Source organism: Streptomyces sp. NPDC017936 (genome assembly GCF_044328485.1).
Lineage (GTDB): Bacteria > Actinomycetota > Actinomycetes > Streptomycetales > Streptomycetaceae > Streptomyces.
Window position 1 is genome coordinate 1 of record NZ_JBIRHK010000015.1, and the last position, 213,461, is coordinate 213,461.

The 213,461-nt window shown below is 73.8% G+C and carries 186 protein-coding genes, 1 tRNA gene, 1 other RNA gene, 1 pseudogene and 2 riboswitches; of the genes and pseudogenes, 83 read left to right on the forward strand and 106 right to left on the reverse strand.

What is annotated here, in order from left to right; all coding sequences use genetic code 11:
* Positions 1-238: 238 nt before the first annotated feature.
* Complete coding sequence (locus tag ACH4F6_RS28025; protein ID WP_397963133.1) at positions 239-976, forward strand: Tellurium resistance; 738 nt, start codon at positions 239-241, stop codon at positions 974-976.
* 29 nt (positions 977-1,005) lie between these two features.
* On the opposite strand, the gene ACH4F6_RS28030 is transcribed toward ACH4F6_RS28025, so the two are convergent.
* A complete protein-coding gene (locus ACH4F6_RS28030; protein WP_397963134.1) occupies positions 1,006-1,776 on the reverse strand; it encodes a TerD family protein in 771 nt (256 codons plus the stop codon).
* Positions 1,777-1,982: 206 nt separating this feature from the next.
* On the opposite strand from ACH4F6_RS28030, the gene ACH4F6_RS28035 reads away from it, so the two are divergent.
* The 3 genes from ACH4F6_RS28035 to ACH4F6_RS28045 all read left to right on the forward strand — a co-directional run bounded on the left by ACH4F6_RS28035 (position 1,983) and on the right by ACH4F6_RS28045 (position 6,522).
* The gene (locus ACH4F6_RS28035; protein WP_397963135.1) at positions 1,983-3,149 is read left to right on the forward strand and encodes an HpcH/HpaI aldolase/citrate lyase family protein; all 1,167 of its coding nucleotides are present in this window, start codon (positions 1,983-1,985) and stop codon (positions 3,147-3,149) included.
* 107 nt (positions 3,150-3,256) lie between these two features.
* Positions 3,257-5,713: a phosphoribosyltransferase gene (locus tag ACH4F6_RS28040; protein ID WP_397963136.1), complete on the forward strand. Its 2,457-nt coding sequence runs from the start codon at positions 3,257-3,259 to the stop codon at positions 5,711-5,713.
* Positions 5,713-6,522, forward strand: a complete 810-nt coding sequence (locus tag ACH4F6_RS28045; protein ID WP_397963137.1) for an HAD family hydrolase — start codon at positions 5,713-5,715, stop codon at positions 6,520-6,522. The genes ACH4F6_RS28040 and ACH4F6_RS28045 overlap by 1 nt, the downstream gene beginning before the upstream one ends.
* Before the next feature lie 62 nt (positions 6,523-6,584).
* Here the strand turns inward: ACH4F6_RS28045 and ACH4F6_RS28050 are convergent, their stop codons facing one another.
* Entirely contained in the window at positions 6,585-6,803 is a 219-nt protein-coding gene (locus ACH4F6_RS28050; RefSeq protein ID WP_397963138.1) for a zinc ribbon domain-containing protein, read from the reverse strand.
* 285 nt (positions 6,804-7,088) lie between these two features.
* Here ACH4F6_RS28050 and ACH4F6_RS28055 point away from each other — a divergent pair, with 285 nt between their 5' ends.
* The 3 genes from ACH4F6_RS28055 to ACH4F6_RS28065 all read left to right on the forward strand — a co-directional run bounded on the left by ACH4F6_RS28055 (position 7,089) and on the right by ACH4F6_RS28065 (position 11,906).
* The gene (locus ACH4F6_RS28055) at positions 7,089-9,254 is read left to right on the forward strand and encodes a transglycosylase domain-containing protein (RefSeq protein WP_397963341.1); all 2,166 of its coding nucleotides are present in this window, start codon (positions 7,089-7,091) and stop codon (positions 9,252-9,254) included.
* A gap of 48 nt (positions 9,255-9,302) precedes the next feature.
* Entirely contained in the window at positions 9,303-10,589 is a 1,287-nt protein-coding gene (locus ACH4F6_RS28060) for a hypothetical protein (protein WP_397963139.1), read from the forward strand.
* A 159-nt stretch (positions 10,590-10,748) separates the two neighbouring features.
* Positions 10,749-11,906, forward strand: a complete 1,158-nt coding sequence (locus tag ACH4F6_RS28065) for an amidase domain-containing protein (RefSeq protein WP_397963140.1) — start codon at positions 10,749-10,751, stop codon at positions 11,904-11,906.
* On the opposite strand, the gene ACH4F6_RS28070 is transcribed toward ACH4F6_RS28065, so the two are convergent.
* Both ACH4F6_RS28070 and ACH4F6_RS28075 read right to left on the reverse strand, forming a co-directional pair.
* Positions 11,894-12,478 carry a DUF4383 domain-containing protein gene (locus tag ACH4F6_RS28070; protein ID WP_397963141.1) on the reverse strand — a complete coding sequence of 195 codons (585 nt, stop codon included), beginning with the start codon at positions 12,476-12,478 and terminating at the stop codon, positions 11,894-11,896. The two genes, ACH4F6_RS28065 and ACH4F6_RS28070, sit on opposite strands and share 13 nt — an antisense overlap.
* A 167-nt stretch (positions 12,479-12,645) precedes the next feature.
* Positions 12,646-14,031 (reverse strand): hypothetical protein, encoded by a 1,386-nt coding sequence (locus ACH4F6_RS28075; protein WP_397963142.1) that lies wholly within the window; start codon positions 14,029-14,031, stop codon positions 12,646-12,648.
* 222 nt (positions 14,032-14,253) lie between these two features.
* On the opposite strand from ACH4F6_RS28075, the gene ACH4F6_RS28080 reads away from it, so the two are divergent.
* A tRNA-Val gene (locus ACH4F6_RS28080) sits at positions 14,254-14,328 on the forward strand.
* A 134-nt stretch (positions 14,329-14,462) separates the two neighbouring features.
* On the opposite strand, the gene ACH4F6_RS28085 is transcribed toward ACH4F6_RS28080, so the two are convergent.
* Positions 14,463-14,810: a hypothetical protein gene (locus ACH4F6_RS28085; protein ID WP_397963143.1), complete on the reverse strand. Its 348-nt coding sequence runs from the start codon at positions 14,808-14,810 to the stop codon at positions 14,463-14,465.
* Positions 14,811-14,923: 113 nt separating this feature from the next.
* On the opposite strand from ACH4F6_RS28085, the gene ACH4F6_RS28090 reads away from it, so the two are divergent.
* Positions 14,924-15,442, forward strand: a complete 519-nt coding sequence (locus ACH4F6_RS28090; RefSeq protein WP_397963144.1) for a GNAT family N-acetyltransferase — start codon at positions 14,924-14,926, stop codon at positions 15,440-15,442.
* 4 nt (positions 15,443-15,446) lie between these two features.
* On the opposite strand, the gene ACH4F6_RS28095 is transcribed toward ACH4F6_RS28090, so the two are convergent.
* The gene (locus ACH4F6_RS28095; RefSeq protein WP_397963145.1) at positions 15,447-16,349 is read right to left on the reverse strand and encodes a ketopantoate reductase family protein; all 903 of its coding nucleotides are present in this window, start codon (positions 16,347-16,349) and stop codon (positions 15,447-15,449) included.
* A gap of 122 nt (positions 16,350-16,471) precedes the next feature.
* On the opposite strand from ACH4F6_RS28095, the gene ACH4F6_RS28100 reads away from it, so the two are divergent.
* On the forward strand, positions 16,472-16,699 hold the full coding sequence (locus ACH4F6_RS28100; RefSeq protein ID WP_397963146.1) for a DUF2277 domain-containing protein: 228 nt from the start codon (positions 16,472-16,474) through the stop codon (positions 16,697-16,699).
* Positions 16,700-17,035: 336 nt separating this feature from the next.
* Here the strand turns inward: ACH4F6_RS28100 and ACH4F6_RS28105 are convergent, their stop codons facing one another.
* The 4 genes from ACH4F6_RS28105 to ACH4F6_RS28120 form a co-directional block, all read right to left on the reverse strand.
* Positions 17,036-17,647 (reverse strand): DedA family protein, encoded by a 612-nt coding sequence (locus ACH4F6_RS28105; RefSeq protein WP_397963147.1) that lies wholly within the window; start codon positions 17,645-17,647, stop codon positions 17,036-17,038.
* Positions 17,648-17,880: 233 nt separating this feature from the next.
* On the reverse strand, positions 17,881-18,336 hold the full coding sequence (locus ACH4F6_RS28110) for a DoxX family protein (RefSeq protein WP_397963148.1): 456 nt from the start codon (positions 18,334-18,336) through the stop codon (positions 17,881-17,883).
* A gap of 422 nt (positions 18,337-18,758) precedes the next feature.
* Positions 18,759-20,384 (reverse strand): alkaline phosphatase D family protein, encoded by a 1,626-nt coding sequence (locus ACH4F6_RS28115; protein ID WP_397963149.1) that lies wholly within the window; start codon positions 20,382-20,384, stop codon positions 18,759-18,761.
* Between the two features lie 98 nt (positions 20,385-20,482).
* Positions 20,483-21,127: an HNH endonuclease family protein gene (locus ACH4F6_RS28120; RefSeq protein ID WP_397963150.1), complete on the reverse strand. Its 645-nt coding sequence runs from the start codon at positions 21,125-21,127 to the stop codon at positions 20,483-20,485.
* Positions 21,128-21,538: 411 nt separating this feature from the next.
* Between ACH4F6_RS28120 and ACH4F6_RS28125 the strand changes: the two genes are divergently transcribed.
* Entirely contained in the window at positions 21,539-22,120 is a 582-nt protein-coding gene (locus ACH4F6_RS28125; RefSeq protein ID WP_397963151.1) for a TMEM165/GDT1 family protein, read from the forward strand.
* A 204-nt stretch (positions 22,121-22,324) separates the two neighbouring features.
* The gene (locus ACH4F6_RS28130) at positions 22,325-22,981 is read left to right on the forward strand and encodes an HAD family hydrolase (RefSeq protein WP_397963152.1); all 657 of its coding nucleotides are present in this window, start codon (positions 22,325-22,327) and stop codon (positions 22,979-22,981) included.
* Positions 22,982-23,059: 78 nt separating this feature from the next.
* Here the strand turns inward: ACH4F6_RS28130 and ACH4F6_RS28135 are convergent, their stop codons facing one another.
* Positions 23,060-24,310, reverse strand: a complete 1,251-nt coding sequence (locus ACH4F6_RS28135; protein ID WP_397963153.1) for a peptidoglycan-binding protein — start codon at positions 24,308-24,310, stop codon at positions 23,060-23,062.
* A gap of 162 nt (positions 24,311-24,472) precedes the next feature.
* Here ACH4F6_RS28135 and ACH4F6_RS28140 point away from each other — a divergent pair, with 162 nt between their 5' ends.
* On the forward strand, positions 24,473-26,533 hold the full coding sequence (locus tag ACH4F6_RS28140; protein WP_397963154.1) for a DHA2 family efflux MFS transporter permease subunit: 2,061 nt from the start codon (positions 24,473-24,475) through the stop codon (positions 26,531-26,533).
* A 51-nt stretch (positions 26,534-26,584) separates the two neighbouring features.
* Here the strand turns inward: ACH4F6_RS28140 and ACH4F6_RS28145 are convergent, their stop codons facing one another.
* Entirely contained in the window at positions 26,585-27,100 is a 516-nt protein-coding gene (locus ACH4F6_RS28145; RefSeq protein WP_397963155.1) for a GNAT family N-acetyltransferase, read from the reverse strand.
* Between the two features lie 145 nt (positions 27,101-27,245).
* Here ACH4F6_RS28145 and ACH4F6_RS28150 point away from each other — a divergent pair, with 145 nt between their 5' ends.
* Positions 27,246-27,932 (forward strand): hypothetical protein, encoded by a 687-nt coding sequence (locus ACH4F6_RS28150; RefSeq protein WP_397963156.1) that lies wholly within the window; start codon positions 27,246-27,248, stop codon positions 27,930-27,932.
* 5 nt (positions 27,933-27,937) lie between these two features.
* Positions 27,938-28,588, forward strand: coding sequence for a hypothetical protein (locus ACH4F6_RS28155; RefSeq protein WP_397963157.1), 651 nt, complete (start codon positions 27,938-27,940; stop codon positions 28,586-28,588).
* A gap of 38 nt (positions 28,589-28,626) precedes the next feature.
* On the opposite strand, the gene ACH4F6_RS28160 is transcribed toward ACH4F6_RS28155, so the two are convergent.
* Entirely contained in the window at positions 28,627-29,061 is a 435-nt protein-coding gene (locus tag ACH4F6_RS28160; protein ID WP_397963158.1) for a DUF1992 domain-containing protein, read from the reverse strand.
* Positions 29,062-29,159: 98 nt separating this feature from the next.
* Here ACH4F6_RS28160 and ACH4F6_RS28165 point away from each other — a divergent pair, with 98 nt between their 5' ends.
* Entirely contained in the window at positions 29,160-29,552 is a 393-nt protein-coding gene (locus ACH4F6_RS28165; RefSeq protein WP_397963159.1) for a hypothetical protein, read from the forward strand.
* Between the two features lie 21 nt (positions 29,553-29,573).
* On the opposite strand, the gene ACH4F6_RS28170 is transcribed toward ACH4F6_RS28165, so the two are convergent.
* On the reverse strand, positions 29,574-30,245 hold the full coding sequence (locus tag ACH4F6_RS28170; RefSeq protein WP_397963160.1) for an O-methyltransferase: 672 nt from the start codon (positions 30,243-30,245) through the stop codon (positions 29,574-29,576).
* A 127-nt stretch (positions 30,246-30,372) separates the two neighbouring features.
* Positions 30,373-31,911 (reverse strand): DUF2330 domain-containing protein, encoded by a 1,539-nt coding sequence (locus ACH4F6_RS28175; protein WP_397963161.1) that lies wholly within the window; start codon positions 31,909-31,911, stop codon positions 30,373-30,375.
* Between the two features lie 300 nt (positions 31,912-32,211).
* Here ACH4F6_RS28175 and ACH4F6_RS28180 point away from each other — a divergent pair, with 300 nt between their 5' ends.
* On the forward strand, positions 32,212-34,275 hold the full coding sequence (locus ACH4F6_RS28180) for a bifunctional glycosyltransferase 87/phosphatase PAP2 family protein (RefSeq protein ID WP_397963162.1): 2,064 nt from the start codon (positions 32,212-32,214) through the stop codon (positions 34,273-34,275).
* A gap of 41 nt (positions 34,276-34,316) precedes the next feature.
* Entirely contained in the window at positions 34,317-35,057 is a 741-nt protein-coding gene (locus tag ACH4F6_RS28185; protein ID WP_397963163.1) for a hypothetical protein, read from the forward strand.
* A gap of 218 nt (positions 35,058-35,275) precedes the next feature.
* Here the strand turns inward: ACH4F6_RS28185 and ACH4F6_RS28190 are convergent, their stop codons facing one another.
* Both ACH4F6_RS28190 and ACH4F6_RS28195 read right to left on the reverse strand, forming a co-directional pair.
* A complete protein-coding gene (locus ACH4F6_RS28190) occupies positions 35,276-36,442 on the reverse strand; it encodes an acyltransferase family protein (protein ID WP_397963164.1) in 1,167 nt (388 codons plus the stop codon).
* 84 nt (positions 36,443-36,526) lie between these two features.
* Positions 36,527-37,513, reverse strand: a complete 987-nt coding sequence (locus tag ACH4F6_RS28195; protein WP_397963342.1) for an oxidoreductase — start codon at positions 37,511-37,513, stop codon at positions 36,527-36,529.
* 177 nt (positions 37,514-37,690) lie between these two features.
* On the opposite strand from ACH4F6_RS28195, the gene ACH4F6_RS28200 reads away from it, so the two are divergent.
* Entirely contained in the window at positions 37,691-37,861 is a 171-nt protein-coding gene (locus tag ACH4F6_RS28200) for a DUF397 domain-containing protein (RefSeq protein WP_397963165.1), read from the forward strand.
* A 23-nt stretch (positions 37,862-37,884) separates the two neighbouring features.
* Here ACH4F6_RS28200 and ACH4F6_RS28205 read toward each other — a convergent pair whose 3' ends face one another.
* The 7 genes from ACH4F6_RS28205 to ACH4F6_RS28235 all read right to left on the reverse strand — a co-directional run bounded on the left by ACH4F6_RS28205 (position 37,885) and on the right by ACH4F6_RS28235 (position 45,123).
* Positions 37,885-38,586: a YoaK family protein gene (locus ACH4F6_RS28205; protein ID WP_397963166.1), complete on the reverse strand. Its 702-nt coding sequence runs from the start codon at positions 38,584-38,586 to the stop codon at positions 37,885-37,887.
* A gap of 127 nt (positions 38,587-38,713) precedes the next feature.
* Complete coding sequence (locus ACH4F6_RS28210) at positions 38,714-39,130, reverse strand: transglycosylase SLT domain-containing protein (RefSeq protein WP_397963167.1); 417 nt, start codon at positions 39,128-39,130, stop codon at positions 38,714-38,716.
* 315 nt (positions 39,131-39,445) lie between these two features.
* A complete protein-coding gene (locus tag ACH4F6_RS28215; RefSeq protein WP_397963168.1) occupies positions 39,446-40,306 on the reverse strand; it encodes an ECF transporter S component in 861 nt (286 codons plus the stop codon).
* Entirely contained in the window at positions 40,303-41,976 is a 1,674-nt protein-coding gene (locus ACH4F6_RS28220) for an ABC transporter ATP-binding protein (RefSeq protein ID WP_397963169.1), read from the reverse strand. Before ACH4F6_RS28220 ends, ACH4F6_RS28215 begins: the two co-directional genes overlap by 4 nt.
* Before the next feature lie 6 nt (positions 41,977-41,982).
* Positions 41,983-43,077 (reverse strand): CbiQ family ECF transporter T component, encoded by a 1,095-nt coding sequence (locus ACH4F6_RS28225; RefSeq protein ID WP_397963170.1) that lies wholly within the window; start codon positions 43,075-43,077, stop codon positions 41,983-41,985.
* A gap of 145 nt (positions 43,078-43,222) precedes the next feature.
* The gene (locus ACH4F6_RS28230) at positions 43,223-43,882 is read right to left on the reverse strand and encodes an SCO2322 family protein (RefSeq protein ID WP_397963171.1); all 660 of its coding nucleotides are present in this window, start codon (positions 43,880-43,882) and stop codon (positions 43,223-43,225) included.
* On the reverse strand, positions 43,879-45,123 hold the full coding sequence (locus ACH4F6_RS28235) for a prenyltransferase/squalene oxidase repeat-containing protein (RefSeq protein ID WP_397963172.1): 1,245 nt from the start codon (positions 45,121-45,123) through the stop codon (positions 43,879-43,881). Before ACH4F6_RS28235 ends, ACH4F6_RS28230 begins: the two co-directional genes overlap by 4 nt.
* 132 nt (positions 45,124-45,255) lie before the next feature.
* Positions 45,256-45,329, reverse strand: a riboswitch (cobalamin riboswitch).
* Between the two features lie 99 nt (positions 45,330-45,428).
* On the opposite strand from ACH4F6_RS28235, the gene ACH4F6_RS28240 reads away from it, so the two are divergent.
* Positions 45,429-46,130, forward strand: a complete 702-nt coding sequence (locus tag ACH4F6_RS28240; RefSeq protein ID WP_397963173.1) for a phosphotransferase — start codon at positions 45,429-45,431, stop codon at positions 46,128-46,130.
* 435 nt (positions 46,131-46,565) lie between these two features.
* On the opposite strand, the gene ACH4F6_RS28245 is transcribed toward ACH4F6_RS28240, so the two are convergent.
* Both ACH4F6_RS28245 and ACH4F6_RS28250 read right to left on the reverse strand, forming a co-directional pair.
* Positions 46,566-47,018, reverse strand: coding sequence for a hypothetical protein (locus tag ACH4F6_RS28245; RefSeq protein WP_397963174.1), 453 nt, complete (start codon positions 47,016-47,018; stop codon positions 46,566-46,568).
* A gap of 229 nt (positions 47,019-47,247) precedes the next feature.
* Positions 47,248-47,437: riboswitch (TPP riboswitch) on the forward strand.
* A gap of 76 nt (positions 47,438-47,513) precedes the next feature.
* Positions 47,514-48,152, reverse strand: coding sequence for a TetR family transcriptional regulator (locus tag ACH4F6_RS28250; RefSeq protein ID WP_397963176.1), 639 nt, complete (start codon positions 48,150-48,152; stop codon positions 47,514-47,516).
* A 208-nt stretch (positions 48,153-48,360) separates the two neighbouring features.
* On the opposite strand from ACH4F6_RS28250, the gene ACH4F6_RS28255 reads away from it, so the two are divergent.
* Genes ACH4F6_RS28255 through ACH4F6_RS28265 form a run of 3 tightly spaced genes read left to right on the forward strand, consistent with a single transcriptional unit; the run spans position 48,361 to position 51,616 of the window.
* Positions 48,361-49,797 carry a glycosyltransferase family 4 protein gene (locus ACH4F6_RS28255; RefSeq protein ID WP_397963177.1) on the forward strand — a complete coding sequence of 479 codons (1,437 nt, stop codon included), beginning with the start codon at positions 48,361-48,363 and terminating at the stop codon, positions 49,795-49,797.
* Positions 49,791-50,525 (forward strand): class I SAM-dependent methyltransferase, encoded by a 735-nt coding sequence (locus tag ACH4F6_RS28260; RefSeq protein ID WP_397963178.1) that lies wholly within the window; start codon positions 49,791-49,793, stop codon positions 50,523-50,525. Before ACH4F6_RS28255 ends, ACH4F6_RS28260 begins: the two co-directional genes overlap by 7 nt.
* Entirely contained in the window at positions 50,522-51,616 is a 1,095-nt protein-coding gene (locus ACH4F6_RS28265) for a prenyltransferase (protein WP_397963179.1), read from the forward strand. Before ACH4F6_RS28260 ends, ACH4F6_RS28265 begins: the two co-directional genes overlap by 4 nt.
* A gap of 61 nt (positions 51,617-51,677) precedes the next feature.
* On the opposite strand, the gene ACH4F6_RS28270 is transcribed toward ACH4F6_RS28265, so the two are convergent.
* From ACH4F6_RS28270 to ACH4F6_RS28280, 3 genes are all read right to left on the reverse strand, one after another.
* On the reverse strand, positions 51,678-51,971 hold the full coding sequence (locus tag ACH4F6_RS28270; protein WP_397963180.1) for a hypothetical protein: 294 nt from the start codon (positions 51,969-51,971) through the stop codon (positions 51,678-51,680).
* Between the two features lie 521 nt (positions 51,972-52,492).
* Entirely contained in the window at positions 52,493-53,290 is a 798-nt protein-coding gene (locus ACH4F6_RS28275; protein ID WP_397963181.1) for a hypothetical protein, read from the reverse strand.
* Between the two features lie 170 nt (positions 53,291-53,460).
* Entirely contained in the window at positions 53,461-54,408 is a 948-nt protein-coding gene (locus ACH4F6_RS28280; protein WP_397963182.1) for an N-acetylmuramoyl-L-alanine amidase, read from the reverse strand.
* Positions 54,409-54,732: 324 nt separating this feature from the next.
* Here ACH4F6_RS28280 and ACH4F6_RS28285 point away from each other — a divergent pair, with 324 nt between their 5' ends.
* Both ACH4F6_RS28285 and ACH4F6_RS28290 read left to right on the forward strand, forming a co-directional pair.
* Entirely contained in the window at positions 54,733-56,469 is a 1,737-nt protein-coding gene (locus ACH4F6_RS28285) for an MFS transporter (RefSeq protein WP_397963183.1), read from the forward strand.
* 198 nt (positions 56,470-56,667) lie between these two features.
* Complete coding sequence (locus ACH4F6_RS28290; RefSeq protein WP_397963184.1) at positions 56,668-57,321, forward strand: class I SAM-dependent methyltransferase; 654 nt, start codon at positions 56,668-56,670, stop codon at positions 57,319-57,321.
* Between the two features lie 227 nt (positions 57,322-57,548).
* Here the strand turns inward: ACH4F6_RS28290 and ACH4F6_RS28295 are convergent, their stop codons facing one another.
* From ACH4F6_RS28295 to ACH4F6_RS28315, 5 genes are all read right to left on the reverse strand, one after another.
* Entirely contained in the window at positions 57,549-59,027 is a 1,479-nt protein-coding gene (locus ACH4F6_RS28295) for a hypothetical protein (protein ID WP_397963186.1), read from the reverse strand.
* A 31-nt stretch (positions 59,028-59,058) separates the two neighbouring features.
* Entirely contained in the window at positions 59,059-59,700 is a 642-nt protein-coding gene (locus ACH4F6_RS28300) for a response regulator (RefSeq protein ID WP_397963187.1), read from the reverse strand.
* A complete protein-coding gene (locus ACH4F6_RS28305; protein ID WP_397963188.1) occupies positions 59,697-61,079 on the reverse strand; it encodes a sensor histidine kinase in 1,383 nt (460 codons plus the stop codon). Before ACH4F6_RS28305 ends, ACH4F6_RS28300 begins: the two co-directional genes overlap by 4 nt.
* Positions 61,080-61,499: 420 nt before the next feature.
* Entirely contained in the window at positions 61,500-61,658 is a 159-nt protein-coding gene (locus ACH4F6_RS28310) for a hypothetical protein (RefSeq protein ID WP_397963189.1), read from the reverse strand.
* 94 nt (positions 61,659-61,752) lie between these two features.
* Positions 61,753-62,985 carry a hypothetical protein gene (locus ACH4F6_RS28315; RefSeq protein ID WP_397963190.1) on the reverse strand — a complete coding sequence of 411 codons (1,233 nt, stop codon included), beginning with the start codon at positions 62,983-62,985 and terminating at the stop codon, positions 61,753-61,755.
* Between the two features lie 224 nt (positions 62,986-63,209).
* On the opposite strand from ACH4F6_RS28315, the gene ACH4F6_RS28320 reads away from it, so the two are divergent.
* The 3 genes from ACH4F6_RS28320 to ACH4F6_RS28330 are packed head-to-tail and all read left to right on the forward strand — an operon-like array spanning position 63,210 to position 66,139.
* A complete protein-coding gene (locus ACH4F6_RS28320; RefSeq protein ID WP_397963191.1) occupies positions 63,210-64,058 on the forward strand; it encodes a Nif3-like dinuclear metal center hexameric protein in 849 nt (282 codons plus the stop codon).
* On the forward strand, positions 64,055-64,798 hold the full coding sequence (locus ACH4F6_RS28325) for a zinc ribbon domain-containing protein (protein ID WP_397963343.1): 744 nt from the start codon (positions 64,055-64,057) through the stop codon (positions 64,796-64,798). Before ACH4F6_RS28320 ends, ACH4F6_RS28325 begins: the two co-directional genes overlap by 4 nt.
* A 12-nt stretch (positions 64,799-64,810) precedes the next feature.
* Positions 64,811-66,139 (forward strand): bifunctional RNase H/acid phosphatase, encoded by a 1,329-nt coding sequence (locus ACH4F6_RS28330; RefSeq protein ID WP_397963192.1) that lies wholly within the window; start codon positions 64,811-64,813, stop codon positions 66,137-66,139.
* A 103-nt stretch (positions 66,140-66,242) separates the two neighbouring features.
* Here ACH4F6_RS28330 and yaaA read toward each other — a convergent pair whose 3' ends face one another.
* On the reverse strand, positions 66,243-67,025 hold the full coding sequence (gene yaaA, locus ACH4F6_RS28335; RefSeq protein WP_397963193.1) for a peroxide stress protein YaaA: 783 nt from the start codon (positions 67,023-67,025) through the stop codon (positions 66,243-66,245).
* Between the two features lie 163 nt (positions 67,026-67,188).
* On the opposite strand from yaaA, the pseudogene ACH4F6_RS28340 reads away from it, so the two are divergent.
* The 7 genes and pseudogenes from ACH4F6_RS28340 to ACH4F6_RS28370 form a co-directional block, all read left to right on the forward strand.
* A pseudogene (locus ACH4F6_RS28340) lies at positions 67,189-67,563 on the forward strand (Uma2 family endonuclease); the annotation flags it as partial.
* Positions 67,564-67,641: 78 nt separating this feature from the next.
* Positions 67,642-68,046: RNase P RNA component class A (gene rnpB, locus ACH4F6_RS28345), an RNA gene on the forward strand.
* A gap of 462 nt (positions 68,047-68,508) precedes the next feature.
* Positions 68,509-70,293 (forward strand): ATP-binding protein, encoded by a 1,785-nt coding sequence (locus ACH4F6_RS28350; protein WP_397963194.1) that lies wholly within the window; start codon positions 68,509-68,511, stop codon positions 70,291-70,293.
* Between the two features lie 118 nt (positions 70,294-70,411).
* Positions 70,412-70,831, forward strand: a complete 420-nt coding sequence (locus tag ACH4F6_RS28355) for a roadblock/LC7 domain-containing protein (protein WP_397963195.1) — start codon at positions 70,412-70,414, stop codon at positions 70,829-70,831.
* On the forward strand, positions 70,828-71,184 hold the full coding sequence (locus ACH4F6_RS28360) for a DUF742 domain-containing protein (protein ID WP_397963196.1): 357 nt from the start codon (positions 70,828-70,830) through the stop codon (positions 71,182-71,184). The genes ACH4F6_RS28355 and ACH4F6_RS28360 overlap by 4 nt, the downstream gene beginning before the upstream one ends.
* Complete coding sequence (locus ACH4F6_RS28365) at positions 71,165-71,782, forward strand: GTP-binding protein (protein ID WP_397963197.1); 618 nt, start codon at positions 71,165-71,167, stop codon at positions 71,780-71,782. Before ACH4F6_RS28360 ends, ACH4F6_RS28365 begins: the two co-directional genes overlap by 20 nt.
* Positions 71,779-73,044: a cytochrome P450 gene (locus ACH4F6_RS28370; protein ID WP_397963199.1), complete on the forward strand. Its 1,266-nt coding sequence runs from the start codon at positions 71,779-71,781 to the stop codon at positions 73,042-73,044. The genes ACH4F6_RS28365 and ACH4F6_RS28370 overlap by 4 nt, the downstream gene beginning before the upstream one ends.
* Before the next feature lie 149 nt (positions 73,045-73,193).
* On the opposite strand, the gene ACH4F6_RS28375 is transcribed toward ACH4F6_RS28370, so the two are convergent.
* From ACH4F6_RS28375 to ACH4F6_RS28385, 3 genes are all read right to left on the reverse strand, one after another.
* Complete coding sequence (locus tag ACH4F6_RS28375; RefSeq protein ID WP_397963200.1) at positions 73,194-74,420, reverse strand: cytochrome P450; 1,227 nt, start codon at positions 74,418-74,420, stop codon at positions 73,194-73,196.
* A 275-nt stretch (positions 74,421-74,695) separates the two neighbouring features.
* On the reverse strand, positions 74,696-75,070 hold the full coding sequence (locus ACH4F6_RS28380; protein ID WP_397963201.1) for a toxin-antitoxin system, toxin component, PIN family protein: 375 nt from the start codon (positions 75,068-75,070) through the stop codon (positions 74,696-74,698).
* 7 nt (positions 75,071-75,077) lie between these two features.
* Positions 75,078-75,737, reverse strand: coding sequence for a DUF433 domain-containing protein (locus ACH4F6_RS28385; protein WP_397963202.1), 660 nt, complete (start codon positions 75,735-75,737; stop codon positions 75,078-75,080).
* A 239-nt stretch (positions 75,738-75,976) separates the two neighbouring features.
* On the opposite strand from ACH4F6_RS28385, the gene ACH4F6_RS28390 reads away from it, so the two are divergent.
* The gene (locus ACH4F6_RS28390) at positions 75,977-76,144 is read left to right on the forward strand and encodes a DUF397 domain-containing protein (RefSeq protein ID WP_397963203.1); all 168 of its coding nucleotides are present in this window, start codon (positions 75,977-75,979) and stop codon (positions 76,142-76,144) included.
* A gap of 140 nt (positions 76,145-76,284) precedes the next feature.
* The gene (locus ACH4F6_RS28395; RefSeq protein WP_397963204.1) at positions 76,285-77,016 is read left to right on the forward strand and encodes a hypothetical protein; all 732 of its coding nucleotides are present in this window, start codon (positions 76,285-76,287) and stop codon (positions 77,014-77,016) included.
* A gap of 443 nt (positions 77,017-77,459) precedes the next feature.
* Here the strand turns inward: ACH4F6_RS28395 and ACH4F6_RS28400 are convergent, their stop codons facing one another.
* Both ACH4F6_RS28400 and ACH4F6_RS28405 read right to left on the reverse strand, forming a co-directional pair.
* Positions 77,460-77,873: a MazG-like family protein gene (locus ACH4F6_RS28400; RefSeq protein ID WP_397963205.1), complete on the reverse strand. Its 414-nt coding sequence runs from the start codon at positions 77,871-77,873 to the stop codon at positions 77,460-77,462.
* 165 nt (positions 77,874-78,038) lie between these two features.
* Entirely contained in the window at positions 78,039-78,584 is a 546-nt protein-coding gene (locus ACH4F6_RS28405) for a DoxX family protein (protein WP_397963206.1), read from the reverse strand.
* Positions 78,585-78,710: 126 nt separating this feature from the next.
* Here ACH4F6_RS28405 and ACH4F6_RS28410 point away from each other — a divergent pair, with 126 nt between their 5' ends.
* Positions 78,711-79,037 carry a nuclear transport factor 2 family protein gene (locus ACH4F6_RS28410; RefSeq protein WP_397963208.1) on the forward strand — a complete coding sequence of 109 codons (327 nt, stop codon included), beginning with the start codon at positions 78,711-78,713 and terminating at the stop codon, positions 79,035-79,037.
* A gap of 209 nt (positions 79,038-79,246) precedes the next feature.
* Here ACH4F6_RS28410 and ACH4F6_RS28415 read toward each other — a convergent pair whose 3' ends face one another.
* Together ACH4F6_RS28415 and ACH4F6_RS28420 are read right to left on the reverse strand one after the other, a co-directional pair.
* On the reverse strand, positions 79,247-79,933 hold the full coding sequence (locus ACH4F6_RS28415) for an ABC transporter ATP-binding protein (RefSeq protein WP_397963209.1): 687 nt from the start codon (positions 79,931-79,933) through the stop codon (positions 79,247-79,249).
* 60 nt (positions 79,934-79,993) lie between these two features.
* Positions 79,994-81,454, reverse strand: a complete 1,461-nt coding sequence (locus tag ACH4F6_RS28420) for an ABC transporter permease (RefSeq protein WP_397963210.1) — start codon at positions 81,452-81,454, stop codon at positions 79,994-79,996.
* Between the two features lie 721 nt (positions 81,455-82,175).
* Between ACH4F6_RS28420 and ACH4F6_RS28425 the strand changes: the two genes are divergently transcribed.
* A complete protein-coding gene (locus ACH4F6_RS28425) occupies positions 82,176-83,816 on the forward strand; it encodes an alkaline phosphatase D family protein (protein ID WP_397963211.1) in 1,641 nt (546 codons plus the stop codon).
* A gap of 12 nt (positions 83,817-83,828) precedes the next feature.
* Here ACH4F6_RS28425 and ACH4F6_RS28430 read toward each other — a convergent pair whose 3' ends face one another.
* The 3 genes from ACH4F6_RS28430 to ACH4F6_RS28440 form a co-directional block, all read right to left on the reverse strand.
* Positions 83,829-84,818, reverse strand: a complete 990-nt coding sequence (locus tag ACH4F6_RS28430) for a small ribosomal subunit Rsm22 family protein (protein WP_397963212.1) — start codon at positions 84,816-84,818, stop codon at positions 83,829-83,831.
* Between the two features lie 61 nt (positions 84,819-84,879).
* On the reverse strand, positions 84,880-86,082 hold the full coding sequence (locus ACH4F6_RS28435; RefSeq protein WP_397963213.1) for a serine hydrolase domain-containing protein: 1,203 nt from the start codon (positions 86,080-86,082) through the stop codon (positions 84,880-84,882).
* The gene (locus tag ACH4F6_RS28440; protein WP_397963214.1) at positions 86,001-87,317 is read right to left on the reverse strand and encodes a multidrug effflux MFS transporter; all 1,317 of its coding nucleotides are present in this window, start codon (positions 87,315-87,317) and stop codon (positions 86,001-86,003) included. The genes ACH4F6_RS28435 and ACH4F6_RS28440 overlap by 82 nt, the downstream gene beginning before the upstream one ends.
* Positions 87,318-87,403: 86 nt before the next feature.
* Between ACH4F6_RS28440 and ACH4F6_RS28445 the strand changes: the two genes are divergently transcribed.
* The 3 genes from ACH4F6_RS28445 to ACH4F6_RS28455 all read left to right on the forward strand — a co-directional run bounded on the left by ACH4F6_RS28445 (position 87,404) and on the right by ACH4F6_RS28455 (position 90,258).
* Positions 87,404-88,405 carry a Gfo/Idh/MocA family protein gene (locus ACH4F6_RS28445; RefSeq protein ID WP_397963215.1) on the forward strand — a complete coding sequence of 334 codons (1,002 nt, stop codon included), beginning with the start codon at positions 87,404-87,406 and terminating at the stop codon, positions 88,403-88,405.
* Between the two features lie 350 nt (positions 88,406-88,755).
* Positions 88,756-89,379 carry a TetR/AcrR family transcriptional regulator gene (locus tag ACH4F6_RS28450; protein ID WP_397963216.1) on the forward strand — a complete coding sequence of 208 codons (624 nt, stop codon included), beginning with the start codon at positions 88,756-88,758 and terminating at the stop codon, positions 89,377-89,379.
* A 141-nt stretch (positions 89,380-89,520) separates the two neighbouring features.
* Positions 89,521-90,258: a bifunctional DNA primase/polymerase gene (locus tag ACH4F6_RS28455; RefSeq protein ID WP_397963217.1), complete on the forward strand. Its 738-nt coding sequence runs from the start codon at positions 89,521-89,523 to the stop codon at positions 90,256-90,258.
* 41 nt (positions 90,259-90,299) lie between these two features.
* Here the strand turns inward: ACH4F6_RS28455 and ACH4F6_RS28460 are convergent, their stop codons facing one another.
* Genes ACH4F6_RS28460 through efeO form a run of 4 tightly spaced genes read right to left on the reverse strand, consistent with a single transcriptional unit; the run spans position 90,300 to position 94,584 of the window.
* The gene (locus ACH4F6_RS28460; protein ID WP_397963218.1) at positions 90,300-91,313 is read right to left on the reverse strand and encodes a hypothetical protein; all 1,014 of its coding nucleotides are present in this window, start codon (positions 91,311-91,313) and stop codon (positions 90,300-90,302) included.
* Positions 91,261-92,145, reverse strand: a complete 885-nt coding sequence (gene efeU, locus ACH4F6_RS28465; protein ID WP_397963219.1) for an iron uptake transporter permease EfeU — start codon at positions 92,143-92,145, stop codon at positions 91,261-91,263. Before efeU ends, ACH4F6_RS28460 begins: the two co-directional genes overlap by 53 nt.
* A gap of 3 nt (positions 92,146-92,148) precedes the next feature.
* Positions 92,149-93,429, reverse strand: coding sequence for an iron uptake transporter deferrochelatase/peroxidase subunit (gene efeB / locus ACH4F6_RS28470; RefSeq protein ID WP_397963220.1), 1,281 nt, complete (start codon positions 93,427-93,429; stop codon positions 92,149-92,151).
* Positions 93,430-93,444: 15 nt separating this feature from the next.
* On the reverse strand, positions 93,445-94,584 hold the full coding sequence (efeO, locus tag ACH4F6_RS28475; protein ID WP_397963221.1) for an iron uptake system protein EfeO: 1,140 nt from the start codon (positions 94,582-94,584) through the stop codon (positions 93,445-93,447).
* Between the two features lie 275 nt (positions 94,585-94,859).
* On the opposite strand from efeO, the gene ACH4F6_RS28480 reads away from it, so the two are divergent.
* Positions 94,860-95,504, forward strand: coding sequence for a PhzF family phenazine biosynthesis protein (locus tag ACH4F6_RS28480; protein ID WP_397963222.1), 645 nt, complete (start codon positions 94,860-94,862; stop codon positions 95,502-95,504).
* A 341-nt stretch (positions 95,505-95,845) separates the two neighbouring features.
* Here ACH4F6_RS28480 and ACH4F6_RS28485 read toward each other — a convergent pair whose 3' ends face one another.
* Positions 95,846-96,493, reverse strand: coding sequence for a heme oxygenase (biliverdin-producing) (locus ACH4F6_RS28485; RefSeq protein ID WP_397963223.1), 648 nt, complete (start codon positions 96,491-96,493; stop codon positions 95,846-95,848).
* A 141-nt stretch (positions 96,494-96,634) separates the two neighbouring features.
* A complete protein-coding gene (gene map / locus ACH4F6_RS28490) occupies positions 96,635-97,492 on the reverse strand; it encodes a type I methionyl aminopeptidase (RefSeq protein ID WP_397963224.1) in 858 nt (285 codons plus the stop codon).
* Positions 97,493-97,551: 59 nt separating this feature from the next.
* Here map and ACH4F6_RS28495 point away from each other — a divergent pair, with 59 nt between their 5' ends.
* Positions 97,552-97,785, forward strand: coding sequence for a hypothetical protein (locus ACH4F6_RS28495; protein WP_397963225.1), 234 nt, complete (start codon positions 97,552-97,554; stop codon positions 97,783-97,785).
* Positions 97,786-97,906: 121 nt separating this feature from the next.
* Here the strand turns inward: ACH4F6_RS28495 and ACH4F6_RS28500 are convergent, their stop codons facing one another.
* On the reverse strand, positions 97,907-98,506 hold the full coding sequence (locus ACH4F6_RS28500) for a hypothetical protein (RefSeq protein WP_397963226.1): 600 nt from the start codon (positions 98,504-98,506) through the stop codon (positions 97,907-97,909).
* A 127-nt stretch (positions 98,507-98,633) separates the two neighbouring features.
* Between ACH4F6_RS28500 and npdG the strand changes: the two genes are divergently transcribed.
* On the forward strand, positions 98,634-99,350 hold the full coding sequence (gene npdG / locus ACH4F6_RS28505) for an NADPH-dependent F420 reductase (protein WP_397963227.1): 717 nt from the start codon (positions 98,634-98,636) through the stop codon (positions 99,348-99,350).
* Positions 99,351-99,480: 130 nt separating this feature from the next.
* Entirely contained in the window at positions 99,481-99,687 is a 207-nt protein-coding gene (locus tag ACH4F6_RS28510) for a hypothetical protein (protein ID WP_397963228.1), read from the forward strand.
* Here ACH4F6_RS28510 and ACH4F6_RS28515 read toward each other — a convergent pair.
* Complete coding sequence (locus tag ACH4F6_RS28515) at positions 99,677-100,477, reverse strand: site-2 protease family protein (protein ID WP_397963229.1); 801 nt, start codon at positions 100,475-100,477, stop codon at positions 99,677-99,679. The two genes, ACH4F6_RS28510 and ACH4F6_RS28515, sit on opposite strands and share 11 nt — an antisense overlap.
* Positions 100,478-100,649: 172 nt before the next feature.
* On the opposite strand from ACH4F6_RS28515, the gene ACH4F6_RS28520 reads away from it, so the two are divergent.
* Positions 100,650-103,961, forward strand: a complete 3,312-nt coding sequence (locus tag ACH4F6_RS28520) for a BTAD domain-containing putative transcriptional regulator (RefSeq protein WP_397963230.1) — start codon at positions 100,650-100,652, stop codon at positions 103,959-103,961.
* Between the two features lie 22 nt (positions 103,962-103,983).
* Here the strand turns inward: ACH4F6_RS28520 and ACH4F6_RS28525 are convergent, their stop codons facing one another.
* From ACH4F6_RS28525 to panB, 3 genes are all read right to left on the reverse strand, one after another.
* A complete protein-coding gene (locus ACH4F6_RS28525; RefSeq protein WP_397963231.1) occupies positions 103,984-104,799 on the reverse strand; it encodes an ABC transporter permease in 816 nt (271 codons plus the stop codon).
* A complete protein-coding gene (locus ACH4F6_RS28530; RefSeq protein WP_397963232.1) occupies positions 104,796-105,821 on the reverse strand; it encodes an ATP-binding cassette domain-containing protein in 1,026 nt (341 codons plus the stop codon). The genes ACH4F6_RS28525 and ACH4F6_RS28530 overlap by 4 nt, the downstream gene beginning before the upstream one ends.
* 178 nt (positions 105,822-105,999) lie before the next feature.
* Complete coding sequence (gene panB, locus ACH4F6_RS28535; RefSeq protein WP_397963233.1) at positions 106,000-106,866, reverse strand: 3-methyl-2-oxobutanoate hydroxymethyltransferase; 867 nt, start codon at positions 106,864-106,866, stop codon at positions 106,000-106,002.
* A 239-nt stretch (positions 106,867-107,105) separates the two neighbouring features.
* Between panB and ACH4F6_RS28540 the strand changes: the two genes are divergently transcribed.
* The 4 genes from ACH4F6_RS28540 to ACH4F6_RS28555 all read left to right on the forward strand — a co-directional run bounded on the left by ACH4F6_RS28540 (position 107,106) and on the right by ACH4F6_RS28555 (position 111,954).
* Positions 107,106-108,695, forward strand: a complete 1,590-nt coding sequence (locus ACH4F6_RS28540) for an MFS transporter (RefSeq protein ID WP_397963234.1) — start codon at positions 107,106-107,108, stop codon at positions 108,693-108,695.
* Between the two features lie 63 nt (positions 108,696-108,758).
* The gene (locus ACH4F6_RS28545; RefSeq protein ID WP_397963235.1) at positions 108,759-109,394 is read left to right on the forward strand and encodes a TetR/AcrR family transcriptional regulator; all 636 of its coding nucleotides are present in this window, start codon (positions 108,759-108,761) and stop codon (positions 109,392-109,394) included.
* A gap of 177 nt (positions 109,395-109,571) precedes the next feature.
* Positions 109,572-110,630, forward strand: a complete 1,059-nt coding sequence (locus ACH4F6_RS28550) for an endonuclease/exonuclease/phosphatase family protein (RefSeq protein WP_397963236.1) — start codon at positions 109,572-109,574, stop codon at positions 110,628-110,630.
* A gap of 97 nt (positions 110,631-110,727) precedes the next feature.
* A complete protein-coding gene (locus ACH4F6_RS28555) occupies positions 110,728-111,954 on the forward strand; it encodes an MFS transporter (RefSeq protein ID WP_397963237.1) in 1,227 nt (408 codons plus the stop codon).
* 450 nt (positions 111,955-112,404) lie between these two features.
* Here ACH4F6_RS28555 and ACH4F6_RS28560 read toward each other — a convergent pair whose 3' ends face one another.
* From ACH4F6_RS28560 to ACH4F6_RS28570, 3 genes are all read right to left on the reverse strand, one after another.
* The gene (locus ACH4F6_RS28560) at positions 112,405-114,450 is read right to left on the reverse strand and encodes an NAD(+) synthase (RefSeq protein ID WP_397963238.1); all 2,046 of its coding nucleotides are present in this window, start codon (positions 114,448-114,450) and stop codon (positions 112,405-112,407) included.
* 74 nt (positions 114,451-114,524) lie between these two features.
* Entirely contained in the window at positions 114,525-115,139 is a 615-nt protein-coding gene (locus ACH4F6_RS28565; protein WP_397963239.1) for a DUF305 domain-containing protein, read from the reverse strand.
* A complete protein-coding gene (locus ACH4F6_RS28570) occupies positions 115,136-115,798 on the reverse strand; it encodes a DUF3105 domain-containing protein (protein WP_397963240.1) in 663 nt (220 codons plus the stop codon). Before ACH4F6_RS28570 ends, ACH4F6_RS28565 begins: the two co-directional genes overlap by 4 nt.
* Before the next feature lie 265 nt (positions 115,799-116,063).
* Between ACH4F6_RS28570 and ACH4F6_RS28575 the strand changes: the two genes are divergently transcribed.
* The gene (locus ACH4F6_RS28575) at positions 116,064-116,501 is read left to right on the forward strand and encodes an RrF2 family transcriptional regulator (protein ID WP_397963241.1); all 438 of its coding nucleotides are present in this window, start codon (positions 116,064-116,066) and stop codon (positions 116,499-116,501) included.
* A 122-nt stretch (positions 116,502-116,623) separates the two neighbouring features.
* On the opposite strand, the gene ACH4F6_RS28580 is transcribed toward ACH4F6_RS28575, so the two are convergent.
* The gene (locus ACH4F6_RS28580) at positions 116,624-117,808 is read right to left on the reverse strand and encodes a globin domain-containing protein (RefSeq protein WP_397963242.1); all 1,185 of its coding nucleotides are present in this window, start codon (positions 117,806-117,808) and stop codon (positions 116,624-116,626) included.
* Positions 117,809-118,123: 315 nt separating this feature from the next.
* On the opposite strand from ACH4F6_RS28580, the gene glnA (ACH4F6_RS28585) reads away from it, so the two are divergent.
* The 3 genes from glnA (ACH4F6_RS28585) (at position 118,124) to ACH4F6_RS28595 (ending at position 124,725) form a co-directional block, all read left to right on the forward strand.
* Positions 118,124-119,485, forward strand: coding sequence for a type I glutamate--ammonia ligase (gene glnA, locus ACH4F6_RS28585; protein WP_397963243.1), 1,362 nt, complete (start codon positions 118,124-118,126; stop codon positions 119,483-119,485).
* Between the two features lie 270 nt (positions 119,486-119,755).
* A complete protein-coding gene (locus ACH4F6_RS28590; RefSeq protein ID WP_397963244.1) occupies positions 119,756-121,318 on the forward strand; it encodes a pectate lyase in 1,563 nt (520 codons plus the stop codon).
* A gap of 401 nt (positions 121,319-121,719) precedes the next feature.
* Positions 121,720-124,725, forward strand: coding sequence for a bifunctional [glutamine synthetase] adenylyltransferase/[glutamine synthetase]-adenylyl-L-tyrosine phosphorylase (locus tag ACH4F6_RS28595; protein ID WP_397963245.1), 3,006 nt, complete (start codon positions 121,720-121,722; stop codon positions 124,723-124,725).
* Between the two features lie 488 nt (positions 124,726-125,213).
* On the opposite strand, the gene ACH4F6_RS28600 is transcribed toward ACH4F6_RS28595, so the two are convergent.
* Both ACH4F6_RS28600 and ACH4F6_RS28605 read right to left on the reverse strand, forming a co-directional pair.
* Positions 125,214-126,074, reverse strand: coding sequence for a phosphatase PAP2 family protein (locus tag ACH4F6_RS28600; protein ID WP_397963247.1), 861 nt, complete (start codon positions 126,072-126,074; stop codon positions 125,214-125,216).
* 85 nt (positions 126,075-126,159) lie between these two features.
* On the reverse strand, positions 126,160-127,194 hold the full coding sequence (locus ACH4F6_RS28605; RefSeq protein WP_397963248.1) for a LacI family DNA-binding transcriptional regulator: 1,035 nt from the start codon (positions 127,192-127,194) through the stop codon (positions 126,160-126,162).
* 391 nt (positions 127,195-127,585) lie between these two features.
* Here ACH4F6_RS28605 and ACH4F6_RS28610 point away from each other — a divergent pair, with 391 nt between their 5' ends.
* The 9 genes from ACH4F6_RS28610 (at position 127,586) to ACH4F6_RS28650 (ending at position 142,402) form a co-directional block, all read left to right on the forward strand.
* Entirely contained in the window at positions 127,586-128,857 is a 1,272-nt protein-coding gene (locus tag ACH4F6_RS28610) for an extracellular solute-binding protein (RefSeq protein ID WP_397963249.1), read from the forward strand.
* A gap of 111 nt (positions 128,858-128,968) precedes the next feature.
* Positions 128,969-129,970: a carbohydrate ABC transporter permease gene (locus tag ACH4F6_RS28615; RefSeq protein ID WP_397963250.1), complete on the forward strand. Its 1,002-nt coding sequence runs from the start codon at positions 128,969-128,971 to the stop codon at positions 129,968-129,970.
* Between the two features lie 13 nt (positions 129,971-129,983).
* On the forward strand, positions 129,984-130,892 hold the full coding sequence (locus ACH4F6_RS28620; protein WP_397963252.1) for a sugar ABC transporter permease: 909 nt from the start codon (positions 129,984-129,986) through the stop codon (positions 130,890-130,892).
* A gap of 164 nt (positions 130,893-131,056) precedes the next feature.
* On the forward strand, positions 131,057-132,754 hold the full coding sequence (locus ACH4F6_RS28625; RefSeq protein ID WP_397963253.1) for a glycoside hydrolase family 13 protein: 1,698 nt from the start codon (positions 131,057-131,059) through the stop codon (positions 132,752-132,754).
* A 157-nt stretch (positions 132,755-132,911) separates the two neighbouring features.
* The gene (locus ACH4F6_RS28630) at positions 132,912-133,439 is read left to right on the forward strand and encodes a SigE family RNA polymerase sigma factor (protein ID WP_397963254.1); all 528 of its coding nucleotides are present in this window, start codon (positions 132,912-132,914) and stop codon (positions 133,437-133,439) included.
* Positions 133,440-133,556: 117 nt separating this feature from the next.
* Positions 133,557-134,765: a hypothetical protein gene (locus tag ACH4F6_RS28635; protein ID WP_397963255.1), complete on the forward strand. Its 1,209-nt coding sequence runs from the start codon at positions 133,557-133,559 to the stop codon at positions 134,763-134,765.
* A 207-nt stretch (positions 134,766-134,972) separates the two neighbouring features.
* Positions 134,973-136,352 (forward strand): alpha-amylase family protein, encoded by a 1,380-nt coding sequence (locus ACH4F6_RS28640; RefSeq protein ID WP_397963256.1) that lies wholly within the window; start codon positions 134,973-134,975, stop codon positions 136,350-136,352.
* A gap of 249 nt (positions 136,353-136,601) precedes the next feature.
* Positions 136,602-141,995 carry a pullulanase-type alpha-1,6-glucosidase gene (pulA, locus tag ACH4F6_RS28645; RefSeq protein WP_397963257.1) on the forward strand — a complete coding sequence of 1,798 codons (5,394 nt, stop codon included), beginning with the start codon at positions 136,602-136,604 and terminating at the stop codon, positions 141,993-141,995.
* Between the two features lie 50 nt (positions 141,996-142,045).
* Positions 142,046-142,402, forward strand: a complete 357-nt coding sequence (locus ACH4F6_RS28650; protein ID WP_397963258.1) for a 5-carboxymethyl-2-hydroxymuconate Delta-isomerase — start codon at positions 142,046-142,048, stop codon at positions 142,400-142,402.
* A gap of 25 nt (positions 142,403-142,427) precedes the next feature.
* Here ACH4F6_RS28650 and ACH4F6_RS28655 read toward each other — a convergent pair whose 3' ends face one another.
* The 3 genes from ACH4F6_RS28655 to ACH4F6_RS28665 all read right to left on the reverse strand — a co-directional run bounded on the left by ACH4F6_RS28655 (position 142,428) and on the right by ACH4F6_RS28665 (position 145,678).
* Positions 142,428-143,117, reverse strand: coding sequence for a TetR/AcrR family transcriptional regulator (locus ACH4F6_RS28655; protein WP_397963259.1), 690 nt, complete (start codon positions 143,115-143,117; stop codon positions 142,428-142,430).
* Between the two features lie 81 nt (positions 143,118-143,198).
* On the reverse strand, positions 143,199-145,127 hold the full coding sequence (locus ACH4F6_RS28660) for a hypothetical protein (protein WP_397963260.1): 1,929 nt from the start codon (positions 145,125-145,127) through the stop codon (positions 143,199-143,201).
* 50 nt (positions 145,128-145,177) lie between these two features.
* A complete protein-coding gene (locus ACH4F6_RS28665) occupies positions 145,178-145,678 on the reverse strand; it encodes a tetratricopeptide repeat protein (RefSeq protein WP_397963261.1) in 501 nt (166 codons plus the stop codon).
* Positions 145,679-145,777: 99 nt separating this feature from the next.
* Between ACH4F6_RS28665 and ACH4F6_RS28670 the strand changes: the two genes are divergently transcribed.
* Positions 145,778-146,230, forward strand: coding sequence for a hypothetical protein (locus ACH4F6_RS28670; RefSeq protein ID WP_397963262.1), 453 nt, complete (start codon positions 145,778-145,780; stop codon positions 146,228-146,230).
* Between the two features lie 80 nt (positions 146,231-146,310).
* Here the strand turns inward: ACH4F6_RS28670 and ACH4F6_RS28675 are convergent, their stop codons facing one another.
* The 8 genes from ACH4F6_RS28675 to ACH4F6_RS28710 all read right to left on the reverse strand — a co-directional run bounded on the left by ACH4F6_RS28675 (position 146,311) and on the right by ACH4F6_RS28710 (position 153,809).
* Positions 146,311-147,828: a DUF1996 domain-containing protein gene (locus ACH4F6_RS28675; protein ID WP_397963263.1), complete on the reverse strand. Its 1,518-nt coding sequence runs from the start codon at positions 147,826-147,828 to the stop codon at positions 146,311-146,313.
* Positions 147,829-147,999: 171 nt separating this feature from the next.
* Positions 148,000-148,656: a LuxR C-terminal-related transcriptional regulator gene (locus ACH4F6_RS28680; RefSeq protein WP_397963264.1), complete on the reverse strand. Its 657-nt coding sequence runs from the start codon at positions 148,654-148,656 to the stop codon at positions 148,000-148,002.
* Positions 148,641-149,927 (reverse strand): sensor histidine kinase, encoded by a 1,287-nt coding sequence (locus tag ACH4F6_RS28685; RefSeq protein ID WP_397963265.1) that lies wholly within the window; start codon positions 149,925-149,927, stop codon positions 148,641-148,643. Before ACH4F6_RS28685 ends, ACH4F6_RS28680 begins: the two co-directional genes overlap by 16 nt.
* 52 nt (positions 149,928-149,979) lie before the next feature.
* Positions 149,980-151,008 carry an NAD-dependent epimerase/dehydratase family protein gene (locus ACH4F6_RS28690; protein ID WP_397963266.1) on the reverse strand — a complete coding sequence of 343 codons (1,029 nt, stop codon included), beginning with the start codon at positions 151,006-151,008 and terminating at the stop codon, positions 149,980-149,982.
* 59 nt (positions 151,009-151,067) lie between these two features.
* Positions 151,068-151,643: a winged helix-turn-helix domain-containing protein gene (locus ACH4F6_RS28695; RefSeq protein ID WP_397963267.1), complete on the reverse strand. Its 576-nt coding sequence runs from the start codon at positions 151,641-151,643 to the stop codon at positions 151,068-151,070.
* Positions 151,644-151,761: 118 nt separating this feature from the next.
* Positions 151,762-151,884 carry a hypothetical protein gene (locus ACH4F6_RS28700; protein ID WP_099053921.1) on the reverse strand — a complete coding sequence of 41 codons (123 nt, stop codon included), beginning with the start codon at positions 151,882-151,884 and terminating at the stop codon, positions 151,762-151,764.
* Between the two features lie 165 nt (positions 151,885-152,049).
* Positions 152,050-153,081, reverse strand: a complete 1,032-nt coding sequence (gene glnII, locus ACH4F6_RS28705; RefSeq protein WP_397963268.1) for a glutamine synthetase — start codon at positions 153,079-153,081, stop codon at positions 152,050-152,052.
* A 275-nt stretch (positions 153,082-153,356) separates the two neighbouring features.
* Entirely contained in the window at positions 153,357-153,809 is a 453-nt protein-coding gene (locus ACH4F6_RS28710) for a MarR family winged helix-turn-helix transcriptional regulator (RefSeq protein ID WP_397963269.1), read from the reverse strand.
* A 78-nt stretch (positions 153,810-153,887) separates the two neighbouring features.
* Here ACH4F6_RS28710 and ACH4F6_RS28715 point away from each other — a divergent pair, with 78 nt between their 5' ends.
* Positions 153,888-154,775: an alpha/beta fold hydrolase gene (locus tag ACH4F6_RS28715; protein WP_397963344.1), complete on the forward strand. Its 888-nt coding sequence runs from the start codon at positions 153,888-153,890 to the stop codon at positions 154,773-154,775.
* Between the two features lie 3 nt (positions 154,776-154,778).
* Here the strand turns inward: ACH4F6_RS28715 and ACH4F6_RS28720 are convergent, their stop codons facing one another.
* The 3 genes from ACH4F6_RS28720 to ACH4F6_RS28730 form a co-directional block, all read right to left on the reverse strand.
* The gene (locus tag ACH4F6_RS28720; RefSeq protein ID WP_397963270.1) at positions 154,779-155,504 is read right to left on the reverse strand and encodes a hypothetical protein; all 726 of its coding nucleotides are present in this window, start codon (positions 155,502-155,504) and stop codon (positions 154,779-154,781) included.
* Between the two features lie 121 nt (positions 155,505-155,625).
* Positions 155,626-156,564, reverse strand: a complete 939-nt coding sequence (locus ACH4F6_RS28725) for a hypothetical protein (RefSeq protein ID WP_397963272.1) — start codon at positions 156,562-156,564, stop codon at positions 155,626-155,628.
* A gap of 66 nt (positions 156,565-156,630) precedes the next feature.
* Positions 156,631-156,990 carry an arsenate reductase family protein gene (locus tag ACH4F6_RS28730; RefSeq protein WP_397963273.1) on the reverse strand — a complete coding sequence of 120 codons (360 nt, stop codon included), beginning with the start codon at positions 156,988-156,990 and terminating at the stop codon, positions 156,631-156,633.
* Positions 156,991-157,174: 184 nt separating this feature from the next.
* Between ACH4F6_RS28730 and ACH4F6_RS28735 the strand changes: the two genes are divergently transcribed.
* Positions 157,175-157,489, forward strand: coding sequence for a hypothetical protein (locus ACH4F6_RS28735; protein ID WP_397963274.1), 315 nt, complete (start codon positions 157,175-157,177; stop codon positions 157,487-157,489).
* Between the two features lie 132 nt (positions 157,490-157,621).
* Here ACH4F6_RS28735 and ACH4F6_RS28740 read toward each other — a convergent pair whose 3' ends face one another.
* Positions 157,622-158,809, reverse strand: coding sequence for a winged helix DNA-binding domain-containing protein (locus ACH4F6_RS28740; RefSeq protein WP_397963275.1), 1,188 nt, complete (start codon positions 158,807-158,809; stop codon positions 157,622-157,624).
* A gap of 208 nt (positions 158,810-159,017) precedes the next feature.
* Between ACH4F6_RS28740 and ACH4F6_RS28745 the strand changes: the two genes are divergently transcribed.
* Positions 159,018-159,290: a hypothetical protein gene (locus tag ACH4F6_RS28745; protein WP_397963276.1), complete on the forward strand. Its 273-nt coding sequence runs from the start codon at positions 159,018-159,020 to the stop codon at positions 159,288-159,290.
* A 58-nt stretch (positions 159,291-159,348) separates the two neighbouring features.
* Here the strand turns inward: ACH4F6_RS28745 and ACH4F6_RS28750 are convergent, their stop codons facing one another.
* From ACH4F6_RS28750 to glnA (ACH4F6_RS28765), 4 genes are all read right to left on the reverse strand, one after another.
* Entirely contained in the window at positions 159,349-159,933 is a 585-nt protein-coding gene (locus ACH4F6_RS28750; RefSeq protein ID WP_397963277.1) for a hypothetical protein, read from the reverse strand.
* Positions 159,934-159,935: 2 nt separating this feature from the next.
* On the reverse strand, positions 159,936-160,856 hold the full coding sequence (gene htpX, locus ACH4F6_RS28755) for a zinc metalloprotease HtpX (RefSeq protein ID WP_397963345.1): 921 nt from the start codon (positions 160,854-160,856) through the stop codon (positions 159,936-159,938).
* 219 nt (positions 160,857-161,075) lie between these two features.
* Entirely contained in the window at positions 161,076-161,333 is a 258-nt protein-coding gene (locus ACH4F6_RS28760; protein ID WP_397963278.1) for a hypothetical protein, read from the reverse strand.
* A gap of 122 nt (positions 161,334-161,455) precedes the next feature.
* Complete coding sequence (gene glnA, locus ACH4F6_RS28765; RefSeq protein WP_397963279.1) at positions 161,456-162,865, reverse strand: type I glutamate--ammonia ligase; 1,410 nt, start codon at positions 162,863-162,865, stop codon at positions 161,456-161,458.
* Between the two features lie 229 nt (positions 162,866-163,094).
* Here glnA (ACH4F6_RS28765) and ACH4F6_RS28770 point away from each other — a divergent pair, with 229 nt between their 5' ends.
* A complete protein-coding gene (locus ACH4F6_RS28770) occupies positions 163,095-163,562 on the forward strand; it encodes an RDD family protein (RefSeq protein ID WP_397963280.1) in 468 nt (155 codons plus the stop codon).
* Positions 163,563-163,660: 98 nt separating this feature from the next.
* Here the strand turns inward: ACH4F6_RS28770 and ACH4F6_RS28775 are convergent, their stop codons facing one another.
* The 4 genes from ACH4F6_RS28775 to lipB form a co-directional block, all read right to left on the reverse strand.
* The gene (locus ACH4F6_RS28775) at positions 163,661-164,362 is read right to left on the reverse strand and encodes a DUF4191 domain-containing protein (RefSeq protein ID WP_397963281.1); all 702 of its coding nucleotides are present in this window, start codon (positions 164,360-164,362) and stop codon (positions 163,661-163,663) included.
* Between the two features lie 78 nt (positions 164,363-164,440).
* On the reverse strand, positions 164,441-164,641 hold the full coding sequence (locus tag ACH4F6_RS28780) for a hypothetical protein (RefSeq protein ID WP_397963282.1): 201 nt from the start codon (positions 164,639-164,641) through the stop codon (positions 164,441-164,443).
* Positions 164,642-164,912: 271 nt separating this feature from the next.
* Complete coding sequence (gene lipA, locus ACH4F6_RS28785; RefSeq protein WP_397963283.1) at positions 164,913-165,878, reverse strand: lipoyl synthase; 966 nt, start codon at positions 165,876-165,878, stop codon at positions 164,913-164,915.
* Between the two features lie 184 nt (positions 165,879-166,062).
* Complete coding sequence (gene lipB, locus ACH4F6_RS28790) at positions 166,063-166,860, reverse strand: lipoyl(octanoyl) transferase LipB (protein ID WP_397963285.1); 798 nt, start codon at positions 166,858-166,860, stop codon at positions 166,063-166,065.
* A 249-nt stretch (positions 166,861-167,109) separates the two neighbouring features.
* Here lipB and ACH4F6_RS28795 point away from each other — a divergent pair, with 249 nt between their 5' ends.
* Positions 167,110-168,678: a regulator gene (locus ACH4F6_RS28795; RefSeq protein ID WP_397963286.1), complete on the forward strand. Its 1,569-nt coding sequence runs from the start codon at positions 167,110-167,112 to the stop codon at positions 168,676-168,678.
* A gap of 378 nt (positions 168,679-169,056) precedes the next feature.
* Here the strand turns inward: ACH4F6_RS28795 and ACH4F6_RS28800 are convergent, their stop codons facing one another.
* Both ACH4F6_RS28800 and ACH4F6_RS28805 read right to left on the reverse strand, forming a co-directional pair.
* Positions 169,057-170,493: an NAD(P)/FAD-dependent oxidoreductase gene (locus ACH4F6_RS28800; RefSeq protein ID WP_397963287.1), complete on the reverse strand. Its 1,437-nt coding sequence runs from the start codon at positions 170,491-170,493 to the stop codon at positions 169,057-169,059.
* A 167-nt stretch (positions 170,494-170,660) separates the two neighbouring features.
* Positions 170,661-171,554, reverse strand: a complete 894-nt coding sequence (locus ACH4F6_RS28805; protein WP_397963288.1) for a TIGR01777 family oxidoreductase — start codon at positions 171,552-171,554, stop codon at positions 170,661-170,663.
* Between the two features lie 71 nt (positions 171,555-171,625).
* Here ACH4F6_RS28805 and ACH4F6_RS28810 point away from each other — a divergent pair, with 71 nt between their 5' ends.
* The 3 genes from ACH4F6_RS28810 (at position 171,626) to ACH4F6_RS28820 (ending at position 173,532) form a co-directional block, all read left to right on the forward strand.
* A complete protein-coding gene (locus ACH4F6_RS28810; RefSeq protein ID WP_397963289.1) occupies positions 171,626-172,144 on the forward strand; it encodes a GNAT family N-acetyltransferase in 519 nt (172 codons plus the stop codon).
* 203 nt (positions 172,145-172,347) lie between these two features.
* Complete coding sequence (locus ACH4F6_RS28815; protein WP_397963290.1) at positions 172,348-173,205, forward strand: peptidoglycan recognition protein; 858 nt, start codon at positions 172,348-172,350, stop codon at positions 173,203-173,205.
* Positions 173,206-173,277: 72 nt separating this feature from the next.
* Positions 173,278-173,532, forward strand: coding sequence for a hypothetical protein (locus ACH4F6_RS28820; protein WP_397963291.1), 255 nt, complete (start codon positions 173,278-173,280; stop codon positions 173,530-173,532).
* A gap of 33 nt (positions 173,533-173,565) precedes the next feature.
* Here the strand turns inward: ACH4F6_RS28820 and ACH4F6_RS28825 are convergent, their stop codons facing one another.
* The 11 genes from ACH4F6_RS28825 to ACH4F6_RS28875 form a co-directional block, all read right to left on the reverse strand.
* Positions 173,566-174,084 (reverse strand): DUF4240 domain-containing protein, encoded by a 519-nt coding sequence (locus ACH4F6_RS28825; RefSeq protein ID WP_397963346.1) that lies wholly within the window; start codon positions 174,082-174,084, stop codon positions 173,566-173,568.
* Positions 174,085-174,169: 85 nt separating this feature from the next.
* Positions 174,170-175,153 (reverse strand): helix-turn-helix transcriptional regulator, encoded by a 984-nt coding sequence (locus ACH4F6_RS28830; protein WP_397963292.1) that lies wholly within the window; start codon positions 175,151-175,153, stop codon positions 174,170-174,172.
* 101 nt (positions 175,154-175,254) lie between these two features.
* Complete coding sequence (gene aceE, locus ACH4F6_RS28835) at positions 175,255-177,957, reverse strand: pyruvate dehydrogenase (acetyl-transferring), homodimeric type (protein ID WP_397963293.1); 2,703 nt, start codon at positions 177,955-177,957, stop codon at positions 175,255-175,257.
* A 370-nt stretch (positions 177,958-178,327) separates the two neighbouring features.
* Positions 178,328-178,783, reverse strand: a complete 456-nt coding sequence (locus ACH4F6_RS28840; RefSeq protein ID WP_397963294.1) for a hypothetical protein — start codon at positions 178,781-178,783, stop codon at positions 178,328-178,330.
* A gap of 84 nt (positions 178,784-178,867) precedes the next feature.
* Positions 178,868-179,008, reverse strand: coding sequence for a hypothetical protein (locus ACH4F6_RS28845; RefSeq protein ID WP_397963295.1), 141 nt, complete (start codon positions 179,006-179,008; stop codon positions 178,868-178,870).
* Positions 179,009-179,090: 82 nt separating this feature from the next.
* Positions 179,091-183,743 carry an HAD-IC family P-type ATPase gene (locus ACH4F6_RS28850; protein ID WP_397963296.1) on the reverse strand — a complete coding sequence of 1,551 codons (4,653 nt, stop codon included), beginning with the start codon at positions 183,741-183,743 and terminating at the stop codon, positions 179,091-179,093.
* 185 nt (positions 183,744-183,928) lie between these two features.
* The gene (locus ACH4F6_RS28855) at positions 183,929-184,567 is read right to left on the reverse strand and encodes a GntR family transcriptional regulator (protein WP_397963298.1); all 639 of its coding nucleotides are present in this window, start codon (positions 184,565-184,567) and stop codon (positions 183,929-183,931) included.
* A 205-nt stretch (positions 184,568-184,772) separates the two neighbouring features.
* The gene (sucB, locus tag ACH4F6_RS28860; protein WP_397963299.1) at positions 184,773-186,632 is read right to left on the reverse strand and encodes a 2-oxoglutarate dehydrogenase, E2 component, dihydrolipoamide succinyltransferase; all 1,860 of its coding nucleotides are present in this window, start codon (positions 186,630-186,632) and stop codon (positions 184,773-184,775) included.
* Positions 186,633-186,693: 61 nt separating this feature from the next.
* Entirely contained in the window at positions 186,694-188,082 is a 1,389-nt protein-coding gene (lpdA, locus tag ACH4F6_RS28865) for a dihydrolipoyl dehydrogenase (RefSeq protein WP_397963300.1), read from the reverse strand.
* Positions 188,083-188,416: 334 nt separating this feature from the next.
* On the reverse strand, positions 188,417-189,943 hold the full coding sequence (locus tag ACH4F6_RS28870) for a leucyl aminopeptidase (RefSeq protein WP_397963302.1): 1,527 nt from the start codon (positions 189,941-189,943) through the stop codon (positions 188,417-188,419).
* Positions 189,944-190,318: 375 nt separating this feature from the next.
* Positions 190,319-191,134 (reverse strand): adenosylcobinamide-GDP ribazoletransferase, encoded by an 816-nt coding sequence (locus tag ACH4F6_RS28875; protein ID WP_397963303.1) that lies wholly within the window; start codon positions 191,132-191,134, stop codon positions 190,319-190,321.
* Positions 191,135-191,195: 61 nt separating this feature from the next.
* On the opposite strand from ACH4F6_RS28875, the gene ACH4F6_RS28880 reads away from it, so the two are divergent.
* On the forward strand, positions 191,196-191,957 hold the full coding sequence (locus ACH4F6_RS28880) for a hypothetical protein (protein WP_397963304.1): 762 nt from the start codon (positions 191,196-191,198) through the stop codon (positions 191,955-191,957).
* Between the two features lie 257 nt (positions 191,958-192,214).
* Here ACH4F6_RS28880 and ACH4F6_RS28885 read toward each other — a convergent pair whose 3' ends face one another.
* From ACH4F6_RS28885 to cobT, 3 genes are all read right to left on the reverse strand, one after another.
* Positions 192,215-192,922 carry a hypothetical protein gene (locus ACH4F6_RS28885; RefSeq protein ID WP_397963305.1) on the reverse strand — a complete coding sequence of 236 codons (708 nt, stop codon included), beginning with the start codon at positions 192,920-192,922 and terminating at the stop codon, positions 192,215-192,217.
* Positions 192,919-194,646 carry a phosphatidylglycerol lysyltransferase domain-containing protein gene (locus tag ACH4F6_RS28890; protein WP_397963306.1) on the reverse strand — a complete coding sequence of 576 codons (1,728 nt, stop codon included), beginning with the start codon at positions 194,644-194,646 and terminating at the stop codon, positions 192,919-192,921. Before ACH4F6_RS28890 ends, ACH4F6_RS28885 begins: the two co-directional genes overlap by 4 nt.
* 557 nt (positions 194,647-195,203) lie before the next feature.
* A complete protein-coding gene (gene cobT / locus ACH4F6_RS28895) occupies positions 195,204-196,334 on the reverse strand; it encodes a nicotinate-nucleotide--dimethylbenzimidazole phosphoribosyltransferase (RefSeq protein WP_397963307.1) in 1,131 nt (376 codons plus the stop codon).
* Positions 196,335-196,485: 151 nt separating this feature from the next.
* Here cobT and ACH4F6_RS28900 point away from each other — a divergent pair, with 151 nt between their 5' ends.
* Positions 196,486-197,445 (forward strand): class I SAM-dependent methyltransferase, encoded by a 960-nt coding sequence (locus tag ACH4F6_RS28900; protein WP_397963308.1) that lies wholly within the window; start codon positions 196,486-196,488, stop codon positions 197,443-197,445.
* A 28-nt stretch (positions 197,446-197,473) separates the two neighbouring features.
* Here ACH4F6_RS28900 and ACH4F6_RS28905 read toward each other — a convergent pair whose 3' ends face one another.
* Positions 197,474-198,682, reverse strand: a complete 1,209-nt coding sequence (locus ACH4F6_RS28905) for a bifunctional adenosylcobinamide kinase/adenosylcobinamide-phosphate guanylyltransferase (protein ID WP_397963309.1) — start codon at positions 198,680-198,682, stop codon at positions 197,474-197,476.
* 220 nt (positions 198,683-198,902) lie between these two features.
* Here ACH4F6_RS28905 and ACH4F6_RS28910 point away from each other — a divergent pair, with 220 nt between their 5' ends.
* Positions 198,903-199,115: a hypothetical protein gene (locus ACH4F6_RS28910; protein WP_397963310.1), complete on the forward strand. Its 213-nt coding sequence runs from the start codon at positions 198,903-198,905 to the stop codon at positions 199,113-199,115.
* Positions 199,116-199,172: 57 nt separating this feature from the next.
* Here ACH4F6_RS28910 and ACH4F6_RS28915 read toward each other — a convergent pair whose 3' ends face one another.
* From ACH4F6_RS28915 to ACH4F6_RS28925, 3 genes are all read right to left on the reverse strand, one after another.
* A complete protein-coding gene (locus ACH4F6_RS28915) occupies positions 199,173-200,255 on the reverse strand; it encodes a S1C family serine protease (protein ID WP_397963311.1) in 1,083 nt (360 codons plus the stop codon).
* 616 nt (positions 200,256-200,871) lie between these two features.
* Positions 200,872-201,573, reverse strand: a complete 702-nt coding sequence (locus tag ACH4F6_RS28920; RefSeq protein WP_397963347.1) for a methyltransferase domain-containing protein — start codon at positions 201,571-201,573, stop codon at positions 200,872-200,874.
* Between the two features lie 83 nt (positions 201,574-201,656).
* Positions 201,657-202,427, reverse strand: a complete 771-nt coding sequence (locus tag ACH4F6_RS28925) for a DUF3043 domain-containing protein (RefSeq protein ID WP_397963348.1) — start codon at positions 202,425-202,427, stop codon at positions 201,657-201,659.
* Between the two features lie 210 nt (positions 202,428-202,637).
* Between ACH4F6_RS28925 and ACH4F6_RS28930 the strand changes: the two genes are divergently transcribed.
* The 6 genes from ACH4F6_RS28930 to ACH4F6_RS28955 all read left to right on the forward strand — a co-directional run bounded on the left by ACH4F6_RS28930 (position 202,638) and on the right by ACH4F6_RS28955 (position 211,463).
* Positions 202,638-203,408, forward strand: a complete 771-nt coding sequence (locus tag ACH4F6_RS28930; protein ID WP_397963349.1) for a PspA/IM30 family protein — start codon at positions 202,638-202,640, stop codon at positions 203,406-203,408.
* A 32-nt stretch (positions 203,409-203,440) separates the two neighbouring features.
* A complete protein-coding gene (locus tag ACH4F6_RS28935) occupies positions 203,441-203,719 on the forward strand; it encodes a hypothetical protein (protein WP_397963312.1) in 279 nt (92 codons plus the stop codon).
* Between the two features lie 201 nt (positions 203,720-203,920).
* Positions 203,921-205,150 (forward strand): sensor histidine kinase, encoded by a 1,230-nt coding sequence (locus tag ACH4F6_RS28940; protein ID WP_397963313.1) that lies wholly within the window; start codon positions 203,921-203,923, stop codon positions 205,148-205,150.
* Positions 205,147-205,827 (forward strand): response regulator, encoded by a 681-nt coding sequence (locus ACH4F6_RS28945; RefSeq protein ID WP_397963314.1) that lies wholly within the window; start codon positions 205,147-205,149, stop codon positions 205,825-205,827. The genes ACH4F6_RS28940 and ACH4F6_RS28945 overlap by 4 nt, the downstream gene beginning before the upstream one ends.
* Before the next feature lie 135 nt (positions 205,828-205,962).
* Positions 205,963-209,067: an efflux RND transporter permease subunit gene (locus ACH4F6_RS28950; protein WP_397963315.1), complete on the forward strand. Its 3,105-nt coding sequence runs from the start codon at positions 205,963-205,965 to the stop codon at positions 209,065-209,067.
* A 149-nt stretch (positions 209,068-209,216) separates the two neighbouring features.
* Complete coding sequence (locus tag ACH4F6_RS28955) at positions 209,217-211,463, forward strand: PQQ-binding-like beta-propeller repeat protein (RefSeq protein ID WP_397963316.1); 2,247 nt, start codon at positions 209,217-209,219, stop codon at positions 211,461-211,463.
* A gap of 43 nt (positions 211,464-211,506) precedes the next feature.
* Here the strand turns inward: ACH4F6_RS28955 and nadA are convergent, their stop codons facing one another.
* Positions 211,507-212,691, reverse strand: coding sequence for a quinolinate synthase NadA (nadA, locus tag ACH4F6_RS28960; protein WP_397963317.1), 1,185 nt, complete (start codon positions 212,689-212,691; stop codon positions 211,507-211,509).
* A 276-nt stretch (positions 212,692-212,967) separates the two neighbouring features.
* Here nadA and ACH4F6_RS28965 point away from each other — a divergent pair, with 276 nt between their 5' ends.
* Complete coding sequence (locus tag ACH4F6_RS28965; RefSeq protein WP_111002424.1) at positions 212,968-213,324, forward strand: iron-sulfur cluster assembly accessory protein; 357 nt, start codon at positions 212,968-212,970, stop codon at positions 213,322-213,324.
* The last annotated feature ends 137 nt before the right edge of the window (positions 213,325-213,461 follow it).

A 213,461-nucleotide genomic window follows, 5' to 3' on the forward strand; every position in this document is an offset into this window, starting at 1 on the left:
AACGAGATCATCACCGGTCTCATCGGCGTCGTCCTGATCGGCTGGTCCTTCTGGTCCTCCGTCCGCCGCAACCGCGCCCTGGCCGCGGCCGAGGGAGAGACGGGCTCGGACGAGAAGACCGAGGTCCCGTCCGGGGTGTGACCGGCTCCCCGGTGAGGAACGCTCTGTGCGGGGCGGCCGTCGAGGACGAGTCCTCGGGCCGCCCCGCCGGTTTTTGTCAGGACACTTGGGGGCGGGAATGGGCTTCTTCGACGGACTGCGGCCCGGACGGGCCGCCGACTTCGACTCGGGCAACGCGGCGACCAACGCGATCGAGCTGACCAAACGGCACAGCAGCGTCTCCCTCACCCGGCAGGACGCCGCCACCGGACACCTGCGCATCAACCTGACCTGGCGGATGCGCACCTCCGACATCGGCGGCGTCCACCGGGAGAGCCTGCTGCGGCACCCCTTCAAGGCCCTGCGGCCGCCGGAGGTCATGGGACACAGCCAGAGCATGGTCAACGTCGACCTCGACCTCGGCTGCCTGTACGAACTGACGGACGGCACCAGGGGCGTCGTACAGCCGCTGGGCGGCCTCCTCGGCGACGTCAACTCCCCGCCGTACGTGAAGCTCAGCGGGGACGACCGGTTCGGGTCGGCGTCCGGGGAGACGATCTACGTCAACCTCGACCACCGCGACGCCATCAAGCGGCTGCTGGTGTTCGTCTACATCTACGACCAGACGCCGGCGTTCGACCGTACGCACGCGATCGTCACGCTGTACCCGAGCAACGGGCCGCGGATCGAGATAGGCCTCGACGAACGGCACCCGCAGGCCCGTTCGTGCGCCGTGGTGATGATCGAGAACGTGAAGGGGGAGATGCTGGTGCGGCGCGAGGTGAAGTTCGTGTACGGCTTCCAGGCGGAGCTGGACCGGCTGTACGGGTGGGGGCTGCAGTGGGGGCGGGGCTACAAGACGAAGGTCGAGCGGTAGCCCCTTACGCGCGGTCCCGGGCGGTCGTGCTACCGCCCGATGAACTGCGGTCCCTGCGGCGGCATGCGGAACTCCCGGGCCGGGGCCGCGGCCGTCGCCCGGGCCGCGTCCGGATAGCCGTAGCCGTATGTCGGGAGGTTGGCCGGGTAGCCGTAGGAGGCGGGCGGCTGCTGGGGCACGGCGGTGGTCGGCTGCTCCGGCGGAAGCGGCTGCGAGAGGCTCGGCGTGGGCTCGGGGGCGTGGGCGGCCGCCTCCTCCGCCTCGTCGACCGAGATGCCGAAATCGGTCGCCAGGCCCTTCAGGCCGTTGGAATAGCCCTCGCCGAGAGCGCGGAACTTCCAGCCCGTGCCGCGGCGGTAGAGCTCGCCGCAGATCAGCGCCGTCTCCTCGCCCGTCTCCGGGCGGATGTCGAACGTGGCGAGGGGCTCGCCGTCGGTGACGGCCGCGTCGTACAGCAGGATGCTGAGGGCGCGTACGCGGTCGAACGTGACGCCGTCCGCCGAAGCGACCAGGAGAATCTGACCGACGCCGGACTCGACACCGGCCAGATCCGCCTGGATGGTGTCGGTGAGACCGTCGGCGCTCCGCTTCTTGCCGAGGCGCCAGACCTTCCCCGAGGGGTGCCGGGGCTGGTTGTAGAAGACGAAGTCCTCGTCGGAGCGCACACGACCGTCGGGGCCGAGGAGCAGCGCGGAGGCGTCGACGTCCGGGACCCCCTGCCCGGGTGTCCAGCGCAGCACGGCGCGCACCGTGGTGGCTTTCAGCGGGACGTTCGACCCCTTCAGCATCGCGTGCGTCATGCGGCCATCCTGCCCTCTCCGTTCTGCTCACGACAACGTGGGGTACACGGGGTCCGGCCCGGCCGGCGCGGGTCCGCCGGTCCGTGCCGGTCGTCGTTACCTGAAGTTCATGACCGGTGGGAACCCTGGACATGGGTATCTACGTACTATTACCGGCCACCTCTTGCCGAAATCCATCGCCTTGCCTTGTGCCACGGGGGAGTTAAATGCGTCATTTCGGGCACCTCGCCCCTGCGGTGCGAGAGCGTCTCTTCCACCGCCAGCCGTGCGTCTTCGACACGGACTCGTCGGCCCGACTGCTCTCCGCGGCCCTCGGGGCCACGCTCTACAGCCCGGCCACCCGGCCCCGGCTGGCCGACGACATCCTCAAGCAGGCCGCCCGGGGCGTGGTGTCCATGGTGCTGTGCCTGGAGGACTCGATCGGTGACGAGGACGTCGCCGAGGGTGAGGAGAACCTCGTCCGGCAGTTCGCCGACCTCGCGGGGCGTCCGGACGCGGAGCCGCCGCTGCTCTTCATCCGGGTGCGCACGCCCGAGCAGATCCCCGACCTGGTCCGGCGCCTCGGACCGACCGTACGGCTGCTGAGCGGGTTCGTGTTCCCCAAGTTCACCGAGGAGCGCGGCATCCCGTTCCTGGAGGCGCTGACGGGCGCCGAGGTGGCGAGCGAGCGGCGGCTGTTCGCGATGCCCGTGCTGGAGACGCCCGAGCTGATGTACCGGGAGTCGCGGGTGGACGCCCTGGAGGGCATCGCCCGCGCCGTCGAGAAGTACCGCAGCCGGGTCCTCGCGCTGCGCCTGGGCGTGACCGACTTCTGCTCCTCGTACGGTCTGCGCCGCGCCCCCGACATGACCGCCTACGACGTGCAGATCGTCGCCTCCGTGATCGCCGACGTGGTGAACATGCTGGGGCGGGCCGACGGCAGCGGCTTCACGGTGACCGGGCCGGTGTGGGAGTACTTCCGGGTCCCGGAGCGCATGTTCAAGCCGATGCTGCGGCACAGCCCCTTCCTGGAGGGACAGGCCGTGGAGCTGCGTGAGAAGCTGATCGAGCACGCGATGGACGGGCTGTTGCGCGAGATCTCGCTCGACCACGCCAACGGCCTGCTGGGCAAGACCTGCATCCACCCCTCGCACGTCCCCGCGGTCCACGCCCTGTCCGTCGTCAGTCACGAGGAGTACAGCGACGCGGCGGACATCCTGCGGCCGGAACGCGGCGGCGGGGGAGTGCTGAGGTCGGCGTACACGAACAAGATGAACGAGGTGAAACCGCACCGCGCCTGGGCCGAGCGGACCATGCTGCGCGCGGAGGTCTTCGGCGTCGCGCACGAGGACGTGAGCTTCGTCGACCTGCTCGCCGCGGGCCTCCCCGGCTGAACCGCCGAGCGCCGGCGCCGCGCACCGCCGTACGGCGGCCCGCGGCGCACCGCCGCACGGCGACCGCCCGCATCGCCCACGACACACCGCCTACGACATAGGGACGCATGAACAACGCAGTGAACAACGGGGTCTGGTCCGGGAGCTGGGTCGCCGAGCGGCTCGGGGTCCGGCTCGCGGGCGACGACGAGCTGACGGACCTGCTGGGGCTGGCGCTGCGCCGCAACCCCAAGCGGGCGCACCTGCTCGTCTCCCACGTCCTGGGCAAGCACGTGCCGCAGTCCCCGTCCGTGGTCTACGGCTACGGCTTCGCCCTGGGCCGCCGGGTGCGCGACCTGCTGGGCGAGGAGGCCGCCACGGCCGTCGTCCTCGGGTACGCGGAGACCGCCACCGGCCTCGGCCACTCCGTCGCCGACGGCGTCGGCTCGGCCCCCTACCTGCACTCCACCCGCCGTCCCGTCCCCGGCGTCGCCCGGGCCGGCGGCTTCGAGGAGTCCCACTCGCACGCCACGTCCCACCTGCTGCTGCCGGAGGACCCGGCGCTGCTGGTCGGCGACGGCCCGCTGGTCCTGGTCGACGACGAGTTCTCCACCGGCAACACCGTCCTGAACACCATCCGCGACCTCCACGAGAGCTACCCGCGGCGCCGCTACGTCATCGTCGCCCTGGTCGACATGCGCTCGGCCGCCGACGCGGGCCGGCTGGCGGAGTTCGCCCGCGAGATCGGCGCCCGCGTCGACCTGGTGGCCGCCGCCTCGGGCACGGTGACCCTGCCGGAGGACGTCCTGGAGAAGGGGCGGGAACTGGTCGCGCGGCACGAGACGCCGCAGGGCCCGGCCCCCGAGCCGTACGGCCGGGTCACCCGCGTCGACCTGTGCTGGCCCCGCGGGCTGCCCGACGGCGGCCGGCACGGGTTCACGCCCGGCCACCGGGCCCGGCTGGAGCGGGCGCTGCCCGCGATGGCCGCCCGGCTCGCCGAGGCGCTGCCGGCCGGGGCGCACCGCGTGCTGGTCCTCGGCTTCGAGGAGCTGATGTACGCGCCGCTGCGGCTGGCGCGCGAGCTGGAGCAGCTCGTCGCGGCCGAGGTGCGCTACTCCACCACCACCCGCTCGCCCGTGCTCGCCGTCGACGACCCCGGCTACGCGATACGCAGCCGCATCGTCTTCCCCGCGCACGACGACCCGGCCGACGGCCCCGGCGAGCGCTACGCCTACAACGTCGCGGGCGGCGGCTTCGACACGATCGTCGCCGTCGTGGACTCCGTGGCCGACACCGGCGCGCTGCACGCCCCCGGCGGGCTCCTGGACCGGCTCGCCGCCCACACCCCGCACGTCGTCCTCGCGGTCGTGCCCTCGTACGTCCCCGAACCGCTGTACGCCGCCGCCCTGCCTGGAGAGAGATCCGCCATGCTGCCCGAACCCCTCCGCGGTCCCGCCTTCTCCTCGTACGCGCCGGAGGAGGTCGGCTGGCTGCTCCAGGACCTCTCGGACGTGACGCTGGAGGCGCCGACCGAGGAGCGGGAGGAGGCCATCCAGAGCGGCGGCGCGCACTACGCCGAGTCGCTGCCGGTGGAGTACCAGCCCAGCGACCGGTACCAGGAGCTGTTCCACGCGGCGCTGGAGACCTCGGCGGCCCGGCTCGCGCAGGCCGTCGGCGTCGTCACCGAGACCGTGATCGCCGAGCGGTCGCCCCGGCCCGTCCTCGTCTCCCTGGCCCGGGCCGGCACCCCCGTCGGCGTGCTGATGCGCCGCTGGGCGCTGCACCGGCACGGCCTCGACCTGGCGCACTACGCCGTCTCCATCGTCCGCGGCCGGGGCATCGACGCCAACGCGCTGCGCTGGCTGGCCGCGCACCACGACCCGCGCGACGTCGTCTTCGTCGACGGCTGGACCGGCAAGGGCGCGATCACCCGGGAACTGGCCGAGGCCATCGAGGAGTTCGAGGCCCGGGGCGGCGCGTCCGGCTTCGACCCGGAGATCGCGGTGCTGGCCGACCCGGGCTCCTGCGTGCGCACCTACGGCACCCGGGAGGACTTCCTCATCCCCTCCGCCTGCCTCAACTCCACGGTGTCGGGCCTGATATCCCGCACGGTGCTGCGCGCCGACCTGGTCGGCCCGGACGACTTCCACGGCGCGAAGTTCTACCGCGAACTCGCCGGGGCGGACGTCTCGAACGCCTTCCTGGACGCCGTCTCCGCCCGCTTCCCCGAGGTGGCGGACGCGGTCGACGGCGCGGTGAAGGAACTGCTCGCGAGCGACCGCACGCCCACCTGGGAAGGCTGGGCGGCGGTGGAGCGCATCAGCGAGGAGTACGGCATCCACGACGTGAACCTGGTCAAGCCGGGCGTCGGCGAGACCACCCGGGTGCTGCTGCGCCGGGTGCCGTGGAAGATCCTGGCGCGGGCCGGCGCCGGCCCCGACCTGGACCACGTCCGGCTGCTGGCCGGGCAGCGAGGGGTGCCGGTGGAGGAGGTCGGCGACCTGCCGTACACCTGCGTGGGGCTGATCCACCCCCAGTACACGCGCGGCGCGACCGGCGCCGACGGCAAGGCGGTGGCGGTCTGATGCCGGTGATGGTGGCGAGCGACCTCGACCGTACGCTCATCTACTCCGCGGCGGCCCTCGCGCTGACCATGCCGGACGCGCGGGCGCCCCGGCTGCTGTGCGTGGAGGTGCACGAGAGCCGCCCGCTGTCGTACCTCACGGAGACGGCGGCCCGGCTGCTCACCGACCTCGGGGACGCGGCGGTGTTCGTGCCGACGACCACCCGGACGCGCAAGCAGTACCTGCGGATCAACCTGCCGGGCCCGGCGCCGGCGTACGCCGTCTGCGCGAACGGCGGCCACCTGCTGGTCGACGGCGTGTCGGACCCGGACTGGCACGCGGCCGTGACCGCGCGGCTGGCCGACGAGTGCGCGCCGCTCGCGGAGGTGCAGGCCCATCTGGCGGCCTTCGCCGACCCGCTCTGGCTGCGCAAACAGCGCGTCGCCGACGACCTGTTCGCCTACCTCGTCGTGGAGCGCGAGCTGCTGCCCGAGGAGTGGGTGAAGGAGCTGGCGGTCTGGGCGGAGAACCGCGGCTGGACGGTCTCCCTCCAGGGCCGCAAGATCTACGCCGTGCCGAAGCCGCTGACCAAGAGCGCGGCGGTGCGCGAGGTGGCCCGACGCACCGGCGCGGAGCTGACGCTCGCGGCGGGCGACTCCCTCCTCGACGCCGACCTGCTCCTGGCGGCGGACCGGGGCTGGCGCCCCGGCCACGGCGAACTCGCCGACGCCGCCTGGACGGCCCCGCACATCACGGCCCTGCCCGAACGGGGCGTGCTGGCGGGGGAGCGCATCCTGCGGGAGTTCCTGAGGACGGCCCGCGGGCAGTAGCCGCAGGCCACGGCGCCCCCGCGCCGGCGCCGGGGCGTCCGCGGTCCCGGCCCTCCGCGGCGTCAGCCGCAGCAGCCCCCGCCGCAGCAGCCGCCCCCGCCCCCGCCGCCGGCCCCGGGGGCGGGCGCGGAAACGGTGCCGCCTACAGCTACCGTGGACAGCAGCTTGACCGTGTCGTCGTGCCCGGCCGGGCAGGCGGCGGGAGCGGAGGACTCGGCCATGGGACGGCTCAGTTCGAAGGTGTCGCCGCAGGTCCGGCAACGGTACTCGTAGCGTGGCATGGCGACAGGTTAAACGGCGGATGCGGCGGCACGGCTCTCATCGGTTCGATGGTGTTCGCATCTGTCGACTTCTTATGTGGAGAGTTTGCGAAGGGCGCTGGTAATTTGAGAGCGCCGCGATGAACCGCGAGGTCGGGGGATTCAGGGTTTGCAGCCGCCTCAACGGCAACCATGTCAGACCCTCGTACGTCTGTACGTCTGCCTACGCGTGCCATACCGAGGGCGGAGGGAGACATCGTGACCCAGGCGGGGCAGGGGGAGGAGCCCCAGGAACCGGACGCCACCATGCAGTTGAAGGTCCCGGCCGCTTTCACGGCGGACGAGACCATGCAACTGCGGGTGCCCGAAGGGGGCATACCGGGCAGTCGGGAGACACCGGCGACGCCGGAGAACAGGCGCAAGGGACGCAAGGCGCCCCGTCCTTCCTTCTCCTCCCGGATCTCCGCCGCCGTCGGCCCCCGTCTCGCCCTCCTGGTCGCCGCCCTCGCTCCGCTGGTCGCACGTGTCACGCCGTACGCCCGCCGGATGCGGCCGCAGTACCCGCGGCCGGGGCGCTCCGGCTGGCGGCGCTGGATACCGTCCTGGCGGCAGTGGCTCGGGGGCGTGCTGGCCTCCATAGGCCTCAGCGGCCTGTTCCTGGTCGTCGCCTACGCGGCCACCGACATCCCCGACAACCTCAACACGTACGCCACCCAGCAGGACAACGTGTACTTCTGGGCCGACGGCACGCCCATGGCCCGCACCGGCTGGGTCCAGCGGCAGGCGATGCCGCTGGAGGACATCCCCGAGGACGTCCGCTGGGCCGTCCTCGCCGCGGAGAACGCGAGCTTCTACAGCGACCCCGGCGTCTCCTTCAAGGGCATCAGCCGCGCCCTGTTCCGCACGCTCGGCCAGGGCGACACCCAGGGCGGCTCCACCATCACCCAGCAGTACGTCAAGAACGTCTACCTCAACCAGAACCAGACCCTGCGCCGCAAGTTCACCGAGGCGATGATCGCCCTCAAGCTCGACAACCAGATGAGCAAGGACGAGATCCTCGAGGGCTACCTCAACACCAGCTGGTTCGGCCGCGGCACCTACGGCATCCAGCGCGCCGCCCAGGCCTACTACGGCAAGGACGTCAGCGAACTCGACGCCAGCGAGGCCGCGTTCCTCGCCGGCCTCCTCAAGGGCGCCGGCCTGTACGACCCGACCCTGAACAGCGCCAACCGGGCCCGGGCCGTGGAGCGCTGGTCCTGGACCCTCGACCGGATGGTCGAGATCGGCAAGCTGTCGAAGGCCGAGCGGGCCACGTACACGAAGTTCCCCGAGCCGCTGAAGAACAACCCGCTGTACGACACCGGTGAGCAGAGCGACTACCTGGTCGAGGTCGCCGCGCAGTACGCCAAGAAGGCCGCCGACATCTCCGACAAGGACTTCGACCTGGGCGGCTACCAGATCTACACGACCTTCGACAAGAAGCGGGAGACCCAGCTCACCGACGCCGTCACCAAGGCCCGCGGCAAGGCCCTCGAGGACGACCCGAAGAACGCGAAGAACGCCCACTACGGCGCCGCCTCGGTGACCGCCGACGGCCGGATCCTCGCCGTCTACGGCGGCCCCGACCACCGGACGCAGGGCTACAACGAGTCCAACGCCACCACCGTCCCCGCCGGTTCGGCGTTCCTGCCGTTCGTGTACGCGGCCGGCCTGGAGCACGGCGTCCACAAGACCCGCGACGGGGAGGCGACCGAGGTCACCGGGGAGTCCCTGTACGACGGCGACGACGACATACCGGTGACCACCCCGGAGGGGCCGTACTGGGACCGCGGCGGCAAGAAGGTCACCGGCAGCAACGACGGCGACAAGTCGTACGGCCGGATCTCGCTGCACCGGGCGCTGGAGCTGTCGGTGAACACGCCGTTCATGCAACTCGGCATGGACACGGGCCTGGACAAGGTGCGCGCCACCGCCGAGGCGTCCGGACTGCTGTCCTCCAGCCTCGGCGCCCAGGTGCCCGCCCTGTCCCTGGGCAGTGCCACGCCCAGTGCCATCCGCATGGCCAGCGGCTACTCCACCTTCGCCGCGGCCGGCAAGCACACCGAGCCGTACTCGGTGCGGCAGATCACCCACAACGGCACCAAGGTCGCCCTGGACGTGCCCGAATCGACCCGGGCGTTCGGCGCCGACGTGGCCGAGGAGGTCACCTCCGCGCTCACCGACTCCTTCCGCACCGCCCACCCCGACGCCGCGCCCGCCTCGGCCGCGGTGGCGGGGAAGGCCGGGACCACGCAGAACGACACCGCCGCCTGGTACGTCGGCACCCACAAGTCCGTCTCCACGGCGGTCGTCGTCTACCGCATCGACCTCGCCAAGAGCCTCGAACCGCTGCCGCTGGAGGGCATCGCCGGCACCGCCGACGACAGCGTCCCCTACGGCATATGGTCCCGGGCCATGAGCCCGCTCGGCTGACCACCGACGGGCCCCGCCGTCCTCAACCGCTGGGAGAATGAGCCGCACATGAAGTCACCGTCGGGCCGCCGCCGCAAGGCCCGGGAGCAACGCCGGACCGCCGCCTTCCATCCGGGGTTCCTGACCCTGGCGGCGTTCCTCGTCGTCGCCTCCCTGACGGCGGGCTACCTGGTGCTGAACCGGACGGACAACACCGCGCCCACCGCCTCGTCCTCGGGGGACGGCAAGAACGCGTCGGCGCAGGCGACCAAGGAGCCGGAGTGGGACGGCAAGACCAAGGTCCTGGGGGACGGCTCCACCTCGTACACCGGCCCGCAGGAGGGCCGGCTGAAGGCCGAACCGCTCAAGCCCGGTGAGAAGCCGCCCCAGTTCGTCGTCTTCTCCTGGGACGGCGCCCTGAGCGGCGACGACGAACTCTTCCAGCACTACCGGGAGATGGCCGAGCAGTACAACGCCCACATGACCTTCTTCCTCACGGGCATCTACCTGCTGCCCAAGAGCAAGGCGGACCTGTACTCGCCGCCCCAGCACCCCAAGGGCAGCGCGGCGATCAGCTTCCCCACCGACGAGCACATCCGCACCACGCTGGAGCAGCTCGGCGAGGCCTGGAAGGAGGGCAACGAGATCGGCACCCACTTCAACGGCCACTTCTGCGGCGCGAAGGGCGGCGGCGACTGGAGCGTCGAGGAGTGGAAGAGCGAGATCGACCAGTTCTTCGCGTTCGTGGAGAACTGGAAGACCAACACCGGCTACACCGACATGGACCCGCTGCCCTTCGACTTCAAGAAGGAGGTCGTCGGCGGCCGGGCGCCCTGCCTGGAGGGCCAGGAGAACCTGGTCAAGGCGGCCAAGAGCTACGGCTGGCGCTACGACGCGTCCTCCCCGGGCGCCTTCCAGATCTGGCCGGCGAAGAAGGACGGCCTGTGGGACTTCCCGCTCCAGGGACTCCCGTACGACGGCGGCGACGTCCAGGCCCTGTCCATGGACTTCAACTTCCTCTACAACCAGACCGGCGGCGAGACCGAGGGCGACCCCGCCAAGCAGCCCGAGTGGCAGCAGCAGACCATCGACGCCTACATGGCGGGCTTCAACCGCGTCTACTACGGCAGCCGTGCCCCGCTGTTCATCGGCAACCACTTCGAGCAGTGGAACGGCGGCATCTACATGAACGCCGTCGACCACGTCATCGAGAACGTGTGCACCAAGAAGGACGTCAAGTGCGTGTCCTTCAAGGAACTGGCCGACTGGATGGACGTGCAGAAGCCCGAGACGCTGGAGCGGCTGCGCACCCTGGACCCGGCGCAGAGCCCGGACTGGAAGACCGTCGTGAAGTGACGCGGGCGGGGCGGAGGGCCGCGGCAATGACGTTCCAGTAACATCCCCGGATCGCTGCGGCATCCCCCTTCACAGCCGCCGCACACGGCGTGCGAAGATGCGCTACCCCGGCATCCCTCCGCCGGGGCAAGAGGGGAAACATCAGTGAAGTCAAGGAAATTGAGCCGTACGCGCCGCCGTGCCGCCATACTCGGGGCGGCCGCCACCTCCGTCGTGGCGGGAGTGGCACTCCTCCCCAACTGGAGCGCGGGCGCCGCGGTCGTCGACGACCCCAAGGTGGACGCGAGGACCAAGGCCACCTTCCAGCGGCTGGCGGACGCGGTCTTCACCGACCGCACCGACGCCCTGGTCACCGGTGAGCAGGGTGACCGCGACAAGCCGCTGACCGACGGCTTCTCCGGCGACGTCAAGCTGTCCGCCGGCACCGCCCGCACCGAGGACGCCGCTCTGTCCTCGCTGGGGCAGCGCAAGGACAAGCTGGCGAAGGCCGGCGAGAAGTACAGCAAGGCCAGCACCACCGTCACCCTGAACGCCACGCGCGTGACGGGCCGCACGGCCAAGGCCGCGGTCACCGAGACCACGACCCTGACCTACGCGAACGCCACCGGCAGCCAGCCGAGGACCACCGGCTTCCAGGCCCGGCACGAGCTGACCTTCAAGGCCGACCGGCACGGCGACTGGCAGCTCACCGACATCCGGGACACCGACCAGGGCGGCCTCGCGGTGAACACGCTGTCCAAGCCGACCCCCGTCAAGGCGACCACCACCGTCGACGACACCATGCCGAACGCGCCGCGCGCGGCGACGACCCGCAATCCGGCGGCCGCCCCGAAGACCGGCACCACGTACGACTACAAGGCCATGGCGGCCTACGCCGAGAAGTACTGGAACGTCTACAACACGGACTACCCGGACTTCAACGGCCACGGCGCCGGCGGCGACTGCACCAACTTCGTCAGCCAGGCCCTGAAGGCGGGCGGCTGGAAGCACGTGCCCGGCTACGTGTACGACTACACGAAGTGGTTCGGCAACGCCGACATCCAGTCGGACTCGTTCATCGGCGTCAACGAGTGGTCCTGGTTCGCCCAGAACTCCAAGCGGACGACCTCGCTGGCGAACGTCTACCAGCTCGAGGTCGGCGACGTCCTGCAGATGGACTTCGACCGGGACGGGTCCAAGGACCACACGATGATCGTCACGTACAAGAGCAACGGCGTCCCGTACGTGACCTACCACTCCAACAACACCCTCCGCAGGTCGGTGGCGAGCCTGGTCGCGTCGTACCCGACCGCGTACTACTACGCCTACCGCACCTGATCCGGTGACGACGGGGGCGACGAGGGGGGCCAGTTCTCCCTGAGCTCCCGGTGGCGGTCCCGTTCGTCCACCGCGTCGGGATGGCGGGCCCGCCAGTAGGGATTGTCGTGCGGCAGGGCCGATCCGACCCTGCCGTACATCCCGAAGACCATCAGCAGGATCCCGATCACGAAGCTGAGCATGCAGTTCTGGATCTGGAAGGCCAGGAAGTTGTAGTCCGTCTCCAGCAGGGCCATGTTCAGGAAGCCGCTGAGGATGAACAGCACCCCCAGGATCATGTTCAGCGTCGACGCGAAGTTCCCGCCGATCACCATGCCCACGAACAGCAGCAGCCCCACGGCGACCGACAGCCAGCTGAGCGCGCCGTTGGTGTTCAGGGCCCAGACGGTGTCGCCGCCGGTGTCGAAGAAGCCGATCCTGTCGATGATCCCGAAGATGCCGAAGACCACCAGCCCGGCGCCCATGAGGCCGGCACCGATCCGGTAGACCCTGTTCAGCCGGTGGTCTACGGGAAGGTGCTCGTCGAACCTGATCCGCCGTCGTTGCTTCGCGTGGAGTGCCTGGCTGGCCATCGTCGCCTCCCTGGGGGTGTGACATGCCGACGAGCCGTCCGTACCTCTCAATATCCGCCCGGTCCGGCCGGACGGCAACGGAGAGCCCGGCCGACGGCGCCGGGGCGGCCGGCGACCGTCCGGGGCGGGCCCGGGCCCGATCCGGCACCCGATCCGGCGCGCGGGCCCTACTGCGGGCCGGCCGCCGCCCCGCGCTCCTCGCGGATCCGGGCCACCACGTCGGCCACCGTGTGCCGTACGGCCTCCGTCTCCGTCAGGAAGTGCCAGTAGTCGGGGTGGCGGCCCTCCAGGCCGGTGACCGCCCGCTCCAGGCGGGCCACGGAGTCGTCCAGGGGGCGCGCGTGCCGCGGGTCGGGGGTGTTGCGGCCCGCCATCGCCAGCCGCTGCGCGTCCCGGATCGCGAACCGGGTCCGGTCGATCTCCTGCCGCGGGTCCTTCTGCACGGCGTTCAGCCGGGTCAGCCGGTCCGCGGCGGCCGAGACGGCCTCGTCGGTGGAGTTCAGCAGGGCGCGCGCCGTCGACAGCAGCGCGGTGGCGTCCGGCCAGCGCTGCGCGTCCCGCGCGGACCGCGCCTCGCCCAGTTTCGCCTCGGCCTGCCGTATGTGCTCCGCGGCCTGCTCGGGGACGTGCTGGAGGTCCTGCCAGCAGGCCGCCGTGAACCGCCGGCGCAGCTCGCTCAGCACCGGCTCGACCTGCCCGGCCCGGGTCGTCAGCGCTTGCGCGCGCGTGCGCAGCGACACCAGCCGGCGGTCGATCTCCGCGGCCCGCTCCGGCAGCCGCTCGGCCTCCGCGCGGACCGCCTCGGCCTCCCGGGAGACCCGCTCGGCCCGCTCCAGCGTCTGCGGCACGCCGTGCTGCCCCGCGCCCTGGTTGAGCCTGGTCAGCTCGGGCGCCAGCGCCGCCAGCCGGGCCGCGAGGCCGTCGGCCCTCAGCCCCGTGCCCCGTACGGCGTCCAGCGCGTTCGACGCGGCCAGCAGCGCCTGCCGGGCCCGTTCCACGGCGGGCGCCAGCCGGGCCAGCCGGGTCTCCGCCTTCCCCAGCAGCGGCCCGAGCCCCTCGGCGAACCGGTCCAGCTCCCGCTTGACGCCGACCAGTTCGTCCTTGGCCCGGGTCAGCCGGGTGCGCGCCTGTGCGGCGGCCGAGGCCTCCAGGTCGTCCCGGTCGAGGTCGTGGGCGTCGACCGCGTCGATGTACCGGCGGCTGACCTCGTCGATGCGGCGGCCGACCGCCGCGAAGTCGGCGACCGCGCGCCGGGCGGCCGGGGAGTCGTCGACGGCCGTGATGGTCTCGATCGAGATCCGCAGGTCCCGCTGCGCGGTGTCCAGTTCGTAGAACGCGGCCGCCGCGGCGTCCTTCGCGGCCTGCGCCTCGGCCCGCTGGCTCTCCGAGCGTCCGCCGAACCAGCGCCGGGTGCCGCCGCCGGCGAAGGCGGCGGGCAGCACGAGGACGGCGGCCAACGGGACGGCGGCCACGAGGGTGAGGGTGTCCGCGAGCGCCCGCAGGCGTGCGCGCGGTACCGACGGCGAGTACGGCTGCGCTGGTGTCGCCGTCACATCCCTCTCCCGTGCCGTGATCGACCCTGCCCGGTGTCATTCTCCCACCGGTCGAGGACGAAGACACGGGCCGGTCGGTTCGCGTTCCGCGGAGCGCAGGACCGGTGGCCGGGGTGGTCGTCGTCCGCGGGGGCGCGGGCGGGAACGGCCCCCGGGAGGAGGGCGACCGCGATCGGGTTTGCGGGGCAGTGCCCCGGGCCATGTAGGCTGTCGAATCGTCCTGGGTGCGTAGCTCAGGGGTAGAGCGCCTGCCTTACAAGCAGGATGTCGGCGGTTCGAAACCGTCCGCGCCCACCAGGAGACACGAGAGGGCCCCCGGAGAGATCCGGGGGCCCTCTTCTCGCGCAGGGGCGAAGCGGGCGGGCGGGACGTGCGGCGGCGGACCGCGCCCGGGGCCGCGGACCGGCCCCCTCGGCGCGACGGGCCGACGGCTAGCCCTCCTCCTCGGCGGGCGGGGTCTCGTCCACGTGCTTGAGCCGCATACGGGCCTCCACCCGGTCCGCGGCCGAGACCTCCGCCCAGAAGCGGTGGCCGCTCACGAACACCGCGAGCTCGTGCTCCCGCTGCCGCAGCTTCTCCACCTCGGCCTGCTCGTCGGCCGTCCAGCCGGGGGAGGCGGGGCGCTCCACCTTGCGCCAGCCGCCGTCGTCGCTGAAGCCGTCCAGGGGCTCGACCGACCAGGGGAGCCGCTTGAGCAGGGCCGACAACTCGGCCCGCACTTGGTGCAACTCCTGCTGGCCGGCGCGCAGGTCGCTCGGGAAGTCATAGGTCGTACCCACGCGGCAATGGTACGCCTGTTCGAATTTGAGTGGCGAGTTGCTCGAGGTGGTTCATGCGTTCGGGTGAAGCCGTCGCCGGTGTCGCTGTCAGACCCGCGTCCTACGGTGGCGGCATGGATCTCACAGGTGGGGAACGGGTGCGGCTGGTGCCCTGGGCGGAGGACGACTTCTGGCTGCTGCGGCGGACCAACAGCCCCGAGATGACCGAACATCTCGGCGGCCCGGAGAGCGAGGAGGCGCTCGCCGACCGCCATCGGCGGTACGTCGCGCTGGACGACGGGTGCATGTACCGGGTCACGCTCGCCGACGGCGGGGAGACCGTCGGCTCGATCGGCTACTGGGAGCGCGCGTGGCGGGGCGGCACGGTCTGGGAGACCGGCTGGGGGATCCTGCCCGGGTTCCAGGGGCGGGGACTCGCCGCGCGGGCCGCCCGGGAGCTCGTCGGGATCGTCCGGCGGGCCGGCGGCCACCCGGCCCTGCACGCCTTCCCCGGCGCGGACCACGCCGCGTCCAACGGGGTCTGCCGCAAGGCCGGGTTCACCCTGCTCGGCCAGGTCGACTTCGAGTACCCGAAGGGGCACTGGATCAAGTCCAACGACTGGTACGTGGACCTGGGCGCCGACGGGACCTAGTCGCCTAGTGCCCGGCGTCCCTCAACTCCCCGACGAGGTTCGCCGTCACCGGCACCGGCACCCCGTGCCGTTCGGCGGCCCGCAGCAACGCCCCGCCGATCGCGTCGAGTTCGAGGGGCCGGCCCGCCTCGGCGTCGCGTTGCATCGACGACTTCATGGCGGGCGGGAAGGCGTCGTACCGGGCGAGCGCCTGCGCCGGGTCGGCGGGGGCGCCGCAGGCGCGGCTGACGGCGGCCGTCTCCTCCACCACGGCGGTGAGCTCGTCCCGGTGGCGGGTGCGGACCTCGCCCAGGGGGAGGGCGTACCGGGTGGTGAGCAGCGCGAGGGGCGCCAGGAAGGACATCTTCGCCCAGAGCACGGCCGTCTCGTCCGGCAGGACGCGGGTGGCCGGGCCGGCCGCGGAGAGGGCCTGCGCGAGGGCGTCCAGGCGGGGGCGGGCGACCGGGTCGCCGGTGAGGTCGATCTCCGCGAAGGGACTGGCGTGTTCGATCACGCCGGGGGCGACGCGGGTCGACTCGACGCGGATGACGGCCGGGGCGACCAGGTCCGCGCGGTGGCGCGCCCGCAGCGCCGCCGGGTGCTCCACGCCGTTCAGGAACGGCACGAGCAGGGCCTCCCCGAGCGCCGGGGCGGGCAGGCGGGTGAGGGCCGCGTCGAGCGTCGTGTGCTTGACGGCGATCAGCACCGCGTCGACGGGGGCGCGGAGTTCCGTGTCCGCGTCGACCGAGGCCGTGAACGCGCCGAACCGCCCGCTGCGGACGCGGATCCCGGCGCTGCGCAGATGCGCCGCCGTCTCGTCGCCGGCCAGGCAGATCACCTGGTGGCCGGCGCGGGCCAGCAGCGCGGCGAGGAGGCCGCCGACGCCTCCGGGGCCGAGGACGGCCAGCGTGAGTCTGTCATTCGCCATGGTGGGTGTTCCTCTCGTCGGTCGGCCCCGGTGCGGTGGCCGCCTCAGGGGTGATCATGGCAGCGGGAGGCGCGCGGGGGGAAGGGGCGACGGACGGGCCGCGGCGGGGCCAGACTGGGGTCATGTGCCGCAGCATCAAGACCCTTCGCCCGCCCGTGCTGGCCGAGGAGGCCACCGGGGACGAGATCCGGGCCGCCGCCCTCCAGTACGTGCGCAAGGTGTCCGGCTTCCGGGCGCCCGCCGCACACAACCGGGAGGTGTTCGAGCAGGCGGTCGAGACCATCACCCTGGCCACGGCCGAGCTGCTGGCCGGACTGGAGGTCCGGGGAACCGCGGCACGGAAGACGTGAGGCGCCCCGCGGGGCCGAGCGGCCGGGCCCCGCGTGCCGGCGCCGGGCGGGGCGGTTCGGCCCGTCCGGTGGGTGGGGCGGGGCCGTTCAGGCCGAGCGGGGGGCCGGAGGTGGGATTCCCGGGAGTTGCCGCGGGGGCCGGCCCGCGCGCCGGTGCCGGGCGGGGCGGTTCGGCCCGTCCGGCGGGTGGGGGCGGGTCGTTGAGGCCGATTCGGGGGTGCGGGGCGGAATCCCCGGGGGTCGCCGCGGGGGTCGGCCCGCGCGCCGGTGCCGGGTGGGGTGCTCAGGCCGGCCGGGGGCCGGGGGCGGAGCCCCCGGAGCGCGGCGTCACGCCGGCTACGCCGGCTGGCGGCGCATCAGGTACGCCGCTGCCGCGCCCGCGCCGAAGAGCGCCATGACCGACACCCCCGTGGCCAGCCAGGTCGCGCCCAGCCAGTGCGCGCCGAAGTAGCCGAGGGCGACGCTGTAGCCGGCCCAGGAGAGGCCGGCCAGGGCGGACCAGGGGAGGAAGTCGCGGGCGCGGCGGTGGGCGGCGCCGGCGATGAGGGAGACGACCGAGCGGCCGGCGGGGGCGAAGCGGGCCAGCACGACCAGGGCGCCGCCGCCCCGCGCCAGGGCCCCGCCGAGCCGCTCCTGCGCGGTGGTCAGGCGCCGGGAACGGGAGATGGCGCGGTCCAGCCGTGCGCCGCCGCGCCGGGCCAGCCGGTAGGCCGCCAGGTCGCCCAGCACCGACGCGGTGGCCGCGGAGAGTATCAGCGCCAGGATGTCCGGGACCTGGTGCGCGACCAGCCCGGTCGCGGCGCCCGAGCCCGCGGCCGCCGCCGTGGCCGCCGTGATGACGAGCACCCCGCTCGGCAGCACCGGCAGGAACACGTCGAGCAGCACCGACAGGGCCACCAGCGCATAGATCCACGGGGCGCCGATCAACGCCCCCACACTCTCGAACACCGCGGACTCCCCGTGTCTCCCCCGTGCGGCCTGACCGTGCCGCGGTGTCGCGGGGGAGCGGCAGGTGCGGCCAATGACAGCCATACAGCGTACGCCGAGAGTGTGACAGGGGATTCACCGGGGGCTCGTGTGTTCGGCACGGCACGTTCACGAGTCGGCCGCGCGACCGGAGGGGGCGCCCTCCCCGGGCCGGCGAGCCGGCCGGGAGGGCGCCCCCTCGGTGGAGCGACGGCTCAGACCGTCACCGTGGCCTCGCGGGCCGCCGGCTCCCGCCGCTCCGCCGCGCGGCGGCCGAACAGCCGGTCCAGGCCCAGCGCGCCCGACCCGGTGAAGACCAGCAGCAGGAGGGCCCAGCAGAACATCGCGGAGGCCTCGCCGCCGTTCTCCATGGGCCACAGCGCCTCCGGCTGGTGGACCTTGAAGTAGGCGTACGCCATGGAGCCCGAGGCGAGGAACGCGGCGGCGCGGGTGCCGAGGCCGAGCAGGACGAGGCTGCCGCAGACCAGCTGGATCGCGGCCGCGTACCAGCCCGGCCAGGCGCCGGTGTCGACGGTGCCGCCGTTCGTGCCGGCGGCGCCGCCGAGGACGCCGAAGAGCGAGGCGGCGCCGTGGCAGGCGAAGAGCAGTCCGACGACGATGCGGAACAGGCCGATCGCGTACGGCTGCGCGGTGGCGAGACGAGCGGACATGTGGGGGGACTCCTTCGGTGTCGGTCGTGCGGCCGGTCCTGGGGAGGGACCGGCCGGTGGGGGCGGCGGTACCGAATGAGCGACCACGGTAGGCGGAGCCGACCAATGCTTGCAAGTTCAACATTTGGCCATGGCTTGGTCTCGCCCAGGGGCCCCGCGTCCGTCGCCGCAGCAGGTGGCGCCGCTCCCGCCGCCGCGCCGGCGCCCGACGGCATGACCGGATCCGCACCCGTACGGCCGCCCGCGGCCGTCGCCCCGGGCACGCTCTGCGCGCGCGGACCGACGGGCCGTCAGCGGACGCCCCCGCGGCCCGCCTTCCCGCCCCCGCGGACCGTCCGTCCCTCCGTGCCCCGGTCCCCACGCCGTCCGCCCCTCCGGGCCCCGGCCCCCCCGTCGGCCGGACCCGGCCCCGGGCCGCCCCCTCAGGAGGTCAGGTCGGACTCCTCCACGGCCGCCAGCCCGCCCTCCGCCCGCGCCTGCTCGAGCCGCAGCCGGACCGAACGCCCGCGCACCGTCAGCGTCATGAGCTGGTTGCCGTACCAGGGGCCGCCGGTCTTGCGCCAGTCCACGACCGGCCGCGGGCAGCGCCCGTGCCGCGCCAGCCGGCGTCCGAGGGCGCGGGCCACGGCGCTCCAGCCGAACCGGAAGCCGGCCCGGATCGACAGGGGGACGGAGTTGTGGACGGGGGAACACGTCAGTTGCAGCACCCGCGCGTCCGGGGCGCCCGCCGGCCAGCGCGGTTCGGCCACGTAGGCGTGGTGCACGTCCCCGGAGAGCACGAGCACGCTCGCGGGCGCCTGCGGGCCCGTCCCGGCCTCGGCGAGCAGTTCGGTCAGCGCGGTGAACGAGTCGGGGAAGGCCGCCCAGTGCTCCAGGTCGGCCGCCCGGCGCACCTTCTCCCCGAACCGCGCCCACCGCGGGCCCCGCTCGCCCCGGCACAGGGCCGCGTTCCAGGCCTCGGCGTCGTGCACCAGGTGCGGCAGCAGCCAGGGCAGGGAGGTGCCGACGAGGAGGTGGTCGTACGACCCCGGCGCGTCCAGGGCCTGCTCGCGCACCCAGGCGGCCTCGCCCGCGTCGAGCATCGAGCGCTCGTCCTCCTCCAGGACGCGGGCGGCCCGCGAGTCCACCATCAGCAGCCGCACCCGCCCGAAGTCGCGCCGGTAGCTCCAGCGCACCGAGGCGGGTTCGCCGTCGGCCCGGCAGGCGAAGTCGCGCACGAGGTCGGTGGCGTCGGAGGCGTCCCGTACGGCCGCGTAGAGCGGGTCGGCGGCCAGGTCGGCGGGGGAGAGGTTCCCGAGGTGCTGGTACACCCAGTACGACATCAGACCGCTCAGGATCCGCTCGCGCCACCAGTCGGTGGCCCGCATGTCGGCCACCCACGCGGCGGAGGTGTTCCAGTCGTCGATGACGTCGTGGTCGTCGAAGATCATGCAGGTGGGCACGGTGGACAGCAGCCAGCGGATCCCGGGGTCGCGCCAGGACTCGTAGTACAGCCAGGTGTACTCCTCGTAGTCGGCGACCTGGCTGCCCGGCGGCTCGTCCGGATCGCGGCGGGCCGCGATGCGCTTCTTGGTGGCGTCCGAGGTCTCGTCGGCGTACACCTGGTCGCCGAGCAGCAGCAGGACGTCGGGCCGTTCGCCCTCCGGGGCGGCGGCGATGCGGGTGGCCAGGGCGTCCAGGGCGTCGGGGCCCACCGGGTCGGGCTCGCCGGTCGGGGGCGAAGCCCACCGGCAGGACCCGAAGGCCATCGTCACGTCCGCGTCGCCGGCCGGGGTGCGGATGACCGAGGGCGGGAAGCGCGAGTCGGGCAGCGGCCACACGCGCGCGCCGTCGAGGAACACCTCGTACGACGTGGCCGTGCCGGGCGTCAGGCCGGTCACCGGTACGAGGGCGTAGTGGTGCCCCGCCACCTGGAAGGTGCGGGCGGCGCCCGTGGAGCCGTCCGCGCAGCGCACCTCGGCGGCGCACGGACGGCTCGCCTCGACCCAGATGGTCGCGGACGAGCCGTCGGCGTATCTCAGCAGGGGTCCCAGCCGCAGTCCGGCCACGTGATCGCCTCCTCCGTCGTCCCGTACGGTACGGAACGACGGAGGCCGGCGGGAGGGTACCGCGCGGAGTCCGGGGCGGAAGAGGGGCCGGGGCCGGCTCAGCAGGCGGAGAGGTAGCTGGTGAGCGCGCTCTTCTCGGCGGAGTCGACCGAGAGGCCGTAGTAGTACTTCACCTGCACCCAGGCGCGGACGTAGGTGCAGCGGTACGCCGTGCGGGACGGCATCCAGGTGGCGGGGTCCTGGTCGCCCTTGGCCTGGTTGACGTTGTCGGTGACGGCGATGAGCTGCGGGCGGGTCAGGTCGTTGGCGAAGGCCTGACGGCGGGAGGTGGTCCAGCCGTCGGCGCCGGAGTCCCAGGCCTCGGCGAGCGGCACCAGGTGGTCGATGTCGAGGTCGGAGGCGGCGGTCCAGGTGGCGCCGTCGTACACGGAGTACCAGCTGCCGCTGGTGGCGGCGCAGGCGGAGTCGGTGACGACGCCGGAGCCGTCGCGCTTGAGGACGGTCTCGCGGGTGTTGCAGGTGCCGGACTGGGTGATCCAGTGCGGGAACAGGTCGCGGTCGTAGCCGGTGCGGTCCTCGGCGGCCACGGTGAGCGAGGCGAGGTAGGTGCGGGCGGTGGCCGCGCTGACCGGGGTGGGCAGGGCCGCGGAGGCGCTCGGGGAGTTGAAGAGGGCCGCGGAGGCTGTCAGGCCGGTGAGCGCCGCGAGTATGCTGACCCGTCGACGCGCGTAGAACTTCGACATGCGAACTCCCTTGGGGATGTGGGGCGTTGCGGTGCGAGCGGGGGAATGCTCGCGGGGCCGCGTTGCGGGGAGGTGTGTGCGCGGTAAGAAGCTAGTGACGTGTACATGACGCGACAAGGGGTGTGACGCCGCTTACGGTCCGGCCGGATCGGTGCGGGGCTCACGTACCATGGGGGACGCAGAAGGGGAGTAGCTCTTCGCCGGACCGTCGACACACTGCTCGCCCCGTCCTCGTGACGGCCGAGCCGGCGCCCGGAGGCAGGCCCGTACCGGGGCCGGCCAGCGAGACCTTCGGCAAGCAGTGCACATCCGTGCCGTACGGCGCGGATGCCATGTGTGCTGCCGTGCCGAGGCGTCCTGCGCGAAGGAGCAGCACTCTCGGCGGGGCGGCCCCGACCGATTGAGACACCCTTGATCAGCTTCACCGTGACAGCGCTCGTCTTCGGCGTCGTCTTCCTCGCCGAGCTGCCGGACAAGACCGCCCTCGCCGGCCTGGTCCTCGGCACGCGCTACCGCGCCTCGTACGTCTTCGCCGGCGTCGCCGCCGCCTTCGCGCTGCACGTCGCGCTCGCCGTCGCGGCCGGCAGCGTGCTGACCCTGCTGCCGCAGCAGATCGTGCACGCGCTGACCGGCGTGCTCTTCCTGGGCGGCGCCGCGATGCTGCTCATGAAGAAGGACGAGGACGAGGAGGAGATCCGCAAGCCGGAGAACCAGTCCTTCTGGAAGGTCGCCGGGGCGGGCTTCATGCTCATCCTGGTCGCCGAGTTCGGCGACCTCACCCAGATCATGACGGCCAACCTCGCCGCCCGCTACGACGACCCGCTCTCCGTCGGCCTCGGCGCGGTGCTCGCGCTGTGGGCGGTGGCCGGGCTCGGCATCGTCGGCGGCAAGGCCCTGATGAAGCGGGTGCCGCTGACCCTGATCACGCGCATCGCGGCCCTGCTGATGCTGGCCCTCGGCGTGTGGAGCCTGTGGGAGGCGATCGCCGGGTGACGCGGCGGCCGGGCGGCCGCGGGGCGGCCGGCCGGGCTGAACGGCGGGTGAACGGCTCCGGGGCGGGCTGGCGCGAGCCCCGCATGTTTTGTACCGTGTGGAAACAAAGTGGCTCCCGCTCGTTTTCCCTGACCGGCGGGCGGGGCCGCCTTGTCCTCCGGCTCCGGCCGGACCGCCCCTTCCGTCCCCGCCCGGGAGCTGCCGATGACGGCCACCGTCCTCACCGCCCGTGCCCTCCTGCTCGACATGGACGGCACCCTGGTCAACTCCGACGCCGTCGTGGAGCGCGTCTGGCGGCGCTGGGCCGAGCGGCACGGGCTGGACGGCGACGAGGTGATGAAGGTCGTGCACGGGCGGCAGGGGCACGCGTCGATGGCGCTGCTGCTGCCGCAGCGGCCGGTCGAGCAGAACCTCGCGGACAACGCGCGCATGCTCGCCGAGGAGACCGCCGACACGGACGGCGTGGTCCCGGTGCCCGGCGCCCCGGAGTTCCTGGCCTCCCTGCGGGGGCTGCCGCACGCGCTGGTGACGTCCGCCGACGTGCCGCTGTCCACGGCGCGGATGGCCGCCGCCGGGCTTCCGCTGCCCGACGTGCGGATCACGGCGGAGTCGGTGGGCGCGAGCAAGCCCGACCCCGAGGGGTTCCTGAAGGGGGCCGCCGAACTCGGCGTCGATCCCGCCGCGTGCGTGGTGTTCGAGGACTCCGGGGCGGGGATCGCCGCGGGGCGCTCCGCCGGCATGCGCGTGGTGGGGATCGGCCCCCGGGCCGGGTTCCACGGCGCGGACGCGGTGGTGCGGGACCTCACGCAGGTGCGCGTGGAGGCGTCGCCCGACGGGACGGTACGGCTGCACGTGGGCTGATCCCGCCCGTCGCGGGGAGCCCCGGCGCGCGCCCCGCACCGGTGGTGCCCCGCCCCGCCGCACGACGGGCGGGCGGCCTCACGGCTCCTTCGTCTCCGACTCCAGCCTCTCCCGCGTCGCCGCCCCGTACACCCCCAGCTCGTCGCCCTGGATCCCCCGCGACCACTGGTAGTTGCGCAGCGCGCTCTCGACCCTGTTGGTGAACACCCCGTCGGTCTCGTCGTTGTAGAGGTACAGCTGCCGCAGCCGCAGCTGGAGCTCGGTCACCTCGGCTCCCTGGTCGCCGCGGCGCAGGACGGGCGGCTCGGGGCTGACCTCCGCCTGGCCGGAGCCGTTCCCCGGGGCCGGGGAGTCCGAGGCCTGCGCGGCCGTCGCGCTCGGGCTCACCCCGGCCGTCGGCGAGGCCGTCGGCGAGGCGCTGGAGGCCGACGGGGACGGCGAGGCGCTCTCGCTCTCGGACGGGGACGGGGAGGCGCTGGAGGCCGACGGGGACGCCGAGGGGCTCGCCGGGGCGGACGCGGAGGCCGCGCTCGTCGAGGTGTCCGGCACGGCCGCCCGCACGTCCTCGGGAGCGGCGCCGTCCCGGCTCGGCGTCTCGTAGGAGAACAGCCCGCTCGCGAAACCGGCCGCCGCCACGACGGCCACCGCCGCGGCGGCGCTCGCGATCAGCAGCGTACGGCGGCGCCGGCCGCGCGGGTGCCCGTCGTCGGCGTGGGCCCCGCCGCCGCCCGGCTCATCCGCCTCGAACAGGCTCAGGTCGGTGGCGCTGGGCTCGGAGGGCCCGGTGCTGAGGGGCGCGGGCAGGGCCGTCGTCCGCGGATCCGGGCCGGACGGGTCCACCGCGCGCAGGGGCATGGTGGCGTCGGGCGCCTGCGGCACGGGCGCGGCCGCGCCGGGTACGCGGGGCACGGGCGCCGTGGCGTCGGGGTCCGCCGGCGCGGCGCCCGCGGCACCGGACGCCCGCGACGCGGACGGGGCGGCGCCGGACACCGGCGGCAAGGGCATCGTGACGTCGGCCGCGGCCGCCCCCGGCGTCGGCTCCGCGTCCCCGCCCCCCTCGCCGGCCCCGCCCCCCTCGCCGGCCCCGCCCCCCTCGCCGGCCCCGCCCCCCTCGCCGGCCCCGCCGATCTCGACGTAGGGCCGTATGCGCAGCGGGTCGAAGTCCCCCGCGGCGGCCGCCTCCGCCTCGCGGGCGTCGCGCAGGGCCTCGGACGCCCGCCGGGCGCAGGAGCACGACGGGGTGTTGTCCGCCGCCCGGAGCGCACCGCACTCCGGGCACGGATGCCCCTGCCGCCCCGCTGGTCCCTGCTGCCCCGTCGATTCGGTCACCTGTTCGTCCCTCCCCGTGCGAACTTCAGAGATTATGCAGATCCTCCACACAACCGCCCGCCCACGACCCCCGGAATGAAGGGTTCCGACGGGACTCGACGGGCCATAACGGGACACACCGATCACGATGGAAAAGTGTCACGTGAGCCTCGGGAGGCATCCATGGCCTTGGACGCACACGCCCGCACGGAGGATCCGCACCGGGAGCACGTCTCCGGGAACGTCCTCGTCTCGATCGGCGCCCTGCTGCTCGGCATGCTGCTCGCCGCCCTCGACCAGACCATCGTGTCGACCGCGCTGCCCACGATCGTCAGCGACCTCGGCGGTCTGGAGCACCTGTCCTGGGTGGTCACGGCGTACCTGCTGGCGTCGACGGCCGCGACGCCGCTGTGGGGCAAGCTGGGCGACCAGTACGGGCGGAAGAGGCTGTTCCAGATCGCCATCCTGATCTTCCTGGCCGGCTCGGCGCTGTGCGGAGCGGCCCAGGACATGCCGCAGCTCATCGCCTTCCGGGCGGTGCAGGGCCTGGGCGGCGGCGGTCTGATGGTGCTGTCCATGGCGATCGTCGGCGACCTCGTCCCGCCGCGCGACCGCGGCCGCTACCAGGGCCTGTTCGGCGCCGTCTTCGGCGCCACCAGCGTGCTCGGCCCGCTCCTCGGCGGCGTCTTCACCGAGCACCTGAGCTGGCGCTGGGTCTTCTACGTCAACCTGCCGGTCGGCGTCGTCGCGCTCGCCGTCATCGCGGCGGTCCTGCACATCCCGCGCAGGGCGACCGAGCACGTCATCGACTACCTCGGCACCTTCCTCATCGCCTCCGTCGCCACCTGCCTGGTCCTCGTCGCCTCCCTCGGCGGCGTCACCTGGGGCTGGGGCTCGCCGCAGATCGTCGGCCTCGCCGTCCTCGGCGCGGTCCTCGTGGGCGCGTTCACGGCCGTGGAGCGGCGGGCGGCCGAACCCGTCCTCCCGCTCAAGCTGTTCCGCATCCGCACCTTCACCCTCTCCGCCGTCATCAGCTTCATCGTCGGCTTCGCGATGTTCGGCGCGATGACCTACCTGCCGACGTTCCTCCAGGTCGTGCGGGGCGTCTCGCCGACGATGTCGGGCGTGCACATGCTGCCGATGGTGTTCGGCATGCTGCTGGCGTCGACGGCGTCCGGCCAGATCGTCAGCCGCACCGGCCGCTGGAAGGTCTTCCCGCTGGCCGGCACGGCCGTCACGACGATCGGCCTGCTCCTGCTGCACCAGCTCGACGAGAACAGCCCCACCGCCGAGACGAGCGTGTTCTTCTTCGTCTTCGGCCTGGGCCTCGGCCTGGTGATGCAGGTCCTGGTCCTCATCGTGCAGAACGCGGTCTCCTACGAGGACCTGGGCGTCGCCACCTCCGGCGCGACCTTCTTCCGCTCCATCGGCGCCTCCTTCGGCGTCGCCCTCTTCGGCACCGTCTTCGCGAACCGCCTGGGCGACAAGCTCGAGGCCGCCTTCCGGGGCGTCGAGCTCCCGGCCGGCGTCTCCGTGGAGGGGCTGGAGGCCGACCCGCGCGTCATCGGCGGTCTGCCGGCCGCCCTGCGCCCGCCGGTGCTGCACGCGTACGCGTCCTCCATCACGGACGTCTTCCTGTACGCCGCCCCCGTCGCGCTCCTCGGTTTCGTCCTCGCCTGGTTCCTGAAGGAGGACCGCCTGCGCGCCTCGGTCACCGCCCCCGACGTGACGGAGACCCTCGCCAGCAACCCGGTCGAGCGGTCGTCGTACGACGAGGTGTGCCGGGCGCTGTCCGTCCTCGGCACCCGGGAGGGCCGCCGCGAGGTGTACCAGAAGATCACCGAACGGGCCGGCTACGACCTCCTCCCGGCCGCGAGCTGGATGCTGCTGCGGATCAGGCGGTACGGCGCCGTCGAGCCCGGCATGCTCGCCGAGCGCGTCAACGTCCCGCTGCCCGCGGTCCTGGAGGGCGCCCGCCAGATCGAGGAGCGCCGCCTCGCCGTCCGCGAGGGCCTCGACCTGCGGCTGACCCCCGCGGGCGGCGAGGTCGCCGAGCGGCTCGCCCGGGCCCGCGAGGAGTCGCTCGCCGAACTGCTCGGCGACTGGTGGGGGCCCGACCGCCCCACCGACCTGATCCAGCTGGTGAAGGAGCTGAACGGCGAACTGTGCGGCTCGGACCGGGAACAGCCGCACGAGGGCCGTCCGGCGGCGCGGACCGCGGGGACGGGCGCGGGCGGCCGGTGACGCGGTCCGACGAGGGGCGCGGGCGGCCGGCGGCGCGGGCCGGGCGAGCGGTCAGGGACGGTGGGCGGGGGGCACCGGGACGAGGTCCTTGGCGAACCAGTGCTCGGCGTACGCGTCGTCGTTGTGGGCCTCGGTCTCCGTGTAGCCGAGCCGGGCGTACAGGGCGCGGGCCTCGATCAGGTCGCCGCGCGTGTCCAGGACCATCCGCCGGGCGCCGAGCGCCCGGGCGGTCTCCTCGGCGGCCTCCACCAGCAGGGCCGCGCCGCCCTTCCCGCGCACCCGCGGCAGCAGGAACACCCGCTTGAGCTCCGCGGTCGCCGGGTCCAGCAGGCGTACGCCCGCGCTGCCGGCCGGCTCACCGCGGTGGCGTGCGACGAGCAGCCGCCCCCTCGGCGGGGCCAGCCCGCCGCCGGCGCCGGCGGCGATCTCCCGCTCCAGCTCGTCCGGGTCCGTCCGGCGTCCCTCGTACCGCAGGTACCAGCGGTCGCTGACCTCGGTGTAGTAGGCCCGCCACAGCGCGGCGGCGACCGGGGAGTCCACGGGTTCCGGGGTGATCGTCCAGCTCATGGCGGCCATTGTCGGGACGGCACGGGGCGCGTCCGCAACCGGATTTGAGGCCGGGCGGGCTCACGGCGGGCGCCGTTTGTCCGGCGTTCGACGGGCAACCCGAACCGTGAACCGGCCCGAGGGGCCGATACACCGGAAGGCAACCATGTCCACAGGCGTGATCATCGCTCTGATCGTGATCGTGGCGGCCATTGTCGCCGTCGCGGCCTTCCTGGCCGTGCGGGCCCGAGGGTCGCGGTCAGGACACAGTCTCAAGCAGCGCTTCGGACCCGAGTACGACCGGGCCGTCGCGCGCAACGACGGGGACGTCAAGGCGGCCGAGCGGGAACTCGGCGCTCTCGTGGAGCGGCACGGCGGGCTGCAGGAGCGGCCGCTGGAGCCCGCGGAGCGCGAGCGGTTCGAGGCCCGCTGGACGGCGGCGCAGGAGCGCTTCGTCGACTCCCCCCGCGAGGCGGTCGCCGAGGCCGACCGACTGCTCGCGGAGGTGGCCGGCGCCCGGGGCTTCCCGGACGGCGGGCAGTACGAGGAGCAGGTCGCCGCGCTCTCCGTGCACCACCCGCACCACGTCCACGGCTACCGCCGCGTCCACCAGGTCGCGAGCTTCCACGCGGACGGCGGCGCGCGCAGCGGCCAGGCCCCCGGCACCGAGGACCTGCGGGCCGCCATGGTCGAGGGCCGCGCGCTCTTCGACGACCTCGTGTCGCGCGGCCGGCACGACTCCGGCCGCCTGCGCACGCCGGCCCGGACGGCCGAGGGCCGGAGCACGCGGGACCGTGCGGACCACCACCGCGTGCCGTGGGGCTTCCACCGGCACCAGACCAAGGAGGGGTGAAGGACATGCCCGACATGACACCGAGCGGCGAGGACCGGCGAGGGACACGGCACCAGGAGCCGGTCGAGCGGACGACCGTGGCCGGCGGAGGCCGGGAGACCCCGGCGACGACCGCCGAGACGCGGAGCGCGTTCGTCGAGGAGACCGCGGACGCCCGGACGGCCCGGGGCGCCGGGGAAGGTCCCGCGAGGGGCGCCACCGGCGAGGACGAGACGCGGGGTGTCGGGCAGGAGGGCACGCGCGGCGTGGGGTACGGCGACACGCGGGGTGCCGGACGGGACGACACGAGGGACGTGCCGAGCGCCGGCAGCGGCACGCACGACGACCGCCCCGGCGGCCGGGCCGCTCCGCAGACCGCCCAGACCTCCCCCCTCCTCGCGCACGACGAGTGCGACACGCTCGCCGCCCGCATCCAGCACGCGGTCGCCGAGTTCGTCGACCACCCCCGCGACTCGGTCGAGGAGGCGGACCACGTCCTGGAGGAGCTGACCGCGCGCTTCACCGACGCCGTGAACCGGCGCCGCCGTACCCTGCGCGGTTCCTGGCAGCTCGGCGACGACGCCAAGGACGACGCCGTCACCACCGCCGACACCGAGCAGCTCCGGCTCGCCCTGCGCGACTACCGCGAACTGACGGAGCGGCTGCTGCACCTGTGACCGTGCCGCACCCGGGAGGGCCCGAGCCCCGGCAGGTCCTAGACCTCCGGCCGGCCCTCCCGCGAGCCCGACGCCGCCCGGCGCTCCCGCCACTCGCCCACGACCGCTTCGACGTCGTAGGGCTTCATGCCCAGCGGGGGGCCGGGCGGCGGCTTGAACATCATGTCCCGCAGCTTGACGTTGACGTCCGTGATGATCTTCCGGACGAGGCGTTCCGAAGGGGCCGCGTAGGCCGCCGCGAGGGCGTCCTCCGCCTCCTTGCGCAACGCGAGCGCGGGCGGGAGCACCGAGAGCCCCTCGCGCGCCATCTTGCGCCGGATCCACCACAGTTCGTCGTACGACGCTTCCAGGCCTTCGGCCAACGGACGCCCCGCACCAGGGAGTCGGTCGAACTCGCCGCGCCGCTGCGCGTCACGGATCTGCTTGTCGACCCATGACTCGAACGGGACGCCGGGTGGCTTTCGCTCGGTCATGCGTCCATTGTGCCGGACGCGGTGGCCCCGGGCGATTTAGTATGCGGCCGCGTACAAGGTCACACCCGCCACTGTCGGACACCTCACGAGGAGCGCACGTGCTCGAACTCACCATGGCCACCGTCTCGGGGACGGAAGAGGGGGCCACGGCCGGCATGCTCATGGCCGACGCGCCCAGCGAACCCGGGGCCGTGCTGCGGGTGGGCCGGGACACGTCCCTCTGCCGCCTCGTGACGCCCGAGGACTGGCTGTTCGTCTCCCGGGTGCACCTGGAGTTCGTGTGCGGCCCCGACGGCGTCTGGCGGGTCAGCTGGCTGCGCGGCTCCCAGCCGGACCCCTCGTCCGAGGTCCGGCTGGTGGTCGGCGAGTACGCCCAGACCATCGCGTACGGCGGGAGCGTGCAGCTGCCGCGCGGCGGGGCCGGCGAGATCGTGATCGTCGACCGCACCGGGCCGCGCAGCGTCAACGTGGGCTTCTACCACGAGGTGTGATCCCCGCGGGGGCGGCGCGGGCTACGCCAGGACGCGGGCCAGCGCGAAACCGTCGTAGCCCTTGGCGCCCACCGTCTGGATGGCGGTGCCGCTCAACCTCGGGTGCGAGCCGATGAGTTCGATCGCGGCGCGGGTGCCGCGCACGTCCCCCGCGTCGCTGTCCGCGTCGGCGACCCGGCCGCCCCGGACGACGTTGTCGAGGACGATCAGGCTGCCCGTGCTGGTGAGCCTGAGGGCCCAGTCCAGGTAGTGGGCGTTGTTGGCCTTGTCGGCGTCGATGAAGACCAGGTCGAACGGGGGAGGGTTCTCGTCGGCCAGCAGCGGCAGCGACTCCAGGGCCGGGCCGACCCGCACCTCCACCTGCTTGTCGAGCCCCGCGCGGGCGATGTTGCGGGTGGCGACCTCCGCGTGCCGCGGGCTGTACTCCAGCGAGATCAGCCGGCCGTCGGGCGGGAGCGCGCGGCCCAGCCAGATCGTGCTGTACCCGCCGAGCGTGCCGATCTCCAGGATGGTGCGCGCCCCCTGGATCTGGGCGAGCAGCTGGAGCAGCTTGCCCTGGCTCGCCGTGACGCTGATCCGCGGGAGCTCGGCGGCCTCGCTGTCGCGCAGCGCGGCCGCGGTCACCTCGTCGTCCGGGGCGAGGTGGGCGGTGAAGTAGGCGTCGACGGCGTCCCAGACCTGCGACTCGCTCATGCGCTCTGCCTCTCGTGTACCTGACATATCCGGGACAAGCGTGGAACGCTGACCAGTCCTGTCAACGGCACCCGCTGTGCCCGAGTTCCCCGTCGACCGGTCCCGACCGGTTGCCCACCGAAGGAATTCAGCCGTTCGGCCCAGGGGCCGGCGGCGACGGGGGAACGGGGGGAACGGGCGGCACCGGAGCCGCACCGGGCACCGCGGGTCCGGCGCCGGCCGCCGGTGGCGTACCCGGTGTCGCCGGCGCGGCGGGCGCCTCCAAACGGCCATCCGGCGCTGCGGGTCGGGCGGGTGCCTCCGGATACCCGCCGGGTGCCGCGGGCCGGGCGGGAGGTCTCGGAGGATCGCCCGGTGTCGCGGGTACGCCACCGGCCGCCGGTGGCGTACCCGGTGCCGTCGGCGCGGCGGGTGGCACCGGGGGCGCGCCGGGTGTCGTGGGTCGGGCGGGAGGCGCCGGACACCCGCCGGGTGCCGCCGCTCCGGCCGGTGGCGTCGGGTACCCGCCCGGTGCCGTCGGTCCGGTCGGCGGCCGTTCCCCTGGGTGCCGCCGGCGTGTCCGGCCCCGTCGTGCGCCGAGCACCGCCGTCGTCGTCACCAGTGCCACCAGGCCGCCGACGACGGTCACCAGCCACGCCGGGACCCCCGCCACCCTCAGCAGCCGGTCGTCGTAGACGACCTGCCGGAACGCGGTGTCCTTCGCCGTGCGCCGCAGCTCGTGGTCCGCCGAGATCGACGACGGGTCCGGGAACTCCTGCGCCAGCGCCGTCAGGAACGGCGCCCCGTCCGCGAGCGCGCCCAGCGGCCCCGCCGTCGTGCCGACCGGTCCCGCGAAGGTGACCCGGGGCCGCTCGCCGCCGATCCGCGACACCGGCTCCATGCGGTGACCGGCCAGCACGTACAGGACCAGCGACTGCCCGCTCGTCGCGAGCCGCGACAGCCGCATCGGGTAGACGAGGGTGCCGCTGGCGAAGGCGAGGTGCAGCGGTTCGAGGTCGCCGCGCAGCGGGGCGCCGGCGGTCTCCGGGGTCAGCCGCACCGCCACGTACTCCCAGCGCCGGTCGACGTACGGCTGGAGGGCCGACTCCAGGCGGGGCGGGAAGGCGAAGCCGTTCTCGCCCAGCCAGTCGTCCAGGGCGGCCGGGTCGGTGGCCGTCAGCCGGGCCACGTCGAACGGCCCGAGCCGCTCCCGCCCCACCACGCCCACGCCCGGCCCCGCACCCGGCGCCGGCGGGGCCGCCGCCCCCGCGCCGTCGCCCGTGGACAGCGGCCAGTCACCGTCCTGCGGCCAGAAGTGGTACCGGGCGCGTTCCTCGGGCGCCGTGGCCTCGGTCAGCTGGGAGAAGACCTCCGCGTCGCCGAGCCGCACGGTCGCCCGGCTCGGCACCGGCATGATCCAGGCGGCCCGGTCGGCGTCCCCGGTGACCGACAGGCTCATCACGATCTGCTCCCGTTCCCCGTCCCAGCGCACCACGGAGACCTCCCGGTGCACCGCGACCCGCCGCTCGTCGCCCGGGACGAGCGCACCGCAGCCGCAGGCGTAGGCCGGGGCGAGGAGGGAGCCGAGCTGCGTGGCGAGGAGCGCGAGGAGGAGGGCCGCCGCCCGCCGCCGCCACCGCTCCCGCCGTGCGCGCTGGTCCCGCCGTCCCCGCAGGAAACCTGGCATGCCCCGTAGCCCTCCGTCGTCGATCACCGCCGCCGGGCGGCCCGCCGCTGATCACTGCCGTGGTGGCTACGACGGTACGGAGCGAGGGCCGGTTCCGTTCACGTCACGGCCCACAACACCCTTCACGGAGGCGTCCCTTCCCCCGGCGCACTATCGTCTTTCGGACAAAGGGAGAACGTGCGTCAGGTGAAGGCGGGGTGCTCTGCGTCTTCGTCGGGGGGCAGCACGAGCCTCATGGGGTTCGTGAAGGCACCTCGACGTGGAACGCGCAGGACCTACGGGGCGGGAGGCCGACGAGGCGTGGCGAACGCGGAGCACAGTGAGCGGCCGGCGGAACCCTTCGGGACCACGGCGGCCGGCACGGCGAGAGCGCGCCTGCGCGCGGCCCGCCTCGCCCTCTGGCTGATCGCGGCGGTCCTCGCCGTCCGGCAGGTGGCCGTCGTGCTCGGCACCCCGCGCTCGGAACGGCTGACGGACCTGGAGACCTGGGTCGGACCGGACGGCGTGCTGCACGTCAACGGCTCGCTCTACGACTCCACCCGCTTCACCGGCACCCCCTTCGGCGGGCTCGTCCTCAAACCGCTGACCCGCGCGGCCGAACAGGCCCTCGGCTGGGGCTGGACCTTCGGCACGCTGCTGCTGGTCGTCGCCCTCGGCCTGATCGCGGCGCGCGCCCTGCCCCAGCCGGTCAGCAGACGCACCTCGCTGCTCGCCGCACCCGTCGCCATCGTCCTGCTGATGCTGTCCCTGCCGGTCCGCGCCACCCTCTGGCTCGGCCAGACCAGCATCATCCCGGTCCTGCTCGTCCTGCTCGGCTGCTTCGTCGTCCGCGGGCAGCGGACCGGCGGAACACTGATCGGCCTGGCCGCCGCCCTCCAGCCCACGGTGCTCCTGTTCGTCCCGCTGCTGTGGCTCACGGGCCGCCGGCGGGCGGCCCTCTCCACCGGCGCCACCTTCACCGCCTCGACCCTGCTCGCCTGGGCGGCGATGCCGCACGACTCGTCCACCTACTGGGTCCACCACCTGGCGGGCGCCGGCCTCGGCGGCGAGGCGGACGCCCTCGCCAACCAGTCCCTGCACGGCGCCCTCCTGCGCCTGGGCCTCTCCGGCCCGCCGGAGATCGCCCTGTTCCTCGTGCTGGGCGTGGCCGTCGCGGTCCTCGGCGTCCGCCGGGCGGTGCGCTACGCCCGCGACGGACAGCTGCTGCTGGCGGTCGCCGTCACCGGCTGCGCGGCGATCGCGGTCTCCCCGACGACCTGGCAGCACCAGCTGCTGTGGGTGCTGCTGGCGGTGGTCGGCCGGGTCGGCCGGCGCGCCTCCGACCGCTACGTCTGGCCGGTGGCCGTCGTCCTGGTGATGACGCTGCCCACGAAGATGCTGCTGCCGGACATGCCGTCCCTGTACCCGCTGCGGGACAACGTCGTGCTGCTGGCGGCGCTGGCCGCCGCGACGGCGGTGCCCTTCCTGTCGCGGACCTCGGAGCACTACCGCGCACCGGTCCCGACGGAGTACGCGGCGCCGGCGCCGGCCCGCTGGACGTGGGTGCCGCTGCTGCCGTTCCCGCGCCGCGTCCTGACCCGCCCGAACCTCCTGCTGGAGCTGCTGCTGATCCGCGTGACGTACGCGGCGTACCAGCGGGTGCGGCTGGCGGCGACCGGGGGGACGATCTCGGGGGGCCGGGACCGTGCGGAGGCCCACGGCCACCAGATCCTCGACATGGAGCGCGTCCTGCGCATCGACGTCGAGCGCACGGTCAACCACTGGGTGGTGGGCGTCGACTGGCTGCGCGAGTTCTTCGACTTCTACTACACGTCCTTCCACTTCGCCGTGCCGCTGTCCGTGCTGGCGGTGCTCTACTGGCGGCGGCCGGTCGACTACCGCTGGGCGCGCTCGTCCCTGGGCTTCGCGACCCTGCTCGCGCTGGTCGGCTTCTGGCTCTACCCGCTGGCTCCGCCGCGGCTGATGCCGGAGCTGGGGATCATCGACACGGTGCACGGCGTGCAGGACTTCTCCCGGCCCGACTACGGCACGCTGACCGCCCTGACGAACCAGTACGCGGCGATGCCGTCGCTGCACTTCGGGTGGTCGCTGTGGTGCGGCCTGGTGATCGCGGTCGTGGCGCCGAGGTGGTGGATGAAGGCGCTGGGGCTGCTGCACCCGTTCTTCACGGTGTCGGCGATCGTCGCCACCGGAAACCACTGGGTGCTGGACGCGGCCGGCGGCGCGGCGGTGGTGCTGGCGGGCTTCGGGCTGGCGTACGCGCTCCAGGGCCCCCGGGTCCGGACGGCCGCGGTCACCCGGGCCGCCGCGGTCGCCGACGAGCGGCCGGCGGTGCCGGCCGCGAGGGACCGGACGCCCGGCTGACGGGGGCGCGTGCGGGGCACGGGGCCGCCTGTGATAGACGCGTGGACGTGATGGACGCGGTGAGAGAACGCATGCTCAAGGACAAGGCGCGGCGGTTGCTGCTGGTCGGCACCGCCGCGGGGGTGGTGGTGCTCGCCGGGGCGGGCTGCTCGGGACAGGACGCGGCACGGGACGACGGCCGGGGGTCCGCCCCGACGGCGTCCGGCCCCCTGGCGTACGACGACCTGGAGCGCCTGGCCTTCGAGAACGGCGAGGTCCCGGGCACCCACGACAGCCCGCTCGTGAAACCCCGTCCCCGGCAGGGCGAGCGGACGTTCCCGCCCGTCTCCGACGCGGCCTGCCAGAACGTCCTCGACGTCCTGGACGCCGAGGGCGCGTCCGCCGTCGTCCGCCAGGTCTTCAACTGGAAGGGCGACCTCTGGGGCGGCGCGTCCACCCTGGCGTCCTACCCGGGCGCGGGCGCCGAGCAGGCCTTCGACCGGCTCGAGAACGGCCTGCGGACCTGCCGGTACTACTCCGGCGAGTCCTACGACGGCCCGTACACCACCGACGTCACCGGGGTCGGCGCCCCCGAGACGGGACACGTCGGCGACGAGGCCCTGACCTTCCGCACCACCACCCTCACCGAGGAGGGCCTGGACCTCCACCAGGACTACGTCTTCGTCCGCACCGGCGCCCTCACCGCCCTGTTCCGCAAGACGGAGGCGGGCCGCGAGGCGACGTTCCCGCGGGACCTGGTGGAACGGCAGGTGGAGCGACTGGAGGAGGGCCGGGCGTCCTGACCGGCAGGCCCCGGACCCCCGGCCGGGACGCGGATCACGCGAAGCCGGGGGTGCGACGGCACCCAGGAGAGGCGAGCATCCGTGCGCGCACCCGGTCGACGCGGACACCGGCCCGGGTGACGGGCGCTCCCCAGGGGGCACGCCGGCTGCAGGGGGTGCCCGCTGTCCTGCCGCGGAGGGGGGCACGAGGGCGAGCGCGGTGACTCCGGCGGGGTCCGCTACGGCGTCGGATCGACGGCCTTGTCGCGCCGGCGGACGGCACGCGAAGGGGCGGGTTCCGCGCCCGGGCCGGGGAGGGGACGGGCGGCCGGTCCGCGGCGGCGCAGCCACCGCTCGGCCGGATGCTCCACGCAGTGGTACGCCACCGCCGCCAAGGCCAGGCTGACGACCAGCACACCCGCCCAGAACACCGGCGTGTCACTGCCGGGGGCGGGCTTGCCCCAGTGGAAGACGGCGACCCGGATGACGATCTCGTGGACGAGGTACCAGGCGAACGACCAGTGCCCCAGCCGGATCATCCACGCCCCGCCCAGCCCGGTGCGCCTGCCGTCGAGGTCGGCCCGGGCGGCGGCGCAGATCAGGGCCGCGAAGAGGGGCGCCGACAGCCACTGCGAGGCGTTGTAGGGGCTGTACCAGAGGGCGTCCGGCACCGCGTTCGACCAGGGGATCAGCAGCAGGTGCCAGCCGATGACGAGCGCGGCCGCCACCGGCAGGGACACGGGGGGCCGCCAGCCGCGCTTGAGGGCGAGCCCGGCCACCACGCCCAGCACGAACTGCAGGAACCGGGTCAGCGGCAGGTAGTCGAGGGCCCAGTTGCGGGTGGCGGGCGGCAGCCCGGACAGGGCGGGCCACAGGACGAGGGCGGCGCCGACGACGGCGGCCGCCGTCCAGGCCCCCACCCGGGCGCGGCGGCCCGCCGGCACGGCCAGCAGCGCGGGGAACGTCAGGTAGAACCAGGCCTCGTCGCTGAGCGACCAGGCCGCCGGGTTGCCGCCGACGGACATGACCGGGTCCGGGAACCACGCGTTGACCAGCAGCAGCGTCGCGGCCACCGCCCGGAGGGACACGGCGCGGTCCATGACCGTCCACACGGCGACCGACAGCCCCACGCTCACCGCGAGCAGCGGCCAGATGCGGGCGAAGCGCCGCCACAGGAAGACCCGCGCGGGCACCCGCGCGCCGTCGTACGTCCAGGCGAGCACGACCCCCGACAGCACGAAGAAGAACGTCACCCCGCTGCGGCCGTACCAGACCGTCTCGCTCAGTCCCGGAACGGTCCCCACCTGACGGGACAGGTGGTACAGGACGACGAGCAGGGCCGCCCAGAAGCGCAGCCCGGTCAGGGAAGGCAGCCGGTCGCGACCGGCTCCCGGTATGGAGGTCAACGGTGGTCCTTCACTGGGCGGGCACGAAGGGGGAGGATATCCGCACCCGCGACTCGGCGGGCGGCGCCGGCCCGGGACGGGTTCTCATCCGAGGGACGCCAGGAGTTCGCGTTCCCTGTCCGGGGTGAGTCCCGCGCGGCGCGGCCGGTGCAGTCCCTGCCCGCGTTCCCAGCGCAGTGTGTCGGCGAGGAGGTCGGTGCGGGAGCGGTGGCGCAGGCCCGCGGCGACGGCGGCGGACCCGTCGCGCGCCGCCCAGCCCTCCCAGCCCGGGTCCACCACCCACAGGGGCAGTGAGTCGGGGCCCATGTACTGGGCCACTCCTCGCGCGCGGAGTTGCCGGGACGGCACCGTGACGACCGGTCCGGTGTGTCCGCCGACGCCGCGGGACAGGTCGATCCATTCGGCGAAGGGCACAGTCGGGCCGACCGCGTTGTAGGTGCCCGTGGTGCGGTGTTCCGCGGTGTCGAGGAGCCATGCCGCCAGGTCGCGCACGTCGACGGTCTGCGTCGGGGCGTGCGGGGTGTCGGGGACGAGCAGCGGCGCCCGGGGGGCACGGGCGGCGCGGGCGACCCAGTAGCCGGAGCGGTCGCTGTGGTCGCCGGGCCCGCCGATGAGTCCGGCGCGGGCGATGAGGAGGCGGTCGGCCAGGGCCGTCCGGGTGAGCGTCTCGCAGGCGGACTTGGCCTCACCGTACTGTTCACGGTCGGCCTCCTCGAGGTCGGTGGCGGGCAGCAGGGCGGCGGTCTCGTCCGCGCCGGGCTCGCCGTGGGAGGCGTACGCGCTGACCGAGGAGACGTAGATCCAGTGACGTGCCCGCGCGCCCAGGGCGGCAACTGCTTCCCGTACGAAGCCGGGTTGCCAGGACACCTCGAGCACGGCGTCCCATTCCCCACCGGGCAGGGACGCGTACGCGGCGGGGTCGCGCCGATCCGCGGCCACCAGACGCGCCCCTTCCGCCACGGGCCCGCTGTCGCCACGGGCCAGGCACGTCACGCGGTGACCGCGGTCGAGGGCCTGCCGGGACACTTCACGCCCCAGCCAGGCCGTGCCGCCGAGGACGAGGACCTCCATGCGCTCCATGGCGGGACTCCATCAGCACGGCCCGACCGTGCCAAGAGGCTTCTGCCGTGGGCAGAGCCCGCATCCGCCCGAACGACCACGGGACTTCCCGGAGCGGCACAGGGCCGGGTGCGCCGCCCTGCTCGTCACCGACCGCCCGGGCGACCGGTTCGTGGTCCGCGGGGCCCCGTGCGTCACAACGGCGACCAGGGCGGCAACTGCGTCGAGGTCGCCCGGCTCCCCGACGCGGCCGTGGCCGTACGCGACTCCAAGGCCCCGGCGGGTCCGATCCTCACCCTCCGGCCCGCCGCCTTCGCCGCGTTCCTCTCCTGGACCGGCGGGCCCACCGCCGCTGAGTGACGTCCCGGCGGCCTGGCCGGCGCTCAGGGGCGGCCCGAGGCCGTCAGGGCCAGGGCGCCCGACAGGAGGGCCGCGAGCAGCAGGGGCGGGCCGAGGCCGTGGTGGATCACCAGCCAGGCGCCGAGCAGCGCCCCGGCGAAGAGGGCCGCCACGGCCGCCGCGCGGCGGCGGAACCGGGTGCCGTGGCCGCCGCCCGCGTGGGACTCGGAGGCGAGGCCCGTCAGCGTCATCGTCAGGACGGTCGTGGGCAGGTCGGCCACTCCCAGCTTGCGGACGGTCGCGGTGCGCATGCCCAGGGCGAACGCGGTCAGGGCGATGACCGAGTAGACGGTCCCGGACGCTTCGTCCGGGGCGGCGAAGGCGACCACGGCGGCGGCGGCCAGCAGCGCCGACTCGACGGTCAGGGTCGTCCGTGCCCACAGGCGGTGGGAGCCGACGGCGTGGATGACGCGGCCCCCGGCCACGGCGCCGGCCAGGAAGCAGCCCAGCGAGGTCACCGAGTGCGGGACGGAGAAGCCGGGGACGCCCGCCGCGGCGAAGCCGATGACGAGGACGTTGCCGGTCATGTTCGCGGTGAAGATGTGCCTCAGGCCGAGGAAGCTGACCGCGTCGATCAGTCCGCTCACCACGGTCAGCACGAGCAGGACGCGGACGAGCCGGACACCGCGCGCTTCGGGATCGGGGTCGGGGCCGGTCGCGTCCGGTTCCGGGGGCTCGGGGGTCATCCGCCCAGTCGATCACGGAGCGGGAGGAAAACGGCGAAAGCGGCGGCCCGGGGATCGGGGGCCGCCGCTTTCGCGTGCAGGGGGCGTCAGGACGCCGTCGGCGTCGGTGCGCCGTGAGGGGTGCGGCTCAGTACCAGCCGTTCGCCTGCCAGAAGGACCAGGCGGCGGTCGGGCTGCCGTAGCGCTCGTTCATGTAGTCGAGACCCCACTTGATCTGGGTCTTGGGGTTGGTCTTCCAGTCGGCGCCGGCGGAGGCCATCTTGTTGCCGGGCAGGGCCTGGACGAGGCCGTAGGCGCCGGACGAGGCGTTGGTGGCGTCGACGTCCCAGCCGCTCTCGTGCTCGACGATCTTGCTGAAGGCGTTGAACTGCGCGGCGTCCGGGATCATCTGGTGCGCGATCGCCTTGGCCTCGGAGGCGGAGGAACCGGTGGCGGCCTGGGCGGGCGCCGCGGTCAGGGCCATGCCGGCGGTGGCGGCGGCCACGGCGACGGCGGTGAGGGTCTTCTTGGGGGAGGCGATGCGGCGGATGACGGAGACGGACACGGAGAACCTTTTTCTTCGGGGACGGTGGTGCCGCGGGCATGCCGGAAACACGCGGTGCGTGGCCGCACCGCGTGAAGTGCGGTGGGTGGCTGGCATGCGGTGGCGCCGAGGCCCGGGGGCTTGTCGGCGCCGTGCGACGTCATCCAGAGAAGCAGGCCCGGAAGGGGTCCGCAATGACCCCTTTTACTAGTTGTGGCCGCATGTGGGGGGAAAGGCGTTCGTGTGAGCCGGCTCTCAAAGCGCAGGTCAGAGGGCCTGTCTGCGTGTGCATGATGACCGATTTGTCCGACTAAGGAGGATCGTAGGTGATGCGGCTCACGTGGGGCGCCTCACCGGCCCGCCGTCCTCGAACGTGACCCCGGTCTCGAACGCGGCGCGCCGGGTCGCTCTGCGTAGCGCCCTGAGCACCGCCGGGCCGAGCGTCAGCGTCAGGACGACGGTGACCACGGCGCGGCCCAGGTCCCAGCCGAGGGACGTCGCCAGGCAGTAGGTGACGAAGCGCGCCAGGTTCCCGGCGACCGACCCGTCCGGGTCGAGGGCGATGGTGGTGCTGTCCGGGTCCATGAAGGGCCATCCGGCCATGTTCATCGCCGTGCCGTACGCGAAGGCGGCCAGGAAGCCGTATCCGGCGAGCAGGGCCCGCTCCGCACCGCCGCGCAGGCGGTCGGCGCCCGGCAGCAGGCCGGCGCCCATCGTGAACCAGCCCATCGACAGCATCTGGAACGGCATCCACGGGCCCACCCCGCCCGTGAGCAGCGCGGACGCGAACATCGTGACCGAGCCGAGGACGAAGCCGAAGCCGGGGCCGAGGACCCGGCCGCTCAGCACCATCAGGAAGAACATCGGCTCGATGCCGGCCGTGCCCGCGCCGATCGGGCGCAGGGCCGCGCCGGTCGCCGCCAGCACGCCCAGCATCGCCACCGCCTTCGCGCCGAGCCCCGACTCCGAGATCGTCGCCGCCACGACCGCGACGAGGAGCACCAGCAGGCCCGCGAAGAGCCAGGGCGCGTCCTGGGTGTGGGCGTTCAGGGTGGAGGCGGGCGGGGCCAGGAAGGGCCAGGTGAAGGAGACCACGCCCACCGCGCTGACCAGGGCCAGGGAGAGGACGGAGCGGGGGCCCAGGCGGATCGCCCGGGCCTGCCGGGCGACCGGGGCCGCGGGGGTCGTCGGTGTCACCGCAGGGCCTCCTTCACCTGCGCCACCGTGAGCCACTCCTGCGGGGCCAGGATCTTCGTCACCTGCGGGGCGAAGGACGGCGAGGAGACGACCACCTCCGCCGTCGGGCCGTCCGCGATCACCTCGCCCTCGGCCAGCAGCACGACCCGGTGGGCCAGCTCGGCGGCCAGTTCCACGTCGTGGGTGGCCAGCACGATCGCGTGACCGGCGGCGGCCAGCTCGCGCAGCAGGGCGACCAGACGGGCCTTCGCCGCGTAGTCCAGGCCGCGGGTCGGCTCGTCGAGGAGGAGCAGCGGCGGGCGGGCGGTGAGGACGACGGCCAGGGCGAGGGTGAGGCGCTGTCCCTCGGAGAGGTCGCGGGGGTGGGTGTCGTCGGTGATGCCGGGGAGCAGGTCGCAGACCAGGGCGCGGCAGGTGCCGGGGGCGGCCTGCGCGTCCCGGTCGGCGGCGGCGCACTCGGCGGCGACCGTGTCGGCGCAGAGGAGGTCGCGGGGTTCCTGCGGGACCAGGCCGACGCGGCGGACCAGGTCGCGGGGCGGGGTGCGGTGCGGGGCCGCGCCGCCGACGCGGACCGAGCCGGCGGACGGTTCGACCAGGCCCACGAGCGCGCCGAGCAGGGTGGACTTCCCGGCGCCGTTGCGGCCCATGAGGGCGATCGTCTCGCCCGGGGAGACGGTGAGGTCGACGTGGCGCAGGGCCTGGACGCGGGCGCGGCGGACGGCGAGGGAGCGGACGTCGGCGGGGGCCTCGGGGGCGAGGGGGCCGGCGGGTGCGGTGCGGCGGCGCCACCGGGGGAGCGCCGCCCGGGGCGCGGGGGGCTCGGCGACCGGCGGCGGGGTGTGGTCCGGCTGCCGTCCGGCCAGGCGTTCCCGCAGCGCGTCCGCGCGCCGACGGGCGTCGCGGACGGTCAGCGGCAGCGGGGACCAGCCCGCCACCCGGCCCAGCTCCACCACCGGCGGGTACACCGGCGACACGGCCATGATCTCGGCCGGGGCGCCCAGGACGGGGGCCGCGCCGGGGGCGGGCAGGAGGGCGACCCGGTCGGCGTACTGCAGGACGCGTTCCAGCCGGTGCTCCGCGAGCAGCACCGTCGTCCCGAGGTCGTGGACGAGGCGCAGGAGGACGGCGAGGACCTCCTCGGCGGCCGCCGGGTCGAGCGCGGACGTCGGCTCGTCCAGGACGAGGACCCTGGGGTGCGGGGTGAGGACCGAGCCGATCGCGACCCGCTGCTGCTGGCCGCCGGAGAGCGTGGCGAGGGGGCGGTCGCGCAGGGAGGCCAGGCCGAGCAGGTCCAGGGTCTCCTCGACGCGGCGGCGCATCACGGCCGGGGGCAGGCCCAACGACTCCATGCCGTAGGCGAGTTCCTCCTCGACGGTGTCCGTGACGAAGTGGGAGAGCGGGTCCTGGCCCACCGTGCCGACGACGTCGGCGAGTTCGCGCGGCTTGTGGGTGCGGGTGTCGCGTCCCGCGACCGTGACACGGCCGCGCAGGGTGCCGCCGGTGAAGTGCGGGACCAGGCCGCAGACCGTGCCGAGCAGCGTGGACTTGCCCACGCCGGACGGGCCGGCGAGCAGGACGAGCTCGCCTTCCGGGACGGTCAGGTCCACGTCCCGGAGGGTGGGTTCGCGGGCGCCGTCGTAGGTCACGGAGACGTTCTCGAAGCGGATCACGACGGCTCACGGCTCCTTGCGGCGTGCGGGGGCGAGGAAGGCGGGCAGGATGCCCAGCAGGATCGCCGCCGCCGGCCCGAGGGGAAGGGTGGGGGCGGTGAGCGGGATCACGGTGGGGTGGAGGGCCGCGGGGTCCGCGGAGGCGGTGAGCACGAGGAGGGCGGCGACCGCGACGCCGGACGCGGCGACCAGGCACGAGCGCGGGGTCCAGCGGTCGGGACGGTAGCGGGTGCGCGGGGAACGGCGGCCGCCGAGGCGCAGTCCGGCGAGGGCCGCGGTGAGCCCGGCGAGGAGGACCGGCAGGCCGTACGTGCCGCCGGCCGCCGTGAGCAGGCCGTACGTCCCCGCGCACACGCCGAGCAGGCCGCCCAGGGTGAGGGCGGCCGTCGTACGGCGGACCGGGGCCGGGACGTCGGCGGTGCGGCCGTAGCCGCGGGCGTCCATCGACGCGGCGAGGGCGACCGAGCGTTCCAGGGCGCCCTCGAGCACGGGCAGGGCGACCTGGAGCAGGCCGCGCAGGCCGCGGTCGGGGCGGCCGCGCAGCCGGCGGGCGGCCCGCAGGCGCTGCACGTCGGCGATGAGGTGCGGGGCGTAGGTGAGGGCCACGACGACCGCGACCCCGGCCTCGTACAGGGCGCCGGGGAGCGACTTGAGCAGCCGGGAGGGGCTGGCGAGGGCGTTGGCGGCGCCGACGCAGACCAGGAGGGTGGCGAGGCGCAGACCGTCGTAGAGCGCGAAGAGGACGCCCTCGGCGGTGACCTTGCCGCCCAGGCGGACGCCCTGCGCCCAGTCGGGCAGGGGGACTTCGGGGAGGGCGACGACCACGTGCGTGCCGGGGATCGGGGAGCCGAGGGCGACGACGAAGACGAGGCGGATGACCAGGACCGCGAGGGCGAGGTGGAGGAAGGCGGAGTAGGAGCGGGCCCAGGGGGTGTCGGGGCGGCAGGTGACGACCACGTAGGCGGAGGTGGTGAGGAGGAGGGCGAGGAGCAGGGGGTTGGTGGTGCGGGTGGCCGCGGTGCCGAGGGCCAGGGCCCACAGCCACCAGGCGCCGGGGTGCAGCGGCGCGGTGCGCGGTGGGCGGGGGGCGGGGGCGCTCACCGGCGCTTGCGGGGTGCCGCCTGCGTCCGCCCTCCCCCACTCTCGGCTTCGCGCGAGCGGGGGGACCCCTATGAGCGGGGGGACCCCCGTCGCCCCTGCGGCTCGGCTGCCCGCAGGCTGCCCGACCACGCCTGCGCCGTCGGGCCTAACCACGCCTGCGCCGCCGTGCCTGCCACACCGCCGCCGCTGCCAGGGCCGCGACGAGGGCGCCGCCCGCGTACCCGCCCACCGACGGACCGCTGTCGTCGCCGGCCGGCTCCCCGGCGGACGTCGGCTTCCCGGTGGACGCCGGCTTGCTCCCGCCGGTGCTCACCTGCTCGCCGCAGCCCGCCCTCGGGTAGCCCGCGATGGCGCAGAGCAGGGCGTTGGTGTCGTAGCGCAGGGGCTTGGCCACCGCGGCCAGGGCCTCCGCCGTGGTCGCGTCCTCGGGGACGCGGGCGCAGGCCGTCCGGGCGGCCGGCGGGGTCTCCCCGGACGGGGCGTCCGCCGGCGTGCCGAAGTCGAGGACCAGCGCCACCCGCTTCGCGCCGTCCTGCGCGGGCGTCTGCGCGCAGACCGCCGCGAACGACGTCGTGCCGCGCGGCCGGGACGCGTCCTGGGAGTCCTCGCTGACCGCGAAACGGAAGCCCTGGACGGCGCCGTCGGCGGGGCGGGCCATGGCGGGGCCCTCGGTGGCGTAGATCCAGCGGTCGCCCTGGCGCTCCCAGAAGGACCAGTAGCGGTAGCCGGCGGCCCGGGCCGGAGCGGGGCCGGCCAGGACCAGGAACAGCGCGGCGAGGGCGAGGGCGGCGAGCCGGCGTGTCACTGGCGCTTCTTGCGGCCGCTGATCAGGAAGCCGATGCCGATGCCGGCGACGAGGAAGACGCCGACGGTCCACCAGGTGCCGTAGCCGTCCTCGGAGTCGTCCTGGTCCTCGTCGTCCCGGTCCGCGGCGTCGTCGGACGCCTGCGCGGCCGCCTTCCCGGTCGACTCCGGCGCCGGGCCCGTCGCGTTGAGGGCCGCCACCAGGTCCGTGCCGCCGAACGCGCGCGGGTCGGTCCCCGTCGCGTGGGCCGCGAACACCAGCTGGGCGTACGCGGCGGGGCCGTTCTGCTCCGCCCAGGCGGCGGAGTTGGCCGCGAGCCACTTCAACGGCTTCCCGGCGCTCGCCGCGCCGCCCTGTGCGGCGAGGGCGACGACCGCGTCGGCGGTGTTGCCGTAGTCGGGCTGGTTCTCGGCGCCGGGCAGCACCGACGTGAGGTACCCGTCCTTCTGCAGGGCCTTCGCCAGGTAGGCGGCCCCGTTGGCGGCGGCCTGCTGCGGGGCCGGGTAGCCGGCGTCGGCGCAGGCGGCGGCGTCCGTCTTCGTCCCGGCCCCGGCCGCCAGGCCCTTGCCGAGCGCGCCGAGGACACCGGCCGCCGTCGCGTCCGCGTTGGCCGCCAGCTTGCCCGCCTTGTCGGGCTGGTAGGCGAAGGCGCCCGCGCCGGCGCCGGCACAGGGGAGGGCGAGCTTCACCAGGGCGTCGTACGGCGAGTTCCCGCCCTTCACGACCTCCGCGGGCTTCTCGCCGGCCGCCGCGAGCGCCCCGACCACGACGGACGTCGAGTTGGTGTCACTGGCGCCGCCGGCCGCGTAGCCCCAGCCGCCGTCCGCGTTCTGGACGGACTTCAGCCAGCCGACGGCCTTCTGCACGGCGGCCTCGTGGGAGCCGAGGGCCGCGAGGGCCTGGACGGCGGCGGCCGTGCTGTTGGTGTCCACCATGAGCTCGGCGTCGCAGGCCCGGGCGGGCTCGGCGCGGAAGGCGGCGAAGGCGCCGTTCGCGCACTGCTGCCCGGTCAGCCAGTCCACGGCCTCGCCGGCCGGCCGCACGCCGGCCGTGTCCTGGGCGAGCAGCGCGAGCGACTGGCGCCAGACGCCGTCGTACGTCGGGTCGGCGGTGCCGTACAGACCGGAGGGGAGCGCCACGGACGGCGACGCGGACGGGGTGGGGTCGGCGGCCACGGCGGGCGTGGCCGCGCCGATCACTGCGGTGGCGGCCAGGACCGCGGCGCTGCGGCGGACGTTCATGATCGGCGGATGCCTCTCCCTGTCAGGGAGCCGGGCAGCGCGGGACACCCCGGCGGCTCGGCTCCGTAAACCTCGACGGTGCCGTGCGACGGCGGGCTGCCGGCGCACGTGAGCCGGTCACGGTCCCGTCCGGGGCAGTCCGGCTCACCGGCCCCCGAGGGCGGTTCACGGTTGCGGGTCAGCGCCGGAATTGCACCGGCTTCCCCCCGTACGGGTGTGATGACGACCCGGCCACTCTACTCGGCCGTAGGAAAGGCCCCGAGGGGTGCCCATGGGGTGGGGGAGCGGCACGGTAGGTTCCGTCCATGACAACCGGGGGAACCGCGGTGGGGGAGCCGGGCCGACTGCTCGGCTCGGGCCGCACGGCCGACGTGTACGAGATCGACGGGGCGTGGGTGCTGCGCCGCGACCGTGAGGGGCGGGGCGACGCGGCCGCCGAGGGGGCGGTGATGGCGCACGTCCGGGCCCACGGCTACCCCGCGCCCGCCGTACGGTCCTCCGGCTCGCGCACCGAACTGGTGATGGAGCGGCTGGACGGGCCGACGATGCTGCAGGCGTGGGCGGCCGGCGCGCTGGACTCGCGGGAGGCGGGGACGATCCTCGCCGGGCTGCTGCGCGCGCTGCACGCCGTCCCCGCTCCCGGGGCCGGCCCGTGCGTCCTCCATCTCGACCTGCACCCGGACAACGTCGTCCTCATGCCCGACGGCCCCCGGGTCATCGACTGGGCCACCGCCGAGGAGGGCGATCCGGGCCTGGACTGGGGCATGTCCGCGGTGATCCTCGCCCAGGTCGCCGTCTCCGCCGAGCCGGTCGCCGCACCGGCCCGCGCGATGCTCGCCGCCCTCCTCGCCGACCCGTCCGGCCTCACCGAGGAGGGCCTGGCGCAGGCGCTGCGGCGGCGGGCGGCGAACCCGACCATGACGGCGGAGGAGGTCGGGCTCCTGGGCGCGGCCGAGGAACTGATCCGCTCACTGGCGGGAGCCGCACAGGACCGCCCGACGGCGTAGGCCCGGGGCACCCGACGGTGTGGGCCCGGGGCACCCGACGGTGTGGGCCCGGACCGCCCGACGGTGTGGGCCCGGGGCGGCCGACGGTGTGGGCCCGGGGCGGCCCGGATTCCGGCACCGGATCGGCCCGGGCTCCGGCACCGGGTCGGACGGGCTGACGGTCCGGCCGGAGACCGTGGCGGCGGGTGGCCGCCGCACGTCGGGCCGGCCGTGCCCCGGGGCGCCGGACGGGCCCGGCGCCCCCACCTCCCCCGACCGGCTTCCGGCTCGACACCGCCCCCCCAGCCCCGCCCGGTGGACCCGGGGGCGGACGGGACCGATGGGCGGGGGAGACGCTCATCGGCCGGAGCCGGAGCGGGCTGACGGCGATCGGCCAGGGCGGCCCGGGCCGCCGCGGACTTCGCCGGGACCGCGCCTCCCGGGCCGCCCCGGCCGTCAGACCTCGTACCGTCCGACCTCGAGGAAGTGGCGCAGCGCCTCCGGGGTGTCGTCGTCCAGGGCCGCGCCCGCCGCCGCGCGCAGGGCCTGGCTGCCGGCGGGGTCGGCGAGGGTGCGGGCGATGGCGACGTTGTCGTCCTCGGCCTGGGCGAGGCGGTGGCCGGTCGCGAGCCGGGCGCGCTTCTGTTCCGGGGTGCCGTTGTCGAGGAGTGCGTTGGCTTCCTGGATCACGCGCTGGCCGCCGGCGGGGTCGGCGAGGGTGCGGGCGATCGCCACGCGCAGGTCGTCCACGTCCGTCTCGTCGTAGGGCGAGCCCGTGTCCGACGCCGCGGCGGCGGTCGCCGGCGCCGTGACGGCGGCGAAGGACGGGGTGGAGAGCAGCAGGGCCGGGACGAGGGCGCCTGCGGCCACGGCTGAGGCCGCGCGGATCAGTCTTACGGGGTCGACCACCTTGTGTCGTAGGCGCGGGATACAGGGGACATCGTTCCCGGGGGGGCGCGGGCCGGGTCACTGCCCGGATCGGGCGGTCTTCGCGGCTTCCCCGTCGCCGGTGGACCGCTCCGGCCGGCCGGGCACCGCCGCGTTCCCCGCCCCGGACAGCCGTGGCGGGCCGTCGTGAAAAATCTTCCCTTTGGGGGGTTCCATCTGGCTGTGGGCGTTTTATTCTGGTATTGGCCTACGGGACGAGTGAGGGAGTTCGACCGGAGTAGCCGACTTCGGCGTGACGCCGCGGCACAGGGCCACGGCATCCGCCGGCAGCCGACGTCGACGGTCGAGCTGAGAGGCCCGACGGAAGCAGTTGAGCCTGAGGGCGACCCCCAGTACCTGATCCGGGTAATACCGGCGAAGGGAACCCGTCTCGTAGGTTTTTCGCGCGCCGCGACTTCCGGCGCGCCTCCGCGCCGCGTGCCCGTCCGCGCCGCGCGCCCCTGGTCCGTCAGGAGGTCAGGACGTTCCGGGGTCCGTGACGTCGATCAGGCGGCACGCCGTCTCGATGTCGATCCGCACCTGGGTGATGGAGGCGCGGCCCGAGAGCCAGGCGATGAGGGCCGAGTGCCAGGTGTGCTCGATGACGCGGACGGCGGAGAGCTGCTCGGGGGCGGGGTCGGCGAGGCCCATCGCGTCGAGGATGATCGCCGTCGTCTGGCGGGAGACCTGGTCGACCTCCGGGCTGACGCTGCGGTCGGCGAAGGTGAACGCGCGGACCATCGCGTCGGCGAGGTGCGGCTCGCGCTGGAGGGCGCGGAAGGCGCGCATCAGGGTCTCCGCCACGCGCTCGGCCGGCCGCGCGCCCGCCGGAGGCTGCTCGCGCAGGGTGCCGTGCAGGTGTTCCAGCTGGTCCTGCATGGTGGCGACCAACAGGTGGACCTTGGACGGGAAGTAGCGGTAGAGGGTGCCCAGGGCGACCCGGGAGGACTCGGCGACCTCCCGCATCTGCACCGCGTCGAAGCCGCCCCGGCCGGCCAGCTGCGCGCTCGCGTGCAGGATGCGGCGGCGGCGGGCCTCCTGCCGCTCGGTGAGGGGCGGAGCGGCCGGGCGCACGGTACTGGCTTCCACCTTGTCCCCCTTGGCTCGCGCAGGCATGGGTCCCGTTCCGTGACGGTCGGTGAGGGCGTGGGATCACACCGCAGAACAGGACGTCCGGTCGTGGCGTGAATCACCTGATCCACTGCTCACAGCGTCCTTACCTGCCGGTAGATTCGAAGCCTCCCGAACGATCAAGTCTGAAACTTGTTCTAGATTAGCGTCCCGTCGTAGTCTCGCGGGACAGTGCAGGCAGAAGGGGGCCGGAGTGACCGCTGAGGCCAGTCAGGCGGGGCCTGGGCAGGCCCTCGCCGCGGACGGCGGGCGACCGCTCGACATCGCGCTCCTCACCTACAAGGGGAACCCGTTCTGCGGCGGCCAGGGCGTCTACGTCCGCCACCTCTCGCGCGAACTCGTCCGCCTCGGACACCGCGTCGAGGTCATCGGCTCCCAGCCGTACCCCGTGCTCGACGACCTCGGCGAGGACCTCGGCGCACGCCTGTCCCTCACCGAGCTCCCCAGCCTCGACCTCTACCGCCAGCCGGACCCCTTCCGCACCCCGAAGCGGGACGAGTACCGGGACTGGATCGACGCCCTCGAAGTGGCGACGATGTGGACCGGCGGGTTCCCCGAACCGCTGACCTTCTCCCTGCGCGCCCGCCGCCACCTGCGCGCCCGGCGCGGCGAGTTCGACGTCGTGCACGACAACCAGACCCTGGGGTACGGGCTGCTGGGCGACGTCGGCGCCCCGCTGGTCACCACCATCCACCACCCCATCACCGTCGACCGGCAGCTGGAGCTGGACGCCGCCGAGGGCCGGGCGCGCCGCTGGTCCGTGCGCCGCTGGTACGCGTTCACCCGCATGCAGAAGCGCGTCGCGCGCCGGCTGCCGTCCGTGCTCACCGTCTCCGGCACCTCCCGTCAGGAGATCGTCGACCACCTCGGCGTGCGCGGGGACCGCATCCACGTCGTCCACATCGGCGCCGACACGGACCTGTTCTCCCCCGACCCGTCGGTGGCCGTCATACCCGGCCGGATCGTGACGACGTCCAGCGCGGACGTGCCGCTCAAGGGCCTGGTCTTCCTCGTCGAGGCGCTGGCCAAGGTCCGCACCGAGCACCCCGACGCCCACCTCGTCGTCGTCGGCAAGCGGCCCGAGGAGGGGCCCGTCGCCCAGGCGGTCGAGCGCTACGGCCTCGAGGGCGCCGTCGAGTTCGTCAAGGGCATCTCCGACGCCGAACTGGTCGACCTGGTGCGCTCGGCGGAGGTCGCCTGCGTGCCGTCCCTCTACGAGGGCTTCTCCCTGCCGGCCGCCGAGGCCATGGCGACCGGGACCCCGCTCGTCGCCACCACCGGCGGCGCGATCCCCGAGGTCGCCGGGCGCGACGGCGAGACCTGCCTGGCGGTCGCCCCGGGCGACGCCGGCGCCCTGGCCGCCGGGCTGAGCCGGCTGCTGGGCGACCCCGCGCTGCGGGCCCGGCTCGGCGCGGCCGGGCGGGAGCGGGTGCTGGAGCGGTTCACCTGGGCGCGGGCCGCCGAGGGGACGGTGGCCCGGTACCGCGAGGCCATCGAGCGCGCGGGAGGCGGGCGGGCACCGCGCTCCGCCGCCGCGGCCCCCGCGGGGCGCGCCTCCGGCGCGGCCCGTGCGACCGCCACCGAAGCTGTTGACGTTGTATCCGATCGCGAAAGCAGGGCCACGTGCTGACCGTCGACTTCTCCCGGTTCCCGCTCGCGCCGGGCGACCGCGTCCTGGACCTCGGCTGCGGGGCCGGCCGGCACGCCTTCGAGTGCTACCGGCGCGGCGCCCAGGTCGTGGCGCTGGACCAGAACGGCGAGGAGATCCGCGAGGTCGCCAAGTGGTTCGCCGCGATGAAGGAGGCGGGCGAGGCCCCCGAGGGCGCCACCGCGACCGCCATGGAGGGCGACGCCCTCGCGCTGCCCTTCCCCGACGAGTCCTTCGACGTCGTCATCATCTCCGAGGTGATGGAGCACATCCCCGACGACAAGGGCGTCCTCGCCGAGATGGTCCGCGTGCTCAGGCCCGGCGGCCGGATCGCGATCACCGTCCCGCGCTACGGCCCGGAGAAGGTCTGCTGGGCGCTGTCCGACGCCTACCACGAGGTCGAGGGCGGCCACATCCGCATCTACAAGGCGGACGAGCTCCTCGCGAAGATCCGCGAGGCGGGACTGAGGCCGTACGGCACCCACCACGCGCACGCGCTGCACTCGCCGTACTGGTGGCTGAAGTGCGCGTTCGGCGTCGACAACGACAAGGCGCTGCCGGTGCGGGCGTACCACAAGCTGCTGGTCTGGGACATCATGAAGAAGCCGCTGGCCACCCGGGTCGCCGAGCAGGCGCTGAACCCGCTGATCGGCAAGAGCTTCGTGGCCTACGCGACCAAGCCCCACCTGCCGTCGGTGGCCGCCCGGTGACGACGCCCCGGACAGAACACCTCGTCCTGCCCGGGGTCCTCACCGCGGAGCAGGCGGCCGCGACCGTCCGCGGCATCCTCGCCGTGCAGCGGGAGGACGGCGCGATCCCGTGGTTCCGGGGACACCACCTGGACCCGTGGGACCACACCGAGGCCGCGATGGCCCTCGACGCGGCGGGCGAGCACGAGGCCGCCGAGCGCGCCTACGCGTGGCTCGCCCGGCACCAGAACGACGACGGCTCCTGGTACGCGGCCTACGCCGACGGCGCCTTCGACGACGTCACCGACCGGGGCCGCGAGACCAACTTCGTCGCCTACGTCGCGGTCGGCGTGTGGCACCACTACCTGTCCACCGGCGACGACACCTTCCTGGACCGCATGTGGCCGGTCGTCCACGCGGCGATCGAGTACGTGCTGCGGCTGCAGCAGCCGGGCGGGCAGATCGGCTGGCGCCGGGACGACGACGGCACCGCCGCCACGGACGCGCTGCTCACCGGCTCCTCCTCGATCCACCAGGCGCTGCGCTGCGCGCTGGCGATCGCCGAGGAACGGGAGGAGGCCCAGCCCGACTGGGAACTGGCGGCGGGTGCGCTGCGGCATGCCGTCCGCCGGCACCCCGAGCGGTTCCTGGACAAGGGGCGCTACTCGATGGACTGGTACTACCCGGTCCTGGGCGGCGCGCTGACCGGCGTGGAGGCCAAGGCCCGGATCGAGGGGGCCTGGGACCGGTTCGTCGTGCCGGGGCTGGGCGTGCGGTGCGTGGTGCCCAACCCCTGGGTGACCGGCGGCGAGTCGGCCGAACTCGCCCTGACGCTCTGGGCGATGGGGGAGTCCGACCGCGCGCTGGAGATCCTCCAGTCGATCCAGCACCTGCGGGACGCCGAGTCCGGGCTGTACTGGACGGGGTACGTCTTCGAGGACGAGGCGATCTGGCCGCGCGAACTGACCACGTGGACCGCGGGGTCCCTGCTGCTGGCGGTCGCCGCGCTCGGCGGCCACGAGGCCACCTGCGCGGTGTTCGCCGGCGACCAGCTGCCGGCGGGGCTCGACCCGGACTGCTGCGGGCAGGCCCCGGCGGCCGACGGCGCCTGAGGGGGCGGCGGAGCCTGAGGGGGGCGGGCGCAGCGCCCGCCCCCGTCCGCGCGGCGGCGTGTCAGTGGCGCTGGACCCGGTTCGCGATCGCGTGGCCCACGAACAGGTACACCACGGCCGCGAGGCCGTACCCCGCCACGACCCTCGCCCAGGCCTCGTCGAAGGTGAACAGGTCGTGCGACCAGCCCGCCAGCCAGCGGGCCGTGTCGTGCACGAACTGCACGAAGTCGTTGGCGCGGTTGGCGCCCAGCAGGTACATGAGGATCCACAGGCCCAGGATGAAGGCCATGACGTCGGCCACGACGGCGATGACCGTACCGGCCTGGTTCGCACCGTTGCGATATCGAGGGGACATACGGTCCGGCTTGCCGCTCGCACCGGGATGAAACCAGCCCCGCGTCCGGCAGGCCGGATCGCGGGACGCTCATCTGCCTTGCACCGGCGTGGAGTTGATCCTTCCGGGAGGCGCTGTTCGAACCGGTCCCTGATGATCCTGCCCACGGCACCGGCCGGCCGCCCGGCTGAAGATCACCTGCGCCGAGTCCGAGGGCCGGGGCGAGTTCCGCGACGAGGCGTACTGCACGGGGGAGTTCCGGTCCCGCTGCCTGGGCGAGGGGCGCACCCGGGACCGGGACTCCGGGGAGCTGACCCTGGACCCGGTCGCCGTCTTCCGCCGACCCGGCGGGGACCGAGCTCCGCCGGAGCCTCCCGGCGAGCGGGACGTGGTCCGCGGAAGGGGCCGCGTCCCCGGCGGCCGAGTGCCGGACCGAGGCGCACGCCCACCTCTTGACGGGGCGTCGGCCGGGAAGCGGTCGTACGGCGACGGCCCCCCGTCCGGTCGGGCGGGGGGCCGTTGTGCGAGGGGCGGGGGGGGGATCAGCCGCGCTGGATCCCGGAGGTGTCCCGCAGGACGCCGCGACGGCCGTCCTGCGTCTGGGCGACCAGACCCTGGGCGCCCTGCTCCACCGCCAGGTACCAGGTGCCCGGCGCGAGTTCGGCGATCGGCGAGGGCGAGCCGTCCTCCGCGAACAGCGGACGCGGCACCGGCACGGCGAACCAGTACGGGGAGAAGTCCCCGGCCGGCTGCGCGGGCTGCGGCGCCTGCGCCTGCGGCTGCGGCGGCTGCCCGGCGTACGGGGGCTGCCCGCCGAAGGACGCCTGCGGCGCGCCCGGGTAGCCGTAGCCGCCGGGCGGCTGGGCGCCGTAGGGCTGCGGCTGCGGCGGCCTCGGAGCCGGGATCAGCCCGGCCCGCAGCGCCGGGACCAGCGGGGTGGCGACGGCGGCCGCGGCCAGCACCAGGGCGGCGATCAGACCGAGGATGAGACCGGCCCCGGTGTCGATGTCCGCACCCTCGAAGGCGTCCGTGAACGCGCCCAGCGGGTCGATGATCGTCCAGAACGAGGTCCACGCGGCGAACACCGTCAGCGCGACCCCGAGCTGACCGAGGTCCAGGCCGGCGACCTTGCGCGGCTGCGGCAGGGCACGGGCGACGACGATCAGAGCCGCCCCGATGATCCCGCCGACGTACATGCTCATCAGAAGACCGAGGTCGTCCCAGGCGTTGGGGACGTCGCTGCCGGAGCCGTCGAACGTGTCCAGGAACGACGCGATGAACAGCAATACCGCTGCTCCGATCACCACGCCGTCGCCTCGAGTGAGGGAGCGGATATTCACTTCAGGTCCTTCGTCAGTCGTCTCGTCATCGGTACACGCATCGGTAGAGGCGCCGCTGACACCATGTCGCCGTCAGGCCCGGGTGTGAAGCGTGAGGGTGGCCCCTCATCGTAGGGATGACATTATCGTCCGCACGATCGGGATGTCCGCCGGGATCAGCGTGCTGATCGCTACCCGCGCAGGAAACTCACGATTCCCTCAGAGATCCCCTGCGCCGCCTTCTGCCGCCAGGCACCACTGGTCAGCAGCGCCGCGTCCTTGCTATCGCGCATGTTGCCGCACTCGATGAACACCTTGGGAACCGTTGACAGATTGAGACCGCCCAGGTCCTCACGCGTGACGAGACCGCTGCCGTCGCCGAGGTAGTTGGAGGGGGCGCTGCCCGTGACGCGCGCGAAGTCGCCGGCGATCAGCGTCCCCAGCTCCCGCGAAGGACCCACGATGGCACGGGTGTCGGCGGCGCCCGCGCGCACCTCGCCCGGCAGGATCACGTGGAAGCCGCGGTTGCCGGCCCCGGATCCGTCGGCGTGGATCGAGACGACCGCGTCGGCGTGCGCCGCGTTCCCGATCCGCGCGCGCTCGTCGACGCAGGGGCCGTAGGGCCGGTCCGCGTCCTGCGTCAGTTTCACCGTGGCGCCCTGCCCTTGCAGCAGGGTGCGCAGCCGGTGCGCCACGTCCAGCGTGAACGCGGCCTCGCTGTAACCGGAGTTGGTGGACGTGCCGGTGGTGTCGCACTCCTTGCGGTGGGTGCCGACGTCCACCGTGCTGTTGATCTCGGCGGTGTACCGGAAGTTCGTCGGGTTGTGGCCCGGGTCGATGACGACGACCTTGCCCTTCAAGGAGCCCGCGCCGGCCGGGGCGGAGGCCGTGGCGGACGGCGACACGGGGACGCCGGGCTTCCCGTCGCCGGCCGCACCGCCCGAGGACGAGGCCTGGCTGCTGGACGCCGCTCCGGTCGCCCGGCCGGGTCCGCCGTCCCCCGGTCCGCCCAGCGTCTCGTACGCCAGCCACCCGAGCAGCGCGCCGGGCACCAGCGCGGCGAGCGCCACGGTGAGGGCGCGGCGCGGCGGGGAGCGGCGGGGACGGGGCTGATCGGATTCCGGGCCTGCGTACGACACGCGTGCCACCCTAGCGGGGACCGCGCGGGGCGGCCCGGGGGCGGTGGCCGGACGGATGACGCGGCCCGGCGTGCCCCGCGGCGGCGGCCGCCCGGCGCGCATGCCGTACGGACGCCTCCGGGGCGCCTCCGCCGGGCCGCGCAGGCCCGGCGGAGGAGGCCATGAGGGGCCGCGGCCGTCGTCCCGGTCCGCGGAGGAAGGCGCGGATCCCCAAGAGACGGTCAAGGATTCGTTAGTGTGCCGAAGCATCGGAATAGTTGCCCGTGCATACGTGGTTCACGGTGCACGTACCCGTGATCACCTCAGGCCGGGAGGCCCCGCCCCATGACGCACACGCCGACCGACCGGCCCCGACGCGGAGCGCGCGGCGCCGTCGTCCCGGTGCTCGCCTTCGCGGGCATCGTGGTCGCGGTGATGCAGACCCTGCTCGTGCCGGTCGTCAAGGACCTGCCGCAACTGCTGGACGCCGCCCCCGGCGACGCCACCTGGGTCCTGACCTCGACCCTGCTCTCCGGCGCCGTCGCCACACCGATCATGGGCCGCCTCGGCGACCTGTACGGCAAGCGGCGCATGCTCGTCACCAGCCTCGCCGTCATGGTGCTCGGCGCCCTCGTCAGCGCCGTCACCAGCGACCTGATCACGATGATCGCCGGCCGCACCCTCCAGGGCTTCGCGATGGGCGCGATACCGCTGGGCATCGGCCTGATGCGCGACATGCTGCCCCCCGAGCGGCTCGGCTCGGCCATGGCCCTGATGAGCTCGTCCATCGGCGTCGGCGGCGGCCTCGCCCTGCCCGCCGCGGCCCTGGTCGCCCAGCACGCCGACTGGCACGCCCTCTTCTACGGCGCCGCCGCCCTCGGCGTCGTCGCCATCGCCCTCACCCTCCTCGTGGTCCCCGAGTCCCCGGCGCGCGCCGCGGGCTCCTTCGACCTGCCGGGCGCGCTCGGCCTGTCCGCCGGTCTCGTCCTCTTCCTGCTGCCGATCACCAAGGGAAGCGACTGGGGCTGGACCTCCGGCACCACCCTCGGCCTGTTCGCCGCCTCCGCCGCCGTCCTCCTCCTGTGGGGACTGATGGAACTGCGCGTCGCGGCGCCGCTGGTGGACCTGCGGACGACGGCCCGGCCCGCCGTCCTCTTCACCAACCTCGCCTCGATCATGGTCGGCGTCAGCTTCTACGTCGTGTCCCTGGTCCTGCCGCAGCTCCTGCAGCTGCCCACCGCCACCGGCTACGGCCTGGGCCAGTCCATGGTCGCCGCGGGCCTGCTGGTCGCCCCGCTCGGCCTGACGATGATGTTCACCGCGCCCGTCTACGCCCGGCTCTCCGCGAAGTACGGCCCCAAGGTCACCCTGATCCTCGGCCTGCTGATCATCGCGGTCGGCTACGGCGCCGGCCTCGGCCTGATGAGCGCCCCCTGGCAGAGCCTCGTCATCGCGGTGGTGCTCGGCGCCGGCATCGGCCTCGCCTACTCCTCCCTGCCCGCGCTGATCGTCGGCGCGGTCCCCGCCTCCGAGACCGGCGCGGCCAACGGCCTCAACACCCTCATGCGGTCCATCGGCACGTCCGTCTCCAGCGCCGTCATCGGCATGGTGCTGGCCAACACCGCGAACGACGTGAACGGCGTCGCCGTCCCCACCCTGCACGGCTTCCGCGTCTCCTTCCTGATCGCCACCGCCGCCGTCGCCGTCGGCCTGCTCTTCGCCCTCCTCCTGCCCAAGGCCGACCGCACCCCGCGGCTGCGCGCCAGCAGCGCGGCGGACGCCGACGTGGTGGAGCGCGCGGAGGAGGTCCTGCGGGGCTTCCGGGGGCGCGTGCTGGACGCCGGGGGCGCCCCCGTCGCCCGCGCCAGGGTCACCCTGATCGACCGGCGGGGCCGCCAGGCCGGCGCGACGCTCTCCGCCGAGGACGGCACGTACGCCCTCGCCGTGCCCGCCGAGGGCGCGTACGTCCTCGCCGCGAAGGCCGTCGGGCACGGGCCGCTCGCCTCGTCCGCGTCCCACCCCGGAGAGGAGCGGGCGGTGGAGGTGGACCTCCCGCTGCCGGGCGAGACGGTGAGCGCGTGACGGCGAGACGGTGAGCGCGCGGCGCCCACCGGGGCGCCGTGCCGGCCGTCCGGTCCCGGCCGCGCCCGCGCGGCGGAGCCGCACACCGGTATCCTCCCGCGCCCCTGGGACGCGCTGCCCGCACCCCCTGTCGCACCGGCGGCGGGGGGTGCGTCACCATGAGGGCTCGCCGACACCCGCACGACCGAAAGGCGCCCCATGCCTGCCGCCGCCCCCCAGCCCGAGATCCTGGCCGCGTTCGAGGCGGCGAAGGGGTTCATGCCCGTCGACGAGGGGCTCGCGCTGTACGCGGCGGCCGTCGAGGCGGGGGCGCTCGGACTGCCGCTGCTGGAGGTCGGCACGTACTGCGGGCGCTCCACGATCCTGCTCGCCGACGCGGCCCGCGCGGCCGGGGTCACCGCGCTCACCGTCGACCACCACCGCGGCAGCGAGGAGCAGCAGCCGGGCTGGGACTACCACGACCCGGAGACGGTCGACCCGGAGATCGGGCTGATGGACACGCTGCCCACCTTCCGCAGGACCCTCCACGGGGCGGGCCTGGAGGAGCACGTCGTCGCGCTGGTCGGCCGCTCGCCCCAGGTGGCGAAGGTCTGGGGCGCCCCGCTCGGCCTGGTCTTCGTCGACGGCGGCCACACCGACGAGCACGCGAGCGCCGACTACGAGGGCTGGGCCCCGCACCTCGCCGAGGGCGGCCTCCTCGTCATCCACGACGTCTTCCCGGACCCCGTCGACGAGTTCACCGGCCAGGCCCCCTACCGCGTGTACCTGCGCGCCCTGGCCGGCGGAGCCTTCACGGAGGTCTCGGACACCGGCTCGCTGCGGGTGCTGCGGCGCACCGGCCCCGGCCTCTAGGCGTGTTGTCCCGGGACGTTGGTGACACGCGTGCTGGGTGCTTGAACGGGTGAGGGCCTTCTGGGTTCGGTGTGGATTGCGACATCTACCGCCGACCGCCAGGAGGCCCTCGTGTCCCACCGTAATGCCCCGCTGACGCCGACCGGCAGGCTGCGTCTGGCCCGGTGTGTCGTGGACGACGGCCGCCCACCAGCCAGCCGCGTCACCGACCTCTCCGGTCAGCACACCTAGGTCCCGTCCCGGGCGGCGGTCCGGCGACGCCGGTACAGGCCCGCCAGGGCGACCGCCGCCAGGGCGCCCGCGCCGACCGCGAGCCAGGCGCCGGGCTCCTGGAGGATCCGGTACGGCGGCGCCGGCGACGCCTCCAGCGGGATGACGGCGACGTCGTTGCCGGGGGTGCGGTCGTACGGGTTGTACGTGCGGACGGTGCCCTGCGCGCCCGGCACCCGCCGGTCGATGCGGACGTGGAAGTCGAGGGCGGTCGTCCGCCCGTCCCGGGCCTCGTGGAACGGGTCGTACCCGATCTCGCAGACGAACGCGCCGCCGGGTTCGGCCGGCCGGTCGCACGCCCACTTCCCGTCGTCCCCCTCGAAGCTGTACGGGACGGAGGTGACCGTGGTGCCCTCCGGCGGGACCACCTCGAAACGGCCCAGCGCATCGGAGCCGGACGGCTCCCCGGGGCCCAGGTTGCGCACCCCGAGCCGCACCCGCACCGTGTCGCCGACCCGGCCCCGCACGGTCGAGACGACCGGACGGTAGTCGGCCTGCACGGTGGTGGCGACGTCGACGGAGCCGTGGTCGTCGGTGAAGCCCTCCCCGGGGAGGCGGACCAGGGTGAGCGGGGCGCCCGTGCCGCGCACGGTGTGGCCGGCCGGCTTGCGCGGGGCCGCCGACCAGGTGTAGCTCACCTCACCGGTCAGCACCCCGGGTGGCGTGACCGAGTAGACCAGCGGGGCGCTCGTGCGGTATCCGGCGCCCGGCGCGGCCCGCGTGGGGAACGTGCACCACGCCGAGGTGGGCGCGGGGCCCGCGTAGAAGCAGTTGCCGTACCGGGGCGTCAGCGTCATCCCGTCCGAGACGCCGACCTGGAGGGCGACGCCCCGCTCCGCCGGGAACCGGGAGTCGTTGGAGAACCTCGGCGTCAGCGTCGCGGCCCGGCCCGGGGCCAGTCCGCTCTCGCCCCCCTCCCGGCCGGGCGCGTGCAGGGTCGGGCCGCCGACGGTCATGCGGGTGACGCCGGTGACGGGAGACGCGTTGTCGGCGGTGGCGGTGTACGTCACCGTCCCGCTGTCGCCCGGCCGGACGCCGTCCACCCCGTGCAGGGTGAAGGGCGCGTTGCTCTCGCCGTCGCCGTTCTGGAGGTCGCCGTAGACGCAGGTGAACACCGGGCCGTCGCCGGTGCAGTTGCCGTAGCCGCCCTCGGCCGCGACGGCGACGCCCGCCAGCCCCGACGCGTCCACGACGACCCTGACGTCGCGGGCCGGGCCCCCGCCGGGCACCACGGCGACCGGCACGACGAAGTCGCTGTTCGAGGCCCCGGCGCCCTCGTCGGCGTTGTACATGACGAAGGTGGAGGGCGCCTCCAGCCGGAGCGCGGCCTGTCCGGAACCGTCGGCCGCGGCGGGCGCCACAGCCGTGGCGAGCACGACGGCGAGAGCCACCGCCGAGGCCGCCGCACGTGCCCTGATCCGTGTTCGTCGAAGCATCACGACACTGTGCCAGGAGGGCCGACGGCCGTCACAGCCAGCCCTGTTGCCGCGCCTCGCGCAGCGCCTCCGCACGGTTGCGGGTGCCCGTCCTGCCGATGGCGGAGGAGAGGTAGTTGCGGACCGTCGACTCCGACAGGTGCAGCGCGGCGGCGATGTCGGCGACGGTCGCGCCGTCGGCGGAGGCGAGGAGGACGTCGCGCTCGCGGGCCGTGAGCGGGTTGGGGCCGGCGCTGAGCGCGGCGGCGGCCAGGGCCGGGTCGACGACCGTCTCACCGGAGAGCACCCGGCGGATCGCGGCCGCCAGCTCCTCCACCGGACCGTCCTTGACGAGGAAGCCCGCGGCCCCCGCCTCCATGGCCCGCCGCAGATAGCCGGGCCGGCCGAACGTCGTCAGGATCAGCACCCGGCAGCCGGGCGCCTGCTCGCGCAGCTCGGCGGCGGCGTCCAGGCCGCTCATGCCGGGCAGTTCGATGTCGAGGAGCGCCACGTCGGGGCGGTGGGCGAGGGCCGCGTCCACGATCGCGTCCCCGGTGCCCACCTGCGCCACCACCTCGATGTCCGCCTCCATGCCCAGCAGCAGGGCCAGCGCCCCGCGCAGCATGCCCTGGTCCTCCGCGAGCAGGACCCTGATGCACGAGCCGGGGCGGTGGTCACGGGGCGTCTCGGTCACGGCGCCAGGGTAAGGCCGGCCGGCCCGTCGGGCGCCCCCGCCGCCACGGGGGCCGTGTCCCCGTACGACGACCGCGGCGGGTCCGCCGGGAGGTCCGCCGTCACCGTGAACCCGCCGTGCGGGCCCGGCCCCGCCGTCAGCGAACCGCCCGCGATCGCCAGGCGCTCGCGCAGACCGACGAGACCGGTACCGCCGCACGCGGACCCGCAACCGCCCCCGCCCGCCCCCGCGCCGCTGCCCGCGGCACACGCGTCGCCCGTGCCCGTGCCGCTGTCCGCGGCGCGGGTGTCGCCCGTGCCTGCGAATGCACCTGCGTCTGCGCCCGTGCCGTTGTCGGCGGCGCGAGCGTCGTCCGTCCCCGTGCCGTTGTCCGTGACCGTCAGCCGCACCCGCTCCGCCGCCCCCGACACGGTGATCTCGCAGCGGGTGGCGCCGCTGTGCCGGACCACGTTGGTGACCGCCTCCCGCACCACCCAGCCCAGCAGGGCCGCCGTCTGCGGGGCGAGCGGCAGGCCCGACCGGTCGACGACCGGCTCGACGCCGGCCGCCGTCAGGGCGGAGCGGGCCCGGTCCAGCTCGGTGACGAGACCGCTCTCCCGGTATCCGGTCACCGCCTCGCGGATCTCGGTCAGCGCCTGGCGGCCCACCGCCTCGACGTCCCTGATCTGCGTCAGGGCCGCGTCGGCGTCGCGCGGGGCCAGCCGCCGGGCCGCCTCCGCCTTCACCACGATCACCGACAGGGTGTGCCCGAGCAGGTCGTGCAGATCGCGGGAGAAGCGCAGCCGCTCCCGCTCCACCGCCTGGCGGGCCAGTTCCTCACGCGCGTCCCGCAGCTCCCGCACCGCCCGGGAGAGGGACAGGATCGCGGCCGTCACCATGGTCGAGATCCAGGTCGCGTAGGCGGTGCCCAGGCCGCTCCAGCCCTCGTGGACGGAGGAGACCACGCCCGCGAGGACGGCCACCGCGACACCGGCGGCGCGCAGCCGCCGGCCGCGCAGGGCGGCGCCCGCGGCCAGACCCAGCAGCGGGAAGAACAGCACCCAGGTGCCACCGTAGGCGCCGGCGAGACCGCAGGTCACCACGGTCATCGCGGCCAGCGCCAGCCGGGTGCCGGCCGCCTCGCGGTGCGGCTCGGAGAAGGAGCGGAACGCCACGTAGATGTAGAGGGAGTTGAAGGTCAGCAGACCGAGACCGCCGATCCACGGGTTCGGCGCCTCCCCCTGGAAGAGGTTGGACAGGGAGCCCATCCCCATCAGCAGCCACGGCAGCAGGGAGAAACCGGTCGGCGGCGGGCCCGGCCGCTCGGACGGGCCGCCCGCCGCGCGCCGCGCCCGCTCCGTCACCGGTCGGGTGATCCTGCTCCTGCTCTTCCCCGGCATCTCCCGGTCCCCCTTCGCCGTGGTCCCCGTGACCCTCTCGGCCGGTTCAGACGCTACGCACCCCCGGACCGCCCCGGCAGATGCGCTCGTACGGACTCCGCCGGGACAAATGTCATAGCGGGCGGCGCCGGAGCGGGACGGACGGGCACACCTGGCACGGCGTCAGGCGCCTTCACGGGTGCGGGGCGCCGGGCTGTACGGAGGCGCCGGGCCGGAACACGTTCTGGATACGCCCCCGTGACGACCTCGGTGCGGACGGTGGTGCGGACGGCCGTTCCGAGGTCTCGGGACCGCGCTCACCGCGCACGGCGCACGGCGCACCGCTCACCGCACGCGGCGTACGGCGAGGGAGGCCCGAGGCGTACGGAAGACGGAAGGCCCCGTCCGTCGTGAAGACGGACGGGGCCTTCCGGCGTACCGTCAGGCAGCCGCCTCGGCCTTCTCCTCGGCCGGCTTGCGGTGCCGGCCGTGGGGAGCGGACTCGCCGTCGTGGGACGAGACCGGGCCCCGGTGACGGCCGTGACCGGCGGTCTCCTGGGCATCGGCGGACAGCGGCTGCGTGGTGCGTGCGTCGCTCATCGGAAGAATTCACCCCGTCAACATGATCTTTTACAGCCGGGTGAGTTTATCCGGCGCGCGTCGGGGCGGACCCAGGCGGCCACGCCCATCGTCGCTAGTTCGTTACCAGTCCTCCCAGCGGGGCCTGCTGGAGGGGGACGGGGCGGGGGGTGGGGTCCGCGGCGGCGGAGGACGGCATGGGACCGGTGGTGTGCGGGAGCGGTTCCGGGAGGCCCTCCGCGAGCGGGTCGGGGAGCGGGTCCCTGAGCGGATCGGGGAGCGGCTGCGGGAGCGGGGGCGCGGCCTCCGCCGCGGCCGGGCGGGACGGCACGGTCACCCGCGCCACCCCGCACGGCTCGGCCTCCGTCGCGTACGGCAGGCGCAGCACGCCGTCCTGCGTCCACAGGCCGCTGCCCGTCAGCCAGCCCCCCGGCGCGGCGAGTTGGTGCAGACGCCGTTCCGCCGGGCGCCACACGCCGACCCAGGTGCCGGCCGGGCCGTCGACGCGCAGGGCCACCGCGCAGTGCTCCGGGACCAGGATCTGTCCCGGCTGGATCGCGAACGGTGTCAGGGTGTGGCCGGGAAGCCGCAGCGACTCGGGGAAACGGACCGGGAAGGTGCTGCCCAGGACGCCCCAGCCGAGCCGTGCCTCGCCGGGCGACGGCGCGTCCGAGCGGACGAGGAGCAGGCCGCTGTCGGGGTCCGCGAGCAGCAGGCGGTCGTCGCTGTCGGCGGCGATCTGCAGCAGCGGGGACGTCTCGCCCCCGCGCGCCAGGTCCAGCACGATCGCCTTCGTGCGGCCGGCGGCCGCCCGGTCCAGCGCCAGCAGGCGTCCCGTCCGGTCCAGCCAGACCCCGCCCGAACAGCGGCCGGGGACCTCCGTGACGGGCTCCGGGCCGAAGGCGCCGCCCGCGACCAGCCACAGCGTCGTCGAACGCGGGCCGACGGCCAGGGCGTAGGCCCGTTCGCCGCAGGGGGCCGGCGGCAGCAGGCGCAGGCGGGTGCCCGGCTCCGGGCACTCGACGGCGCCCAGGGGCAGCTCGCCCGTGCCGGGGCCGGTCGGGTACAGCAGCGAGAAGGCGTGCCGTCCCCGCACCAGCCGGCGGATCAGGACCCGGCCGTCGGCCATCGGGTGCACGTCCGTGCCGGGCTCCTCCGGCTGGTCGGCGGGCAGGGGGACGGCGTACGGCTCGGGGCCGTCCAGCGTCCAGCGCTCGGGGAACCAGGACTCGCCGTCCCGCGCGAGGCGGGCGGCGTAGGTGCCGTTCGCCGTGATCACGCAGTCCGCGTGCGGCGTACGGTCGTCGTCCTCGTCCTCCGCGGTGGATTCGATTGCACAGGCCGTCATGGGTCGGTCACCTCCGGTGACGACGCTAGTTTTCGTGCGCGCGCAGCGGCGGGGCGGGGAGGCGGGCTTCGCTCTTACGAGTGGTGCAGAACCGATTCGCCTTCGGCGGTGGGGGAGGGTGTGCAGGTCTGGCGGCGGGGTCGCCGCGGCCGGGGTCCCCCTCCTCCCCCTCCCGCGACCGGCGCCGGTGCGGCCCGGCAGAACGGGCAGGTAGCCTTTTCTCCGTGCCCCGTCTGTCTGAAGTCATCGCCGCGCTGGAGAACCTGTGGCCCGCCGAGCGGGCCGAGGGGTGGGACGCGGTCGGTACCGTCGTGGGGGAGCCCGGCCAGGAGGTCGCGCGGGTGCTGTTCGCCGTCGACCCGGTCCGGGAGATCGTCGACGAGGCGGTGGAGCTGGACGCCGACCTGCTCGTCACCCACCACCCGCTGTACCTGCGCGGGACGACGACCGTCGCGGCCTCGACCTTCAAGGGCCGGGTCGTGCACAGCCTCATCAAGAACGACATCGCGCTGCACGTCGCCCACACCAACGCCGACACCGCCGACCCGGGCGTGAGCGACGCCCTCGCCGGAGCCCTCGACCTGCGGGTCGTGGGGCCGCTGGTGCCCGACCCGACCGACGCCCAGGGGCGCCGCGGGCTCGGGCGGATCTGCGAACTCGACCATCCGCTCACCGTCCGTGAGCTCGCCGCCCGCGCCGCCGAGCGGCTGCCCGCCACCGCGCAGGGCATCCGGGTGGCGGGCGACCCGGAGGCCGTCGTGCGCAGGATCGCCGTCAGCGGCGGGTCCGGCGACAGCCTCTTCGAGCAGGTGCGGGCCGCCGGCGTCGACGCCTTCCTCACCGCGGACCTGCGCCACCACCCCGCCTCCGAGGCGCGCGCCCACAGTCCTCTCGCGCTGCTCGACGCGGCGCACTGGGCCACCGAGTGGCCCTGGTGCGAGCTGGCCGCCGCCCAGCTCGACGAGATCTCCGACCGGAACGGATGGGGCCTGAGGGTCCACGTCTCCAAGACGGTCACCGACCCCTGGACCAGTCACCTCCCCTCCTCCCCTTCACCTGGAGCCCCCAACTGAACGCCGCGCCCGCCGACCAGATCCGCCTCCTCGACGTCCAGGCCCTCGACGTCCGCCTCCAGCAGCTCGCGCACAAGCGGAAGTCGCTGCCCGAGCACGCCGAGATCGAGTCGCTGACCAGGGATCTGACGCAACTGCGCGACCTGCTCGTGGCCGCGCAGACCGAGGAGAGCGACACCGCCCGCGAGCAGACCAAGGCCGAGCAGGACGTGGACCAGGTGCGCCAGCGCGCCGCCCGCGACCAGCAGCGGCTCGACTCCGGCGCCGTCACCTCCCCCAAGGACCTGGAGAACCTCCAGCGGGAGATCGTCTCCCTCGCCAAGCGCCAGGGCGACCTCGAGGACGTCGTCCTGGAGGTCATGGAGCGCCGTGAGGCCGCGCAGGAGCGGGTCGCCGAGCTGACCGAGCGGGTCGGCGCCGTCCAGGGGAAGATCGACGACGCGACCTCCCGCCGTGACGCCGCCTTCGAGGAGATCGACGGCGAGGCCGCCACGGTCACGAAGGAGCGCGAGGTCGTCTCCGGGGCGGTCCCCGCCGACCTGCTCAAGCTGTACGACAAGCTGCGCGAGCAGCAGGGCGGCATCGGCGCGGCCAAGCTGTACGCGCGCACCTGCCAGGGCTGCCGCCAGGAGCTCGCCATCACCGAGCTGAACGAGATCCGCAAGGCCGCGCCCGACACGGTCGTCCGGTGCGAGAACTGCCGGCGGATCCTGGTGCGCACCTCGGAATCCGGTCTGTAAGGGGTCTGCGGCGTGCGGGAGTTCATCGTCGAGGCCGACGGCGGGTCGCGCGGCAACCCGGGGCCGGCGGGCTACGGCAGCGTGGTGATCGACGCGGCGACGGGGGAGACCCTCGTCGAGCGCGCCGAGTACATCGGCGTCGCCACGAACAACGTCGCCGAGTACCGGGGGCTGCTGGCCGGGCTGCGGGCCGTCCGCGAACTCGACCCGTCCGCCGCGGTCCACGTCCGGATGGACTCCAAGCTCGTCATCGAGCAGATGTCGGGCCGCTGGAAGATCAAGCATCCCGGCATGAAGCCGCTCGCCGCGGAGGCCGCCCGCCTCCTCCCGCCCGGGCAGGTCACCTACGAGTGGATCCCGCGCGAGCGCAACAAGCACGCCGACCGGCTGGCCAACGAGGCGATGGACGCGGGGCAGCGGGGCGAGCAGTGGGACGCCGGGGCGTCCCGGGCGGCCCTCGGCGCGTCCGCCCCGGCGGCCCCCGCCGTGCCCGAGCCGTCCGGCCCGCCCGGGGACGCGGCCGCGGGCGCGGCGCGGGCCCGTGAGGCGCTGGCCCGGGGGCGCGCGCCCGGTGCCACCGCGGTGACCCCGGCCGTCGCACCCGGCCCGAAGGCCGACGCCGACCTCCGCGCCGCCCGCACCGTCGCCGGCCCGCCGGCCGCGCCGCGACCCGCCGAGCGGCCGTCCGTCGGCTGGGCCTCCGCCCCCGACCTCGGCGCCCCCGCCACCTTCGTGCTGCTCCGCCACGGCGAGACCCCGCTCACCCCCGAGAAGCGCTTCTCCGGCAGCGGCGGCAGCGACCCCTCGCTCTCCGACGTCGGCCGGGAGCAGGCCGAGCGGGTCGCCGCCGCCCTCGCCCGGCGCGGCACCGTCCAGCACGTCGTCGCCTCCCCGCTCGCCCGCACCCGGGAGACCGCGGCCGTCGTCGCGGCCCGTCTGGGGCTCGAGGTCACCGTCGACGACGGGCTGCGCGAGACCGACTTCGGCGCCTGGGAGGGGCTGACCTTCGGCGAGGTCCGCGAGCGCCACCCCGACGACCTGAACGCCTGGCTCGCCGACCCGGAGGCCGAGCCCACCGGCGGCGGCGAGAGCTTCGCCGCGACCGCCGTCCGGATCGCCGCCACCCGCGACAAGCTGGCCGCCGCGTACGCGGGCCGCACCGTGCTGCTGGTCACCCACGTCACCCCGATCAAGACCCTCGTACGGCTCGCCCTGGGCGCACCGCCCGAGTCCCTCTTCCGGATGGAGCTGTCGGCGGCCTCGCTGTCGGTCGTGGCGTACTACGCGGACGGCAACGCCAGCGTCCGCCTCCTCAACGACACGTCCCACCTGCGTCCGTGACGACCGGCGCCGGGGCCGGCCGCGGTCCGGGAGGCGACGCTCCCCGGGGCCGGCGCCGGACCCGTCGGCACTCCTGAGGGCCGGCGCCTCCGCGGTCTCCCGCTCAGTGGACCTCGTCCACCAGCACGTCCAGCGTCCACGCCGCCCCCGCCCGCGCCGGAGCCTGCTCCTCCACGACGTACCCGAGGTCCCGCAGCGCGACCACGAGCTCGGCCGGGTCCTTCGGGGCCGTGCCCGCCGTCAGCAGACCGCGGACGATCCGGCCCTTCGTCGCCTTGTTGAAGTGGCTGACCACCTTCCGGGTGGGCGCGTGCAGCACCCGCACGCTCGCCGTCCGCGCGGCGACCTCCCCCTTCGGCTTCCAGGCGGTCGCGTACGCCGCCGACCGCAGGTCCAGCACCAGCCCCTCCCCGGCGGCCTCGGGCAGCACCCGGGCCATCGGCGCCCGCCAGTACGCGCCCAGCGCCCCGAGCCCCGGCAGCCGCACCCCCATCGAGCAGCGGTACGAGGGGATGCGGTCCGTCACCCGGACGGCACCCCACAGGCCGGAGAAGACCAGCAGCGAGCGGGCGGCGCGCTCCTTCGCGGCCGCGTCCAGCGAGGCCAGGCCGAGGGCGTCGTAGAGCACGCCCGTGTAGACCTCCCCGGCGGGGCGCGCGCCCGCCGTGCGCAGTTCCGCGTTCTTGGCGATCTCGCCGCGCAGCCCCTCGCTCAGCCCGAGCACCTCGCGCGCCTTGTCCTCGTCGCCCGCGCACAGCTCGACCAGCTCGCCGAGGACGGCCTCACGGGCCTCGGCGAGCCCCGGCAGGGACAGCGACTCCGGCTTCAGCGGGGCGCCACGGCCGGACGAGGCCTTTCCTTCGGACGGGGGCAGCAGGACGAGCACGGGTGTTTCTCCTTCGGTGGGGCTCCGCGCCAGCGTACGGGGTGCCCCGGCCCCGCCCTCACCGCGCCGGGGATCCGCCCGCCGCCCGGACGGGAGCGGACCGGACAGCAGCCCGGGCGGCGACGCCGGCGGCCTCGGCGAGCTCTCCGATCCGCAGGGAACCAGCACAGACGAGGGGCTGAGACCGGAGAAGGCGGAGGGATGCCCGAAGGATCATGCGATTCCGGACGGTGCTTTCGCCCCACAGGCGCTGCGGCTCTACCGAGGTGCCGACCCCTGGATGCCCTGCCAGGGCGTCACCATGGTGCTGGAGGTGACCTCCACCAAGCCCCAGGCCGACCGTGAGGCCAAACGCCGCTGCTGTGCCCGCGCCGGCATCCCGCTCCACCTGCTCGTCGACCGGGAGACCTCGGAGGTCACGCTCCTCGGCGACCCGAGGCAGGACGACTACCGCCGGCGCTGCACGCTCCCCTTCGGCAAGCCCCTCGCCCTCCCCGAGCCCTTCGCCTTCGACCTGGACACCAGCGACTTCCTCTGAGGCCGCGCCGGTGCCCTCCCAGGACCGGCCGGCGGGCCGGGCGAGGCGTGCGCCCGGTAGCATGGTCCCCACGGCAGACGAGCCGGGCGGACGGCCGCGTGGAGTTCCCCCAGGGGGCTTCCCGAGGAACGTCCGGGCTCCACAGGGCAAGGTGATGGCTAACGGCCACCCGGGGTGACCCGCGGGACAGTGCCACAGAAAACAGACCGCCGGGGACCTCGGTCCTCGGTAAGGGTGAAACGGTGGTGTAAGAGACCACCAGTGCCCAGGGCGACCTGGGCAGCTAGGTAAACCCCACCCGGAGCAAGGTCAAAAGGAGCGCCGTGAAACGCGCTCTGCGCGGACGTTCGAGGGCTGCCCGCCCGAGTCCGCGGGTAGACCGCACGAGGCCGGCGGCAACGCCGGTCCTAGATGGATGGCCGTCGCCGGCGGGCCCGCGAGGACCCGCCGGAACAGAACCCGGCGTACAGCCCGACTCGTCTGCCCCCCTGCGGGCCGCCGTCACGGAACCTCCACCATCAGCGGCATTCCCTCACCTCGACGCCCCGGTCACCGCCACGCTCGAAGCGTGAAAAGGCTTTTCCATGCGCACAGTTGGCCGAAATGCGGTCGCTCGTGCGAGTGATCTGATCAGTAAACGCCATGCACGGGGCATGATGTGACACCTCGTCAGGGCGGTTTCCCCCGTGTTCCCGCTCCTCGGCCGGGCTCGTCCGGCGTTCTTCCGGATACCACAGCGGGACGTGCGGGCGATGAGTTCACGACGAAATCCGGATTGCCGACGGGCTGTGCCGTCAGCGGCGTCTCCCCGTACAGCGGCGTGACTAGCATGAGTCGCACGTGGTCGGAAGATCGCCTTCCTGTTGGCTGACCTCCCTTCCGGCCCGCGGCTGCTCCGCGCCGCCGCCCTGATTCCCCTGTTCTCACCGACCGAGGGACCGCTCCATGCCCGTGCCTGCTTCGCCCAGCCAGCACCCACCGGTGGGGGCGCCGCGCACCTCGTTCGCCGCACGGTCGGCCGTGTTGGCGACGAGCGCCGCCGCCGGCGGCGCGGCCGTCGCCCTGGCGCCGTCCGACGCCTTCAGGTGGGCCCTGGCGGTGGTGGTGGCCGGCTGGGTGTGCGTGGCCGTCGTCGTCCTCGTCGACCACCGGCTCGTCCGCCGGGCCCGCGGCACAGCCGCCGAACGGGAGTCGGAGAACGGCCGTCTCCGGGCGGAGGCGACCCGGTTGTCGGCCGAGATCTCGCACCTGGCCGGTGTGACGCTGCCCGCCGTGGCCAAGCGGCTGCGGGAGGGCACGAGCGCGGCCGACGCGCTGGGCAGCGTGCCGCCGCCGTCCGATCCGCCGCTGCAGCGGCTCGTGCACACCTTCGCCGTCGTCGTCGAGGAGGACGTGCGGCGGGCGGCCGCCCTGGACGGGGAGTACCGCAGGACCCGGCACGAACTGGACCAGGCGGTGGCCGAGCTGGGACGCCTCGCGGGGGAGACGCTGCCCACCGCGGTCGCCCGGCTGCGCGACGGCCGGTCCGCCGACGCCGTGCTCGCCGAGGTCGACCTGCCCCGGCTGCCGGCGGTGCGCGCCCCGGCCGAATCGTTCGTGCGTGAGCTCGCCCACAGCGAGCGGCGCGCCGCCGCCGCGCAGGCCGCCTCCGCCAAGGCGCTCAGCCGCGTCCAGGCCAAGGCCGTGCGCATGCTCGCCGACCTGCGGGAGATGCAGGAGCGGCACGGCGAGGAGGTCTTCGGCGACCTGCTGAGGCTGGACCACAGCACCTCCCAGCTCGGCCTGATGACCGACCGGCTGGCGCTGCTCATGGGTGGCAGGTCCAGCCGCGCCTGGAACAAGCCGATCGTGATGGAGAGCATCCTGCGCGGCGCCGTCGGCCGCATCGCCGCCTACCAGCGGGTGCGCCTGCACTGCTCCACCCGCGCCGCGGTCTCCGGCTTCGCCGCCGAGGGCGTGATGCACCTGCTCGCCGAGCTGATGGACAACGCCGCGAACTTCTCCCCGCCCATCGACGAGGTGCACGTCTACGTCGAGGACCGCAGCGCCGGCATCGTCGTCACCATCGAGGACAGCGGCCTGAAGATGGCCGACGCGGCGATGCGCCGCGCCGAGGAGGCCGTGAGCGGCCGCGTCACCGACCTCGCGTCGCTGCAGGGCACCCGGCTCGGCCTGGCCGTGGTGGGACGGCTCGCGGCGAAGTACGGCATCAGCGTCAACTACCGCCCCTCCTCCCGCGGCGGCACCGGCGTCGTCGTCCTGCTGCCCCTGAACCTGCTGGCCCAGCAGCGCGACCTGGTCCCGCACGAGTCGGCCCCCCGGCCCGACGCCGTGCCCGCCCCCGCCGCGCTCGCCCCGGCCCCGCTGCCCGACGCCCCCGCCCTCCCCGGAGCCGCGCAGCGGCCCGCGGTCACGGAACGACCCGCGATCGCGGACCGGACCGCCGCCGCACGGCCCGAGCTCCCCGACCAGGGACGGCACCGGCGGCCCGACGGCACCACGCCGAACGGTCTGCCGGTCCGTGCCCCCGGCCGCACCATGGCCGAGGCGGAGCGCGAACGCGAGCAGCGCCAGTCGGCGTCCGGGCGGACCGGTGACGCGGCGCCGGCGCGGCGACCGGCACGCGACGCGGGCTCGCGGTTCGGCGCCTTCCACCGCGCCCGGCAGTCCGGGAACGGCACCACCGGCCCGGCCGTCCCGCCCGGGCCGCAGCCGCCCGAGGCCCCGTAGTCCCACCCCTTCCCGCACGGCGTCCGGGGCGACGGCGCCCCCTGCCCGCTCGAGTTCGTGAGATAGGAGGAACGGGCCGGTGACCGGTCAGCCGGACACCACCGTCCCATCACCCATCATGCAGACCACCGACAACAGCCTCAGCTGGCTCCTGCAGAACCTCTTGGAACAGACCCCCGGCGCACGGCACGCCCTGGTCCTGTCCAGGGACGGCCTGAAGCTCTGCTGGAGCGAGCACCTGACGCTCGACCGGGCCGATCAGCTGGCGGCGATCTGCTCCGGCATCCAGGCCCTCGCCCAAGGCGCCTCCGTGGAGTTCGGCGACGGCACCGGCGGCGTCCGGCAGTCGATGACCGAGTTCCACGGCGGCCTGCTGTTCATCGTGGAGGCCGGCGAGGGGGCGCACCTCGCCGTCGTCGCCGGGGAGGACGCCGATCCCGGAGTGGTCGGCCACCAGATGACGGAACTGGTCGAGCAGATCGGCGAGCACCTGCGGGCCGAGCCGCGGAACCAGGCACGCGGAAGCGGCACGTCGTGACGCGCAAACCCGTCGACACGGGGGATCCGGACCGGCTCTACACCGTCACCGGCGGCCGGAGCCGCGCCGACGAGTCCTTCGACCTGGTCACCCTCGTCGTCAGCGAGAGCGGGCCGGTGCCGGGGATGCAGTCGGAGCACGTCCGGATCCTGGAGCTGTGCCGGCACCCCACCGCCGTCGTCGAGATCGCCGCGGAGCTCGGGCTGCCGGTCACGGTGGTGCGGATCCTGCTCGGCGACCTGCTGGACACGGGCCGCATCACCGCCCGCCATCCGCGCGCGGCGCCGTCCGTCGCCTCCCTGCCCGATTCCGCCCTACTCCAAGAGGTCCTCCATGGGCTCCGCAACCTCTGAGCTCCCCTCCCGCCGCACACCGCTGAACGACACCGCGGAGACCGGTCTGAAGATCGTCGTCGTCGGGGGATTCGGCGTGGGCAAGACGACCCTGGTCCGCTCCGTGAGCGAGATCCGGCCGCTCAACACCGAGGAGGTGATGACCCAGGCCGGCGTGGGCGTCGACGAGACCGGCGCGGTGGCGACGAAGACCACCACGACGGTCGCGTTCGACTTCGGGCGGATCAGCCTCAACGACCGCATGGTGCTGTACCTGTTCGGAGCGCCCGGCCAGGAGCGCTTCTGGTTCCTGTGGGACAGCCTGTTCTCGGGAACGCTGGGCGCCGTGGTCCTCGTGGACACGCGCCGGATGGACGACTCCTGGTACGCGATAGACAGGCTGGAGCACCACCGCACGCCCTTCGTGGTGGCCGTGAACCGGTTCGACGACGACACCGCCAGGTACTCCCTGGACGAGATCCGCCAGGCGCTCGCCCTGCCCGGGCACGTGCCGATGGTCGACTGCGACGCACGGGTGAGGCAGTCCGGCAAGGACGTGCTGATCACCCTCGTGAACCACCTCCACGCCATGGCCATCGCCGAGGAGGCGACACTGTGACCGACCCCGGCCACTCCTTCGCGCATCCGGCACCACCCCCGGGCTGCCCCGCCCATTCCGGCGCGGTGCCCCTGACGGGGCTCGAGTACCAGCAGACGCCCTCGCAGCTCTACCGCGCGCTGCGCCGGGAGCACGGACCCGTCGCGCCCGTGGTGCTCGACGGCGGCGTCCCGGCCTGGCTGGTGCTGGGCTACTCCGAGGTCACGTACGTGACCAGCCATGACGAGCTGTTCGCGCGCGACTCGCGGCGCTGGAACCAGTGGGAGAACATCCCGCCGGACTGGCCGCTGCTGCCCTTCGTCGGGTACCAGCCGTCGGTGCTGTTCACCGAGGGCGAGGAGCACCGGCGGCGGGCCGGGGTGATCACCGAGGCGCTGGAGGGGGTCGACCAGTTCGAACTGTCCCGCGACTGCCTGCTGATCGCCGACGACCTCATCGCCCGGTTCGCCGGCAGCGGCCAGGCGGAACTGATGGCCGACTACGCGCACGCCCTGCCGATGCGCACCGTGGTGCAGCTGTGCGGGATGCCGACCTCGGGCGAGGACACCCGCCGGCTCGTCGACGACCTGCGGATCTCCCTGGACGCGGGGGAGGGCGACGACCCGGTGGCGGCGTACGGGCGCGTGGGCGAGCGGCTCCGGCAGCTGGTGAAGGACAAGCGGGCCGCTCCCGGCCCGGACGTCACCTCGCGCATGCTGACGCACCCGGCGGGTCTGACGGACGAGGAGGTCGTCCAGGACCTGATCTCCGTGATCGCGGCGGCGCAGCAGCCGACCGCGAACTGGATCTGCAACACGCTGCGGCTGCTGCTGACGGACGAGCGGTTCGCCGTGAACGTGTCGGGCGGCCGGCTCAGCGTGGGCGAGGCGCTCAACGAGGTGCTGTGGCTGGACACGCCGACGCAGAACTTCATCGGGCGGTGGGCCGTGCGGGACGTCCAGCTGGGCGGCCGGCAGATCCGGGCCGGCGACTGCCTGGTGCTGGGGCTGGCCGCGGCCAACACCGACCCGCAGATCTGGCCGGAGGGGCACGTGGGCGCGGAGAACGCCGCGCACCTGTCGTTCAGCAACGGCGAGCACCGCTGCCCCTACCCGGCTCCCCTGCTGGCGGACGTGATGGCCCGGACCGCGGTCGAGACGCTGCTGGAGCGGCTGCCCGACCTGGTGCTGGCGGTGGACCCGGAGGAACTGACCTGGCGTCCGTCGATCTGGATGCGAGGGCTGTCGGCGCTCCCGGTGCGGTTCACACCGGTGGTGCAGTAGCGGGCCTCTCCGGGCCCCTCGGCGGGGCCCGGACCACGACGCGGGCCGGCGGGTTGGGGACGGCCGGTGCGGGCCGGCCGGGCACGGAGCGGGCCGTACCGGGCGCGCACGCGCGTACGGACCGCGCCCGTGCGGACCGCTCGGGGGGATCAGCCCCGCACGGGGGTGAACCGCACCGGGAGGCTCTGCGGTCCGCGGGTGAACACGCCCTGCTCGGCCGGTTCGAACCCGTCGGCGAGGCGCACGTCGGGCATGGCGTCGAGGAGCTGGCCGACGCCGATCTCCACCTCGGCCTTGGCCAGCAGCGCGCCGACGCAGAAGTGCCGGCCGAGCGCGAAGGCGAGGTGGTCGGCGGCGGCGGAGAAGGCCGTCGTGGTGGTGAGGTCGTCGCGGAAGAGGTCGAAGCGGTCGGGATCGCGGTAGCGGCTCTCGTCGCGGTTGGCGGCCCCTATCAGACAGGTGACGGTGGCGCCCGCGGGCACGGTGCCGCCGCTGAGCGTCACCTCCGTCGCGGACTGCCGCATGATCATGTGGACGGGCGGGGTGAAGCGCAGGGTCTCGGCGAAGGCGCGGGGGATCAGCGAGCGGTCCGCGCGGACGGCGGCGAGCTGGTCGGGGTGGAGCAGCAGGTTGGCGAAGATGCCGGCGATGGCCTTGTCGGTGGTCTCGCCGCCGGCGGCGAGCAGCAGGCTGCAGAACGCCTTGACGTCCTCGTCGCTCATCCGCACCCCGTCGACCTCGGCGGCGCACAGCGCGGACAGCAGGTCGTCACCCGGGTTCTCGCGGCGCTCCCGGATGATCGGCAGCATGTACTCGGCGAACTCCACCCGGGTCCGCTCGCCCGCCGCCGTCACCTCGGGGTCGCCCGACAGGTTCCCGAGGAAGGCGATGACGGCCGTGTACCAGCGGTGGAAGCGCGCGTGGTCGGCCTTGTCCAGCCCCAGCATGTCGGCGATGACGTTGACCGGGAAGCGCGTGGCGTAGTCGGCGACCAGGTCGGCGGAGCCGGTGTGCCGGAAGGCGTCGACCAGTTCGCGGGAGTTGCGCTCGATGACGGGCAGGAACTTCCGCTCCAGGTCGCTGCCCCGGAAGGCGGGGGCGACGAGGGCCCGGCGCACGGCGTGCTCCCGCCCGCTGAGCTGGAGGATCGTCTTGCCGTGCACGGGCTCGATCTGCCAGGCGTAGTTGTCGGTGGTGAACTCGCCGGCCTTGTCCTTGAAGACGCGCTCGACGTCCTCGTACCGCGACACGATGTAGCTCTTCGTGGCCTCGTGCCAGATGAGGGGCGCGGTCTCCCGCATCACCCGGTAGGCGGGGTAGGGATTCGCCGCGAACTCGGGCGAGAGGATGTCGGGCACCTGCTGGGCGGTGGACATGGGGCTCCCAGAAGTCGGCATTTCATGTACGGCGCAAGATTATTGATCAACCGTCAGCTGCGACAGGGCCCTCGGGAACCGATCGTTCCGGAAGCGGGCATCGGCCGAAAACCGCCCCTCGCGGGTGCCGTTCGTGACCGGCGCTCGAGGGAGTGATCGCCCACCGCTGAGCCGTAGGGCTCCAGGAGCGGCCGCAGTACCGATGACACGTTGGGCAAGCGTCCGCGACTCCGGTTCGTTCACCCCGTGCTTGTCACTGACCTGTGGTGGCCGGCTCAGGCATCCGGCCAAACCTTGCCGATGCCGTCGTTCTTGATCGCGTAGATGGCGGGTCCCCCACGTTTCACGGCCCGGTTGATCTGCGCCTGTGCCTGGTGGATGCGCTGAACCATCTCCTCGATTCTGAGGCTCTGGTTGTCCAGGTAGAACAAGACTCCGGCCAGGCGCTCGACGGGCTGGCGTTCCCGGTCTCGTCCCCTGATGCGGCCGTCCTTGCAGAGTGGTACCCAGCCGCGCACGAGCGCGTGCTCGCCCCATTCCTCATCCGGTGTCTGCTGCCCGTCGTTCGGGAACTCGTCGGCGACCAGGTGCAGCTGCCATCCCAGGGCGGTGAGCCGTGCGGGTACCGTCTTGCCCAGGTTGCGGTCCACCAGGAATTCAGGCGGCCCGATCTCGTGTGGCGACCTGGCAGACCGCCTCGACCTGGTCACGAGACAGCCCGTACTCTGCGGCAACGGTTTCCAGTGACTCGCCGGCTTTCCACATGCCGACGATGGCGTCGACCTGGATGTTCGGGCCGGCGACGACAGGAGTGCCCCACCCGAAGCGCGGGTCGATGATCACCGGTGCGACGTCCGGGTACTGGCGCAGTCGGAGTCGGCAGGGATACTGCTCGCCGGGCTCCCAGCTGAGGCAGTGGAGATAGTCGATGATGACCTCGCGGATCGGTCTTTGACCATCGCGTGCGCGAGTCAGGTCGCCGTCCGCGTACTCCACGAAGATGTCCACGCCGTCCGTGGCGATACGGCGTGTGGCCAGCCCGTACTCGTCGTCGAAGGTGTTCCGAACGGCTTCCGTGGCGTCCCGGATGCGGGACATGCTCAGATAGCCGCGCAGCGAGCGCAGCACATAGGCCTCCACGACCGCCACGAAGGGCAGCGAGGGCCAGCCGCGTTTCACCGGTTCCACGCTGTGGACCAAGGGCACTCCTGCAGCGTTGTCGTGGCGCAGCCAACGCTGCAGTGTGCGATCGGGCAGCTGGAGGTGCCTGGCCGCTTCCTGGATGCTCAGCAGCGGGTCGCCGAACCTGTCCACCATTGCCGACACCTCCGTCCTCTGTGTAGTTGCTTCCGGGCACAGCGCTGCCCCTCCCCCCCACGCTAGACCGAGGGCTGCACGCTAGCGAGACAGCTCCGTCCGCGGAGGGTGCCGACAGGGTGATTCACCGGAACGAGTCTCCGAGGCCGGAAGGTGGCAGCCGGGGCGGAAGCGGCGTCCCGCCGGGGCATGGAGACTCCTGGCTTCCGCCGGGACAGACAGCTCGTCTCTCGTCTCGCGTGCGGACACACCAGGCCGGCGAAGAGGGCGGCGCCTGCGTGGAGGCGGCCACCCGCCCGCACACCGTGCACGTGCGGGACTCGAAGGACGTGAACCGTCCGGGACCGGCGGTCGGTTCGGAGGCGTGGGCCGCGTTCGTCGGGTTCACCACTGACCGGATCGGCTGAGTCGCGAGGTTACCGCTGTGCCCTGTGACTTCGAGGCGAGCCACAGGGCACAGGCGTGTCCGAGGTGGCGCGGCGGTAAAAGGGAGTGCGGGCGTTCGAGCAGGTGGGATACGTTCCTGCCTGTTCGAAGGGGGGCCGACATGGCGAAGCTGAACCAGATCATCGCGGTCGAGAAGGGTGTCAAGAGCAAGTCGCTCCAGGACATCAACGCGGCGCACACCAAGGTGCAGAAGCCGGCGCTGCTGGCCGGCATCTCGCGCACGTACCAGCCGAAGGACGAGGAGGGCGAGCAGCTGCCGCCCGAGTCCACGCGGGTGCAGGTGCAGGCCGAGGACGTGCTGCGGGAGATGTCCGCGTCGCTGACGCGGCTGTTCGACGTGACCGCGACCAAGGACTGGGCGAACTGCACGGCCCGCGCGGACGTCACCGTCGACGGACGGACGATCGTCGCCGACGTGCCGGTCAGCCACCTGCTCTTCCTGGAGAAGCAGCTCGCGGACCTGCACACCTTCGTCAAGAAGCTGCCCACCCTCGACGCCGCCGAGTCCTGGTCCCACGACCCGTCCACGGACTGGTGGAAGACCGATCCGGTCCGCACGATCCGCACGAAGAAGGTCCCGCGCAACCACGTCAAGGCGGAGGCCACCGAGAAGCACCCGGCGCAGGTCGAGGTGTACTACGAGGACGTGCCCATCGGGTACTGGACCACCGTGAAGTTCTCCGGCGCCCTTCCGGCGCGGCGGGTGAACGAACTGGTGGAGCGGGTCGAGAAGCTCCAGCAGGCCGTGAAGTTCGCCCGCGAGGAGGCCAACGGCGCCGAGGTCACCGACCAGCGGGTCGGCGACGCGGTGTTCGGCTACCTGTTCGGCTGACGCGGCCGCACGTCACCACCATGATCGCCCCCGCGTGCGAGCGCGGGGGTGCGCTACGGGGCGCGGGCCGGATTGAGGACCGGTTCGCGCCAGGAGCGCAAGCTGAAACTGAAGTTCAGCCTGAAAGCGCGGCTCGCCGAGACGGCGGCCGCGGTCAATCTCAGACTCTCGCTCCAGTCTCAGCATCGCCGCCGATCGCCGGACCGACCGGGGACGGACGAACGCCGTCGGATGCGAGTTCGACTCTCGCCTGCGCCTCTTTCCCGGCGCGGTAGTTCAAAGGAAGAACACGACGGCATGATGACTGATCCGTCCTCTTGAACGCCGCCGGCGTGCGCAATTGGGTGGCATCCCCAGGGGCCCGGGAGCTGGATACGACTCCCGGGCTCCGCCACGTCCGGCGACGAGGGCCTGCCCTTTCGCTCCGTCGGCGGTGGCGTTCCTCAGCCGCCCGGAGCGACCGTCCCCAGCGACCGCTCCGCCACCCGGCTCAGGTGCCGTGCGAACACCTCCCGTGCGTCGGGCGTCAGCGTGCGCAGCGCCACCAGGGCCGTGATCACGACGTCGCACAGCTCGGACTCGACGTCCTGCCAGGTGTGGCTGGTGCCCTTGCGGGGGTTCTGGCCGGTCGCGCCGATCACCGCCTGGGCGGCCTCCCCGACCTCCTCCGACAGCTTCAGCACGCGCAGCAGGACCGCTTCGCGTCCGCGCACCGGCTGATCGGCGTCCAGCCAGGCGCACAGGGCGTCGACGGTGGCCCAGAGGCCGGTCCCGGTGGGCAGGCCGGTCCCGGCGGGGACGGAGGCGGAAGCGGAGGCGAGCGGGGGCTGCGGGGCGTCCGGGCGGCTGTCGTCCATGGACGCAGCCTGCCACGGCACGCCACCGCGGCCGAAGAGAAGCGACCCCTGCGGAGGGCCGGTTCACGGAGGGCCGGTCCAGGAAGGGGCGATCCGGGGAGGGGCGGGATCGCTCCGTGAAGTCCGGGGTGCCGGAGGAGCGCCGGGGGTCCGGCCGGGCGCCGGCTACTCCTCGAACAGCGTCTCCTGCTCCCCTTCCTCCTGCCGACGCAGCCGCTTGGCGCGCAGGCCCAGGACCACCGCGGTGACCGCCGCCGTCACGCCCAGGGCCGCCGGGACCATCCAGTCCCGGTTGACCGCGTGGCGCAGGGCGTGGTCGAGGGAGAGCCGGCCGGGGCCGGTGACGGCGAGGGCCGCACCGATCAGGCCGAGGGAGGCCGGGTGCTCGTAGCCGCCGCTCTGGGCGAAGAAGCCGTTGGGCACGTGCACCGCGGACGCGCCCGCCATCGCGCCGGCCGCCGCCGCGCCCGCCGCCGGGGTGGCCAGGCCCAGCGCCAGCAGGGCGCCGCCGCCGGTCTCCGCCAGGCCCGCCGCCGCGGCGTTGGCCTTGCCGGGCACGTACCCGACGGACTCCATGAACTGGCCGGTTCCCTCCAGCCCGTGTCCGCCGAACCAGCCGAACAGCTTCTGCGTGCCGTGGGCCACCAGCACTCCTCCGGTGCCCAGCCGGAGCAGCAGCAGGCCGATGTCGCGTCGGTCGTAACAGGTCACGGTGAACTCCAGACGTCGGGAACGACCCCCTCCGCCTCTCCACCGTCGCACCCTTCACCCCCGTACGGCCCGTGCTGGGCGCCGTTCGGGTGGCGGGGCCCCGGGAGCGGTGTGAGGCTGACGCGTATGGCGATCCAGACCGGAAAACTCACCGACCCGGCCGTCCGGGCCTTCGTCTCCGCCGTCAACGCCCACGACCGCGAGACGTTCCTGGGCCTGCTCACACCCGACGCGACCATGGCGGACGACGGTTCCGACCGGGACCTCGCCGCGTGGATCGATCAGGAGATCTTCTCCACGCACGGTCACATGGAGGTCGACAACGAGTCGAACGGCGGCCGCGCCCTCCTCGCCCGCTACAGCAACGACACCTGGGGCGAGATGCGCACCCGGTGGCGTTTCGTCGTCGAGGACGACGGGCGGATCTCCCGCTTCGAGACCGGGCAGGCGTGAGCGGGAGAGCCCTCACGGCCGGAGCGCACCCCACGGCCCGTGCCGCGGGGTGCGCTCCGGCCGCCGGCGTCCCGGGGCCGGGGGACCCGCCGGACGGGCGGCCGCCGCTCACCGCCGGGCCGACGGCCGGATCCGGCCGGACACCCGTGCGGTGAGCGGCCCCGGCGGCCCCGGCGGCCCCGGCGGCTCGCGCCGGGCTGTGCCGTCCGTCAGGCGTGCACGGCCCGCTCGGTCAGGGTGATCCGGCCGGCCTCGATGGTGGCCAGGCGCGGGGCGCGGCGGGCGATGGACGAGTCGTGGGTGACCATGACGAAGGTCAGCCCGTGCTCCCGCCACAGGCCCTCCAGCAGGGCCATGATGTCGTCGCGGGTGCCCTCGTCGAGGTTGCCGGTGGGTTCGTCGGCGAGGAGGACCTTCGGCTGCTTCACCAGGGCGCGGGCGATGGCGACGCGCTGCTGCTGGCCGCCCGACATCTCGGACGGGACGTGCGAGAGCCGTTCGCCCAGGCCGACCGAGCGCAGGGCCTCGGCCGCGCGCTCGCGCCGTTCGGCGGGCTTCACCCCGAGCGGGACCAGGGCCGTCTCCACGTTCTCCTGCGCGGTCAGGGTCGGGATCAGGTTGAACGCCTGGAAGATGATGCCGATCTTCTCCGCGCGCACCCGGGTCAGCCGGGCCTCGCCGAGGGTCGCCAGGTCGACGCCGTCGAGTTCGACGCAGCCCTGCGTCGGGCGGTCCAGGCCGCCGATCATCTGCAGCAGCGTCGACTTGCCGCCGCCGGTGGGGCCCTGGATGACGAGCTGGTCGCCGTCCTCGATGGTGAGGTCGACGCCGCGCAGCGCCTCGACGGTCTCCTTGCCCCGTGTGTAGCGCTTGGTGACGCCGGTGAGCTTGTACATGGGTTCTCCGTAAGGGGTGTGACGCTCGCTCGGGAGACGTCGGTCAGGACACGTCGGTCGTCAGGAAACGCTGCGCAGGGCGTCCGCCGGGCGCATCCGGGAGGCGCGCCAGCCGCCCATGGCGCCGGCGACGAGCCCGCCGGCGACGGCGAGGCCGACCGCGAGGGCGATGGTGGTGACCGAGACGGGGGCGGAGAGCGCGATCTCCAGGGTGCTGCCGGCCGACTGCCGCCCCGGGCCGCCGCCCGGGCCGCCGCCCATGCCGCCCCCGCCACCGGCGCTGCCGAGCTGCGCGGTCAGCTTCGGGCTGATCGCGGTGACCGTGTAGGCCGCCGCCAGACCGAGCGCGATGCCGAGGGCGCCGCCGAGCAGGCCGTTGACCATGGACTCGCCGACGACCTGCCGGGTGACCCGGCGGCTCGGCCAGCCCAGCGCCTTCAGCGTGCCGAACTCCCGCACCCGCCGGGACACCGCGGAGGAGGTGAGCAGGGCGGCCACCAGGAACGCGGCCGCGAGCACCGCGATCGACAGCCACTTGCCGACGCTGGTCGCCAGGTCCGACGCGGTGGACAGGGAGCCGGAGACCGTCTCCGCGAGGTCGGCGGAGGTCGTCACCGTCGTACCGGAGATGTTCTTCTGGATGGTCGCCTTGACGGTGTCGATCTGCTGCGAGTCGGTCGCCTTGACGTAGATCGTGGTGACCTGGCCGGCCGCGTCGGCGAGGGTCTGCGCCTGCTTCAGCGGCAGGTAGACGTCCGTGGCGGACTCGCCGCTGTCGGGGGTCGCGATGCCGATGACCTTGTACTTCGTGCCGGAGATCGTCAGCGTCGAACCGGCCTTGTAGGAGTTCTCCTTGGCGTACGAGGCGCTGACGACGGCGACCGCGGCGTCGGCCTGCGCGGCCGTGAACGTCGTCCCGGAGGTGATCTCCGAGGTGGCCAGCGGGCCGAGGTCCTGGTTCGTGACGTCGACGCCGGCCACGGAGTAGGAGTTGACGTCGAAGGCGGCGCCGCCGCCCTGGACCTGGGGTGCCGCGGTGCCACCGCCGCCCTGGCCGCCGCCGGGGCCGCCCTGGCCCTGCGACTGGCCGCTGTCGCTCTGCGCCTTGCCCTGGGTGAAGGAGCCGTCGACCTTGGTGACGTTCAGGGTGAGGGCGCCGACCGCGGCCGCCACGCCCTTCTGGCCGGCGACCTTCGTCACGAGCGAGGACTTCAGGGCCTGACCCCCCTGTGTCATCACCCGGTCCGAACTCTGTTCCTCGTCCTCCTCGGAAGAGGCGTCGAATTCGAATCTGGGACCCTGTGAACTGTTCGCGGTGGGTGCCGTCCGGGCCTTGGTGACGGTCATGTCGGTGCCGAGCCCGTAGAGCGACCGCAGGACCTTGTCCTGCGCCTGCGTCATGCCGGCCGACACCGAGTTGACGGTGATGACCAGTGCGATTCCGAGCGCCAGACCCAGGGCGACGACCAGGGCCGCCTTCTTGCGCCGGCCCAGTTCGCGCTTGAGATAGATGCCAAACATCCCGTTCCTCGAAAGGTTCTTGGCGCCCGCTGTGGGCGCGGGCTCAAATTAGGGAGGAACCTTGGAGCCGACATGGGTAAAGGATGTGTGAGACCTGGGAATTCGGGCGGGCGGACATGAGAATTCCCTGAGCGGGCCGGACGGAACTCCAAGGGCGCCTCCCGTACGCGCCGTCAGGCGCCCGGACCGGACGGTGGTGCGGCAGCCGTGGACGGTGGCGCGGCAGCCGTGGACCGTGGCGCGGCAGCCGTCCACGGCCCGGTGCGCGTCCCGCGCCCCACGCCCCACGCCCCGCGCACGGCGTCGCGGCCGAACACGCCGTCACCGACGGCGTGTTCGCCCCCGGCGGCGGATCCGCCCGGCGCCGCACGGCGCGCGCGACGCCGACGGCGCCCGTCACCGGCTCGGACGGTGTCCCGCCGACGCGCCCCGCGGGGAACCTCCCTCACCCGTTCGGGTGCGATCTCACGGCGCGTCACGTCGGCCGCCTCCCCCGCCGGTCCGGGCGCGGCCCCGCCGACGGCTGCCCGGTCGCCGCCCCGGCCTGCGCCCTCGACCGGCGCCGATGGCCACGGCGGTCCCCGGCCGTCCGGCCGCGCTCGCCGTCCGGGACGCGTCCGCCCGTCACCCGACTGTTGTGCACGCGTCAACCACAGGTCGTCCCAGGGTCGTCCCCGGCCACTCCAATGCCTCCTGCACACCACCGTCAGGGGAGGACCGGATGACATCCGCAGCACACCCGTCCCAGCACGCCCCCGAACTCCGCGCCGCCGCCCGGCACATCGGCCGCCGCCGCTTCCTCACCGTCACCGGCGCGGCCGCCGCGCTCGCGTTCGCCGTCAACCTGCCGACCGCCGGCGCCGCGGCCGCCGCCGAACTCGACCCCGCGCGGATCACCGACGACCCCTTCACCCTCGGCGTCGCCTCCGGGGACCCGCTGCCCGGCTCCGTGCTCCTGTGGACACGCCTCGCCCCGGCCCCCTACCAGCCCGACGGCGGCCTGCCGGCGGAACGCGTCACCGTCCGCTGGGAGCTCGCCCACGACGAGAACTTCCGCCGGATCGTCAGACGCGGCACCGCCACCGCGCACCCCGAGTTCCACCACACCGTCCACGTCGAGGTGCCCCACCTCGCCCCCGACCGCGTCTTCCACTACCGCTTCCGCGTCGGCGCCTGGGTCAGCCCGGCCGGCCGCACCCGCACCGCGCCGGCCGCCCACAGCCGCACCTCGGGCCTCACCCTCGCCGCCGTCTCCTGCCAGGCCTACGCCGACGGCTACTACACCCCGTACGCCCACCTCGCGCAGGACGACGTCGACGTCGTCTTCCACCTCGGGGACTACCTCTACGAGTACGCGATCGACTCGGTCGGCAACCACCGCAACTACACCGACCGGACCCTCCCCGACGTCTTCGACCGCGAGACGGTGACCCTGGAGGACTACCGGCTGCGCTACGCCCTCTACAAGTCCGACCCCGACCTGATGGCCGCGCACGCCGCGCACCCCTTCGTCGTCACCTGGGACGACCACGAGACCGAGAACAACTACGCCGGCGACACCCCCGAGAACACCGTCCCGCCGGAGGAGTTCCTGCTGCGCCGCGCCTCCGCCTACCGCGCCTACTGGGAGAACCAGCCGCTGCGCCGCCCCCAGCTCCCCGACGGCCACGACATGCGGCTGTACCGGCGCCTGCACTGGGGCGGCCTCGCCCAGTTCGACGTCCTCGACACCCGCCAGTACCGCTCCGACCAGGCCTACGGCGACGGCGCGCAGCTGCCCGGGCCCGACATCGACGACCCCTCGCGCACCATGACCGGCGCGACGCAGGAGCGGTGGCTCATCGACGGGTGGCGGACGTCGCGGGCGCTGTGGAACGTCGTGCCCCAGCAGGTCACCTTCTCGCAGCGCAAGCTCGACCTGAACCCGGTCGCCAAGCTGTCGATGGACGCCTGGGACGGCTACCGCGCCTCCCGCCGCCGCGTCCTGGACGGCGCGAAGGCCGCCGGCGTCGACAACCTGATGGTCCTCACCGGCGACGTGCACGTCGGCTACGCCTTCGACGTCAAGGACGACTTCGACGACCCGGCGTCCCGCACGCTCGGCACCGAGATCGTGGCCACCTCGATCGCGAGCGGCCGCAACGGCTCCGAGAAGCCCGCGAACTGGAACACCTACATGACCGCCAACCCGCACCTGAGGTTCTACGACGGGCGGCGCGGCTACGTCACCGTCTCCCTCGGCCGCGACCTCGCCCGCGCCGACTTCAAGGCCGTCCCCTACGTCACCACGCCGGGCGCCCCGATCAGCACGGCCGCGTCCTTCGTGACGGAGGTCGGCGACCAGGGCCTGAAGCCGGCCTGACCCGACGGGCCCTCAGGAGGCCGGCGGCGGCCAGGGGTCGCCCCAGTCCGCGTCCCGGGCGGCCCTGTACAGGTCGCCGTGCCGCTTCGTCACCGTCGTCCGCTCCAGCCGCTCCTCGGCCTCGCACAGGTCGAGGAGCACCTGGCCCTTGCGGATCTGCGGCCGCCGGACCACCCGGGAGGGCGCCGGGGCGACCGGGAAGCGGGCGGCGGCGACATAGCTGAACTTCTCGTCCTCGTACGGCAGCGAACCGCCCTTGACCTGCCGGTGCAGGGAGGAACGGCTGACCCGCGCCGAGAAGTGGCACCAGTCCGTGCCCGGCACGATCGGGCAGGCGGCGCTGTGCGGGCAGGGCGCGGCGACCCGGAAGCCGGCCGCGACGAGGCGGTCGCGGGCCTCGATGACACGGGCGTACCCGTCCGGGGTGCCGGGCTCCACGATCACGACGGCCTGTGCGGCGGAGGCGGCGGCGTCGACGAGGGCGGCGCGGTCGCCGGCCGGCAGCTCGTTCAGGACGTAGGAGACGGTGACCAGGTCGGTGGGGTCGAGAGCGAGCGACGCGCCGATGCGGGCGCGCCGCCAGCTCACGTCCCGCAGCGCCGGGTTCGCCGCGGCGATCTCCCGGCCGAGGGCCAGGGCGGGCTCGGCCCAGTCGAGCACCGTCACCGGACGCCGCCCCTCCCAGGTGGCGCCGACCGCCCAGGTCGCCGCCCCCGTGCCGCCGCCGACGTCGACGTGGCTGCCGGGCGCCCACCCCGGTACGGCGTCCGCGAACGCCTCCAGCGCCGAGCACACCGCCTCGAAGGTGGCCGGCATGCGGTAGGCGGCGTACGCGGCCACGTCGGCGCGGTCGCGCAGGATGGGGGCGTCGGTCGGGGTGGCCCCCCGGTAGCTGGCGATCAGCCGCTCGACGGCCTGCGCGGCCTGCTTCGGCGGGAGTCCCTCGAGGAGGTCCGTGAGGGCGCCACGGAGGGTGTCGGAGGCGGATGCGGAGACGTTCACGGGACGATTTTCTCAGGTCCCGCGCGCGGATCCCCCAGGTCCCGCGGCCGGCCCGGACCCCTCACCGCACCGCCATCGCCATCCGCGTCCCCACCAGGGCCCGCGGAGCGTTGTCCGGCGCCCTGCGCACCGGGTGCACCGTGTTCGCCAGCAGCACCACGAACGTGTCCGTCGCCGGGTCCAGGACCAGCGACGTCCCGGTGAACCCGGTGTGGCCCGCGGCCCCCTCCCCGGCGAGCTCCCCCATGAACCACGGCTGGTCCACCATGAACCCCAGCCCCGGCCGGGTCAGCAGCAGCTCCACGAAGTCGGGCCCGAGGATGCGGGCGGGACCGTAGGAGCCGCCCGCCAGCAGGGTGCGGCAGAACACGGCCAGGTCGCCGCCCGTGGAGAACAGGCCCGCGTGACCGGCCACCCCGCCCAGCGCCCAGGCGTTCTCGTCGTGCACCACGCCCCGCAGCATCCCCCGGTCCGCCTTGGCCCACGGCCGCCGCTGGTCCTCGGTGGCCGCCGCGCCGGGGCAGGGCCCGAAGCCGGTCGACGTCATGCCCAGCGGCCGGGTGATCCCGTCGCGCACGAGGACGTCCAGGGTGCGCCCGGTCAGGCGCTCCAGGAGCTGCTGGAGCAGGAGCATGTTCAGGTCGGAGTAGCCGTACGCGCCCGGCGCGCGCACCGGCGCCTGGGCGCGCAGCAGCTGCAGGCGCTCCGCGTCGTCCGCGCAGTCGTACAGCGGCACCTCGGGACGCAGCCCGGAGGTGTGGGTGAGGAGCTGGCGGACGGTGATGCCGTGGGCGGCGGCCGCGTGGAAGTCGGGCAGGTAGGCGCCCACCCGGGCGTCGATGCCGAGGGTGCCCCGCTCGATCTGCTGGACCGCCGCGACCGCCGTGAACAGCTTGGTCAGCGACGCCAGGTCGAAGGGCGTGCCGACGGTCATCGGCACCCGGGCCGCGGGCGGCAGCTCCACCCCCGCGCCGGCCCGCGGGTCGTACGCGGCGTACCGCACCGCCCAGCCCACCGCCTCGCGCACGGCGATCACCGGGCCGCGTCCGGCGACCACGACGGCGCCCGCCGCCCAGGGCCGCTCCCCGCCGGTGGCGTCCACGACGTCGCGCACGAGGTGACGCATCTCCTCGGGATCGAGCCCGGCACGCTCCGGGGTGTCGACGCGCAGTCTCGACGCGCTCAGCTGCCCTCTCCTTCCCTCGCCCTCGACCGGACGGGGACGACCCCGTCCCCGTCCGGCGCCGTCGTCCAGGGACGGCACATTCCCACGAAGCAGCCCAGCGCCACCAGTGCCGCCGTCAGCTGGACGACGGCCATCGGGACGGCGGTGTGCTCACCGGCGACGCCGACGAGCGGCGAGGCGACCGCGCCGATCAGGAAGGACGACGTCCCCAGGAGCGCCGAGGCCGACCCGGCGGAGTGCCGGACCCGCACCAGGGCGAGCGTCTGGGCGTTGGGCAGCGTCACGCCCATCGCGGACATCAGGACGAACAGCGCCGCCGCCACCGGGGCCAGCCCGACCTCGCCGAACACCCCGGCCGACATCAGCAGCAGGGCGGCCGCGGCCAGCGCGACCACCGTCAGGCCGGCCGCCAGCACCCGCTCCAGGCGGACCCGGCCCACCAGCAGCTTGCCGTTGACCTGTCCGACCAGGACCAGCCCGACCGAGTTCGCGCCGAACAGCAGGCCGAACGTCTGCGGCGAGGCGCCGTGGATCTCCTGCACCACGAACGGCGAGGCCGCGATGTACGCGAACAGCGCCGCGAAGGCGAAGCCGCCGGTCAGCAGGTAGCCGGTGAAGGGCAGGTCGGCGAGGAGCCGGCGCATCGAGCGCAGCGCCTCGCCGACCCCGCCCGCGTGCCGGCCGCCGGCGTCCAGCGTCTCCGGCAGCCGCGCCCACACCAGCCCGGCCAGCGCCAGCCCCACCGCCGTGAGGACCACGAACACGCCCCGCCAGTCCGTCACCCGCAGGATCTGCGCCCCGATCAGCGGCGCGACCACGGGCGCGACCCCGGAGATCAGCATCAGCGTGGAGAAGAAACGGGCCATCGCCACCCCGTCGTACAGGTCGCGCACGACGGCCCGCGCGATCACGATCCCGGCGGCGCCCGCGAGACCCTGCAGCAGCCGGAACACGACCAGCAGCTCGACGGTGGGGGCGAGGGCGCACAGCGCGGTCGCGAGGACGTACACCACGAGCCCGGCGAGCAGCGGGCGCCGGCGGCCCCACCGGTCGCTCATCGGGCCCACCACCAGCTGCCCCAGCGCCATCCCGGCGAGGCAGGCGGTCAGGGTGAGCTGGACGGTCGAGGCGGGCGCGTGCAGCCGGCGGGTGACCTCGGGCAGCGCCGGGAGGTACAGGTCCATCGACAGCGGGGGAGTGGCTGTCAGCCCGCCCAGCACGAAGGTGACGAGCAGTCCGGTCCGGCGCCGCGCACGCGAGGGCGGCGCCGCCGCCGCCCGTGACACCTCGGGTGTCGCCCCGCCCTCGGGCATCCGTCGCCCCTCCCTCTCCGACGTCCGTGCCGCCTATGCTCTCAGCTCGAACATTCTGCTGGCACGGGCACGAGGACGGGCGGGACATGACGACGGACACGGTGCGGTGGGGGATCCTGGCGACCGGCGGGATCGCCGCCGCCTTCACGGCGGACCTGATCGACCTGCCGGACGCGGAGGTCGTGGCGGTCGGCTCGCGCAGCGAGACCTCGGCGCGGGCCTTCGCCGACCGCTTCGGGATACCCCGGGCCCACGGCGACTGGGAGGCCCTGGCCTGGGACGAGGACATCGATGTCGTCTACGTCGCCACCCCGCACTCCGCCCACCGGACCGCCGCCGGCCTGTGCCTGAAGGCGGGGCGGAACGTGCTGTGCGAGAAGCCCTTCACCCTGAACGTCCGCGAGGCCGAGGAACTCGTCGCGCTGGCCCGCGACAACGGCCGCTTCCTCATGGAGGCCATGTGGATGTACTGCAACCCGCTGATCCGCCGGCTCAAGGCGCTCGTCGACGACGGGGCGATCGGCGAGGTGCGGACCGTGCAGGCCGACTTCGGGCTCGAGGGGCCCTTCCCGCCCGCGCACCGGCTGCGCGACCCCGCCCAGGGCGGCGGCGCCCTGCTCGACCTCGGCGTCTACCCGGTCTCCTTCGCCCAGCTGCTGCTCGGCGAGCCCGCCGGGATCTCCGCGCAGGCCGTGCTCTCCGCCGAGGGCGTCGACCTCCAGACGGCGGCGGCCCTGTCCTGGGAGTCCGGCGCGCTCGCCGCCCTGCACTGCTCCCTCGTCGGCGGCACGGGCGCCTCCGCCTCCGTGACCGGCTCGCGCGGCCGCATCGACATCCCGTCCGGCTTCTTCCACCCCGACCGCCTCGTCCTGCACCGCGCCGGCCGCGACCCCGAGGAGTTCACCGCCGACCCGGCCGACGGCCCCCGCGCCACCTTCCGGCACGAGGCCCGCGAGGTCATGCGGGCGATCCGGGCCGGCGAGACCGAGTCCCCGCTCGTCCCGCTCGACGGCACCCTCGCGGTGATGCGCACCCTGGACACGATCCGGCGGCGGATCGGGGTGGCCTACCCCGGAGAGGCCGCGTAGGGGCTCCGCCGGGGCGCCGGAGCGACCGCCGCCCCTCGGCGCGGCCCCCGGGCCGCTGCCCCTGGCCTCGGCTTCCCCGGGCCGGCCGCCCCCGGCGCCGACCCCGGGCTCCTGTGCCGACGGGCCTCGCCCCGCCGCCGGTCCCGGAACCCCGCACCGGTCCCGGGGCCCCGCCCTCCGGGGGCTGCCCTCCGGGGGCTGCCCGCCGGTCCCCGGGCCGCCCCCATCGTGCTCCGCGAGCCGGACGGAGCGCGCGGCGAGGGCGGCGGGCGGCCGGGGCCCCGAGCGGCGTCCGAGGTCCATGGGCGGCGGCGAGACGCCGCGTCTCATCCGCTTGGTACCGTCGTCACATGGTCACCCAGTCCGGAAAGCCGGCCCCCGACACCACCCGGCGCAGCGAGAGGTCCCGGCGCGCCATCTACGAAGCCGCCCTCGCCCTGGTCGCGGAGGTCGGCTACCCGAAGACCACGATCGAGGGCATCGCCGCCCGCGCCGGCGTCGGCAAGCAGACCATCTACCGCTGGTGGGGCTCGAAGGCCGACGTGCTGCTGGAGGCGTTCCTCGACCTCGGCGAGCAGGCGACCGAGGCCGCGGGGCAGGCGCCGTACGCCATCCCGGACACCGGGGACGTGGCCGCCGACCTGAAGGCCGTCCTGCGCGTCACCGTCGACGAGCTCCTCGACCCCCGCTTCGACGCCCCCTCGCGCGCCCTGGCCGCCGAGGGCCTCGTCAACGAGCAGGTCGCCCGCGAGTACGTCGCCAAGCTCCTCGAACCCCAGCTCCAGCTGTACGTGGAGCGGCTGCGCTCCGCCCAGGACGCCGGCCAGGTCCGCGCCGACGTCGACCCGCGCATCGCCCTGGAGCTCTTCGTCTCCCCGCTCGCCCAGCGCTGGCTCCAGCACACGGGCCCCATCTCCCACGCGTACACCGACACCCTCGTCGACTACGCGCTGTACGGCCTCGCACCCCGGTAGGACCCCGCCCGCCCGCGGCCCCGGGAGCCCCATCCGTACCTGTCGTCCCACCTGCCCCGATTAGGTGCACCGGACCCCCGATGCGCAGGATGGTGGGACCATAGGGCATGCTGTCCGCACCACGGCGAGGCGAGGGGATAGATGAGCGCGGAGTTCGGCGGCCGCACCGGCCGGCAGGGCAAACTCTCCCGGTGGCTGCGGGGACGCCGTCCGAAGGAGGCCGCCGACGGCGGCGGCCGCGAGGCCCTGCTGCTCGCCGCCGCCGGAGCGGGACTGCCGCTCGCGCCCGCCGCGCACCCGGCCCCCGGCTACCGCTGCTCCTGCGACCGCGTCGGCTGCCCCACCCCGGCCCGGCACCCCGTCTCCTTCGCCTGGCAGACGCAGTCCACCACCGACCGCGCCCAGATCGAGCGCTGGGCCCGGCACCAGCCGCAGGCCAACTTCATCACCGCCACCGGCATGGTGCACGACGTCCTGGACGTGCCCCTGGAGGCCGGACAGGAGGCCCTGGACCGGCTGCTCGCCTCCGGCGTCGAGGTCGGCCCGGTCGCCGCCAGCGACGACGGCCGCATGCTCTTCTTCACCCTCACCCGCGGCACCCCCGAGGACGAGGACGAGTGGTGGCCCTGCGAGCTGGACTGCCATCCCGAGACCATGGACGAGCACCCCGGCCTGCGCTGGCACTGCCGCGGCTCCTACGTCCTCGTCCCGCCCGCCGCCCTCCCCGGTGACGACGGCCGCACGGTGCACTGGCTCCGCGGCCCCGAGCACGCCCTGCCCGACCCGCTGAACCTCCTGGAAGCCCTGACGGACGCCTGCGCCCGCCACGCCGACGGGGAACCGCACCACCCGACGTCGACCTGGCCCCTGCGGCACTGAGGCGGGCCGCGAAGGGGCGCGTCACCGGATCGGCGCGCGGCTCACTCCCCCTTCGCCGCGGTCAGCCCTTCCAGCCGGCTGAGCACCGACACCTTGCCGTCGCCGGACCCCTTCGCCGGCGCGACGGCCATCTCGTTCGCGACGAACTCCATGGTCAGCGACCGCGTGATCTCACCGGTCGTCAGCGCCCGCACGTTCTGGTTGGGCGCCGGCACCGACGCCCCCGCCGCGGCCGTCTGCTTCACGTAGTGGTGCGTGCTGAAGAACACCAGCGTCCCGCCGTCCGCGGTGCGCAGCGCCAGCGGTGCGAAGTCGCCGCCGGTCAGCGGCTCGTCGACGTACTGCGTGGCCAGGCCCGGCTTGCTGGAGTTCTTCGCCCGCGTGGAGCGCAGCTCGCTGGTGTACGCGCCGTCCGCGAAGGTCCCCCCGCCGGTCCGGAGGTAGGCGGCGTAGTCCGCGCTCAGGTTCTTCGGCGCGCGCACCGCTCCGGCGGAGCCGGCCGGCACGGCCTCGGCCCAGCCGTCCTTGTCCTTGCTGAACTCGGGCAGCGCGCCCGGCGCGACCAGCGTCAGGTAGGCCGCCTGCCAGCGGTCCGCCGGCGCGTTGCGGGTGAACACCAGCACCCAGCGCGCGTCACCGCCCTTGTTGGCCTGGGCGTCCGCCACGAACCAGCGCGGCCAGCCCGCCTTCTTGGGGATCGTGTACCGCACGTCCGTCAGCGCCAGCGGCGTGTGCTGCGGGTTGCCGTCCGGGTGGTTGACACGCCCCGCCTTCAGCCGTGCCGCGTCGATGGCGCCGAGCGCCCCCGTGGTGTACTCGGCGTCCAGGGAACCGTCGTACGCCGCGTCCGCCTCGTTGTACGCGGCGGTGAACTGCTGGACGGCCTTCGCGGCCTCGGCCCGGGTGGCCGTGGGGAGCACCTCGCGCTCCCCGTGGACCACCACGCACCCGCTCGCCGTCAGCGAGACGGCGGTGAGCGAGACCGCTACGAGTGCGTTCCGGTCACGACCGCTCAGCCGTGGACGGCCGGTCGTCAGGCTGCGTTCCCTGGTCATCCGGTGCCTTCACCTTCCCCTTCCCGGAGGCGAACCCTACCGGGGCGAGGAACAGCGCGAGTGCCGGGACCAGGTACAGCAGCCACACCGTGACCTGGAGGACGGTGGGATCGGGCTGGAAGTTGAACACGCCCTTCAGCAGGGTGCCGTACCAGCTGTCCGGGGGGATCGTGCCGCTGATGTCGAAGGCCTTGTCGTTCAGGCCCGGCACCCAGTCGGCCTCCTGCAGGTCGTGGACGCCGTACGCCAGCACGCCCGCCGCGATGACGACCAGCATGCCGCCGGTCCAGGTGAAGAAGCGGGCCAGATCGATCCGCAGGGCGCCGCGGTAGAACAGCCAGCCGAGGAGGACCGCCGTGGCCAGGCCGAGGCCGGCGCCGATCACCGGGTGGGCGGTGCCGTCACCGGCCGCGCGCACCGACGTCCACACGAACAGGGCCGTCTCCAAACCCTCCCGGCCGACGGCGAGGAACGCCGTGACGACCAGCGCGCCCGTGCCCATCGCGAGGGCGGCGTCCAGCTTGCCGTGCAGTTCCGACTTCAGGTGCCGGGCGGTGCGCCGCATCCAGAACACCATCCAGGTCACCAGGCCCACGGCGAGGATCGACAGCGAGCCGCCGAGCGCCTCCTGCGCCTCGAACGTCAGCTCCTGCGACCCGAACTCGAGGACGCAGCCGAAGCCGAGCGCGAGCAGCACGGCGACGGCGATGCCCGTCCACACCGGCTTCAGGGCGTCCCGGCGTCCGGTCTTCACCAGGTAGGCGATGAGGATGCAGACGACGAGGCTGGCCTCCAGGCCCTCGCGCAGACCGATCAGGAAGTTGGAGAACACGGACTACGCCTCCTCGGAGAACAGCGTCCGCCCCCACCAGTCTGCCTGGTCGCGGACGCCGGGCGGGACGGCGAAGACCGCCGAACCCACGTGCTGGATGTACTCGTTGAGCGCGTCGGTCGCCAGGTTGCGCTGGACGCGGATGAACCCCTCGCGCACGTCGCGCTGGTAGGCGAGGAAGAACAGGCCGGCCTCCAGCCGGCCCAGACCGTCGGTGCCGTCGGTGAAGGAGTAGCCGCGGCGCAGGAGGGTCGCCCCGCCGTTGGAGTCGGGGTGCGCGAGCCGGACGTGCGCGTCGGGCTTCATCGCCTTCAGGAACGGCTCGTCGCGCTCCTTGGCCTTGCCCACGGGCGCGCCCTCGCCCTTGTCCCGGCCGAAGACGTCCTCCTGCTCCTGGAGCGAGGTGCGGTCCCAGGTCTCGATGTGCATCCGGATCCGACGGGCGACGAGGTAGGAGCCGCCCGTCATCCACGCGGGGCCGTCCTTCTCGCCGACCCAGACGAACTTCTCCAGCCGGTCCGTCTCCGTGCCCGCGATGTTGCGGGTGCCGTCCTTGAAGCCCAGCAGGTTGCGCGGGGTCTGCGCCTCGGGGGTGGTGGAGGAGGTCTTGCCGAAGCCGAGCTGCGACCAGCGGATGACGACCTTGCCGAAGCCGATCCGGGCCAGGTTGCGGATCGCGTGCACCGCGACCTGCGGGTCGTCCGCGCACGCCTGCACGCACAGGTCGCCGCCGCTGCGGCTCGCGTCGAGGTTGTCCCCGGCGAACCGCGGCAGGTCGACCAGCGCCGCGGGCCGCTGTCCCGCGAGCCCGAACCGGGTGAACAGGGACGGGCCGAAGCCGATGGTCAGCGTCAGCCGGGACGGCTTGAGGCCCAGGGCCTCCCCGGTGTCGTCCGGCGGCGCCTCGGCCAGGCCGCCGTAGGCGCCCTCGCCGACCGGCTTCCCGGCCGTCATCCGCCGGGCCGCCTCGGTCCAGTCCTTCAGCAGCTGCACGAACGCGGCGCGGTCGTCGGTCGTCACGTCGAAGGCGGCGAAGTGCAGCCGGTCCTGGACGGGGGTGGCGATGCCCGCCTGGTGGGCGCCGTGGAAGGCGACGGCGGCGCCCGACCCGGTGCCGGCCGGGTCCACGTCGCTCCCCGCGCGGGACACGGCGACCGCGCCGCCGGCCGCGGCGGCGCCGAGCGCCAGACCCGCACCGCCCCAGCCGATCAGCGCGCGCCGGGTGGGCGAGGCCGTGGTGCCGCCCGCGGCCGGCTCGGCCGGCGCCTGAGCTGTGTCCGTCATGTCGGTGGCCTCCGGTTACTTCGCGACGGCGGCGGCGAGCTTGGACAGCGGCTCCGCGAGCGCGTTCACCGCGTCCGACAGCTCCTTCTGCTGGACCTCGGTGACCTTGTCGTAGGAGACGAAGTCGTACGAGGTCTTGTCCGCGCGGTACTCGTCCAGCAGCGCGTTCAGGGCGGCGAACTGCTTGTCCAGCTCGGTGACCAGCGCCGTGTCGTTCTCCTGGGCGACGGGCTTGAGCAGCTCGTACGACTTCTGGGCGCCCTCCACGTTGGCCTTGAAGTCGACGAGGTCGGTGTGCGAGTAGCGCTCCTCCTCGCCGGTGACCTTGCCGGTGGCGACCTCGTCGAGGAGTTCCTTGGCGCCGTTGGCCATGGAGGTGGGGGTGATCTCGGCCTTGCCGACCCGGTTCTGCCAGTCCGTCAGGTCGGTGACGAGCCGGCCGGCGAGGGCCTTCTCCTGCGCGCCGATCTTCTTGTCCTGCCAGAGGGCCTTCTCCAGCCGGTGCCAGCCGGTGAACTCCTGGCCGGCCTCCAGGCCGTCGGCGCGCACGTCGACCTTCGGGTCGATGTCCCCGAAGGACTCGGCGACCGGCTCGGTGCGCTCCCAGCCGATGCGGGAGGGGGCGTAGGCCTTCTTCGCGGCCTCGAGGTCACCGGCCTGGACCGCCGCCACGAAGGTCTTCACCTTGGGCAGCGTCTCGTCGGCCTGGGTCTGCGCGTACGCCCGGTAGGCGGCCACGGCCTTGTCCAGGCGCGGGTCGCGCTTCGCGGCGGAGCCGCCGGTGACCTTGAGGGCCTGGCGGATGCCGTCGCCCTTCATGCCCGGCTTGCAGGCGATCTCGTAGTCGCCGGCCTTGACCTCGGCGGTGACCCGCTGCTTGGTGCCCGGGCCGATGTTCTCGCGCTCGGTCACCACCCGGTCGTCGGGGAAGAGGATGTACACCTCCGTGACCTTGGAACCCTTGTTCTCGATGGCGAGTTCGAGGTGACCGGCGGAGATCTCCTTCTTGGAGGTCTCGCACGCGTCGTCGGTCGCGGTGACGCCGATCACCCGGTCGCCGTCGGCGGCGTCGCTCTTCTCGGTGCAGCCCGTGACGGCGGTCAGGGCCGCCGCGGTGGCGGCGGCGGTGACGACGGCGAGTCTGACAGCGCGCATGCGAGCTCCCACAGAGTGGCTGGAAAACGGCGTGACGGTGTTCACAAGAAGTGGTGAGGCTGACCTAACTTAGCCGAGGCTTACCTGCCTGATAACCGTGCGTGCCGTGATTCACCTCTCATGGGCGCCGTAGGGGCACGAGGTGATCACGAACACCCAAATCGGACGCAAAGAATCGGTCACAGCAGAGTCAAAGATTCCGTTTCGGGTGTGCCGGGCCGGGACCCCGTCCGTCCGGCAGGACCTGGCCGCCCGGACGGTGTTTCAATGCGCGAGTGACTGATTACGACGTGCTCCGCGTCTTCTGCGCGCCCAACGGCGGATACGGCAACGAACTGGGTGTCGTGCGGGACGGTTCCCGGCTGCCCGGGCGGAGCGAGAGGCAGGAGCTCGCGGCGAAGCTCGGGTTCAGCGAGACGGTGTTCGTGGACGACCCCGAGCGCGGGGTCATCGACATCTACACCCCCACCCTGCGCCTGCCCTTCGCCGGCCATCCCTGCGTGGGCACGGCCTGGCTGCTCGACGTGCCCGAACTCGTCACGCCGGCCGGGGTCGTGGGCGTCCGCCTGGACGGCGAGTTCAGCTGGATCGAGGCGCGCGCGGAGTGGGCCCCGCCCCGCACCCTGCGCCAGTACGCCACCGCCGCCGAGGTCGACGACCTGCCCGTGCCGCCGCCCGGCGAGTGGATCTACGCCTGGGCCTGGGAGGACGAACCGGCCGGGCGGATCCGCGCGCGGGCGTTCCCCGGCCGTGACGACGGCATCGAGGAGGACGAGGCGACGGGCGCGGCGGCCCTGCTGCTCACGGACCGGCTGGGCCGGGCCCTCAACATCACGCAGGGCACCGGGTCGCAGATCCTGACCGCCCCCCAGCCGCACGGCTGGGTGGAGATCGGCGGACGGGTCTACCTGGAACGCTGACGGACACCGGCCCGACCGCGCGACGGACGCGCCCCGTACGTCCCGTCCGCGGGGGAACCCGAGGCGCTGAGCCCGTCGGCACGCCACCGGTGCGGTCACGGCCGTGACGGCACCGGAACCGACCGTCCCCGCGGTCTCCGGCGGGCGCCGCGTCGGGGGACGGGCCGGGGTCGTGTCCGACGCCCTGGTGCGCCACGCGGTCGACCTCTCCGGGGGTGCGCCGGAGGGCGCACGGCCCGGACCGCGTCCCGCACCGTGCCCGGCAGGCCGGCGTCGTGCCGAGCGGGGTCGGCGCGGGCTCGCTCCCTCCGGGCGATGACCGGGCCGTTCGGGCGGCAGGGTCACGCCGACAGCGGGAACTCCTCGCCCAGCGCCCGGAACATGTCCGTGTTGAGGGCGAACGCCCGCTTGCACTCCGTCACGACGCGCTGCTTCTCCAGGTCGTCCGCCGGGACCGCGTCCAGGAGCTCGCGGTAACCCCGCTTGAAGGCCGCAGGGTGGGGGATCCCCTCGAAGACGTAGAAGCGGACGCCGTCGCCCTTCCGCTCGAATCCCCAGGTCTTCTCCGCCCTGCCGCGGATGATCTGGCCGCCGGAGAGGTCGCCCAGGTAGCGGGTGTAGTGGTGGGCGACGTAGCCGGACGGCCAGGTGCGGGCGCACTCGGCGACGCGGGCCGCGTAGGTCCGGGTGGCGGGGAGGGCGGTCAGACCGGCGCGCCAGTCGGGGCCGCGCAGGTGGGCCAGGTCGCGTTCCAGGGAGGGCAGGCGGAACAGTTCCGGCCGGACGAACGGGCCCGCCACCGGGTCCGAGGTCAGCCCCCGCGCGCCGGACTCCAGGGCCTCGTACACGAACCACAGCTGCTCGGTGTAGCGCGCGTACGCGTCCACGCCCAGCCGGCCGCCCAGCAGATCGCTCATGAACGTCGACGTCTCCGCCTCCCTGTGCTGCTCGTGGGAGGCGGTGCGGATGAGGGTCGAGAAGGAGTCCATGAGTCCAGATCTTTTATGGTTAGGCTCACCTAAGTCAATGACTTGCCGACGGCTCGTCGGTAACTCCCACCCTGTCACGGCACGGGAAAGCCCGCCCTCCGGAAGAGGGCGGGCCGGGGGAACCAGGGGGACGGGGAAGGGCTACGGCAGCGTGAGGATCTCCGCGCCGGTCTCCGTCACCACCAGCGTGTGCTCGAACTGGGCGGTGCGCCTGCGGTCCTTCGTCACGACCGTCCAGCCGTCGTCCCACATGTCGTACTCGTGCGTCCCGAGCGTCAGCATCGGCTCGATCGTGAAGGTCATCCCGGGCCGCATCACGGTCGTCGCGTGCGGGCTGTCGTAGTGCGGGACGATCAGCCCGGAGTGGAACGACGTGCTGATCCCGTGGCCGGTGAAGTCCCGCACCACCCCGTAGCCGAACCGCTTGGCGTACGACTCGATGACCCGTCCGATGACGTTGATCTGCCGGCCCGGCCGGACCGCCCTGATCGCGCGGTCGAGGGACTCCCGGGTCCGCTCGACCAGCAGCCGGCTCTCCTCGTCGACGTCCCCCACCAGGTACGTCGCGTTGTTGTCGCCGTGCACCCCGCCGATGTACGCGGTCACGTCGAGGTTGACGATGTCGCCGTCCCGCAGCACCGTCGAGTCGGGGATGCCGTGGCAGATCACCTCGTTGACCGAGGTGCACAGCGACTTGGGGAAGCCGCGGTAGCCGAGCGTCGAGGGGTAGGCGCCGTGGTCGCACATGTACGTGTGCGCCACCTCGTCCAGTTCGTCGGTCGTGACCCCCGGCGCGATCAGCTTCGCGGCCTCCGCCATCGCCCGCGCGGCGATCCGGCCGGCGATCCGCATCGCCTCGATCGTCTCCGGCGTCTGCACCTCCGGCCCCGTGTACGGCGTCGGCGCGGGCTTGCCGACGTACTCGGGGCGGCGGATGTTTCCGGGCACGGAACGGGTGGGGGACAGCTCCCCGGGCACGAGCAGCGACTGGCCAGACATGCCAGCGAGTCTAACCAGCGGGCATGCGGGGAACATGACGATGGCGAGAGGAGCTGGTCATGGCCCTGTTCAAGAAACGGACCGTCGGCAAACCGGGTGAGTGGTACTACTGCCTGGAGCACAAGAAGGTCGAGGAAGGGCCGGAGTGTCCGGCCAAGGACCGCTTCGGCCCCTACGCGAGCCGCGTCGAGGCCGAGCACGCGATGGCGACGGCCCGCGAGCGCAACCTGCAGTGGGAGAACGACGCCCGCTGGCACGACGCCCCGACGGGCGGGACCGCGGACGACGACTGACCCCGTCCCCGGACGGGACCCGCCGGGACCGGACCGCACGCACCCCGCCGACACCGGCGCACGGACGCGCGGTCACCGGCGGCCCGGGTGCCGGGCGACCACCGGGACGACGCCGCGCGGGTCACCAGGGGGACGGGGGCGGGGCCGTCAGGGAGTCCGCCAGTCGTGACAGGCGGTCCCGGAAGCGCCGGCGGCTCCGGGGAGAGGGCACCACGTGCTCGCCCGCCGCGGCGCTCACCAGGTGCTGCACGGTGTCGAGGTCCAGCTCCGAGCCGTCCGGCACGGCCAGCGCCTCGTGCGCCAGCGCCGTCAGCTCGCGCCCGCCGGGACCGAGGGCCAGTACGGTCACCCCGGCCCGCCGCGCGTCCGACACCCGCTCCAGCAGCGGAGCGTCCTCCCCGGGCGACGCCACCAGCAGGGTCTCGCCCCGCCGGGCGGCCTCGATCCGCCCCAGGCCGACCGCCAGGTGCGCCGGGTCCGAGGGGCGCGCGCCGTGCCGCACCAGCGTGGGCGCCAGCTCCGGCGTACCCGACCACGCGGCCTCGTCCACCAGATGGGCCGCCAGGTGCCAGGGCTCGTACTCCGCGGTGCCCACCAGCAGCAGTCCGCCCCCGTGCGCGACCACGGCCCCGCGCAGCACGGCGCCGAACCTCCGCGTGGCCCCCAGCCACTCCGTCCCGGCGAGCACCTCGCGCAACAGCGCGACCCGTACGGCGTCCATGGCCACGCATCCTGCCGCAACCGGCCCGGCCCGGCCCGGTGTTCGGCGCCGATTCGCCCGGTCCGGCGAACGTGACCGCCGCCACCTCGACCGGCGGGGGCGTCCCCGGCGCACGTAAGGTCGGCCCATGACCTCTACCGACAGCGCACAGAACGCTCCCGCGAAGGCCCCCGCGAAGGACCCGTGGGACCTCCCCGACGTCTCCGGGCTCGTCGTCGGCGTGCTCGGCGGGACCGGACCGCAGGGCAAGGGCCTCGCGTACCGGCTCGCCAAGGCCGGCCAGAAGGTGATCATCGGCTCGCGGGCCGCCGACCGCGCCCGGGCCGCCGCCGAGGAGCTCGGTCACGGCGTGGAGGGCGCGGACAACGCCGAGACCGCGCGCCGCAGCGACATCGTGATCGTCGCCGTGCCGTGGGAAGGGCACGGCGCGACCCTCGAGGCGCTGCGCGAGGACCTGGCCGGCAAGCTCGTCGTCGACTGCGTCAACCCGCTCGGCTTCGACAAGAAGGGCGCCTACGCGCTCAAGCCGGAGGAGGGCAGCGCCGCCGAGCAGGCCGCCGCCCTGCTGCCGGACTCCCGGGTCACCGCCGCCTTCCACCACCTGTCGGCCGTCCTCCTCCAGGACCCGCAGATCGAGGAGATCGACACCGACGTGATGGTGCTCGGCGAGGAGCGGGCCGACGTGGAGACCGTCCAGGCGCTGGCCGGCCGCATCCCCGGCATGCGCGGCATCTTCGCGGGCCGGCTGCGCAACGCCCACCAGGTCGAGTCCCTCGTCGCCAACCTGATCTCCGTGAACCGCCGCTACAAGGCGCACGCGGGGCTCCGCGTCACCGACGTGTGAGCCGCCGGCCTGCATGGGGGACACTGGGACGGCACCGGCCGTGCCGCAGTGTCCCCGTCCAGGACCGGACCGGGCGGCACGACCGACACGGCCGACAGGACCGACAGGACCCGACAGGAGAACGACCCCCATGTCCGCCTCGCCCACGACCGGCTCGTCCCGGCGCCTCGCCGTCTACACCTTCGTCGTCTGCCTGCTCGCCGTGGCCGCCGCGGTCGTCGCCTTCGCCAAGGGCAGCTGGCTGGGCGTCGTCTGGGTGCTGCTGGCGGGCCTGTCGTCCAACATGACCTGGTACTACGTCAAGCGCGAGAGGCTCCGCCGGTCGGTCACCGGCTGACCGAGCAGAACTCCGGCGTCCCCTCCCAGAAGCGGTACAGCGTCTCACCGCAGTACGTCTCCAGGTCGCCGATCCCGAGGCCGCGCAGCGCCGCGTCGACCACGTCGAAGAACGCGCCGTTGACCGCCGGCAGCCACAGCAGCGCGAACACGAACAGCAGTCCGAACGGGGCGAACGGCTCCACCTGCCGCTTCACGCCGTACGGCAGCCACGGCTCGATCACGCCGTAGCCGTCCAGGCCGGGCACCGGCAGGAAGTTCAGGATCGCCGCCGTGACCTGGAGCAGGGCCAGGAACGCCAGCGCGTACCGGAAGTCGGCGGGCACGCCGTCCAGCGCGTCCAGCCAGAAGGGGGCGGTGCACACGACGGCGAACAGCACGTTCGTCAGCGGGCCGGCCGCCGAGATCAGGCTGTGCCGCCACCGCCCGCGGATCCGCCCCCGCTCGATGAACACGGCACCGCCGGGCAGACCGATCCCGCCCATGATCACGAACAGCACGGGCAGCACGACGCTGAGCAGCGCGTGCGTGTACATGAGCGGGTTGAGCGTCAGATAGCCCTTCGCGCCGACCGAGATGTCCCCGCTGTGCAGGGCGGTGCGCGCGTGCGCGTACTCGTGCAGGCACAGCGACACCACCCACGCCGCCGTCACGAACAGGAACACGGCCACACCGGGCTGCTCGGCGAACCCCGTCCAGGTCGCCCACGCCGTGACCGCCATGACGGCCAGGATCCCGACGAAGACGGGACTGATCCGCCGGTCGCTGCGGCGGGTGAGGGCGGTCGTCATGGGGCTCCCTGGACTGGAATGCGGGCGTGGAACTGCCCGACCGTACCGGGCACGGGGGGAAAACGTCTCGCGGTCGGCCGTCGGTTCCCGGAAGGTGGGGGCGGGGACGCCCGCGGAACCGGACCGCCGCACCGGGGGAGCCCCGTGACCCGCCCCGAACCGACCGGAGACAATGGACCCCGTGCGCTACCGCATCCTCGGCACCACCCAGGCGCTCCGCCCGGACGGCACCCCCCTCTCCGTCGGCGGGGCGCGGCTGCGCGCGCTGCTGACCGTACTGGCCCTGCGAGCCGGGCGGCCGGTGCCCGCGAGCCTGCTGGTGGAGGAGGTGTGGGCCGGGGACCCGCCCGCCGACGCGCCGGGCGCGCTGCAGGCGCTGGTCGGGCGGCTGCGCCGGGTCCTCGGCGCTTCCGCGGTGGCCTCCGTCGACGGCGGCTACCGGCTCGCCGCCGCGCCCGACGCGGTCGACCTGCACCGGTTCGAGCGGCTGACCGGTGACGGCCTGCGCGCCCTCGCCGACGGCGACCCCGCGAAGGCGGCCGTCCTCCTCGACGACGCCCTGGCCCTGTGGCAGGAACCGGCCCTCGCCGACCTGCCCGACCGCGCCTCGGAGGCCGCCCGCCGGGAGGCCCGCCGCCTCGACGCCGTCCGCGCCCGCCACACCGCCGCCCTCGCCCTCGGCCACGGCGAGCAGTCGCTGCCCGAGCTGACCGCCCTGTGCGACGCGCACCCCCTGGACGAGCCGCTCCAGGCACTGCGGCTGCGCGCCCTGCGCGACGCCGGCCGCACCGCCGAGGCGCTGACCGCCTACGAGGACGTGCGCCGGCTGCTGGCCGACCGGCTGGGCTCGGACCCGGGGCCCGAACTGCGCGCACTGCACGGCGAGTTGCTGGACCCCGGTGAGCAGCCGCCGCCGGCCGGGCCCGCCCCGGCCCCCGCCGCCCCGGCCCCCGCCGACCCGGTCCCCGCCCCGCGCCCCGGCAACCTCCGCGCCCGCCTCACCTCCTTCGTCGGGCGCGAGGACGACATCGAGGCCATCCGGGAGGACCTCGCCGCCGCACGGCTCGTCACGCTGCTGGGGCCCGGGGGCGCCGGCAAGACGCGGCTGTCGCAGGAGGCCGCCGAGGCCGTACGGGACGGCCTCCCCGACGGCGTGTGGCTGGCCGAACTGGCGCCGGTCGCCGACCCGGACGCCGTACCGCAGGCCGTCCTCACCGCCGTCGGGGCCCGCGAGACCGTGCTGTACGGCGCCGGCGCCGAGGAGATGCGGGCCGCCGGGGAACGCCACGACGACCCCGTGGAACGGCTCGTCGAGCACTGCGCCCGGCGCCGCATGCTGATCGTCCTGGACAACTGCGAGCACGTCGTCGAGGCCGCCGCCCGCCTCGCCGAGGAACTGCTCGCCCACTGCCCCGGGCTGACGGTCCTCGCCACGAGCCGCGAACCCCTCGGCGTGGCCGGCGAGGTGCTGCGTCCCGTGGAGCCGCTGCCGGAGCCGGTCGCGCTGCGGCTGCTCGCCGACCGGGGCGCGGCCGCCCGGCCCGGTTTCCGGGTCGACGCCGACGAGGAGACCGCGGCGGCCTGCGCCGAGATCTGCCGCCGTCTGGACGGCCTGCCGCTCGCCATCGAGCTGGCCGCCGCGCGCCTGCGGATGCTGTCCCCCCGGCAGATCGCGGACCGCCTGGACGACCGCTTCCGGCTCCTCACCTCCGGCAGCCGCACCGTCCTGCCCCGCCAGCAGACCCTGCGGGCCGTCGTCGACTGGTCCTGGGACCTGCTCGACGAGGACGAACGCGAGGTCCTCGGCCGGCTGTCGGTGTTCGCCCGGGGCTGCGACCTGGCCGCCGCCGAGGCCGTGTGCGGCCCGGCCGCCCTGGACGTGCTCGGCTCCCTCGTGGACAAGTCGCTGGTCGTGGCCGCCCCCGTCGCCGGCGGCGCGATGCGCTACCGGCTCCTGGAGACCGTCGCCGAGTACGCGGGCGAACGCCTCGACGAGTCCGGCGGGCGCCCCTCGGCCGAGCGCGCGCACCTGACGTACTACCGCGAACTCGCCCGCACCACCGACCCGTTGCTGCGCGGCCCCGGACAGCGCGCCGCCATCGGCCTGCTCCAGCTGGAGTACGAGAACCTGCGCACCGCACTGCGCCGGGCCGTCGCCGCGCGCGACGAGCAGGAGGCGCTGTGCCTCGTCCTCTCCCTCGTCGTCTACTGGCAGATGCGCGACCTGCGCATCGAGGCCCGCACCTGGTGCGGCGAGGTCATGGCCCTGGGCCCCGACCCCTTCGCCGAGCCGGTCCGCCCCGCGGCCCCGGTGTGGAAGCCCTGCACCGACGCCCCGCCGCCGATGAGCGGCGAGGTCCTCGCCGAGGCCCGGCGCGGTGTCCACCTCGCCCACCTCGCCTGCATGGACACCGAACCGGAGGCCTGGGAGAGCCCGGCGGCCCAGGCCAAGCTGCGGGCGATCGCCGACGCCTACCAGCCCGGCCTGCCGCAGACCTGCCGCGCCCCCGGCCTGCTCTGGTTCTACGCCGTGATGCTCAGCGGGAACACGGAACGCATCCACCGCATCGTCGACGCCAACATCCGCACCTGCCGCGAGACGCCCGGCTACGACTGGGAGCTCGGCACCTGTCTGCACCTGCGCGCCAACCTCCTGGCGAACCGCGCCGACCTGGCCGGCGACGCGGCCCGGGACGCCGACGAGTCGCTGGAGATCTTCCGCCGCCTCGGTGACGCGTGGGGCACCGCCGAGGCCCTCTCCGCCCGCGCCGAGGCGCACGAGCGGATGGGCTCCTACCGCGCGGCCGCCGCCGACTACGAGGAGGCGCTCGTGCACGCCGAACGGCTCGGCGCCCGCGCCCAGCTGACGGTGCTCGGGGCCCGGCTGGGCAGCGCGCTGCTGGAGGCCGGCGACGAGGAGCGCGGCGAGCGCCTCCTGCGCGAGGTGGTGGAGCGGACGGACGGCACGTTCGACGAGGCCATGCCCGCCGCCCGGATCTTCCTCGCCGGCTGGCTCGGCACGACCGGCCGGCGCGCGGAGGCCCGCGAACAACTGCGCCGGCTGCGTCAGGAGATGGGCCGCACGCGCTTCCTCGTCTTCGACGCCTTCATCCTGGGCGCCGAGGCCTGGCTGGAGGCGATCGACGGCCACCACGAGGCGGCCCGGCCCCTCATCCGGGAGGCACTCCAGCGGGCCGGCGACCCGCTGTCCCTGGCCATCGCCCCGCCGTTGCGCTCCTACTTCCTGAACATCGCCGCCATCGCCCTCACCGGCGACGACGACGGCGGCGCCACGGCCGCCGCCCGCTGTCTCGGCACCGCCGACGGCCTGCTCCCGCCCGGGCACGTGGCCCCGCGCATGGAGCGCGAGTGTCGGGAGCTGGCCGAGACCCGGGCCCGGTCCGCGCTCGGCGACGAGGCCTACGAGACCGCGTACGCCGAGGGCGGCGGCCTCTCCTACGAGGAGGCCACCGCCCTGGTGTGAGCGCCGCGCGGCACGGCCGCCGTCAGCTCTTCGTGCGGAACTTGTGGATCGCGACCGGCGCCATCACCGCCGTGATCGCCACCGACCAGCCCAGGGTCACCCACAGGTCGTGGGCGACCGGGCCGCCCACCATCAGTCCGCGGGCCGCGTCGGCGAGCGTGGACAGCGGGTTGTAGTCGGTGAACGCCTGCAGCCAGCCCGGCATCGACGCGGTCGGAGCGAAGATCGACGAGCCGAACTGGAGCGGGAACAGCACCAGGAAGCCCATCGCCTGCACGGACTGCGCGCTCTTCATGATCACGCCCAGGGTGAGGAACACCCACATGATCGACGAGGCGAACACCGTGGACAGGCCCACGGCCGCGAACAGGCCGGGCCAGCTGTCGATGTCGAAACCGACCAGCACGGAGACGACCATCAGCAGGGTCGTCGCGAACAGCATCCGCAGCAGCTCGACGGAGATCTTCGCGAACAGCACCGAACCCCGGCCGATCGGCAGCGACCGGAAGCGGTCCATGACGCCGGAGTTGAAGTCCTGGCTGAAGCCGGTGCCGACGCCCTGGGACAGCGTCATGCTCATCATCGCGATCATGCCGGGGATGACGTACTGCACGTAGCCGTCCTGCCCGCCGCCCAGGGCCTGCCCGATCGAGCCGCCGAAGACGTACACGAACAGCAGGGTGAAGACGACCGGCATCAGCACCGCGTCGGCCATCGACTCCGGGTCCTGCCGGATCCACAGCAGGTTGCGGCGGACGAGGGCGCCGGTGTGGCGCAGGTGGCCGCGCAGCGGGATGCGGGCGTCGGCGGCGGGGGCCGTGGCAGTCGCGGTGCTCATACGGCGACCTCCTCGCGGGTGTCGGCGGGCGTGGCGTCCTGCGGGGCACTGGCGCGGTGGCCGGTGAGGGACAGGAACACCTCGTCCAGGCTGGGCAGTTCGGTGGTGACGGAGGAGAGCGTGATGCCGCGCGCGGTGACGGCGCCGACCACGGCGGTCAGCTGCTCGTCGCTGAGGATCGGCACCAGGACGCAGCCGCGCTCCGGGTCGACGGTGGTGGTGGCGAGCCCGGTGACGCCCAGCTCGTCGATCCAGCCGGCGAGCGGCCGCAGCTGTGCGGGGTCGGCCGGGCGCACCCGCAGCGTCCGGCCGCCGACCTTCGCCTTCAGCTCCTCGACGGCGCCGTTCGCGATGACCTTGCCGCGGTCGACCACGGTCAGCTCGGAGGCGAGCTGCTCGGCCTCCTCCATGTACTGGGTGGTGAGCAGGACGGTGACGCCGTCGCCGACCATCCGCTCGACCTCGTCCCACACCTCGTTGCGGGTGCGCGGGTCCAGGCCGGTGGTGGGCTCGTCGAGATAGAGCACGGCCGGCCGGCCGATCATCGAGGCGGCGAGGTCCAGGCGCCGCCGCATGCCGCCGGAGTAGGTGCTCGCGGGGCGCTTCGCCGCCTCGGTGAGCGAGAAGCGCTCCAGCAGCTCGTCGGCCCGGGCGCGGGCGTCCCTGCGCGACAGGTCGAGCAGCCGGCCGATCATGTAGAGGTTCTCCCAGCCGGGGAGCTTCTCGTCCACGGAGGCGTACTGGCCGGTGAGCCCGATCACCCGGCGCAGCTGCCGGGGCTGGTGCACGACGTCGTACCCGGCGACGGTCGCCCGGCCGGCGTCGGGGGTGAGGAGGGTGGACAGGATCCGCACGAGGGTGGTCTTCCCGGCGCCGTTCGGTCCGAGGACACCCATCACGGTGCCCTCCCGCACGTCCAGGTCGACTCCGTCCAGTGCCTTGGTCTCGCCGTAGTGCTTGACGAGTCCCCGTACGGTGACGGCACTTCCGGCGCCGTCGGGGTTCTTGTCGATTCGCGTCATGGGGACGACGTTGTCAGCGCCCACCGACAAACGGCCTACAGGCCACCGACAGGGGCCTGCAGGTCACCGACAGGGAGCCGCGGACCGCCGACAGGGGGCGGCCGCAGGAGGTCCGGGGACGAAAGAAGGCAGCCCGCCGACGGGGGAAGATCGGCGGGCTGCCCTGTGCGGGGTTGGCTCAGTGGACCGAGTGCTGGTCCTGGGGGAACGTTCCGTCGACGACGTCCTCGGCGAACGCCTTCGCCGCGCCGGTCATGACCTCACGCAGGTCGGCGTACTGCTTCACGAACTTCGGGACGCGGCCGCCGGTGAGTCCCAGCATGTCCGTCCACACCAGCACCTGCGCGTCCGTCTGCGGGCCGGCCCCGATCCCGACCGTCGGGATGTGCAGCACGCGCGTCACCTCGGCCGCCAGCTCCGCCGGCACCAGCTCCAGCACGACCGCGAACGCCCCCGCGTCCTGGACCGCCTTGGCGTCGCGCAGCAGCTGCGCCGCCGCCTCCTCGCCGCGCCCCTGCACCCGGTACCCCATGGCGTTGACCGACTGCGGGGTCAGGCCGATGTGCGCCATCACCGGGATGCCGGACTCCACCAGCAGCTCGATCTGCCGGTGCGAGCGCTCGCCGCCCTCCAGCTTCACGGCGCCGGCCCCGGCCTCCTTGACCAGCCGGGTCGCGCTGCGCAGCGCCTGGACGGGGCCCTCCTGGTACGAGCCGAAGGGCAGGTCGGCGACGATCAGGGCGCGCCGGGTGCCCCGGACGACCGCCGCCGACAGCATGGTCATCTCGTCGAGGGTGACGGGCACGGTCGTCTCGTACCCGAGGTGGCAGTTGCCCGCCGAGTCGCCGACGAGGAGGACCGGGATGCCGGCCTCGTCGAAGACGGACGCGGTCATCGCGTCGTACGCGGTGAGCATGGGCCACTTCTCGCCGCGCTCCTTGGCGAGCGCGATGTCGCGGACGGTGACACGGCGGGTGCCCTTCCCCCCGTACAGCGCCTTGCTGCCGTCGGAGGGTTTCGTCTGGGCAGCCGAAAGCTGCGTCATGGCAACGGCTCCTTACGTCATCTCGAGGCGCCCTCACGGCGTCCCCGGACCGCCTCCATGGTGGCACCTCGTGCCAAGGAGGGCCAGAGCGCCCCCCGTGTGGCCAAGACCTCACCGCCGGACCCCGGGAGGCGACGGTGCCGGGCTCCGGCAAGGCAGGGGTAAAGGAACCCGAAAGAGAAGCGAAAGAATTCCGATACGAGACGGTCTCGTATCGGAATTCTCCTAGGCTCGGAGGCATGACCACTCCCACCGTCCCGCCGACGCCCCGCATACCGGAAACGGTGCACCGGCGCCGCTGGGCGATCCTCGGCGTGCTGATGCTGAGCCTGCTGATCGTCGTCCTCGACAACTCGATCCTGAACGTCGCGATCAAGACCATCTCCACCCCCGCCCCCACCGGCCTGGGCGCCACCCAGAGCGAGCTGGAGTGGGCGATCAACTCCTACACGCTGGTCTTCGCCGGCCTGCTGTTCTCCGCCGGTCTGCTCGGCGACCGCTTCGGCCGCAAGAAGGTCCTGCTCGGCGGCCTCGCCGTGTTCGGCGTCGGCTCCGCGCTCGCCGCCGAGTCCGGCTCGCCCGCCCAGCTCATCGCCTTCCGCGCGCTGATGGCCCTCGGCGCCGCGTTCGTGATGCCCGCGACCCTGGCCGTCCTCATGAACGTCTTCGAACGCGAGGAGCAGCCCAAGGCGATCGGCATCTGGGCCGGCGGCGTCGGGCTCGCCATCGCCATCGGCCCCATCACCGGCGGTCTCCTCCTCGACCACTTCTGGTGGGGCTCGGTCTTCCTCGTCAACGTGCCGATCGTGCTCCTCGCCGTCGCGCTGATGCTGTGGCTGGTGCCCGACTCCCGCGACCCGAACCCCGGCCGGATCGACCCCGCCGGCGTCGTCCTGTCGGTCGTCGGCCTGGTCCTGCTCGTCTACGGCATCATCAAGGGCGGCGAACTCGCCGACTTCACCGATCCGGCCGTGCTGTCGACGATCTGCGCGGGCCTGGTCGTCCTCGCCGCGTTCGTGGTCCTCGAGAAGCGCAGCGACCACCCGTCCATCGACGTCACCCACTTCAAGAACAAGGTGTTCTCGGCCGCGATCGCCGTCATCGCGCTGGTCTTCTTCGCGTTGATGGGCGTCACCTTCTTCTCGGTCTTCTACACCCAGAGCGTGCGCGGCTACACGCCGCTGCAGACCGGTCTGCTGATGCTGCCGCTGGCCGCCGCCCAGATGGCCTTCGCGCCGCGGGCCCGGCTCGTCGTCGACCGCTTCGGCATCAAGGCCACGACGACGACCGCCATGCTGGTCATCGCGGCGACCCTGGTGGCGTTCGCCACGCTGGACGAGAACACGCCGATCTGGCTCCTGGAGGCCGTCTTCTTCTGCATGGGCGCCGGCATGGCGCACATCATGACCCCGACCAGCGTCGTGATCATGCAGGCCCTGCCCCGCGAGAAGGCCGGCTCCGCCTCCGCCCTCAGCAACACCTTCCGTCAGGTCGGCGGCGCGCTCGGCATCGCCGTCCTCGGCTCCGTGCTGTCGACGTCGTACCGGGGCGGCATCGAGGACGACCTCGGTGCGCTGCCGGCCGGGCTGCGCGAGACGGCGGGGGAGTCCATCGAGGCGACCCTGGGCGTCGCGGCGAAGCTCGGGGCCCGGGGCGGCGCGCTGGTCGAGCCGGCCGACGCGGCGTTCCTGCACGCGATGCACGTCACCGCCCTGTGGGGAGCGGGGGTGGCGGTCGTCGGCGCCGTCGTCGTGGGCGTCTTCCTGCCCGGCAGGACGAAGGAGCCCCGGCCGGCCCCGGCGGAGGAATTGGCCGAAGCCGGGTCGTGAACACCGCTTTGGGGCGTGCGGCTGAGCGACAATCGCCCCAGCGCGACGAAGGGACGGACGGACATGAGCCTCACGGACGGCGGCACGGGCGTGGAGCAGCCCGCGCGAGGGCGACCCCGCAGTGAGGCCGTGGAACGAGCCATCATCGAGGGCGCGATGAAGCTGCTGGAGGACGGGGTCCCGCTCGGTGAGGTGTCCATCGAGCGGATCGCCCGGACCGCCGGCGTCGGCAAGGCCACCATCTACCGCCGCTGGAGCGGCAAGGAGGAACTCTTCGTCGACGTCCTGCGGGCCGCCGAACCGGAGGACCCCGAACTCCCCGGCACCTCCGTGCGCGACGACCTGATCGTGCTCCTGGAGACGCTGCGCCGGCGCGGACTGGCCACCCGCTCCTCGGCGATCCTGCACAACGTCCGCGCGCAGATGAAGAGCAGCCCCAGGATCTGGACGGCCTACCAGAACACGGTCGTCGCCCCCCGCCGCCGGATCGGCCTCGAGATCCTGCGCCGCGGCCAGGAGAACGGCGAGCTGCGCGCCGACCTCGACCGCGAGCTGATGTACGACATCGTCGTCGGCCCGATGCTCGTGCGGACCGTCCTCCAGCCCGGCGCCGACCTCGGCGAGGGCCTGGCGGAGAGGATGGTCGACGCGCTGCTCAGCGGTCTACGCCCCGTCAGTTCCGGGAACGTTCCACGCTGATGTGCGCGTTTCGTCACAGACCGGTCCTCGTGACCGCGGCCCGGAACCCCTGACGCGGGCCCGTTCGTCCTCGTGCCCGTACGGCCGTCCCAGGACGGCGGGATCCGAGCCGATCATCCCCTAGGGTCGTACACACGGGGGACGAACGGTGTGCACGGCAGGCAGTGAGGCGACGGTATGGCGCAGCAGGCGTACATGACGGAGACGGACAACGGCGGCCCGGGGCCCGGGCGCCGTCGCACCCGGCTTCGACGCCTGATCGGACGTCTGGCCGCGCGGTTGTCCGCGGGCTGGCGCGGCGATCCGCGCATCTGGCGCCGCGGCATCGTGGCGGCCGCGCTCGCGCTGGCGCTCTCCCTGGTGCTGGTGCTGCACTCGCGCATCCCGAACCGCTTCGGCAACCTCGGCAGCCTCACGGAGACGTTCCTGCCGTGGCTGGGCCTGCTCGTCCCGCTGCTGTTCGTGCTCGCGCTGGTGCGCAGGTCGGCGACCGCGCTGATCGCGGTGATCCTCCCGGCCGTGGTCTGGCTGAACCTCTTCGGCGGTCTGCTCACCGACAAGACCGGCAGCGGCGGCGACCTCACCGTCGCCACGCACAACGTCAACGCCGACAACGCCGATCCGTCCGGCACCGCCCGCGACGTGGCCGCGTCCGGCGCGGACGTGCTGGCCCTGGAGGAGCTGACCGCCTCGGCGGTGCCGGTGTACGAGAAGGCGCTGGCGCCGACGTACAAGTACCACTCGGTGCGGGGCACGGTCGGGCTGTGGAGCAAGTACCCGGTGAGCGGCGTGGCGGACGTCGACATCAAGCTGGGCTGGGTCCGCGCGATGCGGGCGACCGTCACGACCCCGGAGGGGCCGGTCGCCTTCTACGTCGCCCACCTGCCCTCCGTCCGCGTCAAGCTCCAGGCCGGGTTCACCGCCCGCCAGCGCGACAAGAGCGCGGACGCGCTGGGCGAGGCGATCGCCGCCGACCCGCTGAGCCGCAAGATCCTGCTCGGCGACCTCAACGGCACGATGAACGACCGCTCCCTCAACGCCGTCACCTCCCAGATGCGTTCGGCCCAGGGCGCGGCGGGCAGCGGCATGGGCTTCAGCTGGCCGGCGTCGTTCCCGATGGCGCGCATCGACCAGATCATGGTGACGGGCGTCGAACCGGTCACCTCGTGGACCCTGCCGGAGACCGGCAGCGACCACCTGCCGGTCGCGGCCCGCGTGAAGGTCACCTCGCCGTAACCCTGTGGAATACCGGGTCGGGCACAGTTTGTTCCGTGACTGAACATAGTGCTCCTATGATGAGCGCGACCCCTCCCGGAAAGGCACAGGCTTCCCCATGCCCCTGGCCCTGCTAGCCCTGGCCGTGGGTGCCTTCGGCATCGGCACCACCGAGTTCGTGATCATGGGCCTGTTGCCCGAGGTCGCGGACGACCTGCACATATCGATCCCGACCGCCGGGCACCTGGTCTCCGCCTACGCCCTCGGCGTCGTCATCGGCGCCCCGCTGCTGGCGGCGGTGACGGCGCGGATGCGGCGCCGCGCGCTGCTGGTGTCGCTGATGGCGCTGTTCGTCGCCGGCAACGCGCTGTCGGCGCTCGCGCCCGGTTACGACTCGCTCCTGGCCGCCCGCTTCCTCAGCGGTCTTCCGCACGGCGCCTTCTTCGGCGTGGGCGCGGTGGTCGCCACCGGCCTGGTCGCGCCCGAGCGCAAGGCGCGCTCGGTGTCGCTGATGTTCCTCGGCCTGACGGTCGCCAACATCGCCGGCGTCCCGGTCGCCACGCTCGTGGGCCAGCACCTGGGCTGGCGCGTGACGTTCCTGGGCGTGAGCGCGATCGGCCTGGCGGCGATCGCCTCGCTGATGCTGCTGATCCCGCGCGAGGTGACCGGAGCGCCGGCCTCGGGCCTGCGCGGCGAACTGCGGGCCCTGAAGTCGCTGCCGGTCTGGCTGGCGCTGGGCACGACGGTGGCGGGCTTCGGCGCGCTGTTCTCCGCGTACAGCTACATCACGCCGATGCTGACCGACGCGGCCGGTTACGCCGGCTCCAGCGTGACGCTGCTGCTCGCCCTGTTCGGCGTGGGCGCGACGATCGGCAACCTGCTGGGCGGACGCCTCGCCGACCACGCGATGCGCCGCACCCTGTTCGCGGGCCTGATCTCCCTCGCGGCCGTCCTGGCGCTCTTCCCCGTCCTGATGCGCGCCCAGTGGAGCGGCGCCCTCGCGGTCGTCCTCCTCGGCGTCGCCGCCTTCGTCGCGGGCAACCCGCTCAACCTGATGGTCATGGAGAAGGCGACGTCGGCCCCTTCCCTGGCCTCCTCCGCCAACCAGGCCGCCTTCAACCTCGCCAACGCCGGCGGCGCCTGGATCGGCGGCCTCGCCCTCGCGGCCGGCTTCGGCGTCACGTCCCCCGCACTGGCGGGCGCGGCCCTCGCGGCGCTGGGCCTGGCGGTGGCGGGCGCGGCCTACGCCGTGGACCGCCACCGAGCCACCACCGCCCCCACCGGCCGCGAACGAATCATCGCCACGCACGTCCCGGAAACGACGGAGGCGGGCGCACACCACTGACACCCCCGGATTCCTGCCGGGGCGCCCCCGTCCGCCCGGCAGGAATCCGAGACGAACCCCCGTCCGCCCTCCGCGGGACCGGGGGGAAGCCCGGTCCCGCAGGGGCGCGGGGAACTGCGCGACCGGTCACGACGGACGCGCGGTCGGTCAGTGGGAGCGCCTCGCACGGCGCTTCGAGGCCGGTGCCGGGTCGGCCTGGCGCCCCCGTCGGGGCAGCCGGCCGGGATCGGGGGGAAGCCCGGTCCCGCAGGGGCGCGGGGAACTGCGCGACCGGCCGCGACGGACGCGCGGTCGGCCTGAAGCACTGTCCCGTACGGCGCGTCGAATCCCCCGCCGGGGGCGGCCCGACGCCCGTCCGGCAGGGCAGCGCACCCGGGGTCCGGGGCGGAGCCCCGGGGGCGGGCACCTCTCGGCCCGCCGAGTCGGGCGGGCGGGTGGGCGAACGCCCCCCTACTCGACGTCGTCGAACCGCGCCAGCTCCCGCAACCACGCCGTCGCCGAGCTGTCCGACGGCGCCCGCCAGTCACCGCGCGGCGAGAGCGAACCCCCGGCCGACACCTTCGGCCCGTTGGGCATCGCCGACCGCTTGAACTGCGCGAACGCGAAGAAGCGACGGCAGAACACCTCCAGCCACCGCCGGATCTCGGGCAGGTCGTACGCCACCCGCTTGGCCGCCGGGAAGCCCGGCGGCCAGGCCCCGGCCTCCGCGTCGTGCCAGGCGTGCCAGGCCAGGAAGGCGATCTTCGACGGCCGGAAGCCGTACCGCAGCACGTGGAAGAGCGTGAAGTCGTGCAGCGCGTACGGGCCGATCTTCGACTCGGTGGACTGCATCTCCTCGCCCGGCACGAGCTCCGGGCTGATCTCGGTGTCGAGGATCGCGGCGAGCGTCCGGCCGGTCTCCTCGTCGAACTGCCCGCTGCTGATGACCCAGCGGATCAGGTGCTGGATCAGCGTCTTCGGCACGCCCGAGTTGACGTTGTAGTGGCTCATCTGGTCGCCCACGCCGTACGTGGACCAGCCGAGCGCCAGCTCCGACAGGTCGCCGGTGCCGAGCACGATGCCGCCGCGCTGGTTGGCGAGCCGGAACAGGTAGTCGGTGCGCAGTCCGGCCTGCACGTTCTCGAAGGTGACGTCGTACACCGGCTCGCCGGAGGAGAACGGGTGGCCCATCTCCTTCAGCATCAGCCGTGCCGTCGGCGTGATGTCCAGCTCGGCCGCGGTGACGCCGAGCGAGTTCATCAGCTTGTGGGCGTTGTCCTTGGTGTGGTCGCTGGTGGCGAAGCCGGGCAGGGTCCAGGCCAGGATGTCGCTGCGCGGGCGGCCCGCGCGGTCCATCGCGCGGGCGGCGACGATCAGCGCGTGCGTCGAGTCCAGGCCGCCGGACACCCCGATGACCACCTTGGGGCCGCCGATCGCCGCGAGGCGCTGCTGGAGGCCCTCGACCTGGATGTTGTACGCCTCGAAGCAGTCCAGGGCGAGGCGGTCGGGGTCGGCCGGCACGAACGGGAAGCGCTCCAGGCGGCGGCGCAGCCCCAGGTCGGTCGCCGGCGGATCCAGCTCGAAGGCGACCGTCCGGAAATCGCCGGTGCGCGCGCGGTGCGTGCGGCGGTTGTCGTCGAACGTGCCCATCCGCTGCCGCTCCTGCCGCAGCAGGTCGAGGTCCACGTCGGCGATCGCGTACTCGTCGCCGAGCGGGAAGCGCTCGGTCTCGGCCAGCAGCACGCCGTTCTCGTAGATCATCGTCTGGCCGTCCCAGGACAGGTCGGTGGTCGACTCGCCCAGGCCGGCCGCCGCGTAGACGTACGCGGCGAGGCAGCGCGAGGACGCCGAACGGCACAGCAGCCTGCGGTCCTCGGCCCGCCCGACCGTGATCGGGCTGCCCGAGAGGTTCACCAGGACGGTCGCACCGGCGAGGGCCGCCTCCGCGCTCGGCGGCACCGGCACCCACATGTCCTCGCAGATCTCCGCGTGCAGCACGAGGCCGGGGACGTCGTCCGCCGCGAACAGCAGGTCCACGCCGAACGGCACGGCCGCGCCGCCGACCCGGATCGACCCGCCGCGCTCGTCGGCGCCGTCGCCGATCTGCCGGCGCTCGTAGAACTCCCGGTAGTTCGGCGGGTACGACTTGGGCACGACACCGAGGACCCGGCCGCGGTGCACGACGACCGCGCAGTTGTAGATCCGGTTGCGGTGGCGCAGCGGGGCGCCGACGACGAGGACCGGCAGCAGCTCGGCGGACCCCGCCACCACCTCCTGGAGCGCCCCCTCGACCTGGTCGAGCAGCGCGTCCTGGAGCAGCAGGTCCTCGATGGAGTAGCCGCACAGTCCCATCTCCGGGAAGACGGCGACGGCGACCCCTTCCTCCGCGCACCGGCGTGCGTGGCGCAGGACCGCTTCGGCGTTGGCATGCGGGTCCGCGATGACGGTGTGGCCCGTGCACGCGGCGACGCGTGCGAAGCCGTGCTGATAGATCGACCAGAAGTTCAACGGAGGCACGCGGGTCAGTGTAATCGTCAGAGCGACACGATGGGGTGGCGCGGGGTGTCGCGCGTCCCCGGGACCGCCGCTCCTCACGAACGCGGCGCGGCCCCGCGGGACTTGAGCATGTCCGCCATCAGCTGGATCTCCGACCGCTGCGCGTCGACCATGCCCTGCGCGAGCCGTTTCTCCACCCGGACCGTGCACTTGGCGACGCAGCCCTCGGCCATGTGGACGCCGCCCCGGTGATGGTCCGTCATCAGCTGGAGGAAGAAGACCTCCGCCTGCTCGCCGTCGAGGGTGCCGAGCTTCTTCATCTCGGCGTCGGTGGCCATGCCCGGCATCAGCGCGCCGTCCTCGCCGGAGGCCATGCCGCTCATGCCCATCCAGGCCATCGGCTCCTGCGAGGACACCTTCGGCAGCCCCCACAGGTCCAGCCAGCCCAGCATCATGCCGCGCTGGTTGGCCTGCGTCTGCGCGATGTCGTAGGCGAGCCGCCGCACCTCCACGTCGGTGGTGCGGTCGCGCACGACGTACGACATCTCGACGGCCTGCTGGTGGTGCACCGCCATGTCCCGGGCGAAGCCGGCGTCCGCCGAACCGGCGGCCGGGACCCCGGGGCCGTCGTCCCCGGCGACGGAGCAGCCGATCGCCCCGGCCGCGACCAGCACCCCGGCCACGGCCACGGCGACTCCCGCGTACCTCACTGCGACAGACCGCCCGTGCACGCGGCGCCCGGCTCGGGCGTCTGCTCGCCCTGCACGAACTTCTCGAAGAACTTGTCCACGTTCGGGTCGCTCGCGCCGGTCACCGTGCGCTGGTGCCCCCACGCGGTGAGCACGATCGGGTCGGCCTGCTTCTCGTCCGGGCTCATGAACGTGTACGGCGTCTTCCCGACCTTCGCCGCCAGCGCGTCGACGTCGGCCTTCGGGGCCTTGTCGGTGTACGTCACCCACACCGCGCCGTGCTCGAGCGAGTGCACGGCGTTCATGTTGTCCAGCGCCTTGGTGTAGACGTCGCCGTCGCAGTTCATCCACACCTGGTGGTGGTCGCCGCCGACCGGGGGCTCGACCGGGTACGTCACGGTCTTGGTGACATGGGTGCGGCCGAGCGTGCCCTTCCAGGTCTTCACGCCGTCCGCGCCGGTGACGAACTTCCCCGAGGTCGCCTTCGCGTCGGTGGAGGAGCCGTCGTCCGACTGCGACTGCACCAGGAAGACGGTTCCGGCGACCAGCCCGGCGACCACGACGACGCTCGCCGTGACGGTGAGCAGACGGTTGCGCCGCTCACGCGCCTGCTCGGCTCGCCGCATCTCCTCTATGCGCGCCTTGCGCGCCGCGTTGGTGCTGTTCTTGGCGGAACCCATGGGGCCTGTCCTTCGGGAAGGGGGCGGACGGTGGGGCGTGCGGGACGTTCGGGTCCGCTGATCGTAAGGGGGACGCAGGGGGATCTCGTAGGCAGGTCACAGCCAAGAGGGGAACCGACAGGGAAGCGACAGGGAGGGGACGCGAAGGGCGGTCCGGGGGACGGGCGAAGGGGACGCGGGCGGCGCGACGTGCGGACCGCGGGGGACGACGGACCGGCCGCGGAGAAATTTGAACGCCGGATGCCTATTATCTACCCTTCCCTCCATGCGGCTCTTGCGATCCACCGACCTGGCGCTGCGCGTGCTGATGCGGCTCGCGGTGGCGGACGGGACCACGCCCACGACGCGTGACGTGGCCGCCGCGATGGCGGTCCCCTACACCCACGCGGCCAAGATCGTGGCCGAGCTCCAGCGCATGGGCCTGCTGGCCGCCCGCCGCGGCCGGGGCGGCGGCCTCGCCCTGACCGAGAAGGGCCGTACGGCGTCCGTGGGCGCCGTCGTCCGTGCCTTCGAGGGCGACGGCGACGTGGTCGACTGCGAGGGCGGCGCGGCCCCCTGCCCCCTGAGCTCCGCCTGCCGCCTGCGGGGCGCCCTGCGCCGGGCCCAGGAGGCCTTCTACGCGTCGCTCGACCCGCTCACCGTGTCGGACGTGGTGGCGGAGCCGACGGGACCGTTGCTGCTGGGGATCCCCAGGATCGTCTGACGGCGGGGGCCGCGCCGGAACCGCTGCGGCGGCTCCCGTGCGGCCGGCCGGAGGCGGCCCCGGTGCGGGGGCCGCCTCCGGCCGGCGCCGGCGAAGCCCCCGCGCTCCCGTGGACGACGGCGTCAGCCGGCCGCCAGCCAGAGGTCCGGGCCGAACACCTCGTAGTGGATGTCGGCCGCGCGCACGCCCTTGGCGAGGAGCTGTTCGCGGACCGCGCGCATGAAGGGGAGCGGACCGCACAGGTACGCGCGCGTGCCGGGGTGGACGGCGACGTCCGTGAGGTCGGCGAGGCCGGTGCGGGCGCCCTGCGGGGCGTCCTGCTCGTACCAGAGGTGGACGGCGGCGTCCGGGAGCTTCGCGGCGTACGCCTCGTGGTCCACGCGCAGGGCGTGGGCCGCGGGGGAACGGTCGGCGTGGACGACGGTGACCGGGGCGCGGTGGTCCGTGGCCGCGAGGTGGGCCAGCATCGCGGTCATCGGGGTCACGCCGATGCCGGCCGAGGCCAGCAGCAGCGGGGTGTCCTCGGCGCCGGACAGGACGAGGTCGCCGTACGGCTCGGAGAGCTCCAGGACGCCGCCCTCGTGCACGCGCGCGTGGAGGTGGTTCGAGACCTCGCCGTCCGGGGCCGCGGCGTCGTGGACGCGCTTCACGCTGATCTGGCGGACGGACGTGCCCGGCGCGCCGGACAGGCTGTACTGGCGGATCTGGCGGGCGCCGTCGGGCAGTTCGGTGCGGACGGAGACGTACTGGCCGGGGAGGAAGTCGCGGACCGGGCCGCCGTCGGCGGGACGGAGGCGGAACGTGACGACGTCGGGCGTCTCCACGACGCGCTCCACGACCTCCCAGGGCCGCCAGGCGTGACCCTCCCGCTCCTCGTACAGCCGCTTCTCGATCGCGATCAGCGCGTTCGCCATCAGCCAGTAGACCTCGTCCCAGGCCGCCGCGACCTCGGGGGTGACCGCCTCGCCGAGGACGCCGGCGATGGCGGCGAACAGGTGCTGGTGGACGACCTCGTACTGCTCGGGGGCCACGCCGAGCGAGGCGTGTTTGTGGGCGATGCGGGCGAGCATCGCGTCCGGGCGGACGTCCGGGCGCTCGACCAGGTGCGTGGCGAAGGCGGCGATCGAGCCGGCCAGGGCCTGGCGCTGGGTGCCGGCGGCCTGGTTGCCGCGGTTGAACAGGTCGCGCAGCAGGTCGGGGTGGGCGGCGAACAGGCCGGAGTAGAAGCGCTCGGTGATCTCGCCGATGGCCGCTCCGACGACGGGGAGCGTGGCGCGGACGGTCGCCGCGGACTGCTCGGACAGCATGGGGCCTCCTCGGGGCGCGTGCCGGGCCGTGGGCGGCGTCCGGCGGTCGGCACGCTAGTAAAAGTTGCATCTGAGATGCAAATTAATGGGGGAGGAGAGGTGAGGGCCGGGCGTTACGGATGTCAGTCCGAACAGGCAAGATGGGCAGCAGAGCGGTACACCCGCCGTGCACGGGGCGTTCAGGCCGCAGTCGCCGCGGCGATCAAGGTCCGCAACGCGCATGAAATGCTGTTGTGGTGGGATGCTCAGGTGCCCGACCGCCTCCCGTGGGACGGGGGACAGGCGGCCTGACCAGCAAGGATGGGGAAGCGGAAGATGGACAAGCAGCAGGAGTTCGTGCTCCGGACGTTGGAGGAGCGCGACATCCGGTTCGTACGCCTGTGGTTCACGGACGTGCTGGGCTTCCTCAAGTCCGTCGCCGTGGCCCCGGCCGAACTCGAGCAGGCGTTCGACGAGGGCATCGGCTTCGACGGCTCCGCGATCGAGGGCTTCGCCCGGGTCTACGAGTCCGACATGATCGCCAAGCCGGACCCCTCCACCTTCCAGGTCCTGCCCTGGCGCGCCGAGGCCCCCGGCACCGCCCGCATGTTCTGCGACATCCTCATGCCGGACGGCTCCCCCTCCTTCGCCGACCCGCGGTACGTGCTCAAGCGCGCCCTCGCCCGCACCTCCGACCTGGGCTTCACCTTCTACACCCACCCCGAGATCGAGTTCTTCCTGCTGAAGGACCGCCCGCTCGACGGCTCCCGGCCGACGCCCGCCGACAACTCCGGCTACTTCGACCACACCCCGCAGAACATCGGCATGGACTTCCGCCGGCAGGCGATCACCATGCTGGAGTCGATGGGCATCTCGGTCGAGTTCTCCCACCACGAGGGCGCCCCCGGCCAGCAGGAGATCGACCTGCGCTACGCCGACGCGCTGTCGACCGCCGACAACATCATGACGTTCCGCCTGGTGATGAAGCAGGTGGCGCTCGAGCAGGGCGTCCAGGCGACCTTCATGCCCAAGCCCTTCTCCGAGTATCCGGGCTCCGGCATGCACACCCACCTCTCCCTCTTCGAGGGCGACCGCAACGCGTTCTACGAGTCCGGCGCCGAGTACCAGCTCTCCAAGGTCGGCCGCTCCTTCATCGCGGGCCTGCTGCGGCACGCGGCGGAGATCTCGGCGGTCACCAACCAGTGGGTCAACTCCTACAAGCGCATCTGGGGCGGCTCGGAACGCACCGCGGGCGCCGGCGGCGAGGCCCCGTCGTACATCTGCTGGGGCCACAACAACCGCTCGGCCCTGGTCCGGGTGCCGATGTACAAGCCCGGCAAGACGGGCTCGGCGCGCGTGGAGGTCCGCTCCCTCGACTCCGGCGCCAACCCCTACCTGGCCTACGCCCTGCTCCTCGCGGCCGGCCTCAAGGGCATCGAGGAGGGCTACGAACTCCCGCCGGGGGCGGAGGACGACGTCTGGGCCCTCTCCGACGCGGAACGCCGCGCGCTCGGCATCGAGCCCCTGCCGCAGAACCTGGGCGAGGCCCTGGCCCTGATGCAGCGCAGCGACCTGGCCGCCGAAACCCTCGGCGAGCACGTCTTCGACTTCTTCCTGCGCAACAAGAAGCAGGAGTGGGAGGAGTACCGGTCGGAGGTCACGGCGTTCGAACTGCGCAAGAACCTGCCCGTTCTCTGAGGCACTCCCGCACACCGGGGCCGGCGGTCGTCGACCGCCGGCCCCGGCTGCTGTGCGCGCCCCTTCGCCCCACCGGAACGGAATCTGGCATTCCGTAACTGCACAGAACCTTGCCAGTCGCTCGGGTGCGGTCCTACTGTCGCGGCAGACCGGAAGAAAGCGCTTTCTCGCCGATGGGTCCGGCCCACCCCGCCCCTCTCATCGGTCTAAATGTCATGCCCATGACATTGGGCAATCCCATGACTTCAGAGGACGAAAGGCGAGACGAGAATGAAACGATCAGTCGCCGTGCGGCTCTCCGCTTTACTGGCCACGGGAGCCCTCGCGGCCGCGACCGGCATGGCCCTGTCCACGTCCACCGCGTCCGCGGCGACCGGTGGAGTCACCGGCTACGCGACCCAGAACGGCGGGACCACCGGCGGCGCGGGCGGGCAGACGGTCCGCGCCACCACCGGCACCGCGATCCACCAGGCCCTGTGCGGCCGGGCCAGCAGTTCCACCCCGATCGTCATCCAGGTCGAGGGCACCATCAACCACGGCAACACCGCCAAGGTGTCGGGCAGCAGCTGCAACACCGCGGCCGGCGTGATCGAGCTCAAGCAGATCAGCAACGTCACCATCGTCGGCGTCGGGAACGGTGCCGTCTTCGACCAGCTGGGCATCCACATCCGGGAGTCCAGCAACATCATCATCCAGAACGTGACCGTCCGGAACGTCAAGAAGTCCGGCTCGCCCACGTCCAACGGCGGAGACGCCATCGGCATGGAGAGCGACGTCCGCAACGTCTGGGTCGACCACGCCACGCTGGAGGCGTCGGGCGGCGAGTCGGAGGGCTACGACGGCCTGTTCGACATGAAGGACAACACGCAGTACGTCACGCTGTCCTACAGCACCCTGCGCAACTCCGGCCGCGGCGGCCTGATCGGCTCCAGCGAGAGCGACCGCTCGAACAGCTACATCACGTTCCACCACAACCTGTACGAGAACATCGACTCCCGCGCGCCCCTGCTGCGCGGCGGCGTCGCGCACATGTACAACAACCACTACAAGAGCCTGAACGAGTCCGGCATCAACTCCCGGGCCGGCGCCCGCGCCAAGGTGGACAACAACTACTTCGAGGACTCCAAGGACGTCCTCGGCACCTTCTACACCACCGAGGCCGGCTACTGGCAGGTCAGCGGCAACGTCTTCGACAACGTGACCTGGTCCTCGCGCAGCAGCGACCACAACCCGGCCGGGCCCGACCCGACGTCGAACACCTCGGTGAGCATCCCGTACGCGTACACCCTCGACGCGGCCGGCTGCGTGCCGAGCGTGGTGAGCCAGACGGCGGGCGCCAACAAGGGCCTGAAGGTCTCGGACGGCAGCTGCACCCCGCAGAGCCCGGGCCCGACCAGCCCCGGCCCGACCAGCCCCGGCCCGACCAGCCCGGGCCCGACCAGCCCCGGCCCGACGAACCCGCCCACCGGGACCAACCTCAGCCTCGGCGCGGGCGCGGACGGCTCCTCCAAGGCCTCCGGGACGAGCTACGGCAACGTCATCGACGGCAGCACGAGCACGTACTGGTCGCCGTCCGGCTCCACCGGCTCCGTCTCGGTCAAGTGGGGCTCCGCCACCACGGTCTCCAAGATCAACATCCGTGAGGCGTCGGGCTCCACGGGCGCCATCGGCTCCTACCGCGTCATCAACCAGGACACGGGCGCCGTCCTGGCCTCCGGCAGCGGAGCGGGCGTCATCAGCTTCGCCCAGACCTCCCTGAAGAAGATCACCTTCGAGATCACCGGCTCGTCCGGCACCCCCAGGGTCGCCGAGTTCGAGACGTACGCGAGCTGACGCCCGCCGGGGGCCGTCGTCATGGCGGCCCCCGGCACCAGCCGGAGCGACGGGCCGCGAAGCGGGTCCGTGCGGCCGACGTGAGGGCGGGGCGAGGGCCGTCCGGGGCCCGGGGCCGCCCGGCGCCCGGCGCCCGGTGGCCGTCCAGGGCCCGGGCATCCCGGACGGGGACGGTGCCGGTGGAAGTCCCCCGCCCGGTCGGCGCCGCTCGCCGGGAGCGGGATCACGTCGGGGGTCATGGAACTCCGGCCTCCTTCGGCGAGCACGGCGTCGGCCGAGCCGCCCCCGACGACCCGGGAGCGCCTCCCCGCCGCCGGGCGGCCCGCCCCGGGCCGGGAGTCCGCACTCCGGCTAGGCTCATGGCCGTACGACCCAGATCCGAGGCACGAGGGAGACCGGGGATGACGTCGGCGCCGGGGCGCAGGAGCAGTACCTTCACACGGCTGCTGCGGCACGGCTTCACCGACCCCTCCGCCGCCGAACGGCTCCTGGACAGCGACGAGCTCTCCCCGCTGCGCAACGACCCCGTGCTGCTGGAAGCCCTGGGCCGGACCGCCGACCCCGACCTCGCGCTGCACGGCCTGGTGCGGCTGCTGGAGGCGCAGCCCGGCGCCACCGCCCGGCGCGAACTGCTCGACACGGTGACCGCGGCCAAGCCGCTGCGGGACCGGCTGCTCGGGGTGCTCGGCGCGTCCGCCGCGCTCGCCGACCACCTGGCCCGGCACCCGCGGGACTGGGAGGCGCTCGTCACGTACGAGCCGCGCGACCTCCACCCGGGGGTGGAGGAGTTCGAACGCGGGCTCGCCGAGGCCACCGACGCGGTGTCGCTGCGCGTCGCCTACCGGCGCTGCCTGCTGGCCATCGCCGCCCGCGACGTGTGCGGCACCACCGACGTCGCCCAGACCGCGGCCGAGCTCGCCGACCTCGCCACCGCCACGCTGCGGGCCGCGCTCGGCCTCGCGGGCGCCGCGGCGCCCGACGACGCCGCGCTGTGCCGGCTCGCCGTGATCGCGATGGGCAAGTGCGGGGGACACGAGCTCAACTACGTGTCCGACGTCGACGTCATCTTCGTGGCGGAGTCCGTCGAGGGGGCCGACGAGGACAAGGCCCTGCGGGCCGCCACCAGGCTGGCCTCGCACATGATGCGGATCTGCTCGGAGAGCACGGTCGAGGGGTCCATCTGGCCCGTCGACGCCAACCTGCGGCCCGAGGGACGCAACGGGCCCCTGGTCCGTACCCTCAGCAGTCATCTGGCCTACTACCAGCGCTGGGCCAAGACCTGGGAGTTCCAGGCCCTGCTCAAGGCCCGGCCGGTCGCCGGGGACCTCGCGCTGGGCGAGGAGTACGTCGCCGCCGTCGAGCCGCTCGTGTGGCAGGCCGCCGAACGCGAGAACTTCGTCGCCGACGTGCAGAAGATGCGGCGGCGGGTCGTCGAGAACATCCCCGTCGCCGAGATCGAGCGCGAGCTGAAGCTCGGGCCGGGAGGCCTGCGGGACGTCGAGTTCGCCGTGCAGCTGCTCCAGCTGGTGCACGGGCGGGCCGACGCCTCCCTGCGCAGCGGCACGACGCTCGACGCGCTGCAGGCCCTGGCCGCGGGCGGCTACGTGGGCCGCGCCGACGCCGTGCAGCTCGACGAGGCGTACCGGTTCCTGCGGTCGATGGAGCACCGCATCCAGCTCTACCGGCTGCGGCGCACCCACCTCGTACCGGAGGGGGAGGCCGACCAGCGCCGGCTCGGACGGTCGCTGGGGCTGCGCGCCGACCCCGTGGGCGAACTGAACCGCGAGTGGAAGCGGCACGCCGCCGTCGTGCGGCGGCTGCACGAGAAGCTGTTCTACCGGCCGCTGCTCGACGCGGTCGCCCAGCTGCCCTCCGGCGAGGTGCGGCTGAGCAGCGCCGCGGCACGGGAGCGGATGGTGGCGCTCGGCTACGCCGACCCCGCCGCCGCGCTGCGGCACCTGGAGGCGCTCGCCTCCGGCGTCACGCGCAAGGCGGCGATCCAGCGGACGCTGCTGCCGGTGCTGCTCGGGTGGTTCGCCGACTCCGCCGACCCGGACGCCGGGCTGCTCAACTTCCGCAAGGTGTCGGACGCGCTGGGCAAGACGCCCTGGTACCTGCGGCTGCTGCGGGACGAGGGGGCGGCCGCGGAGAACCTCGCACGGGTGCTGTCCGCCGGGCGGCTCGCGCCCGACCTGCTGATGCGGGCCCCCGAGGCGGTCGCGTTGCTCGGCGACGGCGACGGGAACGGCGGGGGCCTGGAGCCGCGCGGGCGGCAGCACCTGGAGCAGGAGATCCTCGCGACGGTCGGACGGGCCGGCAACGGCGAACAGGCGGTCACGGCGGTCCGCGGCGTCCGGCGCCGCGAGCTGTTCCGCACGTCCGCCGCCGACATCGTCAGCTCCTACGGCACCGAGACGCAGCCCGCCGAGCCGGATCAGGGGGCCCTCGTCGACCGGGTCGGCTCCGCCGTGTCGAACCTGACGGCCGCGACGCTGGCCGGAACCCTGCGGGCCGTGGTGCGCGACGGCTGGGGGGACACCCTGCCCACCCGGTTCGCCGTCATCGGCATGGGACGCTTCGGGGGCCACGAACTGGGTTACGGGTCCGACGCGGACGTGCTGTTCGTGCACGAGCCGCAGGACGGCGTCGACGAGCGGGAGGCGGCCCGGGCCGCGGGCCGGGTCGTCGCCGAGATGCGGCGGCTGCTGCAGATGCCCAGCGCCGACCCGCCGCTGCTGATCGACGCGGACCTGCGGCCCGAGGGGAAGTCCGGGCCGCTGGTGCGGACGCTGAAGTCGTACGAGGCCTACTACCGGCGGTGGTCGCTGGTGTGGGAGTCGCAGGCGCTGCTGCGGGCGGAACCCGTCGCCGGGGACGAGGAGCTGGGGCGGCGGTTCGTCGAGCTCGTCGACCCGCTGCGGTACCCGGAGCGGGGGCTGGGGGAGGAGGCCGTGCGGGAGATCCGGCGGCTGAAGGCGCGGATGGAGTCGGAGCGGTTGCCGCGGGGGGCCGATCCCAAGCTGCACACCAAGCTCGGGCCGGGGGGACTGTCCGACGTGGAGTGGACCGTGCAGTTGCTGCAGCTGCGGCACGGGTGGGAGCTGGCCGGGCTGCGGACGACCCGGACCCGTACGGCGCTGACCGCCGCGCGGGAGGCCGGGCTGCTGTCCGCGGAGGACGCGGGGATCCTGGACGAGGCGTGGGTGCTGGCCACGCGCGTGCGGAACGCGGTGATGCTGGTGCGGGGGCGGGCCGGGGACACGTTTCCGTCGGACGGGCGGGAGGTGGCGGCGGTGGGGAGGTACCTGGGGTACGGGCCCGGGCACGTGGGGGACATGCTGGACGACTACCGGCGTACCGCTCGGCGGGCTCGGGGAGTGGTGGAGGAGTTGTTCTACGGGGGGTAGGGGGTCACTCCGCCTGCCGGGGGTGCCGTCACGCCTGCGGGTGGGTGCCTGCGGGTGGGCGGCTTCCGGTGGGCGCCTGCGGGTGGGGGGTGGGTCGGGGTCGTAGCGGTGCGGCGAGCCCGTCGCGCGTTGGGCGTACTGCTGCTTGCTGCCACGGTGCACGTCGGCTGTGACGAGCTGAGCGACGGGCTCCAGCCGCACCGCCACGACCCGCTCCCGCCGTCTCGCGGGTGCGGCAGCGTGGTGGCTGCGCCGTCTCGGCCGGTCCGCTTGTGCTGTCTTGCGGGTGCGGGTGCGGGTGCGGGTGCGGGTGCGGGTGCGTGGTGGCTGCGCCGTGTCGACCGGCCTGCTCCCGCCGGCTTGCGGGTGCGGCAGCGTGGTGGCTGCGCCGTGTCGGCCGGTCCGCTTGTGCTGTCTTGCGGGTGCGGGTGCGTGGTGGTTGCGCCGTCTCGGGCGGTCCGCTTCTGCTGTCTTGGGCGGGGTGGGATTCAGGCCTGTTTGGGGAGCAAGGGGGGTGGTGTCTGGTGTGTCGGTATGGTTCTCGGCAGGGTGTACGGCAGGGAGCCGTACCAGAGGCGGGTCACCGTGAAGCCGAAGGCCAGGCAGAGCAGGCCGCCCACCGCGTCCAGCCAGAAGTGGTTCGCCGTGGCGACGATGACCACCAGGGTGGCCGCCGGGTAGAGCAGGCCCAGGACGCGGACCCAGGGGACCGTGGCCAGGGCGAAGATCGTCAGGCCGCACCACAGGGACCAGCCGATGTGCATGGACGGCATCGCGGCGTACTGGTTCGACATGTTCTTCAGGTCGCCGGAGGCCATCGAACCCCAGGTCTGGTGGACCACGACCGTGTCGACGAAGTCGGCGCCGTTCATGAGGCGCGGCGGTGCCAGGGGATACAGGTAGTAGCCGACCAGGGCCACGCCCGTGGTGGCGAAGAGGACCATGCGGGTGGCCGCGTAACGGCCCGGATGGGAGCGGTAGAGCCACACCAGGACGCCGAGCGTCACCACGAAGTGCAGCGTGGCGTAGTAGTAGTTCATGCCGATGATGAGCCAAGTCACCGAGTTCGCGGCATGGTTGACCGACTGTTCCACGGCGATGCCCAGCTGGTGCTCGGCCCTCCAGATCCAGTCGGCGTTGCGCAGGGCCTCGGCCTTCTGCTCCGGGACCGCGTTGCGGATCAGCGAGTACGTCCAGTAACTCACCGCGATCAGCAGGATCTCGAACCAGAGGCGGGGGCGACGGGGGGCGCGCAGCCGGTGCAACGGACCCGGAGGTCTCCCGGCCGTGACGGAGTGGGGAGCGGCCTCTTCACGGCCTCCCAGTGACGTCACGGTCGAATCACCCATGGACACAGAGTCTGCCAGAAAAGCCTTTTCAACAGATCATCCCCTGGTCCTGCCGGACCCGCATGTTCTCCCCCCGGGGGGACCCCTACGGGCGGTGGCGGTCGCCGGGCGCCGAGGCCGTGGAGCCGCGCACCACGAGTTCCGGCATGAAGACGAACTCGCTGTGCGGGGCCGGGGTGCCGCCGATCTCCTCCAGGAGCGTGCGGACCGCCGCCTGGCCCATCGCCGGGACCGGCTTGCGGATGGTGGTCAGGGGCGGGTCGGTGAAGGCGATCAGGGGCGAGTCGTCGAAGCCGACGACGGAGATGTCCCGGGGGACCGCGAGGCCGCGCTGCCGTGCCGCCCGTATCGCGCCCAGGGCCATCATGTCGCTGGCGCAGACCACCGCCGTGCAGTCGCGGTCCATCAGGGCCGTCGCGGCCGCCTGGCCGCCCTCCAGGGTGTACAGGGAGTGCTGGACGAACTCCGTCTCGATCGTCTCCGGGCTCAGCCGCAGCTGCTCCTGCACCGCGCGGACGAAGCCCTCGATCTTGCGCTGGACCGGGACGAACCGCTTCGGTCCGAGCGCCAGGCCGATGCGGGTGTGCCCCAGGGACGCGAGGTGGGTGACCGCCAGGGTCATCGCCGCGCGGTCGTCGGGGGAGATGAAGGGGGCCTGGACCTTCGGGGAGAAGCCGTCCACGAGGACGAAGGGGACGCCCTGGGCGCGCAGCTGCTCGTAGCGCTGCATGTCGGCCGTGGTGTCCGCGTGCAGGCCGGAGACGTAGATGATGCCGGCGACGCCCCGGTCGACCAGCATCTCGGTCAGCTCGTCCTCCGTGGAACCGCCCGGCGTCTGGGTGGCGAGGACCGGGGTGTAGCCCTGGCGGGTCAGCGCCTGGCCGATGACCTGGGCCAGGGCCGGGAATATCGGGTTCTCCAGCTCGGGCGTGATCAGGCCGACCAGGCCCGCGCTGCGCTGACGCAGGCGGACCGGGCGCTCGTAGCCCAGTACGTCCAGGGCGGCGAGCACGGACTGGCGGGTGGTGGCGGCGACGCCGGGCTTCCCGTTGAGGACGCGGCTGACGGTCGCTTCGCTCACCCCCGCCTGCGCAGCGATGTCGGCAAGCCGTGTGGTCACAGGGGTGGACTGTACCGGCCAGGTGTCACCTTGCACACCAATCGGACGCCGGGGGCGTCCCGCCCGGTTCGACCGGGGCTGCTGCCTCATCGCGCTCCCTCGTGAAAGTGATGGCAAGAGCTTGCAGAGTCTTGCACAACAGCCCGGTCCCCTGCTGGGTGGCCGCTCAACCGCGCCAACAACGATCTCACGGCGGTTGTCATCAGGTCACGTCCGGATAACTTCGGAGACGTCTTGCACTTTTTTTCTGCAAGGTCTTTCGCGCCGCTTACATGGCTGTTACGTTCTCGTCGCCCGGCGGCCGCCGCAAAGGCGCAGTCGGCAAGTGGACAGGGACGGCGGACGGGGCCGCTCCTGTGACTACACGGGCTTTCACCCTCAAGGAGAACTCATGCGGCGTGGCATAGCGGCCACCGCGCTGGTGGCGTCCCTCGCCCTCGCGGCGACGGCCTGCGGCGGAAGCGACAGCGGCGACTCGGCCGACGGCCCGGTCACCATCACCTGGTGGGACACCTCCAACGCGACGAACGAGGCGCCGGCGTACCAGGCCTTGATCAAGGAGTTCGAGGCCGCCAACAAGGACATCAAGGTCAAGTACGTCAACGTCCCCTTCGACCAGGCGCAGAACAAGTTCGACACCGCCGCCGGCTCCAAGGGCGCCCCGGACGTGCTGCGCTCCGAGGTCGGCTGGACCCCCGCCTTCGCCAAGAAGGGCTACTTCCTGCCGCTGGACGGCACCGAGGCCCTCGCCGACCAGGCGAAGTTCAAGTCCAACCTGATCGAGCAGGCCAAGTACGAGGGCAAGACCTACGGCGTGCCCATCGTCACCGACACGCTCGCCCTGGTCTACAACAAGGAGCTCTTCGCCAAGGCCGGCGTCACCGCCGCCCCGAAGACCTGGGACGAGCTGAAGACGGCCGCCGCCACCATCAAGGACAAGACCGGCGTCGACGGCTACTGGGGCTCCACCCAGGCCTACTACGCCCAGTCCTTCCTCTACGGCGAGGGCACCGACACCGTCGACGCCGACGCCAAGAAGATCACCGTCAACTCGGCGGAGGCCAAGAAGGCGTACGGCACCTGGCTCGGCCTGTTCGACGGCAAGGGCCTGCACAAGGCCGACACCACCGCCGACGCCTACGCCCACATCCAGGACGCCTTCGTCAACGGCAAGGTCGCCGCGATCGTCCAGGGCCCCTGGGAGATCACGAACTTCTACAAGGGCACCGCGTTCAAGGACAAGAACAACCTGGGCATCGCCACCGTCCCGGCCGGCTCCACCGGCAAGGCGGGCGCCCCGACCGGCGGCCACAACCTGTCCGTCTACGCCGGCTCCGACGAGGCCCACCAGAAGGCCGCGCTGAAGTTCCTCAACTTCATGACCTCCGCGAAGTCCCAGGCGGCCGTCGCGCTGAAGAACTCCACGCTGCCGACCCGCGACGACGCCTACACCGACCAGGTCAAGGCCGACCCGGGCATCGCCGGCTACGGCACCGTCCTGTCCGCCGCCCAGCCGCGCCCGGCCCTGCCGGAGTACAGCTCGCTGTGGGGGCCGCTGGACACCGAGCTGCCCAAGATCGCGGGCGGCAAGGAGTCCCTCGACAAGGGTCTGGGCAACGCCGAGACCGCCATCGCCAAGCTGGTTCCGGACTTCAGCAAGTGAGTCCCGCGTGGCCGTCGGATCACCCCCGCCCGGGGCGGGACTGATCCGGCGGCCACCGGCCTGTGCCCGGCCCCGCCCCCCGACCGCAGATCCTCCAGAAGGTGTCGAACCATGACAGTCGCCATCGACCGCGCGACCGGCAAGCGCCGCGGTGACGCGCCGCGGCCCGGGCTGGGCCAGCGCCTGAAGCACGGCTACCAGAGGCACTGGTACGCCTACGCGATGATCGCCCCCGTGATCGTCGTGCTCGGCGTGCTCGTGCTGTACCCGCTGGCGTACGGCCTCTACCTCACGCTCACCGACGCCAACAGCCTGAACACGGCCCGCACCATCGGCGTCAACGAGATCGAGGCCACCTACAAGTTCATCGGTCTCGACAACTACGCCGACATCCTGTGGGGCGAGACCGCCTACGACCGCTTCTGGTCGCACTTCCTCTGGACGATCGTGTGGACGGCCGCCTGCGTCGCCCTGCACTACACCATCGGCCTCGGCCTCGCGCTGCTGCTCAACCAGAAGCTGCGCGGCCGCACCTTCTACCGGCTGATCCTGATCCTGCCCTGGGCCGTGCCCACCTTCGTCACCGTCTTCGGCTGGCGGTTCATGCTCGCCGACGGCGGCGTCATCAACGCCGGCCTCGACGCGCTGCACCTGCCGACACCGCTGTGGCTGGAGGACACCTTCTGGCAGCGGTTCGCCGCGATCATGGTCAACACCTGGTGCGGCGTGCCGTTCATGATGGTCTCCCTGCTCGGCGGCCTGCAGTCCATCGACTCCTCCCTCTACGAGGCCGCCGAGATGGACGGCGCCAACGCCTGGCAGCGGTTCCGCTACGTCACCCTGCCGGGCCTGAGGTCCGTCAGCTCCACCGTCGTCCTCCTCGGCATCATCTGGACCTTCAACCAGTTCGCCGTGATCTTCCTGCTGTTCGGCAACACCGCCCCCGACGCCCAGATCCTCGTCACCTGGGCGTACTACCTCGGCTTCGGACAGCAGCCGCGTGACTTCGCTCAGTCGGCCGCCTACGGCATCCTGCTGCTGGCCATCCTGATCGTCTTCACCTCGTTCTACCGCCGCTGGCTGAACCGCAACGAGCAGCAGCTCGCGATCTGAGGCAGGAGTTCCCATGAGCACGACCACCGTCGAGACCTCCGCCGACGCGACCGAGCCCCGTTCCGCCGGCACCCCCGCGAACACCCGGGGCCGGGGCAAGCGCGGCCCCCTCGCCTCCCTCGCCTCCCACGGCGTCCTGACCGTCGCGAGCATCGTCGCGCTGTTCCCGATCGCCTGGCTGGTGTTCCTCTCCCTCGGCCCGGACAAGGACGACTACCTCCACCCCGGACGCATCTGGTCCAAGATGACGTTCGACAACTACACGTTCGTCCTGCAGGAGACGAACTTCTTCGACTGGCTGAAGAGTTCGCTGATCGTCTCGCTGGGCACCACCGTGATCGGCGTGCTGATCGCCGCCACCACCGGCTACGCCGTCTCCCGCATGCGCTTCCCCGGCTACCGGAAGTTCATGTGGGTGCTGCTGGTCACCCAGATGTTCCCGATCGCCGTCCTGATCGTGCCGATGTACCAGATCCTGTCGGAGCTCCAGCTCATCGACACGTACGTCGGCCTGATCCTCGTCTACTGCTCGACCGCGGTGCCCTACTGCGCCTGGCTGCTCAAGGGCTACTTCGACACCATCCCGTTCGAGATCGACGAGGCCGGACGCGTCGACGGCCTGACCCCGTTCGGCACCTTCGCGCGGCTGATCCTGCCGCTCGCCAAGCCGGGCCTCGCGGTCGCCGCGTTCTACAGCTTCATCACGGCCTTCGGCGAGGTCGCCTTCGCCACCACCTTCCTGCTGGACGACCAGAAGTACACGCTCGCCGTCGGCCTGCAGAGCTTCGTCAGCGAGCACGACGCCCAGCGCAACCTCATGGCCGCCACCGCGGTGCTGATCGCGATACCCGTCTCCGCGTTCTTCTACCTCGTGCAGAAGAACCTGGTGACCGGCCTGACCGCAGGCGGCACGAAGGGCTGACGCCCCGTCGCAGCCCGAGGTGAGAAGACTCCCGCGCCCCTGACGGCGCGGGTGGCGGCCGCGGTGTCCATCCGACCCCGCCGGCACCGCGGCCGCCTCGTCACCCGCCGCCCCCGCTGGACCCCCAGCCCCTGACCGCACTCCCGCTACGTACCAAGGACGCCATGAGCCAGCAGCACTCCGCCGCCCCGGCCCCCACCTCCCGGCCCGCCTCGGCCGTCGCCACCGTCGCCAAGCGCCGCGACTGGTGGCGGGACGCGGTGATCTACCAGGTGTACCCGCGCAGCTTCGCCGACAGCAACGGCGACGGCATGGGCGACCTGGAAGGCGTACGCTCCCGCCTCCCGTACCTGCGCGACCTCGGCGTCGACGCCGTGTGGCTCAGCCCCTTCTACGCCTCCCCGCAGGCCGACGCCGGCTACGACGTCGCCGACTACCGGGCCGTCGACCCCATGTTCGGCAACCTCCTCGACGCCGACGCCCTGATCCGCGACGCCCACGAGCTGGGCCTGAGGATCATCGTCGACCTCGTCCCCAACCACTCCTCCGACCAGCACGAGTGGTTCAAGCGCGCGGTGGCGGAGGGCCCGGGCTCGCCGCTGCGGGACCGCTACCACTTCCGCGCGGGCAAGGGGAAGGACGGCGAGCTCCCGCCCAACGACTGGGAGTCCATCTTCGGCGGGCCGGCCTGGACGCGGGTCACCGAGCCCGACGGCACGCCCGGCGAGTGGTACCTCCACCTGTTCGCCCCCGAGCAGCCCGACTTCAACTGGGAGCACCCGGCCGTCGGCGACGAGTTCCGCTCCATCCTGCGCTTCTGGCTCGACATGGGCGTCGACGGCTTCCGCATCGACGTCGCGCACGGCCTGGTGAAGGCGCCGGGCCTTCCCGACCTCGGCTCCCACGACCAGCTCAAGCTGCTGGGCAACGATGTCATGCCGTTCTTCGACCAGGACGGCGTGCACGAGATCTACCGGCAGTGGCGCACCGTCCTCGACGAGTACGCGGGCGAGCGGATCTTCGTCGCGGAGGCGTGGACCCCCACCGTCGAGCGCACCGCGAACTACGTGCGCCCCGACGAGCTCCACCAGGCCTTCAACTTCCAGTACCTCAGCACGTACTGGGACGCGGCGGAGCTCCGCGAGGTCGTCGACCGCACCCTGGAGGCCATGCGGCCCGTCGGCGCCCCCGCCACCTGGGTGCTGTCCAACCACGACGTCACCCGCCACGCCACCCGCTTCGCCAACGCCCCCGGCCTCGGCACCCAGATCCGCCTGGCCGGCGACCGCGACCTGGGCCTGCGCCGGGCCCGGGCGGCGACCCTGCTGATGCTCGCCCTCCCCGGCTCGGCGTACGTCTACCAGGGCGAGGAACTCGGCCTCCCGGACGTGGTCGACCTGCCCGACGAGGTCCGCCAGGACCCCGCGTACTTCCGCGGCGCGGGCCAGGACGGCTTCCGCGACGGCTGCCGCGTCCCGATCCCCTGGACGCGCGAGGGCACGTCGTACGGCTTCGGGACCGGCGGCAGCTGGCTGCCGCAGCCGGCCGACTGGGCCGAGCTGAGCGTGGAGGCGCAGCAGGGCGACCCGGCGTCGACCCTGGAGCTCTACCGCGCGGCCCTCCACCTCCGCCGCACCCACCCCGACCTGGGCGCGGGCGAGGCGGTGGAGTGGCTGAAGGCGCCGGAGGGCGTCCTGGCCTTCCGCCGCGGCGACTTCGTCTGCGTCGCCAACACGTCCGGCGAGTCCGTCCGGATCCCGTCCTACGGCCGCCTCCTGCTCACCAGCGGCGGCGAACCGGCCGAGACGGACGGCGAGGCGAAGCTGCCGGCGGACACGACCGCCTGGTGGACCCGAGCCTGACCGACACGCCGAAGGGCCCGCCGTTCCCCCTCCCCGGGGAGCGGCGGGCCCTTCGGCGTGTCCCGGCGGGGCGGCCGGGTGAATCCCCCTGAAACATTTCCCGCGGTCCACCGCGTCTGTGGGGTGTAGGCAGACGGAAAGGTGCCGAGGGGTGGGAATGAGAAGGTCCAGGACGTCGTCCCGGACGGAAGAGTTCATGGAGTTCACGGCGCTGCGCGCCGGGCACCTGCACCGCTGCGCGTGCCTGCTCACCAGCGGGGACACGCACCTCGCGGAGGACCTGGTGCAGGAGACGCTCAGCCGGATGTACACCCTGTGGGGCCGGATGGCCCGGATCGACAACCCGGCGGCGTACGCCCAGACCGTCCTCGTGCGCACGTTCCTGACGCAGCGGCGGAAGTACTCCGCCACCGAACGTCCCCTGGCGGACGTGCCGGACGCCCCGGGCTCGCGCGGCACGGACGACCCGGCCCTGCGGATCGCGCTGCTCCAGGCGCTGCGCGAGCTGCCGCCCAAGGACCGGGCGGTGGTGGTGCTGCGGTACTGGGAGGACCGCAGCGTGGAGGAGACGGCCCACGTCATGAACGTCAGTTCCTCGGCCGTCCGCACCCGCTCGACCCGGGCCCTGGCGAAGCTCCGCGAGCGGCTGGGCGGCAGCCTCACCGAGCTGATCGCCCCCGTCTGAGCGGGCCTCCCGCCGCTCCTCCGCAGACTTCACGGCGAACGGCCGGCCCCCGGGGGCGCCGGACCGGTTCGCCGCCACGCTTCCCGTCCACACCCACACAGGAACTGGTGGTTCCGCATGCACTTCGAAGACGAGCTCGGGAAGGCCCTCCGCCACACGGCGGACACCTTCACCGCGGAATGGCGCCCCCTGGCGGAGCGCAGCCTGGCCCGTGGCCGCCGCAGACTGGCCCGCCGCCGGGCCTCCGTCGTCGCCGGCGGCGCCCTGGCCGTCGCCCTCGTGGCCACGGCCGGCGTCCGGCTGGACGGAGCGCCGGACGACGGCGACGTCCGGGGCGGTCAGGCCGCGACGCCGGACGCCGGCTACCGGCACTTCGAGGTCACCGCCGAGCAGATGGAGAACATCCTCCGGAACGGCATGGACCGCGCCGGGATCCCCGTCATGAGGCCGAAGGTGGAGGGTACGGGCAGTTCCGACCGGGCCCGTGCGGCGACGGCCGCGATCGACTTCGACGACAGCGGGGGCGGGGCGACGGTCACGCTCTCCGTGCGCCGCGTCGACCCGTCGGAGCGGGACCTGAAGAAGCTGATCACCTGCCCGCCCGAGGAGGACTCGCCGTACGAGGAGTGCACGACCCAGCCCGACAACCGGGCCGTGAAGGGGTACACCGGGGCGGGCGAGGCGGGCGGGGTCAAGGAGTGGGCGGTCACGATGCTCTCGCCCAACGGGTACCTGATCGAGGTCGCCACCCACAACCTGCCCCGGGCGGAGTTCGTGGTCGGGAGAACCGAGGTGGCGGACGTGACCCGCAACCCCCGCATGAACCCGGGCAAGTTGCGCCACCTGGCGATGTTCGTCGACGGATCGTTCTCCGGCGACGGCAGGCCCAACTCCTTCGGGACCGTCGAGCCGGGTTCCAGGGCCGAGCCGGGTGACATCCTGCCCGTCCTGAAGGCGTTGCTGCCCAAGCGCCTCCACGTCCACTCGGAGGGCGCCGCCTCCGGGGCGGAGGGCCATGTCGTCGTGGTCGACCCGGAGACCGGGGACCGTACCTACATCGAGGCCGTGCGGACCGTCCCCGACGGCAGGTCCCTGACCGAGACCCTGGCCGACGGCACCAAGGTGGGCGCCCAGCGGCTTCCCGGCGAGCAGCCCGGAGTCGTGCAACTCCGGGTCGAAGCCCTGCGGGTGAACGGGCTGGCGATGTCCCTCTCCGCCTACAACGCCCCGAGTCCCGCCTCCGAGAAGAGCGGCGCCGCACCCCTGATCACGGCAGAGGAGCTCAAGGGCATCGCCACCAGCCGCACCTGGCTGCTCGCGCGGTAGCGCCGGCGGCAGGACCCGGAGCGCCGGACACGGGACCGGCGGCACGCCCCGCCGGGGCGCCGCCGGTCCACGCCGTTGAGGCGGCAACTTCTTGCAGATCTTTCCTCCGCACCCCTGCCCTTTCGGCCCGCGCGCCGTTAACATCGCGCCACCGCAAGGTTTCTGAAAGATTTCAGCAAGAACCTTCAACGGAGAAGGAACCCCCACATGGTCAGCAGCAGAACTCTTTCGGGCGCCCTCGCCCTGGCCGCGGGGGCGGCCCTCATGGCCCCCGCGACCGCCGCCCACGCCTCCCCGCCCGGCACCAAGGACGTCACCGCCGTCCTCTTCGAGTGGAACTTCGCCTCGGTCGCCAAGGAGTGCACCACCACGCTCGGCCCCGCCGGCTACGGATACGTCCAGGTCTCCCCGCCCGCCGAGCACATACAGGGCTCGCAGTGGTGGACGTCCTACCAGCCGGTCAGCTACAAGATCGCCGGACGGCTCGGCGACCGCACGGCCTTCCGGAACATGGTCGACACCTGCCACGCGGCGGGCGTGAAGGTCGTCGTCGACGCCGTCGTCAACCACATGTCGGCCGGCAGCGGCACCGGCACCGGCGGGTCGTCGTACACCAAGTACGCCTACCCCGGCCTGTACTCCTCGTACGACTTCGACGACTGCACCTCCCAGATCTCCAACTACTCCGACCGCTGGAACGTCCAGCACTGCGAGCTCGTCGGCCTCGCCGACCTCGACACCGGTGAGAACTACGTGCGCGGCGCCATCGCCGGGTACCTGAACGACCTGCTCTCCCTCGGCGCCGACGGCTTCCGCGTCGACGCGGCCAAGCACATCGACACCGCCGACCTCGCCGACATCAAGTCCCGGCTGAGCAATCCGTCGGTGTACTGGAAGCAGGAGGTCATCTACGGCTCCGGCGAGGCCGTCCAGCCCACCGAGTACACGGGCAACGGCGACGTCCAGGAGTTCCGCTACGCCTACGACCTCAAGCGGGTCTTCAACAACGAGAACCTCGCCTACCTCAAGAACTACGGCGAGGGCTGGGGCTACATGAGCAGCGGTGTCTCCGGTGTCTTCGTCGACAACCACGACACCGAGCGCAACGGCTCCACCCTGAACTACAAGGACGGCGCCAACTACACCCTGGCCAACGTCTTCATGCTCGCCTGGCCCTACGGCGCCCCGGACGTCAACTCCGGCTACGAGTGGTCGGACGCCGACGCCGGCCCGCCCAACGGCGGCCGTGTCGACGCCTGCTGGCAGAGCGGCTGGAAGTGCCAGCACGCCTGGCCGGAGATCAAGTCGATGGTGGCCTTCCGCAACGCCACGCGCGGCGCGGCCGTCACGAACTGGTGGGACAACGGAGGCGACGCGATCGCCTTCGGGCGGGGCAGCAAGGGGTTCGTGGCGATCAACCACGAGTCGGGCTCGCTGAGCCGGACGTACCAGACCTCGCTGCCCGCGGGCACCTACTGCAACGTGCAGAACAACACCACGGTGAGCGTGAACTCCAGCGGGCAGTTCACGGCCACCCTGGGCTCAAACACGGCACTGGCGATCTACGCCGGCAAGTCGGGCTGCTGAGCCCTCCGCCGACCCGGCACGTCACCGCGCACGGCCCGTCCGGCCGTGCGCGGTACGCGGAGACGCCGTCGTGCGCGACTCGCTTCCCAGGGCCTTTGTGAAAGTTCTTGCCGTCGGTTTCAAGCCTCTTGCTGTAAAGCTTTCGTTAGCGGTACGGTCGCGCGGACGCCCGGCGACGAAGCCGATCAGGCCATGCCGCGGCGCAGGGGTCGGACCCGAGAGAGCCGCAATCGCAAGGAGTTCCCGCCTGTGATACCGAGATGGCCGGCGCCCCCGACGCGCCGCAGCGCCCATGCCGGACGGGTCGCGACGGTCACCGTCGCCGCACTCGCCGCAGCCCTGGTACCGCCGCTGGCGGCCCACGCCGACACCCCGCCCCCACCCCCGTCCGACGCGAAACTCGCGTCGGCGCCCGCCCGGCACGACGCCACGCGCGAGCAGTTCTACTTCGTCCTGCCGGACCGCTTCGCCAACGGGGACACCGGCAACGACAGGGGCGGCCTCACCGGCTCACGCCTCACCACCGGCTACGACCCCACCGACAAGGGCTTCTACCAGGGCGGTGACCTCAAGGGCCTGACCAAGCGCCTCGACTACATCAAGGGCCTCGGCACCACCGCCATCTGGATGGCCCCGATCTTCAAGAACCGTCCCGTGCAGGGCACGGGGAGCAACGCCTCGGCCGGCTACCACGGTTACTGGATCACCGACTTCACCCAGGTCGACCCGCACTTCGGCACCAACAAGGACCTCGAGACCCTCATCGCCAAGGCGCACGCCAAGGGCATGAAGGTCTTCTTCGACGTCATCACCAACCACACCGCGGACGTCGTCGACTACGAGGAGAAGTCCTACGACTACCTCTCCAAGGGCGCCTTCCCCTACCTGACGAAGGACGGCGAGCCCTTCGACGACGCCGACTACGCGGCCGGCGGCCGGCCGTTCCCCGCCGTCGACGCCGGCTCCTTCCCGCGCACCCCGAAGGCCACCGCGGCCACCAAGGTCCCGTCGTGGCTCAACGACCCGACGATGTACCACAACCGCGGCGACTCCACCTTCGCCGGCGAGAGCTCCACCTACGGCGACTTCTCCGGCCTCGACGACCTGTGGACCGAGCGTCCCGAGGTCGTCAGCGGCATGGAGAAGATCTACCAGCGCTGGGTGAGGGACTTCGACATCGACGGCTTCCGGATCGACACCGTGAAGCACGTCAACATGGAGTTCTGGACCCGGTGGGCCACCGCCCTGGACGCCTACGCGGCGAAGCACGGGCGGGACGACTTCTTCATGTTCGGCGAGGTCTACTCCGCCGACACCGACGTCACCTCCCCGTACGTCACCCAGGGCCGGCTGGACTCCACCCTCGACTTCCCCTTCCAGGAGGCGGCCCGCCAGTACGCCTCCCAGGGCGGCAGCGCGAAGAAGCTCGCGTCCGTCTTCGGCGACGACTACAAGTACACGACCGACAAGGCCAACGCGTACGAGCAGGTCACCTTCCTCGGCAACCACGACATGGGCCGCTTCGGGTACTTCCTGAACCAGGACAACCCGGAGGCGACCGACGCCGAACTGCTGCAGAAGGGCAAGCTCGCCAACGAGCTGATGTTCCTCAGCCGCGGCAACCCGGTCGTCTACTACGGCGACGAGCAGGGCTTCACCGGCGCCGGCGGCGACAAGGACGCCCGCCAGACGATGTTCGCCTCCCGCACCGCCGACTACCTCGACGACGACGAGATCGGCACCGACCGCACCCACGCGAGCGACGCCTACGACACCTCCGCCCCGCTGTACCGGCAGATCGCGGCCCTCGCCGAGCTGCGCAGGACCGACCCGGCCCTCGCCGACGGCGTGCAGACCGAGCGGTACGCGGCCGACGGCGCCGGCGTCTACGCCTTCTCGCGCACCGACGCCGAGACCGGCACCGAGTACGTCGTCGCCCTCAACAACGCCGGCACGGCGCAGACGGCGACGTTCGGCACCGGCTCTGCGGGCACGGCCTTCCGCGGCGTCTACGGCACGAAGGCCACGGCGACCTCCGGCACCGACAGCAGGATCACCGTCACCGTCCCGGCCGGCTCGGCGATCGTCCTCAAGGCGGCCGGAAAGCCCGCCGCGCCCGCCGCGAAGCCGGCCCTCACCCTGCGGGCCCCCGCCGCCGGCGCCACCGGCACGGTCGAGCTGAGCGCGGACGTCCGGGGCGGACAGCTCAACCGGGTCGTCTTCGCCGCCCAGGTCGGCAACGGCGCATGGCGCACCCTCGGCTCCGCCGACCACGCCCCGTACACGGTCCGGCAGGTCGTCGGCGAGGACGTACCGGCCGGGACGGCCCTGCGCTACAAGGCGGTCGTCGTCGACTCGGCCGGACGCACGGCGAGCGCCACCGCCGCCTCCACCACCGGCACCCCGCCCGCCGAGGAGACCCCCACCGCCTCCTCCCGCGACCACGCGGTCGTCCACTACCAGCGCACCGACGGCGACTACGACGACTGGGGCCTGTACGCCTGGGGCGACCTCGCCGACGGCGAGGCGACGAACTGGCCGGACAGCCACCCGTTCACCGGCCGCGACGCGTACGGCGCCTTCGCCTACGTCAAGCTGAAGCCGGGCGCCTCGAACGTGGGCTTCCTCGTCATCGACAAGGAGGGCGACAAGGACGTCTCCGCCGATCGCACGATCGACGTCACCCGGACCGGCGAGATCTGGATCGAGCAGGGGAAGGCCGAGGTCCGCACCGAGCGCCCCGCCTACCCGGCGCAGGACAGGACCAAGGCGGTCCTGCACTACCACCGCGCCGACGGGAACTACGACGGCTGGGGCCTGCACACCTGGACGGGCGCGGCGAACCCCACCGAGTGGTCGAACCCCCTGAAGCCGGTGCGGACCGACGCCTACGGCGCGGTCTTCGAGGTGCCGCTCACCGAGGGCGCCACCAGCCTCAGCTACATCATCCACCAGGGCGACGAGAAGGACCTGCCCACCGATCAGTCGCTGGACCTCACCGCGAACGGCCACGAGGTGTGGCTGCTGAACGGCCAGGAGGAGTACCTGCTGCCGCAGCCGGCGGGCAGCGCGGCCGCGCTCGACCTCACCACCTCCAAGGCGGTCTGGATCGACCGGAACACGCTCGCCTGGAACGGCTCCGAGGCCGCCGCGTCCACCCAGCTCCTGTACAGCCGCACCGGCTCGATCGCCGTCCAGAACTCCACACTGACCAGCAGCGACGAGAAGTGGCTCCGTCTGACGAAGACCACCCTCACCGACGCCCAGAAGGCGAGGTTCCCGCACCTGAAGGACCACACCGCCTGGTCCGTCGACCCGCGGGACCGCGACCGGGTCCGCGAGGCGCTCCGGGGCCAGATCGTGGCCTCCCAGCGCACGGCCGCCGGAGCCGTGCTCACCGCCACGGGCGTGCAGACCGCGGGCGTCCTCGACGACCTGTACGACGCCACGGCGGCCGAGCTCGGCCCGACCTTCACGAACGGCCGGCCGACCCTCGCGGTCTGGGCCCCGACGGCCCAGTCCGTCCGGCTCGACCTCGACGGCACCACCGTCCCCATGAAGCGGAACGACACCACCGGGGTGTGGTCCGTCTCCGGCCCGAAGTCCTGGAAGAACAAGCCCTACCGGTACGTGGTGAAGGTCTGGGCGCCCAGCGTCCGCCAGGTCGTCACCAACCAGGTCACCGACCCCTACTCGGTCGCCCTGACCGCCGACTCCGAGCGCAGCCTGGTCGTCGACCTCGGCGACAAGTCCCTGGCGCCGGCGGGCTGGTCGACGTACACCAAGCCCGAGGCGGTGCCGCTGAAGGACGCGCAGATCCAGGAACTGCACGTCCGGGACTTCTCCGTGGAGGACCGCACCGCCGCGCACCCGGGCACCTACCTGGCTTTCACCGACAAGCTCAGCGACGGCTCCAAGCACCTGCGCGAGCTGGCCGAGGCGGGCACGTCGTACGTCCATCTGCTGCCCGCCTTCGACATCGCCACCATCCCCGAGAAGGAGTCCGGCCGACAGAGCGCCGACTGTGACCTGGCCTCCTACCCGGCCGACTCCGAGGAGCAGCAGGCGTGCGTGGCGAGGACCGCCGCGAAGGACGCCTACAACTGGGGCTACGACCCGTACCACTACACGGTCCCCGAGGGCTCCTACTCGACCGACCCGGACGGCACCGCCCGCAACGTCGAGTTCCGCAAGATGGTCAAGGCGCTCAACGAGGACGGCCTGCGCGTCGTCATGGACGTCGTCTACAACCACACGGCCGCCGGCGGCCAGGCGAAGACGTCCGTCCTCGACAGGATCGTGCCCGGCTACTACCAGCGGCTCCTCGCCGACGGCTCCGTCGCCACCAGCACCTGCTGCGCGAACACCGCGACCGAGAACGCCATGACGGGCAAGCTGGTCGTCGACTCGATCGTCACCTGGGCCAAGGAGTACAAGGTCGACGGCTTCCGCTTCGACCTCATGGGCCACCACCCGAAGGAGAACATCCTCGCGGTCCGCAAGGCCCTCGACGCGCTGACCCCGGAGAAGGACGGCGTGGACGGCAAGAAGATCATCCTGTACGGCGAGGGGTGGAACTTCGGCGAGGTCGCCGACGACGCCCGCTTCGTGCAGGCCACCCAGAAGAACATGGCCGGCACGGGCATCGCGACCTTCTCCGACCGGGCGCGCGACGCGGTGCGCGGCGGCGGCCCCTTCGACGCCGACCCCGGCGTCCAGGGCTTCGCCTCCGGCCTGTACACCGACCCCAACCCCGCGGCCGACAACGGCACCCGGGAGCAGCAGCTGGCCCGCCTGCTGCACTACCAGGACCTGGTCAAGGTCGGCCTGTCCGGCAACCTGGCCGGCTACCGCTTCACCGACACCGGCGGCAAGGAGGTCAAGGGCTCCGAGGTCGACTACAACGGCGCCCCGGCCGGTTACGCGGCGGCCCCCGGCGACGCCCTCGCCTACGCCGACGCGCACGACAACGAGTCGCTGTTCGACGCGCTCGCGTTCAAGCTGCCCGCCACGACGGGCGCCGCCGACCGCGCCCGGATGCAGGTCCTCGCGATGGCCACGGCCACCCTCTCGCAGGGCCCGGCGCTCTCCCAGGCCGGCACCGACCTGCTGCGCTCGAAGTCGCTGGACCGCAACTCCTTCGACAGCGGCGACTGGTTCAACGCCATCCACTGGAACTGCGCCGACGGCAACGGCTTCGGCCGCGGACTGCCCCCGGCCGCCGACAACGCGGCCAAGTGGACCTACGCCAAGCCGCTGCTGAGCACGGTGCGGGTGGGCTGCGCGCAGATCGAGGGCGCCTCGGCCGCGTACCGGGACCTGCTGCGGATCCGGACGACGGAGAAGGCGTTCTCCCTCGACACGGCGGCGCAGGTGCAGTCGGAGCTCTCCTTCCCGCTGTCGGGGACGGAAGAGACGCCGGGCGTGATCACGATGAAGCTGGGTGACCTGGTCGTCGTCTTCAACGCGACGCCGGACGTCCAGAAGCAGACGGTCGGCTCGCTCGCCGGGACCGGCTACCGGCTGCACCCGGTGCAGTCGGCGGGCGCGGACGCCGTGGTGAAGAAGGCGGCCTACGCACGGGAATCGGGCACCTTCACGGTCCCGGCCCGCACGGTCGCCGTCTTCACCGGCGCGAGCTGACGGGACACTGCCGTTAGGGTGCTCCTGTCCGCCGTAGAACAGGAGCACCCATGCCGCAGATCACCGTCGAGCGTTCCCCGTACCTTGACGACGTCGACTGGGAGCAGTTCGCGGTCGCGCTGCACCCGCTGGTCGTCGACATCGCCGGCGCCAAGCCGGAGGCGTGCAAGACACGCGTCCTGCGCACCGAGGACGAGGCCGTCGGCGCCGAGTACGAGGGGCACGCGATCGTGAACGTCAGCATCGCCCTGCTGGCCGGGCGCAGCGAGGAGACCAAGGCCCGGCTCACGGAGGCCGTGGTGGAGCTGCTGCGCAAGCACATCGAGCCCACGGACGGCGTCCGCGCCCTGCACCTGTCCGCCGAGGTGCGCGACCTCGACCCGTCCTACCGCAAGGCCGTGGTCTAGGCCCCGGCGGCAGGGACCGGGACCGTTACGACGCCAGTCCGACGAGCCGGGTGACCAGGTCCGCGAAGGGACCGTCGCCCGGCTCCCGGCCGAGCAGGGGCCGCAGCAGGCCGGCCATCTCCTCGTCGTGCGCGGCGCTCACCGCGAGCAGCGCGCCGAAGTCCTCCACGAGCTGGAGCTGCAGCTCCTCCCGCGGGACGCGCCGCCCGTCCAGCCAGATCAGCGCGGTCGACTCGGCGAGCGAGATCCAGGAGCGGACGACCAGCTCCAGACGGGCGGGCGGCTCGCTGACGCCGAGGTGGGACAGGATCTGCTCGTAGGCGGCCTGCCGCACGGAGTCGATGAGGGCGTTGGTGGTGGAGGAACCGACGGCCGGGCCGCCGCGCATCAGCGCGGAGAAGCCGGGGCCGTGCTCGTCGACGAAGTCGAAGTAGCGGCGCATCACCCGCAGCAGCCGCGCCCCCAGCGGCCCCTCGCGCGGCTCGGCGAACCGGCCCGCGAGGTCTTCCGACGCCCGCTTCAACGCGGCTTCGTACAGGCTGAGTTTGCCGGGGAAGTAGTGGTAGACCAGGGGCCGCGAGATGCCCGCGGCCGCGGCTATCTCGTCGATGGAGACCTCGTCGGGCGAACGACGGGCGAACAGTTCGAGCGCGACGCCGATCAACTGCTGCCGACGCTCCTCGACTCCCATCCTTCGACGCACCCCGGTAGTCATACGAACACCTTACCGATCGAATCCGGACGTGAACGGACCGGATCGGCCCCGGGTTCCGCCCCGGCGGGGGAGGAGCGTCCCCTACCGCAGCCCGCCGATCGCCCGCCCGTCCTCCAGGGTTCCCCGCAGTTCCGCCCGGACCCCCTTCCTCGTCCGCACGGCCAGCAGGTTGCCCTCCGCCGACCCGCTCACCCCGCCCGTCGCCCGCACGGACCCGGTGTTCTTGTCGCCGGCGGCGAGCAGGTACCAGGAGCCCGCCCGCGACTTCCACAGCACCCCGGCGAGCACATGCGGATCGCGCGGACCGCACGCCGGCACGTCCCCGGCCTTCGCCACGGCCGCCCCGAACAGCCCGCCCGGCGTGTGGAACTGGGCCAGCACCCGCGTCCCGTCGCCCCGCCAGGTCTCGGCCCGGGTGCACACCCAGTGGGCCGACCCGCTCGCGTCGGGCAGCGACTGCCGCGCGTACCCCCACGCGTTGACCGTACGGACGCCCTGTCCGCGCACCTCGCCCAGGGAGCAGGCGAACGGCGCCCAGGTGCGCAGCGCCTCCGCGCCCGTCGCCTCCTTCGGCGCGGCCGGCCGGCCCGCGGTGAGGCGGGCCGGCACCAGCTCGCCGAGGTCGCTCACCAGGTACGAGCCGGAGGCGTCGGTCAGCTGCAGCACGTTCCACGTCGTGCAGGCGCCGGAGCGGGCGGCGGGGCTGGCCAGCGGCGAGGTGATGCCGTCGGTCAGCGTCAGCTCCATCAGCCCGGCCCCCGGCTTCGACAGGTCCCGCTCGGCCGCCCGCGTCACCCAGGGCGCGGTGAGGTAGCGGACGTTGCCGTCGGTCCGGTCCAGGACCACCGCGGCGGCCTCGGCGCCGGTCGCGCCGTCCGCGCGCGCGAAGTCCAGCGCCGCCCCGGCCGCGCCCCCCTTCGGCTCGGCGTAGCGGGCGATGCGCAGACCGTCGTGGAGGATCACCACGCGCGCGGTGCCGAGGTCGCCCGCGAACAGCAGCTGGGGCGGGCCGGAGGGGCCGCCGGTCGGGGTGCCGGGGGTCGCCGATACCTGGACGGTCCCGCCGGGGCGGGCCCAGACGGCGAGGGCGCGGCGCAGCAGCCCGCTGTCGCGGGTGAGGTCGCCGCGCGCGGGCCAGGCGGAGAAGTCGGCGCGGGCGGAGGTCTTCCAGACGGCGGGGGAGACCCGCACCAGCCGCCCCGGGTCGAGGGCGGCCTCGGCCGCCGGGTTGCGCGCGTACACCGGGGCGGCCGCGCCGTCGGGACCCCGGCCGTCACCGGGCAGGGCGACCAGGGCGCCGCAGACGGCGAGCGCCGCGGCGGCGGCGAGGGCGGCCCTGGTGTGCCGGCGGCGGCGCATCAGGTCGGTGGGGCGGGCCTGCAGCGCGCACGGGTCGAACTCGGGGGAGTCGAGCAGCGCGTACGGCGCGGTCACCGTGTCGGCCCCCCGCAGGGCCGCGGCGACCTCGTCGGCGCCGACGCCGGCACCGGTCAGCACCTCGCGCACGTCCCCGTCGGGCAGCTTCTCCAGGCCGCGCAGGACGTAGGCGGCGCGGGCCGGGCCGGGGAGGGCGGACAGCCGCTGGTCCAGGGCGAGTTCCTCGGCGCCGCCGGAGCGGGGGAACAGGCTCAGCCCCCACACCTGGGGCAGCAGCGGCGGCAGCTGCGCGCGCCTCGGCCGGGCCCGGCGCCTGAGCGGCAGGCCCGCCTCCAGCGCCGTACGCACCACCTGGAGGCGGACGTAGGCGTAGCCGGGATCGCCGTCCCGGGCGGTGGACTGGGCCGGGATGACGGGGACCGAGGCGCGGCCGCGGGGCAGGGCGCGCTGGACGAGGGAGTGGGCGGCCAGGACGCGGCGGCACCGTCCGGAACCGGACGGGAGCACCAGGTAGGCGAGCCGGACCAGACGCGGGTAGTGCTCGACGAGCGCGGCCTCGGCCTGCTCGACGTCGACGGTCCGGTCGGCGGGGGAACCGGGTGCGGGGCGCGGGGCGACATCCTGTGGCTGCACGTCCAGCGCAACGAGCGAGCCGGTGGATGGTCACCGGCCGTCCGGGCGGGTCAGCCCTCCGGGGCGGTCAGCGCCCGCGCGTAGTTCGCCATGGACCGCTGGTAGCGGGGCAGGTGGGCGGCGAGCGCCTCCAGGACGAGGGCGAGCCCCTCGCGGTCGCGGCCCAGGCCGGACAGGCACAGTGCGAGCGTGGCGCGCACGGCGTCGTCCAACTCGTCCGACGGGGCGTCCAGTTCCGGCGTCAGCAGCGTGACGCCCTCCTCCGGCCGTCCGATGTTCCGCAGCGAGCTGGAGAGCTGGATCCTGGCCCGGCGGCCCTGGTAGCCGTCGAGTCCGCGCGCCAGGGCCTCCCGGTACAGCGGCACCGCCTTGTCGGAGCGGCCGGTCGAGTCCCAGGCGCAGGCCTGCTCGAACGGGCCGAGCGGGCTGTCCTCGGGCAGTTCGGCGACGAGCGCGTCGATCAGGGCGCGGAAGTCGGCCGCCCGGTCCTCGGGGTACTCGTCGAAGCGGGCCCAGGCGGCGGCCACGCGGTCTTCCCAGTCGTCGTTCACCGGGCCACTCTGGCACGTCCGGGCCCGCGGGTCGCCGGTATTTTGAGCGGACCGCGCGCGGGAGCCGTATCCAGGACGAGGCTCTTGCAGGGAGGACAGATGAAGGTGACCCGACCGATGCTCGCGGTGGCCGGCGCCGCGGCGGCGCTGGTGCTGACCGGCTGCGGCGGTTCCGGCAAAGGCGCGGAGGCCGTCCCCGAGACGGCCACCGGCAGCCTGGAGCACCTGGCCGCCGAGGTGGAGTGCACGCCCGACATCCAGATCGACGCCGACGAGATCCGCCAGGCCGTCTGCAAGGACGCCAAGGAGGCCGCCGGCAAGTTCATCCTGGCCACCTTCGCCACCGACCGCGGCCAGCGCGAGTGGATCAACGGGGCCAAGGACTACGGCGGCCACTACCTCGTCGGCCGCAAGTGGGTGGCCGTGGGCGAGACCGGCACCATGACGGCGCTGCGGAAGACGCTCGGCGGTGACCTCGAGGACGGCACGGACCACTCGGCGCACACCTCGCACGAGCCCTCCGGGGACGGCGCGTCGCACGCCGGTCACTGACCCCGGGCAGCGCGAAGGCCGGCGGTGAGGATCTCACCGCCGGCCTTCACCGTCCCGCCCGCGGGCGTCCGGTCAGGGGATCACCTGCACTTCTTGCCGGTGTTGATGCAGTTGACCATCTTGTTCATCAGGTTCGTGGAGAAGAAGTTGATGAAGTCGTTGTGGTCGGTGATCGGCTTGTGCAGGTTCTCCGGGAAGGTGTCCACCGCGTACGGGTTCACGACCTGCCCGTTCTGGATCTTCGGGGCGGGGACGTTGTAGACCAGCCGGACCTGGAGCTGGGGGATCGCCTTGAAGCCGTTGGCGCAGGTGCCGTCGGCCTGGACGAACGCCACGTGCGTGCGGTGGTTGGCGCTGTCGATGTTCTGGCCGTCCCAGCAGCTCTGGAAGTTGGTCGTGCGGACCACCTGGCTGCCCTGCGGGCAGATCGGGTACTTGTCCTCCAGCTGCACCTTGTTCTCGAAGCCGGTGCAGCTCCAGTTGACGTTGGCGTTGCCGGTGCCGTTGACGAACGCCTTGGCGTCACCGGTGATGATGCGCAGGGCCGTCGGCATGGCGACGACCTTGCCGCGCTTGTTGCCGACGAACTTCAGCTGGGCCTGGGACGGCTGGAGGATCCTGCCGACGTTGCCCTCCTTGCCGCCGCCGTCGTTGTTCTGGTCGAAGTCCTGCGAGCCGTCCTGCAGACGCAGCACCGGCCAGAAGTACGACGACTTGTCGCCCTGGTTCTGGCAGCTGGTGTCCGCCCCCGCCAGCTCCTGGTCGTTCGCGAACGCGTCGTTGTTCTGGTTGCCGACGTAGTCGTGCAGGTGGTGCGCGCCGTTGGTGACACCGGGGGCGACGATCACGTTGTCCGTGTTGTGGTTGTCGTTCCCGTTGGTGCCGCAGCTCGTGGTGAAGGTGCCCCGCGAACCGCTCCTGCCGTTGGCGGCGAGACCGTTCTGGCCGACGCCGAGCTGGGCGTTGCCCTGGACCTTGGTGATGTCCACGAAGTCGGCCGCCACCGGGCCGTTGCCGCCCTGGCCGCCGTTGTTCTGCTGCTGGCCGTTGCCGCCCTGCTGGCCGCCGCCGTCGTTCTGCTGGCCGCCGCCGTCCTGGCCGCCCTGACCGGCGTCGGTCTGGTTGGTGGTCTGCGTCTGGCAGGCGGCGAGCCGGCTCAGCGCGCTGTCGAACTGGCCGCCGGCCCGCTGGATGTTGATCCGGATCCGGTCGATCGTGGCGGCCCGCTTCTCCTTGAGGGGACCGACGATCGCGTTCTGCACGAACCCGGAGTCGTTCGCCTGGGCCTGACGCGTGGAGGCGAGCCGCGCGTAGGCCTCGGTGATCTGCTTGTCGAGGTTGGCCAGCTCGGTGGCGACGCCCTGGCGGGCCCCGTTGGGCACGTTCGTCAGCTTCTGCCCCACGTCCGGGCAGGAGATGGTGGCGACCTGCGCGGCCGCCTGGGCCGCCTTCGTCGCGTTCTGGCCGGACTTCGACTCGTGCGCCGAAGCGTAGAAGTTCGCCCAGATCAGCCCGCCCCCACCGAGCGCTAGGGCCGCCGATGCTGCCACGGCCTTCGTGGCCATCGACGAACGGCGTTTACGTGTGTTGCGTCCCATGGAACTCCTCTGACTTCCTTGGCGGGGCAGCATCGAGGCGCCCGACAGGAGTGAAGCTGCCCCCTCCCATACGCACGCCGCCTCAGAGGTGTTCAGCCGTCTCAGGAATTGATGAGCGGCCCGGACGACAAACCGCCCTCAACGCCCGCACTCCACAGGGGAGTTGACGGGTCACCGGTCGCGGTCCAGGTACGCCAGCACCGCCAGTACCCTGCGGTTGTCGTCGTCCGAGACCTCCAGGCCCAGCTTCACGAAGATGTTCGCGGTGTGCTTGGCGACGGCCCGCTCGGTGACGTGCAGCCTGCCGGCGATCGCCGCGTTCGACCGGCCCTGCGCCATCAGCTCCAGCACCTCCCGCTCGCGGGGCGTGAGCCGGGCCACGGGACTCCCGTCGTCACCGGTGCGCCGGGCCAGCAGCTGCTGGATCACCTGCGGGTCCATCGCCGTGCCGCCCGCCGCGACCCGCCGCACGGCGTCCACGAACTGTTCCGCGTCGAAGACCCGGTCCTTCAGCAGGTACCCCACTCCGCCGGTGCCGTCGGCCAGCAGCTCGCGCGCGTACAGCTGCTCGACGTGCTGGGAGAGGACGAGCACCGGCAGCCCCGGTCTGGCGCGGCGGGCCTCGAGCGCGCACTGGAGGCCCTCGTCGGTGTGCGTGGGCGGGAGCCGGACGTCGACCACGGCGACGTCCGGCTTCTGTTCGGCGAGGGCCCGCGCCAGCTCCGGTCCGCTCTCCACGGCGGCGGCGATCTCGAAGTCGTAGGCCTCCAGGAGCCGCACCAGCCCGTCCCGCAGCAGGAACAGGTCTTCGGCTAGGACAACACGCAAGGGATCTCCATGGTCACCATGGTGGGGCCGCCCGCCGGGGAGCTGACGGCCAGGACGCCGTCGAATGTACCCAGTCGCCGCTCGACGCCGGCCAGGCCCGAGCCCGCCCCGACGGCCGCGCCGCCCTTGCCGTTGTCGGTGACGGAGATCCGCAGATGGCCGTCCGCGTGGTGCAGGTCGACCCAGATCCGCTCGGCGCCGGAGTGCTTGACCGCGTTGGTGAGGAGCTCGCTCACCGCGAAGTACGCGGCCGACTCCACGGGGGCGTCCGCCCGCCCGTCCAGGTCCACCGTCACCTCGGTGGGCGTCGGCAGCCGCAGCGCCAGCGCGCGCACCGCGTCGCCGAGTCCGCGCTCCGCGAGCACCGGAGGGTGGATGCCGCGCACCAGGTCGCGGAGTTCGGCGAGCGCGTCGGCGGACGACTGCCGGGCGTGCGCGAGGAGCCGCTTGGCCTTCTCCGGGTCCTTGTCCACGAGCATCTCGACGGTGCCGAGATCCATGCCCACCGCCACCAGCCGGGCCTGCGCGCCGTCGTGCAGGTCGCGCTCGATGCGGCGCAGCTCGGCGGCGGAGGTGTCCACGGCGTCCCGCCGGGTCTCGGTCAGCACCCGCACCCGCTCGGCCAGTTCGACCGCGGAGGGCGTGAGGAGGGCGCGGGTGAGGCGGAAGTGGATCCGGAAAGCGGGCACGGCGTACCGGTGGGCGACGACGAGGACGACGGCGCCCAGCGCGCCGGCGCCGAGGGCGGACGCCTGGTCGCTGACCGGCACGAAGCCGTACCAGTAGGGGCCGTACGCACCGTACGGTCCGGCCGTCATGGTCCGCCAGAGCCCGGCCGCCAGCGCGAACCCCTCCAGCGGGTAGAGCACGAGGACCGCCGGCAGCAGGGCGGTGACGAACCCGGCCGTCATGTCCACCGGCAGCCACCGCAGGTCCCGCCAGGTCGCCGGGTCCCGCAGCAGCGCGAAGGTGCGCGTCCACGGGTTGGCGTCCTCGGGCACCGGCCGGTAGGCGGAGGGGATGCGCACCCCGCCCCACTCGGCGGCGAGGACCCGCCGCCGGTCGGCGAAGGCGCGCACCCCGGTCAGGACGTAGGGCGTGGTGAGAAGTCCGACGCCGATCGGTATCAGCGCGATGGACACGAGGGAGAGGGTGAAGCACAGCACGGCCGCCGGGAGCGACACCACGGCCAGCACCAGCCCCCGTCCGGCCGCGAGAGCCGTTCCCCGTGCCCTCGAACCGCTGCCGGCGCTCTTCGTGTCGATGTTCATGACGTCAGTCTGGCCGAGCCGCGACCCCGGGTCACTGGCCCGAAGTCCCCGGTCAGGGGGTGGTGTCAGATACACCTCCGGTGCCGTGGGCACCGGCCAGCACCTTCGCCTCCACCTCCGGGTCCAGGCCCTTGCGGGTGCGGTCCGGGCGCTGCGGCGCCGTACCGCCGAGGGCCCGGAGCCAGGCCCAGGTGTCGGCGACGGTCTCCTCGACCGGCCGGCAGGACAGGCCCGTCGCCAGCGCCCGGGAGACGTCGGCCGCGTGCAGGGCGTCGTGCAGGTCACTGCCCGGCGGCACCCAGACGGGCAGCTCGGTCCACGGCTCGATGCCCGCGCCGAGGATCACCTCGGGCGCCGTCCAGCGCAGTGCGGCCGCCGAGCCGGTGGCGCGCGCGCACGCCTCCAGCAACGTGCCCATGGTGGCGTGCCCCTGGCGGCTCATCAGGTTGTACGGCCCGCTCAGCTCCCGCTCCACCGCGCCGAGGATCCACTCGGCGAGGTCGCGCACGTCCACGTACTGCAACGGCAGGTCGCGCGGACCGGGCGCGAGGACCGGCCCGCCGCGGGCGATCCGGTTCAGCCACCACGGCAGCCGGCCGACGTTCTCGTACGGGCCGAGGATCAGCCCGGCCCGTACGAGCAGGGAGTCCGCCGCGCCGAAGGCGCCGACGGCGGCCAGTTCGCCGCCCCGCTTGTCCCGCGGGTAGTCGGTCCGCCCGGCGTCGGCCACGGCGCCCTCCACCAGGGGCGCGTCCTCGGCGTACCCGGCGGGCGGGGCCCAGGCGTACACCGAGCAGCTCGACACGTACACGTACCGCCGGGCGCGGCCGCGCAGCAGCCGCGCCGCCTCGTGCACCGCGCGCGGGGCCGACGACCAGGTGTCGACCACGGCGTCCCACTCGCCGCCGGCCAGGGCGGCGAGCCCGTCGGGCGCGGTGCGGTCGCCGGCCAGCGCCCGGGTCCCGGGGACGGCCGGGTGCCGTCCCCGGTTGAGGACCGTCACGTCCCAGCCGCGCCCGAGGGCCGCCTCCACGACGGCCCGTCCCGCGAACTCCGTACCGCCCAGCACCAGAAGTCTCATGCCGGGACTGTGCCCGGTCCGGGCGCGGGAGGGAACCGTCCTCTGCCGTCGGCAGAGGGTCAACGGCCGGTCGGAGGCGTGTACTTGTAGCCGACCCGGCGCACCGTCCGGATGGTCTGGCGGTGCTCCGCGCCGAGCTTGCGGCGCAGCCGGGCGATGTGGACGTCGACCGTGCGGCCGTCGCCCACGTGCCCGTAGCCCCACACCGTGGTGACGAGCTGGTCGCGGGTGTGCACCCGGTTGGGGTGCGCCACCAGGTGCGCGAGCAGCTCGAACTCCAGGTAGGTGAGGTCGAGTTCACGGCCGTCCACCGCGGCGGTGCGCTGCACGGGGTCGATCCGCACCAGCGGGTCGCCGGTGCCGTCGCCGGTGTCCGGGCGGTCCGGCACGGCCACCGGCAGGAACGGCGGCTGCTGGTCGGCCGGGACGAGCACCAGGTAGCCGATCATCGGCGGCCGGCCCGGCAGGGTGGGCAGGGCGTGCTGGGGGGCGGGCAGCCAGGTCGCGCCCGGCGGCAGGAAGTCCGCGACGTCCACCACGTCGTCCCGGTCCACGGCGCGCAGCCGGTGCCGGGCCGGGGCGGCGGGGGTGGGGGCGGGGAGGGGAGCGGGAGAGAGGGAACGGGTGGTCGCCATGAGAGGTCAGCTCTTTCGCGCGAGGAGTTCGTCGGGCAGGACGACGGCCGCGATTCGTGGTCGGGCCCGTCGAGGGACGTACGTCGTGCGCGCTGGCCGGAGGCCGGGGTGTACGGCTTCAGAGGGCCGGCGCGTTCGTCGCGCGGCAACACACCCGGTCGAAGTCGTGGTGCTGACGGGAAGGCCAGAAGGGCTCGAGGTCATGGCGACCCGTCGCGGTGTACTTCTGGAAGCTGGCCATGGCCCCATTGAAGCAGACACCTGCCCGTGACAGCAGACCGCTCTCACTGCTTGGACGCTTCCTTGGCGGGAAGTCGACCGTCGGTCCGCGATCCGGGAGGCCGGCACGCCGAAGGGGCGCCCGCCGAAACGGCGGGCGCCCCTCGTGCGACGGTCGCGGGACGGATCAGACCTGGCCGGCCTTCTCCAGCGCGGAGCAGCAGGTGTCCACCAGCAGGCGGGTCACCGTGTACGGGTCGACGTTGGCGTTCGGACGGCGGTCCTCGATGTAGCCCTTGCCGTCCTTCTCGACCTGCCACGGGATGCGGACCGAGGCGCCGCGGTCGGAGACGCCGTAGGAGTACTCGTTCCACGGGGCGGTCTCGTGCAGACCGGTCAGGCGGTCGTCGATGCCGGCGCCGTAGTTCTTGACGTGGTCGAGCGGCTTGGAGCCCTCACCGAGCGACTCGCACGCGGTGATGATCGCGTCGTAGCCCTCGCGCATCGCCTTGGTGGAGAAGTTGGTGTGCGCGCCGGCGCCGTTCCAGTCGCCCTTGACCGGCTTGGGGTCGAGGGTGGCGGCGACGCCGAAGTCCTCGGCGGTGCGGTAGAGCAGCCAGCGGGCCACCCACAGCTGGTCCGAGACCTCGAGCGGGGCGAGCGGGCCGACCTGGAACTCCCACTGGCCGGGCATGACCTCGGCGTTGATGCCGGAGATGCCGAGACCGGCGGCGAGGCAGTTCTCCAGGTGGGCCTCGACGACCTCACGGCCGAAGATCTCGTCGGCGCCGACACCGCAGTAGTAGCCGCCCTGCGGGGCCGGGAAGCCGCCCTTGGGGAAGCCGAGCGGGTAGCCGTCCTGGAAGAAGGTGTACTCCTGCTCGATGCCGAAGATCGGCTCCTGCGCGGCGAACTTCTCGGCGACCTCGGCCAGCGCGGCACGGGTGTTGGACTCGTGCGGCGTCATGTCGATGTCGAGGACCTCGCACAGGACGAGGATGTCGTCGCCGCCGCGGATCGGGTCGGGGCAGGTGAAGACCGGCTTGAGGACACGGTCCGAGGAGTGACCCTTGGCCTGGTTCGTGGAGGACCCGTCGAAGCCCCAGATCGGCAGTGCGTCCAGACCGGCGGGCTCACCCGTGATGATCTTGGTCTTGGAGCGGAGCTTGGCGGTCGGCTGGGTGCCGTCGATCCAGATGTACTCAGCCTTGAAGGTCACGGGCCACTTCCTTCGGGGGTGTGTCTGACGCACGTGCGGGTGCTGCGGCGCTGCGGCACCGGAGCGCCGCCGTTGTTGCCCGGAAGCTTGTCAACAGGCGATTTCCCGGTCATTGCTCGAATGTGAACCCCGTGTTACCTGGTGGTTCTGTGGCGCGGTTCACGGTGTGAGGGCCCCGGCCGGGCCCCGAGCCGCCGTTCGCGGGAGCGAGGGCGTGGGCCGCCGGGTCTCGTATGCGATGGGGGTGCCGGGCGGGAGAAGGGGCACGGGGGCGGTCAGCCGGCCTCGGCCGCGGCCCGCCGTACGCCCTCCAGGAAGCCGTGGATCGCGGCCCGCTCCCGGTCGTCGTAGCCGCGCAGCAGCTCCGCCGTCCGCCCGATGAGCGGACCGAAGAAGGACCGGCCGAGCTCGACCGCCCGTTCCTCGACCTCGATGACGACCTTGCGCCGGTCCGCCGTGCCGCGCACCCGCCGGACGTGTCCGGCCCGCTCCAGCCGGTCGACGACGGCGGTCGTCCCCGCGGAGTTCAGACCGAGCGCGGCCCCGAGCCGCCCCGCCGTCATCTCCTCGGCCGCGCGCCGCGCGTCCATGAGCGCGATCAGGGCGCGCACGTCCGTCGGGTGCATGCCGTTCGCGCCCGCGAACCGGGCGCTGTGCAGCCCGAGTTCGACCGCCACCGCGCGCAGCAGGTGCACGGTCTCCCTCTCGTCCCGGCCCTCGGTCGGCATACGGCCCTCCGGCTATCATCTCGCTCATCGAACATCTCGCCCGGCGAGATGATACGCGGCATGCCACGGGAGGACTCCATGGGCACGTACGACGACGACGCCTTCCGGGCCGCCTACGACAAGGTGATGGCCCGGTGGCCCGCCGACCGCGGGACGGCCACCGTCCCCACGCCGTACGGCACGGCGCACGTCAACGTCTGCGGCCCGCGCGACGCGCCCCCGCTGCTGCTCCTGCCCGGCGGCGGGGGCGCGACCTCGGCGTCCTGGTTCGCCCAGGCGGCCGAGCTCGCCCGGGTGCGGCGGGTGCACGCCGTCGACCTCCCGGGGGCGCCGGGGCGCAGCACCGTGGACGGCGGGCGGGCGCCGCGGACCGTCGCCGACCTGGGCGACTGGCTGGACGCCGTGCTGGCGGGCCTGGGGATCGCGCGGGCGGACGTGGGCGGGCACTCCTACGGCGCCTGGATCGCCCTGCACCACGCCCTGCGCGCCCCCGGGCGGGTCCGCCGCCTGTTCCTCCTCGACCCGACCCTGTGCTTCGCCGGGTACAAGGCGGCGTACCTGCTCCGCGCCCTGCCGATGCTGCTGCGGCCGACCCCGCGCCGGGTGCGGTCCTTCCTGGTCTGGGAGACCGGGACGGGGGCCCCTCCCGCTCGGGCGGGGTCGGGGGCGGGGAAGGCGCTCGACCCCGACTGGCTCCGGCTCCAGGAGGCCGCCGCGGGCTTCCCCGCGGCGCGGCCGGTGACCGGCCCGCGTCCGGCGCCCGAGGCGCTGCGGGCCCTGGACGTGCCGGTCCTGCTGCTCGTGGCCGCGAACAGCAGGACCCATGACGCGTCCGAGGTGGCGGCCCGGGCGGGCGAGCTGCTGCCGCGCGGGGAGACCGACGTCCTGCCGGACGTCTCCCATCACGCGCTGCCGGTCGCCGCGCCCCCGGGAACGGGCCGCCGCCTCAGGGAGTTCCTCGGCTGAGCCTCACCCCACCTTCTCGATCACGGCCCGGCGGATCAGGAACTTGCCGGGCTCACGGACCTGTTCGAAGGCCGCGTTGTTGAGCAGCACACAGCTGCCGGAGACCGAGGTCACCTCGACGGTCGTGGACTTGTTGTTGTCGAGGTTGGTGACCTTCAGCTTGGTCCCCGCCGGGAACTGGTTGCTGGACGCGGCCGGGGCGCCCCCCTCGCCGGAGAGGGTGACGGTGGAGCCGTTGCAGACCTGCTGGCCGGAGGCGGCGCCGCCGCCCGCGTTGCCGGCATCGCCCGCGTTCCCGTCGTTGCCGTTGTTTCCGGCATTGCCCGCGTTGCCGGCGTTCCCGCCGTTGCCGTTGTTTCCGGCGGGGGCGCTCTGCGCCGGCGGGGCGGGCTGCGTCGGCTGCGCCGTCTGGGAGCCCTGAGCCGACTCCCCGACGACGCACCCCGACGCCTTCTGCTGCACCTTGATCTGCTCGATGACGGCCTCGCGGTTGGCGATCCGGGCCGCCGACTGCGCGTCCGGGGCGGCCTTCTGGCCCTCGATGAACCGCTGGTTGTTGCCGAGGGCGGTGGCCAGGCCCTGGCAGACGGTCGACTCGGCGGCCGTCTGCGGGGACTGCGCGGCGTTCGAGGTGGCCGCCATGACGAAGGCCCCGCCTCCCGCCACCGTCGCGGCACTCACCAGAAGCGCCAGCTTCTTCTTCGTGCTGAGGGTTCTCCTACGGGACATGCGCGCCTCCTGAAGAGGTCGGGGAGCGTACGCCGTGATGTACGAGATACCGAACGAGGTCACTCAGCGATCACAGGGATCAATCGAAGTGGCGTGCGTCACAGGGGGAGGGCGGCCGCGCTCAGCTCCCGCCGCTCTCGTACTTCACCACCGTGTCGTTGACGTACTGGAGCAACCCCTCGGTCTGCGCGGTGAGTTCGGCCTCGCCGGTCTCGGATCCGTCCCCCCACTGGCCGTTGGCGAAGACCACCGAGCGGACGGTCATCAGGCGCCGGAAGACCCCGGCGGAGCCCGGCGGCACGGTCGGCAGGCCGGCCTCCGGCGGCGGGTCGAGCGAGACCACCTGGTAGGTCACCGGGTCCACGGACGCCATCATGAACACGCGCGAGGCGTCCTCGACCCGCGCGAAGCTCAGCACGGTCACCGTCACCTGGGAGCGCCGGTCCGCGTCCGTGAACAGCGCCGCCGTCAACCGGGAGCACTCCTCGCCCTGCTCGATGAGCTCGGCCAGCTGCGGGGACATGCCCTCGGCGCAGTCGGGGGTGGTGGCGAGGTCGACGCGCGTGTACCGGGAGCCGTCCGCCAGGCGGACGGCCGTGCGCGGGAACGCCTGCTCGGGGCGGATGACCGGCCGGGCCAGCAGGGACGGCAACGAGCTCGGGGCGTCGCTCGGCAGGCCGACGTCCACGGAGGGCACGGCCGGGACGGGGGTGGTGCTCGCCGGCGCGGCGGACAGCGGCTCGCCGTCGTCGTCCCCGCCGGTCATCATCAGGGCGCCGGCGGCGATGGCGGCGACGAGGACCAGACCGGTCCCGGCGGCGGCCGCGCGCCGCGTCCGCCGCCGCCTGCGTATCCGCTCCTGCTCGGCCGCGTACGAGGCGTACGGGTCCGGCTGGGCGTACGGGGCGGCCGGTCGGGCGTACGGGTCCGGCTGGGGGTGCGGGGCGGTCGACCGGGCGTACGGGTCCGTACCGGCCTGCGCGGCCGGCTGGGCGTACGGGTCGGTCCGGGTGTACGGGTCGTCCGGCCCGTACGGCGTTCCTCGATCACCGAAGGTCATGGCGGCGGAGGGTAACAGCGCGGACCGCCCCGGCTCCCCTCGGCCGACGAACCGCCGCAGGTCCGGCTAACGGGACAGAACGCCCCGTACGGCCTCGTCCGTGCGGGCCACGACCGCCGTGCCGTCGTCGGCGGTGATGATCGGGCGCTGGATGAGCCGGGGGTTCTCGGCGAGCGCCGTGATCCAGCGCCCGCGGGAGCCGGCGTCCCGGGGCCAGTCCTTCAGGCCGAGCTCCCCGGCCACGGCCTCCTGGGTGCGGGTGATGTCCCACGGCTCCAGACCCAGGCGGTCGAGCACGTCCCTGATCTCGTCCTCGGCCGGTACGTCCTCCAGGTACCGGCGGACGGTGTAGTCGGCGCCCTCGGCGTCGAGCAGGCTCAGCGCGCTGCGGCACTTGGAACAGGCGGGGTTGATCCAGATCTCCATGCGGCTCACCGTAGCCGGGAGTCGTCACGGGGCGCGCGGACTCGTTCTCCCCGTGCGTCACTGAGGCCCCGAAAGCCCTTGTGGCCAGGGGCTTTGTCAGTGGGGGACGGTAGAATAGAAGCAGTGTTCGAGGGTTCCGCCGGAGATTCCGGACCGGGGCCCTGACCGCGACAGGAGGATGCCCGTGCCCGCTGCCGCACTCAATCCGAAGCCGCTGCCGACCCAGTCCACCACGAAGCGTTCCGTCCCGCTCGACCTGCCCTACGTCCCCGTGGCGAAGCGGCCGCTGCCGCCCGGCCGCCCGCGCGAGTGGTACATCACGCACAACCGCCGGCTCAAGGCCATGCGCCTGGCCATCGCCCTGCTCGACTCGGGCGTGTACGTCCCGGACCAGGCCCGCGACGAGAAGATCCGCGACACGGCCCTGCTGATCGGCGTCCACCCGCCGTCGGACACGACGTGCCGCATGGTGCGGACGCTGATGCGGTACGCGAGGTGAACGGGGCGCCGGGTGCCGCCGTTCGCGGCGGCACCCGGCGGCTCCGGCGGCTCGCAGCCGCCGGGTTCCCGCTCCGGCCCTGAACGGACCTCGTCCCCGCATGCCGGACGGGCCGGGACCGCCCGGCCGCCCCTACCCCGCCAGCTCCTTCTCCAGCGGCGTCCGGAACCGGGGCGTCACGCGCGTCGCCCCCACCCACGCCGCCAGGCGCTCCGCCTCCGCGGCGATCGCCGCCTCCGCCTCCCGCCCCACGCCGGCCCCGTCCAGGATCCGCCAGACGATCTCGCCGTCGGCCCGCCGGGCCCAGCCGCCCACGACCCGGCCGTCCCACCACACCGTCGGCCCCACGTTGCCGCTGTGGTCGAACAGGGCCGGCCGCAGCTCCGGGGCCAGGTACCAGTCGCGTGCCCGCCATCCCATCGCGGTGGGATCGAGCGCGGGCAGGAGCGCGGCCCACGGCTCCCGCGGCGCCGCCACGGGAGCGACGTCGCCGTCGACGACGTACCCCGTGCCCTCGTCGAGGGACACGGCCCGCGCCCCGATCGCCGCCAGCGCCCGCCGGACGTCCGTCACCCGCCACCCCGTCCACCACCTGAGGTCCGCCTCCGTCGCCGGCCCGCACGCCGCCAGCCAGTGCCGCAGCAGCTCCGCCTGCGCCCCGGCCGGGTCCAGCCCGGGGTGTTCGGGGGCCAGGGCCCAGCGGAACCGGTTCGACGTCCACGAGCCCAGCGGACGGCCCCGGACCACCTTCCCCTCCACGCCCAGCACCTTCAGCAGCCGGGTCCCGACCGTGTGCAGCCCCTCGTAGCCCTTCCCGGCCGCGTACACGAACTGCTCCCGCAGCCGCGGCTCCTCGCACGCCAGCTCGGCCGCCGTCGCCTGCCCCAGCCGCCCCAGCGCGGCCAGCGCCGACTCCTCGACCTCCTTCAGCCAGGCCGCGTCCGGCGCGCCGGCCTTCGCCATGTCCTTCACCAGCGCGGCCCGTTCCCGCGCGGCGACGGCGAGGCCCGTCGAGGCGTGCACGACCGCCGTCAGCTCCGCGGGGAACACGAACACCGTGTGCCGCATGCCGTGCATCCGGACCAGCGTCCGCCCCTCGCCGTACAGCGCCCGGTCGGTGTCCGCCACGGTCCCCGACGCATCCGAGAGACGGGCCCCGACCGCCAGGTACACCGTCGCCGGATCCGAGCCGTGCAGCGCGACGAGCGCGTCGGCCACCTCCTTCGGGTCCGCCGCCCGTGCCGCCGGCGCCAGCCGGTGCCGCAGAGCCAGCCGGGCCCGCCGCTCCGCCGCGTCGATGTGACGCTCCCCGCCGTCCATCCCGCCTCCACCCGTCCCGTCCGCCGCGCGTCCGCGCCCGCCCATCCTCCTCGACACCACTGACAACGGACCCCGTCACCGCGCGCGTCCGTCCGCCCGCGCGAAAAGGGGATGCACCGCGCGTGACGGTCTCCCTACGCTGAAGACGCCACCCCACCCCCCGCCACACCACTCGGTCACCCGTCCATGCCCAGGAAGGAGGCACGCCATGGGCACCGTCGTTCTCTCCGGGACCGTCGTCCTGGTGGTCCTGGGATTCGGAAACCACCTCTACTGGCTCGCCGCGATCGCCGTCCTCTACCTGTACGCGCGTCACGCACGCGCCGCGTCCTCGACGTCCGCGCCCGGCCCCGCCGCGAGCCCCGCGCCGACGTCGTACAAGGCCTACCGGGACCGCCGGGACCAGCAGGCCAAGTGGGAGCGCCGCTACCGCCGCGAGCGGCCGCTGGAGGCCCGCCGCCAGGAGCGCGGGAGCCAGTAGGGCCTCTCTTTCGGATCTTGCCGCGGTCGCGGCACCCGGCGGGGGTGTCCCCGGTTCCTCACAGGCCGGGGGCGCCCCACACCGGGAACCAGCGGCTCAGGTCCTGCTCGATCCGCAGGTCGTCCGCGAGGGCCGCCCGCACCTGGAGCTCCAGCGCGTTGTCGCGCCGCTGTCCCGCACCGGGCAGCGGCGCGAACGGGTAGAAGGAACCCCGCTTGTACAGGTACACCAGCGCCAGCCGCCGGCCGGCGTCGTCGGCGAAGGCGGCGAGGGAGCACAGCAGCTGGGGGCCGAAGCCGTTGACCTCCATCGCGCTGTTCACCGCGTGCAGGTCGTTGACCAGCAGCGGGAGTTCACCGGGGGAGCGGTGCGAGACCAGCCAGGAGTAGCCGTAGTCGTCCCGCAGGAGCCGCACCGGGGGACCGGTGCGCTCGGTGTCGGCGTCGAGGAGGGCCTGGACCTCGCGGTGCGTCTGCTCGAAGGCCCAGCCCTCGACCGTCGCGAAGCACACCGCGCCCCGCCCGGTCGGCGTGAACCCGGCCGCCGCCTCCAGCGTCACCGCCGCCGACGGCAGCGCGAACAGCTGGTCCAGGTCGGGCGCGACCGGCTTGGTCCGGCCGAGCAGGATGTCCAGCAGCCCCATGATCAGTCCGCCTTCCCGGGGCTCGCCGCCTCGCCCAGTTCGGCGGAGATCCGCCCCAGCTGCTCCAGCCGCTGCCCCAGGCTCGGGTGGGTGGAGAACAGCCGCGCGACACCGGGCTCGGAACCCAGCGCCGGGGTGAAGTAGAACGCGTTGAACGCCTGGGCCGTCCGCAGGTCCTCCGACGGGATCCGGGCGATGTCGCCGGACACCTTCGTCAGCGCCGACGCCAGTGCCGAGGGCCGCCCGGTCAGCAGCGCCGCCGACCGGTCCGCCGCCAGCTCCCGGTACCGGGACAGCGCCCGGATCAGCAGGAAGCTGATCGCGTACACGGCCGCCGACACGGCCATCACGGCCGCGAGGACGGCGGCGGTGTTCTGGTCCCTGCGGCCGCCGCCGAACACCTGGCCGTAGAACGCGAACCGCACGACCAGCCCCGCGACCACGCCGAGGAAGGACGCGATCGTGATCACGGCGACGTCCTTGTGCGCCACGTGCGACAGCTCGTGCGCGAGCACGCCCTCCAGCTCGGCCGGCTCCAGCCGCCGCAGCAGGCCGGTCGTCACGCAGACCACCGCGTGGTCGGCGTCGCGCCCGGTCGCGAACGCGTTGGGCATATCCATGGCGGACACGGCGACGACCGGCCCGGGCATGTCCGCGAGCGCGGACATCCGGTCGACGACGGCGTACAGCTCGGGGTACTCCTCCCGCCCCACGACCCGCCCGCGCATCGCGAACAGGGCGATCCGGTCGGAGAACCAGAACTGCGCGACGAACACCGCCGCGATCACGGCGACGGTCAGCGCCCAGGACTTCAGCAGGACGATCAACGCGGCGACGAAGCCCACGTAGAGGAGTCCCAGCAGGAACATCGTGACCGTCATCCGTACGGTCAACCGCCGGTCGCCCCGGAAGCGGCTCTGCATCTGCATCACCCCGCACCTCAGGCACTCGCCCCACCGCCAGTGTGCACCCGGCCCGCCCCATGGGGCGGTCGCGATCGGCCCCAGGATCAGCAAAGGCCCACGCCGGCGTCCGGCGCGAGCCCGGCCCGGGGGCGGCGAGGGGCGCGCGACCGCCACGGGCGCGCCCCGGCCGGCCGCGCGCCGCCTCCCCGCCGTCCTCCGCGGTGGTCGTGCCCGCGCCTAGTACGGCGCCCGGTACTGCGCGTACCCGAGCAGCAGGATCACCGCGGCCACGCACCCCAGCACGATCGCCGTCGACACCCAGGACGACCGCCGCGGCCCCACCCGCTCCGGGTCGGCCCGGAAGGGCTGCGGCTGCGGCGGGTTCTCCTTCCAGCGCGCGGCCAGCATCCGGGCCCGCGCCGAGGGCTCCTTGTGCTCGGCGGCGTCCGCCCACCTGAGGTCGAACTCCCGCCGCTCGTCGTCCTGTTCGGACATCCCCGTCTCTCCCCGTCAACTCTGTCGAACAACAGTGCCGGAAACCATACGACGGCGCCCCCGCCCCGAGAAAACGGGGCGGGGGCGCCGGGAGCCTGGCGCGCGGGGCGCGCGCGGTCCGGTCACACGTCGAAGTAGAGCTCGAACTCGTGCGGGTGCGGACGCAGCTGGAGCGGGGCGATCTCGTTCTGGCGCTTGAAGTCGATCCACGTCTCGATCAGGTCGGACGTGAAGACGTCACCGGCGAGCAGGAACTCGTGGTCGCGCTCGAGCGAGTCGAGGACGGCCGGGAGCGAGGTCGGGACCTGCGCGACGTTGGCGTGCTCCTCGGGGGCCAGCTCGTAGAGGTCCTTGTCGATCGGCTCGGCCGGCTCGATCTTGTTCTTGATGCCGTCGAGGCCCGCGAGCAGCAGGGCCGAGAAGGCCAGGTACGGGTTGCCGGAGGAGTCGGGCGCGCGGAACTCGACGCGCTTGGCCTTCGGGTTCGAACCCGTGATCGGGATGCGCATGGCCGCGGAGCGGTTGCGCTGCGAGTACACCAGGTTGATCGGCGCCTCGAAGCCCGGGACCAGGCGGTGGTAGGAGTTCACCGTCGGGTTGGTGAAGGCGAGCAGCGACGGGGCGTGCTTGAGGATGCCGCCGATGTAGTAGCGGGCCATGTCCGACAGGCCCGCGTAGCCGGCCTCGTCGTAGAACAGCGGGGAGCCGTTGCTCCACAGCGACTGGTGGACGTGCATGCCCGAGCCGTTGTCACCGAAGATCGGCTTCGGCATGAAGGTCGCGGTCTTGCCGTTGCGCCAGGCGACGTTCTTCACGATGTACTTGAAGAGCTGGAGGTCGTCGGCGGCGGCGAGCAGCGTGTTGAACTTGTAGTTGATCTCGGCCTGGCCGGCGGTGCCCACCTCGTGGTGCTGGCGCTCGACCTGCAGGCCGGACTTGGCCAGCTCCAGGGAGATCTCGGCGCGCAGGTCGGCGAAGTGGTCGACCGGCGGGACCGGGAAGTAGCCGCCCTTGTAGCGGACCTTGTACCCGCGGTTGTCCTCGAGGGCGCCGGTGTTCCAGGCGCCGGCCTCGGAGTCGATGTGGTAGAAGGACTCGTTCTCCGAGGTCTTGAAGCGGACGCTGTCGAAGACGTAGAACTCGGCCTCGGGACCGAAGAACGCGGTGTCCGCGATACCGGTCGACGCGAGGTAGGCCTCGGCCTTCTTCGCCACGTTGCGCGGGTCGCGGGAGTACTGCTCGCCCGTGATCGGGTCGTGGATGAAGAAGTTGATGTTGAGCGTCTTGTCACGGCGGAAGGGGTCCACCCGGGCGGTCGACAGGTCCGCGCGCAGCGCCATGTCGGACTCGTGGATGGCCTGGAAGCCGCGGATCGACGAACCGTCGAACGCGAGCTCCTCGTCCGGGTCGAACGCCTCGACGGGCAGCGAGAAGTGCTGCATGACGCCCGGCAGGTCGCAGAACCGGACATCGATGAACTTGACGTCCTCGTCCGCGATGAACTTCTTGGCCTCGTCGGCGTTCTGGAACATCCAGCTCCTCCTACTCCCGACCATCCCGCCGGGGTGGTAGTTCGTTCGTGCGGCCAGTGCGGTGGCACACGCTGGCCCCGACCCTAGGGACGGGTGATTTCTCTGGCGTGACCCATTTGTTTCGCAGAAGTTAACCGGCCTTGGTTCCACCGTAGCCCCGACGCGGCCCGTCGCGCCCCGTCGCCCCCCGCCGTCCCCGGTGCGCACGGGTGCGCAGTACCGTGGTCGGGTGGACAACAGGCAAGCAATCGGATCGTGGCTGTCCGGCCCGCGCGCGGCCATGGAGGAAGCCGGCGCCGACCTCGGATACCGGGGGGAGCAGCTGGGCCTGCCGGAGCAGGGACCGGGTTCGATCGCCCGCCCCGGACGCCGGCTCGGCGCGCTGGCCGTGGACTGGGGCCTGTGCCTCTTGATCGCATACGGCCTGATCACCGACGGCTACGGCCAGGCGACGAGCAACTGGGCGCTGTCGATCTTCTTCGTGATGAGCGCCCTGACCGTCGGCACTCTCGGCTTCACCCCGGGCAAGCGCCTGTTCGGACTGCGGGTGCTGGCCCTGGACACCGGCACGGTCAATCCGCTGCGGGCCCTGCTGCGCACGCTCCTGCTCTGCCTCGCCCTCCCGGCCCTGATCTGGGACCGCGACGGCCGCGGCCTGCACGACCGGCTGGCGCGGACGGTCGAGGTGCGGCTCTGAACCGGACCTCGGGGTCCGGATCCGAACCGGACCCGGACGAGGCCTGAACGACGAAGAGGGCGCCCGCAGCGGGCGCCCTCTTCGTCGTACGAGGTCGGTCAGCGGCCCTTCGGCCCGCCCTTCGGCAGGCGCATGCCCTTGGGCATCGGCCCCTTCGGCAGCGGCATGTTGCTCATCAGGTCGCCCATGGCGCGCAGCCGGTCGTTGGTGGCGGTCACCTGGGGGCCGGTGAGCACGCGCGGCAGCTTCAGCATGGTGGTCCGCAGCTTCTTCAGCTCGACCTGCCCCTCGCCGGTGCCGACGATCAGGTCGTGCACCGGCACGTCCGCGACGATGCGGTTCATCTTCTTCTTCTCGGCCGCCAGCAGGCTCTTCACCCGGTTCGGGTTGCCCTCGGCGACCAGGACGATGCCGGCCTTGCCGACGGCCCGGTGCACCACGTCCTGGCTGCGGTTCATCGCGACCGCGGGGGTCGTCGTCCAGCCCCGGCCGACGTTGTCCAGCACGGCGGCGGCGGCACCCGGCTGGCCCTCCATCTGGCCGAAGGCGGCCCGCTCGGCACGGCGGCCGAACACGATCGCCGTCGCGAGGAAGGCGAGCAGGAAGCCCAGGATGCCGAGATAGATGGGGTGGCCGATCAAGAAACCGATCGCGAGGAACACACCGAAGGTGACGATCCCGACAGCCGCGAGCACCAGACCGATCTTCTTGTCGGCCTTGCGGGTCATCTTGTAGGTCAGGGCGATCTGCTTCAGTCGCCCGGGGTTCGCGGCTTGCGCCGTCGTGTCCTTCCTCGCCATGTCACGCAGTCTACGTGGCCCCCGGCGCTGCCGACGACGGCAGTGTCCGGGACGGGAGCGCGGGAGGAACGGGAGCGGTCAGGACGTGGCGGAGCTGACCGCTTCGAGGACGCGCTGCGCCTCGACCCGGTCCTTGGCACGGCGGCGGTCCTCCAGGACGGAGGTCCAGGCGTTGCGTCGGGCGGTGCGCTGGCCGCCGCTCATGAGCAGCGACTCGACGGCGCGCAGAGCGTCGGTGAAGGAAGGGATCGCGGTGGCGCGAACGGGCGCGGCCTGCATGGTGGAGGTCCCCCTCGGGCGGCTTGGGTCATGGTCCGCTTGGTGTGACACCAGCGTCACTGTCTGGTGTTACCAGGGCGTGACCGACCGGTCAAACACCCATGAAACCTTGATGGGCGCCGCCGAAATGCTGACGCGGCCCTGACGTACGCCCTCATCTGCGAGGACGGTCAGGACCGCGTCATATCGGCCTCTACTGACCGGTAACCGTTTGTGCGTGAATTCACACGCTTGCCCCGTCCCCGTGCGGGAAGAGGCGGTTGACGGAGTGTCAGACGGCCTGGGCCGCGACGAAGGAGCCGCGCTTCTCGACGGCCATCTGATACAGGCGGCCAGCACGGTAGGAGGACCGTACCAGCGGGCCGGACATCACGCCCGAGAAGCCGATCTCCTCGGCTTCCTCCTTCAGCTCGACGAACTCCTGCGGCTTGACCCAGCGCTCCACGGGGTGGTGGCGCACGGACGGGCGCAGGTACTGCGTGATGGTGACCAGCTCGCAGCCCGCGTCGTGCAGCTGCTGGAGCGCCTCGCTGATCTCCTCGCGGGTCTCGCCCATGCCGAGGATGAGGTTCGACTTGGTGACGAGCCCGAAGTCCCGGGCGGCCGTGATGACCTTCAGGGAGCGCTCGTAGCGGAAGCCGGGCCGGATCCGCTTGAAGATCCGCGGGACGGTCTCGACGTTGTGCGCGAAGACCTCGGGGCGGGCGGAGAAGACCTCCGCCAGCTGCTCGGGGACCGCGTTGAAGTCGGGGGCCAGCAGCTCGACCTTGGTCCGGCCGCCCTCGCGCTCCGCCGTCTGGCGGTGGATCTGGCGGACCGTCTCCGCGTACAGCCAGGCGCCGCCGTCCTCGAGGTCGTCGCGCGCGACACCGGTGATGGTGGCGTAGTTCAGGTCCATGGTGACCACGGACTCGCCGACGCGCCGCGGCTCGTCGCGGTCCAGCGCCTCGGGCTTGCCGGTGTCGATCTGGCAGAAGTCGCAGCGCCGGGTGCACTGGTCGCCGCCGATGAGGAAGGTCGCCTCGCGGTCCTCCCAGCACTCGTAGATGTTCGGGCAGCCGGCTTCCTGGCAGACCGTGTGCAGCCCCTCGCCCTTCACGAGGTTCTGCATCTTCGTGTACTCGGGACCCATTTTCGCCCGGGTCTTGATCCACTCGGGCTTGCGCTCGATGGGGGTCTGGCTGTTCCGGACCTCCAGGCGCAGCATCTTGCGTCCGTCGGGTGCGACTGCGGACACATCGGCTCCCTGTAGCTTCGATTCTTCGGCGTACACCAGGGTACGCCCGTACGTTTTCGGTCCCCGGGGTGGGCAACCGGGCGGATCCGGGGCGCATTCCCGGCCGGCCCGTGAGCCTGTGACCTCGTGGGTCCGCGGGCTGCGGGCCGCGCCGCCCGCGCCCGCGGGCCGGTGCGGCGTACGGCTACGCCGACGCCCGCTCGATCTCGCGCGGCTTCAGCTCCGCGTTCTCCAGCACGTCCTTCAGGTGCCGTTCGACCACCGGCAGCACCTCCTCGATCGTCACGTCCCGTCCGAGCTCGCCGGCGAGCGAGGCGACCCCCGCGTCGCGGATGCCGCACGGGATGATCCGGTCGAACCACTTGTTGTCGGGATTCACGTTCAGGGCGAAGCCGTGCATCGTGACCCCCTTGGCCACGCGGATGCCGATCGCGGCGATCTTGCGGTCCTCGCGGCGCTGGCCGGCGTTGGAGGGGGCGTACTCCGGGCCGTTCAGCCGCGGGTCGAACTCCTCGTCGTGCAGCCGGGGGTCGAAGTCGAGCGAGAGCCCTCCGAGGGACGGCCGGCGCTCCACGGGGTCGCCGAGCACCCACACCCCGCTGCGGCCCTCGACCCGGGTCGTCTCCAGGCCGAACTCCGCGCACGTCCGGATCAGCGCGTCCTCCAGGCGCCGCACGTGCGCCACCACGTCCACCGGACGCGGCAGCTTCTGGATGGGGTAGCCCACCAGCTGGCCGGGGCCGTGCCAGGTGATCTTGCCGCCGCGGTCCACGTCCACGACCGGGGTGCCGTCGAGGGGGCGTTCGCTGTCGGCCGTGCGCCGTCCCGCCGTGTACACCGGCGGGTGCTCCAGCAGCAGCACGGTGTCGGGGACCTCGTCGGCGAACCGCGCCGCGTGCACCCGGCGCTGCTCGTCCCACGCCTCCTGGTACTCGACCGCGTCCGCTCCGAAGCCCATGCGGACGAACCGCAACTCACTCACGGCAAGCGCCTCCCTCGGCGATAGCTGCGTAAGGCGCGTAACGCGCCCGAGCCACTGTACGTCCGCCCGTCGCACGTCAGCCCCGCGGCCAATCCTCACACGATCGGATGAATGAACGCCGAGAGGTGAGACCGGCTGCTCACGCTCCGCTACATTCGCGCCGTTCACGAGGCAAAAGAGCTGCTCACAGCAATGGGGCACTTCATCCGGGCACGTCAGAGGCCCGGGAGGCAGGAGACCGCACCGCAGATGACGGAACGACCCGCGCAGCGCACTCCCAACCGCCAGCTCGCCGCGCTCATCGCAGAAGCGGGCTTCTCCAACGCGGGTCTGGCCCGGCGCGTCGACCAGCTCGGCCTCGAACACGGGCTGGACCTCAGATACGACAAGACGTCCGTCACCCGGTGGCTGCGCGGACAGCAGCCCCGCGGCACCACCCCCGCCCTCATCGCCGAGGTCTTCACCCGCCGCCTCGGCCGCCGGCTGACCACGCAGGACCTCGGGCTGGACGCGTGCGCCCCCGTGTACGCGGGGCTGGAGTTCGCCGGCACGCCCGAGGAGGCCGTCGACATCGTCGGCGGGCTGTGGCGCAAGGACTCCGGCAGCCACGCCGAGCTGCGGAAGATCGCCTTCACTCCGGCGGGGCTCGTCGTCCCCAGCCGGGACTGGCTGATCGGCCGGGCCGACGAGAAGGTGGCCCGCGGCCCCGGTGAGCAGTCCGGCCGGGTGCCCGCCCAGGGACGCACGGCCGCCCGGCCCGGGACGGGCAGGGACGCGTCCGCCACGGGGGCGCCGGCCGGATCCGCACCGGACCCGTCCGCGCCGGCCGCGGCCGCACCGGGCCGGCCGGCCGCGCACGTCCCGGGCGCCCGCGCCGTGCCCCGGCAGCGCGGCACGGCCGAGCGCGGCCCCGGCCAGCGCGTCACCGGCGGCGACATCGCCGCCCTGCGTTCGGTCGGCGAGCTCTTCCGCACCCTCGACGACATGTACGGCGGCGGCCACGCCCGCCAGGCCCTCGTGCGCTACCTGGAGCACGAGTGCGAGCCGATGCTGCGCGGCACCTACGGGGAGCAGACCGGCCGCCGGCTCTTCGGCGCCGCCGCCGACCTCACCCGGCTCGCGGGCTGGACCTCCTTCGACATCGCGGCGCACGGGCTGGCCCAGCGCTACTTCGTCCAGGCCCTGCGCCTGTCGCAGGCCGCCGGGGACCGGGCGTACGGCTCCTACGTCCTGGTGACGATGAGCCGTCAGGCCGTCTACCTCGGCCACGGCCGCGAGGCCGTGCAGCTGACGCGCGTCGCCCAGCAGGGCGTCGGCACCGGCGCCCCGCCCGTCGTCCAGGCGCTGCTGCACGCGGCCGAGGCGCGCGGGCACGGGGTGCTGGGCGAGGTGCGGGCCTGCACCGCGTCCCTCGTGCGGGCCGAGCGCGCGCTGGAGGCGGCCAGGGCCGGGGACGAGGTGCCGTTCTGGGCCCGGTTCTTCGACGAGGGACAGCTCGCCGACGAGTTCGGGCACTGCCACCGGGACCTCCAGCAGTTCCGTGCCGCCGCGCAGCACGCCGAGCGGTCGCTGCAGCTGCGGCCCGCCGCCCACGCGCGCAGCCGGCTGTTCTGCCGGGTCGTGCTCGCCTCCGCCCGTCTCGGTCTGGGCGAACTCGATCCGGCCTGCCAGCTGGCCGCGGAGGCGGCGGGGCAGGCGGCGGAGATGCGTTCGGTGCGGGCGGTGGAGTACGTCAGGGACTTCGAGCGCCGGCTGGAGCCGTACAGGGACGCGGCGCCGGTGCGGGCGTACCGGGACAGGGTGGCGGCGCTGGGGTAGCCGGCGGGGGTGTGCTCGCCCCCGCCGCCCTCACCCGTCCCGTCCCCCGGGGGCTCCGCCCCTCCGGCCCCGGCGGGGCGCCCCGGCCCCCGGCGGGGCCTCGCCCCTGGACCTCCGATCGGCCCCGAGCGGGCCTCGTCCTCAAGCGCCGGACGGGCTGGAGCGCACGGGGCCTCGTCCGGGAGGCCGGGCCGGGTCGGCCTTCGCTCAGGGGGCGCACGGGGAGCTGGGATGCGTCGGCCTTCGCCCGGGAGGTGCCGGGCGGGCCGGGCGGGAGGGCCGGGGTGAAGGCGGTGGAGGGGGTGTCGCTCTCGAGGGGCGGATCGTGGTGTCCGAGCGGGCCGGGGGCTGGGGAGGAGCCCCCGGTCGGCTCTCTGCCTACGCCGCTCTCGGTACCGCCCGGGCAGGGTCCGCCTGGTGGAGGGAGCCGGCTGCGCCCAGGTCGGACAGGATGGCCGCGGCCGCCCGGTGGGCGGAGTGGAGGGCGCCCTGGACGGTGCTGGTGTCGCGGTGGTCGCCGCAGACGTAGAGGCCCGCCAGGAGGCGCACCGGGCGGCGCAGGTCGTGGGGGGCGCGCATGGCGGGGACGGCCTCGGGGGTGTGGTGGACGGCCAGGGTCTCCCAGCGGGCGGTCGAGGTGCCGTAGAGGCGGGAGAGGTGCATGCGGACGGCGGTGTCGACGCCGGGCGGGGGCGTGCCCAGCACCGTGGACGAGACCAGCGTGCGGCCGGCGGGGGCGCGGCTGGGGTCGACGAGGCTGGTCACCGTGGTGTGGGCGACCGGGCCGCCGCGGTCGGCGTCCAGGAGCAGGAAGGCGCCGGTGGGCGGGGGCTCGTCGGTCGTGTGGTGCAGGACCGTCACCGGGTGGAAGTCGGGCACCCGCAGTCCGGGCAGCAGTTCGGCGGCGGTGCGCGCGTCGGTGGCGACCAGGACCGCCCGGCAGCGGAACTCGCCGTGCTCGGCGGTGGTCACGGAGGTCGTGGAGACGGCCGTCACCCGCACGCCGGTGTGCACGGTGCCCGGCGGCAGCGTGCGGGCGAGGAGCTCCGGGAGCACGTCGGCCCCGCCCTCCGGCAGGCACAGCCGCCCGGCCGCGAAGGCGCGCAGCGCGAGGTCGGCGCAGCGGCTGGAGGTGGTCAGGTCCGGGTCGGACAGGAGCGCGGCGAGCAGGGGCCGCAGGAAGCCCTCGATCGTGCGGGCGGGCAGTCCGCGGGCCGCGAGGGCCTCGGCGGCCGGCGCCTCCGGGCGGCGCAGCAGCCGTTCGGCGGGGGTGGCCGCGAGCCGGGTGAGCGCCGCCCCGAGGCGCGCCTGGTCCATCGCGGTGCCCAGCGGCGCGCCCGCCCGGACCCGCGGCGGGGGCACGGCCTGCCAGGGCGCGCCCGCCCGCCGGCCGGGCAGCGGCACGGTCCGGGAGGCCGCCGTGCGCGACCTGGGCAGTGCCCCCGGTCGAGGCGCGCTCGCAAGAGCGCGTACGGCATGGAGTGCGCCCCTCGCGCCCCCTGCGCCCGCTTGCGCGCCGGCGCGATGACGGTGTCCGTCGCTGTGCAGCAGCACGCCGGGCGCGAACGGACGCAGGACCAGCGCGTCCAGCCCCGGGGTCGACGCCAGCTCGGGATACGCCGTGGACAGCAGCTGTCCGACGCGGTCGAGCCGGAAGCCGTCGACCTTCTCGGTCGCCATGCGGCCGCCCACGCAGGGGGCCGCTTCCAGTACCGCCGTGGTCATTCCTGCGCGGGTCAGCCGATGGGCCGCGCAGAGGCCGGCGACCCCGGCTCCCACCACGACGACGTCTGCCTGGTACGCGGGCTCAAACACGTGCCCCTCCTCGCCTCGAGGTTGCGCGGCCGGTGGAGACGTCATGCCCCCGACGGGCCTCCGGGATACCCGAGTTCGGATCGAGGGTAGGGCCGGGACCGGTCGGTAACAGTCGCGCATGGGCAGGGCACGGTCGCACGGCGGTCGCATACCGTCCCGGTCGGTCGTCAGGCTGCTCGCAGGGCATCCTCGATCCCGGGAAACGCGAAAGTGAACCCGGACTCCAGCAGCCGCTCGGGCACCACCCGCGCACTGCCCAGCACGTCCCCGGCCATCTCGCCCAGCACCGTCCGCAGCACCGGCGCCGGCACCGCGAACAGCGTCGGCCGGTGCAGCACCCGTCCCATCGCCTCGGTGATCTCACGGTTCGTCAGCGGCTCGGGAGCGGTCAGGTTGAACGGCCCCGACAGGTCGTCGCGGTCGATGAGATGCCGGATCGCCGCGACCTCGTCGTGCAGCGCGATGTACGACCAGTACTGCCGGCCGTCCCCCATGCGGCCGCCCAGACCCGCCTTGAACAGCGGGAACAGCCGTCCCCACGCGCCGCCGCCGCGTGCCACGACCAGTCCGGTCCGGGTGAACACCGTCCGTACGCCCGCCTTCCGCGCATCGTCCGCGGCCGCCTCCCACTCCACGCACAGCTCCGGCAGGAAGCCGCGCCCGGCGGGCGCCCCCTCGTCGACGGCCCGCTCGCCCGTCTCGCCGTAGATGCCGATGGCACTGCCGTTGACGAACACCCGCGGCCGCTCGTCCAGCGCGGCGACCGCCCGGGCGAGCGCCGCCGTCCCGTGCACCCGGCTGTCGTGGATCCGCCGCTTGTACGCCTCGCTCCACCGCCGGTCGCCCACCCCGGCCCCCGCCAGGTTGACCACCGCGGCGCACCCGGCGAGCCCGGCCGTGTCCACCCGCCCCCGCTCGGGGTCCCACCGCACCTCGCCGGCGCCCCGGGGCGCCCGGCGCACCAGGCGCACCACCTCGTGCCCGTCGGCGGTCAGGGACCGCACCAGGGCGCTGCCGATCAGACCGGACGCGCCGGCCACCGCGATTCGCGTACGTTCCATACGGCCATCCTGCCGGGTCCTCCCGGAAAATCCCGGTCGGCGCCGGGCCCCCGGGTCATAGGGTGACGCTCATGCCAGACCCCGACGCACCGCGCATACGCACCGCCCTGCCCGCCGACGGCGAGGCGCTCGGTCTGATCGACCGCCTCACGTGGTCGCCCCTGCACGCGGTCCAGCCCGAGCCGCAGCCGCCCTACGAGCCCTTCTTCGACGAGGGGCACAGCCCCGGGGACCACCTGGTCGCCGAACTCGACGGCCGCGTCGTCGGCTACGTCCGCATCGGCTTCCCCACCCCGCTCGCCTGCAACGCCCACGTACGCCAGATCCAGGGGCTCGCCGTCGCCGACGAGGCGCGCGGCCGGGGCGTGGGGCGCGCGCTGGTCCGGGCGGCGGTGGACGAGTCGCGCCGGCGCGGCGCCCGCCGGATCACCCTGCGCGTCCTCGGCCACAACACCCCCGCCCGCAAGCTCTACGAGGCCGAGGGCTTCGAGGTGGAGGGCGTCCTGCCGCAGGAGTTCCTGATCGGCGGGGAGTACGTGGACGACGTCTTCATGGGCCGGCCCGTGCAGCCCCCGGGGCCCACGACGTGATCAGCCCGCCCGTGTCCCCCGGCGCCGTCGCCGACCCCGTCGTCACCGGGCCCGGCGACCAGCGGTGAGCCGGGCCGCGCGCGGGCGGCCGTCCCGGCCGGCCGTCCCGCGCGCACCCGGGAACGCCGTGGACCGGGACGACGGTTCCGCCAGGTGGCACAGCACGCGTCGCGGGCGGACCGGAACGAGCCGACAGTGGGACCATGCGTGCCATCCGACAGGTCCTGCGCCGTCCGCGGGGGACGCGGCGACGGGGCCCGGCGCGGTCGCCGGACCCGCTCCTGTTCCTCCTGGGCTGTCTGCCCGGACTGACCGCCGTCCTCGCCCTGGCGCTGTGCGCCGAGGGCGTCGGGGACGCCGCCACGGACGCCCGCTCCGTCCACGCGGCCGGCGTGCGCGCCGCGCCCGCGCACACCGCCGCCCGGCCGCGCATCGTGCCGCGCACCGCATGGCTCGCCGACCTCGCCCACCGCGCCCAGCCGCCCCCGCGCTACGACGACAAGGTCGTCGCCGTCTTCGTCCACCACACCGACTCGCCCAACGGCTACGACTGCGCCGACGCGCCCCGCATCATCCGCTCCCTGTACGCGGGCCAGACCGGCCACCGCGCCTGGGACGACATCGGCTACCACTTCCTCGTCGACCGCTGCGGCACCGTCTACGAGGGCCGGGCCGGCGGGGTCGACCGCGCGGTCACGGGCGCGCACACCCAGGGCTTCAACCACCGCACGGCCGGCATCGCCGCCCTCGGCACCTTCACCGCGGGCGTCCCGGTGCCGCAGCCGATGGTCGACGCGATCGCCGCGCTGGCCGCCTGGAAGCTCGGCCTGGCCGACGTCGACCCGCGCACCACGGTCCGTCTGACCTCCAGCAACAGTCACAGCCGGTACGCCGCCGGCGCCACGGCCACCCTGCCCACCCTCGCCGGCCACAACGACGGCTACATGACCAGCTGCCCCGGCGCCGCCCTGAGCGCCCGCCTCCCGGAGATCCGCCGGACGGCGGCCCGTCTCCAGGGCAGGACCTGGGCGACCGGCATGACGTTCACAGGAATGCCCTAGGCGGTGTTCAGAGTCCTCCCAGCCCCGCGCCCTACGGTCGGGCACAGGACAAGCCGACCGGAGGTGGGGATCATGGACAGCAGCCGTACGAGGACCCGGGGGAGCGCCGGCCACGGGGCCGGCCGGACCGGGGCCGGCCGGACCGGGGCCGCCCGCCGCCCCTGGACGGTCGTCTGCGCCGTCGCCGCGGTCGTCCTGGGCCCGGCCGCGGCCACCGCGTCCGCACTGGAGCAGGCCAACAAGGCGCCGCTGCACCACGCGGTCGGGGCCGGGCCGCAGCAGGCGTACCTCCCGTCGGACACCGCGCGACGCCGGGCCGCGGCCTGAGCGCCCCGCGCCCTGGCCGCCGCGGCGCGGGTGTCACTCCTTGAAGCGCTCCCACAGGCGCGGGTACCGCTCGGCGAGCGCCCCCTCGTTCTCGAAGTCGGCCGGCGTGCCCTCGGGCTCGGCCGGGGCGGGCGCGATGCCCAGGTCCGGGGCGACGGTCCCGGTGAGCTGCTCGTAGGCCTCGTCGGCCGCGTAGCCCAGCTCCTCGCCGTCGCCGTCGATCTCCTCGTCGAAGTCGTCCAGCAGGTCCGCGAGCGCGTCCGGGTCGTGCACGGCGCCCTCGTAGACCTCCCGGCCCTGCCCGATCAGCCAGCACCGGAAGTAGTCGAACGCGTCGTCGCTGGCCCCGTCGAGCAGCACCCAGGCGGCGCCCCACAGGTCCCAGGTGTAGGCGCGGTTGTAGCGCGCCTCGAAGTGACGGGCGAAGTCCAGGACCATGTCCGGGTCCATCCGCAGGAGCCGGTCGACGAGCAGGTCGGCCTGGTCCTCGGGATCGCCCTCGGCGGCCTCTCGGGTCGCGTCGACCAGCTCCCAGAACTCCGTCTCGTCCATCACGCGTCCCAGCATCGTGCCTGGACGGGTGGGCCGCACCCGGAGTGCGGAGGATTGTCACGAGGGGGTCCGCCGTGAGCCGCCGTCAGCCGTACAGCTCCGCCAGCCGTGCCGCGTCCGCGGCGAAGCGGCGGCGCAGCGACGGCGGGGACAGCACCTCGGCCTCCGGGCCCAGCCCGGTGAGCTGGGCGTGGGCCACGTCCTCGGACTCGACCCGCAGCACCACCGTCACCCGTCCGTCGGCGCCGGCCTCCCCGGCCCGCGCCAGGGCGTCCCGGGCCGCCACGGGGTCCACGGCGTACGGCAGTGCGCGCACGCCCGCCTCCGACAGCCGCAGGACCACCTCGGCCCGCAGGATCGACCGGGCGAACCGCTCGGCCTGCTCCGCCCAGTAGCCGGGCAGATCGAAGTCCTCGTCGCGGGTGAAGCGGTCCTCCAGCGGTTCCGCGCCGGTGAACCGGTCGATCCGGTACGTCCGGAAGGACCCGTCCCCGGCCACGCGGGCGCACAGGTACCAGACCCCCGCCTTGAGCACGAGCCCGTACGGCTCCAGCTCCCGCGTCACCTCCCGCGTCGGCTCCGCCCCGTTCCGGCGGTAGCGGGCCCGCACCCGCCGGTCGTCCCACACCGCCCGGGCGACCACCGGCAGCAGTTCGGGCGTCCCCGGCTCCTGGAACCAGCCCGGCGCGTCCAGGTGGAACCGCTGCGCCGCCGTCCGCGGCGCGTCCCGGAGCGAGGGCAGCAGCGCGGCCGACACCTTCAGCCGGGCCGCCGAGGCCGCGTCCTCCAGCCCCATCTCCCGCAGCGCCCCCGGCACCCCGCTCAGGAACAGCGCCTCCGCCTCACCGCGCGCCAGCCCGGTCAGCCGCGTGCGGTAACCCCCCACCAGCCGGTAACCCCCGGCCCGGCCCCGCTCCGCGTACACCGGCACCCCCGCCTCCGACAGCGCCTGCGCGTCCCGGGTGACCGTCCGCTCCGACACCTCCAGCTCCCGCGCCAGTTCGGCGGCGGTCATGGCGGGCCGGGACTGCAGCAGCAGCACCATCTTGATCAGCCGGGCAGCACGCATACGGCCATCATGCCGGGGGCCGCCGACGACGGGAGGGGCACGGCGAACCGCCGTGCCCCTCCCGTCGGAGCGATGAAGCGACGCCCTTCCGGGCGCGACCGCTACAGGCCGTACTTCTCGCGCGCTTCCTTCACCGCCGTGGCCTTGACCTCGCCGCGCCGGGCGAGCTGGGCCAGGGCCGCGACGACGACCGACTCGGCGTCGACGCCGAAGTGCCGGCGGGCCGCCTCACGGGTGTCCGACAGGCCGAAGCCGTCGGCGCCCAGCGAGGACCAGTCCTGCTCGACCCACTGCGCGATCTGGTCCGGGACCTGGCGCATGTAGTCGGAGACCGCCAGCACCGGGCCCTCGGCGCCCTGGAGCGCCTGACGGAGGTACGGCACGCGCTCCTCGCCGCGCAGCAGGGCCGCGTCGGCCTCCAGCGCGTCGCGGCGCAGCTCGGTCCAGGAGGTAGCGGACCACACGTCGGCGGCCACGCCCCACTCCTCGGCGAGCAGCCTCTGCGCCTTCAGGGCCCAGTGGATCGCCGTGCCGGAGCCGAGCAGCTGGATGCGCGGGGCGTTGGCCGGCACGGTCACGCCCGCCGACTCCGCCGTGTTGAAGCGGTACAGGCCCTTGACGATGCCCTCGTCGACGCCGGGGACCGACGGCTTCGCGGGCTGCGGCAGCGGCTCGTTGTAGACGGTCAGGTAGTAGAAGACGTTCGGGTCCTCGCCGGGCGCCGCCTCGCCGTACATGCGGCGCAGACCGTCCTTGACGATGACGGCGATCTCGTACGCGAAGGCCGGGTCGTAGGTCAGCGCGGCCGGGTTGGTCGCGGCGATCACGGGGGAGTGGCCGTCGGCGTGCTGGAGGCCCTCGCCCGTCAGGGTCGTGCGGCCGGCCGTGGCGCCGACGAGGAAGCCGCGGCCGAGCTGGTCGCCGAGCTGCCACATCTGGTCGGCGGTGCGCTGCCAGCCGAACATCGAGTAGAAGATGTAGAACGGGATCATCGCCTCGCCGTGCGTGGCGTACGCGGTGGACGCGGCGATGAAGTCGGCCATCGAACCGGCCTCGGTGATCCCCTCGTTGAGGATCTGGCCGTTCTCGGCCTCCTTGTAGTACATCAGCTGGTCGCGGTCGACCGGCTCGTACGTCTGGCCCTTGGGCGAGTAGATGCCGAGGGACGGGAAGAGCGACTCCATGCCGAAGGTGCGCGCCTCGTCGGGGACGATCGGCACCCAGCGCCTGCCCGTCTCCTTGTCGCGGACCAGGTCCTTGACCAGGCGGACGAAGGCCATGGTGGTGGCGACGTTCTGCGAGCCGGAGCCCTTGTCGAAGGAGGCGAACGCCTTCTCCGCCGGGGCGGGCAGCGGAGCGACCGGGTGCACCCGGCGGGCCGGGGCCGGACCGCCCAGGGCCGCGCGGCGCTCCTGGAGGTAGCGGACCTCGGGGGAGTCGGCGCCGGGGTGGCCGTAGGGGACCACGCCGTCGACGAACCGGCTGTCGGGGATCGGCAGCTCCAGCAGGTCGCGCATGGTCTTGAACTCGTCCACCGTCAGCTTCTTCATCTGGTGGTTGGCGTTCTTCGACGCGAAGCCCTCACCGAGGGTGTGGCCCTTGACGGTCTGGGCCAGGATCACGGTCGGCGCGCCCTTGTGGGAGAGCGCGGCCTTGTAGGCGGCGAACACCTTGCGCGCCTCGTGACCGCCGCGGGAGAGGTGGAAGCACTCGAGGATCTTGTCGTCGCTCAGCAGCTTCGCCATCTCGGCGAGCGCCGGGTCCTTGCCGAAGAAGTCCTGGCGGATGTAGGCGGCGTCGCGGGTCTGGTACGTCTGCACCTGCGCGTCCGGCACCTCGCGCAGCCGGCGTACCAGCGCGCCCGTGGTGTCGAGCTGGAACAGCTCGTCCCACGCCGTGCCCCACAGCGTCTTGACCACGTTCCAGCCGGCGCCGCGGAACTGGGCCTCCAGCTCCTGCACGATCTTGAAGTTGGCGCGGACCGGGCCGTCGAGGCGCTGGAGGTTGCAGTTGATGACGAAGGTGAGGTTGTCCAGCTCCTCGCGGGCGGCGAGCGCGAGGGCCGCCGTCGACTCGGGCTCGTCCATCTCGCCGTCGCCGAGGAAGGCCCAGACGTGGGACGCGGAGACGTCCTTGATGCCGCGGTTGGTCAGGTAGCGGTTGAAGCGCGCCTGGTAGATCGCGGAGAGCGGGCCGAGGCCCATGGAGACGGTCGGGAACTCCCACAGCCAGGGCAGGCGCCGCGGGTGCGGGTACGACGGGAGGCCGTTGCCGCCCGCCTCCTGGCGGAAGTTGTCCAGGTGGGACTCGTTCAGCCGGCCGTCGAGGAAGGCGCGGGCGTAGATGCCGGGGGAGGCGTGGCCCTGGATGTAGAGCTGGTCGCCCGAGCCGTCGGCCTCCTTGCCCCGGAAGAAGTGGTTGAAGCCGGTCTCGTAGAGCCAGGCGGCGGAGGCGAAGGTGGCGATGTGGCCGCCGACGCCGTGCTTGCTGCCCCGGGTGACCATCGCGGCCGCGTTCCAGCGGTTCCAGGCGGTGATCCGGGCCTCCATCGCCTCGTCACCCGGTACGGCGGGTTCGGCGGCGGTGGGGATGGTGTTGACGTAGTCCGTCTCGAGCAGCTTGGGCAGCGCGATGCCGTTGCCCTCGGCCCGCTCCAGCGTGCGGCGCATCAGGTACGCGGCACGGTGCGGCCCGGCCGCCTTGGCGACCGCGTCCAGGGAGGCCTGCCATTCGGCGGTCTCCTCCGGGTCCCGGTCGGGGAGCTGGTCGAGCGCGCTCGGCTGGATGGCGTTGGGGTCGGTCATGTCGCCGCCTTCCTCAGTCGAAGGGGGTTCCCTCGTCGGCAAGGGTTCGCAGGTGCCCTCGGTCTTTGGCAGGACAGGGCGGAGGCCGTGGTACGGAGGCGTTGGTGTGCCCCCGCCGCGCGGCCCGTCGGCGACTGTAACCCCCTGATCGATGATCGATCAAAGGGGGATGGTCAAAAAACTTCGCTCGGCGACAAAGTTGGCATTCCGTGCCAGCGGTACGGGCACGCCGTGCCGGTTTTCCCTGCTCAGATGAGCCGGAAGGGAGTGCGCATGTGCGCTCGGGGCGGACGGCTCCGGGGTGTGCCCGGAGCCGGTGCGCGGCGGGGGTGCCGGCTCGCGGCTCCCGTGTCGGCGTGAAGCGGCCGCGTCAGCTCATGGCGACCGGCGGGGACGCCGGCGTCTCCTGCCGGGCGGGCGCGGTGACGGGCCGTTCCTGTTGTTCGCCCTGCTCGCGGGCGGCGCGCTGCCGCTGCTCCCGCGTGATCACTTCGGTGGCGGCGCCGATGGCGAGCGCCACCGGCCACTCCAGGACCTCCAGGGCGGCCATGCCGCCGAGGGCCCCGTAGAAGGCCATCTTGCGCATCGAGGGCAGCTTCGAGGTCGCCGAGCGGGCGCCGGTGAACATGTCACCGGGGGTCACGTAGGGGATGGAGACCCGCGGGTGCGCGGTGTGCATGTGCAGCACCCTGCCGGCCGCGTGGTGTTCCTGGTCCTCCGCGCCGGCCTTCCGCTGGGCCTGGCCGGTGGGGGGTGCCGTCTGTCCGGTCGGGCCCGGCGGGACCGGTCCCTGCTCGGGCATGGGCGGGGTCCGTGGGGACGTCATCGTCGTCCTCCCTGGGTGTGAGCGGAATTCTCCCTGCACCGCCTTCCATCTCCCGGCGCGGATAAACAGGGCATACCTCGCCGATCAGGCGTGGCCGACCGTCGGCGCCGCGGAGTGCCCGCCCGCGGCGAACGACTTCCAGAGCGTGGCGGCCAGGCGGAGCAGCGCGGCCTCGAGCAGGGCGAGCGCCACCTGGGTCAAGGCCGTGGTGAAGGGGTGCGGCATGGTTCGGCCGCCTTTCGTGGGCAACGTACGGGGACTGCTCCTTTGTCCGTTCCCGCTCCGTACGGCAGGCGGCGGCAAGGTGTCATCGGGGTGAACTCTCCCTTGCCGGACGGGCCCGCCGCAGCGCCACGGGCACGAGGGCGGACACCACCGCCGACGTCAGCGCGATCGTCCAGGCCACGGGGCCCAGGGGCCGGCTGCCGAAGAAGTGGCTGAGCCCCGGCACGGTCACCACCACGGCCAGCGCCAGCAGCGAGCCCAGCACGGCCGTGGCGACCAGGGGGTCGCGGCCCGCGTCCTGCAGCGTCTGGAACAGCTGGGAGGAGACCAGCGCGACCAGGGCCACGGTGTCCGCGCGTCCCCGGGTACCGGTCGCCCGGGCGAGACCCCAGGCGCCGGCGGCGGCCACCGTGGTGACGACCGCGCGCAGCCGCATGTGCCGGGTCAGGGCCGCCCCGAGCGAGGCCTCGGGCCCCTCGGCGAGCAGCCTGCCGGGATCGCCGGCCGGCGGCCGGGCGGCGATCGCCAGGGCGGGCAGCATGTCCGTGAGCATGTTGACCAGCAGCAACTGGCGGGCGTTCAGCGCGCTGCCGCCGGTGAGCAGGCCGGTCGCCAGGGTGAACACGATCTCCCCGACGTTGCCGCCGAGCAGGATGCCCAGCGCCTTGCGCACCGACGCCCACATGGCCCGGCCCTCGACGATGGCGTCGACGATGGTCTCGATGCGGTCGTCGGTGACCACCACGTCGGCGGCGGAGCGGGCCGCGGGGGTCGCCCGCGAACCGAGGGCGATGCCGACGTCGGCGATCCGGATGGCGGGCGCGTCGTTGGCGCCGTCACCGGTGACGGCCACGATCCGGCCGGCCGAGCGCAGCGAGCCGACGATGCGCACCTTGTGGGCGGGGGTGACCCGGGCGAACACCGTGACGCCCGGCAGGGTCCGGGCGAGTGCCTCGTCGTCGAGGTCGTCCAGCTCCGTGCCGGTCATCAGCCGCGGCTCCTGTCCGGGCCGCAGCTCGCGGGCGATCGCGGCGGCGGTGCTGGGATGGTCGCCGGTGACCATGACGACCCGCACCCCGGCCCGGGCCAGCCGGTCCACGCTCTCGGCGGCGGTGGCCCGCACCGGGTCGGCGAGGCCCAGCAGGCCGAGCAGACACAGACCGTCCAGGTTCTCGTCGCTGACGTCCGCGAGCGCGGCGAGCGCGTCGTCGTCCCGCGGCGCGTCCGGCGCCAGGACGTGCTCGGCGACCGCCAGTACCCGCAGCCCCTGCCGGCCCAGCCGGTCGATCTCCGCCTCGGTCGCCTCCCGCCGCCGGTCGCCGAACGGCTCGTCGTCGCCGTCGCGGCGCACCCGCTCGCAGCGGGCCAGCACCACCTCCGGCGCGCCCTTGACGACGATCCGCGCCCGGCCGCCCGAGCGCCCCAGCACGGCGTGGAAGCCCCGCCCCGGCTCGAACGGCAGCTCCGAGACCCGGTCCCAGTCGTCCGAGCCGAGCCCGGCGGCCCGGGCCGGAGCCTCACCGAGCAGGCCGGCCCCGGCCGCGATGGCCCGGTCGGTGGGGTGGGTCAGCTGCGAGGCCGGACCCGGCGGTCCGGCGAGGGCCGCCGTGGCCACGACCCTCCGCAGCGCCGGGGTGAGCCGGTCGGGCGGCCGGCGCTCCAGCCCGTCGGACACCTGCTGGAGGCTGATCCGGCCCTCGGTGAGCGTGCCCGTCTTGTCGAAGCACAGCACGTCCGTACGCCCCAGTGCCTCGATCGTGGAGGCGCTGCGCACCAGGGTGTCGCGGGCGGACAGCCGGCGGGCCGCGGCCAGCTCCGCGACGGTGGCGACGAACGGCAGCCCCTCCGGTACGGCGGCCACGCACAGGCTGACCGCGGTGCCCAGGGCGGCGCCCAGCGGCCTTCCGCGCAGCAGGTCGACGGCGAACAGCGCGACTCCCGACGCCACCGACATCGGCAGGAACCAGCGGCCCAGCGCCGTCAGCCGCCGCTGCACACCGCTCTCCGGCGGTCCGGCCCCAGGGGCCGCCTCGGCGGCGCTGCCCGCCTCGGTCGCGGTCCCGGTGGCCACGACCACGGCGAGCGCGTGCCCCGCCGCCACCGTCGTGCCCTGGTACAGCACGGACGTACGGTCCGCGACCGCCCGGGCCGGGTTCGGCGCGGAGCCCTTGGCGACCGGCAGCGACTCGCCGGTCAGGCTGGACTCGTCGGCCTCCAGGCCCGTCGCCTTCACCACCCGGCAGTCGGCCGGGACCGCGTCCCCCGCCCGCAGCTCGATCACATCGCCGCGCACGAGCTGCTCCGCCGGCACCTCGACCGGCTCGGCGTGGTGCCCCCGGCGCACGCGCGCCTGCACCGAGGTCGCCTCGACCAGCCGCTCCGCCGCCCGGTCGGCCCGCTGCCGCTGCACCCCGCCCAGCAGGGCGTCGGTCCCGAGGACACCGCCGATCAGCACGGCGTCCGTCACCGAGCCCAGCGCCGCCGAGATGGCGCCGCCGACCGCCAGGACGGGGGTGAGCGGATTGGCCAGTTCCTCCGCGATCCGGCCGGCCAGTGTCACGGGGCCGTCGTGCCGGACACGGCCCTCGGACTGCCGGCGCCGGGCCGCCTCGGCCTCGTCCAGGCCCCAGGAGGAGGTGTGGAGCCGCGCCATGACCTGACGTACCGTCATGGCGTGCCAGGGGGTGCGCTCGGTGGCCGCCGGGGCGGGGCGGCGGCGCAGCCGCCGGCCGGCCCAGAAGCCCGCGGTGATCCCGGCGACGGCCACCCCGTCGGACACCAGCTGGGCCCGGGCCCAGGCGCCGGGGCGGGGGACGAGCAGGGAGAGCGTCGATCCCGTCAGCGCGCCCGCGCCCTCCAGACGGGTGCACAGCACGCTCAGCCGCCGGGCCTCCGGCAGGGCGGTCAGCAGCAGATGGACGACGTCCGGCGGTGCGGCGACATGGGCGTCCCACGGCACGTGCCGGGTACCGGTGAGCACGCCGACGGCCAGGTCCGCGCGGGCGAAGGCGCGGCGGGCCCGGGCCGTGACCACGGCGACGCCGTGCCCCTCGGCCTGCAGGGAACGCACCAGCGCGGCCGTACGACGGTGCCCGGTGGGGGCGGCTTCGGCGAGCCCGAACCGGCGGTGCAGCCCGGGCGGGCCGCCCACCAGCCGCACCCCGCCGCACTCTCCCGCCGCCCGCACCAAGTGGTGGGCCAGCGGATGCAGGGGGGGCACCAGCCCGGCCACGGCGACCGGCACCCCCTCCCGCACGACCACGACGACCTGCGCCCCCTCCTCGCCCCACCCCGCCATCACCGAGGCCGCCTCGCCGCCCACCCCCTCGACGCCGCCGGCCCCCTCGGCCGACCGCAGTTCCCACCCCGCCGGCCGGCCCGCCCCCTGCTTCCCGCCCCGGCCCGGCCGTCCACCGACGCCCCCGGCCTCGACCAGCTCGAGAAGCCGCGCGTGCACCTCGTCGTCACCGGGCCAGCCGGCGTCGTCCCCGCTGTCGCCCCCACCGTCCCCGCCGCCCCCGACCACGCCCCGGCCGTACGGTGTTCCGGCGGGACCCGTGTCCGTGCCCGGCTCGCCGGGCCCCTCGGCCTTCCGGCCGCTCCCCGCGCCGTCGGCGCCCGTGCCGTTCGGCCACGGTTCGCCCGTCGGGGTCAGGCGGAGGACGTTCTCCACCGCCCATCCGCCGGTGGTCAGGACGCGGGCGTCGACGAGGACCGTGTCGATGCGGTCGAGGCGGCGCAGGACCTGCGGGCGCAGGACCAGCGCTCCCCGGCCGGAGAGGGCGCGTGCCACCGAGGAGGCGAACGCCTCGCGGCCGAAGCGGGGCCCGCGCGGCGTCCCCGCGGCGAGCAGCGCCAGCCCCCGGTCATGGCTGAGCGTGCCGAGCGAGGTGAGTCCGTACGCCGCCACCGACGCCGGCACCGCGAGGTTGGCGTACCGCTCGCCCGGTCCGGGCGGCAGCGGGGCGGGCCGCCGGCAGGCCGGCGCCGCGTCGTGCCGGTACGCCCCCTCGCGCGCGGCCAGCCTGGGCGCCCAGTCCTCCCACGCCGCGCGGCGGGCCCGCGCCTCCGCGTACCGGGCCCCCGACAGCACGGTGTTCACCGCGGCGCCGAGCGGCCGGAACGACAGGGTCGTCACCAGCAGGTTCGCCGCGGTCCACCCGTACTCCGCCGCCGTGTCGCCGATCCGCTCCGCGACCCCCTCGCGCAACCGCGGCGTGGCCTCCAGCAGCTGGAGCGCCGAGACCACCACCGGTGGCAGACCCCGCAGCCGCAGCGCGCTCCCGACCGACGCCACCCCGACCGCCAGCGCGCCCGCCCCGAGCTGTACGGCGGCCCCGAGCGCCGACCCCGCCGCGGGGAACCCGACCGGCCCCGCCGCCCGCCGCTCGCCGTCCCCCGGCGCCGCGTCGCCCTCCTCCCCGGCCACCGGCTCCGGCGCTCCCGCGTCCGCGGCGGCGACCAGCGCGAGCGCGCTCACCAGCTCCGTCTCCGGCCCGCAGCCGACGTGGACACAGCCCAGCGCGCCGTTCACCTCGGCGCGGCGCACTCCCGGCAGACCCCGCAGCGCGGTCTCCAGCTCGCGCGCCGCGCCGGCCGTGCCGGGCCGCCCCAGGCGCCGTACCTCGATCTGGACACCGCCCTCGACCGGCCAGTGCCGGGGCGCCCCCGACGGCGGTACCGAACCCAGCCGTTCCGTGGCGGACCGGACGGTCGCCGACAAAGCCGAACCCACCGCGGCGGACGCTGACAGAACGGAACGCGAAAGGGCGGACGGGGAGAGCACGGACCGGATCACGCGTCCTCCATCGGCCGACGGTTGGTCGCGGGCGGCGCCCCGGAGGACACACGGTTCCCCTCAGTATGGGCACACGCCCGCGGCGGCGTCCTGCGCACCCGCGCCGGGGGCCCGGCGATCCGTCAGTCGAGCGGCTCGGCGGCGCGCGGAGCGCAGCCGAGGACGTGCGCCTTCACCAGCTCGGCGATCCTGGGGTCCCGCCGCCGGAACGCCTGGACCAGTTCCTCGTGCTCCTCGGCGTACGACTGCTGCCGCGTCCCCAGCCAGCGGATCGACAGGGCGGTGAAGACCTCGATGCCCAGGCCCTCCCAGGTGTGCAGCAGCACGGAGTTGCCGGCCGCGCGGACCAGCTCCCGGTGGAAGGCCACCGTGTGCCGCACCTGGCCCGTGCCGTCCGCCTCGCGGTCGGCCTCGTACAGGGCGGCCACGTGCGGCTCCAGCGCCGAGCAGTCCTCCGCCAGCCGCTGGGCCGCGAGCTCCGCCGCTATCGCCTCCAGACCGGCCCGGACCGGGTAGCTCTCCTCCAGGTCGGCGGCGGTCAGGTTCCGCACCCGTACGCCCTTGTTCGGCGCGGACTCGATCAGCCGCAGCGACTCCAGCTCGCGCAGCGCCTCCCGCACCGGCGTCTGGCTGACCTCCAGCTCGGTGGCGATCCGCCGCTCCACGATCCGCTCGCCCGGCTTCCAGCGCCCGCTGACGATCCCCTCCACGATGTGCTCGCGGATCTGCTCGCGCAGCGAGTGGACGACGGGCGCGGTCATGAGGGCTCCTTAGGGAGGGGCCGCCCATCGGCCCCTAGGGCTTTGACGTTTAGACAATAAGGCCGAGAGCCCGTCCGGGAGGGGCGCGCGGGGGCGCTTTGCCGCAGGTGAGACGAGACTTACACGCCCCGGAAACGAGCGGTGCCCCCGCCCGGCGGCCCGAGGGCTTCCGGACGGGGGCACCGGACACCGGGTGCCGGGAGGACTACAGGCCGAGCTCGACCTCGAACTCGCCCGCCTCCAGGATCGCCTTCACCGCGGTCAGGTAACGCGCGGCGTCGGCGCCGTCCACCAGACGGTGGTCGTAGGACAGGGTCAGGTACGTCATGTCGCGGACGCCGATGACCGTGCCCTCCTCCGTCTCGATGACGGCCGGACGCTTGACCGTGGCGCCGATGCCGAGGATCGCGACCTGGCCCGGCGGCACGATGATCGTGTCGAAGAGCGCACCGCGCGAACCGGTGTTGGAGATGGTGAAGGTCGCGCCGGACAGCTCGTCCGGGGTGATCTTGTTGGCGCGGACCTTGCCCGCCAGGTCGGCCGTGGCCTTGGCGATGCCGGCGATGTTCAGGTCGCCGGCGCCCTTGATGACCGGGGTCATCAGGCCCTTCTCCGAGTCCACCGCGATACCGATGTTCTCGGAGTCGAAGTAGGTGATCGTGCCCTCGGCCTCGTTGATCTTGGCGTTGATGACCGGGTGGGCCTTCAGCGCCTGGGCCGCGGCCTTCACGAAGAACGGCATCGGGGAGAGCTTGACGCCCTCGCGCGCGGCGAACGCGTCCTTGGCCTGGGCGCGCAGGCGCATCAGGCGGGTCACGTCGACCTCGACGACCGAGGACAGCTGGGCCTGCTCGTGCAGCGCCTTGACCATGTTGTCGCCGATGACCTTGCGGATGCGCGGCATCTTGACGGTCTGGCCGCGCAGCGGGGAGACCTCGAGCGCCGGGGCCTTCCGGGCGGCGGCCGGAGCGGCGGCGGCCGGGGCCGGAGCGGCGGCGGCGGCCTTCGCGGCCTCGGCGGCGGCGACGACGTCCTGCTTGCGGATGCGGCCGCCGACGCCGGTGCCCTTGACGGAGGCCAGGTCGACGCCGTGCTCGGCGGCGAGCTTGCGCACCAGCGGGGTGACGTAGGCGCCCTCGTCCGTGGCCTGCGCTGCGGGCGCCGGGGCGGCCGGGGCCGGGGTGACCGGGGCCGGAGCGGCCGGCGCGGGAGCCGGGGCCGCGGGCTGGACCGGAGCCGGAGCCGGAGCGGCCGGGGCGGCCGGAGCAGCCGGGGCCGGAGCTGCCGGCGCGGGAGCCGGAGCCGGGGCGGCGGGGGCCGGGGCCGGGGCGGCCGGAGCCGGAGCGGCGGGCGCGGCCGGGGCGGCGGGCGCGGGAGCCGGGGCCGGAGCGGCGGGGGCCGGGGCGGCGGCCGGAGCGGCGCCCGGGGCGCCGATGACGGCGAGCTTGGCGCCGACCTCGGCGGTCTCGTCCTCGCCGACCGTGATCTCGAGCAGCACACCGGAGGCGGGCGACGGGATCTCGGTGTCGACCTTGTCGGTGGAGACCTCGAGCAGCGGCTCGTCGGCCTCGACGGTGTCGCCGACCGACTTCAGCCAGCGGGTGACGGTGCCCTCGGTGACGGACTCGCCGAGCGCGGGCAGGACCACGTCCGTGCCCTCGGCGGAGCCGGCGCCGGCGGCGGCCTCGGCGGTGGGAGCCGGGGCCGGGGCGGCCTGCTCGGTGGACGGCTGGGCGGCCGGGGCCGGCTCGGGGGCCGGCGGGGCGACCTGCTCGGCGGCCGGGGCCTGCTCCGCGGCCGGGGCCTGCTCGGTGGCCGGGGCGCCGGTGCCGTCGTCGATGACGGCGAGCTCGGCGCCGACCTCGACCGTCTCGTCCTCGGCGACCTTGATGGACGCCAGGATGCCGGCGGCCGGGGAGGGGATCTCGGTGTCGACCTTGTCGGTGGAGACCTCGAGCAGCGGCTCGTCGGCCTCGACGCGCTCGCCCTCGGCCTTCAGCCAGCGGGTGACAGTGCCCTCGGTGACGCTCTCGCCGAGCGCCGGAAGGGTTACGGAAACCGCCATGGTTTCGGTTGCTCCTTAACGAATTGCGGAAGTCTGTGTCGTCGCGTTCGTCGACCGAGGGTCAGTCGTGCGCGTGCAGCGGCTTGCCCGCGAGGGCCAGGTGCGCCTCGCCGAGCGCCTCGTTCTGCGTCGGGTGGGCGTGGATGAGCTGGGCGACCTCGGCCGGCAGGGCCTCCCAGTTGTAGATCAGCTGGGCCTCGCCGACCTGCTCGCCCATGCGGTCGCCGACCATGTGGACGCCGACCACGGCACCGTCCTTGACCTGGACGAGCTTGATCTCGCCCGCGGTGTTCAGGATCTTGCTCTTGCCGTTGCCCGCCAGGTTGTACTTCAGAGCGACGACCTTGTCCGCGCCGTAGATCTCCTTGGCCTTGGCCTCGGTGATGCCCACGGAGGCGACCTCCGGGTGGCAGTAGGTCACCCGCGGGACGCCGTCGTAGTCGATCGGGACGGTCTTCAGACCGGCCAGACGCTCCGCCACCAGGATGCCCTCGGCGAAGCCGACGTGCGCGAGCTGGAGGGTCGGGACCAGGTCGCCGACGGCGGAGACGGTGGGGACGTTCGTCCGCATGTACTCGTCGACCAGGACGTAGCCGCGGTCCATCGCGACGCCCTGCTCCTCGTAGCCGAGACCGGCGGAGACGGGCCCGCGGCCCACCGCGACCAGCAGGATCTCGGCCTCGAACTCCTTGCCGTCGGCGAGGGTGACCTTGACGCCGTCGGCGGTGTACTCGGCCTTGGAGAAGAAGGTGCCGAGGTTGAACTTGATGCCGCGCTTGCGGAAGGCGCGCTCGAGGAGCTTCGAGCTGTTCTCGTCCTCGACCGGGACGAGGTGCTTCAGGCCCTCGATGACGGTGACGTCCGCGCCGAAGGACTTCCACGCGGAGGCGAACTCGACGCCGATGACGCCGCCGCCCAGGATGATCGCGGACTTCGGCACGCGGTCCAGGACGAGGGCGTGGTCGGAGGAGATGATCCGGTTGCCGTCGATCTCCAGGCCCGGCAGCGACTTCGGCACGGAGCCGGTCGCCAGCAGGACGTGACGGCCCTGGATCCGCTGCCCGTTGACGTCGACGGAGGTGGGGGAGGACAGCCGGCCCTCGCCCTCGATGTACGTCACCTTGCGGGAGGCGACCAGGCCCTGCAGGCCCTTGTACAGGCCGGAGATCACGCCGTCCTTGTACTTGTGGACCCCGGCGATGTCGATGCCCTCGAAGGTGGCCTTGACGCCGAACTGCGCGCTCTCGCGGGCCTGGTCGGCGATCTCGCCCGCGTGCAGCAGGGCCTTGGTGGGGATGCAGCCCCGGTGCAGGCAGGTGCCGCCGACCTTGTCCTTCTCGATCAGGGCGACGTCCAGGCCCAGCTGCGCCCCGCGCAGGGCCGCGGCGTAGCCACCGCTGCCACCGCCGAGGATCACTAGGTCGAAAACGGTGCTGGCGTCGTTCGCCACGTCACGTCCTCCATGCATGTGCGCCGTGCGCCGGTCGTCGCTGACCGCCGGCGGCTGGTGTCCGGCCGCTCTTCTTCGGCCCTGTGGTGGGGCCCTGTCCTGCCGAGCCCCATCTTTGCACTTGTGGGAGGGGGACGAGACGCGGGGCTCCGGTGTGAGACGCCCCACGGTCCTCTCCGCCGCGCGCGGCGCGGCGGCGCGCCCGGGGCGCGGGACTGTGCTGATCTGCGGCTGTGCCGCACCGGCGCGACCGGCCGCGCACCGGCCGTGCCGCCCCGGGGCGGCACGGCCCGAGTGACCAGGCGCACAGTCCCGCGCACCCGGGACGCGGGCGTCAGCCCAGGTCGCCCGCGGCGGTCAGTTCGGCGAGCCGCACCAGGGTCCGCACCGCGGTGCCGGTCCCGCCCTTGGGCGTGTACCCGAAGGGACCGCCCTCGTTGAAGGCCGGCCCGGCGATGTCCAGGTGCGCCCAGGTGATGCCCTCGCCGACGAACTCCCGCAGGAACAGGCCGGCGACCAGGCCGCCGCCCATCCGCTCGCCCATGTTCGCGATGTCGGCGACGGGGGAGTCCATGCCCTTGCGCAGGTGCTCCGGCAGCGGCATCGGCCAGGCCGGCTCGCCGACCTCCTCGGCGGCCTCGAACACGGCGGACCGGAACGCGTCGTCGTTCGCCATGACGCCGAACGTCCGGCTGCCCAGCGCCAGCATCATCGCGCCGGTCAGCGTCGCGACGTCCACGATCGCGTCCGGCTTCTCCTGCGAGGCGGCCCACAGCGCGTCGGCGAGCACCAGCCGGCCCTCGGCGTCGGTGTTGAGGACCTCGACCGTCTTGCCGCTGTACATGCGCAGCACGTCGCCCGGGCGGGTGGCGGAGCCCGACGGCATGTTCTCGGCCAGGGCCAGCCAGCCGGTGACGTCGACCTCCAGGCCGAGCCGCGCGGCGGCGACCACGGCGGCGAAGACCGCCGCGGCGCCGCTCATGTCGCACTTCATCGTCTCGTTGTGCCCGGCGGGCTTCAGCGAGATGCCGCCCGAGTCGTAGGTGATGCCCTTGCCGACGAAGGCGAGGTGCTTCTTCGCCTTGGAGGAGGTGTACGACAGCTTGACCAGGCGCGGGGCCGACGCGGAGCCGGAGCCGACGCCCAGGATGCCGCCGTAGCCGCCCTTGGCGAGGGCCTTCTCGTCGAGCACCTGCACCTTGATGCCGTGCTCCTTGGCCGCGGCCTGGGCGATGGCGGCGAAGGCCTCGGGGTTGAGGTCGTTCGGCGGGGTGTTGACGAGGTCGCGGGCGCGGTTGAGCTCCTCGCCGACGGCGGCGGCACGGGCGAGCGCGGCCTTGTGGGCGGCGTCGCGCGGCTTGGCGCCGAGCAGGACGGCCTCGGCCAGCGGCGCCTTGCCGTTCCTGGCCTTCGGGTCCTTGCCGTTCTCCTTGTAGGCGTCGAAGGAGTACGCGCCCAGCACCACGCCCTCGGCGACCGCGCCGGCGTCGCCGGCGTCCGTCACGGGCAGGGCGAAGGCGGCCTTCTTGGAACCGGCGAGGGTGCGGGCGGCCAGACCGGCCGCCTTGCGCAGCGCCTCGGCGTCGTACGAGGCGTCCTTCTCGGGCTCCCCGCCCAGACCCACCGCCAGCACGAGCGGCGCCTTGAAGCCGGCCGGGGCGGGCAGCTTCGTCACCTCGCCCTCGGCGCCGGTGGCCCCGAGGGTCTCCAGGACGCCGGCGAGCCGGCCGTCGTAGGCCTTGTCCACGGCTTCGGCGCCCGGTGCGACGACCGGGCCCTTCGCGGCCTTGGCGACACCGATCACGATCGCGTCGGCCCGCAGGCCGGGCGCCGCGGCGGTGCTGAGAGTGAGAGCAGTCACGGTGGTGAATTCTCGCTTCCGATGTGGAGTTGCTGTGGCCGGAACGTGTGGGTCGACCGGGCCCGACAGCCGACCCTAGATCCGGGCCGTGGGGGCGGTCGCCACCGGGGTCGGCCCCACCGGCGCGGCGAACCGGCGCGGCGGACCCCGGGACGAGCGTACGCGTGCGTGTGCGTTCGCCCGCGCACGCGCGTCCTCATCCGTCGGTCGGCGTCGTGGCCACGTCCCGATCCTCGCACTCCGGGGACCGGGCCACACCCGCCGGGTCGCGCCGAAGTCACACGGACGCCGCGCGGAGGACGCCCGGGAGCCGCGGGGGACCCGCGGACGGCCCGCGCGCGGAGGGGACGCCCGCCGGGGCGGAGGCGGCGCGGTCTAGCCGCCGAGGCAGAACGTCACGAGGGCCGTCGTCGTCGCCGTCTCCGCCAGGCCGCCGAAGACGTCGCCGGTGATCCCGCCGAAGCGGCGGGTGCAGCGGCGCAGGAGGAGTTCGGCGGCGGCCGGCGCGAGGAGGACGGCGAGGGCCGCGCGGCCGGCGTCGTACGGGCCGAGGAGGGCGCCGGCGGCCCCGGCGCCGCAGAGGGCCGCGGCGGCCACGGCGAGCGCCCACCGCACCGGCACCACCCCGGCGACCGCCGCCCCGAGCCCCTCCGGCCGCGCGGCGGGGACACCGGAGCGCGCGGCCAGGGTGAGCGCCAGCCGGCCCGCGACGGCCGCGGTGACGGCCGCGACGGCGCCCCGCGCCCAGGAGGCGTCGTAGAGCCGGTCCAGCGCGGCCACCTGGGCGAGCAGGACGAGGACCAGCGTGAGCACGCCGAACGGCCCGATGTCCGACTGCTTCATGATCCGCAGCGCGTCCTCGGCGGGCTTGCCGCTGCCCAGCCCGTCGGCGGTGTCGGCCAGCCCGTCGAGGTGCAGCCCGCGGGTCAGCACGGCGGGCACGGCGGTGGAGGCGACGGCGGCGAGCAGGGGACCCGAGCCCAGGAACAGCGCCGCCGCCCCGAGCCCGGCCGCGCAGCCGCCGACGGCCAGCCCGACGAGCGGGGCGCCGAGCATGCCCCCGCGCGCGGCCTCCCGGTCCCAGCGGCTCACCCGGACCGGGAGCACGGTGAGCGTGCCGAAGGCGAAGCGCAGGCCGTCGAGCACGGACGGCGCGGACTCGGACGCGGGGGAGGGCGGGGTCGTCGGCATCGGCGCAGGTTACCCGGCGGTCGGAGGGGCGCCACCGGGTGGCCGGGACGAAAATGCGCTTATGGGACCTTGGCTGCAGCGGAACGTCGTCGAACCCGGCAAGCTCCCGCTGCTGCTCGCCCTCGCCGCCTTCGTCCTGACCTTCGTGGTCACCCGCGCCGTCACCCGCCTGATCCGCGCGGGGAAGGGCCCGTTCGGCAACGTCAGCGCGGGCGGGGTGCACGTCCACCACGTGGTCCCCGGCGTCGTCCTCATCGTCATCGGCGGCTTCGGCGCCGTGGCGAGCGCCCGGCACGGCTTCGGCGCGGCCGCCTTCGCGATCGTCTTCGGCGTCGGCGCCGGGCTCGTCCTGGACGAGTTCGCGCTGGTCCTGCACCTCGACGACGTGTACTGGACGGCGGCCGGCCGCAAGAGCGTGGAGGTCGTCGTCATCACGGCCGCCCTGGTCGGGCTGGTGCTGGTCGGCTTCTCGCCGTTCGGGGTCGACGACATGAGCCGCGGCGAGCGCCAGGACCGGGGCGGCGTGATCTCGACCGTGCTGGTCAACTTCCTGTTCGCCCTGGCGGTCCTGAGCAAGGGCAAGGCCCGGATGGCGGTCTTCAGCGTGGTCGTCCCGTTCGTCGGTCTGATCGGCTTCGTCCGCCTGGCCCGCCCCGGCTCCTGGTGGGCCCGCCGCTTCTACGGCCGGCGGCCGCGGGCCCGCGCCAGGGCGGCGCTGCGGGCCTACCGCCACGACCGGCGGTGGGCGCGGCCCCGGCGGGTGGTGGGGGACTGGCTGGGCGGCAAGACCGACACGGAACTGCGCTCCGCGGGGCGGGGGTGAGGGGGCTGTCGTTCCCGGGGTGACGTCTGCCGGTGTGCGCCCGATGGGGTGGGCGCGTGAGCCGTGTGGCGGGTGCGGGTCTCCTCTGGCCGGTCGCGCGGTTCCCCGCGCCCCTTCGGGTGGTCGCGGCGAGGGGGGGGCGGCGGTCGGCGCGTCCGCGCGGTGGAGCCGCGTGCCGGACACGGTCCCGCGCCCCTTCAGGCGGTCGTGGCGAGGGGGGGCGGTCGGCGCGTCCGCGCGGTGGAGCCGCGTGCCGGTCAGGGTTCCGCGCCCCGGGTGCGCTGCGGTGACCGGCGTTCCGGGGAATCCGCTCCCCTCCGCCGCCGTCGGACCTCCGACGCTCCGCACAGCGCCGCCACCGCCGCGACCGCCGCCAGGTGCTCCTTGCCGGCCAGGTTCGCCTTCACGAGGACCTCGGCCACCATGGCCAGGACCACGGCGCCGGCCGTGACGTACGCGCGGTGGCGCCAGCCGAGGTACACGGCGAGGCCGACCACCGCGGCCGACGGGCCGGTGTCCACGACCCGGGCGTCCTCGGCGGGCAGCCCCAGCGGGGAGCCGGGGCCGAGGGCGATGCCCGCGCGGGCGTAGGCCGTGCCGGCGAGGGTGGCGGCGTACCCGACGGCCAGGGTCCGCCACCGGCCGAGGCACACCTCCGCGACGCCGAGGGCGAGCAGGATCTGCGCGAGGGCGCCCCACACGGGCAGGTCGAGGGCGGGGACGAACAGGGAGAGCGGGGTGCGCACCAGGGCGAGCCACAGCGGGTCCCCGGCCCGCACCGCCCCGATGTCCTGCACGAACCGGTAGCCCCAGGACCGGTTCTGCACGACGTGCAGGACCGAGGTCAGGCACACGGCCGCCAGGGTCATCGGAACCGCCCGTGGGCCCCGCTCCACCAGGGCCCGGCGCACGGCCCCGTACAGCGGCCCCCACTCGGCGCGGGCCCGGCGGACGGCGCGGTTCACGGGCCGGTCCCCGGACGCGCGCGGTGCGGCCACCGCGGCCCCGGCGCCCCCAGGAACCCCTCCGCCCGCGCCGACGCGAGGCCGATGCGGGGCAGGTCCGCGCCCTTCTCGAAGAGCAGGTAGCGGGGCTCCCAGACGGGCCGGTACTTGGCGTTGGCGCGGTACAGCGACTCCATCTGCCACCAGCGGGAGCAGAAGCTGAGCAGCGACCGCCACAACCGCAGCACCGGACCGGCGCCGAGGCGGGCACCGCGTTCGAAGACCGACCGGAACACGGCGAAGTTCAGCGAGACCTGGGTGATCCGGATCTCCCGGGCGTGCCGCAGGAGTTCGATCACCATGAACTCCACCAGGCCGTTGTCGGAGTCCCGGTCCCGCCGCATCAGGTCCAGGGACAGCCCGTGCGGCCCCCACGGCACGAAGGAGAGCAGGGCCCTGAGGCGCCCCTCGGCGTCGGTGCACTCCACCATCACGCAGCGCCCGTCCTCCGGGTCCCCGAGCCGCCCCAGCGCCATGCTGAACCCGCGCTCGGCGGCCCCGTCCCGCCAGGCGTCGGCACGCCGCACGAGGCGGGCCATCTCCTCGGCGGCGATCTCCTCGTGCCGCCGGACGCGGACGGCGTACCCGGCCCGCCTCACCCGGTTGTGCGCCTGCCGCACGGTCCGCATGGCCCGCCCCTCCAAGGTGAACCCGGCGACCTCCACGATCGCCTCGTCGCCGAGCTCCAGGGCGTCCAGCCCGTGCCGGGCGTACACCGTCCCGGCCTCCTCGCTCGCGCCCATCACCGCCGGGACCCAGCCGTGGGCCCGCGCCTCGGCGAGCCACGGCCCGATCGCCCCCGGCCACGCCTCGGGGTCCCCCAGCGGGTCCCCGGACGCCAGCGACACCCCGCCGACGACCCGGTAGGCGACGGCGGCCTTCCCGGTCGGCGACCACCGCACGCTCTTCTCCCGGCGCAGCGCGAAGTAGCCGAGCGAGTCCCGTTCACCGTGCCGGTCGAGCAGCTCCCGCAGCCGTTTCTCGTCCTCGGCGGTGAGCGGGCCGACGGCCCGCCGGGAGCGGAAGGCGGCGTGGAGGACGGTGAGGACGAGCACCGTGCTGAGGACGTTGACGGCGACGTCGACCCAGGTGGGCGGGGCGACGGTGGGGACCCGGTACTCGTCGGCGGCGACCGAGACGAGGCGCAGGACGCCGTACCGCCAGCGTTCCAGGAAGGTGGACGGGCCCGGCGCCCGGTCGGTGACGGTGACCAGCAGGGCGGCCAGCAGCGAGGCGCCGAGCAGCCCGCCGGCGCCCACCGCCGCGGCGAGCCTCGGGTTGGCCCGGTCGCCCTTGGCGCAGAACTCCCCGCGCCCGACGAGCAGCGCGGCGACGAAGACGGCGGTCAGGACGAGGGAGACCCAGTTCTGCGGGTGGCGCCGGACCTCCGGGAACGCCATGGCGAGCGCCAGCAGGACCAGGAAGGCGCCGCTCAGCCCGAGGTTGAGGATCCACGCGGCCCGCTTGCGCCGCCGCATGGTGACGGCCAGGAACGCGGTGAAGACGCCCGAGGCGAACCCGGCCGTCAGCAGGTACGGCGTGAAGTGGTCCTCCTGGTTGTGCCGCCGCACGTCCTGCCCCAGGGAGACCCACACCGCGCTGAGGAAGTTGACGAAGGCGACGGCCCGCAGGTACCAGACGGCGAGGGCGGCGGCCCGACGGGAAGCGACCCGGACATCTCCCATGAGCGGTGATCATATGGGCGCACATCCGGCAAGCCGCTCTTTTGGCGCCCTTCCTTGTGCCGCCCTCCCACCGCCGGTCCGGGTCGCCTTCCCGGCGCTGCTGGGGTCGCCTCGCGTCGTGCGGCCGGGTCGTCTTCCCGGCGCTGCTCGGGCCGCCTGCCCGCGGTCGTCCGGCGGCCTTCCCGCCGCCGGCCCGGGTCGCCTTCCCGGCGCTGCTGGGGTCGCCTCGCGTCGTGCGGCCGGGTCGTCTTCCCGGCGCTGCTCGGGCCGCTTGCCCGCGGTCGTCCGGCGGCCTTCCCGCCGCCGGTCCGGGTCGCCTTTCCGGCGCTGCTGGGGTCGCCTCGCGTCGTGCGGCCGGGTCGTCTTCCCGGCGCTGCTCGGGCCGCCTGCCCGCCGTGCGCCGGGCCGCCCTCCCGCCGCCGGTCCGGGCCGCCCTCCGGCTGTCCGTGCGGGCCGTCCTCGCGGCGCTGGTCCGGGTCGCCCTTCCGGCGCCGGTCCGGGCCGTCCTCCCGCCGTCCGTGCGGACCGTCCTCGCGGTGTGCGTCACCCGGCCGCGGTCACTCCTCCGTGGACCCGGCGGCCTCCGCGGACTCCACCGGATCCCCGGACCCGTCGGTCCCGGCCGGCTCCTCGGGCTTCTCGGCGGGCTTCTCCGGCAACTCGGCCGCCAGCGCCGCCGCGGCCTGCACCAGCGGGAGCGCCAGCAGGCCCCCCGCGCCCTCGCCGACGGTCACCCCGTGGTCCAGCAGCGGCTCCAGCGCCATCCGGTCCAGCGCCTTCGCCTGCCCCGGCTCGCCGCTCCTGTGCGCCGCCAGCCACCAGTCCGGCGCCCGGAACGCGATCCGCTGCCCGACCAGCGCGCACGCCGCCGCCACGACCCCGTCCAGCACGACGGGCACCTTCCGCACGGCGCACTGGAGCAGGAAGCCCGTCATCGCGGCGAGGTCGGCGCCGCCCACGGTCGCCAGCAGCCGCAACTGGTCGCCGAGCACCGGCCTGGCCCGCCGCAGGGCGTCCCGGATCGCGGCGCACTTGCGCATCCACACCAGGTCGTCGATCGGCTCCCCGCCCCGGCCGGTCACCACGGACGCGTCGGTCCCGCACAGCGCGGCGACCAGGACGCCCGCCACCGTCGTCCCGCCCACGCTCACATCGCCGAGCACGACCAGGTCCGTCCCCGAGTCGGCCTCCTCGTCGGCGACCGCGACCCCGGCCAGGAAGGCGGCCTCGGCCTCCTCGGGCGTCAGCGCGTCCTCGACGTCCACCCGGCCACTGCCGCGCCGCACCCGGTGGCGCACGACGTCCTCGGGGAAGAGGTCCGGCTCGCAGTCCAGCGCCATGTCCACGACCCGCAGCGGCACCCCGAGCTGACGTGCCAGCACCGCCGCCGGACGGCCGCCCTCCAGCACCTCCCGCACCAGCCGCGCGGCACTGCCCGCGGGCCGGGCCGAGACACCGAGCTCGGCGATCCCGTGGTCGCCGGCGAACAGCACCACCCGGGCCCGTTCGATCGGCCGGACGGGCACCGCGCCCTGCGCCGCCGCCAGCCACTCACCCAGGTCGTCCAGGCGCCCCAGCGACCCGGGCGGCACGACCTGACGTTCCCGGCGTGCCTCCGCGTCGCGGCGCACCCCACCGTCGGGGCGCTCGATCAGATCGGTGAAGTCGTCGAGATTAAGCGAGCTCATTCGCCGAACAGTACCGGCACCGATCGAACGGTTCCGCGCCACATCGCCACCACACTCCCGCGACGTCTTTGCACCCAAGATCGCGATCCCATACGTTCCGTTTTGCCGTGAATCGTCGTACGTCCCGCACGCCCTCCCCCCGGAGCCGCTCATGCCCCCCAGGCCCATCCACGAGCCGCGCCGCGACGACTGCCCCTGGTGCGGCTCGAGACGTCTGCGCACCCGCCTGCGCGCCCCGGACCTGCTGCACCACCACCGGCCGGGCACCTTCGTCGTCGACGAGTGCCGGGACTGCGCCCACACCTTCCAGAACCCGCGCCTGACCGTGGAGGGACTCGCCCTCTACCACCCGGACCAGGACGCGCGGCGCGCGACGGCCCTCGTCGACCGCGTCCTCGCCACCGGCACCGGCCGCCGCCGTCTGCGGGCCACCGCCCGGGCGATGCTGCCGTACCCGGAGCCGGAGAGCTGGCTCGACGTCGGCACCGGCCACGCGCTGTTCCCGGCGGTGGCGCGGGAGGTGTTCCCGTACACCGCGTTCGACGGCCTGGACCCCACCCCGAGGGTGCGGCGGGCCCGGGCCGCGGGCCGGATCGAGGAGGCCCACGTCGGCCACCTCACCGCCCCCGCCCTCACCGCCCGGCTGCGCGCCCGCTACGACGTCGTCAGCATGCTCCACCACCTGGAGCACACCCCCGACCCCCGCGAGGAACTGCGCGCCGCCCTCACCGTGCTGCGCCCCGGCGGCCACCTCCTGCTCGACGTCCCCGACCCGCGCAGCGCGTTCGCCGCCCTGCTCGGCAAGTGGTGGCTCCCGCACGGCCAGCCGCGCCACGTCCACCTGATCCCCCTGCCCAACCTCCGCGCGGAACTGGAGTCCCAGGGCTGCACGGTCCTCGTCACGGACCGCCGCGCCCCCCACCGCCCCCACGACCTGTCCACGGCCCTCGCCCTGCGCCTGACCCGGGCCGTCCCGCCGTCCCGCGCGGGCCTGCTGCGCGCGGCGGCCCCGCTGGTGACGGCCGCGACGGCCCTGGACCACGCCCTGGCCCCCGTCCTGCGCCGCACCCGCTTCGCGAACGCGTACCGGGTCATCGCCCGGCGGAACTGACCCGCCGGGCCGGACGGGGGCGACGGCCTCACCCCCGCAGCACCACCGCCTGGCCCGCCACCACCAGCACGACCTGCTCGCACTCGGCCGCGACCGCCGCGTTCAGCCGCCCCAGCTCGTCCCGGTACCGCCGGCCGGACGCCGTGGCCGGGACGATGCCCGAGCCGACCTCGTTGGAGACCATCACCAGCGTGCGGCGCGTCGCGCGGACGGCCGTCGTCAGCTCCGCCACCCGGGAGCGCAGCGTCCGCTCGCCCCCGTCCGCCCACACCGCGTCGTCCCAGGCCCCGGCGGAGTCCATGGCGTCCGTCAGCCACAGGGAGAGGCAGTCGATCAGCAGCGGGGGCCCGTCCACCGCCAGCAGCGGCACCAGGTCGCACGTCTCGGCCGTCCGCCACGAGCCCGGACGCCGCTCCCGGTGCGCGGACACCCGCGCCGCCCACTCGGTGTCCCCGCCGCGCGTACCGCCCGTCGCGACGTACAGCACGTCGGGGAAGGACTCCAGCCGCCGCTCCGCCTCCACCGACTTGCCCGACCTGGCCCCGCCCAGCAGCAGCGTCCGCCGCGGCACGTCCGGCACCTCCTCGAACACGCCCACCGTCAGCGTCGTCCCGTCCGGCACCGCCCGCGCCCCCGCCGCCGCGAGCCGCCGCCGCGCCTCCGGCCCCGGCGGCACGTCGTGGTCCAGATGGACGGCGACGACATCCGTCGTCGGCCCCACCGCCCCCACCGCCCGCAGCTTCGCCAGCGCGTCCGGCCGCCCCACGACGTCCACGAGGACCAGGTCGTACCGCCCGGCCGGCTCCGTCCCGTCCTCCAGCCCGGCCGGAGCGCCCCCCGGCGGCAGGTACAGCAGCCGCTGCCCGTCCGGCCCGGTCACCGCGTAGCCCGTGCCCGGCGCGTCCATCGCCACCGCCCGCACCCGATGCCCCGTCAGCGACGTCAACTCCTGCCCGTCCGGCACCCGTCCGGGCTGCGGCACCCCGGCCGGCACCTCCACGGCCGGCCCGTCGTGCGGATGCGACAGCAGCACCTGCCGTACGCCCGCCAGCGAACGCCCGGCCCGGGCGGCGGCGAACGCCGCGCCCGGCGTCAGGTCGAGCAGCAGCGCCCCGTCCACGAGCAGCGCGGTCGCCGCCCGCGCGTCGTCGCCGAGCGAGGTCGCGCAGACCGCGCAGGGACAGTCGGGGCGGGGGAGACCCGCGGGGGCACCGGTACCGAGCAGAGTGACGTCCACGAACCGATTTTCGCCGGTCGCCGGAGGCCGTGCGCGGCCGAGGCGCCCTTAAGGGGCGCGGACGGCGCGAACGAGGGGGGTGAAGCGGCCGGGACCGCTCGCGGATCACCGATCCGGGGCGGTCTCCTACGGCACGCCGGGCGGAGCGCATAGGCTCTGAGCAGGAGCCGGACCGAGATCCGGCTCCCGCTCTGCAGGTGCCGACGCGTTGGAGGCGTACATGGCGGCATGGACGTGGCGTTTCGAGAAGGCCGACGGGACGGAGGTCCAGCCCGCGGTGCAGCCCGAGGAGTTCACCACGCAGGGGGACGCCGAGTCCTGGATCGGGGAGCACTGGAAGGCCCTGCTCGAAGGCGGCGCGGACCAGGTGCGGCTGTTCGAGGACTCCACCGAGATCTACGGCCCGATGAACCTGCACGCCGACGAGTCGTAGCCGGACCCAGGACCGGGGCGGCCGGCCGACGGCCGCCCCGGTCCGCCGCGACGGCGCCTACTGCTCGCCCAGCGTCACCTCCACGGTCCGCCGCCCGCCGTCGCGCACGAACGTCACCGTCGTGCGCTCTCCCGGCCGTTGCCCGGCCAGCGCCTCCGCCAGCGAGGTGACCGTCGTGACGTCGGAGTCGCCCAGCGCGGTGATGACGTCCCCGGTCTCGATCCCGGCCTCGTCGGCCGCGCCCCCGGCCCGCACCTCCACGACGACGACCCCGGCCGGCTGGTACTCGGCGTCCAGGTAGGTCCGCCCGACGATGCCGAGCGCGGCCCGGCCGGAGTCGGTGACCTCGCCCTTCTCGACGATCTGGTCGGCGATCGTCCGCACCGTCGACGCCGGGATCGCGAACCCGATGCCCGGCGCCGCGCTGTCCCCGAGGCCGGGGTCGGTCGCGGCGAGCGTCGGGATGCCGATGACCCGCCCCCGGAGGTTCACCAGCGCGCCGCCGCTGTTGCCGGGGTTGATGGCCGCGGACGTCTGCACCATGTTGGCGATCGTCGCCCCCGTCCCGCCGCCCGTGGAGGGCTCGCTGACGGTGCGTCCGGTCGCCGAGACGATGCCCTGCGTCACGCTCGACGACAGCCCCAGCGGCGACCCCATCGCCAGCACGATCTGCCCGACCTCGACCTCGGCGGAGTCCCCGAAGGCCGCCGCCTCGAGCCCGGCCGGCACCCGGTCCAGCTTGACCACGGCGAGGTCCTGCTGCGGGTACGAGGAGACCAGGGTCGCGGCGAGCGCGTCCCGGCTGTTGGCGGTCGTCACCCGGAAGGTCTTCGCGTCCCCGACGACGTGGGCGTTGGTGACGATGTGTCCCTTGTCGTCGTAGACGACGCCCGACCCCAGGTCGCTGCCGGTCTGGATCTGCACGACCGACGGCAGCACGTCCCTGATCACCCGCTGGTAGGCGTTCTCCAGGGCGTCCGCCGGGGCGACGGCCGCGCGCTGCGCGGTCCGCCGGGCCGTCTCCCGGGCCGCCGCCCCCTCCGCGCCGGAACCCGCGCCGGAACACCCGGCGGCCAGCCCGAGGGAGCACACCCACACGGCCACGACCGCCCGGCGGGCACGTGCACGGGAAGCATCCATGCCCCGAGTCTCACCGCGGACCGGCCCCCCGGCTCGTCCTGCTCGCCCGAACGGGCAAGGCGGACGCCCCCGGTGGTGCTCCCCGCCGGCGACTCCGCCCCCGGCCCCACCGGCGCCGGCCCGGCCACCACGCGCGGGCGCCGCCCCCGGTCCCGGCCCGCACCGCGTACGTCCCGCCCCCGCGCCCGGAGGCCGCTGCAAGGGTCCCGGCCCGTGCCGGGTACGCCCCCGTCGCCCGGCTTCTGTCCGTGCGCCGGGTCCGGCCCGGTCCCGGGCCCCGGCCCGTGCGGGGTACGCCGGGAGCCCGCCTCCGGGGCCGTGGGTCGCCAGGGTGTCGGGGTTCCGGCTCTCGGGCCGGGCCCGTCGTCCGGGTGCCGGGGGCGGCCCGGGCCCGTCGTCCGGGTGCCGGTGCCGGGGCGGCCCGGGCCGGGTGCGTCCGCGTCGTCCGGTTCCGGTCGGGCCGTGCGGGCCTCGGTCCCGGCGCGTGCCGTTCACTTCGTGGCCCGGCGGGGTCTCGTCCCCGCGCGTGCCCGGTTCCGGGCCCCGGTCCGTGCGGGGGCGCCTCGACGTCGGACCGGGCGCGTGCCGGGCCCGGCGGTGGTCGGCCCGGGGGGCCTCAGCCCCGTACCCCGCACAGGTGCAGCAGGGCCGCCACGCTCCGGTAGGGGTCCGTGCGTCCCGCGCGCTCCTCCACGGCGAGCAGCGCCTCCGCGTCGTCCGGGACCCCCGCTCCGTCGGCGGCGGTGTCGGTGAAGACGCGTACGCCGTACCAGGCCTGCAGGGGCGCCCCGATGCCGGCCAGCGTCGCGGTCAGGGTCTCCCGGCGGTCCGCGCGGACGTCGAGGCCCAGCCGGTTGCGGTAGGAGACGGTGTCGAAGGCGGCCAGGGCGCCCGCCCAGTCGCCGGACAGGCCGGGCCGCATGGCCAGCGCGTCCGCGTTCCGCACGAGCAGCGACAGCAGCCCGCCCGGGGCCAGCACGCGCGCGAGGCCCGCCAGCAGCGGATCCGGCTCCTCCACGTACATCAGCACGCCGTGGCACAACACCACGTCGAAGCTGCCGGGCGGGAAGTGCACGCCCGTGTCCCGGCCGTCGCCCTCACAGATCCGCATCCGCTCCCGGATGCCCTCGGGCTCCCCGGACAGCGCCTCGCGGGCCGCGGCGATCATCGTCGCGTCCTGCTCGAGGCCCGTCACCTGGTGACCGAGCCGGGCCAGCCGCAGCGCCTGCGTGCCCTGGCCCATGCCCACGTCGAGCACCCGCAGCCGCTGCCCGACCGGATACCGCGCGGTTATCTGCTCGTCGAGCTGCCGGGCCACCAGCTCCTGCCGCACCACGTCACGCAGGCCGCCCAGCCTGCTCAGCCAGGCCTCGGCCGCGCCCCCGGAGAAAGAAGCAGTGCTCAGGGCCGCTCTCCGCGCTTGACCTGCGGCTTGGGCAGCCGGAGCCGACGCATCTGCAGGGAGCGCATGAGCGCGTAGGCCACCGCGCCCCGCCGGTTCTGGTCGGGGAAGCGCTCGGCCAGCCGCTTCTTCAGGCGGAACCCGTTGACGACCGCTTCCAGCACGATCAGCACGATCACCACGAGCCACAGCAGCAGCGCGACGTTCTGCAGCGACGCCACCCGGATCATGCTCAGCACGAGGATGACCACGGCCATGGGCAGGAAGAACTCCGCCACGTTGAACCGCGAGTCGATGAAGTCGCGCGCGAACTTGCGGACCGGGCCCTTGTCGCGGGCCGGCAGGTACCGCTCGTCGCCGCCGGCCAGCGCCTGGCGCTGGCGCTCCAGCTGGGCGCGGCGCTCGTCGCGCTGACGCTTGGCGGCCTCCTTGCGCGTCATCTGCGTGTTGGCCACGCTGCGGCGCTGGGACTGGGCCTCACTGCGCTTGGGCGTGGGCCGACCCTTCTTGGCCTCGGGGTGGCGGGGCTGACTGGAGTCGGTCACCGTCGCCTTGTCGGCGAGCGGGGCCTTCTCTTCCTTGGCACGGCTACGGAACACAAAACCCAAGGGTAAGCGCAAAGCAAAACGTGCGGAGCCACAGGTCCCCGGAAACAGGGGCGGCGGGGGGCGGCGGGCGGGAATGGGACCCCGCCCGCCGGGGAACGATCCGGCAACACCAGACGTCTGAAGTGATGACGGACCCGGGACGGACCGGTGGATGAGGGACATCCGTGACCTGGCGCTCACCCTGAAGGTCACCTACTCCTCACGCCGGAGCAAGGCCTCGGTCAGTCGTCCTCGGGGAGGAGCGCATCCGTCCCCGAACAGTGCGTCAATGGAAGCAGGGCCCGTACTGTGGGTTCTGTCGCAGAGCTGGAGCCGGAGTCCGTCAGAAGGGGGCGCGCGAAGCCCATGAGCGGTGTCATGAAGCGTATGGGGATGATCTTCCGCGCGAAGGCGAACAAGGCCCTTGACCGGGCCGAGGACCCGCGCGAGACCCTCGATTACTCGTACCAGAAGCAGCTCGAGCTGCTGCAGAAGGTCCGCCGTGGCGTCGCGGACGTGGCCACCTCGCGCAAGCGCCTGGAACTGCAGCTGAACCAGCTGCAGTCGCAGTCCTCCAAGCTGGAGGACCAGGGACGCAAGGCGCTCGCCCTCGGCCGCGAGGACCTGGCCCGGGAGGCGCTCTCCCGCCGCGCCGCCCTCCAGCAGCAGGTCACCGACCTCGAGACGCAGCACGCGACGCTCCAGGGCGAGGAGGAGAAGCTCACCCTCGCGGCCCAGCGGCTCCAGGCCAAGGTCGACGCCTTCCGCACGAAGAAGGAGACCATCAAGGCCACCTACACCGCCGCCCAGGCCCAGACCCGCATCGGCGAGGCCTTCTCCGGCATCTCCGAGGAGATGGGCGACGTCGGCCTGGCCATCCAGCGCGCCGAGGACAAGACCGCCCAGCTCCAGGCCCGCGCCGGCGCCCTCGACGAACTCCTCGCCTCCGGCGCCCTCGACGACCCCACCGGCATCGCCAAGGACGACATCCAGGCCGAGCTGGACCGGCTCTCCGGTGGTACGGACGTGGAGCTGGAACTGCAGCGCATGAAGGCCGAGCTCGCCGGCGGCGGCTCCGCCGGGCAGCAGGCCATCGAAGGCGGTACGAGCCAGCCGCAGACCCAGCAGCAGCCGCAGGACACCCCGCGCTTCGACAAGCAGTGACCCGGGGCGGGGCCGGAGCCGAGGAGGGCGACATGATCGTGCGGATCATGGGAGAGGGCCAGTGGCAGCTGGCCGACTCCCACTTCGCCGAGCTGAACAAGCTCGACGACGAGCTGCTCGCCGAGATGCAGGGCGGCGACGGGGACGGCTTCCACCGCACCCTCTGCGCCCTCCTGGACGCCGTCCGCCGCCTCGGCACCCCCCTGCCGGACGACGCGCTGGAGCCCTCGGAACTGATCCTGCCCGCCCCGGAGGCGAGCCTGGAGGAGGTCCGGGAGATGCTGAGCGACGGCGGGCTGATCCCGGGCTGAGGACCCGGCGTCCGGGCCCGGGGCCCGTTCCGGCCGGCGCCTCGGCCGGCGGGCGCTCCGCGGTGAGGGCCGGTGAGGGCGGTCCGTCCGGGGGCGTCCCCCCGGGGGGAGGTTCAGGACGGGGCCCCTTCAGGGCCGAAGCGGGACCCGGGGGCGGCAGTCCCCGGCCGACGGTCACTGAAAGCGACGGTAACGGAAACAGTGCCCTCCCTCGCCCGCGCCAGGCGCCACCTGCGCGCACACCCCCTGGCCCTCGACGCCGCCCTCGCCGCCGGCGTCCTGACGTGCATGCTGGCCGGCTCCTTCGTGGACCCGCACGGCGACCACCGCGTCAGCTGGGGCATCCGCACCCCGGACCCGCTCAGCCTGCTGCTGATGACCCTCAGCGCCGTCACCCTCGTCTTCCGCCGCCGCGCCCCCATGACGGTCCTCGCCCTCACCGGCACCTTCTCCGTGGCCGAGTCCGTCACCGGCGACCCCCGCGCCCCGGTCGCGATGTCCGCGGTCGTCGCCCTCTACACCGTCGCCGCCACCACCGACCGCCGCACCACCCTGCGGGCGGGCCTGCTCACCATGACGGTCCTCACCGGCGCCGCCATGCTCGTCGGCCCCCTGCCCTGGTACGCCCAGGACAACCTGGCGATCTTCGCCTGGACCGGCATCGGCGCCACCGCCGGCGACGCCGTCCGCAGCCGCCGGGCCGTCGTCCAGGCCATCCGCGAGCGCGCCGAGCGCGCGGAACGCACCCGCGAGGAGGAGGCCCGCCGCCGGGTCGCCGAGGAACGCCTGCGCATCGCCCGCGACCTGCACGACGTCGTCGCCCACCACATCGCCCTGGTCAACGTCCAGGCCGGAGTCGCCGCCCACGTCATGGACAAGCGCCCCGACCAGGCGAAGGAGGCCCTCGCGCACGTCCGCGAGGCCAGCCGCTCCGCCCTCAACGAACTGCGCGCCACCGTCGGCCTGCTGCGCCAGTCCGGCGACCCCGAGGCCCCGACCGAACCGGCCCCCGGCCTGGACCGCCTCGACGAGCTCGCCGGCACCTTCCGCAGCGCCGGCCTCCAGGTCGAGGTCGCCCGCGCCGACCACGACGCCCGGCTCCCGGCCGCCGTCGACCTGGCCGCCTACCGCGTCATCCAGGAGGCCCTGACCAACGTGCAGAAGCACGCGGGACCGCACGCCAAGGCCGAGGTCAGCGTCGTCCGCGTGGGACCGCACATCGAGGTCACCGTCCTCGACGACGGCACGGGCGAGACGACGGGCCCGCGCCAGGGCGGCGGCCACGGCCTGCTCGGGATGCGGGAACGCGTCACCGCCCTGCACGGCACCCTCACCACCGGGCCCCGCTACGGAGGCGGCTTCCGCGTCCATGCGATCCTGCCGGTCAGGACCCGTACCGCCGCCACGGGAGAACCGGGGGAGCCCGCATGACCATCCGCGTCCTGCTCGCCGACGACCAGGCGCTGCTGCGCAGCGCGTTCCGGGTCCTCGTCGACTCCGAGCCCGACATGGAGGTCGTCGGCGAGGCGTCCGACGGCGCGGAGGCGGTGCGGCTGGCCAAGGAGCAGCGGGCGGACGTCGTCCTGATGGACATCCGCATGCCCGGCACCGACGGCCTCGCCGCCACCCGCCTGATCAGTGCCGATCCGACGCTGGCGCAGGTACGCGTGGTGATACTGACGACCTTCGAGGTCGACGACTACGTCGTGCGGTCGCTGCGCGCGGGCGCCTCCGGCTTCCTCGGCAAGGGCAGCGAGCCGGAGGAGCTCCTCAACGCCATCCGGGTCGCCGCGGGCGGCGAGGCCCTGCTCTCGCCGGCCGCCACCAAGGGCCTGATCGCCCGCTTCCTCGCCCAGGGGGACACCGAGGAGGACCACGACCCGGCTCGCGGGCAGCGGCTCCAGACCCTCACCGGCCGCGAGCGCGAGGTCCTCGTGCAGGTCGCCGGCGGCCACTCCAACGACGAGATCGCCGAACGGCTGGAGGTCAGCCCGCTGACGGTGAAGACGCACGTCAACCGGGCCATGGCCAAGCTGGGCGCCCGCGACCGGGCCCAGCTCGTGGTCATCGCGTACGAGTCCGGGCTGGTCCGTCCGAGGGTGGACTGAACCCCGCCCCGCCGTACTGCGCCCGGAGTAGGCGCCGCATAAGGAAACCGACCTGCGGCCTACGGAATCCCCCGCACCCATGCCACAGGGTGAAGGGGCCACTTCTGCCGCTCCCAGAAGAGAGAACCTTCGCTCATGTCCTGGCTGTCGAGATTCAGCCTCGCGCAACGGGCCCTGATAGGCCTGATGTCCATCATCGCGCTCGTGTTCGGCGCGATCGCGATCCCGCAGCTCAAACAGCAGCTGCTGCCGACCATCGAACTGCCGATGGTGTCCGTGCTCGCGCCGTACCAGGGCGCCTCCCCGGACGTCGTCGAGAAGCAGGTCGTCGAGCCCATCGAGGACACCCTCGAGGCCGTCGACGGCATCACCGGCATCACCTCCACGGCCGGCGAGGGCAACGCCGTGATCATGGCGTCCTTCGACTACGGCAACGGCACCGAGCAGATCGTCGCCGACGTCCAGCAGGCCGTCAACCGGGCCCGCGTCCGGCTCCCGGACGCGGTGGACCCGCAGGTCATCGCCGGCTCCACGGACGACATACCGACCGTGGTCCTCGCCGTCACCTCCGGCAAGGACCTGCAGGCCCTCGCCGACCAGCTCGACACGAGCGTCGTCCCGGCGCTGAAGGACATCGACGGCGTCGGCCAGGTCACCGTCGACGGCGTGCGCGACCTCCGGGTCTCCGTCACCCCCGCCGACGCGAAGCTGGCGCGCGCCGGGCTGGCCCCGCAGTCCCTCGCCCAGGCCCTCCAGGCCGGCGGCGCGACCGTGCCGGCGGGCTCCTTCGACGAGGGCGGCGCCAACCGCACCGTCCAGGTCGGCGGCGGCTTCACCTCGCTGAAGCAGATCCAGGACCTGATGATCCCCGGGGCGGAGGGCAAGAAGGCCGTCCGGCTCGGGGACGTCGCCACGGTGAAGCAGGAGGAGGCCCCGGCCGACTCCCTCACCCGCACCGACGGCAAGCCCAGCCTCGCCGTCGCCGTCACCATGGACCACGACGGCAGCGCGGTCGCCATCTCGGAGGCGGTCGAGGACAAGCTGCCCGGGCTGCGGGCGGAACTCGGCTCCGGCGCGTCGATCACGGTCGTCAGCGACCAGGGACCGGCCGTGTCCAAGTCCATCGAGGGCCTGACGACGGAGGGCGCGCTCGGCCTGCTCTTCGCGGTCCTCGTCATCCTGGTCTTCCTCGCGTCGGTCCGCTCGACGCTGGTGACGGCGGTCTCCATCCCGCTGTCCGTGGTCCTGGCCCTGATCGTGCTGTGGACGCGGGACCTCTCCCTGAACATGCTGACGCTGGGCGCGCTGACCATCGCCATCGGCCGGGTCGTCGACGACTCGATCGTCGTCCTGGAGAACATCAAGCGTCACCTCGGCTACGGCGAGGAGCGGCAGACCGCGATCCTCACCGCGGTCCGCGAGGTGGCCGGCGCGGTCACCTCCTCCACCCTCACCACGGTCGCCGTGTTCCTGCCGATCGGTCTGGTCGGCGGCATGGTGGGCGCCCTGTTCGGCTCGTTCAGCCTGACGGTCACGGCGGCCCTGCTGGCCTCCCTGCTCGTCTCGCTGACCGTCGTCCCGGTCCTGTCGTACTGGTTCCTGCGCGCCCCCAAGGGCACGCCCGCGGACGCCGAGAAGGCGCGTCGCGCGGCGGAGGAGAAGGAGGCCAGGAGCCGCCTCCAGCGCGTCTACGTCCCCGTCCTGCGGTTCGCGACCCGGCGCCGTCTGACGAGCGTGGCCCTCGCGGTCGTCGTCCTGATCGGCACCTTCGGCATGGCCCCGCTGCTGAAGACGAACTTCTTCGACCAGGGCGAGCAGCAGGTCCTGACGGTGAAGCAGGAGCTGAAGCCCGGCACCAGCCTCGCCGCGACCGACGCCCAGGCGAAGAAGGTCGAGCACCTGCTGGCCGGCACCGAGGGCGTGAAGGAGTACCAGGTCACCGTCGGGTCCTCCGGCTTCATGGCGGCCTTCGGCGGCGGCACGGATACCAACCAGGCCTCGTACCAGGTGATGCTGGAGGACTCGGCGTCGTACGAGGACGTGCAGGACCGCATCGAGAAGGGCCTGGCCGGGCTCGAGGGCATCGGCACGACCACCGTCGCGGCCGGTGACGGCTTCGGCAGCCAGGACCTGAGCGTCGTCGTGAAGGCGGCCGACGCCGAGGTGCTGCGCGAGGCGGCGGAGCAGGTCCGCAAGGCCGTGGCCGGCCTGGACGACGTCACGGACGTCACCAGCGACCTGTCGCAGAGCGTGCCGCGCATCTCGGTCAAGGCCAACGGCAAGGCGGCGGCGGCCGGGTTCGACGAGCAGACGCTGGGCGCGGCGGTCGCGCAGGCGGTGAGCGGGACGCCGGCCGCGAAGGCGACCCTCGACGACACCGAGCGGGACGTGGTCATCACGTCGGCGAAGCCGGCGCGGACGCTGGCGGAGCTCGAGGCGCTGCCCCTCGGCCCGGTGAAGCTCGGCGACGTCGCGACCGTCCGGCTCGTGGACGGCCCGGTCTCGATGACCCGCATCGACGGTCAGCGCGCGGCCACCGTCACCGCCCGCCCGACCGGCGACAACACGGGCGCGGTGAGCGCGGACCTGACGTCGAAGCTCGACGCGCTCGAACTGCCGGCGGGCGCGACGGCCGAGATCGGCGGTGTCTCGCAGGACCAGGACGACGCGTTCAAGAACCTCGGCCTGGCCATGCTCGCGGCGATCGCGATCGTCTTCATGCTGCTGGTGGCGACCTTCCGCTCGCTCGCCCAGCCGCTGATCCTGCTGGTCTCCATCCCGTTCGCGGCGACCGGCGCCCTCGGCCTGCTGATCGCCACCGGCACCCCGATGGGCGTCCCGGCGATGATCGGCATGCTGATGCTGATCGGCATCGTGGTGACCAACGCGATCGTGCTGATCGACCTGATCAACCAGTACCGCCGCCAGGGCCACGGCGTCGTGGAGGCCGTGATCGAGGGCGGCCGCCACCGTCTGCGCCCCATCCTCATGACGGCCCTGGCGACCATCTTCGCCCTGCTGCCGATGGCCCTCGGCGTCACCGGCGAGGGCGGCTTCATCGCCCAGCCGCTGGCGGTCGTCGTCATCGGCGGCCTGGTCACCTCGACCCTGCTCACCCTCCTCCTCGTCCCGACGCTCTACGCGATGCTCGAACTGCGCAAGGAGCGCCGGGCGAAGAAGCGGGCGGCGAAGAAACAGGCGGCCGAACCGGAGAAGTCACCGGAGCCCGCGGGCGTGTGACCCCGGCCCCCGGCCCGCAGCGACGGCGTCCCCCCGGCACGGGGCGGACGCCGTCCGCGTGTCCGGCGGCCCTGCCGACGTCCCTCTCCCCGTGGGCTTTTCCTATCCTGTGAGCGCGAACTGCTCTGTGGGGGAGGGGGATCCGGGCGGTGCCACTGCACAAGGACGAGCCGAGGTCGATCGGCGGGTATCGGATCGTCGACCGGCTGGGGGCCGGCGGCATGGGGGTCGTCTACCGGGGCAGGGCGAGATCGGGGCGGGAGGTCGCCGTCAAGGTGGTGCACGCCCAGTACGCCGAGGACGCCGTCTTCCGTGCGCGTTTCCGCCAGGAGATCGAGGCCGTCCGCAAGGTGAGCGGCGCCTTCACGGCGCCGGTCGTGGACGCGGACCCGCAGGCGGCACGGCCCTGGATGGCCACCCAGTACGTGCCGGGGCGCTCGCTCGCCCAGCGGATCCGCGACGAGGGCGCCCTGCGCGGCGCCGAGCTGCGGCGGCTGGCACTCGGGCTGGTGGAGGCGTTGCGGGACATCCACCGGGCCGGCGTCGTGCACCGCGACCTGAAGCCGGCCAACGTCCTGATGGCCGAGGACGGCCCCCGCGTCATCGACTTCGGCATCTCCCGCGCGGCGGAGAACAACACCCTCACCGAGACCGGCCAGATGATCGGCACCCCGCCGTTCATGTCCCCGGAACAGCTCACCGACGCCCGCACGGTCGGCCCCGCGTCGGACGTCTTCTCGCTCGGGGCGCTGCTGGTGTTCGCCACCACCGGCCGGGGCCCCTTCGACGCCGACAGCCCCTACCTGACCGCGTACCGGGTGGTCCACCACGAGCCGGTGCTGGACGGGGTGGCGCAGCCGCTCCGCGCGGTCGTCGAGCGCTGCCTGGCCAAGGACGCCGGGGACCGGCCCGGTCTCGACGAGCTGGCGCGGGAGTTCGGCCGCGTCCTGCCCGAACCGGCGCCCGACGACGCGCACACGGTGACGCTGCGGCTGCCCCCGCCGGTGCCCGGGGAGTCCCGCGCACCGACCGAGGCGGACGCCGCGCCGGACCGCCCGGTCCGCCGCCGGCACCCCCGCCGGCTGCTCGTCCTGACGGGCGCGGCGGGCGTCCTGGCCGTCGCGCTCACCCTCTACCTCGTCCTCGGCCCGCCGCGGGACGGCGGGACCGCCGGCGCCGGGAGACCGGCGGGCCCCTCGGCCTCCTCGACCTCCTCGGCCTCCCCGACCTCCCGGTGGGGGACGCTCCCGGCCGGCTGGCTGCCCTGGCAGACGACGGTGTACGCGCCCGCCGTCCGCGGCGCGAAGCCGACGAGCCGGAGCACCGGCGGTTCCCCCACCTGCCTGCTCGGCGGGGACGCCCTGTACTGCGCGGGCGACGGCATCCTCCCGGTGCGCGTGGACCCCCTGACGGGGCGGACGGCGTGGCGTGCCGCCTCGGTGCCGGCCGGGGCGAAGGACGACCAGTACGACGCCCTGATCCTGGGTGTCCGCGGCGGCACGGTGCTCGTGCGGCAGATCATCACCACCGCCACGGGCGAGACCGACACCGCCCACCTCGTCGCCCTCGACGCCGCCGACGGCTCCCGGCTGTGGTCGCGCCGGATGAACGCGGAGAACGCCGACGCCACGGTCGTCGGCGACCTGGTCCTGACCCCGGACACGGACGGCCGGACGGTGACCGCGCGCACCGCGCGCGACGGCGCCGGACGCTGGACGACGACCGTGCCCTCCGGGGACTACTGCGGCTTCCACGACATCGGCGGCCGCCCCTACGCGGACTGCACCACCTACGAGACGGGCGGCACCCGGTTCTTCGCCCTCGACCCGGAGGACGGGACGCAGCGGCCCCTGCCGTCCCTGCCGGACGACGCGAGCTACGTCGGCGCCCTCGACGGCTCCCTGGTCTTCGCGCGGTGGGGTGACGACGAGGGAGCGGCGGACACGCCGTACACGAGTGTCCTGTTCGTCGACCCCGACACCGGGGCGCGCAGGACGACGAAGCTGGCCCGGGAGTTCCGGGGCACGGTGGCCGCCCTGGTGGACGGCACGCTCGCCTTCGTCACCTCGAGCGGCCAGGTGACCGCCGTGTCGCCGGTCACGGGCGAGCAGCTGTGGCAGACCCCGACGACGCTGGAGCAGCCGGGCGAGCCCGTGGCCGACGAGAAGGGCCGCACGTTCTACCTCGCGAGCGCCAGCGGACGGGTGGCGGCCCTCGACGCCCGCGCGGGCACCCTGCTGTGGGAGTCCTACCCGCGTGCCGACCACGTGGTGAGCGGTGGTCTCCCCCTGCCCACGGTGTTCGCGCACCGGGGCGCGCTCGTGGTGGCGACGCCGGACGGCACGGTCTTCTCCGTCGACCCGGCCCACCCCGAACGCAGACCGGCGTCGGGGTGACGCGGATCGTCCACCCCGACGCCGGACGGCTGCGGAACGGGCCCTACGGCAGCGCCAGCATCCGCTCCAGCGCCAGCTTCGCGAACGCCTCGGTCTCCTTGTCGACCTCGATGCGGTTGACCAGGTTGCCCTCGGCCAGGGACTCCAGGGCCCAGACCAGGTGGGGGAGGTCGATGCGGTTCATGGTCGAGCAGAAGCAGACCGTCCTGTCGAGGAAGACGATCTCCTTGCCCTCGGGAGCGAAACGGTTCGCCAGGCGGCGGACCAGGTTCAGCTCGGTGCCGATGGCCCACTTGGAGCCGGCCGGGGCGGCCTCCAGGGCCTTGATGATGTACTCGGTCGAGCCGACGTGGTCCGCCGCGGCCACGACCTCGTGCTTGCACTCGGGGTGGACGAGGACGTTCACGCCGGGGATGCGCTCGCGGACGTCGTTCACCGAGTCCAGGCTGAAACGCCCGTGCACCGAGCAGTGGCCCCGCCACAGGATCATCTTCGCGTCGCGCAGCTGCTCGGCGGTCAGGCCGCCGTTCGGCTTGTGCGGGTTGTAGACGACGCAGTCCTCCAGGGACATGCCCATGTCGCGGACGGCGGTGTTGCGGCCCAGGTGCTGGTCGGGCAGGAACAGCACCTTCTCGCCCTGCTGGAAGGCCCACTCCAGCGCGCGCTTCGCGTTCGACGAGGTGCAGATGGTGCCGCCGTGCTTGCCGGTGAAGGCCTTGATGTCGGCGGAGGAGTTCATGTACGAGACGGGGACGACCCGGTCGACGACGCCGGCCTCGGTCAGCACGTCCCAGCACTCGGCGACCTGCTCGGCCGTCGCCATGTCGGCCATCGAGCAGCCGGCGGCGAGGTCGGGCAGGACGACCTTCTGGTCGTCGGACGTCAGGATGTCCGCGGACTCCGCCATGAAGTGCACACCGCAGAACACGATGTACTCGGCCTCCGGGCGCGCGGCCGCGTCGCGGGCCAGCTTGAAGGAGTCGCCCGTGACGTCGGCGAACTGGATGACCTCGTCGCGCTGGTAGTGGTGACCGAGGACGAAGACCTTGTCGCCGAGCTTCTCCTTGGCCGCACGAGCGCGCTCCACCAGGTCCGGGTCGGAGGGGGAGGGCAGGTCGCCGGGACACTCGACGCCCCGCTCGCTCTTCGGGTCGGCCTCACGGCCGAGCAGCAACAGGGCGAGCGGAGTCGGCTGTACGTCGAGCTCCGTGGTCTGGGCGGTGGTCACGACACGCACCCTTTCTACTTTTCGTCGAACTGACGCTTATTATCATAACCCGCTTCACGTCACTTTGACGATGGTCATTGCGTCGATGTGACGTGAATCCCGGCGCCGCCCTGCCGGCGCCCCGTCGCCGCCGCCCCGGGCCGCTGTTCGCTTCTGCGCGCGTGTGCGAGCATGAAGGAACAGGCGAAAGACGAGTGCCCGGCCCGGAATGAATCCGCGGCCCCGCCGGTTGCAACCGTCGGCAAGCAGTCTCCGTACAACCCGGGAGAGATGTAGATGTCCGTATCGGACGAGACCACCACCGTCACCGACGGCATCGTCCTGACCGACGCCGCCGCGTCGAAGGTCAAGGCCCTGCTCGACCAGGAAGGCCGTGACGACCTCGCGCTGCGCGTGGCCGTCCAGCCCGGCGGCTGCTCCGGCCTGCGCTACCAGCTCTTCTTCGACGAGCGCTCGCTCGACGGCGACGTGGAGAAGGACTTCGGCGGCGTCAAGGTCGTCACCGACCGCATGAGCGCCCCGTACCTGGGCGGCGCCACGATCGACTTCGTGGACACGATCGAGAAGCAGGGCTTCACGATCGACAACCCGAACGCGACGGGCTCCTGCGCCTGCGGCGACTCCTTCAGCTGAGCCGTCCGGGCGCCCAGGGGGGGGGGGGGGGGCCCCCCCCGGGGGGGGCCCCCCCCCCCCGGGGGCCCCCCCCGGGGGGGCCCCCCCCCCGGGCGGCGGGGGGGGCCCCCCCCCCCCGCCCCCCCCCCCCCCCCCCC

Coding starts and splice junctions, on each gene's coding strand:
- ACH4F6_RS28025 (WP_397963133.1), top strand. CDS start 239: ATGGGCTTCTTCGACGGACTGCGGCCCGGACGGGCCGCCGACTTCGAC.
- ACH4F6_RS28030 (WP_397963134.1), bottom strand. CDS start 1,776: ATGACGCACGCGATGCTGAAGGGGTCGAACGTCCCGCTGAAAGCCACC.
- ACH4F6_RS28035 (WP_397963135.1), top strand. CDS start 1,983: ATGCGTCATTTCGGGCACCTCGCCCCTGCGGTGCGAGAGCGTCTCTTC.
- ACH4F6_RS28040 (WP_397963136.1), top strand. CDS start 3,257: ATGAACAACGCAGTGAACAACGGGGTCTGGTCCGGGAGCTGGGTCGCC.
- ACH4F6_RS28045 (WP_397963137.1), top strand. CDS start 5,713: ATGCCGGTGATGGTGGCGAGCGACCTCGACCGTACGCTCATCTACTCC.
- ACH4F6_RS28050 (WP_397963138.1), bottom strand. CDS start 6,803: ATGCCACGCTACGAGTACCGTTGCCGGACCTGCGGCGACACCTTCGAA.
- ACH4F6_RS28055 (WP_397963341.1), top strand. CDS start 7,089: ATGCAGTTGAAGGTCCCGGCCGCTTTCACGGCGGACGAGACCATGCAA.
- ACH4F6_RS28060 (WP_397963139.1), top strand. CDS start 9,303: ATGAAGTCACCGTCGGGCCGCCGCCGCAAGGCCCGGGAGCAACGCCGG.
- ACH4F6_RS28070 (WP_397963141.1), bottom strand. CDS start 12,478: ATGGCCAGCCAGGCACTCCACGCGAAGCAACGACGGCGGATCAGGTTC.
- ACH4F6_RS28090 (WP_397963144.1), top strand. CDS start 14,924: ATGGATCTCACAGGTGGGGAACGGGTGCGGCTGGTGCCCTGGGCGGAG.
- ACH4F6_RS28095 (WP_397963145.1), bottom strand. CDS start 16,349: ATGGCGAATGACAGACTCACGCTGGCCGTCCTCGGCCCCGGAGGCGTC.
- ACH4F6_RS28100 (WP_397963146.1), top strand. CDS start 16,472: ATGTGCCGCAGCATCAAGACCCTTCGCCCGCCCGTGCTGGCCGAGGAG.
- ACH4F6_RS28110 (WP_397963148.1), bottom strand. CDS start 18,336: ATGTCCGCTCGTCTCGCCACCGCGCAGCCGTACGCGATCGGCCTGTTC.
- ACH4F6_RS28120 (WP_397963150.1), bottom strand. CDS start 21,127: ATGTCGAAGTTCTACGCGCGTCGACGGGTCAGCATACTCGCGGCGCTC.
- ACH4F6_RS28130 (WP_397963152.1), top strand. CDS start 22,325: ATGACGGCCACCGTCCTCACCGCCCGTGCCCTCCTGCTCGACATGGAC.
- ACH4F6_RS28140 (WP_397963154.1), top strand. CDS start 24,473: ATGGCCTTGGACGCACACGCCCGCACGGAGGATCCGCACCGGGAGCAC.
- ACH4F6_RS28145 (WP_397963155.1), bottom strand. CDS start 27,100: ATGAGCTGGACGATCACCCCGGAACCCGTGGACTCCCCGGTCGCCGCC.
- ACH4F6_RS28150 (WP_397963156.1), top strand. CDS start 27,246: ATGTCCACAGGCGTGATCATCGCTCTGATCGTGATCGTGGCGGCCATT.
- ACH4F6_RS28155 (WP_397963157.1), top strand. CDS start 27,938: ATGCCCGACATGACACCGAGCGGCGAGGACCGGCGAGGGACACGGCAC.
- ACH4F6_RS28160 (WP_397963158.1), bottom strand. CDS start 29,061: ATGACCGAGCGAAAGCCACCCGGCGTCCCGTTCGAGTCATGGGTCGAC.
- ACH4F6_RS28170 (WP_397963160.1), bottom strand. CDS start 30,245: ATGAGCGAGTCGCAGGTCTGGGACGCCGTCGACGCCTACTTCACCGCC.
- ACH4F6_RS28175 (WP_397963161.1), bottom strand. CDS start 31,911: ATGCCAGGTTTCCTGCGGGGACGGCGGGACCAGCGCGCACGGCGGGAG.
- ACH4F6_RS28195 (WP_397963342.1), bottom strand. CDS start 37,513: ATGGAGGTCCTCGTCCTCGGCGGCACGGCCTGGCTGGGGCGTGAAGTG.
- ACH4F6_RS28205 (WP_397963166.1), bottom strand. CDS start 38,586: ATGACCCCCGAGCCCCCGGAACCGGACGCGACCGGCCCCGACCCCGAT.
- ACH4F6_RS28235 (WP_397963172.1), bottom strand. CDS start 45,123: ATGAACGTCCGCCGCAGCGCCGCGGTCCTGGCCGCCACCGCAGTGATC.
- ACH4F6_RS28240 (WP_397963173.1), top strand. CDS start 45,429: ATGACAACCGGGGGAACCGCGGTGGGGGAGCCGGGCCGACTGCTCGGC.
- ACH4F6_RS28250 (WP_397963176.1), bottom strand. CDS start 48,152: ATGCCTGCGCGAGCCAAGGGGGACAAGGTGGAAGCCAGTACCGTGCGC.
- ACH4F6_RS28270 (WP_397963180.1), bottom strand. CDS start 51,971: ATGTCCCCTCGATATCGCAACGGTGCGAACCAGGCCGGTACGGTCATC.
- ACH4F6_RS28285 (WP_397963183.1), top strand. CDS start 54,733: ATGACGCACACGCCGACCGACCGGCCCCGACGCGGAGCGCGCGGCGCC.
- ACH4F6_RS28290 (WP_397963184.1), top strand. CDS start 56,668: ATGCCTGCCGCCGCCCCCCAGCCCGAGATCCTGGCCGCGTTCGAGGCG.
- ACH4F6_RS28295 (WP_397963186.1), bottom strand. CDS start 59,027: ATGCTTCGACGAACACGGATCAGGGCACGTGCGGCGGCCTCGGCGGTG.
- ACH4F6_RS28305 (WP_397963188.1), bottom strand. CDS start 61,079: ATGCCGGGGAAGAGCAGGAGCAGGATCACCCGACCGGTGACGGAGCGG.
- ACH4F6_RS28310 (WP_397963189.1), bottom strand. CDS start 61,658: ATGAGCGACGCACGCACCACGCAGCCGCTGTCCGCCGATGCCCAGGAG.
- ACH4F6_RS28315 (WP_397963190.1), bottom strand. CDS start 62,985: ATGACGGCCTGTGCAATCGAATCCACCGCGGAGGACGAGGACGACGAC.
- ACH4F6_RS28350 (WP_397963194.1), top strand. CDS start 68,509: ATGCCCGTGCCTGCTTCGCCCAGCCAGCACCCACCGGTGGGGGCGCCG.
- ACH4F6_RS28355 (WP_397963195.1), top strand. CDS start 70,412: ATGCAGACCACCGACAACAGCCTCAGCTGGCTCCTGCAGAACCTCTTG.
- ACH4F6_RS28365 (WP_397963197.1), top strand. CDS start 71,165: ATGGGCTCCGCAACCTCTGAGCTCCCCTCCCGCCGCACACCGCTGAAC.
- ACH4F6_RS28375 (WP_397963200.1), bottom strand. CDS start 74,420: ATGTCCACCGCCCAGCAGGTGCCCGACATCCTCTCGCCCGAGTTCGCG.
- ACH4F6_RS28385 (WP_397963202.1), bottom strand. CDS start 75,737: ATGGTGGACAGGTTCGGCGACCCGCTGCTGAGCATCCAGGAAGCGGCC.
- ACH4F6_RS28395 (WP_397963204.1), top strand. CDS start 76,285: ATGGCGAAGCTGAACCAGATCATCGCGGTCGAGAAGGGTGTCAAGAGC.
- ACH4F6_RS28400 (WP_397963205.1), bottom strand. CDS start 77,873: ATGGACGACAGCCGCCCGGACGCCCCGCAGCCCCCGCTCGCCTCCGCT.
- ACH4F6_RS28410 (WP_397963208.1), top strand. CDS start 78,711: ATGGCGATCCAGACCGGAAAACTCACCGACCCGGCCGTCCGGGCCTTC.
- ACH4F6_RS28415 (WP_397963209.1), bottom strand. CDS start 79,933: ATGTACAAGCTCACCGGCGTCACCAAGCGCTACACACGGGGCAAGGAG.
- ACH4F6_RS28420 (WP_397963210.1), bottom strand. CDS start 81,454: ATGTTTGGCATCTATCTCAAGCGCGAACTGGGCCGGCGCAAGAAGGCG.
- ACH4F6_RS28425 (WP_397963211.1), top strand. CDS start 82,176: ATGACATCCGCAGCACACCCGTCCCAGCACGCCCCCGAACTCCGCGCC.
- ACH4F6_RS28440 (WP_397963214.1), bottom strand. CDS start 87,317: ATGCCCGAGGGCGGGGCGACACCCGAGGTGTCACGGGCGGCGGCGGCG.
- ACH4F6_RS28445 (WP_397963215.1), top strand. CDS start 87,404: ATGACGACGGACACGGTGCGGTGGGGGATCCTGGCGACCGGCGGGATC.
- ACH4F6_RS28450 (WP_397963216.1), top strand. CDS start 88,756: ATGGTCACCCAGTCCGGAAAGCCGGCCCCCGACACCACCCGGCGCAGC.
- ACH4F6_RS28455 (WP_397963217.1), top strand. CDS start 89,521: ATGAGCGCGGAGTTCGGCGGCCGCACCGGCCGGCAGGGCAAACTCTCC.
- ACH4F6_RS28460 (WP_397963218.1), bottom strand. CDS start 91,313: ATGACCAGGGAACGCAGCCTGACGACCGGCCGTCCACGGCTGAGCGGT.
- efeB (WP_397963220.1), bottom strand. CDS start 93,429: ATGACGGACACAGCTCAGGCGCCGGCCGAGCCGGCCGCGGGCGGCACC.
- efeO (WP_397963221.1), bottom strand. CDS start 94,584: ATGCGCGCTGTCAGACTCGCCGTCGTCACCGCCGCCGCCACCGCGGCG.
- ACH4F6_RS28485 (WP_397963223.1), bottom strand. CDS start 96,493: ATGGACTCCTTCTCGACCCTCATCCGCACCGCCTCCCACGAGCAGCAC.
- map (WP_397963224.1), bottom strand. CDS start 97,492: ATGTCTGGCCAGTCGCTGCTCGTGCCCGGGGAGCTGTCCCCCACCCGT.
- ACH4F6_RS28495 (WP_397963225.1), top strand. CDS start 97,552: ATGGCCCTGTTCAAGAAACGGACCGTCGGCAAACCGGGTGAGTGGTAC.
- ACH4F6_RS28500 (WP_397963226.1), bottom strand. CDS start 98,506: ATGGACGCCGTACGGGTCGCGCTGTTGCGCGAGGTGCTCGCCGGGACG.
- npdG (WP_397963227.1), top strand. CDS start 98,634: ATGACCTCTACCGACAGCGCACAGAACGCTCCCGCGAAGGCCCCCGCG.
- ACH4F6_RS28510 (WP_397963228.1), top strand. CDS start 99,481: ATGTCCGCCTCGCCCACGACCGGCTCGTCCCGGCGCCTCGCCGTCTAC.
- ACH4F6_RS28515 (WP_397963229.1), bottom strand. CDS start 100,477: ATGACGACCGCCCTCACCCGCCGCAGCGACCGGCGGATCAGTCCCGTC.
- ACH4F6_RS28520 (WP_397963230.1), top strand. CDS start 100,650: ATGGACCCCGTGCGCTACCGCATCCTCGGCACCACCCAGGCGCTCCGC.
- ACH4F6_RS28525 (WP_397963231.1), bottom strand. CDS start 104,799: ATGAGCACCGCGACTGCCACGGCCCCCGCCGCCGACGCCCGCATCCCG.
- ACH4F6_RS28530 (WP_397963232.1), bottom strand. CDS start 105,821: ATGACGCGAATCGACAAGAACCCCGACGGCGCCGGAAGTGCCGTCACC.
- panB (WP_397963233.1), bottom strand. CDS start 106,866: ATGACGCAGCTTTCGGCTGCCCAGACGAAACCCTCCGACGGCAGCAAG.
- ACH4F6_RS28540 (WP_397963234.1), top strand. CDS start 107,106: ATGACCACTCCCACCGTCCCGCCGACGCCCCGCATACCGGAAACGGTG.
- ACH4F6_RS28545 (WP_397963235.1), top strand. CDS start 108,759: ATGAGCCTCACGGACGGCGGCACGGGCGTGGAGCAGCCCGCGCGAGGG.
- ACH4F6_RS28550 (WP_397963236.1), top strand. CDS start 109,572: ATGGCGCAGCAGGCGTACATGACGGAGACGGACAACGGCGGCCCGGGG.
- ACH4F6_RS28555 (WP_397963237.1), top strand. CDS start 110,728: ATGCCCCTGGCCCTGCTAGCCCTGGCCGTGGGTGCCTTCGGCATCGGC.
- ACH4F6_RS28570 (WP_397963240.1), bottom strand. CDS start 115,798: ATGGGTTCCGCCAAGAACAGCACCAACGCGGCGCGCAAGGCGCGCATA.
- ACH4F6_RS28575 (WP_397963241.1), top strand. CDS start 116,064: ATGCGGCTCTTGCGATCCACCGACCTGGCGCTGCGCGTGCTGATGCGG.
- ACH4F6_RS28580 (WP_397963242.1), bottom strand. CDS start 117,808: ATGCTGTCCGAGCAGTCCGCGGCGACCGTCCGCGCCACGCTCCCCGTC.
- glnA (WP_397963243.1), top strand. CDS start 118,124: ATGGACAAGCAGCAGGAGTTCGTGCTCCGGACGTTGGAGGAGCGCGAC.
- ACH4F6_RS28590 (WP_397963244.1), top strand. CDS start 119,756: ATGAAACGATCAGTCGCCGTGCGGCTCTCCGCTTTACTGGCCACGGGA.
- ACH4F6_RS28595 (WP_397963245.1), top strand. CDS start 121,720: ATGACGTCGGCGCCGGGGCGCAGGAGCAGTACCTTCACACGGCTGCTG.
- ACH4F6_RS28600 (WP_397963247.1), bottom strand. CDS start 126,074: ATGGGTGATTCGACCGTGACGTCACTGGGAGGCCGTGAAGAGGCCGCT.
- ACH4F6_RS28610 (WP_397963249.1), top strand. CDS start 127,586: ATGCGGCGTGGCATAGCGGCCACCGCGCTGGTGGCGTCCCTCGCCCTC.
- ACH4F6_RS28615 (WP_397963250.1), top strand. CDS start 128,969: ATGACAGTCGCCATCGACCGCGCGACCGGCAAGCGCCGCGGTGACGCG.
- ACH4F6_RS28620 (WP_397963252.1), top strand. CDS start 129,984: ATGAGCACGACCACCGTCGAGACCTCCGCCGACGCGACCGAGCCCCGT.
- ACH4F6_RS28625 (WP_397963253.1), top strand. CDS start 131,057: ATGAGCCAGCAGCACTCCGCCGCCCCGGCCCCCACCTCCCGGCCCGCC.
- ACH4F6_RS28630 (WP_397963254.1), top strand. CDS start 132,912: ATGAGAAGGTCCAGGACGTCGTCCCGGACGGAAGAGTTCATGGAGTTC.
- ACH4F6_RS28635 (WP_397963255.1), top strand. CDS start 133,557: ATGCACTTCGAAGACGAGCTCGGGAAGGCCCTCCGCCACACGGCGGAC.
- ACH4F6_RS28640 (WP_397963256.1), top strand. CDS start 134,973: ATGGTCAGCAGCAGAACTCTTTCGGGCGCCCTCGCCCTGGCCGCGGGG.
- ACH4F6_RS28650 (WP_397963258.1), top strand. CDS start 142,046: ATGCCGCAGATCACCGTCGAGCGTTCCCCGTACCTTGACGACGTCGAC.
- ACH4F6_RS28655 (WP_397963259.1), bottom strand. CDS start 143,117: ATGACTACCGGGGTGCGTCGAAGGATGGGAGTCGAGGAGCGTCGGCAG.
- ACH4F6_RS28670 (WP_397963262.1), top strand. CDS start 145,778: ATGAAGGTGACCCGACCGATGCTCGCGGTGGCCGGCGCCGCGGCGGCG.
- ACH4F6_RS28675 (WP_397963263.1), bottom strand. CDS start 147,828: ATGGGACGCAACACACGTAAACGCCGTTCGTCGATGGCCACGAAGGCC.
- ACH4F6_RS28685 (WP_397963265.1), bottom strand. CDS start 149,927: ATGAACATCGACACGAAGAGCGCCGGCAGCGGTTCGAGGGCACGGGGA.
- ACH4F6_RS28690 (WP_397963266.1), bottom strand. CDS start 151,008: ATGAGACTTCTGGTGCTGGGCGGTACGGAGTTCGCGGGACGGGCCGTC.
- ACH4F6_RS28695 (WP_397963267.1), bottom strand. CDS start 151,643: ATGGCGACCACCCGTTCCCTCTCTCCCGCTCCCCTCCCCGCCCCCACC.
- ACH4F6_RS28700 (WP_099053921.1), bottom strand. CDS start 151,884: ATGGCCAGCTTCCAGAAGTACACCGCGACGGGTCGCCATGACCTCGAG.
- ACH4F6_RS28710 (WP_397963269.1), bottom strand. CDS start 153,809: ATGCCGACCGAGGGCCGGGACGAGAGGGAGACCGTGCACCTGCTGCGC.
- ACH4F6_RS28715 (WP_397963344.1), top strand. CDS start 153,888: ATGGGCACGTACGACGACGACGCCTTCCGGGCCGCCTACGACAAGGTG.
- ACH4F6_RS28720 (WP_397963270.1), bottom strand. CDS start 155,504: ATGTCCCGTAGGAGAACCCTCAGCACGAAGAAGAAGCTGGCGCTTCTG.
- ACH4F6_RS28725 (WP_397963272.1), bottom strand. CDS start 156,564: ATGACCTTCGGTGATCGAGGAACGCCGTACGGGCCGGACGACCCGTAC.
- ACH4F6_RS28730 (WP_397963273.1), bottom strand. CDS start 156,990: ATGGAGATCTGGATCAACCCCGCCTGTTCCAAGTGCCGCAGCGCGCTG.
- ACH4F6_RS28740 (WP_397963275.1), bottom strand. CDS start 158,809: ATGGACGGCGGGGAGCGTCACATCGACGCGGCGGAGCGGCGGGCCCGG.
- ACH4F6_RS28745 (WP_397963276.1), top strand. CDS start 159,018: ATGGGCACCGTCGTTCTCTCCGGGACCGTCGTCCTGGTGGTCCTGGGA.
- ACH4F6_RS28750 (WP_397963277.1), bottom strand. CDS start 159,933: ATGGGGCTGCTGGACATCCTGCTCGGCCGGACCAAGCCGGTCGCGCCC.
- htpX (WP_397963345.1), bottom strand. CDS start 160,856: ATGCAGAGCCGCTTCCGGGGCGACCGGCGGTTGACCGTACGGATGACG.
- ACH4F6_RS28760 (WP_397963278.1), bottom strand. CDS start 161,333: ATGTCCGAACAGGACGACGAGCGGCGGGAGTTCGACCTCAGGTGGGCG.
- glnA (WP_397963279.1), bottom strand. CDS start 162,865: ATGTTCCAGAACGCCGACGAGGCCAAGAAGTTCATCGCGGACGAGGAC.
- ACH4F6_RS28775 (WP_397963281.1), bottom strand. CDS start 164,362: ATGGCGAGGAAGGACACGACGGCGCAAGCCGCGAACCCCGGGCGACTG.
- ACH4F6_RS28780 (WP_397963282.1), bottom strand. CDS start 164,641: ATGCAGGCCGCGCCCGTTCGCGCCACCGCGATCCCTTCCTTCACCGAC.
- ACH4F6_RS28795 (WP_397963286.1), top strand. CDS start 167,110: ATGACGGAACGACCCGCGCAGCGCACTCCCAACCGCCAGCTCGCCGCG.
- ACH4F6_RS28805 (WP_397963288.1), bottom strand. CDS start 171,554: ATGGAACGTACGCGAATCGCGGTGGCCGGCGCGTCCGGTCTGATCGGC.
- ACH4F6_RS28810 (WP_397963289.1), top strand. CDS start 171,626: ATGCCAGACCCCGACGCACCGCGCATACGCACCGCCCTGCCCGCCGAC.
- ACH4F6_RS28815 (WP_397963290.1), top strand. CDS start 172,348: ATGCGTGCCATCCGACAGGTCCTGCGCCGTCCGCGGGGGACGCGGCGA.
- ACH4F6_RS28820 (WP_397963291.1), top strand. CDS start 173,278: ATGGACAGCAGCCGTACGAGGACCCGGGGGAGCGCCGGCCACGGGGCC.
- ACH4F6_RS28825 (WP_397963346.1), bottom strand. CDS start 174,084: ATGGACGAGACGGAGTTCTGGGAGCTGGTCGACGCGACCCGAGAGGCC.
- ACH4F6_RS28830 (WP_397963292.1), bottom strand. CDS start 175,153: ATGCGTGCTGCCCGGCTGATCAAGATGGTGCTGCTGCTGCAGTCCCGG.
- aceE (WP_397963293.1), bottom strand. CDS start 177,957: ATGACCGACCCCAACGCCATCCAGCCGAGCGCGCTCGACCAGCTCCCC.
- ACH4F6_RS28840 (WP_397963294.1), bottom strand. CDS start 178,783: ATGACGTCCCCACGGACCCCGCCCATGCCCGAGCAGGGACCGGTCCCG.
- ACH4F6_RS28845 (WP_397963295.1), bottom strand. CDS start 179,008: ATGCCGCACCCCTTCACCACGGCCTTGACCCAGGTGGCGCTCGCCCTG.
- ACH4F6_RS28855 (WP_397963298.1), bottom strand. CDS start 184,567: ATGACCGCGCCCGTCGTCCACTCGCTGCGCGAGCAGATCCGCGAGCAC.
- sucB (WP_397963299.1), bottom strand. CDS start 186,632: ATGGCGGTTTCCGTAACCCTTCCGGCGCTCGGCGAGAGCGTCACCGAG.
- ACH4F6_RS28875 (WP_397963303.1), bottom strand. CDS start 191,134: ATGCCGACGACCCCGCCCTCCCCCGCGTCCGAGTCCGCGCCGTCCGTG.
- ACH4F6_RS28880 (WP_397963304.1), top strand. CDS start 191,196: ATGGGACCTTGGCTGCAGCGGAACGTCGTCGAACCCGGCAAGCTCCCG.
- ACH4F6_RS28890 (WP_397963306.1), bottom strand. CDS start 194,646: ATGGGAGATGTCCGGGTCGCTTCCCGTCGGGCCGCCGCCCTCGCCGTC.
- cobT (WP_397963307.1), bottom strand. CDS start 196,334: ATGAGCTCGCTTAATCTCGACGACTTCACCGATCTGATCGAGCGCCCC.
- ACH4F6_RS28900 (WP_397963308.1), top strand. CDS start 196,486: ATGCCCCCCAGGCCCATCCACGAGCCGCGCCGCGACGACTGCCCCTGG.
- ACH4F6_RS28910 (WP_397963310.1), top strand. CDS start 198,903: ATGGCGGCATGGACGTGGCGTTTCGAGAAGGCCGACGGGACGGAGGTC.
- ACH4F6_RS28915 (WP_397963311.1), bottom strand. CDS start 200,255: ATGGATGCTTCCCGTGCACGTGCCCGCCGGGCGGTCGTGGCCGTGTGG.
- ACH4F6_RS28925 (WP_397963348.1), bottom strand. CDS start 202,427: ATGTCCCTCATCCACCGGTCCGTCCCGGGTCCGTCATCACTTCAGACG.
- ACH4F6_RS28930 (WP_397963349.1), top strand. CDS start 202,638: ATGATCTTCCGCGCGAAGGCGAACAAGGCCCTTGACCGGGCCGAGGAC.
- ACH4F6_RS28935 (WP_397963312.1), top strand. CDS start 203,441: ATGATCGTGCGGATCATGGGAGAGGGCCAGTGGCAGCTGGCCGACTCC.
- ACH4F6_RS28945 (WP_397963314.1), top strand. CDS start 205,147: ATGACCATCCGCGTCCTGCTCGCCGACGACCAGGCGCTGCTGCGCAGC.
- ACH4F6_RS28950 (WP_397963315.1), top strand. CDS start 205,963: ATGTCCTGGCTGTCGAGATTCAGCCTCGCGCAACGGGCCCTGATAGGC.
- ACH4F6_RS28965 (WP_111002424.1), top strand. CDS start 212,968: ATGTCCGTATCGGACGAGACCACCACCGTCACCGACGGCATCGTCCTG.